Origin of the sequence: Pedobacter gandavensis (genome assembly GCF_032678465.1) — a bacterium.
GTDB lineage: Bacteria > Bacteroidota > Bacteroidia > Sphingobacteriales > Sphingobacteriaceae > Pedobacter > Pedobacter gandavensis_B.
On sequence record NZ_JAVTSK010000002.1, the window covers coordinates 403,701 to 634,386 of the forward strand.

Below are 230,686 nucleotides of genomic sequence, written 5' to 3' on the forward strand. Positions count from 1 at the left end.
TCTGTACCAGTGGATGCAGAGGGGATATCGGTAGAAGCGATCCGGGAACTTTGTAAAACGAAGAAAATAAGGATGTTGTATTTAACTCCACATCACCATTATCCAACTACCGTTACCCTTAGTGCGGAAAGAAGGGTGGAGTTGTTACAATTGGCTCAACAGCACGGTTTTATCATCCTTGAAGATGATTACGACTACGATTTTCACTATAATGGAAATTCAGTATTGCCCCTGGCAAGTGCAGATACCAATGGGATGGTTGTATATATAGGTTCTTTCTGTAAGTCGCTGGCACCAGGTTTTAGATCAGGATACCTGATCGCTCCCGAAAACCTGATTTCTGAAATGGCGAAATTCCGCAGATTGGTAGACCGGCAAGGTGACATGTTAATGGAACAGGCGCTCGCAGAATTGTTGGAAGAAAAAGAAATCCAGCGACACCTTAAAAAGGCTGTGAAAATTTATCAGGAAAGGAGAGACGTGTTTACCGGTCTCCTGCAAAAGGAACTTGGAGAAGAGCTGAGCTTTGCTTCGCCACCCGGCGGATTATCGGTCTGGACAAAATGGAATCCTCAACTCAACCTGATGAGGATTAGTAAAAATTGTTTGAAAAGAAACTTGCATTTGCCTCAGGAATTGTTGTATCAGACAGAGAATTTTACCGCAATGAGGTTGGGTTTTGGAAATTTGAGTACACAGGAACTGGAAGAAGCGGTGCATATCTTATCACTAGCGGTTAAGGAATCTTAAATTCTATCCATAGAGACAGAGGATTTAGGTCCTGATTTTTTGGATCAACTGTCGGATGGAAACCAGATGACCAAATAAGACAATGGGAACGATAAAAGTGGGAAGCCAAACAAATGGGAAATTGGGCAAAGCAATATTTGGCTGTTCAAATGAGAACTTTTGAAAAGGCGAAAGGGCAGAGAACAGCGCAATAAATACGATATTAATCAGGAGCGCCAGACAAATGAAATTCCAGATCAACAGGCCCCAGGATCTTAACTTTCCTTCCTTTAGTCCATACCAGGCCATTATAGGAGCAGTAATTCCAGCGAAAATGTCAAAGTTTCTGCCTTCAAATGTCATGATTTCTGGAACTACCTTATTTAAAAATAAAAGATAAAGTCCAATTTCAACAGGAATGCGCACAATATTTAGATGAGTTAGCCTATTTAAAGGCAGACTATCCATGAAGTTTCTGCCCTTGGCACTTACAAATAAGAATACAATAGTGAGTAACATCGGTAGAATCCCAAACAACATTATTTTTGGAGGAATACTAAGGGTATCGCTGTTATAAATGTTATTCAAAGCTAAAATGGCCTGAAGGGTAAGCCATATGGATAGTGAAATGGTAATGAGACCAGCTCTTTTCTGAATGGTGCCATCATGGGATCCGCTTAACACCCATTGAAACAACCCGAATGTTAAAAGGGTGGTTAAAATAAAGAAAATAGGTAGGTAAATGGGTAAATTTTCCAGCATGATGAGGCATTTTAGCGTAAGGCCAATATAATCATTCTATGATTGCGCTGAGCTTTGAATAGAATTTATCTTTAAATTCGTAGAAAAGAACTAAGAAATCAAATAACCGAAAAACATATCCGTATGACTGTAGATGAAATTATGGAGGAGTTGAAAGCTAAAGGCTCAGAACAAATCAAAAATATTTTATTAAAACATGGCGTAAAGGAGCCGTTTTTTGGCGTTCGGGTAGGAGACATGAAGCCCATACAGAAAAAGCTAAAAATGGATTATCAGCTGGCAAAAGACCTTTATGCCACTGGCAATGCCGATGCCATGTACCTTGCGGGTTTAATTGCCGATGATAAAAAGATGACCAAAGCGGATTTACAGCTTTGGGTAGAACAGGCGCTTTCTAATAATATTAGTGAGTATACCGTTCCCTGGGTAGCTGCTGGTAGCCCTTTTGGATGGGAATTGGCACTGGACTGGATCAATGATAAAAAAGAATATATTGTTGCTGCAGGATGGGCAACGCTAGGTAATCTGGTGGCATTGATTCCAGATGATGACTTGGATGTTCGGGTATTAAAAGGCTTGCTGGAGAGAGTTCAAAAGGAGATACCAACAGCCGCAAACCGTGTAAAATATCAAATGAATGGCTTTGTGATTTCGGTAGGTGCCTATGTAACAACCTTAACTGCTGAAGCAATTAAGGTTGCAAGTGATATGGGCGTCGTTACGATGGATATGAATGGTACCTCCTGTAAAGTTCCTGATGCGGAGGCTTATATTTTGAAAATAAAAGATAAAGGGAAAATCGGACAAAAGAAGAAAACAGTGAAGTGTTAATCCGCATTAATTTCTGTTCCCGGTTTTTGCCTGGCGGACAGCCTGTCCTTCCTTATTGTTAAACTTATACATGAAACTGATGCGATAACGACCTGCATTTGGATTGTTGGTTTGATGAAGTAAATAATTACTGCCAGTAGTGCTGGTCCTAAATTGACGGGAATTTAAGATATTGCTGCCATCAAGGACCAGGCTTGCACGATCTTTAAACAAGTTTTTACTAATTCCAAGGTCTAATGTATGGACCGCGGATGTGTTGCTTTGCGCAGTTTTTTGTGCGCCGATGAAATTATAACGTCCTTGAAAAGCAAATCGCATTGGCAGTTTGACTTGCATACTCATGCGACCAGTCAGCATTTCTCCAGAAAAATCAAAATCCTGATCCAGATAAAATCCATCCTGTTTAAAGGAATAAAGGTTCATTTCTGCACTTAGTTGTAAGGAGGAGATCGGTTGGTACTGTAGGGAAAGTTCCATTCCTTTTCGGCTTTCCTGGTTGATGTTAACGGGAGTCGTGATGAAGGTATTTCCTCCACGTAAATAGGTGTAATCCTGAATGGGATTTGAAATAGACTGATAATATAAAGATGGATTGAAGGTGACTTTTTGCCAACGCCTTAAAAAGCCCAGTTCAAACACATTGGCGTAAGAAGGGTTTAGGTTTGGATTTCCCATGTATTGGGCATTGAAATCTGTAATTTCATTAAAAGGGTATAACAAATACAACGAAGGCCTGTCGATTCTTTTACTATAACTCAGCTGTAAGGTTGCAGCCTCTTTAAATTGATAGCCCAGATGAACAGTTGGAAATAAACGATTGTAATTTTTTTCATGGTCAAAACGCTGATCCCGGTCCTCAATGTTGACTTTAGTTAACTCCGTTCTAAGTCCAAGTAAATAGGAGAATTTTTGCCATTTACTGCTGAATTGCGCATAGCCGCTGCTAATCAGTTCTTTGTAGTCCAGTTTGTTGTCGATTTGATCCAGGATTATCCATTTGTTATCGAGTTGCTGTTCAGCCAGATAATCACTGCTGACCGTCCTGTTTTCTACTTTTAAACCAAACTCAAAGGCAGAACTTTGATTCACTGGTTGAACGAAGTCTGTCTGTAAAAGAAAATCCTTACTGGATCCGGCAGATCGGGTCCTGATCCCTGGAAGATTAAACTGCAAGGGTAGGATACTCCTGGTGTTCAGATCCCAGTCCTTTTCACTGTTCCAAAAGTCGTATTGAAGGTCTATACTAAACTTTTTGTTTGGGACAGTAAAAATTCGGGTATAATTGAATTCCAGCTGATTATAGGATCTTTTTTCTTTGGATTCCCCATTTCGGATTAACACGCTGTCGATACCCTGATTGTTGAAAGCATAGGTTAAATCGGTTTTATCATGGTCTTTCGTTGCATTTTTAAAGAAGGCAGCCGTTATGGTATTGTGTTCATTCAGGTAATAATCAGCGCCAAGATATAGAAGTTTTCCATCGTCATGGCGGTTTTCATGCTTGTGCTGCTGGTAAGATGATACAGACTCATTCGGACGGTTGATGATTTGTTCCGATCGGTACCTACCCACATAATCTGTATTTCTTATACCAAAAGTGGAGAATAAATTGATTTTATCCGATTTGTAATTTAGACTGGGATTTAATCGGAGATCGTTTGGAATGCCAGCAACCATTTTTACCTGACCATTAAAACCAGCCTTATTGTTTTTTTTAAGGATGATGTTAATGATTCCAGCTGCACCAGCTGCGTCATAACGTGCGGAAGGATTGGTGATGACTTCGATCCGGTCAATCTGATTGGCCGGGATCTGATCCAGGGCATTGGTTTGGGTTAAACCTGATTTACGGCCATTGATAAGGATCAATACACCACTGTTTCCTCTTAAACTAACCTGCCCTGTTGGACTCACCGCAACAGAAGGGAGATTGTTGAGGAGCTCATGCGCAGAACCATTTTGAGAAAGCAGGTCTTTGCCCACCACAAATATTTTCTTGTCTAATTTAAGACTGACTCCTGCCTTTTCTACAGTAATGGCCACTTCTTTTAAGGTGTCTACTTTTTGAATATTCGGTTGTTGTGCTGTAACCTTTAAAAAACAGCTGAGTAATAAGAAGAAAAATATCTGTAGTTTCATGTTGGTTTAATTTATGACTACAAGATTAGGAAGTGGAATTATATATTTGGGCTCAAAACATGTGAACTGCTCTATGTCCTTTTGAATGGCATTTTTCTCCTCGATTTTCCGTTTAACTTTACTTTATGAATCGGTTGTTATTATTTTTAGTTCTTCTGCTCTCTTTTAGCTCCTGTAACCAAACAAAATATGCCCTGGTAGAAGACCCGGTTTATCAGTCCGGAGATGATCAGGAATGGGCTTCTCCAGATTATAATGACCAAAATTGGCCAAAAGAACGATCAAGTATTCCAGATCAGATGTATTGGGTCAGGGCTGTGGTTAAAATTCAGGATAATACAGTTTCTGATGGTCATCTGGGACTACAAGTGAATGCTTTTGGTGCTTTCGAGGTGTTTTGGGATGGACAGAAAATTGGTAAAAATGGATCAATAAAGCAAGCCGGACAGCCCGAAATTCCAGGAACTTCAAGTACCTGTTTTATGGTTCCTGACTCGCTGGCCGGTAAAGGAAATCATCTGGTCGCAATCAGAGCCTCACAAGCTTATCTGAGCTCAGACTTTCGTCCGGTTTTCCTGTCAATTGGGCCTTATGATCACCTGATTAAAGATCCGCTTATTGTGGCCTCTTTCCTCAATATGACTGCTGGAGTATTTTTAATTGCTGCGGTATATTACTTCTTTATTTTTATCAATAGCCGAAAAAGGGAATATGCAGTGCTTATATTTTCCGTGACGTGTTTCCTCTTTTTTCTACTCCAGCTTGTAGAATATATTAAGGTATATATCAATATTCCATACCATCAGTTTTATTGGCGCCTCGAGATCATTGGCATTTTAACATTTGTTATTGCTTTGTTGATTCCCTGGTATTACAGCATTCAGTTTCATTTCAAAAGAAAGTTATGGTTGATGGCTGCATTGTTCCTTTTGCTCCTAAGTATTTATAGTGTTAATTATGGTCATTATGACCTTACAGCCAAGTATTTATGTATAACCATGTGGATTGCTTCGGTAGGTATTGTAGGCACCGCTATCTTTTACCGCGAAAAAGGTTCGAAAATAGTGATGGCCGGTCTCCTGATTTCGGCTTTAATCGTCTATCTCCTGTATTATGATTTTAGTTTATTTATCAGCTTTAATATCATCATTTTGTGTATGCTTTATTTGCATACGATCACCAGCAGAGATGCAGAGCATGAGTACAGGTCTGCCTTACTACTTTCTGCAAGATTAAGAACAGAATTGCTCAAGAAAAACATTCAGCCACATTTTATTAAAAATACACTGACTTCTTTAATTGATTGGGTTGAAGAGTCGCCAAAGCAGGGAGTGGTGTTTATTCAGGCACTTTCCAAAGAATTCGATTTGTTGAATGAGATGGCAGATGAGACTTTAGTCCCTATTGAAAAGGAAATAGAACTCTGTAAAGTCCACCTGAAAGTGATGCAATTTCGTAAAGAGATCAGGTATCAATGGTCGGATTCCGGAATTGATCCAAAAGAAAAAGTTCCGGCTGCAATCCTGCATACGATTCTTGAAAATGGGATTACCCATAGTAAACCACTGCCGGATGGTAGTATTCATTTTCAGCTTAATTTTACAATGGGGAAGGATTATAAACAGTATACCTTATTCACAATCGCTGAAAACAGGGAAGCTAAAGATAAAAAGAAATCTGGAACGGGTTTTCAATACATCAAGGCAAGATTAATGGAAAGTTACGGCGATGCATGGTCATTTGGTTCTGAAGCATTGGAGAAAGGTTGGAAGACCACCATTACTATATACCTATAACAATGAAGATATTAATTATAGAAGATGAAACCAGGATTGCCGCAAGGATTGAGCGGATGACCAGATCTTTGCTCGCAGATAAACTGGAAAGACTAAATCGTGTAGATAATGTTGCTGATGGTCTGTCTTTTTTAGCAAATCAGGCGGTAGATGTTTTGTTGCTGGATCTGAATTTGAATGGTGAAGATGGATTTTCTGTATTAGCATCGGTTGTATCCAGGTCTTTTCATACCATAGTCCTTTCAGCTCACTCAGAACAGGCGATCACTGCATTTGAGTATGGTGTGCTGGATTTTGTGCCAAAACCTTTTGATGAGAATCGACTGGCACAGGCATTTTTAAGAATCTCAAGTCAGGAGCATCATGCAGGTGGGAATCTTAAATTTCTGGCACTGAAAAAAGGAGGGGCGATCTGTATGATAGACACCAAAGATTTGCGCTACATCAAGGGCGCTGGGATTTATACGGAGCTACATTTAAAAGATGGAAAGCAGGAATTACATGATAAGTCGTTAGAAAAACTGGAATACCTGCTTCCTCCGGGTTTCGAGAGGGTGCATAAATCTTATATTGTTGCTGTTGATCAAATTGAAAAGATAATGATCAATTCGGGTAGTAAGTATGAGCTGTTGTTGAAAAATGCAGAGGTAATTCCAATTGGAAGAACCCGGTATGTTCAACTGAAAGCAAAATTGTTTAATGAATCATAGGCATGTTAAAAATAGGCAATCCTGTATTTAAACCCAATTTTTAAACTTGGAATGCCTCTGCTTACATCCGGGCCATCTTTATAGTTTTCCTTGATCAGAAATACTCCAGGGGCAGTCGAAAAAGAGATTTCTTTACTCAATGCATATTCGATTTCCGCTGCAAAGCTCTGTGAAAAATAACTGGTGGTGTATCCATTATAGGTGTGGAGGAGTCGGGTGTTGTAATGGAATTCTAGCATAAACTTATCCTTCATGTTGAGTTCTGCATTAGCGCTTAAACCTGCACCACCACCAAAATCATATGATCTTCCATTGAAAATTGCCCTTTCTCTGAAAGCACCAATTAATACAGGACCCATCCCCACGGAGGTTTTGATGCGGGTTTGGGTATTTAATCCAAATTCCGAAAAGAGGTTCAAATAAATACTTTGTCCGCCATAAGAGAAGTTCTGGTTATTCATGTAATCATAATTTGAATTGATCGACATCAGGTGTCTGTTCCGACTGTTGCTGCTCAAAAGCCAGCCGTTTACCGGAGCCACAATATTCACGGAATTGACAAAGGCAGTGTCGTCTTGTCCAACCTCTACGTTCATGACGAAGCTAGCAAAAGGAGTCTTGTAATTTTCAAATGGGTTTCCGTAAATGAGCTTTAATCGGCCATATACACCAAAGTTTGCCTGATCATCTTTCAAATTGACCTTCCGGATTCCAGCTTCTGCTTCCAGGAGGAGTAGGGTGGAGTCTAATTTTTCAAATCGGCCCGGTACCTTTCCCCACTCACCATCTGTAATTCTCCTGAATCCATTTGTAGGATTGATCACCATCCCAATAGTTTCATTGACATACCTTCTGAATCCCCTTCTTTTGGTCTGGAGTATTTTTCTGGTCAGCCGGTGTACGGTTTCTCCAATGGTAATTCCGCCAAAAGTGGTATTGATGATGTCATTTTTGGAAAATGCTTGATTTTCACCTGCGGTTTCCCATAGGTAACTGCCTACTAATGCTGCTGGTGCAGATTCCCAAAAGCCATAACCATTGGATCGGAAGGAATTAAAAAACACACTTCCATGGTAAGGGTGGTCGATTTGATTGGTAGGGAAAGCATCATTGTCCCATTCCCAGTTTTTGGGCTTTAGGTTGTGTTTGATGCTGTTTAAGGTGACGTTAGAAAAATCTCTTTTGGTAATAAATTTACTGAAAGACCAGGGAATCAGCTCTGCAAGTACCAGGGACGCAGCAGCACGGCCAAACCTTTTTTTTGCAACTGGATATTCTTCAATCGGACTGGCTAAACTGTCTCTTTCATAATGTGGCGCAATATCCTGCGCATAAATAGGAATTGTAACACTTAATAAAAAGAGCAGGAGTGTTGTTCTTAGGCCGGAAATTATACTCATATATGGTTTACCTTCAAGTAAAACACCTTTAGCCAGCTAAAGATGTATTAAATGGGTAACACCGAAACATGATTAATGTTTCTTATCCGACTTATTTTTTTTTATCACTGGCTAATAAAATACTTTTTGCCAGCAATACTTATTTGAGTTGTTGAAGAAGTTTTAACAGGTCCTTTTCAGATTGAAATCCTGTAACACGCTTGATTTCAATTCCATTTTGATAGATGGCCAGTACAGGAAGGCCTTCTATCCTAATCGCTTTGCTTAAAGATTTTGCCTCATCAACATTGACTCTTTCAATTGCTATTTTGCCCCGGTATTGATCTTTTAATTTAGATAATATCGGTTCCATTTCTTTACATGGCAAGCACCATTCTGCATAGAAATCTACCAGCACATTTTTATTTGCTTTCAACATTTGATCAAAATCTGCCTGAGAAAACTGGTCGGTCTTAGGTTTTTCTACATTATTTAATGGTAAGCCATTTTGCTCCCAGGCCATAATACCTCCTTTTAGCTCGTATACATTCGCAAAACCAAGTTCCTGCATTTGTTTCATTGCATTTGCACTTCTTCCGCCAGCTTTACAATACACATAAACAGGTTGTGTTTTGTCTAGTTTTGAAATTTGCTCTTTGAAAGTGGCATCATATATATTCAGGTTTTTTGCCTGATCCAGATGACCGCCCTTAAATTCTTCCGGAGTTCTTACATCAAGAATTAACGCTTCTTTATTGGTTTTTAGATGGTTTTGGAATTCCAAAGGAAGAATTGTCTTGCCGTTACTTTGTGCATGTACAGCAGCACTGAAACCAAATATTAAAAATGCGATAAGGAGGGTAAGGATTATGCGGTGATTTTTATGAGGATAACCTGTCATTTGATGTATCTAAAATGTGGATATTCAAAATTAGGAAATAAATTGGCTTCTTTAAGAGTGGGATTGTCAGGGCTTCATCATTATGGGTTTTTTAGTAATTTTACCAGATATGTTAATTAGACAAGCAGTTTTAGAAGATGTAGCGCCAGTTATGGAACTGGTTAAAGCGGTAGTGCCTTTAATGAATGCCACTGGAAACTGGCAATGGGATGATACTTATCCTAATCCAGCGGTTTTTGAAAAGGACATTAGTTTGAATCAGCTTTGGCTTGCGGAGTTGGATGGGGATATCGCCGGGATTGCGGCAATCACTACAGATCAGGATGCAGAATATGCACAAGTAGGCTGGGATCTTAATGAAACTGCGATTGTAACCCATCGTTTGGCAGTAAGTCCGGATCATCAGGGGAAGGGAATTGCTGTTGCTTTGCTCCAACAGGCGGAAAAAGTTGCCATGGAGCGGAAAATTCCAGTGTTACGGATAGATACCAATTCAAAGAATGAAGCCACTCAAGGCTTATTTCCTAAGTTAGGCTATCAATATGCTGGGGAGATCGATTTGGCTTTCCGACCTGGATTGAGATTTTATTGTTACGAGAAACGCATTGATTTTGTTTAAAATATAAAGGTCAGATATACAGAAGGCAATAGGCCTGGCAAAAGCGATCCATCAAACGAAATAATTACCTGTTTTTTTAAAACTATTGGGAATGGCTGCGTGTTTTACAGGTAGCCATTTTCTTTTCTATCCATGATGCGATACCTGCTTTTCCACCAAAAAATACCAATGGTATGATGAAGAAATCATTACTTAAACCATTTTAAAAATTCTGATAAGGCATTTGTAATAAGCTCTATGCTGATATTACCTTATTGGGAACTTTACCAGTTTAAAAGGTGGCGACCATATATAACTGGGCTAAATGGCATAAGGGAGGGTATGATATGGAAACATTTTTTGTTAAGTTTCAGGCAGGGAGCCTGGATTTAAGCGCTATCATCACTACGGCAGAACATTACCGCAGATTTAAGGTAGAAATGGTGACCAATGAACGTGATCCAATTGTGCTTGATCGGTCTGTAAAGGGCGATTGGACGATTGTTGACCGCGGACAAAGGAGTCTTTCTGATCTCGATTTCCAGGAGTTGGAAAGGGCTATTGATGAAGAATTGTATAAATTCTACAGTGCCAGACATATTCTGGTGCCTACAGATTTTTCTGAATCTGGAGATAATGCGGCCAGGTATGCTGCTGGTTTGAGTCAGCAACTGAAAAGTACCAAAATCATCCTGTATCACTCTTATGAGTCTATTCTAATGCCCTCTACCACGGGCTCTGCTCCGGTTGGCCCAGGATTTTCAGAGTCCGAAGCAGGAAGTTTAAAAAAACTTAAGGCACTTAAGCTGGAGCTGGAGCAGGAGGTCTTGGCGGAAACTAAAATTGAAACCCGGCATGACGATAGGACATTGGTGCCGGCGGTTAATATTTTGGTGCAACAATTACGAGCGGGAATGGTAGTCGTTGGGATGAAGGGAAGAAATGCATTGCAGCGTGCAATCATTGGAAGTAATGCCATGGATCTGGCAAAAAGCAGTCTGGCCCCCTTATTAGTAGTCCCCTCAGGTGCAAAATTCCAGAAAATAGAACGGGTAGTTTTTGCCTGCGACCTGAAAGAGGTGTTGGCCTATACTCCGGTTCATGCCATCAGGACATTTGTGAATGCATTGAATGCCAAACTGCTGATCTTAAATATTGATCCCAGAAGGGGGGATTTTGAAATTGATGAGCTCAGACAATTGTCGGCATTACATGAGCTATGGGACGAGCAGAAACCAGGGTATCATTATATTGATCATGAAGAGGTAGTTGATGGGATTATTAAATTTGCCGATCGCGAAGCAGCTCAATTGGTGATTACCATTCCGAGAATATATGGTTTTATTGAAGGTCTGTTTCATCAAAGTGTGTCTAATAGGCTTGCTTATCATACTCATCTGCCATTAATGCTATTTAGAACTGGATTGTGATTCAAATAAATTCAATTTTTTAGTTGATATGTTGTGAAAGTTAGAATTTTTGGCAGTTTTACTGAATAAACTTTGTATTTATTTAAGTATTTAGTTTTATTTTTCGAAAAATAGATTATTTTTGTTTTCGGAGCTAAATGAACCAAATTACAGCAAATTTTATTGCCAGATAATTCAAATACTTCAGTTTTCCTGAGAAAGTAGATGGACTCCAAGACCTAAGGTTTGCGTTTTTAATGCATTGACCTTTTTTTTTGCCAATTTTTAACCTAATACACATAAATGAGCCAAACAATCAATGAATTCATGAGTAAGGTAACATCCCGAAATACTCATGAAGCAGAATTTTTACAAGCAGTATACGAAGTTGCTGAATCCATCATCCCTTTTACAGAAGAGAACCAGAAATACAAAGTAAATAAGGTTTTGGAACGGATTGTCGAGCCTGAACGTGTGATCATCTTTAGAGTACCCTGGTTAAATGACAAAGGAGAAGTAGAAGTAAATCGTGGATTCAGAGTGCAGATGAACAGTGCAATTGGGCCTTATAAAGGTGGTTTGCGTTTCCATCCTTCAGTAAGCCTTAGTGTTCTTAAGTTTCTTGCTTTTGAGCAGGTGTTCAAAAATAGCTTGACCGGCCTTCCTATGGGCGGAGGAAAAGGTGGATCAGATTTCGACCCAAAAGGAAAATCTGATGCGGAAGTGATGAAGTTCTGCCAGAGTTTTATGACAGAACTCTACCGCCATGTAGGAGCAGACATTGATGTTCCAGCTGGTGATATTGGTGTTGGCGCCAGAGAAATCGGTTATTTATTTGGACAATACAAGCGTATCAAAGGAGAATTTACCGGAGTGTTAACGGGTAAAGGCTTTGAATGGGGTGGAAGTTTAATCCGCCAGGAAGCAACTGGTTATGGCGTAGTCTATTTCGTAGAAGAGATGCTGAAAGTAAAAGGAGATTCTTTAAAAGGAAAGACTGTAGTGGTTTCAGGATCTGGAAATGTGGCGCAATTTACCGTTGAAAAATGTATTCAGGTAGGGGCAAAGGTATTGACCGTGTCTGATTCGGAAGGTTTCGTGTATGATCCTGCGGGAATTGATGCGGAGAAACTGAAATTCATTATGGAATTGAAAAATGTTCGAAGAGGAAGAATCAAAGAATATGCGGATGCTTACGGTTGTCAGTTTTTTCCGAATGAGAAGCCCTGGGGCATCAAGTGTGACATTGCCTTTCCAAATGCCACTCAAAATGAACTCGACGAAAGCGATGCCGAATTATTGGTGAGTAATGGTTGTATTTGTGTAGCGGAAGGGGCCAATATGCCAACTACGCCAAAAGCGATTCATGTTTTCGAACGCGCTAAGATTTTATATGCACCAGGTAAAGCTGCCAATGCAGGTGGGGTGGCCGTTTCCGGTTTAGAAATGTCTCAGAACTCTCAGCGCTACTCCTGGGATCGTGAAGAAATTGATGGTAAACTTAAAGTGATCATTTCACAAATTCATTGTACATGCATGAAGTATGGTCAGGAAAAAGATGGCTATATCAATTATGGAAAAGGAGCAAATATTGCCGGATTTGTGAAAGTCGCAGATGCGATGATTGCACAAGGAGTAGTTTAGAACAGCATATTAATAATTCGACTATAAGTTTAAATTAGCCGAATAGTGACTTGTATTTCAAGTGGCTATTCGGCTTTTTTTATGGGGTTTTATATCTTATTTTGGCTTTTTGTACCAGATATACAGTATCGATCCCATAATTTGTGAACAATTGGTGTTTGTTTGTAAGCTTGTGTCAGATATTGAACTTTTAATAGCCCCTGAACTATGAAAAATAAACTTTTGCAACATGAAATCCTCTTGGTTGTCTTGCTGGCGGCCATGCAAATCCTGAAGACAATTATTTCCACGGATTTGACCATGGCCGCCAATGTAAGTCATGGCTTGTTCCCCCGGCTTGGTGTAATTCTGCTTTTTTTAAGCGTGTATTTTTGGGTCAATCTGGTAAGTATCCCCCGCTTCATGAGGACAAAAGAGAAGGGCTATCTGGAAGGTCTGTTGTTGTTCCTCCAGTTTTTGACTTTGAGTTTTCTGTTGGCTTTAGGGGTAAATCTGGCGACATACTTCGCAAACCCGGCAAATTATAATTATGCTGGCTATGGGCTATTTTCCTGGTTGGGTTATAACGACAGACCCTTAAAATCTATCTGGATGGGGTGGGACAGGGGCTTAATGCTTCTGGCAGTGTATGGTAGCTATGCTGCTTTCAGAACTTTTCTGATTTGCAAAATCGAAGATTCCGGGTCAAAAAAAAGATACTTTACTTTAATTTCAAATCAGATTTCAGGATTTTTAGTCATCTATTTACTCTTTCCTACATTGCTATGGAGTTTCAACCTGATTGAAAATGACGCATTCTATTCCGCTTACTTTATGGTGGCTACAGCTATGGTATTGGTTTATGTGGGTAGTACTTGTTGGTTGTTTCCCAGTTATCTAAAAAATGAAGAATGGAGCTTTCCTTTCCTGATGAGGACCATACTCTTTACTTTGATCTGCTCTTTTCCTGTGCTCGCACTTTTGAGTCATACTGATTCCTTCCTGATGTTATGGCTGGAAAACTGGGGTGTTCAACTGCTGTTTACTGTTCCGGTGAGCTGGTTGATTTATCGGCAAGGGAATGATCAGTTGCAGGAACTTAGAAATGCATTGTCGGAATTGACCCGTTCAAAAAGTGATTTGCAATTTCTACGGATGCAGATCAATCCTCATTTCTTGTTCAATGCCCTCAATACGCTTTATGGTACAGCATTGTTGGACGGCTCCAAAAGAACGGCTAATGGAATTCAACTTTTGGGAGACATGATGCGCTTCATGTTGGAAGACAACCATCAGGACTTTATTCCAATGAAAAATGAAATTACTTACCTGCAAAACTTCATTGAATTGCAGAAACTGAGATTACGGCCGGAAGATCAGCTTCAGGTGAAAGCGAATCTGGATTTCACCCATTGCGATCATTTGATTGTTCCTATGCTGTTGATCCCTTTTGTCGAAAATGCTTTTAAACACGGGTTCGGGGCAGAAGGAAAATTTTGGGTTAACATTGAGTTGTCCTGTACAGCAGATGAGATTTGTTTTAAGGTGCGAAATAGCCTTTCTAAGGTGGTTGGGTTTGATCTGGAAAGACAATCGCCGGAATTAGGTTTAAATAGCCTTAGAGAGCGCCTAAAGCTTTTTTATGATGGAAGGCACCAGCTGAATTATGGTGTGGTTGAAAATGAATTTATTGCGGAATTAACCATTCAGATCCTATGACGAGTACAAAAGCCCTATACGAGAAGGATGGTCGTTCCTCCTTTTTGAAGGTGATTGCTCTTGATGATGAGCCCATTGCGTTGGAAGTGATCAAAAGTCTTGCTGCTGAAGTGCCCTGTATTCGGCTTTCAGCCTGTTTCACACGGACGAAAGATGCGCTTGCCTACCTACAGCAGGAGCAGGTAGACCTGATCTTTCTGGACATTAAGATGCCGGGTATATCCGGGATCGATTTTCTGAAATCATTGTCTCATCCACCGATGGTGATTTTTACAACTGCCTATGCAGAACATGCGCTGCTGAGTTTTGAATTGGAAGCGATAGACTACCTGCTAAAGCCATTTTCCTTTCCAAGGTTTTTGAAAGCATGCAACAAAGCTTTTGAGCAATACCAGCTTCGTCAGAAGGCTTTGCTGACAGGTCAGAATTTTCAGGAGAAATCAGCTTCATCCATTTTCCTCAAGAGCGGTTATGAGCTGATTAAAATTGAGCTGGCAGATTTGCTGTATGCAGAAAGTACTGGCAATTATGTCCGGTTTGTTCTGACGAAGGAAGAGCTCCGCTCAAGGCTGACTATGGTGGAACTGGAGGTGCTGCTTTCTGCTCCGCTCTTCGTTCGGGTGCACCGTTCCTTTCTCGTCTCTTCTGCCAAAATTACCAGGTTGGATAAGCGCAATGTTTGGTTAGATGACAGACCGGTTCCTGTAGGTCCGATGTACCGGTTCGCACTGGAGAAATTGGTTTTTGATGCGTCAAAAAAGTAGTAATTCCTAATTTTTTGATCCCCTGGTATGTGCTTTTTTATATAAAGTTTAAGTTTTAATAAACTACCATAACTTATTGAATTTTAATGACAATTTCGTTGTAAGAAAATGAGATATTTATTGTGATATGGCAAGGGGACTCTCTGGGAATCTTTATGTGAATAGGCTTTGAAGCAGGCAAATTCCCTTTGTAGCTTTGCTAAAATATGTAGTCAGAGTGTTACCCTTTTTTAGATGGGGAATTGTTTTTTTTACCCACTGAAACACTTGTTCAACCTCAGGTGTTTTTAAAGAAAATAACTGCAATTTCGTAGTTGTTCCAAGGATAGGATTATGAAAAATGTAGTTCAGAATGAATGGAACAAGGTGGAGATCTGGTTGAGTACCCATGATGCCGGGGATATTGTGACTGAAAAAGACAGGGCTCTGGCCAGGGAAATCAATGAACTATTATTGCTGGGAGCAGTTTAAAACTTATCATTCTGCCATGATAATGGTTTATTTTATGTTTTACTCAATGTGGTGTTTTACAAACAACAAGCAGGCATTGCTTTCCAGATAAAGCACTTCATTGGCTACGCTGCCCATGAAAAGAGTAGTCAGTGAGGTGACTCCCTGAACACCCATGATCAACAAATCTGCCTGCTCCTGTTTTACATGATACATCAATGCAGATGCAATGTTTTTATCCTCGGCAGGAATCACCTTTAAAGGGCTGGCATTGGGATAAAGCTTCGCCCATTTTTCGGATTTTATTTTGAGATCTTCCTGCGTATTCTTCCGTATTTCTGCGTTGGAGAGGCCGGGAAAGAACTTCCAGGAGAGTTTGGAGATGTTGATGGGTTGAAAAGAAAGCGCTGGTAGCCGGCTGTGTTTTTTGATGTAGTTCCCCCATTTCATCACTTTGGGAGTGTATTTAGAAAAATCTATGGCTTCAATGATCTTTTTGGGTTCCGGATTATAGGTTTCAGGAACGAGGAGCGTTTCAAAAGGCAGCATCCGGATCAGTTTATGAGCCAGACCTCCATTGCCTTCCAGGTGTTGTTTGTTGCCCAGTAAGGCCAGATTGCTTTGTTTTCTCCTGGCGACCTGGGTAAAGGAGAGTTCTGTGTAGTCTTCGGCGCTGACCTCTATTTCATAGTCCAGCTGATCTCCCAATAAGGCGGGTATAGTTGCCCTCAATTTCTTTTTTATGGTGTTGGCAATGGTATTTAGCTGATCTGGATTTTTAAAGGCTTCAGGGAGCTCTGATTGCTTGATGTTGTGAAAGAAGACCAGCTTGTTTAGCGGGAGTAATGCGGACAGGAGTTTTACATATTGAATCAGTGCCTCATCTATTTCAGAGAGATCAAGACCTGCAATTACATTTATTTTAGGGGTGGATGCCATATTGTTATTCATGGTTAAGGTAATTATTTTTGTTCCGCCATCAGGTCTGAAATGGTTTCCCGATAGCTCTTCTCCTGCTTAGAGCGGAGTTTCTTTTTGTGCTTATTCAGTTCTTCCTGAAGTCCTTTTTTAAGGCTGTAGCACATCAGTAAGATGATCACTGCAAAGGGGAGCCCGGCAATAATAACCGCGGTTTGTAAAGCTTCCAGTCCGCCGCCCCAAAGGAGTACAATGGCCACGATGGCTTGCAGGAAAGCCCAGAAAACTCTTTGTAAAGGAGGGGTATAGCTCGCATTACCTGAAGTAATGTTGTCGATTACTAAAGAACCTGAATCTGAGGAGGTGATGAAGAAAAAGGCCACCAGCAATACTGCCAGCCCAGATAATATAGGGGTAAATGGGATCTTTTGAAGGAAGACAAACAAAGCAGTAGAAATGTCTGATTTTACCGCATTGATCAAGCTATGGTCTCCCTCCAGAATAAAATGAAGGGCGGTGCCGCCAAAGACAGTCATCCACAATAAAGTGATGGCAGCGGGTACAATCAGCACACCAAGGATAAATTCTTTGATGGTTCTCCCCCTGGAGATTCTTGCAATAAAACTACCTACAAAAGGCGACCATGCAATCCACCATGCCCAATAGAAAACGGTCCAGGAGTTTTGCCAACCTGATTGCCGGTAGCTGTCGTTCCAGGTGCTGATTTCTATGAAATCCGCCAGGTAAGAACCCGTATTTTGGATGAAGCTTTTTAACAGGTAGATGGTAGGGCCAAATGCAAATATCAGCAACATCAATACGAAGGCCATAATCATGTTCCCCTGACTAAGGAGTTTAACGCCTTTATCTAAACCTGAAACTACGGATATGGTGGCTATAGAAGTTACAATGATGATGATAAAGGATTGAAGGGTGGTCGACATTCCCCATCCAAACAGGAAGTTCAAGCCGGCATTCATTTGCTGAACCCCTAATCCCAGAGAAGTAGAAAGGCCAAATAGCGTGGCAATTACAGAAAGGATGTCAATGGAATGTCCCCACCAACCATGGATACGTTCCCCTAAAAAGGGGTAAAATAGCGAACGAAAAGTGAGTGGGAGCTTTTTGTTGAAAGAGAAAAAGGCGAGTGCGAGCCCAACAACAGCATAAATTGCCCAGGCATGTAAGCCCCAGTGTAAAGCGGTAAACTCCATCGCCTGAATGGCCAGTTCTGCATCTGAACCTGCGGGTCTTGGCGGCTGACTGAAATGAGAAACAGGTTCAGCAATGCTGAAAAACATAATCCCTATTCCCATTCCCGCACTGAACAACATCGCAAACCAGGATGTATTACTGAATTCAGGTTCCGCATCTTCGCCCCCAAGACGAATCTTGCCGTACTTCCCAAAGGCCAGATACAGGCAGAAACCAAGAATGAAATTGACTGTCAGAATGAGGAACCAACCCAGATTTGCAGTGATGAGCAGTTTTGTGCTGTTGAACCAGGCATCTAAGGTTTCCTGGTAGAGCAGGCATAAAAGCAAACTGCATACAATCAGTAATATAGAAGTGTAAAAAACGGGTTTATTGATGACGAATTTAGAATTCGAAACGTTGTTTTTAAGCATTGGACCTGGTCTTATCAATGCTTAACACTTTTATTGCCATAAAGTTTCTGATTTTGGCGCAATTGCCCCTTATTATTGACGCTTTAGTCCCCTTTTTTTTGAAGATACCTAGCGATATTAACCGTAAATTAGTGTAAGCATTAAATCTTAAAATTATTAATTATGGGAACGATCACTGTTAGTAGTAGAACACAGGGTTTATTGGCCTTGTTTGATCTGCAGACCAACTTTTTTGCTAAAGCCATTGTAGGGGTTTCTGAAGAAGATATGTACAACCGTTTAAATACAGAAGCGAACCATATGGCCTGGCTGGCCGGTTCTTTGGTTGGACAACGTTTTTGGATGACATCAGAAACCAAACCCGGGCTTCTGCAGACAGGCTATGAGTTGTTTAAAGATCATAAAGGAATTCAGGAAGGCGCAAAATACCCTACAAAAGACGAATATTTGAAAGACTGGGATATGATCAGTCCAATTGCCCGTGAAGCATTATTGAGTATTGATGACGAAAAGTTAGACAGTGAAATCGATATGGGTTTCATGAAGATGACTTATTATGAGATGATTACATTTACGATCTATCGGGAGGCTAGTATTATTGGCCAGTTGGCACTATGGAGAAGGCTGTTGGGCTATCCAGGATTGAAGTATGATTAATCATATCCCGGGAATTTTACTTTAATTCAGCTGAATCTTATATTTATTGCTCAGCGGTTGTGAAAATGAAAACAGCCGCTGCTTTATGCCTATGAATTCAGAAGAAAATAAACTAAACAACCCGGTTTGGTTTTCACTAATAGAAAGCCACCATCCATACTCAGTCGACTTTGGAGATGTGAAATGCTATCACCCGGACTATTGTCCGTTTGGCGGTTTTACGAAACTGGATTCCAGCGAAGATGCCCTGGATGAATATTCGATATTGGCCGATAATTTTTTTGTTGTTGGCGACAAACCAAATTACAGTAATTTATTGCGCTTTAACAAAGAGTTGGTCTGTTGTCAAATGCTACTGAGGAGCCCCATTCAAATAGAATTTAAGGAGGAAATCACCAGCCTGAAAGCCGAACATAAAGCCGATTTACTGCAATTGGTGAATCTGGTACAGCCTGGATATTTCAGGAATAATACTCCTGATTTGGGGAATTACTATGGGATTTATAAAGGTAATGAACTGGTCGCGGTAACTGGTGAGCGCATGAAAATGAATGCATTTACCGAGGTAAGTGCCGTAGTGACTCATCCAGACCATACCGGTAAAGGCTATGCAAAGCAATTGGTGGCCCATACCGCAAATCAGATTTTTCTGGCAAATAAAATACCTTATTTACATGTTGCAGAGTCTAATACCGGGGCGATCCGGCTTTATGAAAAGCTGGGTTTTGTGATCAGGAGAAAAATCAGCTTCTGGAATTTCATGGTTCATAAGGTGCTGTAATACAGAAAGCTAAAATCATTTAATGATTTGGCATTATCGCAGAATACTGAACCTGCTTTATTGCTTTCTTTGTGATAACCAAATCACACAAGTATGAAAAAGAGCCACCTGCTGATTGCCGGATTGTTATTGTCCAGTCCGGTTTTTGCCCAAAAAAATTACTTAGAAGAACCAAAATCTGCCAAAACCCAGCGTATGCAGTGGTGGCATGATGATACCTTCGGGATGTTTATTCACTGGGGATTGTATGCCGTTCCGGCAGGTACCTATAATGGAAAGGACGGCGGCGCGGAGTGGATCATGGAAACCCATAAGATTCCAACTCCGGAATATGAGAAATATGCGGCACAGTTTAATCCCGTAAAATTTGACGCCAAAAAGTGGCTGAGCATAGCCAAAGATGCTGGTGCAAAGTACATTGTGTTTACTTCTAAACACCACGATGGTTTTAGCATGTGGGATAGTCAGGTGACAAACTATGACATCATGGATGCCACGCCTTTTAAAAGAGACATTATTAAAGAGTTGGCGGATGCCTGTAAGGCAGCAGGCATTAAGTTTGGTCTGTACCATTCCATCATGGATTGGCATCATCCAAATGCGAATCCGAAACTAAAGCCTGCGGAAAAACCTGATTTCGCGAAGTATAGAGAAACCTATTTAAAGCCTCAGCTGGCCGAATTGATTAAAAAGTACAACCCAGACATTTTATGGTTTGATGGAGAATGGATTTCTGAATGGACAGAAGATCAGGGGAAAGACCTGTACAATTATTTGCGTGCTTTGAAACCCTCATTGGTGATCAACAACAGGATCAGCAAGGCACGTGGAGGAATGGAAGGTATGAATAAATATGAAAATGCCGCCGGAGATTTCGGTACTCCGGAACAGGAAATCCTAAAAACAAATTCTCAGGATTATTGGGAGAGCTGTATGACCATTAACAACAACTGGGGTTTTGTGAAGAATGATCAGAACTGGAAATCAGGCGAAACGCTGATCAATAACCTGGTAGATGTGGCTGCAAAAGGAGGGAATTACCTGCTCAATGTTGGGCCTACCGCTGAAGGTGAAATTCCTGCACCAAGCGTTGAGCGTCTGGCAGAAATGGGAAAATGGCTGAAACTGAACAAACAGGCTATTTATGGAACCAACAGCTTAACAAATTACAAAGAAGGAGATCATATCCGCTTTACACAAAGTAAAGATGGTAAAACCACCTATGCGATTTTCAATCAACAAGATAATAATGAGCTTAAATTAAGCACTATACAACCTAAAGTAGGTTCTAAGATCTATATGTTAGGTGTAAAGGAACCTTTAGCCTGGAGCAATACAAACGGCACTGTGGTAGTGAAATTACCGGCAACACTTCCTGGTCAATATGCCTGGGTGTTAAAAATTCAGGCGGAGAACCGCAATTCCAGGTAAATCTAAATGGCGGCAAGTACCTTCATCACCCTTAGGCTTGTCGCCAATTTTCTGATCTGAAAGTACATTCAATGTACCTGTTTCAGAGGATCAGGAATAAATAGGGCATAAAAAAAGCATCTCTTTTGGAGATGCTTTGACAAATCATCAATAATTTAGACGGTTTTCACGTTAGTTGCATTCAGGCCTTTTTTGCCGTTCTCAACTTCATAAGTAACTTTGTCGTTTTCTCTTACTGGACCTGCTAATCCTGTTACGTGTACAAAGATTTCAGCATCTCCGTTGTCTGGTACGATAAAGCCAAATCCTTTTGACTCATTAAAAAATTTTACTGTTCCTTCTGGCATTGTATTTTATTTAGTTATTAAAGATAAGTTGTTATTGCCCCCAAAGAGGTTGCTCATCGAAAAACAATAACAAGTGTAAAATAAGGATTGTTTAAAACAATTCTAAGTTTTTTTTAATAAATTATTCAATAATCGCATTTTTATGGTTTTAAGATGGAAAGAAGCGGTTTTTTGAACTTTTTTAAAAACTATTTCTTCAATTATTCGTTCTTTAATTGTACCTTTTAGCAGGGGAAGCTGTGAAAAGATCAGCTTTAAAATCGAAGTTAACCCTCCAACATATTAATTTCATTTAAAATATTTATCCTATGTCTATATTTCTTGAATACCCGACAGTTGAAGATTACCCGATTTATGAGCCTACACCTTTTGCCACTTTATGGGATTAAGTTTAGCTTCAAATAAAAGCCTCCTGTCTTTTCAAACTATTTCATAACTATAGCTGAAAAGATAGGAGGCTTTTGTCTATACACCGGAAAGGTTTACGGTATTAAAGAATCTTATTCAACTCATCCAGCATCTTTGTCCAGGATTCTTCGGCACTTTTTATAAAATGTTCCCAATTGGCGGGCATTTTTTGGGTGAGTGTTAGTTCTGCGCCTGTGGGACTAGGTATGATATCAATCACGATTTCTGAATGATCGGCAGCATCCTGTCGCACTGCCCATGTAAAAGAAAGACGAAGCGGTCGACTGATCTCCAGGTATTCTCCGGTATGATCAATTTCTTCTTCATTTCTGTTGACAATAAATGAGAATGCACCTCCAATTTTTGGATCTGCTGTAAGGCTGACAACCTTTTCGTCCCGGACTTCGGGACCAAACATAAACCTTCCAATCATGGAGGTATTCAGCCAGGCATCAAAAACATCTTCAGCAGTTACAGAAAAATGACGGGTTACTATGGCATGTGCAGAGAGTTGATCATTCATGATTTCCATTTTTTTATGATTTGAGATGAGCTATTTTTCGGTATAACTTATTTTAAGTCCAGAATGTTTTGAGACCTGGTAAATATATTGATGTGGCATATATCCGGATTTTTTTAGTCATGGTTATTTCTTTAGTGTTAAAGCAGGTTTAATATTGCCTGATCTGATTTAAATCCCTATTTTTAAAACGAACCAAAGTATAAACACACACATTGTTAAACACATGAAACCAAAAATCAACTTGCTGCTATTTGTAGCGCTGACCTTTCTATTTGTAAATCAGGCCTACGCACAAAAAGGCTGGACCAATCTTTTTAACGGAAAAGACCTGAACGACTGGAATATTAAAATTTCCAAACATGACTATAATGACAATTATGCGAATACTTTCCGTGTAGAGGGTGGCCTGATCAAGGTAAATTATGATGGTTATGAAAACTTTGACCAGCAATATGGACATATCTTTTATAAGAAACCATTTTCTTATTACTTGTTAAAGGTAACTTATCGCTTTGTTGGCGATCAGGCCAAAGGTGGAGAGGGTTGGGCGATCCGTAACAGTGGTGCGATGTTGCATTGCCAGGCGCCGGAAACCATGTTAAAGAATCAGGATTTCCCTATTTCTATAGAGGCTCAGATCTTAGGTGGTGATGGAGAGCATATTAGACCAACCAGTAATTTATGTACTCCAGGTACGCAGGTGATCTATGATGGGAAATTGTTTACCCCACATTGTTTAGATTCTAAATCTAAAACCTATGCGGGCGACCAATGGGTAACTGCCGAATTCCTGGTTTTGGGAGATTCTGTGGTGAAACACATCATCAACAAGGAAGTCGTTCTGGAATACTCTAAACCTCAGATTGGAGGAGGGAACGTATCCAACTATGATCCTAAAATCAAACAAGACGGTAAAGCTTTAACAGGAGGTTATATCTCTCTGCAGAGTGAGAGTCATCCTATAGAATTTAAAGAGGTAAAGCTGTTTAATCTTGAGCGTTATGCTAAAGACAAAACAAAGCTAGATAAAGTGCTGGAAAAGGTGCTCAATGAACAATAGCAAGGGATTAAATACAGCATAAAAAGAGGGATCATTTATATAAATGATCCCTCTTTTTTTTAAATTGAGTTTATGAGACTGCGAATTTAATCCAAGGTTTGAACCCCGCCACCGTTTACAAACAGGACTTGTCCGCTTACCCATTCTGAAATCGGGGCAGCGAAATACAAAACCGCTCCTGAGATGTCTGAGGGCTTGCCAAGTCGCTTAATCGGGGTATGGGATAACATTCTTTCTTCTATTTCCGGTGTGAGTACTGTAGCCAAAGCTGCAGTTTTTGTGGCTCCGGGTCCAACGGCATTGATGCGGACTTCAGGGCCGAAATCCATGGCCAGATTACTACCCATATGGTTTAGGGCTGCTTTAGAAGCGCCATAGGCACTCATGTTGGGGCTTTTATTGATACTGCTCATGGAAGTAATGTTTATAATACTACCATAACCATCTTTCTTCATTAAAGGAACACACAGTTGTGAAAGTCTCCAGGCGCTAAATACATTGAGCTTGAAAACCCGGGCAAAGTCGTCCACCGTAGTGTTAAAGGGGTTTTCCCGACCGCCACCACCACCTCCGGCATTGTTAACCAGGATATGTACTCCACCCAGTTCTTTTTCAGCTCGCTCCACCAGATTGACCAGATCTTCATCATTGAGTACATTACAGGCTACTGCAATGGCTTTACCGCCATTTTGGATGATTTCTGCAGCTACGGTCTCAGCATCTTTAAGCTTTAAATCGCCAATGGCAATCGCAGCTCCAGCTGCTGCAAGGGTTTCACAGCAAGCTTTACCAATTCCATTACCACCACCAGTTACGATGGCTACTTTTCCTTTCAGGTCAAAAAGTTCGTTTATATGCATAGGTATAGATTTATTTTAAGGGAGTAAATGTTTGGAAAAATGGCTTCGTTAATATTTATTCTATTACTCTTGTTGTAGTATAGGGGCTGTTTTTCCATCTTCTGTTTTGCTGATTACCCAATGTTTTTGCGCATCTTTTTCCATTTTGTATTTTTGATCTGTCGAGCCGTAAATCTCTGTACCTGTTGAACTCAGGACAATTGTTGGTTTAAATTCAGCGGCAAAAATCTCCACCTGTTTGTTGTCTTTGGAAAACAATGCATATCCTGCAAGTGTGCTGTTGTTGAGGTCTTTGAATTTTGTTTCCAATTCAAAAGGACGTACACATTCCTGTCTGATCACCGACCAGCTGTAACCCGCGGATGACTTGCAGCCATGTTCATCCTGGTCTCCACCAACCATAGGAGCTGCGTGTGTGGTATCTGTTGCAACAGTCGCAGTGCTATCTTGTTTTTGAGTGTTATTACCTGATTGTTGAGCGTTACAACTGAATAAGGCAAGGGTAATTAGTGAAATTCCAAAGCTGTAAATTGTTTTCATACGGTATTATTTTAAGCATTATGGTGATGAGATGCTTTATTAAACACCATTTTTCTTTTTTTGTTTTTCCTGTAGTCACTCTTTTAAACTATTGAATTTATGTATCTTATGAATTAAAGTAAATCGCTTTCTAAAGCATAGTTTTATGAATTCCATTTTAAAGTTCAGTTGTCTTTTGTTCATCAGTAGCCTGCTGATCTTCAGCAAGAGCCATGCGCAGATCAAACAGGTTGAGGTTGCGCGGGTAAACGAGATGGCGAACCTTCCTCAGCCACTAAAAATTATTGACTGGAAAGAAATGGCCTTGCGTTTCGACAGCACAGTTTATGATTTTAAGGCTACAGGGCAGTATTGGCCATTGGTATGGATGGACAGTACGCGTAAAAACTTCGATCAGCCTGTAATGGGAATGTATACGGCAATTGGGGACGTCCGACAAGGGCCAGCGAATAACAAAGGGATGTTTCATGAGGCTTTGGCGAATATGGGTGCAGTTTTAGGTGCCTCCCTGGTTGGTATTGATAAAAGCAACCAGAAAGGTGTAAACTATGTAGAAATGCTGAAAAACTACTTCAACAAGGATACCGGTTGGGATATCATGATGAACAATACAGCTCCGGAGGTGGCATTACTTGGCGGTGGTTATGGGCGCGACTGGTGGTACGATGTCTATCCTAATGTGCTTTTTTATGCCATCTATGAAAAATATCCGGCACAAGCTGATTTTGATGTTATAGCCCGGAAAATTGCGGAGAAGTTTTTTAAAGCAGACTCGATTCTGAATGGCAATTACCACTATTCTTATTTTGATTATGGCGGGATGTTGCCTAAAACGAATACCATATGTGTTCAGCCAGATGCTGCAGCCGGACATGCCTATGTGTTGTATGCGGCTTATAAAAAGTTTGGGGATCCTCGTTACTTGCAAGCTGCGATTAAAGCGATGAAGGCTTTGAATGAGGAGAAGATCAATCCTACTTATGAATTGCTCATGCCTTTTGGTGCTTATCTGGCTGCGCGAATGAATGCAGAAGTGGGTACCGATTTCGATGTTGCAAAAATGCTGGACTGGACCTTTTCAGGTACTGCGGTATGTAGGGAAGGATGGGGATTTCTGGCAGGCAACTGGAACGGGATAGACATTTCAGGAACTGTGGGCAGTACTGTAGACCATGGTGGCTACAGCTTTTTAATGAACACTTTTGATGCCGCCTGGCCTTTAATCCCACTGGTAAAGTACCAACCCGCCTATGCAAATGCTATCGGAAAATGGATGCTGAATGCTGTAAATGCTTCCAGGTTTTTTTATCCGCAATATATGCCAGCTCAACATCAGACCTTACCTGAACATGCAGCGGTCACAAAAGGAGTGATTGCCTATGAAGGAATGGCTAAGGCCTCCACTTTTGATGATCGTTATCTGGAATTAAAAGCGCCAGTTGCACAAGGTGATGGACCTAAATGGGTGCCGGGTAAGAATCCTGAAGTCTCCCAGTTTAGCGTTTATGGCAGTGGACATGTGGGAATCTTTGGCAGCATTGTAAAGAAAACAGAAGTAGAAGGGGTTTTACAGCTAGACCTGAATGCAACAGATTTTTACGGCGCTAAGCGTTTCCCTTCCTGGTTGTTTTATAATCCTTATCCCAAAGCGGAGAGACTGAGTTTTAAGCCTGGTGTCAAATCAGATATTTATAATCTGATTACGCAGGAGTTTATCGCCAGGAATGTAAGCGATGCAATTCAATTTACAATTCCGGCCTTGCAATCTGCAATACTGCTGGCCATTCCAGTCGGACAGGAGACCAGGATAAAAAACCATCAGTTACAAGTAGCCGACCAGGTGATTGATTATCATTATCATAAAAAATAAGGCGAATTATCAGAGCCTGGCTGGACTATAATGATTAAGCTGTTTTTCCCTTTAAACTGAGTTTGTAACCGATGTAAACTAATGGAATCGTGCCACACATCACAATTGTGGTACTCAATAAAGCATCTTTTGAAAACAGGGAAACCAATCCACTGGCCATAAAACATAAGCCCAACTGTATGGTGTTTTGCATTGCAGCTGCTTTTCCAACATTATGTGCTGCAGATTTTAATGCCTCGGAGACTACAATTGGATAACAAGCGCCATTGGCCAAAGCCATTAAACAAAATGGGATCAATAAAATGGTCAATGTTGGTGTGATGGTAATGGTTATGAGGTATAAGGCTACCATGCTCAAGGAGTAAATGACCAATAAATAGGGTAGTAATTTTTTGCCTTCTATTTTGCTGGTCAGCGCTCTATACCCATAACCACCGATTAGAAAGGCGACGGTTTGTGGGAAAAAGCTCAGTCCAATCTGACTTTCATTATAGCCAAGTTCTTTTAAAAAGAATGGAGAACCGGTAAGCCAGGCAAAAAAGCCTGCTGAACACATGGCATAAATCAGTACATTTCCCAGGAATTTATTAGATTTTAAAAGAGACAGATAGGAGTTGTCTAAGCTGGAATCCTTTATCTGATCATCTTGTTGAACAGCATTTTTTTCATCTTTTATGGTTAAGGTATATACAATAAGAAGTATGGCAATCAATGCCAATGCAATAAAGATGGACCTCCAGCCGAAGTAGTTAAGCAGAAAGGCACCCATTAGTGGCGCTAATGCAGGTGATAATGCGACTAAAGGCATAATTGAAGCGAATATTTTATTGGTTTGGTCTTTTGGATACCTTTCAATCACCAGGGCCTGCCAGCTCACTGCAGCGGCACAAACGCCAATGGCCTGTACCAACCTCAGGAACAGCAAGAGGTACACATTGTGTGTGAAATAAATTCCTAAGGAGGAAATGGTAAAGATGCTCAGTCCCATGAGTACGGTTTTGGGTTTGCCAAATTTATCGGAGATCGGACCCCATAATAGCTGTGCAATTCCATATCCCGCCAGGAATAAACTCAATGTCGCACTGATATTGCTTTTTGAGGTACCTAAATCTAAACGCATCTTGTCGAATGCAGGTAGATACATGTCGGTAGCAAGAAAACCTATGATACTAAGTCCAACTAAGTAAAGAAAGAACAGGAAACTATTTTTTTTATGATTTACAGTAAGCTCATTTTTCATGATTATGCAAAGATAGGACAAATTTTAGGGGGCATCTAAAATAAATTTCATGGCTGTTGTCCAATTTCTCTAAGCTCATGCATTATGCTGATATAAATCAAAAAAAATCATAAAATGGAACAAAGAATCAATGCCTTTATAAAAGGCCAGAACGCAATGAAAGCTATGTATGGAATTGGAGCATACCTAAGTAAATCATCCATCGAACAAGAACTTTTACACCTCATCTATTTCCGCGTATCACAAATCAATGGCTGTGCCTATTGTCTGGATATGCATTCCAAAGACCTGCTGGCCATTGGAGAAACTGCACAACGTCTTTTTCTATTGGATGCCTGGAGGGAAGCGCCGATGTTTACAGACAGAGAACGTGCAGCCTTAGCATGGGCTGAGGCCGTAACTAAAATTAGAGATGGTAATGTAAATGATGAAGTCTATGCAGCGGTAGGTGCAGAATTTACAGAGGAAGAACTGATTGATTTGACGCTGGCGATCACAACGATCAACAGTTACAACCGCATTAATATTGCTTTCCGGACCAAAGCGGGTACTTATATGGTGGGTCAGCATAAGGTACAGGCAAAATAATCAAGCTGGTAGTAGCATCAAATTCATATATTCAGGAATTATAAAATTAAATCAGATGAAAGACTTCATGTTTGTATTTCGTCAGGCCAGCTATGACCAGGGCAATACTTCTGCAGAGGAAATAGATACCTTAAATAAAAAATGGCAGGACTGGATCGGTGGGATCGCCGCACAGGGAAAATTAAAAAGCCATGGCGCCCGACTGGAAGTCGCAGGTAAAGTGCTAAAACCGGGTGGGGTAGTCACCGATGGTCCTTTTGTCGAGATCAGAGAAAGGTTAGGTGGTTTTATTGTCGTATCCGCAGATCACCTTGAAGAAGCGACTACGCTGGCTCATGGTTGTCCGGCACTGGATGCAGAGGGTAGTGTAGAAATCAGACCCGTTTTTGCTTAAGAAATAAAGCGCGGCTGTGTTGAATACAGCTGCGCTTTTGATAGATCAGTATATGGAGCAGGATTTTTTAAAGCAGTTATTTCAACAGGAGTTTTCTAAGATGGTGGCGGTGATTAGTAAGCGCTTTGGTTTAGAGCACATTGAAACCGCCGAGGATATTGTCAGTGAAACTTTTCTTTTGGCTACGGAAAGCTGGGAAACAAAAGGAATTCCTCCAAATCCTGCAGCATGGCTGTATGCCGTAGCGAAGCAAAAGGCGCTTTCCCATTTTAGAAGAAACAAAATTTTTGAAGATAAGGTCCTTCCTGAACTTCATCTGGAGGAAGGAGCGAAAGAGAATATAGAAGAATTCAGCTTTTCAGATGAGAATATAAAGGATAGTCAGCTGCAAATGTTGTTTGCAATATGTACACCTGCAATTGCGAGCGAGGCACAAATAGGCCTGGCCTTAAGAATCCTCTGCGGTTTTGGCATTGATGAAATTGCGGAGGCTTTCCTCTCGAATAAAGAAACCATCAATAAAAGGTTATTCAGGGCTAAAGAAAAATTGCGCGCAGAAAAGGTAGAGCTGATATTGCCTGGGGAAAATGAAATTGTGAAAAGGCTCGACAATGTCCTTCATATCATTTACCTGCTTTTTAGTGAAGGTTATTATTCCAAAACGCAGAATCAAATTCTGCGAAAGGAGCTTTGCATTGAAGCATTGCGACTGGCGATGATGCTGACCGCCTATGAAAAGACCAATTTTCCTAAAACCAATGCCCTGATTGCATTGATGTGCTTCCATTCCTCACGTTTTAATGCCCGACAAAACAAGGAAGGCGAAATCATTTTGTACGAAGAACAGGATGAATCCCTTTGGGATCAGGAGTTGTTCAATACGGGGATACACTTTCTAAATCTTTCTGCCGCAGGACAGGAGCTGAGTACTTATCACCTGGAAGCTAAAATCGCTTATTGTCATTGTGTAAAGGAAGATACCCCGAAAAAATGGGAAGAGATTTTACAACTCTATAACCAGTTGTTAATTCTGAATTACTCTCCAGCTGCTGCACTCAATAGGACATTTGCCCTGTATAAAGCGAATGGAGCCGAAATAGCACTGGTAGAGGCAGAAAAGTTAAAGCTGGAAAACCACCATTTCTATTTTATGCTATTGGCAGAGTTATACAAGGATATTGATCGCCATAAATCCATCGCCAATTTTGAAAGGGCAGCTCTATTAGCGAAAACAGCCGCCGAAAGGCAGCTGATTCAGGGAAAAATAGATCAGATTAGGGTCTGATTAGTGTTTGATGAAATGGTCAATCAGGCCACCGGCAAGTACGATGAGGAAATTAAAAATAATCCCCCCTAAGATGAAGGCGGTGAATGATTTTACATAAGTGAACAGTTTTTTCTCATTATAAAATTGTCCAATTGCCCAGGCACTATAAACAAAACTAACTATAGTAGATATCGTCGTTAAGTCAACTTTTGCAATTCCTTCTATAAGTTTAAAAATGGCTAGAATCAACATTCCCATACCCATCACGAAACACAGTACGATAAGTATTTCAAAGAAATTATAATTGTGGCGGCGATAGAATAGTTTCAGCATCAGAGCAATGATTACACTGGAAATAATGTTGGCATAGCCATAATGGGTTTCCACCCAATGTAGAATATGGGTTGCGGTTGGCCCTATTTTCATTCCTTTTAGCGCAGCATCAACTGGCTTCAGTTCTGTAGGAAAGAGGTTTGCGATAATGGTGTAAATCAATGAGGTAACAATGACAAAAATAATGGGTTTTACCAGTCGGCTTCTATTTTCACTAATAAATGATCTTATACCTTGGCCAGGTGTAAGTAGCAATTCTTTGGTGGTATATAAAATCCCCTTGTCCAGGTGCAATACATGTTCAATTTCATGTTGGATGTAATGAAAGTCTACTCTTTTAAGTTGCGCAGGCTGACCACAATTGCCGCAAAATTTTTCGCTGATGGTATAATTACAGTTTTTGCAATTGATCATAAGATCGAATGTTTTATTGTTAGTTTATTTTTTTTATCAAAAATCCACACAAAAATATTCACCGATCCTACACTTTAGTGTAAATTAGATCCGAAATGTTTTTACAATGGAAGATAAAGTATATACAGGTCTGCTGACCAGGAATCAATTAAGGGAGATTTCAACGAAAGACCGGTTACAAAATTATGACTATCTGGCTGCGGTGGAGTCTCTGGCAAGGCTTACTTATGAAAGTGTCTATGTGATTGATTATGAGAAGATGTCTTTTGAGTATGTTTCAGAAAATCCGCTGTTTCTATGTGGATATAGCCCTCAGGAAGTGCTTGAGATGGGCTACGAATTTTATTTTAAAAATGTCCCTGAAGAGGATTTGAAACTTTTGACATTGATAAATGATGCTGGCTTCGGTTTTTTTGAGAAGTTGCCTGCAGAGGAGAAAAAAAAATACAGCATTACTTATGATTTTCATTTGAGAAATCAGCTGGGGAAGCAAGTGCTCGTCAACCATAAATTAACGCCAATGTTTCTTACGGGGCAGGACAAGATATGGAAAGCGATGTGCATTGTTTCAATTTCGCATCGTCAACAGTTAGGAAATGTATTTATTTACAAGCAAGGCTCCGATGAATTTTGGGAACTGGACCTCATTTCCAAAGTTTGGCGTAAATCTGAGAAACCTACACTCAGTAAGAGAGAAATAGAGATTTTACATTTATACGCCCAGGGCCTAACCATTAACCAGATTGCGGAAAAAATATTCGTTGCTCCAGATACAGTCAAATATTATAGAAGACGAATTTTTGAGCGTTTGGATGTCAATAATATTGTTGAAGCACTTTCCTATGCAGTGAACAACAAGATCATTTAATGCTAAAATGCAACTATTCGCACTAACCTGCGTCTAATAAAAAAAAAGCAGCTTATGAAATCATCGTTTTTACTCCCTTTGACACTGATTGCTTTTTTAAGTACTCAGCTGCTGTTTGCTCAGTCAGATAGCCAAACAAAAGCATTGATCGAAAAAGTGGAGTCAGGTTTAATCCCTGTGCTTCGTTTTGAGGGAGATTCTATATGGACGATGGAATCAAGAATGAAACATTATGGTGTTCCCGGACTGACCATAGCGGTGATCAAGGATTCGAAGATTGCCTATGTGAAAAGCTACGGAATCACCGATAAAACCAGTAAACTTCCAGTAACCAGTCAGACGCTTTTTCAGGCAGCATCTATTAGTAAGCCAGTGAGTGCTTATGCGGTATTAAAGGAGGTTGATCTGGGTAAAATCAATGCGGATGAGGATGTGAACCTTTATCTAAAATCCTGGAAACTTCCGGACAATGAGTTTACCAATACAAAAAAGGTAAATCTGAAACACCTATTGAGCCATAGTGGCGGATTAACGGTTGGTGGCTTCAGAGGTTATGCCCTTGGCGAGCCTGTTCCAAGCCTTATTCAGGTGCTCAATGGGGAGAAACCGGCCAACTCTCCGGAAATCAGAGTGGATAAAGTTCCAGGAGGTACACTGCGATATTCCGGAGGGGGCTATTGTATTCTTCAGCAAATGATGATCGATTTAGAAGGGAAGTCTTATCCTCAGCTCATGAAAGAACTGGTTCTTGTTCCGCTTGGAATGAATAGCAGTACCTACGAGCAACCCTTGTCTGGCGAACAATTGAAATTGGCAGCTACAGGTTATTTACCGAATGGTAAAGAAGTTCCGGGAAAAAGACATACTTATCCGGAAATGGCTCCCGCCGGACTTTGGACCAATGCCACAGACCTTGCCAAATTCATTATCGATCTGCAGTCCACCTTAAATGGGGAAAGTCAGCAGGTGCTTTCCCGGTCGATGGCTCAGCAAATGGTAAGTCCATTTATTGAACGTTACGAAGGATTGGGGATTTTCCTGGAAAAAAGAGACCAAACCCAATATTTTAATCATGGCGGATGGAATGAAGGATTTTCGAGTTTGATGGTAGGGAATACCAGTCATGGAGATGGAATGGTGGTGATGACCAATGGAAATCAACCCTTGTTAATTAATGAAGTATACCGCGCGGTAGGCAATGTATTCAAATGGCCAGGTCATGAGTATCCGGTATACAAGAAATTAGCTTTGACTGCAGCCGACAGGAAGAAAATTATAGGCCGATATCAGACTGATAAGTATGGTCTGACCAAAATTTATGAAGAAAAGGGGAAGTTGTTCCATCAAAACAATATGGATGAACCAGCAGAATTTTTTAAAGTTGGACCAGATACTTATGTGAGAACCGGATGGGAGCAGAAGATTAAGTTTCTTAAGAATCCTGCGGATCAAAAAACTTACCTGGTGAATTTAATTTTCAATGATACGGTTCGTTATGAAAACCCAAAAATGCCCAGTAATGAAAAAACAGCTTATGAATTGGTTAACGAAGGACAATTTGATCAGGCCCTGGCAGCATTTAAAAAAATAAAAGCAGAGGCGCCTGAACACTATCTCGTGAATGAATCTAATATCAATAATCAGGGCTACAATCTTTTGCATGCTAAAAAAATCGATAAATCGATCGCAGTATTCAGAATAAACACTTTGCTGTATCCAAACAGTGGGAACGCTTACGACAGTCTTGGAGAAGCTTATCTTGCTCATGGAGATAAAAAACTGGCAAAGGAAAACTATGAAAAAGCTTTAAAACTAAATCCTGGGAATGAAAATGCTGCCAAAATAGTTAAATCTTTAACAACTGAATAAAATAAGGGGCGTTATTCAGTTAAATTTCGGTGATCATCAATAAACAAGGTGTATTTTGTCAAATTATTTATAATATTGGTTCCTGGGATACAAAATAGGGGCAAAAATAATGGCAGTCAGACCACTGGATGATGAAAAATACATTCTAAAAAAGATAGCAGAAGGCGATGAGCGTTCATTTGCTGAATTATTTCATTGGTATGTTAAGCCCCTTGCAGAATTTGTGCATAAACTCACAGATTCTGTTGAATTAACAGAGGAGATTATCCAGGATTCCTTTATTAAAGTCTGGTTGAGGCGGGAAACACTACCAGCTATAGATAATTTCAGTGGTTACTTGTATATCATGTGTAGAAATGAAACCTTTTTGGTGCTGAAGAAATTGGCGGCCAGGACGGTTTCCCATGCTGCGTTTGAAAAAGAGGCAGTTAATGAAATGGCATTGGAAGGGTTGGAGAATCCAGCTGATGAATATCGGAAGCGCATAGAGTTGGCAGTTGATAAATTACCTGAGCAGCAGCAAAAGGTATATAAGATGAGCCGTTATGATCGCTTAAAGCATGAGGAAATTGCGAGGTTACTAGAGCTCTCTCCAGAAACCGTCAAAAAACACATCCAGTTAGCGGTGCAATTTATCCGCAAAGACGTAAATGGCGGTATGGACCTGAGCATCATTCTGGTGCTGACCAGTACCATTATCTTACAGTAGAAAAAATATTTTATTTTCATTACCCCCTTTTTCAAACTTTTAACTCTTTAGTGTTGATGAGGCCGATTTCTGTTTGGCCCATAGAATAACATGATGCACAAAGATAGATTCTCTTATTTATTTAAACAGTACTTCCAGAAGAAAGCCAGTCCTGCTGAGCGGTCTGAATTCATGCGTATGGTTCATTCCGCAAAATATGATCAGGAATTGGAAGTGTTAATGGACGAGTATTATGAAAACTTTCAGCAGCAACAGAGCCCATTTTCTGCAATAGAGGAGAACAGGATGCTAAAGGCAGTGCTGAAAGCTGGAAATCCAACTGCAAATGTGAAGTTACCTGCCGGAAGAAGAATGAAATTATGGGCCAGGATTTCCATAGCCGCCACTATAGCCCTTTGTATGGGCACAGGATTTTTTACTTACCGTAGTTATACCTATCATAAGGATCAGGAACTGGCGGCGAGTATGATCAGGCCGGGATCAAATAAAGCACGTTTAGTATTAAGTAATGGTGAGGTGATCCTGTTGGACACCCTAAAAAATGGAACTCAGTCTTTAGAGGCCGGAATCCAGTTGACAAAAACAAAGAATGGGCAACTGGTTTACAAGATCAGCGATCAGCATAGTGACCGTCCCAGCCTCATCCATACGATTGAAACACCAAAAGGAGGAATGTATCAGCTGCAGCTTCCTGATGGAACTGAAGTTTGGCTGAATGCAGCTTCCTCCCTGAAATATTCCAGCGTTTTTAAAGACAAGAAAAGAGAAGTGACGCTGAGCGGGGAGGCCTACTTTGAAGTTGCACATCGTGCCAATCAACCTTTTTTGGTACATACTCAGGATCAGGTAGTAGAAGTACTGGGTACACATTTTAACATTAGTGCCTATCCTGATGAGGAGAAGCAGGTCACTACCTTATTGCAAGGATCGGTAAAAACCAGTAGTAAAGCTGCAGCTGTGATGCTGAAGCCTGGTCAGCAGTCTATTCTCAATATCAAGAAAGAACAGTTAAAGCTGGCTGAAGCCGATATTGAAAGTGTAATGGCCTGGAAAAACGGAGATTTTATTTTCAAAGACGAGGATCTGGCCAGTGTCATGAAAAAAGTGGAACGCTGGTATGATGTAGAGGTGGTTTTTCAGGATGTTGATCCATCGAAGATTAAGTTAGGTGGCTGGGTGTCCCGTACTAAAAACATCTCGGCTGTCCTCAAAATTATTGAACCCATTGCCGGTATAAAAATTAAAATTGAGGGAAGGAGGATCACTGTGATGAAGTAATTCTACTCTACTTCGGGCTGATCCAGAAATTCAGGAGTGCGCTAACACTCCTGAAAGGTATTGGATTATCCTTGAATACTTATTTATGCGAACAAACAACTAAACCAATAACCCAACCATTCAAATGTATGAAATTTAGTAGTAATTTCTCATGCAGGATAAAATCCTGTGTGCAGAAGTTGAGTATATGCCCGGACCTGAAGCCTAACCAACTCAGTCCAGCCTTAAGGCGAATGATCATTATGCGTATTCAACTCGTTTTCTTTATTGCTTTTACGGCTATGCTACAGGTCAGTGCCAGTAGCTTCGCACAAAGAATCAATATCAACCAAACCAATATTAGCTTAGAAAAAGCTTTAAAATTAATTCGCGAGCAAAGCGGATATGATGTATTATATGACTCGAATGTTATTAAGAAACCTACTGGTGTGATGCTGAATGTGAAGAATGGAAGTGTAGCAGAGGCCTTAAAACAGTGTTTAACAGGTACCGGATTTACTTATCAGATTGAGGAAAATACGATCCTGATTAAAGAAAAGTCTTATATAGAGGATGTGGTTGCAGTCATCAGGAGGCAGTTCAATGTGAATGTGATTGGTGGCACAGTCTGGACTAAGAAGAACAATGAAATTCTGGCTGGTGCAACTGTAATGGTTAAAAGAACCAAAAAAGCCGTTTATACAGATACTTATGGCCGGTTTGGAATTCATGACGTGCTTCCAACTGACACATTAGTCTGCAGTTATATAGGGTATATTACTCAGTCTGTCCCTGTGGGGAAAGACAGGGAATTCCTGATTAAACTTGAAGAAACGACCAATGCATTGGATGCTGTTGTGGTACAGGCTTATGGCAGAACGACACAGCGCTTAACCACAGGAAATATTGTTAGGGTTAGTGCCGCGGATATTAGTAAGCAGTTGGCCGTGAATCCAATACTTGCCCTTCAAGGGCTGGTTCCAGGGCTGGAGATTACGCGTTCTAATGGCAATGATATGAGTGTGCCAAAAGTGGAGTTACGTGGAAGAAGTTCCATTAACTCTAATTTTGGAGGGGCACCGTTATATATTGTAGATGGTGTGCCATTAACAGTTCTTGGCACCAGATTTACCAATTCGGGTACAAGCACACAAAGTTACATTTCACAGGGAATGGACCAGGGTGGTTTGGCAGCTACCTCAGATGGTATTAGCCCACTGTACAGTATAAATCCCGCGGATATTGAATCTATAGAAGTCTTAAAGGATGCTGATGCTACCGCAATTTACGGGAGTCGTGGCGGAAACGGGGTCATTCTGATCAGCACTAAAAAAGGAAAGGCGGGAGAAACAAAATTCGCGCTGAATGGGAAACAAGGTCTTAAGCGGGTAGTTCAAAAATGGGATTTATTAAATACTGAACAGTATTTAGAGATGAGGAACCAGGCTTTTATAAATGATGGCATCAAGCCAACCACAATAAATGCACCTGAACTGCTCAAATATGATCCTAACAGATATACAGATTGGCAGGATTACATTTACGGGTATTCTGGCCAATACACGGATTTCCAGGCTGGATTATCTGGCGGTGACCGGCAAACTAATTTTAGGGTTTCTACCGGACTGAACCGCGTAAAGAGCATTGCAGTGGTAAGTGGAGCGAATCAAAGAATTTCAGTTTCTTCGAACCTGTCACACAGCAGTGTAGATCAGCGATTCAAAATGAGTTTCTCCAATTCCTATGCCAGCTATGTGAACAATGCGAACAGTCTGGGTAATGTGTCCATATTACCACCAAATGCACCAGAAGTTTATGATGAAACTGGAAAATTGAATTTTGGGGGATGGCAGGATGGTCTGTTCGAATTTAGTCAGCTGCAAAAAAGGGGCAAGGGAACTGGAAATACATTGAACTCGAGTTTGAATTTAGGTTATTCGGTATGGAAGAATCTATCTATGAACGTAAATCTGGGTTACAATTCCATGTCATCAGATCAAAGATTGATCACTCCACTTTCTTCCTATAATCTGGTGACCAACCCATCGGCACAAGCCAGTATTTCTACGGCCAATACCAATGTGAAGAACTTCCTGATAGAACCTCAGGCAGAGTACAATTCCTTTATTGGAAAAGGAAAATTAAATGCTTTACTTGGTGCCACATTTCAATCGACTTCCACAAATGTAAGGCAATTGTCGGCCACAGGATTTGCCTCGGATGAGCAATTGCAAAGTATCAATGCTGCGACTAAATTTGATAATTCAGAAAGGGTATTGTTTCATAAGTACCTTGGCGTATTTGGAAGGTTAAGCTACAATTGGGAAAATAAGTATATACTTAATCTGAATGGAAGACGGGATGGCAGTAGTCGTTTTGGTCCAGCCAATCGTTTCGGGAACTTTGGCTCTGTGGGGGCGGCATGGATTGCTTCTGAAGAACCCTGGGTTAGTCATAACCTGCCCAAATTTATCAGTTTACTGAAGTTCAGAGGAAGTTATGGGGTAACTGGTAGTGATGGAATTGGAGATTATCAGTATTTAACGCAATGGGGATCTAGTGCTTCGGGAGCAAAAATGTGGCCATATGAGGGGGTTAATCCACTTGTGCCGCAGATTCAGCCAAATGATGATTTTCATTGGCAACAAAATAAAAAGTCGGAGCTGGCTTTAAGCCTGGCCTTCTTTAAAGATGTGCTCAGCATGGAAGTCGCCATGTACCGCGATTTTTCCAATAATCAGCTGTTGTCTTTCCCCATACCTGGATATTCCGGTTTCAATACCGTGGTTCTAAACTCACCTGCAGAAGTGGAGAACAGTGGGATTGAATTTAGTTTTTCCGGAAAAATTATAAATACCAGAAACTTTAGCTGGCATGCTGGGTTTAACTATTCCAAAAATAAAAATGTATTGGTAGGCTACCCTAAATTTGAGGAATCCCCTTATTATGCGGCTTATAAAATTGGCCAATCCCTAAACAATACCTATGTATATCATTTTACGGGAGTAGACCCTCAGACCGGAGAGAATACCTTTCAGGATGCCAATGGCGATGGAAAGATATTGAATGTATCTAATATTCCGAGTGGGACAGGAGCTGACGACCGTATCATCGCCATCAATACTTCCCCTGATTTTTTTGGAGGAATGTCTCATAATTTCAGTTATAAAAACTTTTCCTTAATGGCCGGCTTCACTTACTTTAAACAAAGGGCGACAGAAGTGATTTCGCCAACTGGTAATAAGAATAGGAGTTTGTACGAGTATGAAAATACCTGGAGAAATCCCGGGGATCAGGCGCTGTTTCCTAAATTTACAACAGTCAATAAACTCAGTAATAGCCAATATGCCACTTCTGATGCCGCTTATGTCGACGCCTCGTTTATCAGACTTCAAAGTCTGCAGTTGGCTTATTTACTACCTGCGGATAAGTTAAAATCAATAGGCATTAGTAACCTTTCCCTGAATGTGACTGGCGACAATATTTTTGTCATTACCAATTACAATGGTTTGGATCCTGAGGTCAGAACATTTGGCGGATTGCCATTGACACGCACCATTACCATCGGTTTAAACTGTACTTTTTAACGCTAAATGATGATGAAAATAACTTTTAGATATTTGAGTTGCGCAGTGATGAGTATTGCGCTTTTATTGACAGGTTGTAAGAAACTGGTAGATATAGATGAACCCATAGATACTGTAACCAGTGTGAAGATATTTTCTTCCGATGCGCAGGCCGACCAAACTTTGGCGGGTCTGTATAGCCAGATGATTTCCAGCGACGGCATGTTGTCGATGTTAAATGGAGGAGCAACGATTTACGGTGGACTGGCTGCAGATGAGTTCAGTCTTCCTAACGGAGTTTTATTTGCAGAAGATCAGGAGATCAATAACAATAAAATCCTGGTAGACAACTCTGTTTCGAAGGAGGTTTTATGGATGGCTACCTACAAAACCATTTATACAGCCAATGCGATTCTGGATGGGGAAGCGGCTTCAACTGCGACCACACTCAGCAAAACCAAGCGGATTGAGCTTAAGGCTTCCGCCAGATTTTTTAGGGCTTTCGGGTTTTTCTACCTGACCAATTTCTTTGGAGATATTCCGCTGCCAATGAGCAGCGACTACCGGAAGAACATCAGGTTAAAAAGAGTGAAACAGTTGGAAGTATATCAGCAGATTATTGAGGATTTAAAAGAGGCCATCAGCCTTTTTTCTGATCCTGAAGCAACAGTGATGAGTAAATCCAGGGCCAATAAAGTGGCTGCAGAAGCATTACTTGCCAGGACCTATCTGTACATTCAGGATTGGGGAAATGCTGAAAGCTATGCGAATCAGGTGATTGCTAATTCTTCCTACAAATTGGAAGCTCTGAAAAAAACATTTGATCCGGATAGCAAGGAGACTATTCTTCAGCTAACAATCAATCCGAGTACAAATGTGGGTATGATCAATGAAATCAATCATTTCAGTCCGCTTTTTCCTTTGTCGTATCTGTCTGCTGCAGATCAGGCTTTTTTTCTCGATCCGGATAATTATGCCGGTTTTTTAGATGCTTTGACACCAAGGATCACCGTACAGGAACAATTGACAAATGCTTTTGAGGCTGATGACCAAAGAAAAAACACCTGGTTAGATTACAATCCAAGTCCGGGGGTAGCGCCATATTTTGCGAGAAAAACGTATTTCGCCAGTAAATACCCGAAGACGGAGTCCGACAGGACCAATTACGTACTGATCAGGTTGGCAGAATTGCATTTGATCAGGGCTGAGGCGAGAGCGATGCTCCATAAAACGGATCTGGCTGTAGCAGACATTGATCTCATCCGAAACAGAGCCGGATTGGGGAAAACCAATGCGGTAGCTCAGCAAGATTTGATGAGTGCTATAGCTCAGGAACGGAAAACAGAATTGTTTGCGGAGTGGGGACATCGTTTTTTCGACCTGAAAAGAACTGGGAAGGCAGTTGCTGTATTGTCTGCTATCCCCGGAAAACAAGGGCTTACTGCCGATGACTTGTTGTTTCCAATTCCCCCTCTAGAAATTCTTGCAAATTCTAACCTCACACAAAACCCAGGATACTAAAACAATCAAATTAACATATAAAACCATGAAACCTTATTTTTTAAACAAGGGCTGGAAGGGCTATGCCCTTCTTGCACTGGGCATTTCCATGCTTTCTTCCTGTGAAGGAGGTGCTGATGTTCCCGTAGAAAGAAAGAAAATGCCCCGCTTTAGCAGTTCAGGAGCTAGTCTGGAGGAGGAGTTCCTTGGCCGCCGGGCCTATACTTCCTGCGGGATGGCTTTTGAAACTGACATTGTCAATCTGGGGGATCCCGCCAACAACAGTTCATACCTTTGTATTCCACTCGCCGATGCGGAAGCCGATGCTTCTGCATTAGCCCTGATCAATATGTTTAGACCTTTTGCCTCTGTTTATCTGGCACAATGGGCTAAAATGGGCAACAAAGGACTGATGATCGACCTTCGAAGTGATCGCCAGCAACAGGGGAGCAGAATGGATTATAACCTGGAAAAGGAACATACTTTCTCCATTTCTGTGGTCATTCTATCGGATGCAAAATCGGCCATCAGAGCGAAAGGCTTTACGCAGCTCATGAGCAATCTCCCTGGAGTAAGGAGTGTAAAAGCAAGCCAACAATTTTCCATCGACTAATCTATTTATACAAACACAATGAAAATCAATCAATATAGTAAATATCTAATGCTTGCTTTTTTACTGAGCAGTTCCATGCTGACGCTTGCACAAAAGAGCAAACGTTCAAAACAGGCAAAGCATGCAGCTGCCGATACCGTCAAAAAGGCAGATTTGAAGCCAAAAATCGATCCTAACAAAAAGATCAAACCTTACGAATCTATCATCAATAAAAACTTCAAAACAGAAAAGGGACTATTTGCTGTACATCGTTATAGAGATACCGTTTACTTTGAGATTTCTGATAGTCTTTTGAAAAGAGACATCATGGTCATCAACCGCTTGTCTAAAGCACCAGGTGGTTATGGGATGTATGCAGGAGAGCAATTGGATGAAAAAACCATTCAATTTGAAAAGGGAGCCGATTCGACTTTAAGGATCCGGTATAGTTTATTGTTAAATGAAGCAGATCCAAATAGTGCCATCAATAAGGCCGTTTTGCGCTCTAATTTAAATCCATTGGTGGCCAGCTTTCCAATTGTGGCCTATTCCAAAGATTCGAGCAGCTGCATCATTGATGTTTCCAAGTTCTTACTGGATGCCAACTTTATCAATAGCATCGATCCGGGAGTAAGTCTGGACAAAGAACTGAGTTCTTCTTTTCTCAAAAATGCAGCGATTGAGTCTATCCGAACTTATCCAATCAATCTGGAAATTGCCATTAGCAAAACGATGATGTCTAAGCCTCAGGCAGGTAGTACGGCATCTGTTCCAGTGAGTCTGGAAACCAATACTTCCTTTGTATTGCTTCCAAAAGTACCAATGCAAAGAAGGTTTTTTGACAAAAGGGTAGGTTATTTTGGCTATGATTATAATGAATTTGGTGACAATCAGCAGCGTGCAGAAGTTAAAAAGTTTATCAGCAGATGGAGATTGGAGCCTAAAGATGCAGATATTGATAAATGGAAAAAAGGTGTATTGGTAGAGCCGAAAAAACCAATCGTCATTTATATTGATCCGGCAACGCCAAAACAATGGGTGCAACCCCTGATTGATGGGATTTCAGATTGGCAGGTGGCTTTTGAAAAAGCAGGTTTTAAAAATGCCATCATTGGAAAACCATGGCCTGAAAACGATACCACGATGCATATGGACGACATCAGGTATTCTATGATCAACTATTTCCCATCTGAAGTAGCCAATGCCTATGGTCCACATATTGCAGATCCAAGAAGTGGAGAGATCATTCAGACCCATATTGGCTGGTACCATAACGTGATGGACCTGTTAAACAGGTGGTATCTGATCCAGGCTGGTGCAACAGACCCGGAAGCCAGAAAAGGAAAGTTTGATGATAAACTGATGGGACAACTGATTCGTTTTGTTTCCAGTCACGAGGTAGGACATACCTTAGGCTTACGCCATAATTTTGGATCTAGTAGCAAAACCCCAGTGGATAGTTTAAGAAACCTAAACTATTTGAAAAAGAATGGCCATACAGCCAGTATTATGGATTATGCCCGTTTCAATTATGTGGCACAACCGGAAGATCATATTCCTCAGCAGTATTTGTTTCCAAGAATCGGAGATTATGATCAATGGGCAATAGAATGGGGCTACAAAAGTACACATGCGGCAAATGCGGATGAAGATCAGAAAATTGTGAAGCAATGGATTGTAGACCGTGTAGGTAAAAACCCAAGGTTATGGTTCGGAGATGGTGAAACCAGAGGTGGAGATCCACGCGTTCAAACGGAAGATTTGGGTGACAATTCTATGAAGGCCAGTAGCTATGGGATTAAAAACCTGAAACGCATATTGCCTAATCTAAAAACATGGACTTATGAAAGGGGGGGCTTGTATGGCAATATGGCCAGAACACATGTGGCTGTATTAGACCAATATTACAGGTATCTGAACCATGTATTGAGCAATGTTGGTGGGATTTACAGAACCTACAGATCTGAAGATGAAAAGTTACCAGTATATACTGCTACCCCTAGAAAACTACAGATTGAGGCCATTCAGTTTTTTGATAAAGAGTTGTTTACCACTCCAAAATGGATTTTAAACGCAAATATCCAGGACATGGATATGGACCCTACATTTGATCCGAAGAAAAATCCAACCGGTGCAAATTTTATAGAGGATATGCAGGTGAAAACGTTGAATACTTTACTGGATATTACGGTTTTACATCAAATCTTAGCGAATAATATTCGCTTTGGAAAAGGGACTTACACGGTGGTAGAGCATTTAAATGGTGTGCACAACAGCATCTGGAAAGAATTAAAATCAGCATCCGTAAACATGGATAGCTACCGCAGAAATTTACAGAAAAGCTATGTGGGCGCATTGTTGGATGTGATCGTTACAAAATCTGCGGGAGGCACTGAAACGGATGTTTATTCCATTGTGAAAGCGGAATTAAAAAGCTTACAGCAAAACATCAAACAAGCCATTCCGAAAACTTCTGAAACGCTAAATAAGTATCATTTGATAGACTTGGAAAGTAGAATTTCTAAAGCCATCAATACCAAAAGTTAAACAACACGCTCTTTAATTCAACTTTACAGCCTCCAGGGTATCTTATACCAGGAGGCTGTTTTTCCATATCTTTTTTTTAATCTTTTTAAGATGCTGATCAACAAGCTATGCCTGCTTGCAGGATTTGTTTTGTCTGTTTTTTTAAGTCATGCGCAAACGATATTATCTGGAAAAGTTCAGGATGCCAATGGTTTACCCATGCCTGGGGTGAACATCATCGTTAAAAGTCTATCTCTGGGTACTGCTACTGATGAACGGGGCGAGTTTCGCTTTAAGGTTCATGTTTCCGGCAACTACCTGCTGCAGGCTTCTGCCATTGGCTACCTTAGTGATAGCCTTAAGGTGCTGATCAAAGGAGAACGTGTTTTGATCAATTTCAGCTTACATGAAAATAACCATGATTTAGAAGGAATTCTGATTTCGAACACCAGAAATCTTACTGAACTCAACAGAAATTACACCTTGAGTCCAATTGCAATGGTGCTCACTGCGGGTGCTGCAGCGGATGTAACTGCGGCATTGCAAACTTATCCGGGTGCTGCTCCGGCAGGAAATGAAACTGGTTTTTTTGTGCGTGGTGGTACCGCTGCAGAAACGACCGTTTTGTTTGACGGGATGCTGGTGAAAAATGCTTTTGGTAGTCGGCTGCCAGATCTTGCCAACAGGAGCAGGTTTTCCGTTTTTTTATTTGATAAAACGGCCTTTAGTACCAATGGTTATACCGCGTCCAACGGACAAGCTTTGTCCTCTGTTTTGACCATGGATACAAGGGGTGTTGCCCTAAAATCTTCTACAGAGTTTTCTTTGATCGATCTCGGCATGGGAGCTGCGCACACCCATCGTTTTAAAAACAGTTCTTTAATGTTGGGTGGTAATTATTACAATTTTTCTCCTTACCATAAAATCGTAGCTCAAAATACGCAATGGGAGAAAGATCCGGAACAAAAACAACTCTCGATGCATTATAAATATAAAACCTCTGAAACAGGAATGTTTAAAGTTTTTGCGGATTACAGTGATACCAGACTTTCCTTTAAGATCAATAATCCAAATTACCAGACGAAAGACCTGCTTTACAACAGGAATAAAAACATATATGTGAATGCCAATTATCAGGAGACTTTAAAATCCGATTGGAAACTTTTTACAGGTGTTTCCTATAACAAAACACAGGAATCCGGATGGGTAAATTCAGATGAATATTATCAGAATGATGAGGTCTGGCATCAGAAAATATCGCTGACAAAAAGGTTCAGAGGAAGTTCTCAAGTTCTGCTTGGCGCTGAATTATTTGAAAATGCCAGGGCAGAAGGGTATACTGGAATGTCCAGGAAGTACAGTGATGTGCTGAGCGCCGGGTTTGCAGAATCTGAACTCTATTTTACGGATCAACTGAATTTAAAAACCGGTCTAAGATTGGAGTCTTCTGCCTATCTCGATAGAATGAATCTGGCACCACGCACAGCCATATATTTTCAGGCCAGTCCAATTCATAAAATAATAGCCTCTTATGGGCATTACTATCAAAAACCAGACGATAGTTTCCTCACACAAACTTCAAAGTTGCGTGATGAAAAGTCCATTCAATATGCACTGGAGTATGAAATGAAAATGTCTTTCCGTATCCTGAGGTTTTCGGCATATTTTAAAGATTACCAACGGCTTGTGAAAATTAAAACGCCAGTGTTTTCTGGCTTTCAGGCCTATGGTCCACCATTGCAAATTGAAGATTTCAATAACAATGGAAAGGGGTATGCCAAAGGTTTTGATGTTTTCTGGAAAGACAAACAAAGTATTGACCTGGCAGAGTATTATGTTTCTTATTCTTACCTCGATACTAAAAGAAATTACCTGGATTTTGAAAATGCAGCCCGACCATCTTTTGCACCCAAACATACTTTTAACCTGGTGGCCATGCGCAGTACAGCCAATGTGCATTGGCAATTTTCAGGTACTTACACTTTCAGCAGTGGCAGAAGTTATTTTAATCCTTTAAATCCTGTTTTTATGGCAGATCGGACTCATTACAACCACAACGTAAGTCTTGGAATTAATTACCTTCCAAACTGGAAAAAGCGCTTCTCTGCTTTTAACCTGAACATCAATAATGTGTTGGGCTTAAACAACACTTATGGGTACCGTTATTCTTTTGAGGGGAGCAGGAGGGAGGCAATTTTACCTCCGGCAAAAAGGAGCTTTTTACTGAGTTTTCTAATGAGTATAAATGGGGATGAATTTAATCACTAAATTTTCTTTCTCTTATCGTTTGAATATCCTTTTTTTAAGGCTCTAAATTTCAAATCATCATTTTTCACTATTTTTGTAATATTCGGGTTTAATGTATAAGATAAGGAGATTAAGATGAAGGTACTTTTAATAGAGGATGAAATAGCAGTAGTTTCTTTGATCAAAAGAGGGCTGATGGACGATAACAGTGAAATGGACATCAGTGTGGCTATGGACGGCCTTACAGGATTAAAAATGGCAGGAATGCATCAGTTTGACCTGATCATTCTGGATGTGATGCTACCTGGTATGGACGGATTAGAAGTTTGCCGGAACATTAGATTAACCGATCCGGATGTGCCAATTATCATTCTTTCTGCCTTAAACCAAACGGAGGATATCGTGGCTGCTTTCAACCAGGATGCAGATGAATACATGACCAAGCCTTTTAAAATTGATGAATTAAAGGCTCGCGTATATCGTAAAGCGCGTAAAACGGGTACCGTACGTCCTACACCTGCAAATATTCTTTCTATTGCCGATCTGGTGCTGGATAAGGACAGCAAAACCGTAACCCGTGCAGGGAAGGTGATTGTGCTGACGGCTACAGAGTATAGGTTACTGGAATACCTGATGCAGAACATGAACCGGATCATCACCCGCGTCGACATCCTTGAAGAGGTATGGGGAATGGACTTCAATCTGAGCACCAATGTGGTGGATGTTTACCTGAACTATCTTCGAAAAAAAATAGATAAGAACTTTAGTCCTAAATTAATTCATACTGTAATTGGTATGGGCTACGTACTTAGAGTGCAGGATACTTATGAAAATTAAAACCAAAATCATATTGCTTTCCTCGGCAATAGGAACTTTGATTCTTTTGTCCTTTGCAGTGTATGTTTCTTATTTCACCGCTAAAACCCTGGAAAGTAAATTTTACATCCGATTAGAGGAAAATGCCAGAATGTTAGGTACCCATGTATTTAACTCCAAAAGTTATAAGGACAAAGGTTATTACGAATTGAGTAATCAGTTCATCAACCAGTTTTCTTTTGGGAGAAATTACCTGGTAAGGGTAGAAAAAAACAAGAAGCAACCCTTGTACGAACCGCTTTTACCCATGGGTAACTTCTTCTTCGAAGAGGCGATTGAAAATGGTAAAGCAGAACTGATGATCAATGATACGGCTTATGTTGCGCTTTTCTTTGAAGACAAAGACCATGATAAAAATCTGGTGGTTGTTTCTGCAGCAGTTGATGAATTTGGTGAGGCAGAACATGCCGATCTGAACCGGGCATTGATTTCAGGGGTAGTCATCTTCCTGTTTCTGATTGTTTTGATCTCTTTCTATTTTGCGAAAAAGCTTTTGAATCCGATTGCATCGATTAATAAACGAATTGGTCAGATCAATATCAGCAACCTCAACATGCGGTTGTCGACAAAAAAATCAAAACATCAAAAGCAAACTGAAGAAAAGGACGAGATAGAAGTGTTGATCTCTAATATCAATGATATGTTGAGCCGACTGGAGATCGCTGTGAAATCTCAGCGAAGTTTCATTAGTAATGCTTCACATTCTTTAAGAACACCGATGACCATCATCAGTGGGGAATCTGAACTGGCACTGAATAGTCTTGATCCTAAACATCCTGCACATTATTCTTTAGAGATGGTGAGCAGAGAAGTGGATCGAATGAACCTGATTGTAAGTAACCTGCTTTTACTCTCCAGAACCGGCTATGATGGCAAAGTGCAGAATATGAGCCATGTCAGGATTGATGAGTTGCTGTATAAAGTGAAAGAATCCGAAGGTTACCTGAACGACAACCACCGGATTTTCCTTGATTTCTCTAATATTCCTGAGGATAGTAATTTATTGAGTGTTTATGTAAACGAAGACCTGTTCTTTATCGGGCTTTCCAATATCATTTCCAATGCCTGTAAATATGGTAATGATAAGGAAGTGAAAGTCAGTATTGAAGTAGATCATTCCAAGATCGTAATCCGGGTAATGGATCAGGGAATCGGAATTCCAGATCGCGATAAACCGCATATTTTCGAATCTTTTTTCAGGGCTTCAAATGTAGGCAGTATCTATGGAAATGGCTTAGGTCTGGTACTCGCCAAAAACATCTTTGAACTTCATGACGCTACCCTGACTATCGATTCTACAGAGGGAAAAGGCACAATCGTGACTATAACCTGTCCTATCGCTGATTTCTAATCTCACTCTTATTTCCTGCTAATAACGCGTTAATACCCGCTTTAACGCGTTATTAGGTCTGTATCCTATACTTGTATCAATAAGTTTAGAGATATGAAAATCAGAACCAGTATAGGAGTAGTTTTATGTGCAGTTTGTCCGATGATGGCCTCGGCACAAACACCAGTTGATAGTCTAAAACAAGAGAAGGAAAAACCTGAAGCTACAAAAGCTGTGGCAAAGGATGCTTCCATCTTTAATCTCAATGTACTTGGGCGTACCTCTTTAAACATCGGACAACAGAGCAATAGAGATTTAAATGCCAGCTTTCGTCTGGATGAAACCAGGTTATTGCTAAGCGGACATCTGAATCCGGATCTATCCTATAAAGTCCGCTTCAGACTCAACAGAAGTTTTGGTACCACCACTCAGGATAATGGATCCAGAGCGCTCGACTATGCTCAGGTAAATTATAGATTCGGTAAACAGAAGGACTGGGAAGTAATTTTGGGTAAACAAGCCGCTGCGGTAGGTAGTTATGAGTTTGTCAACAATCCTGTGTATGAATACATCTTCACGGATTATGTAGACCGCCTCCTGAACCTGTTCGTTGTAGGTGCTACGTTTTCCCACCAGATCAATCCAAACCATAATTTTCAATTACAAGTCTATAATACTTCCACTGAAACCCTGGATCAGCTGATTAAAACCGCTGGTTATGGCGCCGCTGAGTTCAAACAATCGAACAGGCCAATGGGAGCTTATTTAACCTGGCAGGGGTCTTTCCTGAATAAAGCTTTGCAGACCAAATGGTCGTACAATTATAACCAGCTGATTGCCGGAGCAGATAACCATTCGGTTTCCCTTGCAAATATGTACCAGTCAAAAAGAACAAAGGTGTATTTAGATCTTCAGTATTCAGACTATGGGGTAGACCATACGATGCTGGCGTCAAATGCGATCCATGCTTTTAGAGGAAATTCAGGTACGGATAGAACCATGCGCAAAGATGTAGTGTATAAATCTGCAGTGCTTAGGTTTGATCATCAATTTACCAATCACTGGGGAATGTCCGTAAAAGGAGCTTATGAAACAGCCAGTGCCAGCAAAGACAAAGAAGTAGGTCAGAATTTCAGAAGAAACTGGACTGGTTATGCTGCATTGGAATATAAACCAGTACCGACGAAAGACTGGAAATTATTTGCAGGATATATCGACAATAAAATCAGTTATAAAAACCGCCTTGGTTTGCCAACGGAAAAGAACAATCGCTTTATTCTAGGAACCTATTTCAACCTAAGTGCGATTTAAAAAACAATAAAAATTCTACAGATCATAAATTAAATACAATAAAATGTTATGCGTTTAACACCCAGAGAAACCGAGAAATTGATGCTACATCTTGCAGGTGAGCTTGCGAGCAAACGTCTCAAAAGAGGCGTAAAGCTGAACTATCCAGAATGTATTGCCTATATCAGTGCAGAGATCATGGAGAAAGCAAGAGATGGTAGAACAGTTGCCGCATTAATGGATTACGGAACCAAGTTGCTGAGTAGAAAACAGGTAATGGAAGGCGTTCCTGAGATGATTCATGATGTGCAGATCGAAGTTACCTTCCCGGATGGAACCAAATTAGTGACCATTCACAACCCAATCCGTTAATCTATAAAATCATAAAAAATGATACCAGGAGAATACATTATTAGAAAAGAAGACATCAAAGCCAATGTTGGGTACGAAACTACGCCATTGTCTGTGACCAATACAGGAGATAGACCGATACAGGTAGGTTCTCATTATCATTTTTTTGAAGTGAATCGTCATTTGCAGTTTGACAGAGAACGTGCATTTGGAAAGAGACTAAACATCCCTGCGAGTACAGCGATCCGTTTTGAACCGGGAGAGAGCAAAGACATCATTTTGGTGGAGATTGGTGGCAATAAGGAAATTCACGGATTCAATGGCTTAACCAGTGGTAAGTATACAGATGAGAAAGTGAAAGCAGCGGCGATCGAAAAAATGAATGCAGAAAAATATAAAACCGTAAAATTAAGATAGAATATTATGGCAGAATGGAATAGAAGAGAATGGATTAAGGTAGTTGGGATGACTGCCATGGGTAGTGTAGTGGGTCTAAGATCTTTAGGATTGGACAAACTTGGCCTGGAAGCAGGATCCGTTAAATATATTGACGGCGACCTTTACATTCCGAGAGCAAAATATGTAGCACTTTTTGGCCCTACAACAGGCGATAAAGTACGTTTAGCCGATACGGATTTATTCATTGAGATCGAAAAAGATTACGCGGTATACGGAGAAGAAAACAAGTTTGGTGGGGGTAAGACCATCCGTGATGGTATGGGACAATCTGCCCGTGCTTTAGAAGACGAAGGTGTACTTGACTTCTGTATCACTAATGTGATGGTGATCGACCACTGGGGGATTGTAAAAGGCGATGTTGGGATTAAAGATGGTAAGATTGTTGGTGTAGGTAAAGCCGGTAATCCTGATGTTCAGGATGGTGTAACGCCAAATATGATCATCGGTGCTGCTACAGAAGTACACAGTGGTGTAGGGATGATCCTTACGGCTGGTGGTATTGATACCCACATTCACTTCATCAGTCCGACGCAAATCGAAACTGCACTTTACAGTGGAGTAACCACTTTTATCGGTGGTGGTACCGGACCAGCAGATGGTACGCATGCAACTACCGTTACTTCTGGTAAATGGTATATCGAGAAAATGCTTCAGGCATTTGATACTTTGCCTATCAACGTAGGTTTGTTTGGTAAAGGAAACGTGTCAACAATGGCACCAATTGAAGAGATGGTAGAGGCTGGGGCTCTTGGTGTTAAGATCCACGAAGATTGGGGGGCCAATCCAGTGACGATCGATATGGCACTAAGGGTTGCAGATAAATATGATGTTCAGGTAGCGATTCACTCAGATACTTTAAATGAAGCTGGCTTCCTGGAAGATACTGTGCGCGCAATTGATGGTCGTGTGATCCATACCTTCCACACGGAAGGTGCTGGTGGTGGTCACGCTCCGGACATCATGAAGATTGCGATGTATCCTAACATCTTACCTGCATCCACAAACCCAACCAAGCCTTATACTGTGAACACAGCAGAAGAGCATTTGGACATGTTGATGGTATGCCATCACTTAGATAAAAACGTAAAAGAAGATGTGGCTTTCGCGGATTCAAGAATTCGTCCTCAGACGATTGCTGCGGAAGATATTCTTCAGGACATGGGAGTATTCAGTATCATGAGTTCTGACAGTCAGGCGATGGGAAGAGTAGGAGAAGTAATTTCCCGTACTTTCCAGACTGCTCATAAAATGAGAATTCAAAGAGGTCCTTTAAAAGAAGATGAAGGAAAAGGTAATGATAACTTCAGGGTGAAACGTTACATCTCTAAATATACGATCAATCCAGCAAAAGCACATGGAATTGACAGCTATGTAGGATCTATTGAGCCAGGTAAAATTGCCGATTTGATTTTATGGAAAGCAGAGATGTTTGGGGTGAAGCCAGAATTGGTGATCAAAGGCGGAATGATCCTGGGCGCGAAAATGGGTGATGCGAATGCTTCTATTCCAACACCTCAGCCGATTGTTTACAGAATGATGTTCGGTAACCATGGTAAAGCCTTGTCAAACATCTGTTTCAACTTTGTTTCCAAAGCTTCATTAGACAACGGAAGTATTGCGAAATACGGATTGGCGAGAACCAGTTTACCAGTTAAAGGCTGTAGAACGGTGATGAAAAAAGATATGGTGCACAATGATGCCATGCCGAACATTACTGTAGATCCTGAAACTTATGATGTACGTGTAGATGGCGTAATTGCTACCTGCGAGCCTTTGGCAGTACTTCCTATGGCACAACGTTATTTCCTTTTCTAGTATGATAAAAGTAGATCGGGTTATTGCTAATCTATATGACGATGCAAAGCGTTATTCCAACTGTAAAATCGAGGTTTTACAATTGGAGTGGTACGATACCACTAAGAGAATCCTGCGCATGCTAACAGATACGGGTCGCGAAATTGCGATCCGTAACCTGGAACAGGAGCAGCTGTATCATGGTGATATCATCTATCATGAGGGTAGGGATATCATCGTGGTGCAGATCATTCCAAGTGCCTGTATTGTTTTTAAACCGGCCACTTTGAGAGATATGGCCATCGTATGTTTTGAAATTGGAAATAAGCACATCCCGGTTTTTATAAATAAAGACAAAGAAGTAATTATCGCATTTGAATCCCCCCTTTATCGGTTCTTAAAAAGGGGTGGGTTCGAACCGCGAAAAGAAATTCGAATCATTGAAAAGACCTCCACCCTGATGATCCATAAATGGAGCAACTCAGGACAGGTCATTTCATTAGCAAGCAAGTAAGATGAATGCATTACTGACACTATTACAGATTAATGATTCTGCATTTCCAATCGGCAGCTTTACCCAGTCTTATGGACTGGAGACGTATGTGAGTAAGGGAATTGTGAACGATAGTAAAGCCGTAAAAGTATACGCGGAAACGATGCTGCAGCACAACTTCTATTACAATGATGCCGCATTTTTTATGATGGCCTGGAAGATGTGTGATGGCAATGCGACCAAGGCGAAAGTCCAGGAACTAGACGAGCTGATCAGCGCCTACAAAGCGCCTTTTGAAATCAGAGATGCCAGTAAAAAACTGGGCATCCGCTTTTTAAAAGTAACAGAGAATCTGAAACCTGTCCCACGTTGTACGAAATACCTTCAGGCGATCAAACAAGGGGAGGTACATGGACATTACGCAATGGCTTTTGCCATGTATGCGCATGCGGCTAAAATTCCGATGAAGGATGCCTTACATGCTTTTTATTACAACACGCTCAACGGAATTGTGACGAATTGTGCCAAACTGGTACCGATCAGTCAGATGGATGCTCAAAAGATCCTGTATAACCTTCATGGTTTAATTGATCAATTGGTGGAAACACAGGAGCAGATGCCCGAAGAGATGTTAGGAAGTTGCTGTATTGCACAGGACATCAGATGTATGCAGCATGAAAAATTATATACACGGATTTATATTTCATAAGCAATGACGAAGAGAAAATATGTAAAAATTGGGGTCGCAGGCCCCGTAGGTTCAGGTAAAACCGCATTAATCGAAAGGTTAACCAGAGCCATGTGTAACACCTACAGTATTTGTGTGGTCACCAATGATATTTATACACGTGAAGATGCTGATTTCCTTCAGAAAAATTCTTCATTACCAGCAGAACGCATTGCTGGTGTAGAAACTGGCGGTTGTCCGCATACTGCAATTCGGGAAGATTGTTCCATGAATATTGAAGCAGTAGAGGAACTGGCAGAGAAATTTCCCGATGTGGAGTTGATTTTTGTAGAGAGTGGCGGGGATAACCTAACGGCTACCTTCAGTCCGGATCTGGCCGATTTGACCATTTTCGTGATTGATGTAGCTGAAGGGGAAAAAATACCTAGAAAAGGCGGTCCTGGGATTACCAGATCAGACCTGTTATTGATCAATAAGATTGACCTTGCACCATATGTGGGTGCAGATCTTTCGATCATGCAAAGTGATGCGAAACGCATGCGTGGCGAGCGTCCTTTTATCCTGACCAATATGATGACCCTTCAAGGTTTAGATGAGGTACAGAACTGGATTAAGAAATATGCCTTATTAGAAGGATAAAAGATAAATATCATGGATAGTGCAATAAAGATTAGTGTATGTGTAGAAGAAGGAAAGAGCGTCATGAAAGACAGCTTTTACAATATGCCATACAAAATAGTGCCTTATGGTTCTCAACGAGAAAATCAGCACCTGGAGTTGATCATCATGAGTTCTTCTCCGGGAATTATGGACGAAGATCAATTGAAAATTGACATTCAGGTAGGCGCAAAAGCCAATCTTCATCTGTACTCTCAATCTTATAATAAGTTGCATCCGATGAAAACCGGTGCTGCACAGTACACACAGGTATCGGTAGGAGAAGATGCACTTTTTCAATATATCCCATACCCGATTACCCCCTTTAAGGATTCGATCTTTCATACGGTGAATGAGGTGAGAATGGAAGAAGGATCGACCTTATTATGGGGAGATATCATTTGTGCGGGAAGGGTACAACGTGAGGAGATTTTTCAATTTGAAAAGCTGCACAGTACCACCAAAATATATAAAGAAGGTAAAATTGTTTATATAGATAATCAGGTATTAAAGCCTAAGGAGCAGCCGATTGATAAAATGTTGTTTCATGAAGGTTATACCCATCAGGCGACTCTTATTATCGCTTCAGATTTTGCCGGAGCCTTTAAAAAGGAACTGGATGAAATCTTTAGAGGAGAATATGAGGACATCACCTTTGGATTTACCATGTGTGCGAACGACATGATTCTTGTCCGCGCCCTGGGGAATAATGGCGACCTGTTGTATAATTTCCTGAAAACGGTGGCCAGCATGTGTACGGATTTTCTTGAACATCAAAAACCAGTAGAGGAGCTCACCTAACCAGAGATTATTATGCATGAGATCGCAATCGTAAAGGATATTTTCAAAACCCTGGAGGAAGCTTATCCGGAGAACTATGAAAATATCGCAAAAATAACCATTGAGGCGGGGTTATTATGTAATGTACAGCCTATTCTGATTCAAAATGCTTTTGAAGCTTTTGTATTGGAGGAAACGAGATTCAAAGAAACGGAATTGGAGATTGAACTGCTGCCGATCATCGCGTATTGTAAACAGTGTACTTCCGAGTTTGAGGTACGCTTTCACAAATTTGTGTGCGTATGCGGGCAGTCTTCCGATCAGATTGTGCAGGGAGAAGAACTTCGAATCAGTCAAGTAATTTTTAAAGATTAAGATAACAATATAAACATGACAGCAACACCGAAAAGTAATCAAATGCCGGTAGGGTCGGTACAATGTGACAATACAACCCTGAATTTGTTGAAAGCTAATGATTTTGTAGCTAAAGCAATCAGAGATAGAATTCCCAACCTATGTGTGATCAATATTTGTTCTTCACCAGGATCCGGGAAAACCACTTTAATGCAGGAAACGGGAAAGCGTTTAGGAAAAGACCTTCGTATTGCCGTATTGGTAGGTGATCCTGAAACAGAAAGAGATGCGGTTCGTATGCGAGAAGTAGGCATCAATGCACTACAGATTGTAACAGGTGGTATGTGCCATATTGAAGCACAGATGATTTTACAGGCTTTAGACCATATTGACCTTTCTGAAACAGATTTATTGTTCATCGAGAACGTTGGTAACCTGGTTTGTCCTGCTGCATTCGACCTTGGAGAGGATTACAGAGTAACGGTATTGGCTTCAACTGAAGGTGATGATAAACCGAAAAAATACCCACGTATGTTCTTAACGAGTGAGTTGATGTTGGTTTCTAAAGCAGATTTATTGCCTTACGTTCCTTTCTCTGTGGAAGCTGCAGCAAAAGATGCAAGAGAAGTGAACCCTAACCTGGAGGTAATTTCTATCAGCAGTTTACACAATACTGGTATGGACGAATGGTGTAACTGGTTGAAGGCTAAAGTTGAAGAAAAAAGAGCAAAGAATGCAAAATAATGAAGTCATCAGGATAGACAGTTTGCCTGTCGTACAACCTTTGAACAATCAGGAAGAAGATAGCCTGGTTCTGGAATGGTATGAAGTTAACCGTACCATTATCAAAAGAAAAAGTTTGGCAGGCAGAATGATCCACCTGGATAAACCTTCATCTGCAGTACTTAAACAGGGTTTAGTGATTTATCAGGACACGAAATGTGTGGTCAGGATTTTCATCAAACCTTGTACCTGCATGGTACTGCAATCCAGTAATATGGAAGTGGTGGGGCTGTTCTGCTTCGATGTAGGGAACAGACATTTGCCAATATATATGATCGACGATCACAAGATTGCCATTGCTTATGATGGCCGCTTGTTTCCTGCGCTTCAGCAGAAGTATGGGAATGCGGTAAGTCTGGCCAATTACAGGTTAGATCCTTCACAAATCATCAATTGCTACGGGAATATCTATGAGCAGAACATCAAAAAGAAAAACTAATACTAAAAACAGCATAAAAAAAAGGCAAATGATGAATTTGCCTTTTTTTTATGCTTTATAAATCCCTAACAATGATATTTAATTAAGCATAAAGTACATATATTGTGATCGATTAGTGAAATGTTGCTTAGTTTATCCAAGATAACACCACTCAGCAGCAAGAAAGATAGAAGAATTAAACTTAAACCGACAAAATATCAGAACTGACCAATGACGAATAATTGTTTAAATTGTAATGAAGAAATTATAGGGAAGTTTTGTAGTAATTGCAGTCAGGCAACATCAATACATAGATTTTCCTTGGGACACGTTATTAAACATGATTTTATTCACGGAATATTTCATTTCGATACCGGATTTTTTTACACGATAAAAGAATTATTTTCAAGACCAGGACACAGTATAAGAGAATATATACATGGAAAAAGAGCAAAACACTACAATTATTTTGCAACAATAATTCTTTTGCTAACCATAGGTTATTTTCTGAAAAAATGGACTATAATTGAAGTATCGGATTTATATGGAAAATCGGTTGCCGGAGCCTTTAGATTATTAAAAGACTACTCAAAAATTGCAATATTTCTACACATCCCAATTATTGCTTTTGCAAGTTTTGTATTGTTAAAAAAAAGCAAACAAAATTATACAGAGCACATCGTACTTAATCTGTATTTGTTATGTGGGGTCTTAACGATCAGTTTTGTTTTACCAATAATTATGATTTTTTCTGCAGACAGGCAGTTTCTTCTCTTGATTAACAATGTTCTGACTTTTCTAACCTTTTTGTATGTTATAATTTTCTATTATCAGTATTTTTCTGTTTTTGATTTTAAAAAGTATAGCCTGATCATTCTGGTTGTAATCATTGCAATCTTGTATTTGCTGACAAAACAATTGATTAACAGTTCTTTGAATACTATCGGGCTTAAATATTTACATTAATTACAAACCGGGCTCATGCTTTCATAGCATAGAGATAGTATTAGTTCAATGCTGAAAAATAACCCAGCATGCAGAAATTAAGGATATTTTTTCCTCAGCTTAAAATTCTGGTATAATAATCGTTTTGTCTTTCACCTGAACTTGCATCAATGGTGTTTCATAAAGTGCTTTATAGATATTCGCGAAAGGATCTTCCGCTAGCAATAAGCTGCTGTCATATGCCTTTTGGTCTTTGATAAAGTAGGTGTGGTCGGCATAAATACTGGCCATGTTGGGATCGTGCATGATGCAGATCACCGTGTGACCCCTGCGGGAATACACTTTTAATTTTTCTAAAACTAAGGCCTGGAAATGGAGGTCTAAATGATTCGTAGGTTCATCTAGAACCAGAATTTCCGGGCCTTGCGCCATCACGCGACTGATCAGCACCAATTGTCTTTCTCCTCCTGAAAGATCGGTATAGGATTTGTCTTTCAGGTGTGAAATTCCCATTTTTAACAGGGTATGTTCCACGATTTTATGATCGCCATCAGAGGGGCCAAATCTGTAAAAGGCTGCTCTTCCAGTGAGAATAACATCATACACTGAAAATGGAAAGACACTCTGCTGAAACTGTGGCAGGAATCCAATGGTTTTAGCTAAACTCTTTTGCGGTATTGCAGAGCGTTCTTTTCCCAAGAGCTCAACCCGACCTGAAGCATATGGATATTTACCAGTAATCAGATTGAATAATGTTGACTTTCCACTTCCATTCCTTCCCAGGATGACACTAAACTGGTTGGCCGGGAGGGAAAGGGAAACGTTGTCAAGTATCGTTTTTCCCGGTATGGAATAGGAGAGGTTTTCTATTGTTTTTATGTCTGAAGAGAGACAAATACCTGGTCCTTAGAAAGTGTATTTGATGGCCGTCATGAAATTCCTCGGACTCCCGGGAAATGCTCTGGTGTAGTCAAATCCCCCAACAAAATAGTACTTGTCGAACAGGTTATTGGCGTTGATGGAGAAGCTCATCTTATCGAGTTTGTAATATAGCGCTGCATTGGCAAGCACATAGGAAGGCCAGAAATTCCACTCCAATTCCCCAGTCTGAATGTTCTGAACCGTGTTTTCCATTCTCTTTTTCCCTACATATTGGCCGCCGATACCAATGCCCAATCCTCTTAATGCACCATCATGTTGACTGTATTTAGTCCATATGGCTGCCAGGTGTTTAGGTGCATTTGCATTCACCATCCCTTTCTCTATTTTTAAATCACTTTCCATGACTTCAGTTAGATTGAAAGCATAGTTGGCACTGATGTTTAAGAATGGAAAAAGGTTCCCTTTAATGTCGAACTCCAGACCCTGAGATTTTACCCTTCCATTTTGTCGGTAGATAGGATTCCCATTCTCTGTGATTTGTCCGGTATTTACGAGCATATTTTGACGTTCAATGTGGTAGAAGGATAGACTGGAGAATACGCGCTGATTGAAGAATTCGGTCTTTAAACCGGTTTCTATCTGATAGCTGGTCTGACTTTTAAAAGCTGCTGTACGTCCATAATTTTCGGGATTGCGGACAAACATGGGGTTAATCGGAATAAAACCCTGACTATAACTTGCAAAGTAATTGAACTGATGATTAAGGGCATAAGTTAAACCAATTCTTGGTAAGAATACCGACTGTTTTACTTTTTCATAATTCGCCCCTTCAAATTTTCTCTGGTCGCCATAGCTTTCGTAGCGAAGACCGAGAAGCAAGTTCAGTTTATCTTTCCAACGGATTCTGTTTTGTACAAAAACTCCTTTGGTTTGATAAGAAGAGTTCAGGTAGTCTACAAAAAACTGGGCCAATGGTAATCTGTTGTATAAAGCGGTATTTCTTAATTCATAAGTAGGATTGTTGAGGTCAAATTGTAAGGGAACTACTTTTCCCTCAATGGTCTGTGTTCGTGCTTCCCATTGGTGCCCACCTTTATCCGTTTCGTATTGCACATAATCCAGTCCGGTAACGATATCATAGCCAAAATCCTTGATTTTACCCTTGTAATGCAGGTATGCAGATGCATTGTCGGTAAACTCCTTTGTCTGTTTTTGAATGTAACGCATGTTCATGACGGTATTTAACGGTGCATCCGCAAAGGTGTTTAGTGTGCGGTGCTCAGACAGATTTTCAGCATAGATAAACTTCATGTAATTGGCATTAATGGAGAATTGATCGTTGATGCGATGGTTCAGGGAGGCATTCAGTGAGATGTCATTGACTTTAAAATAATCGCTTGGCTGACTTAAGCTAAAGCTGCGTTTCAGTCCGTAAAAATTGCCACTCCTGATCCCCATTCCTCTGTCCAGGTAACCATCAAAATTGCTGTAATTGAGCTCTGCATTGATGGTGGTATTGGCTGTAGGTCTGAACGTAAAAGTAGGAGCGATCATCAGAGATTTGCGCGCATTCATATCCCTGAACGTATTGGTGGCTTCATGCCCAACATTCAGTCTATAAAGGATCTTTTTCTCTTCATCCAGGTTTCCGGTAAAATCCAGCATGGAACGAATCGTATTGAAGGACCCGGCTGCTATTGAAATGCTGTGTCTTCTTTCTTCCAATGGTTTTTTAGTGTTTAAATTGACGGTTCCCCCCGGGCTGATGTCTCCAAATAGTGCTGCTCCGGGTCCTTTCAAAATCTCTATGCTTTCCAGATTCAAGGTTAAAGGAATCCGGAAATAACTGGTACCGTAACCATATCCTGAACGAAGGCCATTTACCAGTCGGAAGCCAGACTCATTCCCATTTCTGAAACCACGGATGGTCAGGTCGTCATAAGCTGAAAATTGGGTGACCCCCGGAAGATCTGCCACTACATCGGTAATCAGAAAGGCCTGTTTATCTTCCATCAGTTCTTTGGTGACCACCGAAATGGTTTGGGGAATTTCCGTGATTTTGGACTCTATCTTTGAACCAATAAAGCTCCTGGTGTTGACATAGGATTGTTTTTTTCTACCCATTACGACCACCTCTTGTAGTCGGTCTTCACTGCTTTTCAATCTCAGTTTTAGGTCGATTTCCTTTTGCATTTCGCTGAGGGTAAGTAAAACTGTATCGGGCTGATAGCCAATTCCCGTAAAAATCAGCTGGTATTGCCCTAAAGACAAGTTGTTAAATTGAAAGGCGCCATTGTGGTCGCTTTTTCTACTGCCAGCTGGTGTAGACAGGCGAATATTGATGTTGGAGGCTGGGCTGCCTTGCTCATCTGTGAGGAGTCCTTTAATGGTACCCGGTTCCTGAGCTTGTAATTGTTGGGATAGCGCAAAGCTAGCCACAAAGCAAATTGTAGTTGGAATGAACCAAATGTTTTTCATGGAATAGTTTTCTTGGTTTGAAGTTGACTTCAGGATGTTATTCAGGAATGGTGTTTTTGCATGTGAATGGTGAAAAATGGTGCTTCCTCATCCTGATGCAGGAAATCAAAACCCATTTTTTCCCAGAACGATTGTGCACCATCCAGGAAGGGGTGTGTATGCAGATAGAGCTGTTGAATTCCTTGTTTCTGAAGTCTCAGTTGAAGTTCATTAAAAAGCGTTCTACCCAGGCTTTGATGGCGATGGGCAGGGAGTACGTAGAGCCGGCAAACTTCATAAGTTGGGCTTTCTGAGGATAAAATGAGTTCTTCAAAACGATGGTCATAAGGCACTGCGGCGATACAGCCTATGATTTGTCCGCTATCATTGGTTGCAATTAAAAATACACCTGTATTTCCATTGTTGTAGGTTTCTTCAAACTGCTGTAAATCTGCCGGCATCTGGTCATGATTCAGCATGGGAAACAATTCCTTTCTAGACTGATAGGAAAAGCCTCTGGCGCGTTCTATTTGTGCGCCTATTGGGATATGAATAGAATAAGTCATCTTAAAATTGTGGGATAATAATCGTTTTGTCTTTTACCTGAACCTGCATTAATGGTGTGTCATACAGCGCTTCGTAAATGTTTGCTGAAAGGTTTTCTGCCTTTAATGCTTCACTGTTATAGGCTTTTTGATTTTTAATGAAATAAATATGATCCGCATAAATATTGGCCATATTCGGGTCGTGCATGATGCAGACCACAGTATGCCCGCTGCGGGAATAGGCCTGTAGTTTTTCTAAAACCATTGCCTGGAAATGTAAATCTAAATGGTTGGTGGGTTCATCGAGTACCAGAATCTCCGGTCCCTGGGCCATCACGCGACTGATCAATACCAGTTGACGTTCTCCACCGGAAAGATCTGTATAAGCCTTGTCTTTCAGGTGATAAATACCCATGTTCTCCAATGTTTGTTTAACTATATGATGGTCTTCAGCTGAAGGGCCAAATCTGTAAAAAGCAGCTCTTCCGGTAAGAATGACATCGTATACTGAAAATGGAAAGACACTCTGGTGAAACTGCGGAAGAAATCCAATGGTTTTAGCCAGCTGCTTTTGCCTGAGTTCCAGACGATCCTGTCCCAAGAGCTGGATGAGACCTGAAGGATAAGGATATTTGCCTGTAATCAGGTTGAATAAGGTGGATTTTCCGCATCCATTTCTACCCAGGATCACGCTAAACTGGTTGGCGGGTAGTGCAAGGGATACCTGATCCAGTATTGTTCTTCCTTGTATGGAATAGGACACGTTTTCTATGTTGATTGCAAATTCACTCATTATGACCAGTTAATTTTTCGTTTTTTAATCAGGAATATAAAAAAGGGGGCTCCGATAATCATCGTGAAGATTCCAATTGGAATTTCGTATGGGAATACTGTTCGACAGAAGTTGTCGATGATGAGCAGGAAGGTACCGCCAAAGAAAATGTTTGCCGGTGTGGTTTTGGTGTTACTGGCACCAACCAGCATCCGGGTAATGTGTGGGACAAACAGACCATATAAACTGATGATCCCTGCACTCGCCACTGCAACTGCAGTTACGATTGTTGCTAGCAATACCGCAATGATTTTAATGTACTTTGGATTTACCCCAACTGCTCTGGCTTCGTCATCTCCCAGCGATAATAAATTCAATTTCCAGCGGATCAAATACAGTCCAAGTAGTCCGGCTGAAATAGGCAGCACGCTTTGCTGAACTTTATGCCAGGAACTCAGGTGTAAACTTCCCATGGTCCACTGGATGATGGCTTGCAATTTGAAAGGGTCACTTAAGTATTGTACCAGGGCCAGGCTGGCTGTAAATAAACCTGATACTATCATTCCCGCCAGGATAATCGTAATGGAAGAGGAGTTCTTGGTGTAGCCAAATACATAGGTCAGGGTCACCGCTGCTGCTCCGAAGGCAAATGCGGACAAATGGATGGCCAGCATCGGGATGAGAATGGCCAGAGAGGCCCCAAAAGCGGCTCCTGAGGAGATGCCCAGGATATAAGGATCTACCAATGGATTCCTAAAAATAGCTTGTAACACACCTCCGGCAGTGGCCAGGGCAGCGCCCACAAGAAAAGTCATCAATGCCCTTGGTAAGCGAATGTTGTAGATGACGTTTTCAACCACCATCGGACTGGAATAATTAGGCTCTATCAGACTTCTGATCCAGTCCCAAAAGGCGCTGAAACCAATATGGTCTGAAGATCCGATCATTAAAGAGATGAGGATGACAGGGACCGGCAAACCGTAGATGAGGGTATTGATGAATATGCGACGTATCATTGTAAGATCAGTTTAGCCTTTTCCGCCCCATATAAAGCCGATAATATCTCTATCTGCTCCGCCTTAAGTTCAGGAGCAGCAGTGCTCGGGTAGCTGTAATGGTGGATGGCAATGGAAGCCAGGACAATTTTTAAAGTATGTGGGTCGTATAGAAAAGGGGGCCTTAGGTTGAAGACGCTTTTGTTTTTGATCGCTGTTAAAGAGGAGAGCTCTTTTTTGCCATATAACACACTTTCTTCGGTGTTCCAAAGCAGTACGATATCCGGATTCCAGCTGATCAGGGTTTCCGGACTGATGTTCGGTGCATCTATTTCAAATGGACAGGCATTCTCCAATCCGGCCATTTCGAAGCAATCATTGATCAATCCTTTTCGGCCTGTTGTGGAGTAAATTCTTCCGCCAGACCAGGCGTAATAAATGGTTTTCTTTTGATTGATGTTTTTGTTTATGCTTTTAAGGTTCTGTATTTTAAGTTGACTAAAGGAAATGAGTTCTTTAGCTCTACTTTCTTTACCAAGTAGGATACCAAGGTTTAGGATTTCCTGATTGAGTTGTTCGAAATTTTGAGAGGTGATGGCAAAAGCCGGAATACCCAGTTCTTTTAACATCTGGATGGCATTGGTTTGATTAGAGTTTAAAATCACCAAATCAGGGTTAAGCCTGAGGATGCTTTCCATACTCATTCCAGTTTCCGTTAGGCTGGGCGTAGCGAGTTGTTTTTCTTTGATCCTGGGATCAATTTTTGAAAAGTAGGGTAATAGATTAGGGTCGTTGTAAACACGGTTCGGAATGCCGATGATGGAGTTGTCGGCCTGAAGCATGTAAAGCGCGTCCAGCGCAGCCGGAACAAGCGATACGACTCTTTTTGCCGGCTGACTGAGGCGAATGGTGTCTCCAAGTGCATCAACTGCAAGAATTGGATGACTCTTTCCCTTTTGACCGGCCGGTTTTCCGGACTGGCAGGCGCTCAAAAGGGAAGCGAAAATGAGGATGCAGTATAAATAACTGAAATATGATTTTTTCATATTACAATTATATTATGATCAGATGTGAAAGGGATAAGGGGAAGATTAGAGCCAGTTTAGAATTCCAACTATGGCATTGTTACTTAGGTTTTTACAGTGGTTTCAATACCTGGGCTAACCTTGCTGCGGTGCATATTTCCCCAGTTAGACATTGCTTCCAGCATTGGTTTCATACTCAACCCAAGCTCGGTAAGTTCATATTCCACTCTTGGCGGAACTACCGGGTACACCGTACGCTTGACTACCTGGTCTGCTTCCAGCTCGCGAAGTTGAGAAACCAGCATTCTTTCAGAGATCTGTTCTATTCCGTTTTTCAAATCACTGTAACGCATGGTTTGGTGCATCAGTCTGCAAAGGATGGCAGGTTTCCATCGGCCTCCTAATATGGATAATGAATAAGCCATGCCACAACTGTCGTTGATCTGTTTTTCGTTAATAGCGTTCGTAGAGGATTCCTTTCTCATTTCTTACCTATTTGTTAGTACCTGACAATTCAGTGTTTACCCTCAAAAATAGGGATTAGTCTCTACTTTTAACCAGAAATTAATCAGAAAACAGTATGAAACGTTTAGAAAACAAGATCGCTTTCGTTACCGGTGGTAGCCGTGGAATGGGAGCAGCGATTAGCAAAAGACTTGCAGCGGAAGGTGCAAAAGTAATATTGACCTATGCGAAGTCGGGGGAAAAGGCAGCGACTGTAGTTGCTGAAATCATTGCCAATGCGGGCTGGGCTCAGGCTGTGGAAGCCGATAGTGCAGATCCAATAGCATTGACCAATGCCATACAGAAAATCATTTCAGAATTAGGACCCATTGACATCCTGGTTAACAATGCGGGGATCTACATTGGGAATGATTTTGCAGCTCATACACTGGAAGATTACGATGAAATTATGGGCGTTAATGTACGTGCGGTATTTGTAGCTTCACTTGCCGTAGTGGCTCAAATGCCTAGAAATGGTAGAATCATTACGATTGGCAGCAATATGGCTGAAAATTCATTGAGTCCACAAACAACTTTGTATACGATGAGTAAATCTGCGTTGACAGGATTTACCAGGGGGCTGGCCAGAGATTTGGGAGCTAAGGGGATTACGGTGAACCTGGTGCAGCCTGGTCCGATTAATACTGATATGAATCCTTCCAATACTGAGTTGGCTGATTTTCTAAGAAGCAGAATGGCTTTGGCGGATTATGGAACAGGAGAGGATGTCGCAGGCCTGGTTGTTTTTCTGGCCAGTGAGGAAGGAAAATTCATTACCGGAACTTCCTTAACGATTGATGGTGGGTTGAATGCCTAACTGTGGCATCCTAAAAATGATGAGTTTGTTAGAACAATTTTCTTGGGTTGGTGTTGGTTTATGTGTCTGGTTATCAGTTTTGTTTTGCTTCTTTTTAGCCAGTTGAAAATCTTTAATATAAAATGATCTTTATGGAATCAAAATTAAGTATCATCCTTGTACATGGTTTTTGGGGTGGAGCTGCACATTGGAACAAAGTTATTGTGGCGTTGCTAAACAAAGGGTATAAAAATATCTTAGCGGTGGAAATGCCGCTGACTTCACTAGCTGACGATGCGGAGCGTACCCGAAAAATGATTGCACAACAAGAGGGGCCGGTCTTATTGGTGGGACATTCTTATGGTGGAGCCGTAATCACACAGGCCGGCAATGAGCCAAATGTGGTGGGTTTGGTATATATCGCCGCATTTGCTCCGGATGAAGGGGAGAGTCCGGGTTCTATTACTCAACAGCATCTTCCTGCCGGAGCATCAGCGCTTAAGCCGGATAGTGATGGTTATTTATGGGTGATCCCGGAATTGTATCATGAGAATTTTTGTCAGGATTTAACTCCTACGGAAGGACGGGTGATGGGGATTACACAAAAGGCACCATTGGCAAGTACTTTTGGACAAAACATCAGTAATCCCGCCTGGAAACATAAACCGTCTTATTACCAGATTTCAACAGAAGATAGAATGATTGCACCAGAGAATCAGGAATGGATGTCGGGCAGGCTCGGCGCAAAAAAGATCATCAGACTGGCGGCAAGTCATGCTTCTTTGGCTTCAATGCCGGTTGAAGTAGCAGGATTAATTGATGAAGCAGCAAAAGATTTAAATGGAGCGTAACCGATAGAATTTCTAGAAAGCGATTCACATGTGTATGACAAACCCCGTAATTCATTATTTATTGAGTAACGGGGTTTGTTGTTTTCTGGTCAATCAACAGAAATTTATCCGAAAATCAGGGTTCAATATGTTCCTATAATTAATGTTAGCCCTAAAGTTTAGGATTTTTCTCAGGAATTGGATGAATAGGTTAACTTAGGAGTCATTATGAATACGTTAAATACTTTTATTTGCCAATCCTGCAGCGAAGAACACCACCAATGGCCTGCCTTGGTATTTCCATGCCCTTCTGTTTATGCTGAACTTAGTGAGGAAGAAAAACAATATGGACAAACAGAGCTCAATGATGATTTTTGCGTGATTGAGCGTCCGGATGGATATAGTTTTTTTATCCGTGTGGTATTGATTCAGAAAGTGGCGGGAAAGTGTGATGGGCTGGAGTATGGGGTTTGGGTTTCTTTGAGTGAATCCAGTTTTCTGGATTATAATGAAAATTTTAACAATGAAAATCATGAGGTACGTTACTTTGGCTGGTTATCCAACTGGATGCCCGGTTATATCTACAGTGATTCAGTACCTATGAATGTAGAAACGAAAAAAGGGAATGACCGCCCGGAAGTGATTCCTCATCAGGATCCTGAGCATCCCTTTGTAAAGGATTATTATGCCGGAATTTCTCTGGAAGAGGCTGAACGCAGAGTTGCGGCTGTGTTTGGGTAGGGAATTCACCAACAAAATGTCAGCGCTATTTCTTTAACCAATTAGAATTTATGAAAATTGCAGTTTTTAGTACAAGTCAGTATGATGAGGATTTTTTGAGAGAATACAATACCGGCCATCAGCTTGTTTTTTTTAAAGTATCCCTTTCAGAAGAATCTGCCGTATTAGCGGCTGGATGTGAGGCGATCTGTATATTCGTTAATGATGTACTGAGCCAGGCGGTTTTGGAAAAATTACAACAAAAAGGGCTGAAGTTAGTTGTATTGCGTTGTGCTGGGTTTAACAATGTGGATGTCGCCTATGCGGCTCAATTACAAATTCCGATTTTGCGCGTTCCGGCCTATTCACCTGAGGCTGTCGCTGAACATGCCATGGCTTTGATTTTAACATTAAATCGTAAAACTCATAAAGCTTATAACCGTGTTAGAGAGGGTAATTTTTCCCTGGAAAAACTAATGGGGATCAATTTGTATCAACGTAAGGTAGCGGTGATTGGAACAGGGCATATTGGACAGGCCTTTTGCAGGATATTGAAAGGTTTTGGTTGCGAGATTAAGGCCCATGATCCTTTTCCATCAGTGGAGATGGCGAAATTGGGTGTGAAATACGGAAGCCTTGCCGATACTTTGAAAGATGCAGATTTTATTTCATTGCATTGTCCGCTGAATGTAGATACGCAATATCTGATCAATGAATCCAGTTTACAACACATTAAACCTGGCGCGATGCTGATCAATACCAGTAGAGGAGGTTTGATAGATACACAAGCCATAATCAGGGCTTTAAAATCGGGTCTGATCGGCTCGTTGGGTTTGGATGTTTATGAGCAGGAATCAGAGTTCTTTTTTCATGATTTTTCGGAACTGATCATTAAAGATGAGCAATTGAGCCAGTTGATTTCTTTTCCGAATGTACTGATCACCGGGCATCAGGGATTTCTGACACAGGAAGCGATTACTGAAATTGCCAAAGTAACTTTTGGGAATGTTGATGCTTTTGTGGCAGGTGCTGCATTAGTGAATCGTGTGAAACTGCAAAATTAATGGGGGTGATAAATTTGAAAGAAATTAAGGGTCTATGGTGGCCCTTCAAATGAAACCATTAGTGGTCATCCATACTATAGGGTGAATTTTTTGTTTAACGAGGGCTGGACGAACTTTTTTTAACAGTTTTGAATTAATGAACATGGAAATAAAGAGTTTAGAAAATATTGATCTTGAGCAGTTGGTGAAGGTGATTAATTTATCATTTTCTGATTATATAGTTCCATTCCAATTGACCCTGGAAAAATTGCAATTTAAAATTTTGACAGAGGATGTAAAGTTGAACCTATCTGTGGGGGTTTTTGATGGAGATCGGATGGTTGGAGTAATGCTTCATGGATTAAGAGATACTGCTGAAGGACTAGTGGCCTATAATGCTGCTACAGGAGTTATTCCGGATTACCGGGGCAGGGGTTTAGTGAGGAAAATGTATGATCATCTGCTACCTGAATTGAAAAAACTGAAGGTAAAAAAGATGTTGCTGGAAGTGATCACAGAAAATTATGTGGCAATAAAGGCCTATGAAAAAATGGGGTATACTGTGGTTAGAAAGCTGGATTGCTATACAGGGAAGATTCAAGTTGGAGAAAATAATGCTGTCGCCTCATTGAAGGAAATTGACGGTTTTAGATGGTCGGAATTCATTTCTTTTTGGAGTATGGCGCCATCTTGGCAGAATGATCTTCAGTCATTGGAAAACAGCAAAGAACATTGTTGCATTATAGGGGCTTATCATGACGATTTATTGGTAGGCTATGCCATTTTTAATCCAACATCAAGAAAAGTAAATCAATTGGCGGTAGCTGCAGCTTACCGGTCTAAGGGAATTGGGAGTCAGTTGTTGTCTTATATAAATGAACTTGCAGGGCAACAGGAGGTTTATGTTTTTAATGTAGCTCATGATCAAGCTTCAACCATGAGCTTCTTAAAAAAACTTGGACTTCGTTCAGGAATCGCACAATATGAGATGAGTAGACAGGTTTAAATTAATGAATGGGATCCTGGATTTTATTTATTGTGTAGGTCAGTATACCTGGAACTTCTGTGTGTGTATGTTGGTAGCTATCCGAAGCCAGTTTGAAACCAGCTTTTTCAAGTAGTTTTACCGAAGCTAGGTTTTCGGCGGATGGAAAAGCTAAAATTGTTTTTACCCCCATGATGTTAAAACCAAAATCCAGGACACGCGCAATAGTTTCAGCCATAATACCTTGTTTATGGTATGCTGGAAGCAATTCATAGCCGATTTCTACTGTTGCATTTGTTACATCGAAATTCCAGAGACAAATGGCTCCGATCAGCTCCTGTGAGTTTTGGTAAGCTATTGCCCAGAGTACACATTCATTATTTTTAATCATACGCTCAATCTTTGTGAGGTATGCGGCCGCTTCATCTATATGGCTAATGGGTTTTCTCCCGGTGAAGCCAGCAACTATTGGGTCAGAACGTAATTGATAAATGGCAGGCAGGTCCTGCGGTGAAAGACTTCTGAGTACCAATCTGGGGGTTGTTAATGTTGGAAATTCTGAAAAGTCGGGCTGTTTCATAGTTTCTAATGAATGGTTAAGGTATGAAGTTAAACAATCATCAGGTATTTTCCTGGAAGAAAGCTTGATGAACTCCAGTATCGGGGTGTTTAGTTTATGGCATTTAAAGAAGATGAGAAGAAGGTGAATATCAAAACTGCTGGAGAATTAACAGAAGATGTGCGCTTGTAAACATTTTGTAGATCAGTTTGTTATCATTTACGTGATGATGAAAAACGATAAGTTTTTATTTGTACTTATCACAGCTTTGTTATGGAACATAAATGGCCTATACTATCTTATGAAAAGGGAAAGTCTACCTTTGAAACACTGCAATTATGGTCGCAGATTGTTGGAAAAATAAAACTTGCTGTGATGCCATGGGTCAATCATTCCTGGCATATTACATTATCCATTACCACGACCGGCCTAAGCACACAATCAATGCGGTATCATGATCATGATTTTCAGATAGATTTTGATTTTGTTGCGCATATCTTAAAAATTACGACAAGTAACGGGGCAGTCAGGCAATTTGACCTTCATGGACTTTCTGTAGCCGATTTTTACGCGAAGATCTTCAAATCGTTAAACGAGTTGGAAATTAATATCCTCATTAAGCCTACTCCTGTGGAGCTAGTTGATCCTATTCCCTTCGAATTGGATACTATTCACGCTAGTTATCAGGAGGAGGAAGTGCTTGCATTTCATAGGGCTTTGTTAAAAATTCAAAGTGTTTTTATGAAATTCAGAGCCGAATTTAAAGGAAAGTGCAGTCCAATTCATTTTTTCTGGGGAAGCTTTGATTTGGCTTTATCTCTTTTTTCCGGCCGTGAGGCACCAAAGCACCCCGGAGGAGTACCTGGGATGCCCAATTGGGTTGCCGTGGATGCCTATTGTAAAGAGGTGAGCAGCTGTGGCTTTTGGACAGGTAGTGAAGATTTGAAGGAAGCAGTGTTTTATTGTTATTTATATCCTGAGCCAGAGGGGTATAAAAATGCTGATGTCCAACCTTCCGAGGCCTATTATCATCAAAAATTAGGCGAATTTATTTTGCCCTATTCAGCTGTACAGCGTGCTGGAGATCCTGAGGGGAAATTGCTTGAATTTTTGCGGAGCACTTATAGTATTGGTGCTAATTTAGCCAAATGGGATAGGGGAGCATTGGATGCTTCAGCTTAGACTTCTATAGATCTATTTTGAATGGTGATGAAATATTATAAATCAACATATGACTAGTTTTGATAAGCGACTGCTTTAGTAAAAAAAATATATTATTTTTAGGCACAATCTTAAAAATCATCATGCAGTTTAAACTCCGATATATTTTATTTACCATATGTTTTTTTTCCCAAAACTTGTCATCTGCCCAAATTCAAAACCGTAATAACATTAAAGTTGATAGTTTAACATTTGTTCAAACACGGGCAACAATGAACAATCTTTCTACTGATAGGTTTCAAAAGCGGACCTATGAGGGGAACAATAAGGAATTACCTTATCGACTTTTACTACCAAAGGATTATAAAACAAACGAAAAATATCCCTTAGTTGTCACTTTGCATAACTCCACACGAATTGGAAAAGACAATGAAAAACAACTGGAGCCCTTATCAAGAATCTGGATCAGAGACGAAATTTATGAAAAGTATAAGTGCTTTGTATTGGTGCCTCAATTTAGCGAACGTTCCTCAAATTATGTAGAAAATGAGAATGGTATATTTACTGCAAAACCATCAAAGGAAGTTTATGAGATATTGGATCTTATAAAGAATCTTCAGAACGAATATACCAATATAGACTCCAACAGGATTTATCTGATTGGCTATTCGATGGGAGCATCAACTGCACAGAACATGATGAGTATTTCTCCAGCGCAGTTCGCAGGTCTGATTTCGATTGCTGCGGTTCCAGATTTATCAAATCTAAAGGAGTTAAAGCATAAAAACATTTGGCTGATTCATGGGCAAAAAGATACAGAGAATCCTTATGCTGGGAGTAAGGCGTTTTATGAAAATCTTGCGGGCAGCAAATCCATTACTTTTACCACATACTCAGAATTGAATCATGACAACATCACCATTCCATTTCTTCTGGAAGAAAGTTTGCCTAAGTGGTTATTTAAGCTTAATCGCTAGTCTGTTTTGATTATAAGATCTATTAATAGCCTCTAGGTAATTAGGATATTTTGGTGGAGTTTTGTGATTAGATTATAGATTTTACAACCATTAGGAGCTTAATTTTAATTAACAATGAAATCGCCATCCCAACATCTATACATTTAAAGCATAGAATAAAATGAGATGACGATCGCATTGTAATTTCTTACTGGTATTTAGGAGGATACCTGGTCCCTTAGTGCTTTAATCTGGTTATGTGAATTATATAAATCTGCTTTTTGCGTTGAGATAATGCTTTTCAGATTAGCAGAAAGTCCTTCTGTATCTATAGCCATTTTATAAGCTTTTTGTGCGGCATCTTCACCAAACTCACAATTATTTAAAACAGTTTCAGGGTCGTGTCCAGTAAAGATTGCTTTTACATCCATCCATGCACGGTATATTTTTCCAGAGGTGGTAGTGCCGCTGGTTTCCGCATCACTGCCCAATACCTGTACTTCCTGAGTTAGGGCTGCTTTATGCTGTTTACTTTGTCTAATCATTTCTGAAAATAGACTTCTTAGATCGCTGTCTGCATCGGATAATTCAGAGAGTGCTTTCTCATAGCCCAGTACACGATCATTATTAATTTGAATCAGGTCATTAAGGATCTCGGTATTAATTGCTTTATTTTCCATGTTCTTGTAGATTTTGTTTAATATAATAACAGTCCGTCTGGAGTAAGGTTTTTTGTTTGTATTTCAAATGATAATTATTGTGAATTTTGGATCTGCAGATTTATTGTCAAGTCATCCAGATTATTATTTATCTAATTAGCATATGATGCCCTTTAAAACTATGTTTCGAATATTATTTGAATTCTATTCCAAAGATAACTCAAAGTAAGTTGAAGTGCTGAAGATGGCTTTTTCCAGACCCCTATGGAGCCTGGAAAAAATTATTAAGATGCCCTTCGAATAACGCCAAGTACAATTGATATAATTGCAATAACGATCAGGATGTGAATGATTCCTCCCGTATAATAACCACCTAAAAAGCTAATGGCCCAAATGATGATCAAAATGACAGCGATAGTATATAGTATATTTCCCATGGTATGTTTTTTTAAATTTTCCTCATAGCAATTGCTATGGGTAGCTAATTGTTTCTTGTTTTATTCGTTTGCAGCTTGCTCATTGATAGCAGCCATCGCAATTTCGGTTAGGGCAACATCTGTGGCTTTTTCATTATCCAGTATGAACTGCAGCAGCTCTGCTACATCTTTATGCCCCATATTTCGAGCAAATACCACTAGTGTGCCGTAAGTTGCAATTTCATAATGTTCTACTTTTTGAGCGGCCAGGATCAGACCAGCATCGCGGATCATAGTCCCTGTATCAGTATCTTCAATGATTCCAGTCGCTTCTGCTAATAATCCCTCCATTGCATCACATTTTTTTGCCTGGGGCTTTTCATCTAAAAGCTCAAATACCTGTTCTAGTGTTGCGATGTGATTATTGGTGTCTGCAGTGTGCTTTTCAAAAGCGGTCGCCAGCTCCGGGCTGGTAGATGCTTTTTGCATTTTAGGAAGTGCTTTTGAAAGGTGTTTTTCTGCCCAGTAAATGTCTTTCAGTTCGTCCACAAAAAAATCATGGAACTCTGAGTTTTCCATTTTCCCGGTCTTTGATTTTGAGGCGGTCTTTGTGCCGCTTTTTGTTGTAGTTGCCATAATTTTAGTTTTTCATTAGAAAGAATATTATTGATGGTCGACGATCAATGCCGTTAATAACCAGTGGGAGCAAAATTTGTTTTTGTAGCTCAGTAGGTGTTTAAAATGTTCCAGGTGATATGAGGAAATTTAAGGATCACTTTACAGGATTACATTTAAAAATAAATTCCTGCCTACAAACTAATCTACCTATCTATTATTTTTTGGCGATTCATGTTCTATAATGTGTAAATAGGGTTTAAATGGGTAATAAATATGAAATGATTTCCAGTTTTTTTTAACTGTTCCAACCACTGGAAATTAATATTGGCCAATATTTCACTGGATAAGTATTGCGTTATATACGCTAAGAAAACAGGTATTAATACGTTAAAAACCGTAAAGGAATTTAAACTTCGAATGTTAAATTTGAATTCAATATAAAGACTGTAAAACCAACTCGTTTAAAAGATATACACACGAATTAAAATCGTGATGAAAATCCTTAAGTATTAAAATGCTGTTGGGAATGCAAAAGTTCTTATTGTAGTTTTTCTAAAGGCAGGTATTTACGTAATATATCTGCTTATGAAGACATAATCATACCTATCGACGAGGCATTTCGTTGGTTACTAATATTACTTTTCATTTGTCTAACGTAGAATTTGTAGGTGTTGAATTAAGTAAAGTTAATCCTGATTTTTAATCTCTAATATGCATAATAAAAATAAACAGATTGATAATTTGACGACGCTCAATGAAGAGTTGGAGAATTATTTCGCAAACACCATTATACCTCAACTTTTTGTTGACAAGAACTTAATATTACGGAAGTTTACTCCACCAGCTATGAGCCAGTTTAAGCTTAGAGCAGAACATGTGGGCGTTCCATTAGAAGAAATTAAAGAAAATTTTAGATTTCCGACGATTATTGACAATATCAATATTGTCATTGCAACCGGTAAGATTTTAGAAAAAGAAATACAGACGACAGACCTTCGGTGGTTTCAGATGAATATACTCCCTTATCGGGTTCGTAAAGATAATGCTACTAACGGTGTGATTATCACTTTCGTGGATATCACCCCTCGTATTCGAGATCTCAAAGAGCAGGAAAAGCTGATTGCGGAGCACGAATTGCTACTGGATACCATTGCCCATGATATAAAAAATCCCTTACTTGGCTTAGGACTTACCATAGAGTTGATGAAGAAACTTCCTGAAAAAAGTATGGAAAAATTTCCTGTTCTTTTAGAAAATGTAGAAACAAGTTTGATAAATATGAAAAAAGTGATCAGTGATCTGATCGACTGCCGCTGGCATAAACAGAAATATGAAGCCACCGAGGAAATAATCGACTTTCAGAATATCTTAGAGGATGTTCGTCTTACATTAGCGCCCCAAATTTTGGAAACGGGCGCAGTAATAAAGGTGGATCTTCAAATTTCTGAAATTACTTTTGTCCGACGGAAGTTGCGTAGTGTACTGGTTAATTTGCTAAGTAATGCAATCAAGTATACCCCAGCAGACCAGAGTCCGGAAATTTCCCTCAGAACTTACAAGGAAAAAAACTATTTCGTGATTAGTGTCTCGGATAATGGTATTGGCCTTACAGATGAATCAAAAAAAAGTGTTTTTGAAAAGTTTAATCGAGTCGGAGTTTCAGTCGAAGGTTCCGGAGTCGGTCTTTATTTGGTTCATACAATTGTAACCGCGAGTGGAGGTAAAATTACTTTAGATAATAAGCCGGAAGGAGGCAGTATTTTTAAGGTTTATTTGAAGTTGTGAAGAGAAAAATTTGAGGATAAAGCAGTGTTATGTGAATAGAAACTTTCGAAATGATATTTATAGGAATGTCAAATGGTACGGCGAAATGGGTATGTATAAAATGTTGTTTGTTTTTTAATTTAAAAACTAGTTGGCCAGCCCTGAAGTTTTGAGAATACTTATATGAACCAATATGTCTAAAAGCGTAGGAAAGAGAGGTAAAAAGCAAGATGAAAATTTTGCAAATTCCGCCTCGGTGAGTAATGATTTAAAAAAGGAATGTGGAAATACGACTGAATGGAACCAGGGATTAACGAATGAACTTGAAAGTCTTCGAGTGGAGAAAACGAGGAATGAGCAATTGCTGCAAAATGAACAGTTACTTCGAAAAGACCAAGAGGATAGGCTGATGAAGATAAATTCTGAGTTGGCTGATAGAGATACAAAATTGGAGGCTGCAAGCTCAGAGAGTCAGAAATGTAAACGGGTTGCATTAAACTTTAAAGAAGACGCTACTGCCTCGAGGGATGCCTTAAGGGTGAATCAGGAACGCATGCAAATGCAAAAGGAAGCTTTTCAGGCTGCAATAAATGGAGCATCACTGAAGGACTCACTCGCTATTGTTGCATCTCTTGTGGTCAGGGAGACGCAAGGAGAAGCCAGGACTGCTTTTTATATGGCCGATGAGGAAAATAAGCAAATACACCCGGTTTTTGGATCGGGCAATATGCCTGAGGATTATTTGAAGGAAATTGATGGATTTCCTATTGGAAAAGACTCCCTTGCTTGTGGACTCGCAATACCAACTGGGCAGCCAATATTGACTACCGATGTGTTTGAAGATTTATTATGGAAGGAATGGATTTATATTGCTAAAAAGTACGATTATCGCGCTTGCTGGTCATTTCCAGTTAAAACTTCTGAAAACAAGGCTGTTGGCGCTTTTGGTATGTATTTTAAATCCCCACGTGAAGCTAAAACAGAGGACCTTGTGCTTGCAGAAATTGTAACACAGACCGCCGCCGTTATAATATCTGGTTTTCTTGATACACAAAATCGTATTCTTGCTGAAAATGAGCTTCGTGAAAGCGAAAAGAAATATAAGTCTTTGTTTAATCATATAGACGAAGGATTTTGTATCATTGAAATGTTGTTTGATTCTAGGGGGGAAGCAAATAATTGGCGTTTTTTAGAGGTAAATCCTGCTTTTGAAAAAAATAATGGATTGGTAAACGCTATGGGGTTAACCATCTTAGAATTGACTCCAGAAATAGAAAGCAAATGGTTTGAAATTTATGGTAAGGTTGCGAAAACTCGCCAGCCTATACGTTTTGATGAGCATTCAAATGCCCTTGAACGTTCATTTACGCTCTATGCCTTTCCCATTGGTTCAGCGCATGAAAATAAAGTTGCAGTGATATTTAATGATGTCACAAGCCGAAAGAAATCAGAAAAGATATTAAGAGAAAGCGAAGAAAGGCAATCATTTCTTCTAACAGTCAGCGATGCCCTAAGTGTAGCCAATGATCCTATTCAAGCTATATCTATTGCTACAGAGCTGTTCGCAGTTCATGTTGGACTTTCTTCAGTTCAGTATTTAAAAATACAGGAAGATGGGGACCGTTTTGAGATTTTGGGAAGTTATACGGATGGACGTCTGGCAATAGAGCATAAATCAGTAAGAGGCTGGCTTTCTGATCCTAGATCTGACTGGCCTGAGCAACTTCGTTTAGGAGAGCCATTTTTTTCGGATGAAAATTGCAATTTGTCAGTGCTGGAAGACGAGCGTTTAGTTCGTCTCGGTATTAAGTCTGTTTCGGCTATTCCATTGATTCGTAATGGTAAGTTGGTAGCCGTTCTCTCCACTGCCGGTCCTGATTTTAGATTTTGGACGGAAAGTGAGAAAACACTTCAACGTGAAGTTGCGGAGCGAATCTGGGCAGCAGTTGAGCGGACGGAAGCTAAACAGACTTTGCAGCTGGTGCAGGCAGAATACCTTTTGCAGCTCGAAAAGGAAGTTTATGATCGAACTATTGAACTTCAACGTACAAAGGACAACCTGCAAACCATTTTCGATACTACTTTAGTTGGGATATCTGTGTTCGCACCGGTTCGCAATGCTTTGGGAGAGATTATAGATTTCAGAATCATGAGCGTTAATAAAAAGATCGAAAGGACTGCTGGTATAAATGATATGGTGGGTAAATTATACTGTGAGTTGTTTCCGGGTATCAAAAAAATGGGGCTCTTTGATTTAATGGTTAAAACCATCCAGCATGGAGAACCAGGTAAGATTGACTACCATTATTCCTACGATGGAATAAACTGTTGGTATTCCACGATGTTTGTAAAAGGTGAAGATATCCTGGTTAGTACTAATGTGGATATCACAGAGCGCGTATTATCTGAGGAAGAGCGTTTAAAGAATTATTTATTGTTGCAAAAATCGGAAGAAATTGCGTTACTAGGAAGTTGGGATTTCAACATTTCAACTGGTACTTTAGTTTGGTCTGATGGTATGTACCGGCTCTTTAACCTGGAAAAGGGAATCATGATACTGCCTGAAATCTATTTAGAATATACAACTGAAAAGGGGCGGGAGGCTGCTGAGAGAAGTGTCAGACATATCAGGAATGGAGATTGTGATTTTGAAGAATCTTTAGAAATTTCTGTTTCAGGAATTACCAAAGTTTTACACCTGACTGCCACGGTTGTTTATAATGAGGAAGGTGCTAACGAAAGAGTCTTGGGGGTAGACCTTGATATTTCCGCTATGCGTTTGGCCGAAGACAAAATCAGAAAATTGGAAGCAGAGAAGCATTTGGAGGTTTTCCGTGTGTCATTGAGCACCTTGGAGGAAGAGCGACATCGCATTTCTGAAAGTCTTCATAATGGTATTGCCCAGATTTTATATGCAATTAAAATCAGTCTCGCGGGACTTAAACAGGGCATGAACAACGATAAATTTGAAGAAATCATGATTTATACTGGCAAATTACTCACTGAAGCAATTATTGAAACAAGAAGGGTTTCTCATGAACTTATGCCGACGACTTTGGAGCAATTTGGGATCAAAACTGCAATTGATGATGTCTGCAAGCAATTATCTGACTATACGAAATTTAACTGTAGAGTAATAGGTTCACAAAACAGAATGGAGAAATACCTGGAACTGGCTGTTTATCGAACAACTCAAGAGTTAATGGTCAATGTTATAAAACATGCTGGTGCTAAGACTTGTGATGTTTTTGTTAATATTGGTAAAAAGGAGATCAGAATTTTCGTTAGTGATAATGGCAAGGGGATGTCTCCATCGCATTCAAGGAAATCAGGTATTGGACTGGCATCTATACGAAGCAAAATAAAATTATTAAATGGCCATGTCAATGTGGATTCAATATTAGGTAAGGGGACATCAATAGAGGTGGTTATTCCAAGACCTAAATATGTTAGGCAAATCAATAAAAACATGAATAATTGAAGGTTAATTCTAAAGAACAGGTAAAAAATGAAGATCAGAAATTACCGTTTCAATCTATTAATGCTTGATAACGTGAGTATCTCTAACGCTGCTAAATGTCAATGCTAGTAATTTCCAATCTTTTCCTTGCTTATTGTAGACTTCAGTCACAGTAAACTCATTCAATGCATCATTGCCACGAACAACAGCTGTTAGTGTAATCCTACTCCACACTACCGCAGTGTTATCAACAATTTCTACAGCAACATCATGGACATCGGCGTTCTTGTACCAAATACTTCCGGTTTTAATAATATCAAGTTCTTCGTTCTTTTTCCAGGTACCACTCATGTGCACGAATTTTGATTTGTTATCGAAAAGTGCTGCAAGCTTTTCTACATTCTTATCTGCCATCCATTGCCATTTTTGCTTAGAGAGGTCTTTGATTTGTTCTTCAGTTTTAGAAGTAGAATTCTGCGCGAAGGAAATTTGAGCAGTGATAAGGAATAAAAATAGTCCAATAATTGATGCTTTCATTTGGTTGATTATTTAAGGTTTTCTTTTTTTTCGGTACTAATTCTTCTAAAGGGTTGCGACTTCATATAGGTTGTTGATCGCCACAACCATTCCAGTGGACCAAATAGGAAGTATTTAAGCCAATATTTGCTAATTATAACTTGACCAATGTAAATGACAATTCCCAATATAAACAGCTCTGTTGCAGCCCAGGCGCTAAAGATGGAGCCAAAAGCCCACATAGAGAATAAAAGGCTTCCAATCAGACCCTGCATGATATAATTGGTTAATCCCATACGTCCATAAGGTGACAGTAAGTCTAAATATTTACCCATTGACTTCGTTTGATATAAAATAATGAATCCCATTGCCAGCGCCCCCGAAAAAAGAACCAGGTTAATGTCTTTTAAAGCTTGTAAGAGCAACAATTCATTTGGGATATATATACCAGCTGGATTGAATAACAGGCGGGTTTCGATTGTTGGAAATAGATTGATGATTCTGCCTATCAGGAAGGTGGCTAAAACGAAGCCCAGAAATAACTTCATATTCTTTGATTTCTTTATCCCTATGTTTTCAAAAAAACGAATGCGACCTACAACTAAACCAAATATAAACATGGCAAAAGTCAGGTATCCTCGTCCAATTAAACCAAATTGATAGTTTAGCTTTCCAGTAAAACGCTCTTTATAATTATATTTTGCTGAATTTAAGAATGATGGTTTAGTGATATGATCTGGGATACCAGGTTGGACTCGACTGTTGTTTGGAAGCGGTTGATTGATTTTTAGCTCGGAAACAGCATTATTGTGTTTGTTGGCTTGAATAATTCTTGGAACTCCAATAATTAATAAGCAGGCAAATACGATGAGAACCCAGTTCTTCACCCGGTATAAAGGGATCAGCAACAAGCCGAAAACGGCGTATACGGAGATTATTTCCAGGCTATAAAATGAATGAGCAAGGATACCCAATGAGAACAAAAGAAACATTCTCCATACAAAGCGTTTCCGAAAGTCAATTCCTTTTCTTGTTGCGCTATCCATTTGAATAAAGAAACTCAGGCCAAACAAAAAGGCGAAGATATTTACAAACCTTCCCATGATGATGTGCTGTCCGATCCACTGAATTATCTTGTTCATTTCCGGGAACCTTTCTTCGATTTGGGGAGAGGGTATTGAAAAGATGCCGAAATGTTGCAGCATATGAATCAGGATTACACCTAATAAAGCGAAACCTCTGAGTGCATCTAAAACTGTGATTCGCCCTATTATCGGTGTTTTCGGTTTAACTTGTTCCATATCTGTTTTCTGTATTTTGATTTCTTTCTTTAATTGATTGGCGCAAATTCAGAATTTAAATTGATGTGGAATGCAATCGCTGATTAAGACGAAAAATCTCGACTTTAAAGCGAATTAAAATAGGACGACCTGTTTAATGTAAACGTAACTGATTGTTAAAATCAATCTCAAGGTCTTAAAATCTAGTCCAGCTATTTAAGGGGTTAGTACACTAGTAATGAAAATGGAGCAAATCTGGATGAAGAAATCTATAATCAATCTGTTCAATTAAATAAAAAGTTCCGCTCGCTCGATGTAATGGCTAAAGCATTGACAAAAAAAGAAGAGAAATCTTCTGTTCAAAAGGTACTTAGTCAATCATTGGTATTATCGTTTAAAAATCTAGGGGAAATTGAAAAAATTAAAAATACAGTTGGGAACTTCTATATCGAAGAAAAAGATTATTTATTTACCAAACATGTAAAAACAGGGGGCAGTGAAAATTCTAAATTTATGAATGATAAAGTACTGGTAGAAAGAAATAGATTGTGGCTGCCTTATATTTTAGAGGCAATAAATAATGGTCCAACATTTATTGCTGTTGGATTTGGTCATTTGAAGTATAAGGAGGGGATTCTCATGCAGTTGAAGAAAAAGGGATATTTTATAAAACAGGTAGATTTAAAAATCATTTGACATCCTGGATTTGTAAAATAAACTTTTTTACGTTTGAATAATTGCCCAATCTAATCAAATGAGCTAACACCGGACCTGAAGTTTTGCCTACGGCGCTTCATTAAGCATTAACAATATTTAGGCTTACTATTTCTTTTAGACATAGAAGCCCATCTTTCTTTAGAAATGTATTATTTAGCGTTTATTTTATAATTCTAAGCACATTTCTTGGCCGACAGTATATGAAGTTCATGGAGCCTTTTATTAAACTGCCATTTTGAACAAAGTTCTTTCAAAATTAATCCTCATCACCTATCAATTTTCTAGTTGTTCAGCTATTAAAAGCTCAAGCATACGCTCATTGTCTTCATTAATATAAAATTTGGATGCAACTATATGTCCATTTTTATCTATTAGATAATTTCTGGGATATCCGTCACCTGCAAACATCTTTAAATCTTGATGAAGGTCGACCTTAACAGCTGTAAAAGAATATCCTGTTGATTTCATAAAAGGAATAACATAATCATCCTGACTATTATATCCATTAACCCCAATATACATAATCTGATTATTGCCGAATTTTTTCAGAACAGTTTCAAAATGCGGAAATTCAGCCCTGCAGGGCCCACAGCCTGGAAACCAAAAAGTTAGTAAAACTAGTTTTCCCTTAAAATCTTTAAGGGAAATTTTATTCCCCGATCCATATTCTTCTAATGATAGATCAACAGCTAATTGGGAATTAGCCTGCCTTGTGGTAAATATCTGCTGTTTAACACCAGAGCTGTCCTTACCAAGTTTAATTCCATATTCAAACATAGCAGTTCTTAGCTTGTCAGAAGGCTTCTTTATATAATTCACAACAACACTGTCATATGCCGCTTGGGTATTGTTTAAAAGATCCGAAAGCTCAGCCTTAAGTAATAGCACACTTTCTGCTACATTAACATCACTGTTACTAAAATTATCGGTCAGTTTAATAGAGTTAAGCATAACCAATGCTTCAGCATATTGTTTTTCAGTTATTAATTTTTTCAGTTCTAAAAAGCATTTAGCCACTTTTAGCTTATGTTTCCATTCCAGTTTATTTTTCTCCACTACATAAATCATATCAATAGAAAGTTGAAAAGCATCCTTATAAGCACCCCAATTAAGTAATGAGGTAAAATAATTAGACATTCCAGTTCTAAATATGGGCGGCTGGGATATAGAATATCTTTTAAATAATTGATCATAATAGGATCTTTGTATATCGATATTATCATTGTTACTTGCCAAGAAAAACAAAGCATTTGCACCAGCATCCGTATTCCTGAATCTTAATTCAATGTCTAGGTATAAAGAGTCTAATTTATCTTTTGAAATATTCTTTATTGAACCGACGTATTCTATCACATAATCTAATTTTTTTTTGTCTGCTTCCATAGCCTTCTTTAAATAATAACTATACAAATCACGATCTCCCCATCTTAATGCATCAATTGATAAGTAGTACCATCCTTCATCTAAATCTGGTTTTAGAGATACAGCTTTGAGTAAATATTTTTTAGCCTTGGGATCTTCATTTTTATAAAAGAATTTTCCGATAGCAAACGGAATCACATATGATTTGGGAAATTTCATCATCCATTTATCATATTGGATCATTAAAGAACTTGAATCTTTTTTTGAAAAATTATTAATAAATGAGACGTGCTCTTTAATGCTATCTGGAAATTTCTCAATTAAAGCAATGTTGTTAGTTTTACTTAATTCTAAATTGCTTTTGATAGTTGCTGTTTGTGACAGCACAGATAAAGGAAATAATAACAGATACATTATTAGTAGGTATAAACCTTTAATCATTTTTGAATTGAAATATATCATGTAGAACATTTAATTGATTATTAGTTATTGATAATAAGTTTTTGGTAAATCTGGTAATAAGAATTGTGAAACTTTTAATTAATGTAGTATATACCGATATAGGGTAGTTTTCATAAAGATAAACGTTAACAGGTGCATATGAAATGATGACTTTTAGCTTATAACTATAAACTGAAGATATAAAATAAAAACATTAATTTATTAGTTATTTATAAATAATCAAAAATCAATAGGCTTCTTTTACAGAAATATTTAATTAACAGATCTAAAAAATGTATCCAGTTGTGAAGCTATCTGATCTTGTTGTTCGAAATGGTTGAAGTTTCTTGTCAAAAAAATAATCAGTTTGGAATGAATAAATATTGATGGTGATTCACAGTAAAACGCTAATTATCTATTATAAGGCATGAGTGCAATGTTTACCTCTCCATTTGCTCCTGCAGTTAGACTGCCTATAAGGGTGCCTAAGTTAAAATCCTTAACTAAACCTAATAGCGATTCGGAAGCGCTTATAGCAGATTCATCGGTTAGAAATACAACCTTTCCGGTTATACTATATGTTGCGTTGTAAGTATCCCGTGTTTCCGGGCGTAAGATATCTGGGAGTCTGATTTCTTTCGGAAAGGATTTTATTTACCTCAAGGATCATATCTCCAGGTAGAATAACACCGTTCAAGCCATCTGAAAGTAAATTTCTTTTTGAGTATAAAAAAAGCCTGAATACAATTGAATTCAGGCTTTTGTACTTTCTGGTGATCCCGCTGGTATCAAAACCTAGTCCTAAAATCAGCGTTTAATTAGTATTTAGTACAGTTTTAAATTTTGACTTACCGAATCTCTCACCATTTATTTTATACGTTTTAGCTGCAATTCCTATATAAAATTACACTTTCCTCCTTATAAAGCACTAGAATTATAATTGCTTTTTGGATTAAAAAATTCATACCAATTTTTTTGTCAGCCGAATAACTTTTTCAATATTGCTAATGTTGAATTTAGTAACGAAAAGAACAAACTTATCAACTCTACTCAATTCTCTTAAAGGAACTATCATTTCTTAAGCTCATCATTTTAGGATTGTCGACTTCGGTTTGTTTAACTATCCATTTGGATCGAATATTTTCAGGAATGATACTCTTTTCCCGAACAAACAAGCACAATGTATCTTTATTCGATTTATATAAGAAAGGCTCGAGTCCTTTAAAAATCATTTCCTTAGTAGAATCAGGTTCAAATTCTTTTTCTGGAGAGGTTGAAACAACAGTAAGTTGGTAATCATCGGTCACACCCCAATTTTTAGTTTTTATATAAATTGTAGATTTGTTATTCTGGGAAAGAATGAGAATAATCCTATATGTCGGTCTACCAAAATCTCCAACCGACTGTGCAAATAGAAAATATATCAGCGATATTATAGATAATACAACTGCAAGAATAACTGAAAATGTTCTCATTAATACTTCGAATTATCTCTTAATTCTTTGATCTTTTCTAACTCAATAACATCTATTTGGTCTTTGGGCCTATTAACAGCTTTTTTATTCGCTATCAATTGATTAATGTGTAAAAAAGGAACTTTTACATCTTCAAGAATGGCAATAGAAGCAAGTTCATAGCAATCTAAAAAAGATAGATTCTCTAATTATTTAAGAGATCCATAATAACTATTTATGAATAACTACCGCTTTATTGAACATGCTGTTCATTCTTAACATTTTAGTAAAAAGTTTCAGTTTATCCATATCAGAACGGAAAACATCTCTTCGTAAACGCTCGTCATCGGACAATTTTGTGATGTATACTTCCGAAGGTTCATTAAGCATATTTTTAGGATTTTTTTTCATATCTTCCTCCATAGATTCTACTCGCAATTTACTCAGCATCTTTGGATTTTCACAATCTTTATTTGAGTATAAAAGCAAAAAACCTCACATTTCTGTGAGGTTTTTGTTCTGGTGATCCCGCTGGGATTCGAACCCAGGACCACTACATTAAAAGTGTAATGCTCTACCAGCTGAGCTACGGAATCATTTATGTTCCCTTGTTTCGGGAGTGCAAAAGTAGAAAAATTATTTAAAGTTTATGCATAAGACTATGTTTTATTTCGTTTTAATGCAGTTATTGTGCTTAATGACTTGATTATTAGTTAGAAAAATTTCTGTTATTTTTGATCTTTTTTTGGCTTTATAATGGTCGGGTTGCAGAGGTTAGGGGGCTAGTGATTATTTTTGCAGGTATTGGTAAGTATTTCCAGGTATTTTAGTGCTTTTAAATCTGCACGTTTCATAGGAATGGTTTGGGATGCTTCATGAACCAGGTTTCCATCAGCATATTCTTTTATGATACTTTTTCCTTTAGTCCAAAGTCTGAGGACATAATTACCCTCTTTAGTTTTGTTCATGCTAATTTTAGAAAGACCATTCAGTCCAATTCTAACTGTAAATTGCTCTATTTCCCTCTTTGTTTTTTTCTGAATGTTATAGTTCAAGGTGCAGTTATTGAATTTTAGCGCATAAATAATAACCTGGGTATCTTTTCCAGAGGATTTATAAGTATGGATTTTATAGCCTAAAGTATTTTCAAGATATTTCTGAGCAGTTTCATTTGACTGTGCTGTACTCACAAATGGAAATATGAAGAGCAAATAAGTTAAAAAGAGTCTGGCCATCTGAATTAAAGATATAGAAAAATCAGAATTCCACTTGAAATTTGTTTTATATTGCAAGCAGTTCTAACCATCTAACTGATATCACTTTATGCCTAAACTTCTGCCTGATGTAGAGAAAGCACTGCTTATAAAACTGAAAGCTGGGGATCAGAAGGCATTTAATACATTGTATCAGGTTTATGAACGAAAGGTCTATTATAACCTCAGAAAACTTATCCATATTCCTGAAATTGTGGGAGAGCTTCATCAGGATGTATTTCTTAAAATATGGAATAAAAGAATAGAATTAAATGAGGAACTGCCTTTTGAGGGATTCTTAATTACGATTTCCAGAAACTGTGCGATTGATTTTTATCGGAAAGCCGCAAGGGATAAAAAGCTGACCGATCAGCTGGCCTTAATGATGACGGAACTTCATGATCCCATCACTGATAGCATTGCATTAAAAGAAACAAGTCGGGCTTTAGAAGCAGCAATTGACAAACTTCCTCCACAAAGAGCGCTTGTATTTCGAAAGATCAAGTTGGATGACCAAAGTTATGAGCATGCAGCCTGGCATTTCGGTGTTTCTAAAGGCACAATCAAAGACCATATGGCTAAAGCCATGAATTTTTTACGTAGAGAAATCAGTAATTCCCGGATTTTCTTCTTCATTGCATTGATCATTTTCAGCCTGATTCAAGTGTTTCGGAGCTAGTGTTATCCCTTTCATTTTTATTTTTAGAAAAATTAATCTTCCGGGCATAGACTTTTCGGTTTAGCTGCGTATTGGTATATAGAGCTAAGCCAGAAACTATGCAGGATTTAAAAGATTTATACTATAAGTTCCTTTCCCAAAAATGTACACCAGAAGAAATCAGTTACCTGATGAATCACTTTCTTTTAAAAGGAGAGGAAACGGAATTGAAAAAGATCATCCAGGCGGAACTGGAATCTGAGCATTTCGAAACGCAAGATACTGTAGAGGTATCCACACGCTTAAGTCACAACAGAACGTCTATCAACAATATCATCCAGGAAGAACTTTCTCAAAAACGAAGCTCCTGGAACATCTTTCTTAAAGCTGCTGCAATACTTACCCTAATCACTGCTTTTTCATGGTATTTCTTTAAATCCAATGCTGATCATAAGCTCCCAGGCAATCAAATATTGGCTTCGGGAGATATTACGCCGGGAAGCAATAGAGCAAGGCTTACACTGAGCAACGGTGAGTCTATTGATCTTGAAAATGCAAATGAAGGCTTAGTCGTCAATAAAGATGGGGCAAGCTATGCCAAAATTATTGGAGGAAAATTAACCTGTTTGCTCCAGTCTTCGGGAAATATAGATACCGCCTTTAACACCATCACTACGCCAAAAGGTGGGGTTTATCAATTGGTGACACCTGATGGTAGTAGGGTATGGCTCAACGCTTCTTCTGAGTTGAAATTTCCAAGTTCATTTGGTCCAGGAAAACGGGTGGTGGAGTTAAAAGGAGAAGCGTACTTTGAAATTGCAAAAGATAAGAACCATCCCTTTGTAGTAAAAACCCCAGGACAGGCAACGGAAGTTTTGGGTACTCATTTTAACATCAATAACTATGCTGACGAAGAGGCTACCACAACCACTTTATTGGAAGGAGCGGTACGGGTACATTCTACAAACGGTGGCGCTGGCTTAGTGCTACATCCCGGACAGCAATCTATATTAAAAGGTCAGCAACTTAAAGTAGAAAAAGCGGATGAATCAGCAGTCCTCGACTGGATGAATGGCAAAATCGTTTTCAAAAATGAAAGCCTTAAAAGTATCATGCGTAAAGTTTCCAGATGGTATGGGGTAGATGTTCAACTAAAAGGAGATATCGGTGATATGCAATTCTGGGGTGCTGTGTCACGCAATAACAACCTTTCATCGATACTCAATTATTTAAAAGAAACAGAAGATCTCGACTATACCATAACAGGCACAAACGTGACCATTTTTAAAAAGAAACCTTAAATAAATCTGACCAACCACCTAACCAAACGAACATGAAGAAAATTCTACGCTGTTAAAGCTTAACCAGGGAGCTAAAAAAAAACGCATTCCGAGTACCAGTCGGAATACGTCTAATCATTTGAGCTAACCCCATCCGGTAAGACCGGATAAAAATTACCGACAGATAATCAATCGTTAACCCAAACTCATTCAAATGTATGAATTTAATTGCTTTTAACCCAGGCAAGCCGGGGAAATGGCGTCCCCAAAAACTCCTATTGGTTATGAAAATAACTATTGCCCTAATGTTCTTTTTTGTCCTATCATCCAGCGCCAGCACCTTTGCGCAGAAAATATCTTTATCTGAACGGAATACACCATTGGTGGAAGTCCTGGAAAAGATCCGTCTTCAAAGTGGATATGATTTTGTGGCGAGTACCAGATTAATTGAAAAAAGTAATCGGGTCTCTATTGTTGTCAATGAAGTGAGCCTCGAAGAAGCGCTTAAATTATGCTTTAGCAATCAGAGGTTGAACTATAAGATTCAAGGTAAAATCGTCTTGATTAAGGAAAATAAAAGTATCCAGAAATCTGTACCTCAAAACGCCCAGGAAGAAATCACTGTTAGTGGAACTGTTACAGACAAAGGCGGCTTATTGCCCGGAGTTACGGTGAGCCTAAAGTCAGATAAACAAAGAGCCGTGGTCACAAATGCTTCCGGGAGCTTTAAAATAACTTCTCCCAAAAATGGAATTCTTGTTTTTAGCAGTATTGGCTTTAAACCAATGGAAGTCCCTGTAAACGGAAGAGCCGTGATCGATGTATCTATGGAGCAGGAAACTTCCGGTCTATCAGAAGTCGTGGTGGTAGGATATGGCCAAAAGCAGTCGAAAGTTAGCTTAACAGGAGCGATCTCCAGCATTTCTACAAAAGAGCTGAAACAAAGTCCGGTTGCCAATATTACAAATGCCCTGGCTGGCCGGATACCAGGTTTGGTTACCGCGCAACGTTCTGGAAGACCAGGCAGTGATGCCTCCTCACTTTTTATTAGAGGAATCAGCACGTATACAGGAAATACGGCACCCTTGGTGGTTATAGACGGACTACCTAGGGGTGATCAGAATTTCGGAGATATAGACCCTAATGAAATAGAGTCCATCTCGATCCTAAAAGATGCTTCTTCCACCTCCTTGTATGGAATACAGGGAGCCAATGGTGTGATTTTGGTGACTACTAAAAGGGGAGAAGACGGGCCTCCAACCATCCAGGTAAATGCCCAGTCGGCATTAATGAAGCCCGGACGTTTTCCAAAATTTCTGGATAGTTATGATTCCGGTTTACTGAGAAATGAAGCTGCCAAAAATGATGGTATGGCGCCAATCTACACAAATCAGGAACTGGAATTATTTAAAAATCAAACCAGCCCTTATTTATATCCAAACGTAGATTGGTACAAGGAAATGATCAGAGAGTATACCCCGCAACGCCAGGTAAACCTAAACGTAAATGGCGGGACTAAATTTGTGAAGTATTTTGTCTCTGGTTCATACCTTCGTCAGGAAACCAATTTTAAGGTGGCAGACGAAAATGCGTATGGTGTAAAATATAAATACGATCGTTACAACTTCCGTTCGAATATTGATGTGACCTTAGATAAAAATACAGACCTCCAGCTGGATCTGGCTTCCAGGCTGGAAAATAGGACCATGCCTCTAGCCGATCGAAATGATAATGGTTATTTCTTTGTGGTTTTATCTCAGATGCACAATGCCTTAACACCGGTGTTTAATCCGGATGGTTCACTGGCATCAGGAAACCTAAGGGCAGACTTTATCAATCCCTATGGTATTGTGACCCGCAATGGATACTCCGACAGCAATTTCTCCAATACTTTTGGAAATATCGCCGCCACCAGAAAACTTGATTTCATTACACCCGGGTTAAAAATCAAGAGTTTGTTCTCTTTTGAAACCTTTGGAAGTATTGATTTCGCACAATATCAGATGCCGGCTTCCTATCGATACAGGGGGATTGATGAAATCACCGGTAAGCCGATTTACATCCAGCATTATGCAAAAACCTCATTAAGTCAGGATGGCGCAACAAATGCCACCAGGTACAATTACTTTGATGTGAAGCTTTTGTATGATCGAAGTTTTAAAAACCATAATGTAAGTGGTTTAGCGTTGTTTAACCGAAATTACAGGACCATTACAGGCGATTTGCCCAGAGTTTATCAGGGTTTGGTTGGACAGCTGAAATACAACTTTGACCAGCGTTATTTCTTCGAGTTTAATGCAGGATATAATGGTTCTGAGAATTTTCCTAAAGGCAAAAGATATGGATTTTTTCCTGCTTTATCTGCGGGCTGGCTAATGTCTGCTGAGCCTTTTATGAAAGAAAATAAAGTGTTCAGTTACCTGAAATTAAGAGGTTCACATGGTCTGGTCGGAAATGACAATATAGGAAATGGGCGTTATCTTTTTGTTTCTGAATTTGCGAGGGGCGGGGGCTATACTTTCGGTAACAATCCCACAAATGTTGGCGGTTATTATGAAAGTAGGGTAGGAAATACCAATATCACCTGGGAAAAAGCAACGAAAAGTAATATCGGTCTTGAAGCAGGATTTTTAAAGGATCAGATCCGCTTAACTGTCGATGTTTTTCGTGAACATAGAAAGGACATCCTCACAGGACCTAACTTGATTCCCGATTATTTTGGGATTGATGCCCAACTCAGTTTAAATAAGGGGGCCGTATTGAATAGGGGATTTGAAATTGAAATGAAATTGAATACTACTATTGGTGAAGTTTACCTGTTTTCCAATCTGAATTATACCTTCACCAAAAATAAAATCCTGGAAATTGATGAGCCTAAATTACAGTACCCATGGCAAAGTCAGATTGGATTGCCAGTTGGCTATTCTTTAGGCTATGAAGCCTTAGGTTTTTTCCAGAACCAAACAGAGATCAACAATAGTCCTATACAGAGCTTCACCTCCGTTATTCCAGGTGATTTAAAATATAGAGATATCAACGGAAATGGATCCATTGGTCCGGAAGACAGGATTCCGATTCCTACATTGAACGTGCCAAATCAGGTCTTTGGGGCATCTTTTGGCTTAAGCTATAAAGGATTCGACCTTAGTATATTGTTGCAAGGTGCAATGGGTGGCCGACAAATTTATTCGGATCAGATTGTATACACTTACAGGGATGGAATCAGGCCACATCATCTGGAAAGATGGACGCCAGAGAATGCGGTTAATGCCAAATTTCCTGTTCTACACGGAAATGAAAGTAAAAATGGGAACAATTTTATCAATTCTACCTTCTGGGTTCGCAAAACCGACTACCTGAAAATAAAGAACCTAGAATTGGGTTACCGACTGCCTTCTGCCTGGACACGAAAAGTAGGAACCAAAACTGCCAGGATATTCGTCAATGCCATGAATTTATATTCCTGGGATCATTTGAAGGACATCAATGTTGATCCCGAATCTAATGTTGGCGGATCATTTTCAGGACTTTCCTATCCGATTCAGAGCATTTACAATCTGGGCTTAACCGTTAACTTCTAATTTAAATTAAGAGTATGAAAAAACTATATATTTTACTGGTCTCAGTCGCGATTGGACTTTCCGCTTGTAAAAAAGATTATCTGGATCGATTGCCAAATGCGAAAATCTCTGAAGAAGAGGTCTTCTCAGATATTGGAAATTCAGAATTATTCGTAAATAATATTTACAATTCAGTACCCAACATGTTCCGAACATTCTGGCCAATGTCTAGCGCAACAGATGAAACAGATCAGAGTCAGGATCAGGCCACAATTACGGCCGATGGAGCTGATGCGGGTAATTTTAACAGTGGCTTTTTTACACCTTCCGCATTTCCCCTAAGAGGACGCTGGAAGGATTATTTTACCCAGATCAGACGATGTAATATCGTGCTGGCAAATTATGGGAAAATTCCTGAGGACAATAACTATCCCGACCGTAAAAAACGACTGAGAGGTGAAGTCCTGACCATGCGGGCTTACTATTATTTTGAATTGCTTCGCGGATGGGGAGGAGTGCCATTATTTGAATCTATTCAGAACCCATTGGGAGATGAACCTGTTTTTTTTAAACGGAACTCTGTGGATGAAGTTGTGGCCGCTATTTTAAAGGACCTTGCGGAAGCCGAGCCGCTACTGCCAGCCAATTATGCGGATCGGCAAGCGGAAATTGGCAGGGCATCAAAAACGATTGTGATGGCTTTAAGGGGGCGCGTACTATTGTATTATGCCAGTCCATTGTTCAATCCCAATGGTGTAAATACCAGATGGAAAGATGCCATGGATGCGAATAAAACTGCGCTGGAATCAGCTCTGGCTGCCGGCTATTTGTTGCACCCCAAATATTCGGAAATCTTTACACAGTTTACCAATCAGGAAGTGATCTGGGGACGTCCTGCACCAGGAGCATTTGGAGATGCAGGTATAGACCGGGAAATGAATCCAACAGGATATATCGGCTATGCCAGAGTAACAGTTCTTCAGGAACTGGTAGACGATTACGAGCTTAAAGCAAGCGGAAAACGCCCTGCCGAGCCTGGTTCAGGCTATGATGCCAATCATCCATATGCAGGTCGTGATCCACGGTTTTATCAATCCGTTTTGTACCCGGGAAGTATCTGGAAAGGGAGGAAAACTGATCCTCTAGGGATTGATGCCGCCGAACCAGGAAAAACAGCAACCAATTACTGGCAGCGAAAATACCTTCTGGAATCCGTAAATCTGATCAATTCCTCCGGAGATTCTCCACGTAGATGGGTTTTGATGCGAACAGCAGAAGTATATCTGAACTATGCCGAAGCTTACAATGAAGCGATTGGCCCGGATCAGCAGGTTTATGACGCTGTAAATGCTGTTCGTGCAAGGGTGAGTATGCCTCCTTTGCCTATTGGATTAGGAAGGGAAGAAATGCGTGAAAAAATCAGGCATGAAAGAAGGATTGAACTGGCTTTTGAAGGACAACGGTTTTGGGATGTCCGCAGATGGAAAATTGCAGAAACAGTAGATAATAAAGTGGTGAGGGGGGTGTCGATTAAGGTGTCTGGAACTGATACGACTTATACCTATCCGATTATTGAGAAACGAACCTTTGATAAAGTGAAACAGTATTTTCTGCCAATTCCACAGTCGGAAATAGATAAGCTGGGCGGAGTAAGTTCGGGCTTTAGTCAAAATCCAGGTTATTAACCAAGCTTTAAAAAGATGAAAAATATAAATCATAAACTGAGTTTATTGTTCTTTGTGCTGCTCTTCATGTTCAGCGCATGTCAGAAAGAAATTGAGCTACCGGGCATTGCCAATCAGCCCATGTTGTATATGCCACAGTCTCCGAGAGGAAATCCTTTTAATATCATCGAGATGAGGAGCAGAGCATCCGGAGAGCAAGATACCCTTTACTACCGTCCGTATAGTGCTTATCTGGAAGGAAAAGATGAGGCGGAACAGGATATTGAGGTCGAATTTATGGTCGACCAGCACAAACTGGATTCTTTAAATGAGATTGAAACTACTGCAGGTAGGATGCCCTATGAACTTCCTCCCTCGGGAGCATTTACAGCAGGGAGTTTGAAGGCAAGTATTAAGAGAAACGAACGCATCAGCTCTATTCAGCAATTCAGTATCAACCCTAAACTCCTGACGGAAGAAAAGAGATATCTTATCCCAATTTCTATTAAAAGCGCTAAGCCGGCATTGCCTCTGAAAGCGGAACTGAAAACGGCTTATTATCAGGTTAACCTCACTGTACCTGATTTTGTAAGTGGTACTTATATCGCAAGTGGCATAAGAAATGGAGATGGATATGGTACGGACCCTACAAAGATTAGAAAAACGATAACCAAAATTGCCAATCATACCTATGAGGTGAATTTGATTGCCAATCTTGGGCCTTGGTGTTGCAGCAATAAGTTTTTACTGAAAGTAAATCCTGCTGACAATACGGTACTCGTTTCCGGACATCTGGAAACCCCTGGTAATTTATTGACAAACAGACCGGGAACCACCAGTACCTTTGATCCGTTAACGAATACTTTTGTGTTGTACTATAACTACAGTTATTACGGGTATGGGGCAGAGATGACAGAAACATTAAAGAAAATTTAATTAGGAAGTAAAGGAGGTCCCGGTTCCGGGGCCTCCATTTTAACCTGGATCATGAATAGAATATACCTGATTATATTTGCTCTTCTAATTGGAGGGCCAATAGAAACGCGTGCTCAAAAAAATGAGTCCGTATCGGCAGTTTTTCCCGTAAGTGCATTGTTATTGTCAACTCCGGATCCTCAGGATGTCCCCCTGTTTTGCGATTTTATTAAGGATGTTTTACCTAAAGAGGGAGTCAATACGCTGGTGCTGCGGATAAATTATAAATACCAGTTTAATAGCCGCCCGGAACTGGCCGGATATCATGCTTTGTCAAAAGATAACCTGTTGAAAATCGTTAAAGCTTGTCGTAATGCAGGCATACGGTTTATTCCCAAAATGAATCTGCTTGGGCATCAATCTGAAGACATCAGCATATTACCCTTGTTGAAAGCTTATCCTCAGTTTGATGAATCTCCACATCTGAACCCACCGAATCCCTGGAAGCCAGCCAATACCATGTTTGATTTTTACAGTAAAAGTTTATGTCCAAAACATCCAGATTTGTTTAAAATCATCTTCCCGGCAATAGATGAGCTGATTGAGCTTTGTGGCGCCGATGCATTTCATGTGGGACTGGATGAAGTATGGATCATTGGCGATGAAAGATGCCCACGTTGCGGCGGACTGGATAAGGCGGAAATTTTTGCGACTTATGTTACTGCTTTACACGACCACCTGAAAAGAAAGGGTTGCGAGATGTGGATGTGGAGTGATCGTTTAATCGACGGGAAAACTACTGGTTTATCCGCCTGGCAGGCGAGTATGAACAATACACATCGTGCAATTGATATGATTCCAAAAGACATTGTGATTTGTGACTGGAAATATGAGGATGCCGCGCCAACACCTGCTTATTTTGCGATTAAAGGCTTCAATGTACTGGCCTCGCCTTGCTACAAACCTGAGGTTGCACTTGCTCAACTGGAGATGATGAAGGCGATCAGAAAGAATGGAAACAGGGCTGCATTTTCCAGCACTTTGTCGAATAGAATGCAAGGGATGATGCATACGATGTGGGGCAATTCCAGGGATTTTATTTTAGCCTATCATGGTAAACAAGCAGATCAGGATAGCACAGTGAAAACTTTTAAAACGCTTTTCGCTGAAATTAGAAGAATAAAAAATAATTTTGAGTCAAATGAAAAAAATGAATAGGAATAAGATTTTGATGCTGTTTTTGCTGCTGTTGGCAGGGATTTCCGCCCATAGTGAACCATATGAAGGGGTCAGGGATATTGCTTCCAGGAGATTTCCCTGGTTGGTAAAAGGCCTGGTTTTAGAAATAATACCTGCCTCTGAGGGAAATGAGGTTTTTGAATTGTCGACTAATAATGGGAAAGTACTGGTGGCAGCGAGTTCTGCAAGTGCTGCTGCAGAGGGACTGAACTGGTACCTTAAGTATTATTGTAATAGGAGTATGTCGCATTTTGGCGATCAGCTTTCTGCTTTAAATAAGCTTCCTGAGATAAAAAACAAAGTAAGGATCATTTCTCCTTACCGATATCGATATGCTTTGAATTATTGTACCATTAGCTATTCCATGAGTTTTTATACCTGGAAAGATTGGGAAAGAGAATTAGACTGGATGGCTTTAAATGGAGTGAACCTGATGTTAGCTCCTGTTGGAATGGAAGGGGTATGGCAAGGTACTTTACGCAAATTGGGGTACACTGAAAAGGAAATTACTGATTTTATCGCAGGTCCTGCTTTTGGTGCCTGGTGGTTAATGGGGAATTTGGAAGGATGGGGTGGCCCGGTTAGTCAGGCTCTGATAGACCAGCAGGTCTTGCTCCAGCAAAAGATTTTAAAACGAATGAAGCAACTGGGCATGGAGCCGGTAATGCATGGCTTTTATGGAATGATCCCTTCGAATTTAAAAGATAAGGCAGCGATTAAAGTAATTGATCAGGGGCTATGGGCGGGAGGATTCAAACGCCCGGATTTTCTACTTCCTGAGGATCCTTACTTTGATAAAGTAGCGAATATCTATTACGCTGAAATGAAAAAGTTGTACGGTGATGATTTACACTTCTTCGGTGGAGATCCTTTTCATGAAGGAGGGACTTCTAAAGGAGCTGATCTTGCAGCATCAGGAAAGCACATTCAGCAGGTGATGCAGCAAAATTACCCTGGTGCCACCTGGGTTTTGCAGGGCTGGCAACAGAACCCGGCGGATGCGCTATTGTCGGGTTTGAACAAAGATAAAACTCTGGTGATAGAGCTTTTTGGCGAGAATACCAACAATTGGGAAAAACGCCATGGTTATGAAAATACGCCATTTGTATGGAGTAATGTGAGCAACTTCGGGGAGAAAAATGGGATTTATGGTAAGCTACAGCGTTTTTCGGATGAGGTATTCCGGGCAAAAAACAGTACTTATGCTAGTTCTTTAAAAGGTATTGGGATTATCCCTGAAGGTATTTATAACAACCCTGTTGCTTATGATCTGATGCTGGAACTGGGCTGGCATAAGGATCATCTGGATCTTAAAAAATGGATTGGCAGTTATACAAATTACCGTTATGGAAAGCGTAGTTCGACTATCGACAAGGCATGGGCAGTATTTTTAGAAACAGCTTATAGTAGTCCTGAAGTCAATCAGGAAGGGCCTTCTGAATCTATTTTTTGTGCCAGACCGGCGATGGATATTGAGTCTGTTTCTTCCTGGGGAACCAGAAAAAGAAACTATGATGTGGAGCAATTTGAAGAAGGAGTAAGGATGTTTGTGGCCGCCGCAAAAGAATTTGAAGGTCTGGAGACCTATCAGACAGACCGGATTGATTTTGTGCGACAATTGCAGGCAAATAGAGCAGATAAAGTATATGCTTCAATGATGCAGGCGATAAAAACAAAAAACCTGGAGGAATTTAAATCCAGCAGTGCAAAATTCAAACATATGATTTTGCAACAGGATTCCTTATTGAGTACGAGTAAATATTTTCTGCTGAACAGGTGGTTGCAGCAGTCATTAGATTTTGGCGCTTCAAAATCAGACAAGGAGAATGCTTTAATGAATGCAAAAACACAGATCATTTTCTGGGGTCCTGTTAACAATCCTAAGACAGATCTACATGATTATGCACATAAAGAATGGTCGGGTGTGTTGAGCACGATTTACTTGTCGAGGTGGGAGCAATTTATCAACTGGCAGATCGCGAAGATGAGTTCAAAAAATGTACCCGAACCGGATTACTTCAAAATGGAGACGGAATGGGTGAAGCGAAAGGATTTGTACCCTTCAAAGTCACTGACAAAAAAGGAACTGGATCGACTGATTGAACGAATGGTAAGGAAAGAATAGGTTTCTTCTGGGAACGCTAGGATAAATTGACTAATTATTAGGGTTGGCCATCAAAGCAAAACAAGAGAAGATTCCTGGAAGAAATATATAAATTAGCGTAATTAATGTAATGGTGCAGCTGCACCAGATACGAGTTTTAACCTCTTAAAATTATAAAATTATGATGGCAGTAAATCAAGTAATTCCATGTCCGGTATGCAAAGCTCCGATTTCATTCGATGTGAAACAGTTGATTCAGGGAATAAATTTTAGCTGTGCAACCTGCGGCGCAGGTATCGGCTTGGCAGTAGACAGTAAAATTGAATTAGATGAAGCCAGACAAAAGATTGAAATGTTAAAAGACATGCATAAAAAATAACGCTTGCAAATTCATGGGTTTTGAGGCTTCTTTTTCTCGGTATGAGCAACAATGTGAACGAATTCCACAATTGGAAAATTGTTTTAATTGTGTTCAAAATCCTTCTATAGGATAAAATTCGAGCAAAAGAAGCCGTTTTTTACAATTGGCTGTAGTTGATTAAAGGTGGTCGGTTATTTGTGATTTTATCATCATTAACTATTGAACCAATGTCTGAAAAACTATTTCAAACAGCACCCGTAGTTACTGAAGCAGAATTACGTGCACTCCAGCAATTTAATAGTACGATCACAGCCTATCCTGATCATAAAACACTTCATGTCCTGTTTGAAGAGCAGGTTACAAAAACTCCGGAGCAGGTCGCTTTATTGTGTGGAGATCAACTCCTGACCTATAGGGAGTTGAATGACAAGGCCAATCAATTGGCCAGGAAAATTATCGAATTAGGTCTAAAACCCGGTGACAATATAGGGCTGCTGATCAATCGAAATTTTGAAATGATCATTGGAATGTATGCCATACTCAAAGCGGGCGGAGCCTATGTGCCTGTTGATCCCCATTATCCGATAGAAAGACAAGAATATATTCTTCACAATTCTGAAGTAAACCTGTTGATTTCCGATGCGGTTTATCCGATCAATACTTTGATGCCGGATTTAAAGACACTAATTGTTGGCGGATTAGATTTGAATGGCTACAGCACTAATAATCTGAACTTAGTTGTGGACAGCAAGCAGTTGGCTTATACCATTTATACCTCTGGCTCTACTGGTAAGCCTAAAGGAGTGATGATCGAGCATCATGCTGTTGTAAACCTCGTTTCATGGGTAAACCACAGGTTTAATGTTGGGTCAGACGATCGACTGCTCTTCATTACATCCATGTGTTTTGACCTCTCCGTATATGATATATTTGGAATTTTATCCAGCGGTGGATCTTTGGTCATAGCAGAACAGAAACAGGTCAATGATTTTAATGAATTGTTGTACATGCTTCAGCATTATCAGATTACCTTTTGGGATTCGGTACCTACTACACTGGATTTCCTGATCAGAGAATTGGAATCTACCCAAAAAGAATATTTACAACATCATTTAAGATTGGTGTTTTTGAGTGGCGACTGGATTCCACTGGCTTTGCCAGACCGAATCAAAGGTTTTTTCCCGGCTGCAAATGTGGTGAGTCTTGGTGGAGCAACGGAAGGAACGATTTGGTCGAATTATTTTCCCATCGAAAAAATAGAGGATAGTTGGATTAGTATTCCATATGGTAAGCCTATTGCAAACAACTTTTTTTATATTCTGGATGAGGAGCTTCAGCCTGTGCCGATAGGTGAAATAGGGGAACTGTTTATTGGCGGTGTAGGTGTGGCACGTGGTTATGCCAACCAGGCTGAAAAAACAAAGGCTGCTTTTCTAGTTGATCCCTTTAATCAGAATCACGGGGGAATGATGTACAGGACCGGAGATCATGGACGAATGTTGTCTGGAATGAACATGGAGTTTATCGGGAGAAAAGATGACCAGGTTAAAATTCACGGATTCAGAGTAGAGCTAGGTGAAATTGAACATTTACTGAGTCAATCGCGACATTTAAAAGGAGCCGTAGTGCTCGCAAGGTTGAATAAAATCGGGCAGAAGGATTTGATTTGTTATATAGATCCGGTCGGCAAATTTGATAAGAAAGCCGTCATTGAAGATTTAAAGCTTCGATTGCCTGATTATATGATTCCAACAATATGGATAGAAGTAAAGAAATTCCCCTTAAATATTAATGGTAAAATAGATAGAAGGGCTTTGCTGGAAATGGAAATTCCAGAAGAACATGCGAAATCCTATAGAAAGGCCTTTACTGCCCATGAGCAAATCATGGCGGACATTTGGCAAGAGGTTTTTCGCATGGAAAGAATTGGTCTTGATGATGATTTTTTTGAATTAGGAGGACATTCCCTGATAGCCCTGCATATCATTTCTCAATTTGAATGTAAAACCGGTATCAAATTACCTTTGGAAAGGTTATTCAAATACTCCAGCATTTCTTCCTTATTAGCCTCTATAACTGATAAAGATGAACTGAAGAAATCGCAATCGCTGATTCCAATAAAAACTACTGGAGCTAAAATGCCTTTGTATATCATACATGGCGATGGCTTGTATGTAATGAATTTTAAAGATCTCGCAAAATATGTGGATGTTGAGCAGCCTTTGTATGGACTTCAACCAGCAGATCTGAATGGTACTGACCAGCATATCGAAACTTTGAGTGATATTGCCGGTCATTATGTCAATGAGATCATTGAGCACAATCCGAATGGGCCATATGCTATTGCAGGATATTCATTTGGGGGGTATGTGGCAGTAGAAATGGCCAGACAATTCGCTGCTCTGGGGAAAGAGGTGAAGATGCTCGGGATTTTTGATACCGATGCAGAGAATGTTTTTTATGCCAAATCCTGGCGTGTAAATTTACCGAGGAAAATTAAACGACAATTCCCTAAAATGCTCTGGGTTTTGAATTCTTTCCTTAAAGACCCACTAAGCACCTTAAATTATCAATCCAACTTGTTTTTAAGAAGAACAAATAATTTGATGTATAAATTTGGTTTTAGGAAAGACCCCAAACAGGAAGGAGTGTTTAACCATATCCATATGATCAACCAGAAGCAGCATGAGGCTTTTAAAGCATATTGTATCGAACCCATTAATAATTTTGTTTATCTTTTTAAAGCGGAACAACGTGTTTATTTTGTTGATGACATTAAATCTCTGAGCTGGAAAAAATATGCAAAAAAAGGGGTGATCGTTTATGATGTGCCTGGTGACCATGCCACGATGCTACATGACCCAAATGTTGAGGAATTTGGGCGTAAATTACAGGAAGCCTTAAACAATTGTTAATTCACCTTGAAATTTTATCATGATGACCATCCAAGCCTTAACTGAAAAGGACCTCGAAAGTTGCGCAAAAGTATTTTTGCAAACCTACAATCAGGCGCCATGGAACTATCAATGGAAGATTGATGACGCGCTAAAATATTTAACAGAATACTATGCTTCAGCTCAATTTAAGGGTTTCCTTTTGTATGATGATGGTGTTTTTGCGGGTGCGATGTTCGCTCATACGAAGACATGGTGGACAGGGGCGCAATTTTATATTGATGAATTATTTATTGCCCCGAATGCTCAAAAAAAAGGATATGGAAAAGCATTAATGAATTTTGCAGAGCGTTATGCGTTGGATCAAGGTTTAGGGACGATTACTTTAATGACGCACAAGTTTATGCCATCGATGAAATTCTATGAAGGTATAGATTATGTACACGCACAACCCTTTGTAATTCTATTCAAACCAACTGCCAGTTGCAATTAGTTGATAGGTTGTATGATAGGCGGTTGAGGTAATGCGATATCATTCAAATTTATTATAATCTTTTTAATATTTTAGGGCTTAACAAACCTAAACTATTAAAATAAACCATTATGAAACATTTTATTGTAGTCGCTTTTCTCTTAATTTCCTGTAAAGCTTTTTCCCAGAAAGCAGAGATTAAAAAAGATAAGTGGCATTGGAATAACTCTTCCAGGCAGGATACGGTTATCGGGTATACACAAGTTTTAAAAGTTGATAATGTGCTTTACATTTCAGGCGCTGTCGCAAATGATATCAGTCCAGAAGGCATTACATCAGTTTACAACGCTCTAAAAGCATCACTATCGAGTTTTGGTGCCAGTTTCGATAATGTTGTAAAAGAAAATTTATATACAACGGATATTGAGACAATGAAAAAGTACAATTATGTCCGAAAAGGGTATTATAAGGAAGATTTTCCTGCAGCTACCTGGGTGCAGGTGGTACGATTGTTTATGCCGGAATCCAAGTTAGAAGTGGAATTGATTGCACATTTGCCTAAATAATTTGCTAAACGGCGAAGAAGGTGAATAGAATAGGCAAAGTGGAATGCGTCCGATAAGATACCGGGCGCATTCCTAATTATTAAGCTCCGTAAACGCCAATGACACTGACGGTATTAGCAGTATAATTTGAAACGATAGCATATTTACCATCAGGACTCATCAATATAGAGCCAGGAGACTGTCCGACATTAATGGTGATCGGGACCAGTAAATTAGTGGTTAGGTCAATGATATTGACCGTACCTTGTCCGGCAGTTAAGCCAGAAAAATTAGGTGCTCCTGAACTATACAAGGTATTGTAGTTGGAGACAAATCCATAGCGTCCATCTGTAGTGATATCAAATCCGGCTGGTTGGATTCCTGTTTCAATTAAACTGGTCTGGCTATCTTGTTCCAGATTTATAACACAAACTGTTGTTCCGTAGGGTGCAAAATTATTACTTCCAAAATTTGTCAGGTATGCATACTTACCAGCAGCATCAATTTTAATAGAAAATACACCAAACATAAATGGGATGTTCCCGATAAATGGGCTTCCACCGAAAGTATTAACTACGGTATTTGTAGCGGTTGAAATCTTTGACAAGGTCCCTTGCCATGGTTCACCATTTACATAGTTTGCGGTATAAACAAAATCCCCGTTTGGACTGATCGCAATTGCGGCTGGTGCTGCTGCAGGTTGTCCATATTCATTTAAGGTGATTTCTTCAATAACCTCCTCGCTGATTAAATCGACCACACTAACACTATTACCAGATCCGGAAGGAACCGCTGCACTGGCACCATAGTTATTCACATAGGCCTTAGTTCCGTCTGGGGTAATGACCATACCTGAAGGGCCGTTAAATCCGGTAATTGTTCCGGTAACTTGATTAGAAGCAGTGTCGATGATACTAATGGTAGCGGCATTTGAATTGGTTACATAAGCCTTTGTTCCATCTTTAGACAACGTGATGCTATAGGGCTGATGAAATGTTCCGCTAGTTATTGTGGAGATAGGCATGAAGGTATTTAAATCAATCAATGTGACAGTATCACTACCAGTGATGCCGTAGTTGTTTCCATTTGCCACATACAACTTGCTAGAATCCGAAGTGATGGCCATTGCTGTCGGATTTACACCAACGTTGATTGTAGCTAGTAATTTACTGTTTAAGATGTTTTCTGATTGATCTTTGCTGGGTTGAATGATAGATTCTGATATCATATTTTATTTTGATTGAGATGGTTAATTTGAACCAAATTAAGAAATATATCAGAAAGTTGTAAAGCAATTTTTTTTTGGTTCTATAATTTTTTGAAATCTCTTAGGCTTGTATATCAATTAAAAAGAGTCAAAACAAAATACTGTATACCCCAATATGCGAGGGGGTGTTCGATTCTTTGATGGTTTTTAAATCCTGCAGGATTTTAAGCTGAAAAAGAACAAGGGCTAGGAGGAAAGACAATAAAAAAGGTACATTTGGTTAACCAATACCTTTTCCATATTTATGAACGTCGGTAAAGAACTTTTGTTTTTTTTTAGTGCTCTGGGAGCTTTTAACGGACTAATTCTAAGTTTATATTTTTTTTTGTTTACTAAGAAAAAATACCTGAGTGGTTATTTCCTGGGCGCACTATTGTTTGTATTGAGTGTACGGATTGGTAAATCTGTTTTTATCTATTTTGATGGAAATCTGCCAAAGATATACCTTCAGATTGGTCTCTCCGCTTGCTTTTTTATTGGTCCTTTTCTTTATTATTTTTTGAAATCTGCGGTTTTGGGATTGGAGCGTATGCCTAAATCCTGGAAATGGACAATTTCTGCTCTATTTTTGTTGGTATTGCTGACGGGAATAGGCTATCCTTATGAAAACTATCCGGGGCTTTGGAACCAATATTTTAGTAAGGTCATTTATCTGCAATGGTTTATTTATATCGTAATTTCGGGCTTTACCATCAAAGGCATCCTGAAAAAAATGTTCAGCAAGGGGCAACAGTTGACTCCTGCTGAGACCTGGTTGCTGGTGATTTTTTTGGGAAATGTAGTGATTTTTATTGCCTTTTTTCTGAGCCTGATCCGGGCACCATTTACCTCTTACATCAGTGGTGCAATTGGTTTTTCCCTCATCTTATACTTGATTATATCCGTGCTTTTGTATAGAAAGAGGACTGATGATCTCTTTTTGCTTAGTCCTAATAAATACCTGGGTAAAAAAGTAACTGAAGAGGAAGTTGGTATTTTGTTGGGGAAACTTGAAAAAATCATGTCAGATCAGGCTATATATAGAAATCCCGATTTAAAATTAGGTGACTTATCAAAAAGCGTCCATGTAAGCAGTCATCAATTATCACAGTTTCTGAATGAACATCTGGGAAAGAACTTTACCACCTTTGTTAATGAGTTCAGAATTGATGAAGCTTGCAGAATCATCTCCACAGATCAGCGGCTGACTCTGGAATCTATTGGTTATGAAGTAGGTTTCAACTCAAAGTCTACTTTTTTCGCTGCATTTAAAAAACTGAAAGGAACTACGCCTTTAAGTTATCAGCAGCATACTATGCAAAAGTAAAGCGTGGTTGCTGAACCAGCTTTTTTGTGTTAATTTATAAATCCGTACTACTGATTCCTATTCCTGGCACCTCCAGCAGGAGTTTACTTTTGATTTTTGTGAAAAAGAAAAACCAAATCCAATTCACAAATGAAAATTCTGCTGATTATATTTCTCAGTATCCCGACGTTATTATTGCAGTCCCTAAAATTAAGTGCTCAAAATATCCAGCGCATTACTGCCAGGGTAACTGATTCAAATCATGAACCCCTCATGGGGAATGCTTTACTTTATGTAGATGCAGATCCTACCTTTAAAAAAGGGATTAGCTTTTTGAACGGAAGCTTTGAGTTGCTGGATATCCGTCAGAAAGAAGTGATGTTGAAATTAACCTCCTTGCTTTTTGCTGATACGCTGATCCTTGTAAAGTATAATGGAGTTGCGGCGATTGATTTAGGAACAATTGTAATTAAAACGCGTAACCTTCAGTTGAACGAAGTTCGGGTCAGTGCTCAGCAGCCTTTAACGCGATATCTGGCGAATGGTAATCTTGAAGTGAAAGTCGCCAACACTATATTAGCGAATAGCAGTTCCTTGATTGAAATCCTTAGCAGGGCTCCAAATGTGATCATTAATGATGGACAGATTGCTGTGGCAGGGAAAGGGGAGGCTACGATTTACCTTAATGGCAGGCTGATTACTGCTGAGCGTATGGCTTCAATTCCAGCCTCGCAGATAGAGAAGATTGAGGTGATTAGTAATCCCAGTTCAAAGTACGATGCAGAGGGAAAAGCGGTGATCAATATCATCACCAAAACCAATGCAGGAGCAGGCCTACTCGGATCGCTCAGTCAACAGGTTTCTGTATCTAAATTTGCAGGGCTGAATACCAATTCGATGTTCGACTTCAATTACAATAAGGAAAAGCTTTCAGTGGTAGGGAATTATGCGCTGTTTCAAGGAAAGGACAGAGAGCGTTTGTACACCACTAGAGTCCGACCCTCAGAATTAGATTTTTTAAAATCCGAGTTAACTACCAATTGGAACCGTAAGCTCCATAACCGCTCGAATTATGGGCTTGGCGCTCAATATGCCATCAATAACCAAAAAAGTCTTTCTCTGGCTTATAGTGGGAATTTAGAAAAACAGGGGGGAAGTCAGGACAGTAAGAATAGTATTAGTACTCAGGAAGGAACACGCTTTTATTCCAGCGAAACCAAAAAGAAGGAACACAGGCTAAATCACTCCCTGACTTTTAACTATAACCAGGCTCTGGATACCATGGGCTCTGTATTTTTTGTTGGGAGTCAGTATTCCAGTTTCCATGCCGATATCAATGATCTCATTGATGAGCAAAGTTTAATTGATGGAAAAGATGGTTTCAGGCTCTTGAAAAATAGTGTGCAGCATCAGATTTTGATTTCCAGTTCGCAGGCAGATTATAGTAGGGTATTCAATGCCGATGAAAAGCTGGAACTAGGGCTTAAATTCAGCTATGTAAATACTCATTCCGGTACTGGTTTTCAGATCGCCGATAATGGTGACGATTTTAAGCCGGATCGAAACTTATCCAATGATTTTGAATATAGAGAGAAAATACCAGCTACTTACATCAACTACAATGGCCTTTTCATGGGTAAAATCAAGTTTGGGCTTGGCTTTCGTGCAGAATGGACCAATTATCTACTAAATACGAGTGTTGGCGGCGGACAGATGATCAGTGATAATTATTTTAATATTTTCCCCAATCTGATGCTCAGCAGGCTGATTTCTGAACGCTTTAAGTTGAGTGCTTCCTATGTGTCAAGAATCGGCAGACCAAGGTATCAGGCTTTAAATCCTTTTGTGATTTATCAGGATCCTTTTACGACTATTGAAGGAAATCCCAATCTTTTACCTGAAAAAGTACATGCTTTTGAGTTGGGGGCAAATTACCGAAAGATTGACCTGAGGCTTGGTTATAATTATGTGAATGATCCGCTTAGTGCTGCTGCTTTGAGGGGCAATACACCGAACAGTTACGTACTAAAAGGCTTGAATCTCGAAAAGAGCCATGCTTATTTCGCAGCACTTTCTGTAACCACAGGTTTAGGATTCTGGACTGCCATAAATACAGTAAACCTGAATTATACCAAAATGATTGATGATCAGTTTGCATTTACATCCTTGTCGCCCAAACCACAGTGGTATTTATACTCCAGCAATACATTTAATGTGAAAAATTTGTTTAAGGTACAATTGTTGGCCTGGTATCTTGGGGAGGGCTCTTCAGGATTGTATCAAAATCGAAGTAGGTCTTCAGTGACAATAGGGCTTGATAAAGAGTTTTTTAAAGATGCATTGAAATTGAAGTTTTTGGCAAATGATATTTTTAATCAAACCAATAACTCGGGAAATTACAGCGTTGGGCAAACGGACATATTTTTCGACAGAACATTTAACAACAACTATTTTAGGCTGATGGTCACTTATAATTTCGGTAAACTGAAACAGAGTACTTATAAAAATAAATCCACCGGACAAGCAGAAAACAGCAGGGCAAATTGAGGTTAAAAATACAGCTTAATTTAATCCCATTTGATGGGACCTTACGAACCTTTCAGAAACGCATTTCTGTGGGTAAAATATCAGCTGAAAAATCTGGGAAACTGGTCGTAAAGAGGCTTGAGTTCGGTAGGGGTTGACTAAGAGTTCAGTAGGAGTTCAGATAGGTAAACCCTAAGCCAACCCGTACTGAACTCTTAGTCAACTCCTACCGAACCCTAACGGAACCCGCATCTCTTCCCAAACACTTCCCGAACTCTATCCGGGACTTTAGTTATCTCCGGATTGAGGTAAAAATGGAGAACATTTATGCCGGATAAATCACTTTTTCAGCCAAGTTTTCGGATTGATTCTTTGGATTTTAATCCTAAGATGAAAGGGCTGCTTTCAAGTTCTGAAAAAGCGCTACAGTCATTGTTTTTTGAAAGGTATTGTTTTATAATTATAGGAGAAGACCCTGATGAATCACCGCATTGATATAAACTGTTTTACAAACTCAATTTAATGATGGAATGACCATTGTGGTTGTATTTATAAAAATAAACCCATCGTACATGGTGTTTAATGGTTTGTTGGCACCACCTCCACCTGCTGATTGTTTTGAAGGATTATAGCTACCCCCAATACCTCGTGACTCTCTTCTTTCATTTAAGAACTTATTGATGAGCTGATTTCCCTTTGAAGTTTCAAAGTCAAGGAAAAAGTTTGGACTCATACAATTGCTAAATATTAATTCCACAGACTTTTCGGAGGTAACACTTTCGGTTTTACATTCCCCATATTTTTTAGTATTCTCGTTGTAAGCATTGAAACTGCCATTATTAAAGCCAAAACCGATTATATATGTTTCGGATGGGTGTTTTTGTTTAATATAATACCCCATTGGTAAATTATTATTTCTTGTCGAATTTTTTGCTACATGTAAATTATGGGCCCAAACGATAGTTTTCCTTTTGTTATCAAGATTATGGATCCATTCAAAGTTCTCTGCCATTTTTTTATCACGTATAATATCTTTATCATGAAGATACTTGGTCTTTGAATACATTATAGTTTGCAGTATGTTTTCTAGATAGTGTGAGAACAGTGTTACATTTTCGGTCACATTTTCATCTATACTCGCCATCTTGAGCTCATATTCAAGCGCATTAACATTTTCTAGTTCTGACTTTTCAATTTGTCCATAGGAATAATTGATCATTGTTTTTAATCCTTTCATAGCAGATGGAGTTAAAGTAGTTTTAAGTTTTAATTTACCACTTAATAGCATTTCAGCACTGTTAATAGCGAATTGCATATCGCAGCCATAGAACTTAATTTTGTTTTCTGCTGATTGGGTGAGGTTAAAATCTTTCATCCATTCTATTAACCTCTTGAAGTCCTGATTGATCCATACACCAATACTCATGCGTTTTAATGCATTATTTATATTGCCTTTTCCCTCAACTATATAATCATTCATCGCAACTGAGCCCACAAAATCAGCTTCAATCACAAAGTTTCTAAATCCCCTTTCTTTTATAAGAAACTGAATGATATTTTGCTTCATTGAAAAAAATTCGTGAGTTCCGTGTGTAGCCTCTCCCAGGAGAACGATATTCTTATTTTCGAATACTTCATTAATGGAGTTTTTATCTATAAAATCAGCTGAAACTTCAACCGATTTTAACGGAATAATATTCTCGTTAAGTGCTTTAATTAGTGATGATTGTCCAAAAACCTGGTAGGGCATAAGACCAATTACGCCAAGTTTTACAGCTAAAGCAATTGAATTATTTTTATATAAATATTTTAAACCATCTAAAATTTTGATCATTGGAAAAGTCGTCTAATAATTTTTAGGATCTATGAGCTACAATATATTCGTCGTTTACTCAAAGTAAAGAAATTTTATTTATCTTAAATAGATATTGGTAATCGTTATTTCTTAATTTCCAGTAATTTTAAGCCTTATTTTTTTCTAATACCTGGTATTCATTGTGGCGCCAAAATATAAAGAATGCATGGTAAAGTACTTTACTGAAATGAAGTGCTATTCTATTTAAAAGGAATATTTTGATCCATTTGGCTTTAGAACTTTTGTTTTATTAGAGTTGTTGCTGAAAGTACCAATAGTTGCTCGCTTTTTAATGCTGTATTGTTTTTTAGGGTTCTTAGCAAGGAAGGTAATTCTATGCCAATTTGTTTTGCTACCTGGGCGTGTCCATAACAAGACCAATGCCCATCATTTGAATTTAAAGCCCAACTTTTTTCGTTTTTCCCGATGCTTAAAACAATATTTTTGATGCAGTATTGATTGGCTAATTTAATGATAGCCGGTTCAATCCCTGGATGAAAAACTAAGGTTACTTTATTCATATCATAGGTTTTAACGCAGTAAGCAAACAGTTTATTTACAACGGTTTCATCGAATTCGGGTCTTATTCTAATGATGCTTTTTGTGGCTTCTTTATGATCTTCTTTGTTTTTTGCATCAACAAAAAGTGGAAACCTCAAATACAGGTAATACATCAGTTTAATGTTGTAGAGTATTTTTTTTAGCCCTGGACTTTTCAAGTTCCCTTTTAAAATGGTATTGGTACTTAAATCTATCTGTACCCGATCTATGTACCTTTGATTGAGCGCCGAGCTTTCCAGAAAATCCTCGCTGTTTACATAAATGAGGTGCATTTTCGGTCGGATGCTGGAATCTAATAGTTTACTGATCTGCATCGCTTCAATAAAGGTGACACCAGATCTTCCTGCCTCAAAGAAACTGTATTCTTTGGATTGGGACCGAAGTACATTTCCCTGATTACAAGATATAGGATTCATGATGTTTTCAATATAGGAATCACCTATAATAGAGATCAGAGTGTCTTTGCTGGTGTCAGAAGTACCGAGCCAACCAAATTTATTAACTACCCACTTTGTTTTTGCTTTTGTATAATATCCAGTCTGACCAGGTACATAGCGCTGTATCCCCATTTTGTCAACATACATTCTTGGTATATCTGGACTAAGCTTAAATATCCTAATGATAAGTTCGCCTGTAACTGCAATCATAAAAGTAAATACGAGTAGCCTGATTAAGAATTTTTTCATGAGGATGTTCCGGTTACAGTGATGAAATTTAAAATTGAAAATAGATGAAGGTCTGAGCTTCTCCCTGGTAAACAAACATGAGTAGTATCAGGCTGAAATAGAATGACCACCTTATTGGCAGTGGAAGTTTAGTAATATTACTTAGTGAAAAATTACCTTCCCGGCCAATCCACTCTACGACTAGAAAGCCAAAAACCAAGAGGGAAACTACCAACGTTGATTCTGGCATATCTGGCTTTACAAAAAGCGAGGGCGTAAAAATTCCATTTATATAATTTATGGCATCGGAGACACTTTTAGCTCTAAAAAAAATCCAGGCCAAAACCGTTAGACTAAAAGTGATGACAATTTTCAGAAAATCACGGATGCTGGGTAGATTTTTGCCTTCCGCCACAATATTTAAATTATCCCGATTGGTGTTGAATAGAATTGATGGCATAATAAACAAGGCATTTAAGGCTCCCCATATCATAAATGTCCAATTGGCACCATGCCAAAAGCCGCTGACAATGAAAATGATAAAAGTATTTCTAACCTTTTTCCATAGTCCACCTTTACTACCGCCTAAAGGAATATATAGGTAGTCGCGAAACCAGGTAGACAATGAGATGTGCCAGCGCCTCCAGAATTCAGCAATATCTCTGGAAAAATAAGGAAATGAAAAATTCTTCAAAAGCTCTATTCCAAAAAGTCGGGAGGTTCCTAATGCGATATCAGAATAGCCTGAAAAATCTCCATAGATTTGAAAAGCAAAAAATACTGCAGCTAAAACTAACATACTACCTGGTTGAGCAGCAGAATTGTCGAATACCTTATTAGCAATGTCAGCACAGTTATCAGCAATGACTATCTTTTTGAAAAGGCCCCATAAAATTTGCCTTAAACCGTCCACTGCATTCATATAATTAAATTGCCTTTTGCGTTGAATTTGAGGTAAAAGATGGGTTGCTCTTTCTATTGGACCAGCCACCAAAAGCGGAAAGAAACTAACGAATAGAGCATAATCGACAAAATTGCTTTCAGGTTGTATTTTGCCTTTATAGATATCTATCACATAAGATAAACCATGAAAAGTATAAAAGGAGATCCCCACGGGAAGTATTATGCTTAATGTGGATGGGTTCACTTGTAAACCTAAATTTCCTAGGGATTCCGCAAGAGCGCTTGCGAAGAAATTATAATATTTAAACACGCCCAAAAAACCTAAGTTAATAGAGATACTCAACCAAAACCAAAATTTCCTCATTTTTTGATTATTGGATTGAAACATTTTTATTCCCGTGAAATAATCTAAGAGGGTAGAGAAAATTAAAAGAAACATGAAACGCCAGTCCCAACAAGCGTAAAAAAAATAGCTGGTTAACAGCAATAGAATATTCTGAAATTTCAAATTCTTATTGGCCACAAACCAATAGAAGAAAAATACGAGAGGTAAGAATAAAGCAAAATTTAGCGAATTGAAAAGCATAGGTTCCGAATTTAAAGTGAGTTAAGACTCGATACTGGTCCGGGAATCCCATAATTATTGCGCCTTGAATTAAAGTTATAATAAAATTTAATTATTATAAGTGACTGTAAATCAGATTGTCAACTGCGTAAGTTTGATTTTACAGTATGATTTACAGTTGTTCGTACTTTTGTGATAGGTCAAAAATTAGAGTCTATAATATCTTTTAATGAAATATCATTCAGCAAGTTAAATATGATCCATTCTTTCCTTTTTAAGACTTTTTGCTGAGCAAAGCTTTTAAGAAAACTAAAAATAGAAAGTTTACAGAATCGCGGGAAGTTTACGTATAATTCTTATATTGAGTCTTTTAATGGATGTTTTTGTAAAGAATATATAAATACTAAACGGTTTTGTTTTAAAATTGGGGGAGGACAAATAGGAAGCGTTAAGTACTAAAAGTGAGCTAAAAATTTGTATATGAAATTAAACTATTTAGTTGTTTTGGTCAGTAAGTTTCGTTTTATATTTGAATTGTATGCGCTTATACTTAAAAGATGCTTAATCACGTTGTTGAGCTGAGCCATCCTGAATTTTGATTTACAATTAATAACAAATGATATTTATGAAACATGTGTTAATAGTTTTTGCATTGGTGATACTTTATCATTCCCCTATAAATGCGCAGGATATACGATCTTATTTAGTCGTAGTAAAGACGAAAAGCGTTGGGAATGCAAAGGGTGTATTGTACAACGTCAGCCCCAATGCAATAATCTTGCAAAACGGCGATTCGATAATAGCCATAGGACCAACCGAAATTAAGAAAATTATAATCTTTGCATCAAATAAGCCTTATAAGTATAAAAAGGTTTTTAATTATACTCCATGGGACGAGAACAACTTTGAGACACGACCCAACGAACAGGTTCGCATCAGAAAATGGGGACAGCCTGATCCAACCATTAAAGAAGAAGTTGGCGGGCACATCAGCAATGCCGCAATGAACGGAGTGGTCAATTTAATTGCTGCCCCTTTGAGTGTAATAAAGGGGAGCCTATACACCGCTATTATTAACGAGGACGTCAATAAATTCAACAGTATAAGAAATGATCTTTATAAATATTCTATCTATTACCAGCTTCATACAGACTACAAGGACGAATTGAAAAAAATCAATTCAATAACCAATAGGACTAATGAATAACCTCTTTCCAAAGAGAAATATCTACAAATTCATCATTAAGGAAAAATATTTTATGCTATTTATCGCATGTTTTGGTGTTTCTGGTAAACGAAAAAAAAAGCTTGCAATTATTTGATTTTCAGGATTTTTTTGTGGTTTTGGTGCTGTTTTATATGGTTCCCGATGGGATTCACACCTAGTATGAAAATCAATGTTTATTCATTGTCTGGGATGTTTTGGACTTATTACTCACCGAATCGCTCAGCTTTTTGTTATAGGTTTTAGCTGCAAATTCTATTGTTTAAAGATACAGGTGATAAGTTTTTTATAAAAATATCTGGACTGTTTTTTTGCGTAATTCAAAAAAAACAAATTAAACATTGTTAATTAGTAGGAGATATCTAACTTGTATTTCGTTATCAGAAAGGCAAAAGGCTCTTGGAATAACTAGAGATACATAGCTGGGACAGTGGAAAAGCCATTTGTTTTTCTGTATATATTCATTAAAATATCGAGTTATAAAAAAAACGCTTCTCTAAATTATTATTTCTTACAATCGGAGGATTTATCCTATCAGGCTCTCTCCAAGCGCAACTAGTTCTTAATCAATCACATACTACAGGAACATTTACAGCTCCTCAGAGTATAACCCTTATGCCTGGATTTAGTACTATTGGAGACTTTTCTGCAAAAATCCAAATTGCCCCTAAAACACCAATTATCCAAAGCCCTAGTCAAAACCAAAATTATGTCATTCAAAATAAGATTAGAGTTGCTGGCGTCACAATGGCCTCGCAAATTACGGGACTATCTGCAGACGAACTTCAACAGACCATAACATATTATGATGGGTTAGGGAGAGCTATGCAAAATGTCCAGACACAGGCAAATCCAGATTTACAGGATATTGTAACACCAATAGTTTATGATCCATTCGGAAGAGTAGACAAAAGCTATCTTCCTTATGCAAGTATAGGCACAGGAGATGGAAGTTATAAAGTTAATGCAATTACAGAAATCAGTAGTTTCTATAATCCAGTTGGAGGAACAGATTTACAATTACTAGGGGCAATTCCACGCATCCCCACACCATTTGCAAAAACCGTATTTGAACCATCGCCACTTAATAGGATAATGGAACAGGGGTTTCCAAGAAATATGTGGCAGCCTGCATCAACAAGAACTAGCGGTTAAAATTGCAACTGGGAGAACAGTTGTTACATATAATAATGAAAATCGACCTATTACTCCGGAAAGTTTTGCTGGAAATAAAAGGCCCGTAAGTCTTTCTGCCGATGTGAAGGATATTGTGGGTGGAGGCATAAATATTGGTGCCTTTTCTAGTACCGGTACTTCTGGGAAGCTAGGTTGGACTGGGATTTCTTTTGGAGTTAATCTAGGTGTTGGTGCAAGCGTTAATGCGGGTTCCATAGGAGGTACATTATTAAATACTGTGCTGTTGAATGATGTGAAACCAACAGCTCAAAGAAGTTTTCTTGACAGAGTAACAAATATGGTTGCTCCAATTCAATCTGCAACCATAACTGGAATTCGGAATGCATTAAAATGATAAAAGATGAGATATTTGTATTTGGTGATCGTATTCATTGTTTTTGTTTGTCTAGTTTCCTACTTCTATCATTCAGGTAAAGAACGCACGGTAGTAAGAGATAGGGTAATGTTTAATGATCTTCTAATTCAAGGAGAGGTTATAGAAATAAAGACTTCAAGAAATCATAGATTTGGTATTCTACTGTTGAAACTAGATAGTATCAATACTGGTAGGTTCGTTGATACCTTGTTAGATGAAGGTATATACCCTTACAAAGTAAAAGATAGAAAAGCAGAAGTCTATGTTGGTATTCCTGCTGGCATCCAAAAAGGAGATAAGGTGATTGTTGACTCCGATAAAAAAATGGCATTTTATCATTATATTGTGGAAGATAAACACTATAAATGTGATCTTGGTATAGTGATAGATCCTTCTGACATAGATTATATAAAAGAGAACACAGCGTTCAAATGAGATCCTATGTTTTAAACTAAGCCATTAGGATTACGGCGCTAGGTTCTATGATCCGGTAATAGGCCGCTGGAATGTGGTGGATCCTAAAGCTGATATGTTTAGTCATATGTCGCCATATAATTATGGAATGAACAACCCAGTCTTAATGATAGATCCTGATGGCATGTCGGCAACATACAATTGGGATACAGGGAAATATGAAGATGAAGGGAAAGAAGTTTCATGGGATCAGGTTCAAAAAGATATGGGATTAACCAAACGGATCAGGAGCCTAAAAATAAAGATCAGGAAAAACAGTAGGCGTCAAATTCATGGAATAATAGTTTAATGAATTCATGAATAATGTCATGGAATTTAAGTTGTTTGCTCAAGATTTTGCGTCGATTTCTCCATTGAAAATTAAAAAAAATGCAGCGCCTACAGGATCTGTAACAATCGAGACTGGCGGCTCTTTTTCTGATAGTGAGCTCTCTGCTGCAAAATTTATGAAGAGATTGGGGCATGAAGTTATCTTGAGAAGTCCTAGTGGGACTAGAGCAGGGGGAAAACTTCTGATCTCTTAGTTAATGGAAAGAGTTATGATGTTTATACGCCAATAACGAATAATCCAAGTAGTATTATAAGTGCGATTGCTAAAAAGAATAGCCAATCTCCAGGAATAGTTCTTGATCTTTCAAGAACAAATGTTACAGCCTCACAGCTAGAGAATGTATTAAATAGGGGAAAGGGTGCAGGAGCTACAAGAATAACAGATGTAATAATAATACCAAAATAGCTATTATGCCAAAAATTAGATGTAAGTGTGATAATGTAATTTGGCTTGGGGAAATCCCAAGCCCGCACCAGTGGTTGATTATTTCTGATGTTGAATATGATAAGTTTGAAGGTCAAATAGATGCTGAAATATTATTTTCAAAGATGGAAATCGTTGTGAGGTGCAATGTTTGTGATAGGCTTCATGTTTTTTGGGATGGCTTTGATAAGCCTCAGACAATCTACAATAAAGAATCTGATTGATGATTATCGTTGTATTTTCGGGAATTAAATCCAGTTTTTCTGCAGTTAATCATGTAGAAGGGATAGCTATTTATGCCGTTAACATATTACGTTTGCGAGTTGTAGGTGAGCTATTAAAACGGAATATCAGAAATAGTAATTCGTTTTCATAATCAACTGATTAAAGGTTAAACAAAAGTAGCCTTGCAGTTAATGGATGTCAAATCGTTCAATGAATGAACTTTCTGTGAGTCAATTTATTACGATTTTATTCGGTGAGTCAGGGGAACTTCAATTTACTCACCTAATCACTCAATTTTATATTTGATTTATTGAATAAATTGTAGTTTTGGGTAAAAAGAAAAAGCCTGCAATCAATTGATTGCAGGCTTTTAAACGTTTTGTTGCTATTTCTGGTGATCCCGCTGGGATTCGAACCCAGGACCACTACATTAAAAGTGTAATGCTCTACCAGCTGAGCTACGGAATCATTTATGTTCCCTTGTTTCGGGAGTGCAAAAGTAGAAAAAAATATTTAATAACCACACTTTGCGCTTAAAAAAGTAAAGTAAAATTGAATATTTTTTATAACTCACTGAAATACAGTTTAAATGTTTTTTGAAAAAACATTGGTTATTTCTATTATTTGGAAAATAGTTTTTCTTGGCTTTCCTTCTCGAATGTGCTTAAACCGAGGTTCGAAAATTATTTTCCAGAAATAACCTTCTTTACCAAACAAATTGCCACTCTTCTTCATTATCCTCTAGACCAATATTGCAATTGCGGAACAACTGGGCAGATCTAAAATGTAAAGCTCAGGTAATTTTTTATGCGTTTTGTTCATTTCAACAAATACAGCGTAAAAATAAGCATGCAATAATTTGGAAATAAAATGATAAAAAGACAAATTTGTGAAAGAAAACGAAACTAATTGAAAGTTTCATTTTGTTAAAAGCTTCTACTATGAACAGACTTAAATTGATACAAAATTTAGCAACCGTAGAAAAATGGGACCTAGTCATCATTGGCGGGGGAGCTACAGGTTTGGGTATTGCAATGGACGCAGCAACACGAGGTTATAAAACCTTATTAGTGGAACAGGCGGATTTCGCCAAAGGAACATCGAGTAAGGCTACCAAGTTAGTGCATGGCGGTGTCCGCTACATGGCTCAGGGTGATCTTGGCCTGGTACGTGAAGCTTGTCATGAAAGAGGATTGTTGTTAAAAAACGCTCCTCATCTTACAAAAAACGAAACATTTGTGATTCCTAACTATTCCTGGTTTGACAATTTGAAATACACCATAGGATTGAAATTCTATGATCTTTTAGCAGGAAAGTTAAGCCTTGGTGCTTCAAAATATATCAATAAAGAAAAAACAATTGCTGCATTGCCATCCATTAAACGGGAAGGATTGAAGGGGGGAGTGGTGTACCACGACGGACAATTTGACGATACGCGATTGGCATTAAATATTGCGCAAACGGCTATTGAAAACGGCGCTACCGTGTTAAATTACATGAAGGTAGAAGCTTTACTTAAAGATAGCAATAAGAAAGTAAATGGTGTAAAAGTGAAAGATGTAGAAACCGGTCAGACTTATGATGTTTTATGTAAAGTGGTGATCAACGCTACTGGTGTATACGTCGATAATATCCTGCAAATGGATAGACCGGAAGCGCCACATATGGTACGCCCAAGTCAGGGAGTGCACATCACATTAGACCGTTCTTTCATGGAGGGAGATAATGCTTTGATGATTCCTGAAACTGATGATGGAAGGGTGTTGTTTGCCGTACCATGGCATGATAAACTGATAGTGGGTACTACAGATACTTTAAGAGATCATCCGGAACTGGAACCTCAGGCATTGGATCAGGAAATAGAATTTATTCTTTCTACAGCAGCCAAGTACTTTAGAAAGAAACCAACCCGTGCAGATGTTCTGGCTGTTTTCGCAGGATTACGTCCGCTTGCAGCACCAAAACAGGAAGGTTCAAAAACCAAAGAGATTTCCAGAAGTCATAAGATCATTGTTTCAAATTCAGGAATGATTACGATTACTGGAGGTAAATGGACCACTTTCAGAAGAATGGCTCAGGATACTGTGGATAAAGCAATTGAAAAGGGATATCTACCAGCTAAATCCTGTAAAACAGAGCACCTCCATATCCATGGATATGTGGCTTCAGCAGATCAATCAGATCCGCTTCATTTTTATGGTACTGACATTGAAGGTATCCAGAAATTGATTCAGGAAGATCCATCACTTCAGGAAAGATTAGTTGCGGATTATCCGTATACGAAAGCAATGGTGGTATGGGCCGTTAGAAATGAATACGCCCGTAAGATTGAGGATGTGGTAGGACGTCGTTTCCGATTATTGTTCCTGGATGTGAAAGCTGCAGTAGAGGCTGCACCAGTGGTGGCAAGAATTATCGCCGACGAGCTTCAACGTGATCAGGCATGGGTAGAAAAAGAAATTGAAGATTTCAAAACCCTTGCGAAAACGTATACCATATTTTAACTTGCTACACATAAATAATTAGAATTTTTAATCTTAATCAATCCTATAAAAATGGAGCCAGACCAAAAATTTATTCTAGCCCTCGATCAGGGAACAACCAGCTCCCGTGCCATTATTTTCAACCATAATGGAGAAATCGTCGCCGTAGCGCAGAAAGCTTTCGAACAGATCTTTCCGCAACCAGGTTGGGTAGAACACGATGCCAATGAGATCTGGTACTCGCAGTCTTCTGTAGCGGCAGAAGTAATTGCTAAATCTGATTTAAACGGTTTGAATATTGCCGCAATCGGAATCACCAATCAAAGGGAAACAACGATTGTGTGGGATAGAGAAACTGGAATTCCGGTATATCACGCCATTGTCTGGCAAGACAGGCGTACTTCAAAATATTGTGACGAACTTAAAGAGCAAGGCTGGAAAGATAAGATAAAGGAAAAAACAGGCCTGGTTATAGATGCTTATTTCTCTGGGACTAAGGTGAAATGGATCCTCGACAATGTAAAGGGCGCAAGAGAAAGAGCAGAACGTGGTGAACTGTGTTTTGGTACCGTAGATAGTTGGTTGGTCTGGAAATTTACCCGCGGTGCTATGCACATTACCGATGTCTCCAATGCCAGTAGGACCTTGATGTTTAACATCAATACCATGGAATGGGACAAGGAATTATTGGAATTACTGACGATTCCTGAGAGTATGTTGCCAGAAGTCAGACAAAGTTCTGAAGTATATGGAAATACTGTAACGACACTTTTTGCTTCTAAAATTCCTATTGCTGGGATTGCAGGAGATCAGCAGGCCGCTTTATTTGGTCAGATGTGTGTTGACGAGGGAATGACTAAAAATACCTATGGAACAGGTTGCTTTATGTTGATGAATACTGGCGATAAACCTGTGTTTTCAAAAAACAACCTCCTTACTACTGTGGGCTGGAAAATCAATAACAAAGTTACTTATGCTTTAGAAGGTAGTGTATTTGTTGGTGGTGCAGCGATTCAATGGTTGCGTGATGGCCTGGGTATTATTAAAACTTCTGCGGAGAGTGAAACACTGGCTGCTTCAGTTGAGGATAATGGAGGTGTTTATTTTGTTCCTGCACTTACTGGTCTTGGTGCTCCTTATTGGGATCAATATGCACGTGGATCAATATTCGGTATTACACGGGGAACAACTTCCGCACACATTGCAAGGGCTGCTTTGGAAGGAATTGCTTTCCAGGTAAATGACCTCCTGAAAAGCATGGAGTCGGATTCAGGAAAAAAATCTACTGAATTACGTGTAGATGGTGGAGCAGTAGAAAACAACGCATTAATGCAGTTTCAGGCTGATATTTTTGGAAGCAGTGTGGTTAGACCAAAAATTCTGGAAACCACAGCACTTGGGGCTGCTTATCTCGCGGGTCTTGCCGTTGGGTATTGGGGTAGCGTGGAAGAGATTAAGAAACAATGGAACATCGAGAAGAAATTTGAACCATTAATGGAAAAGGACAAAGCTAAAAACTACCTTCAATACTGGAAGAAAGCAGTAGAAAGAACAAGGAACTGGTCGGAGGAATAGAGCAGAATGCTACATCAAAAAATAGAAGGCGTATAGAGAGAGGGTTTACACTTTTTGTTGTACCAAAATTTAATATCATGAAACATCAAATGTTAATGAAAACAGCTATTTGTGGGTTAGTTTTCGCAGCCAGTGCATTGACTGCAAATGCACAAAAAATAAATGAAAAAGAACTGAAAGTGAATGTCGATAAGATTTCTAATTCTACACAACAATTGAATAATTTAGAGCCAGTTACCTTTCAGTATGATACTAAAAAGTTCAATTACCTGGCGCTTCCTACCGGTGCTCAATACGGTTTCCTGGTGAGTAATGTGCTCCCTGAATTTCCGGAAATGGTATCTGAAGTCTCTAAGCAATACAATGCTGGAAAAAACGATTCCAAAGTAGTTAAATACAGTGAAGTGCAGACGGAAAGTCTGATTCCGGTATTGGTAGCTGCTATTAAAGAACAGCAGGCAGAGATTGAATTGTTGAAGAAAGAGTTGAATCTTTTAAAAGAGAAGTCAAAATAAGATCACACTTAGTGATGCAAAGGGAGCCATCTTTAATTGATGGCTTTTTTTGTATCACAAATAAGCCCCAGATTTCTCTGAGGCTTGTTTGTTCTGCTGTAACAGCAATTAATTCGTTTGTTTTGTCACCTCAATGGTTTTGTCCATCACCCGTACAAGGGTATCTCTATATTGTAAAAAGTTAGCCTGACGAGCATCATCAGTTTCACTTTCCTTAACCGCTTTTCTGGCGTCTTTTACTTCCTGTAGTTCATTGGTATATAGCTCCATAAACAATTCAGATTCTTTGTTTTTCAGAATCCTGATGGTATGCGAGTAGTTTTCATGGCAGTCAACGAGAATAGCGAAGTTCTTCTCATTATAAACATCCAGACCAACAATTTTTCCTGATAGCTTCTCCAGCTTTCCTCTTTCTTTTGCGTAACCCATAATTGCCACGAATATACCAGTTTTGTGGAATATTATAAAATTCCTTTACACAGCCAGCTTTTTATATGTGCTGTTTATTCATCTACCCACCAAGTTGCCTGTATAAATTGTTAAATTAAGTTAAAACAAATCATTGAATGAGAATGAATCATAGCTTTAAGTAAAATAATCGCTATCACATGAATTCATTTAGAATTACAAAAGTTCTAGCTCATCGATTTTCGATGGGAATGCCTTTTCAATCGTTCCCCCAAGTGCGGAAGCATCCAATCCTCAATAGTTTAAACCAGTTGATCAGAGCAGTTATCACACTGAATGCGAATCGCAATAGATTTTTCAATGACAGATGCTGTGTTAATCTGTCGATTTCAAAGAATTTAGACTTGATGGTGTTTCTCGATAAAACTTCTGGTCAGTGGAATTAAAGATGAAATCGATATTACGAAATGCTCTTGTGTTTTTAATAACGTACCTTTTACTGAATAGTACTTTGTTTGCCCAGGAAATTCAGGGGACAGTTGCAGATCTGCAGAACAGAGAATTATTGGAATACGTTGAAATAATTAACATTAACAATCAGCAGAAAACACTAACGAATAAAAGAGGCGAGTTCAAGATTCAGGCTGCAGTAAATCATGTGCTCGTTTTTATTCAAGCTGGATACCACCCTGATACTGTGTTGATCATCAACTTAAAGCCACTGAAACGATACCTCAGAAGTAGCCTGGTTAATTTAAATATGGTAGAAATTAAAGGAATAGCTTTTGATCCCCGGGAAGAATACATCAGAGTTTATGGCAAGGGAAAAGCTTTTAATATGAGTGTAAATAAGCCATTGAGTTTTAGTCCCTGGAAGTATTTCAGCTACGAAGGGAAGTCGGCCAGGAAATTTAAACGTAAAATGAAAATTGAGTGGATAGAAAAGGAAATAGATAAACGATTCAATAATACCGTAGTCAGGGCAATTTGCCCTTTAGAAAAGTATGAGCTGGACGCTTTTATGGTCAGGTATCGCCCAACTTTAAAGGAGCTGGAGCGGATGGATCATGATCAGTTTAAACTATATCTCCTGGATGCGTATAAACAATTTAAAGAACTCCCGGAAGCAGAAAGAAGATTACCTTCCTTAATGCCTGGAAACCCATAGGTAAAACTACCTGTTTTTACTGAATAAATCCTTTCTTGTGTTTATTGTGGAGAGAATTTTAATTATTTTTAAATACGAATTTTCCTGTAATAGGTAATCGTTGTAATTAACATCCCTAAAACTCTCAATTATGAAAACACTAAACTTCGATGAAAGATTAGATGAAGTCTGGAAACACTGCCAGCGTGGACTGGTTTATCCATCACCTTATGCTATTTTCGCTACTTTTTGGCTAAGAAAGCCGGTCGACAAAAAGCAACTGGCACTTCTGATGGCAACGATCCGGGACGAGATCACCAGCAATGACGCGCTGGCAAATAAAAATACCACGGTGGTATTAGGAGTTTCGTTTAAAAACTGGGCAGACATCTGTGCAAAGGATGGAACTGACTTGCCCAAAGGAATGCAATTGAATTTTCCTGAAGAAAATGACCCCTTTACTTCTAAAGTATTTGATGCCTCCAAAGGTGTTTTTAGCAATGCCCATGGTGACATTTGGTTTCACATCAAAAGTGATTTCGAACATCCTTGTGAACTGGTGCTCGAATTAATCGAAAGCGCATTAAAAGACGATACCAAAAATGTTGTTGCGCAGCCAGCTGCTTCCAAATCAAATGAAAAAGGCGGGCACAATGGGAAAGTGCTTGGTTGCCGTTTTTCTGAAAACTTAAACAATCCTTCTGATCCGATCACCATCGCTAAACATACCCTGATTGGTGGGGAAGATATGGCACACTTTGGTGGTTCATTTGTATTGGCACAACGTTTTGTGATCAATTGGAACCAGATCAATATGTTAACAGAAGATCAGATTGAAGACCTGATCGGACGTAAAACAGACGATACGATTATTCCAGACAGGGATTCGGGTAGTCACATTAAATCGGCCAGGTTACAGGATGAAAATGGAAATTCAACGCCAATTTTGCGTTTAGGCTTGCCTTTTGGAAGAGCTAAACAATCAAAAAATGGATTTCGCGCACCTAAATCGGTGACGGTTTCTGATGAAGAAGGTATTTATTTTGCTGGTTTTTCTAAAGAAGCCAGTATCCTTGAAAATATCATGAGTAATCAGATTGGAGCCGATAAAGGATTTATGAATGATCGGTTGTTCAATCATTTGAAATCGAATCTGGGTGGTTTATTTTATATTCCAAGTGTAGAAGATTTGAAATTGAATTTACTGGAAGATTATTCCAATGATTTTAGTCAGGTAGAACAAGGGAACTGGCTGGTATTTCCTGGAGTGGACTGGAAAAGGTTGGATCGTCATTATCAGGATGCCTCGAAAAATGGGCTCATGTATTACAGCCATCAGAACTACCTTTTTACCATGTCTACAGGCATTGGTCGTGAAAATAAGTTTTTTAATGCACCATCAAACAGAATCCTGAGCTTATTGGAGAATATTTTTTCCCTGTGGCAGGACAATTGGTATTTTAATCGTAAACAGGAGGAGATTAAAGAAGATCTTACTCATTATATCGCTAAATATCAGGGTACAGATAAACCTGCCGACATCATGAAGGAGTCAATCATGATCAGAAAAGGTTGGGCTGTCCGACTCAGTTTACATTTATTCAGTGACCCTTCCTATGGATTTAGGGGGCGTAAGATAAGATTGAAAGATGGAACTTTAATTCCTTATTCTTCTTTCCGTCAGGACGAGGGGGAAACCATATACGGTTCTGATACTTTTAGAGTTTCACCGGAGGAAATTATTGTAGGTGCCATGCCAAACTTGTCTTTAGGAGAAGGCCGTTATGTTATGAAATATCTGTCGGACATTGAGCGTATGGATGGATTTTTAAATAACCTTTCTGAAGCTTCTGGTGTAGGACACGTGATTCCTCATTTTGAAAAAGCACTGCAAAAAGGTTTGGGGCAAATGAAAGCGGAGGTGTTGGATTACGAAAAGAGTGCAGCAACGACAGTGAAGAAAGAACTGTATCGTTCTGCGTACCTATCACTACAGGGAATTTCTGAATATTTCCAGAATTATGCAAATCTGGCCAGAGCAACCGCGACAAAAATGACCGCAGGACAAGCATGGGAAAAACAAAATCTGGAAGAGATTGCTCAACGCATGGACAAATTGTCTGAAGAAAAACCAGATACATTTGTGGAAGCTGTACAGTTTATATTTACGCTACACAGTTGCCTGCATTTAAATGGAGAGCCAACAGCAATCGGAAGGATGGACCAACTGTTATTGCCTTTCTTTGAAAATGATGTGATTTCTTTGGAAGAAGCGCAGGAAATTATTGATGCTTTCTACATCAAATTAGATGAAAAAGTACAACAGAACCGAATCTTTATGGAGGATCATCAGCCATTTGGAAACCTGGCTATGGGGGGCAGCTCTGGACCTTACCCACAAGGCGCATCGCTTGGGCAATGGATTCAACAGATTACTGTAGGAGGTACTGTTGCGGATGGAACAGTTGATTTTAAAGATACAAAACCTGCATATAATAAGTTAACGATGCTGTTTATTCATGCGTCAGGACGGTTGCCTCTAAATGCACCTTGTCTGTCTTTACGGACCAGAAAGGATATCCCGGAGGAATTACTGGAAGCGGCGGCACATGCAATATTGGCTGGTGGCGCGCATCCGATTCTATTAAATGATGAAAAAATAATTGAAGGTCTTTACCAAAGTGGCGATGGTGTAGGAGGGGATCTGATTAAGGAAAACAAAAATTGGAATCCTGCTGTGACGATGGAATCGGCACAAAATTATGCCTGTGATGGCTGTTATGAGCCGCAATTTCCAGGGGAAAACTGGTTTTCTTTAGGTGGTTTTTCTACTTTACAACCTTTGGAATGTGCCTTAAACCAAGGCAGAACCTATTCTTCTGCGGGACAATCCTACCTGTTTGGCCAAACGGTTTCCCTGAATTCTAAACCTGCAGATCAGATTAAGAATTTTAAGGAGTTACTGGATATTTACTTTCAGCATTTTGAGCTATTGAATCGTAAAGCATTCAATGGACAATTAATGGGGTATGGAGCAAATACCAAATTCTGTCCATCGCCAATATTAAATGTGCTGATGGATGATTGTCTCGCCAAAGGTCAGGATTTTTATAGTGGTGGTACAAAATATAGTATTTATGGTCCCTGCTATATTGCCTTAAGCTCTACGATCAATTCCCTGTATGCTATTAAAATGATGGTGTTTGATGATAAAAATGCAGTCACCACTCTACCAGAATTATTAGAGTGTTTATGTTGTGATTGGGGATATAAAATGACAGAGCCTTTCATCAGTAACCTTGCAGGTGAATCACGTATTGCCGGGCGTTCGGATCGTTTTAAACGTTTAAGAGATATTGCACTTTCATTACCACGGTATGGCAGGGGACATAAGGATATTGATGCTTTTGGAAATACGATTGTTGAAGGGATTGCAGAGATTTCAGTGAAAACTTTCACAGATCCTTTGCCACAAATGTACAATAGATTGAAAGATTTGGCGCAGAAATACGGTACAGAAGAATATCCTTTCGGACTTCAGATCCAACCGGGCGTAGGTACTTTTGAAAACCATGTGGAAATGGGCGCCTGGAATGGTGCCAGTGCAGATGGCCGGCGACTGGGGACTACAGTTGCAGGGGATTTAAGTGCAATGCCAAGTCCGGCGGACTTGCCAATTGAACCACAGCATGCGGGTTTTGAAAAGTCATTAGCAGGATTTAAAGGTAAAGGAGCTGAAATGATGACCGACGGTGCACCAACTGATTATAATATTGATGAAGATTTTCCGGCAGATATGATTGTCCGTGTAATGAAGCAGTTTGCAGAAGGTAAATCCTCTAATATTTTAACAATTACCGTTGCCAATCCTGAGACTTTTGAAAAAGCAGTAAGTTCACCTGAGCAATACAATCTGCTTAGGGTGAGAACTGGTGGCTGGTCTAACTTCTTTACATCGGTGTTCCCGCTGGTACAAGACCAGCACCGTAGAAGACCTGTTTCTATACCTGTCGCCATTGAAGAGGAGGAAAATGCAATTGCGGGATGTCCTTACCACAATAAGATGGCAAAGTAATAGTCAATAACGGATACAACGCCTTCGGAATTCAAAGATTCTGGAGGTGTTTTTCATTTAGGCTCAGTTTTAGGAGTTTTACTTGTTTTTAGCCCTTCTAAGTGTTGTTTTTGTTTTTTTGCTTACACAGGGTGGTCTTGCTGCTTTTGATGCTGCTGTGGGCTTTGTTGTGGCCTTAAAACGGTTGAAAAAAATAGCATTCGAATACTTTTCATAAGCCATTGTTTTTGTCTAATTTTAGCTCAGCAACAAGAAATATTGAGTTAAAACTACCGTTAATTCCGGAATGCAGCGGTTCAGTTTGATTCTTTTAATCTTCTGAATTTATGACAATTGCTTTAAATCTCTAAAAGGAGAAGGGCTATTGCTTTGAACAGAGAAAAACGAATATGACAGAAAAACCTTCATTCAGGGATGCATTAAAATTTTGGTTTAAATTGGGTTGGATTAGTTTTGGTGGTACCGTTGGGCACATCAATATCATGCATAATTACCTGGTAGATCGCAAAAAATGGGTCAGTAACAGCCGGTTTTTTCATGCGCTGAACCTTTGTATGTTATTACCTGGGCCGGAAGCACAACAACTGGCTATTTATATGGGCTGGCAACTCCATGGGAAAAAGGGAGGACTGATCGCAGGAATACTCTTTTTCCTGCCTTCTATGTTTATTCTGTTGCTATTGAGCATTTTTTATGTTTTTTTTGGAAACCAAGCCTGGATGTTTGCCATGTTTAATGGCTTTAAACCTGCAGTGATCGCGATTATTATGCTGGCTTTACTTGGTATTGGAAAAAAGGCGCTTCACACACCTTACCATGTAGCTTTTGCCATACTTGCTTTTTCCTGTATTTTCTTCTTTAATGTATCCATGGTATTTGTCATTTTTGGAGCTATCGGAATTGGGTTATTAGTTCATTATTTAAGCCCGCCTCTAATTCCTAAGCATGGTAAAGAGGCTGAATTTAGTACAGTTCATGAAAAGGCTTACTATTTTAATCAGCATTCAATTGCCGCAGGGTCAAATACCCAAAAGAAAACGATCGGACTTCAAATCTTAATTTTTTTCCTGTTATGGATTTCGCCAGGTATCGCATTATATTACCTGAGCAGTGATTTTGCCTTCTGGAGAGACCTATCGGTATTCTTCTCTAAGACCGCTTTTTTGACTATTGGGGGTTCTTATACAGTATTACCTTACGTAGCCCAGTATGCGGTGACCAAACTCAATTGGTTAACGAAGCTGCAAATGATTGATGGTTTTGCCTTAGCAGAAACTACACCCGGTCCCTTAATCATGGTGGTTGCATTTGTTGGATTTATGGCAGCTTATCATCATTTTGATGCCTCTGTGTCCATGGGCATAATTGGCTTACTGCTCACTACCTTTCATACTTTTTTACCTTCATTTTTATTCATATTTGTGGGCGGTCCAATCATAGAAAAAGCGCATGGAAATGTAGCAATAACCAGGGTGTTGGGCTTTGTAACTGCTGCGGTTGTAGGTGTTATTTTTAACCTGACTTTGTTCCTTGGGAAAGATGTTGTTTTTCCTGGAGGAATCAGGCTGGAAAATCTGGATCCAGTAGCGCTAGGCTGGATTTTTATTACTTTCCTTTTGATGAAGAAGTATAAAGTTAATGTCCTGTATATTATTGGGATCAGTTTGGTTTTCGGTCTGTTGCATTATTGAAAACTCTTGACTTTCTTTTATTTAGCTGTTAATAAGCAGTTTATGTTTTGTTTTTGACTCATCTGGCCTGCGCGAAAATCCGAGAATATTTTTTTTGGAATAATAAATGCTTTATTATAAACGAATAGGAATTATAAATAAATTCTTGTCTGAAAAATTAATAAGCGGATATGAAGATGAAAAAGAGAATTTTATTGACAGGAGCTTCAGGAACAGTAGGTTTTGAAGTTTTAAAGCAATTGGTTTTACAGGCCGAAAAATACGAGATTACAGTATTTGATCAAAAGACGAAAAAAGCTGTTAAACTATTGTCTCCTTTTGAAAAGCAAATTCATGTGGTCTATGGGAATATAACCAGTCAGGCAGAAGTAGAAGAAGTTTGCAAGAGAAAGGATGTAGTAGTTCACCTGGCAGCGATTATTCCTCCTTTAGCAGATGAAAATCCCAGGATGGCTTATGATGTTAATGTGAATGGAACTAAAAACCTGATCCTGGGATTGCAGAAACATTCAGCTAAGACATTCTTAATGTACAGTTCTTCAATCTCAGTTTATGGGGACCGTTTGAATTCGCCATGGATTCATACAAACGATGCTTTATCTCCGAGTCCGGAGGATCATTATGCGGTGACTAAAATCGAGTCTGAACAGTTGATTCGGAATAGCGGATTGGAATATTGTATTTTCCGATTGGCGGCAATTATGGGTTTAAACAATCACAAACCTTCAGGCATCATGTTTCATATGCCGCTTGCTACCTCAATGGAAATTTTAACACCAAAAGATACCGCAAGGGCTTTTGTAAATGGGATTACAGACCGGGAAAAGTTGACCGGAAAGATTTTTAATCTCGGAGGTGGTGCATTGTGCCGGACAAGTTATGAAGATTTTCTGAACCGATCATTTAAAGCTTTTGGCCTGGGAAAAATGAATTTTCCAGAACATGCGTTTGCGGAAAAAAACTTCCATTGTGGATACTATGCAGATGGGGATGAGCTACAAGAGCTATTGCATTTTAGAAGAGATACACTTGATCATTATTTTGATCAGCTACAACAGTCGGTTTCTCCAATAAAAAAAACACTGACTACTGTGTTTAGAGAAGCTATTAAGAATCATCTTTTGAAAAAGTCAGAGCCATTTAATGCTTTGCTGACGAAGGATACTAAAATGGCCTCGAGGTTTTTTAAAGAACTTTAATAAAAAGAAACATGAAGAAAAATATTTTTTTGATGCTGGTTTTGCTAACTGTTCAGTTCAGTTATGCGCAGCATAATCCGTTAAAAATTACGGTAACGAATATCAACAAACTGGAAGGAAATATTCAGGTAAGTTTATACAATAAAGAAACGTCTTTTATTAAAAAAGGGCTGGAATACAAAACCATGACCAGAGCAGTGAAGTCTGCAACAGAGGTGTTTACCTTTAATGATTTACCGGAAGGGGAATATGCGGTAGCACTCTATCATGATGAAAATAGTGACGGAAAATGCAATACCAATTTCCTGGGTATTCCAAAAGAAGGTTATGCTTTTTCCAAAAATTTCGTCCCAAAATTAGCAGCACCAAAATTTGAGGATACGAAATTTAAGCAGGAGCATGGCAGGAGTCTGGTGATCAAAATGATTTATTAGTTATTCTGTGTTAGCTCTGGTTCTGAACAAGTCTACATTGGAGAGCAGGAATCTGTTTTCTAGTGAAATTCTGGAGAGCTTTGTACTCACCAGGCTATTTTCTCTTGAATTCAGTAGAAAAACGGAACTTTCCCCGATTAAGAACAGCCTTTCTTCAGATTGTAACATTTTGTCATAATCGGCAACCAATGAAGTCGTAATGCCAATTTGCTGCTGTATAGATTTGATTTCTGTCTGTTGTGCTGTGATTTTGTTTTTGAGTTGTAAGCGTTCCAGCTTAAGGTCGAGCTGACCATCTAAAATTTTTAGTTGTGCCAGTTTCATAGCGCCTCTTTCCTTTCTGAGGAAAAGTGGAACACTAAATTTCAGCTCAAATTTATAATTGCCGAGCTGGAATTCATTAAAATAGTTGGGTTCGGATAAATAGTGATAGCCCAGATCCAGTTTTGGTAACAGCATATTGCGTTTTAACTTTTGCTCTATTCTGAGGATTTCTACTTTTTGTTGCATAGCCATCAGCTTGGGATGACGATCCAATTCTCCATTTTCTTGCAGTGCTTCCTGAAAATTCAGAGCCAGCTTGATGGCATCTTCCAGGTTATCTTCCGGAACGATACTTTCTCTTAGCTCCATTGGAATGTTTTCAATCCAAAGGTAATTGGAGAGTTCAAGTTTAGATTTTGCCAGTTTTAACTGTGCTTCTGCTACATTTAACTGTCGGTTTTTAATGACGATATGGGCTTCTACACTATCTATTGCAGCTTTATCACCAGCTTTAATCAGTTTATTGATGGCGATGCCCCGCTGCTCAGCAAACGATAGATATTGCGCATATAGTTTGGCTTCATCATTGGCCCTTTTCCAGTTTACATAAGCATTGGATGCATCGTATAGTACATTTACTGCTTGTAACTGGCGCTCTGATTTACTCATTTCAACCTGGATTTTGGCAATGCGTAAATCGGCCATTCGCTGATTAATTAAAAGGCCTTGTGCCAGGGGTACAGTAATTCCCAATGAGGTTAGGCCTTGGTCTGGCGTTCTGTTTTGCGGATTTAAGTACTTCCCTTCATTGCGGTCGAAGCCCGCCTTTACTTCAATGCCATACCAGGTTGGCAATTTGAAACTGCTGTTAAATAACGAATAATAATCTATTCCTTTGAACTCTTTATTGTTAAAATCTACTTCCAGTTTTGGATCGAAGCCACCGCGCGCCATCATGAGCGCCGTTTCAGATTTACTGAGCAAGAGATCTGCCTGACGAACAGCAGGATGATACTTTTTCACATAGCCGAGAAATTCAGCAAAGCTCAATACTTCCGATTTAGGTGGTTGTGCGTTTGCTGATAGCCGACAGATCAGAAGGAGTAGGACTACAAGTAATTTGACTTTCATGCCTTTATTTTTTAGCAGTAGCAGGTTTTTCAGATTGATAGTAATTAGGAGGGAAGCCGTTCAATGTTCTCCAGATTTCAAACCAAACGGGAACGGTTTCCAATAACGCGATAGTTTCTGCGCCAGAACCTATGCTCAATTGCTTTGGCCAGGGATCTTCTTCTTTATCTGGGGCAATGAGTACCCTGTATTTACCATTGGGACTTATGAAATTTTCGATCGCAACAATTCTTCCCCCAAAAGTACCGTAAGACATGTCCGGCCAGCCAGAGAATACAATGGTTGGCCAGCCATCAAACCATACCCGGATCTTTTCTCCTTTTTTTAAAAGGACAATGTCGATAGGGTTGACAAAGGTTTCCACCGCAAGTTCATAACTAGCGGGCATAATGCTCACTACAGGAACTCCCTCTTTTACTGTTTCTCCCAATCCAGATTGCAAGGCACGGTTGACGTATCCGTCCTGAGGTGCAGTGATGTAATACATACCATTTCGTATACTGTAATTGGCATATTGATTTTCCAGTTTACTCAGCTGTGCTGAAGCATCAGATTGGCTGCTCATGGTAGTATATTTATCACCAGTAGCCTTAGAAATCTTTTCGGCATATTCTGCCGACAAACGGTCAACTTCCAGTTTCGCATTGATCAGCTCATTCCGGGAAGTCAATAACTTGTTTTCCTGTGTCAACACTTTTGCTTGTGCATCCTGTAACTTTAACCTTTTCTCCTCTACATCAGTTAAGGGTTTTAATCCTTCTTTTTGTAATTGTACTGAACGATCAGCTTGTGTCGTAGCAATTTTAAGCTGTGTTTTAACGGCTTCATAATCCATGCTATCGCTCTTTATTTTCAAAAGAGACTGTTTGATTTTATTCCTTGCCTGTTGGTGCTTTAAATTTTTCTCGTTTTCAAGAGCTACAATCTGAGCACTCAGCGCATTTACTTTTCCTCCATAAGATTCCAGTGCCATTTTCTTAGCATTCACCTGGTTTTTTGTGTTCTGAAGCAGGTTTGGATCAAAATAATCTTCTTTCACCTCCGAAAGGAAAAGGATGGTATCTCCCTTTTTTACATAGTCTCCTTCCTGTACATACCATTTTTCAATTTTTCCGGGAATAACAGTATTGATGGTTTGAGGCCGTTGGTTTGGTTTTAATGCCGTTACAGCGCCAGATCCGGATATGTTCTGTGTCCAGGGTAGAAAAAAAACGATGACGCCAATGATGCATAGCACCAAAATTACCCTGTTCAGAATTTTATAGTGAGGTCGGTTACTTAAATTTTTTACTGCACTATAGCGTTCCAGTATGTGTTGCTGTGTATGATTTTTATCAGATAGATGGAGCATGTTCTTATTTTTTTAGGTCGCTGATAATTTTTCCGTTTACCATAGTGATCGATCGGCTGGATTTTAATTCCCAGGTTGGATTTGCAGAAGAAACAATGACGGTCCATTCCTGATTTTTTGAACAAATGAAGTCGATAATTGCATCCGCTGTCTCGGGATCTAAACCCTCAGTAGGATCTTCATAAAGCAGGATTGCAGGTTTTCGGATGATACTTCTAGCCAGCAGAATTTTCTGTGCATTGGAAGAAGATAACTGTTTCCCCTCCGGAAATATTTTAGTGTCCATACCATTAGGAAGCGTTTTGATATAACTACTCAATTGCACAGCATCTAATGCCCAACGTAGATCCTGTGCCGTTATTGATGGATCATTGAAAGTGATGTTTTCAAGAATACTCCCTTCAAAAGGGCTTTCTCCATGAATGATAGTCCCGATTTGTGCTCGGTATTGATTGATGTCGATTTTCCGAAAACTATCATCATTGATAAATAAGGTGCCACTTGTGGGAACCAGGATTCCGGAAAGGGTTCGGATCAGCGTAGTTTTACCAGCGCCATTCTTCCCGTTCAGGATGATTTTTTCCCCTTGTTCTATTTTCAAAGAAATGTCTTTTAACATGTCTTTTTGTGCATTTGGAAAGCGAAGTGATAACTGATCAGCTTCCAGGGTTATGCGGTCATAAAATTGCGGACGTTCACTTTCCAACACTTCTTCTGTGTCCATATCAGTTACTTTTCCGATCTTTTCTACAGCGGTGAGTACATCATAAAATGTTTCCAGCCCAAGGACAATTTTTTCCACCGAATTGATGACTAAAAGAATAATAATTTCTGAAGCTACAAACTGCCCAATATTCATTTTTTGACTCAATACAAGATATCCTCCGATCAGGAGTAGGCCGGCGGTGATGATCACCTTAAAGACAATCAGTTGTCCATATTGACGTTTGATCACGTTAAAGTGCTTTTCTCTATAATTCAGATAATTATTGGTTAGGCTATTGTTTTTTTGTAGGGCATAATCGAAGTTCAGTGATTTCCTGAAGCTGTGTTTGTTGCGGGCAATTTCCTGTAGCCATTCCGCTGCCCGATATTTATACTTGGACTCACTCATACTGGTGTCTAATCCCTTTGTGTAGGAAAACTTAAAGATCAGGTATAGCATGAGCACCAGTAATAATCCAAAAAGTATAAAGGTGGGATGATATAGAGACAACAGAATGATTCCAAAACCAATCTGAAGCAATGCAGAAGAATAATCCAATAGTAATTTGGAAACGCCTTTCTGAATGGTTAGGGTGTCAAAAAAACGATTGGCAATTTCAGGAGGATAAAGGTCCTGGTATAACTCGTCGAATTTGATCTTCGGTAGTCGGTAGGCAAATTCAAAAGAAGACCTCACAAATATCTTTTGCTGTAAATTTTCTGTAATTCTCAGTTGCATGAGGGATAAAATACCTACAAAAGCAACTCCGGTAACGACACCTATAACCAGGATGATCCAGGAAACACTGACTCTGCCACTTTGAAGGAAATTTACAATCGCTTGTATTCCCAGGGGTAGTGAGAGACTGATAAGCCCGGCTATGATGGCGTATAAAAATATTTGATAAACATCTTTTTTGTCAAGTTTTAGCAGACTGAAAAATCTTTTTGCTGGACTCATAATTTAGGACTTAAAACGTGTTGAACAAGGTGGGTATAGAAAGCTGTTGGACTGGTGTTTTCATCACAATTTGTAATGGTTTTAAAATGGTCTTTCAGAAAGTGTTGGTGTAAGGCGCCTTCTACAATATTTGAAATTAAACTTTTAGGGTAGGGGTATTCCGGATTAATTTTTACGACCATATCTACCATTCTATTGATCACTCTTTTATAAATCAAAAAGAACCCTTCTTTGTTTTCTTCATCTACTTCTTTTGTAAGAAAGGTTTTTGTGAATTCTGAAATAATGATTTTGTTTAATAAAGCTTCATTCATATAAGGAGTATTCAGGTCGTCCTCAATCTTTTCAGTGACCAATTCCAATGCTTTGATGAGCTGGTCTAATGGGGCGACAATATTTGCTGTGGCAAAGACCATTTTGTATTCTATCCAACTCCAATACCAGGAAGAAAAATAGACCAGTAATTTATGTTTGTTTTCAAAATAGCGGTAAATCGAGCTCTCATTTGAGCCGATTGACTCTCCCAGCTTTTTAAAAGTGAAATTATCAAACCCAATTTCATCCATGATAATCAGGCTTTGCTGAATAATTTTTCTTCCTAACGTGGTGGTTTCAGGGTCTTTAACATAAATCTTGTCGTTGACCTGAATTTTGATAGTCGAGAGTAATTGATCCATTTTGAATATGTTTACTGCAAATGTAATAGTAATACTATTATGTTGGAGAATAATACTTTGTTTTTTATGTAAATTCAGTTTAAATGACAATGGAACTATATTTTGTTCCGATGAATGATTTTAACTAATTTACCTCCGTTAGGAACCACTAAACAAACAAATGATGCTAAACCGAAGAAATTTTATCCGCAATAGTGCTGGAGCAATAGGCAGTACTGTATTATTTTCTGCACTCAATCATCCTGCATATGCTTTATATGAACGAACTATAGGTGCAAATGACCAGATCAATATCGGAGTAATTGGAATTAATGGGATGGGATGGTCAGATTTACGAGCTGCATTAACGGTTCCAGGTGTAAATTTACTGGCCTTATGTGATTCGGATCAAAATGTACTCGACAATCGAATGGCGGAGTTGAAAGGAATGAATATTGATGCTTCCAAAGTGAAGGCTTATAAAGATTATCGTGCTCTATTGGATAATAAAGATATAGACGCCGTAATTATTGGAACGCCCGATCATTGGCATGCTTTAATGATGGTTCATGCCTGTGAAGCCGGTAAGGATGTTTATGTAGAGAAGCCTGTTGGAAACTCAATTTTAGAGTGTAGAACGATGGTGAATGCACAACAAAAATACAATAAGGTAGTACAGGCAGGGCAGTGGCAAAGGAGTCAGCAGCATTTCAAAGATGCAGTTGATTTTGTGCAAAGTGGGCAGCTTGGAAACATCAGAACAGTTAAAGTCTGGTGTTATCAAGGCTGGATGAAACCTGGTGCTGTAGTTCCAGATTCTCCGGTTCCAAAAGGTGTGGATTATGATTTATGGTTGGGCCCAGCAAAAAAGCGGGCATTTAATTCAAGTCGGTATCATTTTAATTTTCGTTGGTTTTGGGATTATGCGGGTGGATTGATGACAGACTGGGGGGTGCATTTACTGGATTATGGATTACTGGGCATGGGTTCTCCTATTCCCAAAAGTATATCGGCATTAGGTGGCCGTTTTGCCTATCCTGATTTGTATGAGGAAACGCCGGATACTTTAACCACTCTTTATGAGTTCGATAAGTTCAATTTGGTATGGGATTCTGCGATGGGCATTGATAATGGTTCCTACAATAGAGATCATGGTATTGCCTATGTTGGAAACAACGGAACATTGATTCTGAACAGAGGAGGTTGGGAGGTGATTGAGGAAAGACAAAGTGGAAATAAAGTAAGTAAGCCTTTTCAGAAAGCCTCAGATAATGGTCTGAACAAGCACATGGTCAACTTTTTTGCGAGTGTCAGGTCAAGGAAAAAGGAAGACCTAAATTGTTCTATTCAGGCCGGTGCACATGTGGCAAGTATTGCTCAAATGGGTAATATTGCTTATAAAAGCGGCGAAAAACTTAGTTGGGATGCTCAGAAAAAACAATTTACGAATTCAAAAATCAATAATAAATACCTTATGGCTCCGTACCACAACGGATACAGCCTACCAAAAATTTAAAATATGAAATTTCTTTTTAGCACGATTGCATTATCTTTTCTAACGTTTATCTGTATTGCACAAACCAGATTTGTACGGTTAGTCACAAATAAGGGAAATATTACTTTAATGCTTTATGATGAAACGCCAAAACATAGAGATGCATTCCTGAAAAGTATCAGGCAGGGATTGTTCAATGATGTTGCTTTTAACCGGGTGATTAAAGGTTTTGTAAGTCAGGGTGCGGAATTGGATGAAACCATTCTTGACAGAGAAAAGCTACATCCTGAAAAACCAATACTGCGCATCCCAGCGGAAATCGTTCCAACGCTTTTTCATAAGAAAGGAGCACTAGGGGCTGGCAGAAATGACAATCCGGAACATAGTTCGTATTTGACCCAGATTTATCTTGTTGAAGGTAAAAGACAAAGCGATGAGCAATTGGATGCCTTAGAAAAACAAAAAGGTAAGCAGTTTTCCAGGGAACAAAGAGCCATATATAAGACCATTGGTGGAATTCCTCGCCTGGATTGGGATTACACAATATTCGGCGAGATTGTGGAGGGAATGGATGTTGCTGATGCCATCAATTCATCCGCAACGGATAAAAATGATTTGCCATTACAGCCGATTACTTTTAGCACAAAAATCCTTTCTCAAAAGGAGGGAGCGAGTCTTCGTAAAGCAATGCAGCTTTCGAAGTCTTAATTGTGGGATACCTCAACAGTAGTCCTAAGAAATGATCCGTATACGGCTAATTTCTTAGGACTACTGGTTTTTCCTTTGAAAATCAATTCACATGAATTTCAAATTAAGGTTCATGTGATCAAAAATCTGCCTATAGGCTGTCTTCATTTTTAAGTCCTTTTAGTAGGGCATAAATCGCCATACCATGCCCATGGCCAAGATCAAAATCGTTTTTCAGCCAATTGGTAATTTCAGTTGCTTTTACAGTCAACGTTCCATTCTGACAGAATTTTTTCTCTTCAGCGAGGGATCTAAAATCTGCGGGAGTTTTACCGGTTTTTTCTTTGATTGTTTTTAGATATGCTTGAAATGACATAAGTTTTAAATTTAGAGGTGATTTAGTGGAAGAAATGTTTAGGCTCAGTAATTGATTATTTTAAAGTTTGATTTGTTTTATTACTCAAAGTTAAGTCTGGTTTTGATGCAGCGTGCTGTGTGATCAGGACTTTATGAGGGGGGATTTACGACTACTAGAAAAAGAGCCATTATCAATTCTGAGGTAGCAAGGCTGCTTGCAGGTCTTTGAATTGAAGAGCAGCTCCTGGAAAAGACAGCTTTTCTCAATAATAGCGGATTACCTGAAGTGGTTTGCGCTGTAAATCGATGGGAAATGATGAATAGAAATTCTGTAGATTTAACTGAAGAATCATAATATTCAAGGAATGAATGCAACCGGTTATTTATATGAATTTCAGCAGGCCGCAAAGCTTATTGATCAAAAAAGCTTGAAGGCTAATGAGCTAGATCTGGCCGTTGGAGTATTTTTAGACTGTATCTGTTTGAAATTATATAAAAAATCCTGGGCAAACCCATCTGCAGATCCCTTAACTTCGGAATCCAGAATCTTCTTTTCTATCTGGATCGATCCTTCAAAAGGAAAAGAGCAGAAACTATTCTATAATATTCATTCACTCAAATTGAATCATTTAAGAGGATACTCCATAAAGAGCAGGGAGTTTGCGGATTCATTTAGATTGCGTTTTAAGAATGAAGAGTATAAATGGAAAAATGTAAGCCTGAAATTTGGCCCATTAACCCTGATGCAGGGATGCTTACCGATTGATCCCGGGAATTTTCAGGAGGAAATCATCAGTTTATCTCATCAATTTATAGGGATCGCGCATCTAATAGATCAAACGCTGGCAAGCTTTATAAAGGTAAAGAAAGACCGGGCTTGACTTGGATTTTCCAGTTAAAAGACATGCTACTTAAAGGTGTGCTTAAACAACTTTAAGTAGCATATTAACAACTATAATTGTGGAACTCCTGGAGTGTGACCTGAAGGTGTTGGTGACGATCTAAATGCTTTGGAACTATTTTCCTGTTGAACAGGTTGCTGCATTCTTTTCATTGTGCTTACGCTGATATGCGGCCATACAATTGGTGTAACATCGCCTCCGATAGGAAATACCAGGTTGACGGTTTGTGAATATTGCAATAACTCAGTCTCTGTTCCCCCGGAAATTTGTTCGATCCAGAAAACAGCATCCATAGAGGTTGCGGTAACGTTGGTTTGGATAAAGGGAATATTGAGAATTCCGCCAGTGGCATCTGGATTTCTTGTCGACATTGGTATTGTTGTTATTTGTGTAATTGAACCTGATCCTACTATTTGTTGAAGTGTAGATTCCAAAAAACTGTTAGGGTTTACCTGATCAAAATCTTTAAACTGTGGGTCAAGTATAATATTTTCATTGTAGCCCAAACCTCCTGGCGCCGATCCGTCCAGGTTATGTGCCAAAGCGCTAACCGGAAGAATGAAAGGGATTTCGGGATCATTTGTTTCATCCGACGAACCCATTGCCAGCAAGGCATTGCCATGGGGAACTGTTCCTAATCGGGCAATATTCAGACCACTACTGTAATTGGTGATGTATAAAAATAAGCCAGTCTCTGCATGAATTACCTTGCCATTCCCAAAACCGCGGCTATTACACAATTCATTATCGCAAACGCTGATGATTTGCTGTTCATAGAACAAGCCTGTAATTTCCTGATTAAACGGTTTGCCGTTGATCACCGGACCACTGTTTCCTGCTTCTACTGCCACTGCAGAGAATTTAAGATTTTCCTTGTAAGGAATCACCTCGAATAGAAAGCCTTTTTCTGCCGGTACGGACATGACATTCCAACCACTTGGTGTTGGTCCTGTACCTGTTCCGCTACTTGGAGGCAGTATCACACTTTCCCATTGTCCTACCAATTGCCTAAGAGGGCCGAGGTCTACGGTCCCGAGTTGATTTTCTGGAATGAATCTAGCGCCCATTCCGAATTGATTTAATTGTTCTGTCATTATATTATGGTTTAGGTTTGAATTTATTTCTATCCCGATGATCTGGTCATTAAAAAATAACCAAACCTACAACCCATACAAAACAGTTGATCCAATTTATTATTAGAGATTTATTTACCATGAGATGAGCGTTTTAGGTTAATGTACCTGAGGTATATAAATGTATGAAAAAAAATATCAATCATGCGGCAATCAATTCTGTTTATTAGAAACAACATACTTGCGATGATGAGTAACAATAAAAGCTAAACTGGTAGAAATTAGTGTTTTTTGCGCTGCGATTAATTTTTTATGTTTAAATTCATATTGTCGTTAGACGATTAATACCCAGGAGGAACTGGAATTGTCTGATGCGTTTACTATAATTGGATTAAAAGCCAATAAAATATTTTTAACGTTTTCAAAAACAATCTTATCATGTTGACATTCTCAAAGATTGCCCAGGCCCCTACATGGCATGGGGAAATTAAAAATTACTTTACTGCTTTGGATATTTCGAAAATGCGTAGCATTAGGGGATATGACCTCAGTAGTTATTCATTTGTTGTGAGTCATGCACCAGACATTTATCAAAGGGTATCTCTTCCGCCTGATGCCAAAGGACGTATGCCGATGGATCCTGGAAGCCCCTGGTCTAAAGAAATGATAAGCAATTTTCTTTCCTGGATGGAAGCTGGTTATCCTGAAGGACAAGCTCCAGTTGGGCAGACGAACTTATTAAAAATGTCGGCTAGCCGGGTAACGGGAAGAGTGAGAAAGAGCCTGACTTCAATGACCGCTCCAGAGTTGGAAAAGCTGAAAAAAGCGTTTACCGGAATTATGAATCTAGGTACCCTTGATTTAAACGGATATTTTCAGAACGCCGCCATACATGGATTGCCCCTCGCTTTCTGTCAGCACCACGTTCCAGGATTTCAGCCCTGGCATAGAGTCCAGATGTGGGCATTTGAAAATTCCCTGCGTTCAATTGAAGGATGTGAGGACGTAACTTTACCTTATTGGGATTTTAATGAACTCCTGCCTGATTGGATGTATGAGGCGCCATTTGCTTCTTATACCTTGCCGGTCGATATCGGTACGGCTTCCGGGAGTACTAATCCAGACTACAAGGCAGGCTATCAAACCAGCCGATATGATGCAGAAACCATTCTTGAAAATTTCAGGAATGAGGTATTGCAACCTTATGCAGATGCGCAGGCTGAAGTCTGGTGGGATAATTTCAATGGCTTGTTGGATGGGACACCTAATCTGGACTTTATACTAGGACATGACAGTGGTCATGATGCTACCGGAGATACCATGGGGCAGCAGAATCTTTCTGCATTTGATCCTATTTTCTGGTTTTATCATTGTAATCTGGACAGGATGTGGTGGGCCTGGCAGGCAAAGTACAATGCCCAGACTGTTGAGGGATTCATGAAAACGATAAAAAATCAAAATAGCTCCAGTTACCTGGTATTTACCAATTCTGCTTTGGGGAAAATGAATCCATGGGCGCAGAACTTGAACAGGGATGACCTGACAGCAGAATTTACTATAGATTCGGCTACAAATTTTGACGTTTCCTACGATGATCTTGATTTGAATTTGCCAGCTTCAAAAGGCAAAAAAAGCCTCTTTTTGGGAATGGCGCGTACATTCATGGCCAACGATGAGGAAGTCAATGTGCGGATATCAGATTTGGACAGGACCAAAATTCCTGGAACTTTTAAAGTTTATCTACTGAAGGATGGGGAGGTCTTGGCTAAGTCAGTTTTCTTCCAGCCTGATGAAGTGGAAAAATGTTCCAACTGTATGCAGGTACCAAAAGTTCATTTTGACTTCAGGCTACCATTGGCCAGTGTTAAAGGTGGTTTACTTAGCGCAAGGGTTGAACCGAACAATAAGAAAATGTACGGAGATACCGTACCACTTAGCGTACTTGGAAATCCTAAAATTGAAGTGTCTCTGGTTTTAGATGCTATATAAAACTACAAGTTCGAATATTTATGGAACTATTCTAATGATCAGTTGTTTAAGTTTTAAACTTATACCCATATGAAGTACTTTCTCTCAATTGCTTTAGTAGTGATTCTTTTTGTACAAAAAGAATGCATGGCTTGTACCCGCGTAGTATATAAAGGCCCAAATGGAACTGTGATTACCGCTCGCAGTATGGACTGGAAAGATGATATTTCCGCGAACTTATGGGTATTCCCTAGAGGGATTTCCAGAAATGGTGAAGTAGGACCACAATCCTTAAAGTGGATCTCGAAGTATGGAAGTGTAATTTCAAGTGCCTGGGATATTGCTACAGTAGATGGTCTAAATGAAAAAGGATTAGTAGCCAATGTATTGTGGCTGGTAGAGTCAAGTTATCCAAAATTTGAACCAGGAGGGAGTAAAAAGGGCATTACCATTTCTGCATGGGCTCAATATGTGTTAGATAATTTTGCTAGCGTAAATGAAGCAGTAAACGCACTAAAAGACGAATCATTCGTGGTGGTGAGTGACTATATTCCTGGCACCAAAAAATTTACCACCCTACATTTGTCGATTTCTGACGCTTCAGGTGATAATGCAATATTTGAATACATCAATGGAAAATTAGAGATTCATCATGATGCATCCTATACTGTGATGACCAACTCACCAGTATTTGGGCAACAATTGGCCTTGAATGATTATTGGAAAGGTATACCTGGGACTATTATGTTGCCTGGGACCAATCGTGCTGCAGATCGTTTTGTAAGGGCATCTTACTATATCAACGCCATCCCACAAACAGATGATACAAGAGTTGCGGTTGCGAGTGTATTTAGTGTAATTAGAAACTGTTCGGTACCATTTGGAATCAGCTCAGAGACTGAGCCTAATATTTCCTCCACAAGATGGAGATCGGTAGCAGATCAAAAAAACAAAGTTTATTATTTTGAGAATGTATTGACTCCCGGAACTTTTTGGGTAGACCTCAGCAAATTTGACTTAAAGCAAGGTGCGAGGTCAATGAAATTGACATTAAACCAAAGTAATCATTTGAATGGGCTTTCCAATTCAGATTTTAAGCCAGCAGAACCGTTCAAGTTTTTGGGCATTTAAGGCTGTTTGTTATTTTGTCAAACCTACGTTATTAAGAACGTAGGTTTGATTTTGTTTTTTATTCCTCATCTGAATTCTCTTTTGGTTCCCATAATTCAATCACATTCCCTTCGGGATCAAGGATATGGACGAACTTTCCATATGCGGAATCTGCGATCTCATCAATAATCGTCACATTTTCTTTTTTGAGTTCTTCTACCAGTAAGGTAAGGTCTTCCACCCGGTAATTGATCATAAATGGCTTAGTGGAAGGGTTGAAATACTGAGTGTCCTTAGGAAAGGTACACCAGGTTGTCGATCCAATTTTACCCGGATGATCGGTTTGGAGCCATTCAAAAGTTGTACCGTATTCACTGGTTGCCAATCCAAGGTTTTTGGCATACCACTCGTTCATGTCTTGAGGGTTATCGCACTTAAAAAATATACCGCCAAGTTCCGTTACTTTTTTCATGTGTCAGTGTTTTATATTTAATAATTGATATCAAAATGGCAGAAAATATATACTGTATGCAGTACCATCAGTTAATTTCCATCAATTTTTGGAGATTACCAAATCTGTTTTCAAATCTTTAATTCAGCATCCAAAGCACTACAAACTAAATTGATCAGGAAAGGTTTCTTTAATGAACGCTGAACTTGGAATGATATTTTAAACTAGAGTATTTTAGAATTTAATATCTTCATTATAAGATCTGAAATTCGCTAAGTCCCTCCAAATTATGCGCTACAGATGCATGAAATGATTAGTATATTGAAAATTAGAAATATAATTTACAATGAAAGTGAACATCAGCAAGAACAAATCAAGTGTAGCAACTAAAGATCATATTTCAGAACAATTCTATCACGGTACAAAGGCTGACCTAAAAAATGGAGATCTGATTAAACCCGGCTATAATTCAAACTATGGAAAAAGGAAAAAAGCGAAGTATGTTTATCTTTCTGCCACTTTGGATGCTGCCATTTGGGGCGCTGAATTAGCCTTAGGTGATACTGCATGTAGAATTTATATTGTAGAGCCGACAGCAGCATTTGAAGACGATCCTAATTTGACGGATAAGAGATTTCCTGGAAACCCAACAAGGTCGTATCGAACTTTACATCCGCTACGTGTGATTGCTGAAGTGAAGGAATGGCAGGGGCATACACCTGAGCAATTAAAAACAATGAAGGATCACATTGAAAAACTTAAAGAACTTGGTATAGAGGCGATAGAAGACTAAAGGGGCATGGCAATTGTATTAGTTTCAGTATTTTGAATTTCTTTATATATTTTGATTACTAATTACATTAGTATAGATTTGTGTTCCTGCTAAAATTAGCGGTTAGCAATATGCAATTCAATACTTCAGTTTTTCCTGATGACCAAACTTCTGATCTGATCCCAAGCGATCAGCTGCAGGCGAGAATTTATGGGGAAACGCCATGGCATCGTAACTGGAAAAAGGCTTTTCCAGTATCGTATCGTGAGGTTAGTTTTGAGGACAAAGTGATGGGGGAGTTACACAGAGCCGATGTATATACGCCATGTGGTACAACCCTTGAATTTCAAAATTCAGCAATCGGTATTCAGGAATTGGAAAGTCGGGAAGCCTATTACCCTAAATTGGTCTGGGTACTCAATGGTAAAAAATTTAAAGGTTTCCGAATTTTAAAACACCTGCCGGATGTGGATGATCCAAGGCTTTCGGGTTATGAATTCTGCCATTCCGATCATCTTTCTATGATTAGAAAAGTGGATTTTTTGCAGGCTAAGGGTAAAACTAAAGTGTTGAATTTCTTGCATCCTGAACTGAGGAAAATCCCTCTAACGAGTCATTACTATTCTTTTTGCTGGAAGAATCCTCATCGGGTATGGTACCAGGCCAGGTGTCCACTGATTGTGGATATAGGTGGACATTTCTTATATCAATTGAAACAGCGCAAGCAATTATCTGGCGATTATCCTTACCTCCACATGATAGCCCGAAAGGATTTTATTGCCCAATATTTGGTCGGCACTACCTAAGCCAGGAATGGGTTCTGTAAAAACCACTGTAGCAAATTCAGCTTCTGGAAGTCATTGCGGAAGGAGGAGTGATGATGATGTCGATTTTAGCAATGACACAGCATTACATATTATTTTAATGCAACTATTTTTTTAAACATTTTAAAACTAAAATAATATCTTGCGGAATAAATTAATCGCTCAAATAACATGTACATTCTCTTCAATTTTATCAATCGAAGCAATAGTTCTGATGCTTCAGTAGTTATGTTTCAAAAAAATGTGTCCGCATCAGCTGATGGAACTGCCATCGCCTATAAGGTAATTAAGAATGCTAGACCAGAAGAAAAGCTCCCGTTCAGTTTTCCGGTTAACATGGAAATCGGAGCTAAAGATACCGATGGTTACGAAAGTCCCAATGCTCCTGCCGAGGGCGGAGACACTTTTATGCTACAGAGAGCGGCGGGCTCAGATAGCCTATACAAATCTGTGAGTAAGGGCAATCCCAACGAAATCCTGCTTTATAATCTTTTAAACACGGGTCGTGTGGATGCTTTCCTTTATAAGGAATATAAGGTTTTGGCTCGTCAAATTGGAATTACGCATATTCATAGTGCGGTATTTGAGATTAAACCAAGTCTTTGGATTGGTGTAACCGATCAGGTGGCTGAAGGAGGAGTGATGTCTGCAGGATTGTTATCCAATATTAAAACAGAGCTACCCTTAACTGGACTTAAAAGTGCTGATATTGTGATGACTGGTGACGTGGGGAGATTTGAATTTGCCCTGGAGAATGCAGTAATTGGCTAATGCTTGATCTGGCTTGAAGCTTCAGTATATTAGGGTATTGTTCCATTATGGGGCGATGTCCTAATATACCTGATTTACTCTTAGAACTTTGGCGATGGTACTCTGGAAGTAAAGGAAACGGGTGCTGTAATTGCAGAGATCAGCTCCTGTCTAAAATCATTTTTTGTAACATTAAGTGCCCCAAATTGAGCAAACCAGCTATCGGAATCCCCTGTAAGGTGCAGCTTAAATCCATCCTCCTTAAGCTTACTTAATAAGTAACAAAAAGCAACTTTACTAGCATTATCAACAGTTCTAAATAGGCTTAAGGTGATAAAGTAACCATTCAAAGCTACTCCAAAAACCCCACCCACCAGCTCCCCATTCTGATAAGTTTCAACACTATGGGCGATTCCCAATTGATGAAGTTCTAACATCACCTGAATGTATTCCGGGGATATCCATGTGTTTGTTTTTTCGCCCCTTGGTTTCGAACAATTTATAATGGTCTGTTCAAAATCGGCATTAATTTTTACTTCAAACCTTTTATCTAATTCTTGTAGCCTGTCTTTTTTTAAGCAACGTAATAAATCATTCCTTAACTTAAAGCCAGCTACAGGTATCACTGCCCTGGGATCTGGGTTATACCAAATAAAGATGGAATTGTTGTTTACTTTAGGCATTGGAAAAGTACCTTGTAAAAAGCCCTGTATCATCATGTACGGACTTATTTTAGACTGTGCACAGGACCAGTATAAAGCTTCTTCCTGACCTCCGGAAACCTTTACTAAACCAGAGTAAAATAATTGTTGAAGCCTCCTTTTTGTAGACCTTTTCAATCTGTCAGGAATCATAGATGATACTACTTTTGGCAAAAATCCCATATCCATATTTTTATTAAAAATGACCTTCCTTTAAATTTAACATTTTTAATTTATTTTCAGTGGAGTAAGACAGGAATAAGGTTCTTAATCCAACTCTCATAATAGATGTAACAAATCTATCATCTGATGTTCTAAATGAAATTATGGAAAGATTGAGTTCGGGTGAATTCTTCGGCCTAACGAGCCAAAAACTGGAAACAGGCGGACTAATTCTAACAGATACTGTCTACACCCACGATTATGTGGACTGGCACTACCATGAGAATGCTTATTTCACCTTCATATTAACGGGAAACGTAATTGAGGGTAATAAGAAAGGTAAAGTTAACCTATCGGCAGGAAGTCTATTGTTCCATAACGTTCAGGAATCACATTACAATATTAAACCTCCAGGAGAGACTCGTGGCATGCACCTGGAAGTCCAGAGTCATTGGATTAAGGAAATGTGCCCTGATGTGGAGTTAAAGGAAGGAAGCTGTGAAGTCACTTGTGCCAGGACAAAAATTTTGTTTTATAGGCTTTTAAGAGAAAGTAAGATGGGTGATGACCTAAGTTCCTTAGGAGTTCAAAGCCTGGTGATGGAGGCAATTCAACCTCAGTTTTCTCGTTCAAAGGAATCCGGTTTTAGGCCGCCTTGGGTCAACAAAGCAGGAGAGTTCCTTCATGACAACTACATAAGTCCGCCAACACTTAAGGAGATTGCAGCAGTAGCAGGTGTCCACCCCGTTCATTTATCAAGAGCATTCACAAAGTATTTCGGTTGTACCATTGCAGAGTATATCCGCCTGTTAAAGGTAGAAAGGGCATTTTCTCTACTCAGTACCAAAGGAAATTCATTAAGTACGATTGCCCATTGTTGCGGTTTTGCTGATCAGAGTCACATGATTAGGTGTTTCAGAGCTTTTAGTGGCCATACCCCGGTATTTTTTAGGCAGCTTTTTAAAATTTAGCCATATGTTAATCTCGTTCTATTTTATGCAAACTCACAACTCTATTTTTGTTCAAAACTAATTTATGATACGGAAATTATATGCCACTGTTTTTCTATTTACGCTGATTTTTCTTGCATTGGGATCCTATGCACAGAAACTGGATTTTTATGATTTTAGACCTAAGAGGGAGGGAGGACAGGCTTCGCTAGCCATCTCTTCTTATAATATTGGTTCAGACAAGGATTTGTATCTGCTGTTGTCACCCGAGAACTCCCTTCAAGCGGAGCTTGCCAAACTCGCGCCTACATTGACAGCTGAGGAATTATTAGCTATTGGTAATTATAGCTTTGATTTTTATGTTGATGGAAAACAGGTCTATTCTGAAAATCTCGGACCAGGTGCTATCCTACCTCAGGATAAGGTGACAAATCGCCCGCTGGATATTGTTCTGATCAGTTCCAGTAGATCGGGCTTATGGAGTATTAACCTTTGGGATCGTTTTATGGCAAAAGCTGGAATGTCGATTTTAAGCGCAGAGCCAAAGGTACTGGAAATAAGGCTTAAGGTCTATGTTGAACAAAATGCAATAAAACATAGCTCGACCTTAGCTGAGGCAAAAATCAATATGAAGAGGGTACCCAGGATCGTTGATCCGTTGAAAATGATACCTCAGCCAATTGCTGCAGGAAGCGGTTTTAAACTTTCCAAAGCGAAACTGAACAAGGAATTGATTATTGCATTAAACACAAAGATCGCCGAGCAGACTTATCGGATGATTAACGGTATTGTAGTTTTAAAGAAGGGGGAATTGCTTCTGGAACAATATTACAACGGAGAAAATAGAGAAACGTTGCATGATCCCAGGTCGGTGAGTAAATCGATGACAGCAACACTTACTGGAATGGCCATCAGGGATGGATATATTGACTCTGAAAATCAGATGTTAAAGGAGTTTTATAAGCTTCAGGATTATGCAAATTACAGTTCGAAAAAGGATAGTGTAAGACTTGTAGACTTATTGAGTATGAGTGCTGCATTTGAGGGGAATGATGATGTGGAAAGTTCTGTAGGAAATGAAGAGAACATGTATCCCACAGCAGACTATACAAAATTTACTTTAGATCTTCCTATGGATCCGGCAAGACAAAATGGTAAAAGCTGGTCTTATTTTACCGCAGGAACCAATTTGGTAATGGATATTCTGGATAAGCAGATTCCTAATGGAGTGGAAGGATTTGCTAAAAGCAGACTTTTTGAACCTTTAGGTATAAGTAAATTTGAGTGGGCTAGGACACCTCAGGGCAAGCCTTTTGGTGGTGGCGGACTAAGGTTACGTGCATTGGATTTAGCGAAGTATGGCCAATTGTATTTAAATGGTGGGCTATACGAAGGAAAACGACTACTTGAAAAGTTGTGGGTAAAGAAAAGTTTTTCACCATTGCAAGTACTTCCAGCCGATAGGCCAGGTTTTTACGGACTTCTTTTTTGGAATAAAGATTTTATTGTGGCTGGTAAACCTTATCAGGTATATTACAGTAGTGGGAATGGTGGAAACAAGATCTATATGTTCAATGATCTGCCCATTGTGATTGTCATTACCGCTTCTGCTTACGGTAAAGCATTCGCTCACAGCCAGGCTGATGAGATTGTAGAAAAGTATTTGCTACCAGCAATTTTAGGTGAATAGAGAAAAGAATGTATTTTTTTCGTTTATTTATCATGAAGATCCTGACAAATATCACATAACAACTGAAATCCGTACTAATGAAGGAGAAAGCACTATCAGAATTAACAGATCAGGAATTGTTGGATGAAGCAAAAAAAATGAAATCCGCCTCCATAATCAATGCAGCAATAATTGGACTGACAATTGGCATAGTGATTTTCAGCATAGTCAAAAACAGTTTAGGTTTTCTGACCTTACTTCCTTTGTTTCTTGCATATAAGTTGTTTAATAATTCTAATCATAATCAAGAGCTTGAAAAAATTCTAAAGGAACGGAACTTGAAGTAAAATAGCTTTAAGGGATAACAACCTACACTGATGAGCATAATCTAGCCCGAAAAGTAAGTTGATCTAAAATGAATAATAGTTTTTTATGAACCATTTTTTGAATGATTATGGATTCATCCTCTGAATAAATGTCGACATGATTGGTAGGTTTGAAAATATGATTTTTAGAACAGCAGAACTTTCAGATATCAAACAAATCCAGGTAGTAAGGCACCTGGTGAAAGAAAATACGCTAAGTAACCCGGACCTGGTTCCAGATCAGGATGTGGCCTATTACATTTCTGTGAAAGGGAAGGGCTGGGTTTGTGAAGTGAATGGCAAGATGGTTGGTTTCTCCATCATTGACTTGTTGGATAAGAGTGTATGGGCATTGTTTGTAGACCCTGATTTTGCCGAAAAAGGAATAGGTAAAGAATTACATCGGTTAATGATGAATTGGTATTTTGAACAGACTAAAGATAAGGTCGTTTTGGGGACAGATCCAAATACCCGTGCAGCGCGTTTTTATGCGCTTCAAGGCTGGAGACTGGTTGGTACTTATGCCAATGGTGAAGCCAAATTTGAATTGAGTTATGCCGACTGGATCAATGGATAAAATCGACCTTATTGATCCAGTCTAATACCTCATGTTTTGAAATAGAAATTATCTTCAAACGCTTATTTACCCATCGCTTTTCAAAGTGTTTTCTAATTCCTGGATAGATTTGAAACGATCTAAAGTGCCCATAAAATAAGTAGACCACTCCTCATTTAAATCCGGATCATCTTCACTTGCCTGTGCATTTGTAACCTGCCGAATTAGTCTGCACCTGATCACATCTGGCCTAAGGTAAGAAATCATGTGTGTTTGAGTCTCTGACCAAACGCCTCCCTTATTCATCCAAGTATAACTCAGGTTGTTTCCTACAGCCATTGTTGCTTCTTTGGGGAAAGTATATTTTTCTAGTTTTTTAGTTTCTTGATTATACCTGTATTTGGTGGCCATACCATTTGATATCTGTACAATGATCACTAATTTATCCTTTTTACTATTTTCTAATAATCCCGCCCAAATTCCATCATAAGAACCGGGAATCGCATTATGTTGTCCTTTGGCAGTTAGTAAAAAGATAGCGCAAATCATGGTAAGCGCTAGTCTAAGGGCGTTATAGTTTTTCATAATTTTGATAGGTTAAATAAAACCATATTTCTATGCTTATGATGTGGTATTGATCTCTAGCATTATTCTACTAAAATTAGGGTAAATTTCAAGCGCATAAAATACCTCCAAAGGAGTATTTTAGGTCAATACGCATCAAAGCTGATGAGATTATTGTTTCCAATGAAGTAAGTGCGGGAATTGGGATCTCTGGTTCGTGTATGTACGTGGCTCAAATGCATGCGAATTTGGATCATTAGTTTAGTATGGGATCTAGATACCTGGTTACATGCGTCATTTAACAGTTTGTTAATATCCCCGTCATTTGCTTAGTATAATTTTGCTTCATATTTTATGGGCGAAAACAATACTCTCGGATATAATGGGGATCATGTAAATGACTTCGATGGAAAAGCATTCGAAGACCTCTACCGCCGTATGTATCCTACGCTTAAAAAGTACGCCATCTATCTGGTCAAAGATGTGGAAGAAGCACAACTCATTTTAAATGATGTATTTATTGCGATATGGAAAAATAAGGTCGTAATGGTAAACGAAAAAGCTTATTTGTTCCGATCCGTAAAAAATGGTGCCAATAATTATCATAAAACTTCCAGACTAAACTATCAGCAGATCGAGGAAGAAGAAGTCCAGGAAATCAGAGATGGTAAAGCAGATCCATATCAAAGCTATGTTCATAAGGATAGCGCTCGCATGCTTTACGATTTGATCGATCAAATGCCGGAGCGCAGACGCCTGATCTTTTATATGTATAGAATTGAAGGCTTCAGTTATAAGGAGATTGCAACTCTATTGGATATTTCCGTTCGGACAGTAGAAGATCATCTGGTTAAAGGCTTTCAGTTTTTGCAGGAAAGGGTCCTGAGAAATAAAGCTGAATTCAGATAAATGATACTTAACCATTTCTTAATAAAACCTTAACGTTTTTCGGCCCGTAATCGTTGCCCGAGTCTTGTCTTCTAGTTATAAAAAGCATAACAATGGAACATGAGATCTGGAAATTAGTACTCAATTATTTAGCTGTAAAGGAGCAGGGCAATGTGCAGGAGATGGCAATTTTGGAGGAGCGTTTACAGGACTGGCTCAGAAGAGACCCGCTACACCAACAGGAATTGGATCAGGCCATCTGGCTTTGGGAAAGTACCGCTGAAATGCCTCAAACAGAATCCTGGAAAACTAGTTTTTCAATAATTCAATCTAAGCTCCAAACTTTAGATCAAAGCCGGCTTAAAAGCGAAAAACCTCAAAAGAATTATGCCTTCAGAATTTGGGCTGGTGCAGCAGCTGCAGTTTTGGCAGCTATGGCCATCTTTATTCTTTTCCATGAAAATAAGCAAAGCCATCCAGGACTTGAGCAAACATCCTGGATTACTAAAACCTCAAGCCCTGGAAAAATCACCAATATAGTTCTTCCGGATAGTACTGAGATTTGGCTTAATGCAGGAAGTAGCATCAGCTACCCTGGTAACATTAAGCAAGCCTCGTTTAGGACAGTTAAACTCCATGGAGAGGCTTTTTTTCAAGTCAAACGCGATCCAAACCATCCATTTATCGTACAGAGTTCAAATATCCAGACCCGGGTATTGGGAACCAGCTTTAACATACGTTCATGGGCAAAATCTAGTCCTGAGGTAACCGTACTGACTGGTAAGGTTGCAGTATCCAGAGATTCGGCGGGTGGACAGTCGGCAGTCATTTATTTAACCGCAAATCAAAAAGCAGGATACGATTTAAAAAGAGGCCGCCTATTTCGTGAAAGCCTGGATGATGCCCGAACAGCCATCGGTTGGAGAGTGGGAAAAATGGTTTTTGATCAAACACCAATGGAAGAGGTATTTGAAACATTGGAACGTCGCTACGCAGTGAAGATCATTACTGACCAGCCGTTTAAAGATTGTAAACTCACGGCGAAGTTTGGTAACGTGAATATTGATGAAGTATTACAGACCATTCGAATGACTTTAAATATCAGATACAGCATTAACAAACAGAAAATTTATATAAAAGGAGGTAAATGTAATTAGACAGTATAAAAAAAAATAGCCGAAGCATGTTGCAGCACGCTTACGGCTAAGAATTTCAATTTTATTTTAACCCATCAATGATTAAAACATTCAAAGTTATGAAAAAGTCCGCAGTGACTAATCAATTAATTTTTAAAGTAATGCGTTTTTTTACCCTGGTCTCTATTTTCCTCTCTGTAATGCTCTTCGCCGGGCAGGCCTCGCCTGTAAAAGCGCAGGAACTCAATAGTCGGATTAGCTTTAGATTTAAACATGGTACCTTAACCGATTTACTTAAAAACATCGAAAAAAAAACCAAACTCTCTTTTGTTTATACCAATAAAGAGGCCGTGTTAAATCGCTACGTAGAAGATTTTAAGGCGGATAATGAGTTGCTGAGCAGTTTGCTTCAGCGCTTGTTGACACCGATGCAACTGACCTATCAGGTCCAGCAAAACCAGATCATCATAAAAAAAGCAATTAGGCTGAAGGGAAGAGTAACCGACGAGAAGGACTTGCCAATACCTGGTGTTAATATTATCGAAAAAGGGTTGGACAATACTTCTGTTACTGATTTTAACGGAGAGTATAGTTTAAATGTAAAGGATGCCTCTGCTATTATTGTGTATAGAATGATGGGTTATCAAACCAAGGAGATACCCATTAATGGCCAATCGGTCATTAACATTCATCTGGTACCAGATCAAACTGCACTTTCAGAAGTAGTGGTTACCGCATTGGGAATTAAACGTTCCGAAAAAGCGTTGGGTTATTCCATTGCAACAGTTAAAGGGAAGGATATAAGTACAGCTCCGGAAGTCAATGTCATCAATGCACTGGCAGGAAAGGTAGCTGGAGTAAATGTGGTCAGTACAGGTTCTGACCCAGGCTCATCCGCCTTTATCACAATTCGCGGGCAATCTTCAATTGCCAATGATAACCAGCCTCTTTTTGTGGTGGATGGTGTTCCAGTGGCACATTCTTTAAGGGCAACATCGGAGGTAGGACGCTCTTCGGTGGATTATGGAAGTCCGATTGCTGATATCAGCCCGGATGATATAGAAACCATCACCATCCTGAAAGGTGCCAGTGCGGCTGCTTTATATGGGAGTAGAGCTGGTAGTGGTGTGGTGCTGATTACCACAAAGAGTGGCGCAACAAGTAAAAAAGGATTAGGGGTAAGTTTTAATTCCAGTGCCGTGTATGATAAGGCATGGATGTTCCCTCATTTTCAAACTACGTTTGGTGCAGGAGAATTTACAGATGACGAGTCCGTTTCTACCAGTTCAGCCTGGGGACCCAGGTTAAATATTGGTACCAAACACCTGCAATGGAACAGTCCGCTGGATGCCAATGGAAAACCAGTGCCTACAGATTGGGTATCCTATCGTGATCGTGTTAAGGATTTTTATGAAACGGGTTCTACTTACACCAATAACATTGCAATTACAGGTAAAAATGATGCTGGTAATTACAGACTGTCCTTCACGAATATGGAGAACAAGGGAATTGTACCCAATACAGATCTAAGTAGGAATACCTTAAACCTGGCTGCAACATATGTATTGCATCCAAAGGTGAAAATCAGTACCAACCTGGGTTATGTAAACAATAAGAGTGACAATCGTCCATCCGCTTATAGGGAGAGTGTAACGCAGATGCTTTATTCCATGCCACCCAATATGAATATCAATGATTTGAGGAGTTATTGGAAGCCAGGACGTGAAAATCTGGAGCAATTCTCCCCGGATGATTCGGATAATCCATTTTTTGTGGCCTACGAACATACTAATGGCTACGATAGAAACCGCATTACCGGGAACTTGCAGGCAGTAATTGACCTGACCGATGACCTGACTTTTATGGCACGTACTGGACTAGATATGTATAATGAACAGCATGAAACCAAACGTCCATTTAGTTCCAAGCGCTTCAAATTCGGTGGTTATGGTGTAGATAATAGTTTTTTCAAGGAACAGAATACAGATTTCCTGTTGAGTTATAAGAAAATCTTGAATCAAGATTGGTCTTTTAGCCTATCGGTAGGCGGTAACCAGATGAATCAAACTTCCAGAAGTACTGCTCAGCGTACCGAAAGCTTAAGTATTCCTGGGATCTACAACATTAACAATGCTCAGGCCGGAACAATTACCAATTCGCAATACAACTCCCGTAAACGGATCAATAGTTTGTACGGTATGGGACATGCATCGTATAAGGATATGGTATTTCTGGATGTAACTGGAAGAAACGATTGGTCCAGCACGCTGCCTTCAGAAAATAACTCCTATTTCTATCCATCAGTTTCTTTAAGTACAGTTCTCACCGATGTGTTTAAAATCAAATCCGAGGTACTGTCTTTTGCTAAAATCAGAGCCAACTGGGCACAGGTAGGTAGCGATACTGATCCATATCAATTGTACAATACTGTCCCATTTAACCAGGATTGGGGGGATGTGAAAAGAGCAACAATTGAATTCAACCTAAAAAACAACTTCCTAAAACCAGAAATTGCGACTTCTTATGAGTTTGGTGGAGATTTGCGCTTTCTCGATAGCCGCCTGGGATTGGATGTGACCTGGTATAAAACAAACAAAAGAAACCAGATCATCAATATTCCTACAACCATTGCCTCCGGTGCTTCAAATCGACTCATCAATGCGGGCAACATTCAGAACAGCGGATGGGAAATTGGCTTCTTCGCGGTTCCAGTAAAAGCAGCCTTTAAATGGGAGATGAATGTGAACTTTACAAGAAATGAAAATAAAGTGATCTCCCTGATGGAAGGTCTGCCTGAGTATTCAATGGGAAGTGCTGATGGTGATAATATCCGTTACCTGATTAAAGAAGGGACAAAAATAGGAGATTTCTATACCCCAAGCTATACTAAAGTACCCAAGGGGCCAAACGCAGGTGCAGCGCTATTGGATAAAACCGGGCATTACATCCGCAACAATAGTGAATACCTAAAAGTTGGAAACTACAATCCTGATTTTTCAGTTGGTTTTAACAATACCTTCAGTTATAAACGGTTCAGCCTTAATGTGCTCCTCGACTGGCGTAAAGGAGGTAATTTTTACTCTTATGTCGTAAAGAGCTTGATCAATGCAGGTTTAACAGACAATACACTAATAGGGAGAGATGCTGAAACTGGCGGTTTACCATGGGTAGACTCACAAGGGAGAAGTAGGAACGACGGAATGATTATCCCTGGTTTTATTGCCAATGCTGATGGCACCTATGCTGAAAATAAGGTGATTATTGCGGCCTCAGATTTTTACAATAACACTTACAATAAGTATTATGAGCGCTTAACCTACTCTGCAACTTTCCTAAAGTTAAGAGAAGCCTCACTGACCTATATGTTTGATCAAAAACTATTGCGTAAGCTCCCGATCAGCAACCTTTCGCTTTCACTGATTGGAAGAAATCTATATACCTGGACGGCTAATGGATTAGGTTATGATCCCGAAAGCACGATGAGTGTAACGGAAGGGTTTAAGAGAGGTGTTGGCCACTGGACACTTCCTGGAACACGCTCATTTGGCTTTAAATTAAGTTGTAATTTTTAATGACAATCAGAAATGAAATTCAAATATAAAACCATTCTGGTGCTGTTTGCAAGCCTCCTGGCTGCCTGCACTAAAGATTTTGAAGAAATCAATACCAACCCAAATTCTCCGGAAACCACCAACACAGAATTCCTGATGTCTGAAGTGGTGCTGTCTACTGCTTATGCCTATCAGGAGAATGCTGTGGGCAGAAGACCTGCATCAGCAGCGCGTTACCTGACTTTAGTCCGAAATACAGGTTACGACCTTTTTGATTGGGGGCCGGTGGATTGGGACGACATTTATGCCCGCTTATCTGTCAACAAAACTTTCATGGAAACCGCACAGAAGCGTTCCGAAAATCAATATGTGGCCATTGGCAAAATCATTAAGGCTTTTAATTTTGGTTATTTGACTGACTTGTATGGTGATATGCCCTATTATCAGGCGCTTAAATCTAAAGAGAACAATGTGATTTATCCGGAATATGATCAGCAACAGCTGATCTATCCAGACCTGTTAAAAGAGCTACGGGAAGCTAATGATTTATTAAAGGGGTCGATACCGGAAATTAATGCCAAAGCAGATGTGATGTTTAAAGGTAAGGCCTTGCAATGGCGTAAGTTTGCCAACACCTTACGCTTAAGGATGTTGTTGCGTATTTCCAAAAATTATGCATCTGCATATACCGAAATGCAGGAAATTCTTAATGATAAAGCGGCATTTCCCATTTTTGAGAGCAGTGCTGATAATGCTGAAATTCCCTACCTGGGTAACCTGGCATCCTACAGCTGGCCTGGTGGTCCTTTGGCAATGATTGATTTTGATTACCAGAAAACAAAAGTAAGTAAGGAGTTGGTGGATCGTCTTGTACAAAGAAATGACCCAAGATTGGGTGTTTGGGTAGAACCAGTGAAAAATACAACAGGATCAACAGTAGATCCTAATAAATATGTTGGAGTACCCAATGCCATTGACGCACCTTCGGCATACAATGGAGGGGAGGATCATGTATCTCTTTTTTCTTCCAGCTTTTTTAGAAAGAATGGTGGCAGTTCAAATCCTTTGTTGAAAGCCAGTTTGGTAACCTATACAGAGCTGTGCTTTATTTTGGCCGAAGCGATGCAGAAAGGACGACTAACTGTGCCTGGAGAAACTGCAGAGTCGATGTATTATAAGGCGATTAAGGAATCAATGACCAGTTATTCGTTAACTGCTCCGCCAAGTTATTATGAACAAGCCATTGTGAAGTATGATGGTTCACAAGAGCAATTGATCACCCAAAAATGGATGGCCATGTTGTTCAAAGGCGCAGAGGGCTGGTTTGATCAGCGTCGTACTGGTTACCCTGCTTTCGTCACTGGACCGCTTGCTGCTGGTCGGGGAATCCCAAAACGCTATGTTTTTCCAGACTCTGAAAGCGCAAAGAATAAACAGAATTACCAAAAAGCAGTGTCTGTCTTTGGAGCCGACAAAGAATCCACTTTAATGTGGTATCTAAAATAAACTATAAAAATGATCAACTTCAATATGAATAACTTTAAAAGATCAATTTCGCTCCTGGCCATGCTGGTAACAGCAGGCCTTAGCAAAATCTATGCTCAGGATTTTAATCCGAAACCTTTTCCAGACCGTGTGATTTTAACCTGGACTGGAAATCCTGAAGTCAGTCAGACGGTGACCTGGCGAACCGATACCTCCATTACAGCAGCTAAGGCGCAAATTAAAGCGGAGGATTCCAGTCCCGCTCTGGAAGAATCAATTACCACTTATGATGCCGGATCCCGTGTGCTTTCTGGTGGAAATAATTATGCCATTGCAAAATATCATCAGGTTACTTTTTCTAACCTTAAACCAGGAACAGTTTACGCTTACCGTGTAGGAACTGGCGAACATTGGAGTGAATGGTTTCAATTCACAACAGCATCCAATACTAATAAACCTTTTTCATTTATTTATCTGGGAGATGCTCAAAATGATATCCGTTCCAAATGGTCCAGGGTGATTCGTAAAGCATTTGCACATCAGCCAGATGCCCGATTCATCATCCATACCGGAGATTTAATCAATAGATCCAATAATGATCAGGAATGGGGAGAATGGCATTATGGAGGTGGCTTCATCAATGGCATGATCCCTAGTCTTCCCTCACCAGGGAATCATGAATATGTGAGAGACAGCACCAGAAAGCTGGTTCTGGATCCGCATTGGGGGGTACAATACACCCTGCCAGGTAATGGACCTAAGGGACTGGAGGAATCAGTTTATTATGTAGATTATCAGAACGTTCGCGTCATCTCATTAGATTCTCAAATGATTATTTTAGATGAGGCTTCGGCTAAAATTCAATATGAATGGCTGGAAAAGGTGTTAAAAGAGAACAAGCAGTTATGGACGGTCATTACCTTTCATCATCCTATCTTTTCTACTGCCAAAAGCAGAGACAATAAAGCGTTCAGAGAGCGATTTAAACCGCTATTTGACCAGTATCACATTGATCTTGTGTTGCAGGGACATGACCATACCTATAGCCGCGGCCAAAATCTTCCCCGCGGATTGTCGGGCAGAGAAGCCAGTGGGCCAGTATACCTGGTTTCAGTTGCCGGACCTAAAATGTATAAGGTAGATGGTGCCAGGTGGATGAATGTATCCCTGGAAAATACACAGCTTTTTCAAACCATTCATGTAGACGGAGCGAATTTAAAATTTGAGGCTTACAAGACCTCTGGAGAATTGTTTGATGCTTTTTCTCTGAAAAAAACAACGAGAGATCGTGCCGCAGAATTTACAAATAGGAACCCTGCTGAAAATCAATAATTATGGAGATGATGTTAATGAATCGCAAAAGAAGTCTGCTAACACTGACCTTCACTTGCTTCATTTTTATCGCATTTGGACAGCGGGAAATAGTACCGCTGCCCAAATGTAAAAATGGCTTTATAGTAATTGCCCACAGGGGAAGCCATCTGATAAAACCTGAAAATAGTATCGCAGCAATTGAGGAAGCGATTGAGCTAGGCGCTGATTATGTAGAATTAGACCTTCGTACTACCCGTGATGGTCATTTGGTTTTAATCCACAATGAAACAGTAGACCATACCACAAATGGTAGAGGGAAAATACAGGAGCTGAACCTGGATGAAGTTGAAAAACTCAGTCTCAATGCCAGGGATGGAAAACTATATCGGTTAACTACGTTTAAGGATGCTTTAAAAGTCTGCAAAAACCGGATTAATATTTATCTGGATTTTAAAGCTGCCGATGTGCAGCAGGCATATCATGAAATTAGTGCTGCAGGAATGGAAAAACAAGTATTGGTGTATATCAATAATAACACACAATATAAATCCTGGAGGGCACTTGCTCCAGAGATGCCATTGATGTCGGGTCTGCCAAAAAAGATAAAAACTGTAGAGGAGCTGCATTCCTTTTTAAAGGTGATGCCATTAGAGGCGACGGATCATATTCCGAATGAATTGCCTCTTGATGCAATAAGAGAAAATGGCTTATCCGTCTTTTTGGATGTGCAGATGGCAGATGAAACACCACAGATCTGGAAAACTGCAATGGATAAAGGAATCAAGGGCGTTCAAACAGATCACCCTGCTGCTTTGATTAATTACTTAAAAACAAATCATCTGCGGCATGGTAAAAATGCGCCAGATACCTTTATGAAGCCTTTTTAGCTCAATAAGAGCGGTTTCTAATAAAATCGCTCTTTTATTTAGATTGATTCCAGTTAATTAATTAGCTTTGGGCAAAATTAATCAAGTGACCAGATCTCCTTCAAGTCCGGATCAAGAACTTCCCCTTAGTATTCATCAGATTGATGAGCAAGGCTTTGAGCGTATTTATAGGGAATACTGGAAAAATGTCTACGGAATTATCTTTCATTACACCAGGGATGAAGAGATTGCTGAGGAAATTAGTCAGGATCTATTCGCCTCCATTTGGGAACGTCGTCATAAACTGCTCATTAAAACTACCATAGCACAATACTTGCACCGCGCAGCAAAGCTGGAAGCATTTGAATATCTCCGAAGGAGTAACAATCGGCGGGAGCACATCAATTTAGCTTTAAAGAGCTATTGCGGATCAGGAAACTGTACAGAAGAACAAATTTTATTCAATGAACTGAATGGGAACCTAAATGTGCTGGTCGCTGAATTACCTTGCAGGTGTCGGGAAGTCTACAGATTAAGTCAGGATCAGGGGATGAACAATAAGACGATCGCTTCTACTTTGTCGATTTCAGAAAAGACAGTAGAGTATCACCTATATAAAGCGATGAATTTTTTGAGAAATAATCTTCAGGAATTCAGGTAGTTGAAGATTATTTTGTTTTTTTTATAAAAACCACCTAGGAAAAAACAGTAGTTATCCGGCTTAAGGTATATGGGCACATTAAAGGGTCCAATATTTATGCTAATTTCCAAAGAACTTATTGAACGTTATCATTTGGGGCAATGCAATCCGCAGGAGCAGGATGCAGTGCAACAATGGCTGGAGTCAGACGACTTCGAAATGAGTTTTCCAGTGGAGGCTGATCTCAACGTCATGGAAGATAAAGGATGGAAGAAGATTTCAAATCGCTATGATATTGTGATTTCACCCGTAAAAAGCACTTCCTTTAGATTACATAATTACCGCTTGATTTTACAACTCGTGGCCTGTTTCCTGTTATTCATGGGGATAGCCAGTATCTATTATTTTAACAATGAACAGCATGTTTCACAAAAAACTCCGCTGGTTTATAAAACGATAAAAACACTTAAGGGGCAGAAGTTACAGGTAAAGTTACCAGATGGGACTTTGGTTTGTTTGAATGCGGAAAGCATTTTGCGTTTCCCGGAAAGTTTTAAAGGCAATCATAGAACATTGGAGTTTTCTGGAGAAGCCTATTTTGAGGTAGCCAAAGACCCATCAAAACCCTTTATCATCCAAACTTCAAAAACGAAAGTACAAGTGTTAGGAACCAGGTTTAATCTTAGGGCACTGGCAACTGAAACTGCTACTTCAGTAGTGGTAGAGGAAGGAAAGGTTCGGTTTCTGGGGAAATCTGGTCAGCAGGAAACCATCCTTAGGGCAAACACCAGGGGGATTTTTGATTCATCTTCACCATTGCCCATCATGAGCGTTCAAAAGGTGGATGCAAGTAAATTCATCGCCTGGAAAAACAATGAACTACTCCTGGATAATTTAACCATTGAAGAACTTGCTCAGACTTTGGAACGCTGGTATAATGTGAAGATCAGGATTAGCAGAACAGAGCTCGCTCAGGAACGATATACAGGCAATTTTAATAATCCAAATTTAAAACAAGTGCTGGAAAGCATGAGCTTCGCTGTAAAATTCAAATACAGGCAGGAGGGACAAACATTTATTCTTTATTGATCATTCCAACCCAAATCTATATAAATAAACCCGGTTTCAGTCGGCCAACTTCATACCGGGCTATTGAAAAATCAACTCATCATCAATTTAACAACAAACAAAAGTATGTACAAAGAATGTACCCCAAACAAACAATTTGTAATATTCCTGCTATTCATTAGCTTTATTTTATATCTGCCCAATAGCAGCTTTGCCCGCCAAAACACGGTTTTGGAAAAGCCGGTAACACTTCAATTGAGCAATGTTACGCTAAGCGATGCACTGAAATCCCTCGAGAATGCTGCTGGTGTTCAATTTTCCTATAGTAATACGCAGCTAAATTTACAGAAAAGAGTAAATCTGAATCTTAAAAATAAGACTTTGAATGAGGCTTTGTCGGATTTGCTCGCTGGTCAGTTGAAGAGTTTAAGCGTAAATGGAACACAAATCACCATACAAACTTCAGGAGCTAAAGGAAATATCAAAGGAAGTGTCAAAACCAAAGATGGTAAACCCGCTGAGTTTGTTACCGTAGGGATAAAAGGATTAAAAAGTGTTCAGGTAGATTCAAAGGGTAACTATGTGCTGAAGGACATCGAAGCAGGGAACTATAAGTTGATTGCTAGTTTTGTAGGACTGGCTCCACAACAAAAGGATGTAAAGGTGATGGCAGGGGAAACTGTTGTGGTCAACTTCAGCTTAGCTGAAAGCAATGAGCAGCTGGATGAAGTAGTCATCAATGGGGGAGGTATCAATAAGTTTTCGGTAAAGAAAACGACTACTTCTGCAAAAATGCCATTGGGTAATCTGGAGAATCCACAAGTTTATACGACTATTCCTAAAGCATTATTAAATGAGCAAATGGTTACTGAGTTTAGTATGGCACTAAAAAATAGTCCGGGTGTTTATAAAATCCAGGGCAGTAGGGGCATCAATACTGCTGGAGCTACTTACTACAGTATGCGTGGTTTTCGTGTGGAAGCAGCCTTGATGGATGGTGTCCCTTCACAAACCAATGGAGAAATAGATCCTGCCAATATTGAACGTGTAGAATTGATTAAAGGGCCCTCAGGAACGTTATTTGGCGCCTCAGTAGTATCTTATGGTGGTTTGATCAATATAGTAACAAAGAAACCTTTAGATACCCTCGGTGGAGAACTGAGCTACACCACCGGCAGTTATGGATTAAACCGCTTCACTGCTGATGTTTATGGACCAGTAACGAAGGATAAAAAATTACTTTTTAGAATGAATGCAGCTTATCAGCATCAGAACAGTTTTCAGGATGTAGGCTTCAGAAAATCAATTTTTGTGGCACCAGTAATAGAATACAGGGTAAACGATAGATTGAACATTAGCTTAAATACGAGTTTTTCAGAATTAAAAAGTACCAGTCCGGCTGTGATTTTTCTACCTCGCACACGTCCTTTTATTGCAACCAGACCTGAAGAATTAAATTACGATTGGAAACGTTCTTATACGAATAAGGATTTGACCATGAAAAATCCTACAGTGAACATCAAAGGCCAGGTGAATTACAAACTGTCAGATCAATGGACTTCTCAAACTATTTTCTCCACAAATAGTCGTAAATCGGATGGCTTTTATCAATATCAGTTTATCCGAGGTGCTACAGATGAAATGTTGGAGCGAAATATTTCCTTACAGAACTCTTTAAACACCTCTACAGATATTCAACAGAATTTTAATGGTGACTTTAAGTTATTTGGATTACGTAATAGAATTGTTGTGGGGCTGGATTATTTAAATCAGACAGTTAAAAATAACAATTCCCCATACCTGGTATTCGACAAAGTGAGCGGTACCAATCCAAATGATCCAAATTACTACAATATCTCCCGTTCAGCAGTAGAAGCTGGATTAGCTGCAAGCACCGCCTTGCCAACTAAAAACCATGGAGAGAACAATGTGTATAGTGCTTATGCTTCAAATGTATTAAATATAACGGATAGATTGATCACTATGCTGAGCCTTCGTGTAGACCGTTTTCAAACTAAAGGAACCTTCAATGAAAATACGAATACGCGTTCTGGAAAGTACCTGCAAACTGCATTATCCCCGAAACTTGGGCTGGTTTATCAGGTACTGAAAGATAGGGTTTCTGTATTTGGGAATTACATGAACGGTTTTAGCAACCCTGCTCCTGTAACACAACCAGAAGGTTCAGGTGCTTCAAATACCTTTAAACCAGAACATGCCAATCAGTTGGAAGGAGGGGTTAAAACAGATCTGTTCGACGGTAAATTAAGTTTTACAGCAAGTGTGTATGATATTAAAGTGAAGAATAGCTTGTATATGGAAACGGTAAACGTAAACGGTAATAATTACCGGATTACTGTGCAAAATGGTACTCAGAAAAGTCAGGGTGTAGAACTGGAGCTGATTGCCAATCCAATTGAGGGATTAAATGTGATTGCTGGCTATAGTTATAATTACAGCAAATGGCTGGACGCAGCTGCTGATCTGAAAGGAAGAAGACCTGCTGCGGCCGGTCCTGCAACTTTGGTTAATTCATGGATCAGCTATGCCCTTCCACATGGTCAATTTAGAGGATTGGGACTGGGTGCCGGCGTAAATTACATAGGTAAACACCAAACTGGAAACTCCGCAGTTACTGGAGTATTTACCTTGCCTGCTTATATCATGGCCACAGCTACGGTGTTTTACGATAAACCAAAATACAGGCTAGGACTTAAAGTCGATAACCTGGCAAATGAATTATATTTTACAGGGCAGGGCGTATTGAGCCCACAAATGCCAAGAACCTTTGCCGCGAATGTCACTTTCAAATTTTAAAAAAACCATTAGACAAATACACCTTTGGCTCGGATTAATTTCCGGGTCAGTGGTGTTCATATTGGGTATTTCCGGAGCGATATATGCCTTTCAGGACGAAATAAAAGACCTAGTTTATAAAGATCGTTTGTATGTAAGCCCTGCACAATCACGTTTGCCATTGAGTGTGTTATTGCCAATAGCAGAAAAAGCTATAGGCAAAGCACATAAAATTTCACGTGCGGAACTTTCTCAAACTCCTGGACGGACCTATATGTTCCGGGCTTTGAAAGTGGACAAAAAAGCCTTCGGTTATTGGAGTTATTACCAGTATTATGATAAGGTTTATCTGAACCCTTATACTGCTGAAGTAGTTTTTAAGGAGAATGCAAAGGCCGAGTTTTTTACTGTTGTTTTGGCTTTACATATGAATTTGCTATTAGGGGATTTGGTTGGCCATTTCATTATTCGCTGGTCTGTTGTTTGTTTTGTGATTTTGTTATTGTCAGGATTGGTTCTTTGGTGGCCGAAAAGCTGGAAGATTAAACAACTGAAGAAAAGTTTTCAGGTGAAATGGGATGCGAAGTTTAAACGGTTGAACTATGACCTGCACAATGTTTTTGGTTTTTACAGTTTCCTGTTGCTAATGGTCATTGCTTTAACAGGATTGATGTGGTCTTTTGATTTTACCACAGAAAAAAAAACAAGATTACTTTCGGATACCACAAAACTAATGGGTCAGATGCCGGTGGATTCGATTCTAAATCAGGCGATGAATGCTGCACCTCATACCGCATATTTTTTATATAATTTTCCTGCAGCCAAAAGTGGAACCGTGAATGTTTCGGCTTACCAGGATAAAATGCGATTATATGATAGACAACAATACAAATTTGACAGATATAGTGGTCAGTTATTACAGCATGGTAAAAGTTTTGAGCAGCTACCAATAGGAAGCAAGCTGATCGCCATGAATTATGATCTCCATACCGGTAGTGTTCTAGGGTTAACAGGGAAAATCCTTGCTTTTCTTGGAGGATTGATTGCGGCATCGCTACCGGTAACAGGATTTTTGATCTGGTGGAAGCGGGGGAGAAGTACAAAATAAACGTTTATTTTTGCCTTTATATAACCTGGCTATTTTCATAATACGATCAATTCAAAGAAACAAGACCATAACTTCTATTCTTCAAAAATTTTGATATTAGGATGAAATTTTAAAAACAATAAGGTGCAATTTTTTTTGCACCTTATTGTATGATTACTATAGTAACGGACCGAATTTATAGTCATCCGGGTGGTTTCCATTCTCGAATCGAACTAATTTTCCATTTTTAAAATAGAAAAAACTGTAATCGGTTAATACATTGTACATTCTGAAAATCTTCTCTCCATCTTCTGTAGCTAAAACCATTTCCGATTTGTTTTTTTCTTTGAACTCCTTTTCCGACATTCCCATTGTAAACTTTGGTGTTGGGCCATACATTACTTTACAACTAAGCAACATCATGGCTAAGCATATTATCATTAGCTTTTTCATTTGTGTGTGGTTTTTGTGTGTAGTTCAATATTAACAAAAAATTGGCCATAAGAACAATCTTGTTGATATTTAATATCGTAATAGTTGTTTAGATGAAGGTATCCATTAATTATTTGGTATTCGTCTCAGTCATCGACTGGCTTCGGAATAATTTATCTCAGTAATTAATAATTCCAAAATTTAGTTAAATTCGCCAAACGACCCTAAGAAAATGACATGGGTATAAATAAAGATTGATGAATGGATAAAATTAATTTATTAGCTACAACTTCTGTACTCACAGCGTTTATCTCTTTATTTCTCTCTTTGTTGTTGTTGACTGTTAAAACTGAACATAAGTTAAGCAATCGACTTTTCGCTTTTTCGCTGTTGCTAACTGCAGTAGATGTCATAGGAAATCTTACAGATTTTTATGAAATCCCATTGGCAGTAAGGGTATTTTTAAGCTCTTTCGTTTTTCTGCAACTTCCTACATTTTACTTATATGTACTCTCTGTCTGCTATTTTGACTTTAAGTTGAAACCAAAACATTTAATACATATAGTTCCATTTGTGTTTACCAATTTGATTCTGCTTCCTCGTTTTTATATGGTCGATCTAATTTCTAAAATTAGTTTTCTAAAAAACAGCAGCAGAATGTTTGAGATTCAGTTGAATCATATTTCCCTGCATATTCAAATTATAGGGTACTTAATTGCGGCTTTTATACTCATAAGAAGGACAAAAAAGATATATCTCGAAAATTATACCGGTCCTAATATGGAATCGCTTAATTGGCTTTTTCAATTTACAGTGGCATTGTCTACCTTTTATTCCGTGGCGCTGTTCAAAAACATTTTTAAGTTTAGTAGTTATCCAGAGCTGTCTGAATTGTTAAAAGTTGGCCTACTTATATTTGAACTGGTTATTATCTTTTGGTATTTGTATAAAGCATTGAATAATCCAGGAATATTTAGAAATGTAGATTCGAAATTAAAATCGGTAAGGAATATCATCTCCGAAGATAAAAGTACCGGAGGAGTGCTGGTGGTCGAAAAGGAATACAGTGAAGAGTTGTTGAAATTAAAACAATATATGCTGGAGGAAAAGCCATATCTCAATCCATCCTTAACCATTCAGGATATGTCGAAAGAGATTAAAATCCCTGTCCGCGATCTATCTGTTTTAATTAACCATAAATTGAATCAGCATTTTTATGATTTTGTCAATACCTATCGCATCGAGTGTGCAATGGATATTCTAAAAGATTTGTCAAAAAGTAAGTTGACTGTTTTAGAAATTCTATATGAAGTAGGATTTAACTCAAAATCTTCTTTTAATACGGCCTTTAAAAAACACACCGGTTATACGCCAACTGAGTACCGTAAGTCGCTGTAATATAGTAATTTGTAATTACTCGTACGCGTAGTATTAATTACTCGTACTCTTTTTTTTTAACAAATGGGTTCGAGTTCTTTTATTCGGTCGCATAGCCTTAAATTCTTCCTCATGTTTGTATCGAACTAAATTTTTAATCTAAAATCGATACAATGAAAACTTCAGTAAAACTTCTAGCAGCACTATTATTAATCGCCAACTTTGCATTTGGTCAGGATATTACAAAACAAATTGATTCAATATTATTGGATAATTATAAAAAGAATCCTAACATAGGTATTAGTGTTGGTTTTATTAAAGATAATAAAGAACACTATACGGCTTATGGTAAATTGAATGCGGAAAGTCAAACTCCAATTGATAAAAACGCTGTTTTTGAACTTGCATCTATCACTAAAATTCTAACTTCAAATTTAATTGCACAGGCGGTTGTGGAGCATAAAATTAAAATCGATGATTATATCGACAACTATCTTCCTAAAGCATACGTGTTGCAAAACCAAATTAAGGGGAAAATTAGAATTTCAGATTTGGCTTCTCATCAATCTGGTTTGCCCGATATTGATTTTGCAAAGTTAATAGCGGAAAACCCTCAGCAACCAGTAGATAATGTAAATCAAGAAACATTAGCGGGGATCATCAATAATTGCACTGAACTGGCAGACTATGGTAAATATCGTTATTCAACGATTGGCTATACTTTACTTGGTCAGATATTGGAAAATGTATATGGCAAAAGTTACGATGAAATTGTTACCCTCAAAATGGTAAAGCCTTTAAAGCTTAAAAATACCCTAACAAAGGATTTTAATGTGAAAAATTTAACAACTGCCCATAATCCAGAGGGTGGAGTTCAGGAATTTTTCAAATGGAATATCATGGCCGCTGCGGGGTTGATAAAATCCAGTTCTGCAGATATGGTTACCTATTTGAAGGCTGTTTTAGATGAGAAAAGTGCCTTCGGAAAAGCGAGTATCCTATCAGAAAAGACTTTTTATGAAGATCAAAAAAGAGCATTGGGATTAGGACTCAATATTGTAGGCGACGATCACAACACACTTTATATGAAATCAGGTGATTCTATGGGACAATCTACAATCATTTGCTACAACAGGGCTAAAAATTGGGGAATTATAATATTATTGGATCAAAGAAATTCACAAATGAGAAATAACCTATTGAATGAAATTAATAGGATAGCTTTGAAATAATTATACTGTAAAGATTTATACGGAGCTATGTTTTTTATAAAATGCACCCATAGGAGGTGCATTTTGTCGTAAATACTACTTTTATTTGCCATCCTGTTTTTAAATTATACCAAGGGAATACTGAAATATTTTCAGTTAAAACTGCATCTTGACTCCTAATTGTTGTCAAATTGTCAGCTGGCATTTTTTTTGATAAAAGCTTGATAATAAGTAATTTTTGTTAACCATTTAATAGCTAAAAACTTATAAATTGTTATGAAAAAGTTGTTTTTATTTGCATTCACACTAATGATGTCCCTGTCCGCAACTAGAACTTTTGCACAGGCAGAGGGAAGCGCAACACTTAACATTACACTATCAGATGTGATGTCTATTATGGTCACACAACCTCCTTCATTAGATGTGAATTTTGATTCAGAAGCTAAATATACCAATGGTATTAAAGTAAATGCAGACGATCATATTGCAGTCGTAAGTTCAGGTGCTTATACTGTGAAGGCAGTAGCAGGGGATATTACCGGGCCTTCAAATTTATCTGCAGAAAGTGTGAAATTGACCACATCAATTGGGGGAACAAATGCAGGTAATACAAATGACATAGATTATGTGACTGATTTACCTTTACCGGCTAAAGGCAGTACGGCACTACCAGTGATTACGGCTAAAAGTGGTTCCTGGTCTGGTACCAATGCTTCAAATAAATTTAAAGTAATGTACAATATAGGAGCGGATGCGAAATACGCGGGTAAAGCGACAGGTGTAAACACTATTCCAGTGATTTATACGGTTACGCAACCTTAAGCGTATTGACTGCAAATCCTATTTGGTATCGCATACGAAAATAGGTTTAAGTTCATTTTAAATATACACCACATGAGATTCATCCCTGGCTGTTGCATAATTTTTATTATTCTTTTCTGCAACCAGACCTTTGGGCAGGCAGGGATGACGCTCAGTCCTGGAAAGCTATACTTCAAATTACCTCCTGGGGCAACAACTACCAGGAAAATTATGGTAAGCAATCCAATTGATAAGGAAATTGAAGTAGGTGTCTCGATGAGCGATTGGGATTACGATTTATACGGTAATAATCAAACCTATGAGCCTGGCAGTCTAAAAAACTCCTGTGCCAATTGGTTACAGGTGCTTCCTGGCTCATATTTTACCTTACGACCAGGCGAACAGCGAGAACTAGATGTGGTACTTAAAGTTCCTGCCGATGCAAATACAACTATTCCTGTACATACTGCAATGGTATTTCTAACACAACTCAATCCCGGCGACAGTAAAACAGCCTCTGGTGCCCAGATAAAAGTGAGCGTTAGGATGGGCGTAAAAATATACCATAGCTTCATTCAAAACGAAGAAAAAAGTCTGGAAGTCCTCAATTTTACAGACAAACTGGATTCCACTCAAAAAGAATTACCCGGAATATTGGTTTTGGAAGTTGAGAACAATGGTAAGATCTGGCTGGATAGTAAAATAAAATGGGAAATGCTTAACATGCAAACTGGTGAGAAGAAGAAACTAGAAGAATTGGAGTTTTTCACTTTACCTGGGGATAAACGGATCATTCAGCAAAAATTGCCTTCAGATCTGAAAAAGGGACGGTATAATGCAACGGCCATCATAAACTATGGCAATAAAGACGAACTGAAAGTGGTAGAACTCGAATTTGTACGTTAAATATGAAATACAAATCTACTTTTCTCATCCTAATGCTTAGCTTAATTCAAATGCTGATTTATCCTTTCCATCTATTTGCTCAGTGTAGTGGTATTGAGCTTCGGGGAAATATCGGATCAGTAATATATAACTCCTTTGATTCCTATGAAAAGATACAAAGGGGAGAAGTTTTTACTGATTTCATCACCATGCAATACCTGATGCCTAATGGCACCAGCTGTCAAGGCTGGAAACTAAAGGTGAGGGCTTTAGGGAATTTTACAAATGGAAGTGCTAGTATAGCGCCTCAATTTGTATCTATAAGGTTTGGAAAAGTAGCAGTGGGACCTCCAACTGCCGAACAAATGGGAGTATCAAATGAAAGCGTAGCATTAAGTACCTCTGATGCGACCTTAATTCATTCGAAGGCCGCTTTTGTAGCCCCACCAACTTATTTTGCTTCACATAAATTTGATATGATTGTCCAGGGTGGAAGCCACCTTTTGGTTGGTTCAGGTACCTATAGTGCCATTTTGACTTTTAGTTTTTACGACGCAAACGATCAACTGGTGTCCAGTACAAATGTAAAGGCTAGTTTTAATGTACTTTACAGTAGTTCCTGCGCTGGACTGAGCTTAAACGCTTATACCAGTTACCCGCATAGGTTTACCACTTATGAAGGATTAATGGCAGGAGCAACTGTTACAGAAGGGATATCTATTCAGTACAATACCAATGGTGCCAATTGTAGGGGCTGGACACTTAAAGCCAGATTATCCGGTGATTTTTCAAACGGATCCAATAATGTAGCGCCACAATATTTTTCATTGAAGTTCAATAGAGTGAGTTCAGGGGTTCCATCTGCCTCGGCTATTGGAGTTTCCAATAATCCCATTACCCTGGGTACCACCGATATTGTCCTAATTAATCAGTCTAACGCATCTTTTAATGGATGGACAGAGCATAAATTTGACATGATGATACAAGGTGGATTCCATCTGCTGATACCTAATGGAACATATGTATCGAGTCTGATATTCAGTGTGTACAATCAGTCGAATGAACTGGTAGCGACTTTCAGTACTCCAGTTACCTTTCTTGTTTATGCAACGTTGAACAGTTATACTTTAGTGCTTCAAAATTCCGCGAATCAGGTCTCTATGGCATTTAATACAGTTTCAGATTATACAAATGGGATCTCCGTCAGTAAACTCCGTGGACTTAAAGTAAGTGGAACTAATCCATATCAGGTTTTGGTTAGAACTGCTGGATTCAATCTTAGAGATGGCCAGGGTTCCAATGTGATCGCAGTAGAGGCCGTGAATCTGGAAATCAAGAAGTTTAGCCATACAGCTGATGGTATCAACTGTTTTACTAAAGGTCTATCCGTATTTGATCAGGTATTTGTCACCAACCCATTATCAGATCCTTCACAGAAAGTTGTGGAATTCGATATGAAGTACTTTACTAAACCTGGGGATAAAAGGTTTTCAAAACCCGCGGGTATCTATTCCACTAGTGTCTTGTTTGTAGCTATCCCATTGTAGTGTTATGGAAACCAGGATTAAAAGATATATGCTGATTAAAATCGCTTATCTTTTTCTTACTCTGCTTACCTGTATACCCCTTTTTGCACATTCCCAACCATCTTCAATCGACCCTGAAATTGTCGTTAAGTTTACCAGGAGGGAGGTTACTGCCGCTAATCAGGATTTGATAGATCTTACCGTTAAAATTCAGAATAAAAGCAAAGGAGTCTTAAATGCGAGGATGAATGTAGAGTTGGACAAGCAACTGGAACTGATTTCAAAGAACAATTCAGATCTTAATTTGAATCCCGGAGACAGCCTATTCCTTTCTGTTAAAATATTTGTGACACAACAGGCAGAGTCAGGAAGACCATATCCTATTCGACTGACTTTAATAAATTTAAAAAATCAAGTGATTGCAGAGGATGTAGCTCAACTACACCTGAACATAAAAAAGAATGTCAGCCTATATGCTTTAGTGTCTAACGTTTTATTGGAAAAGGCTACAGATTCTATTAGAATTCCAGTGAGGCTTAGTAATCTGGGAAATACTTCCCAGGAGGTTACCTTAATTTGTAAATATCCATATGTAGTAGAAAATGGAGATTACCACGCCACTAAACAATTATTGACACCAGCTTTAAAAGATACCGTGGTGTATTTTAACAGGCGGGTAACAGATCGGATGTTTCCTTCTGAAGGTTTTGATGTAAATATTACGGGTCTGTATGGCAATGGCGATCCTTTTGGAACTGCTTACGTCAGGATTCAAAATGTACGGAATAGTCGACAATATAGAGCCGATTCCTTTATCGATACTTATGCCGATAACAGTATTTCATTAAGCACTCAAGGTTTGTTTTCTTTGAATCAGGCCTACCTTTTACTAGGACGAGGAACAGTAGAATTGCCCAAAGGTAAAATGGATTATAGCCTGGATGTGACAACCTATAAGAACAGAGAATACTCTCCTACAATAGTCAGAAGCACCTACCTCGGCTATGAAGTCAATAATATGGGTTTAAGGGTAGGTAATATCTATAAGAATTTGGAGGTCAATTTGAATGGCAGAGGTGCGTTGTTTTTTTTAAAAGATACTGTCAATCACAATCAATATGAAGCTGGATATATCAACTCGAATTATAATCTATTGGGTAATATTCACAATCTTTATTATAAACCTGGAACAGCTTCATGGGCTTCATTTGGGCATAATGATAAAACATGGCAGTTGAATAGTACCGCGTTGTATGAGATTAACCCCTCATTGGACGCCAGGAATTTGTTGTTAATGAATGAGCTCAGGTGGTCAACGGCCAAACAGTTTCGCTTTTTATTGAATTTTAATGGTGGACATAGCAGTGAATATACGTATAGCAATAGCAATAAGTATAGTTACGCAGTAGGTTTAACTATGTCAGGGACGGTTAAAAAGCTGGTTGTAAATAGTGCAAATTATATCAGTTCAGGGTATTACCCTGGATTAAGACGTGGAGCGCTCAATTTTTCGGAGCGGATCACCCTGGGGAGGGCAAGTGGTAATAATTGGTTAAGTGTGGATTATTACAGGTATAGGCCAAAATACCTGAGTAATGCGTTACTTTTCGAGCCCGACTATAGTAATTTCAGGGCAGAACTTGGTTTAACAGAGAAAATAACGAAACAACTCACTTTATCTATTGCACCATATTTCAATTTAGAAAGGAGTAATTCCTATCAATTTTTTGGAATAGGAGGTTCCAATTCATTTTTGCGGTCCTGGAATGTTTTAACGACCTTAAATATTCCAATTTCCAGCAGTCAGTACCTCTCAGTGAACACTGAAGCCGGGATTTTTAATTCTTCTTTTAGTCTTGATGCGCAATTTCGTCTACGGTCTAATTTCAGTTATAGGTTCGGGATTTTTAATTTATCTACCTATGTCCAAAGAGGAGAATTTTTCATAGGTGAGGCGATAAACAATTATTTGAGGCAAATAAAAGATAACTATTTGGTAAATATAACTCCAAACATTCAAAAAAGCTTATTTCGAAATAGATTGAAAACAGAATTTGGTGTAACCTACAGCAAGGGTAAGCAGTCTGGGGAAGGTTGGCATCTTACCGGTAGAACTGAGTATGAGTTCATTTCAAAAACAAGTTTCTTTGCAGCTGTTAACCATAACCGGTATTCCTTTGTTTATGGGCAATATAGTTCCAGTATCCTAGAAATTGGCATCAGTAAAAAAATGCCTTCAGCAAAAATCGGATCCAAATATAATTCCCTGGAAGTTTTTCTGTTTAAAGATATAAACCAGAACGGTATTTATGATAAGGGTGATTCTTTAGCAGTAAATCAATTGATTTATGTAAATGATGTGATTTTCATTACTAAATCGGATGGTACTATTTTATATAAAAATTTACCTCCGGGGGATTATAAAATCGCGATACCGAAACTGAAAGACTGGTATACGCCAGTGCAAACTATTACCTTTAATAAAAAACAAAGACTAGAGATCCCATTGCAGAAATCTGGCATTGTAAAAGGAGGCATATCTTATCAGTTCGATGATTTTAGTTATGAAGTGGAAAGAAGAAAAGAAGGAATTGTGGTCACAGCAGTGGATGAAAATAAACAAACTTACCTGACAAAGACCGATGCTAATGGTCAGTATATTTTCTTTGTGCCTGTTGGCGTGTATAGCATAAGTATCCTTAAGGATAATTTACCTCCTGAGGTAGAATGTATTAACAATGACCAAATGGTAACTGTCTCAGCTGATATAAGAACTATAGATTTAATCCTGAAAATTAAACAGCGAAAAATTGAAGTTAAAAAGTTTAAATCCTCGAATAGCAGGGTAATCAAACCATAAAAATGGAAGGATTTAGCCTGAACTAACTAGTTTATACCGTTCAAATATTTTTTTGTTGATGGTAATCTCTTGCTCTGTCTGGCAAAAAAGCATAAATTTTTTCATCTAATTATCCCTTATCTTTATAGACGATGTTAAATGTCCGGAAATGATAAAATCTGCTAGAAATCTGCTGTTTGAAGATTTTTGGAGACTGGACAATTACACGGATCCGGGAGCTACCATCGAAGGAATGTTATGTCATATGGCTTTTAAAAACGGTAGTCTTCCAGGACTTAAAAAATTTCTGGCTTATCGTACCATGGATGAGCTTTTTAAGGAGGAATTCGGTGTAAAAAGAAATGAACTGAATACCTGGCTTAGAAAAACCATTTCGGAACAATCCAGGGCTACAAACCGGCATATATTTTTTTATTAATATCCTCCTGCCGGGGGCTAGTACTGGTTTACGTATTTCAAACAAGAGATCATATTTTTTACATATTGTTCAAAATGGATCGCTTGTTTTGCACTCAATTTTCTCGCAAATAATGATGGAGAGAATAAAATTTTACCATAGTCAGTTTTATCTAGATATGCCGGGAAACCTCGAGATGGATTTTCCCAGTCAATATATCTTAAGTTGTTATTAATCAGGCTTTTTTTTAAGGGAGAGTTTGCTAAAATAGTTTGATAGAATATTTCTTCAGAGGCAAAAGAAAACCTAAATCTTTTATAAAAGGAGGGGTGGTCAGCTATGAAATTGTTTACATAGCTTATTGCCTCTTTGTTTAAACTCCACCATGTGCTGCCACCGTATAATTTAATTGGAAATTGATCATAATATTTCTCCCTAATTCTTGCCTTGGTGTTATTGAAGTTGTTTATTTTATAACCACCCTTTTCAGTTTTTGCATCATAAACATCATAAGGATTGAACTTATCCAACCTATCAATGCCGCCGTTTCCAGACCAATTTTTATAAGGTAGTGGGAAATAATCTATATAGTTTAGTGTCAAATCCAGCTGATCAAAATATTGAATTGTTTTGGCTGGAAAATCCTGTCCGCTAATTAAATGATAGTAGTCGTGCTCTGATTTTAAAGCTTGTTCTGCCAGAAATACAATTGCTTTTAAATGATTAAAACCTCCCCAGTTAACTACATATTTTTTGAAAACATGAACATTTTTAAAATTAAAGTCTGTTAGTTTAATGTCCGATTTTAAGTCAATATGGATGTATATAATATATCTTTCTGGAAAAAAATTAATTAATTGTTTTAGTTGATTGATGTTTTTATATGCTGTTATTAAAATAGCCTGAGAATTCATATTAATAAATTTAATTGTTTTACTATATGGAATTAATTTGGTTGTATTTGTTTGTGATTTTTAAATTTATGCTGAATTTAATATTTTAGTTTAATTTTCAGTTGTAAATTGTTAATTTAATAACTTTAAAAATAGATATTCATTTGAATAATTGATAATTTATGTTGAATAAAAAAAGAGCACTTGAAACAAATGAATTAATAGGAGGAAATCTAGGTTTGGTGGTTTTTGCATTTAAAAAGGAAAATCAGGGTTTGTATGACGGTTTTGCAGAAGAGGTTTTAGAGTCTGTTGTTAATCAGATAAATACGATGAATGATCCAGTTGAAGTAAGTTCAGAGTTGGTAGAGTTGGGCTTAGCGCTTACTGTTCTTTTAAATGATACAGCAATAGATTCTGAAGATTTTATTTTAATAGATAATTTTCTTTTTTTTCAAGCATACAGGTGTTGTAATACAATTTGTGATAGATTATTTTTTAAAAAATTAATTTATCTCATAGTGAAAGTGGCAGGAGAAAATATAGACGCTACCCTTCTTTCTTTTTTTCATATTCTTAGTGTCCATTTAAATGACGTCATTATTGAATTAGAGCAATTTACTTTTCCTAACGTTAAGAAGGTGTTTAGTGGTGAAGAAATCACCCGATATAAAAATTTGATTTATGGCAGTACTATTATTGTCCACATATTGACTAAGTATCATTTCTTAGACAGCATTTCAGGTAGAATAAATGAAATACTTGTCCAAATTAATAGTAATAAAAATCTGGAGATTTTAAGAAATGAGCTGAATCAAGTTTTATTGCAGGTAATGAATTCGTTAAGCTTAGATAGGATAAATAACCTGGATGATGAGAAAATGGGATGTTTTAATGAATACAAAGATGTAATTGGTATGGAGTGTCAAATTTTGGACAGCCTAATTTGCATGAAGATAGGGATGACCTAAGGATGAACCAATCCTTTATATTAAATGTTAATGCAAACTAATTCTGTAAACTAAATAAAAAATAAAAATATGGATGAGTATATATCTGTTTACTGTATTAATGAAAATAATTCGAACATAAAGTTTGATGAAAAAGCAGGTTACAAGATCGTTGCCAATGTGATGGGTGCTTTTGAATGGAAGACAATTAGATCGGTTGTAGAGCTTGCAAAAGAAAATAATGATGAAGTCGTAGTTATTTTAAAGGAGGCAGATAATATTGGTTTTCTTCCGGATTTTGATTGTTTGTATGAAAGCTTGGTTTTTGCCGTAGAAGAAGGTTTTCATTTTATTCAGTTGATTGGATCGCTCAACTTCCCATATGTAAGTCTCAATCAATCGATAGCTTATGTAACTGACATCAAGGAATGTAGTGGTTTTTTAATTACCAGTGCTCTTTTTGACCTGTTTTTAGAAATTGATACAAAAGAGATAATTAATGTTAAACTGGAGGTCATACTTAACCACATCATTTTCAAAAAATCAGCCATAATGCAAAGATGCGCTATGGAAGTGAAAGAAAGGTGTATTCATGTGATTGTACCTTTTAGAAATATTGAAAGATACCTCCATGAATGTTGTCAATCGATATTGACACAGAATTATAGAAACTTCAGGGTGTATTTTGTGGATGATTGTTCTACAGATGGTAGTTTAGGGCAAATACCAGAGGATGAGCGATTTGTAGTCATTAAAAATTCGGAAAGGAAATACGCTCTGGAAAATATTTTAAATGTTTTAGAGCAACAAAATATAGATGATTCAGACGTTGTAGTTATTTTGGATGGTGATGATAAATTAACCCATAACTACGTATTTCAGCTAATTAATGAAATTTATTCAGATAAAGGCATAAAGCTGACCTATGGAAGTTTAAGATTTATGAACACCATGGATAAGTTTGGATATTGTTATACAGAGGAGGAATTTAAGAATCTAAGAACTGCAGGCTGGAAAGCTTCACATTTAAAAACCTTTAAATATGAAATTTATAAAGCATATAAGAGCTATGATCCATATTTAACACATATGAAAGATAAAGATGGAAATGTGTTCATGATGCCTTATGATATTGCGTTGATGTTTCCACTTCTTGAGGTAAGTAGATTTGAGGGTACGTTCTTTGTAAAGGACCCTATTTATATGTATCGGATACATGACGATAATGATCAGTTTTCTAATCGGGAATTACAACAAAGGGGAGAATTGGAAATTAGAGCCAAGAGAAGTTTGTTAGAAGTATAATCGTCTGCAATTTTGACTCTTTCTGGTTGTTATGTTACAAAAAAAATGGCGTGTTTTATCTGAAAGCACGCCATTTTTTTTAGGTGGAGGATAGGTGAATTTCTTTATGTTTTATTCTGTACGAAACGAAAATTAAAACGCCCAGAATAATAATAGTAGTAAGTTTTTTTTTGTCGACAATATTTAACTTCTGCGCCTAAAGATTTAAGAATATTAATGTAATCAAATACTGTTCGTTTCGATATGTTTAATTTTTTTGCTAGATAGTCCGGTGCTCCTGTCGATTTACAGTAAATTAATCTATCAAGATATTCTAATTTGTCGAAGTAGTGTTTGGGCATAATAAAATTGGTTAGCGTTAATGTTTATTTGAATAAATATAACGATATGTGTGGTTATTATTAATAATTAGTGCATTTTTATTTATTTATAAATAATAAAAGATGTGTATTTAGGTCCTGAATTTTTATTCATTATTTCATTTGACCATCATAAGTCGTCAATGCGCTATATTTTTAACGATTTTGTCAAATTTGACCAGATTCTTTTAAAGATGGATTCATCTTCTGTTAGTATTTCTGCATCAGCCACTACTCCAGGTTTTAGCTTTATAATAGAATCAAGGTCTGATCTTATAAGTTTTACTTTTGAAAAAAGCACGCTATCATGGATCATGATATCACTTATATAATAAATTTTGCCACGTAAATAGCCGTACTCCTGATAAGGATAACTTCGGACTTTTATGATTACTTCCTGATTACGTTTTACTTTTGATGAATTACCTTGTGGAATAAACATTTCTCCATAGTACTCCTCATTATTTGGGTTAATATAGAATAGTTCCCTGCCTGCTTTAAGGAATTGGTTTTCTTGTAAAAAGCTACCATAGATCACCTTTCCCTTTGATGGGCTAGTAAGAACGTAAAGTTTTTTCCAGTTTTCCGATTCACTGATAAAGCTATTCAGTGACTGGATGAATTTCTTCTCTTCTTCTAGTCTTTGATAGTCAATTTCTGAGAGTTCCTTGTTTTTTGATAATAAGTTTCCCTGATTAATAATGATGTTGTTTTCCATTTGAGGAAGTGACTGTCTTTTGATGAGTAAGAATGCTTCTTTTTGCTGGAGTTCCATTGGACTAATTACCTTTTTTTCTGCAAGAAATTTATATTTTTCAAACTCAGCTTCCGCAAGCGCTAACTCTCTTCTTTGCAGTTCATAAGTGACTTGGATTCTTTTGCTCTGTTCCTTTACGTTTGAAACTTCAGTTAATATTGTTTCTCTTCTCTTTTGAAAGATTCCACCTTTGTTGACTGCTTTGTAATTTAAATAGGAGGAGTAAAAACTCTGATAGTTACTCTGAAGTTCCCCTAGGTTCAGTTCGTTTGGCGGGATAATGTTTTCCAGATCATAAGTACCCCGATCTTCATTTCGAATGGTTTTGAGTCGATTTAATAAGCTTAGTACCTGTTGGTGATTGGCTGTGCTTTCAAGATAGGCAAGATCGGTATTGGGTGTTACCCAGGTACCTTCTTCAACAAGAATTTTGGTGAGATTACCATCTGTCTTGTTGACAATAACTTTAGGTGCATCTGTTGTGTTAAACTTCAATGTGGTACGGACAACCTCAGGATATTTTATAAAAACAGAAAGCCCTAGTATTAATAAAATTGTAAGTAGAACAAACGAAATGCCTCTTTTTAATAACCAGGAGGGAGGGCTTGAAATAATTTCCTGTAAATCCTCTGAGTGAATATCTTCTTCCTCATTTATTATTTTTTTTGCCATAATTTATGCGACTAATTACCCAATTCCAGTTGGTTTTTGACCAATTCAAAATATTTCCCTCTTTTTTCTGTGAGTGCGATGTGCGTACCCTGCTCCATAATTTCTCCTTTTTCAATTACGATGATGTTGTCAGCATTCTTAACGGTGCTTAGGCGGTGAGCTACAACGATTACAGTTCTATTCTTAAAGAATTTATCTAGATTCTCAATAATTACCTTTTCGTTGTTTGCATCTAATGAGTTTGTAGCTTCATCCAAAAATATGAATTCCGGTATTTTATAAACGGCGCGAGCGATCATTAAGCGCTGTCTTTGACCCTGGCTAATGCCTTTTCCTCCCGTACCAATTTTTGTAGCTAAGCCAAAGGGTTGTTCAGAGATAAATTCTTCAAGATTGGCAATTAGAATTGCGTGATTTAGTTTTTCTTTATCCGGATATTCATCATTAATGGCAATATTCCTTTCAATAGTGTCCGCATAAACATAATTATCTTGTAGTACACTTCCACAGGATTCTCTCCATAGGGAAAAATCGATCTGATTTAGTTTTTTGCCACCAACAAATATATCCCCCTCTTCATAATCATAGAATCGAAGTAGTAATTTTAAAATTGTAGTTTTACCACTGCCACTGGTGCCCACTATAGCTGTTGTTTTTCCCTCTGGGAAAGTGAGATTTAATTTGCTGAAGACAGGGTCGTTGCCAGCTCCAAAATAACGAAAGGTAAGGTTTTTAATTTCTATGGTTTTGTTGTCTGGTAGCTGAGTTAGGTAATTCTCCTGAATATTTTCCTCTTCTTCTGTTTCATAGATTTCATTTAAACGTTCTAAACTTATCTTTGCATCCTGATAAGACTGCATAAACCCTAGTAAAGATCCTACTGGACTGCTAACCATGCCTACGATATACTGGATGGCCATCATTCCTCCCAGAGTTATTTCTCCATCAATAACTGCTTTTGCACTGATATAAGTAATTAGAATACTCTTGGCTTGATCGATTGCCATAGAACCAATTGCCTGGTACTGTGAAAGGGATAGGCTTTGTACTTTAAATTTGAAGAGTTTCCCCTGCAATGCCTCCCAGCCCCATCTTTTTTGTTTTTGAGCATTATTGAGCTTTATGTCTTTTACACTTTGAATCATTTCTATCATGTAGGTTTGATTCTCCGAAGCTATTTTAAAACGTTTATGGTCTAGTTCTCTTCGATATTTCATAAATACGAGTATCCATAAAGTATAAAGAACAGTAGAGACAAAGAAAACAAAGAAAATAGTTTTATTGTAAAAGGCAAGCAGGGTACCAAAAACCAACATGTTCAGTAACGAGAATGCAGTGTTCAAAGTGCTTCCGGTTAAGAAAGATTCAACACGGTTTTGATCATTCATCCGTTCCATTAAATCTCCATGGGTCTTAAGGTCAAAAAAACCCATAGGAAGTTTCATGATTTTGATCAGGAGGTCTGTTAATATGGAAATATTAATCCGAGTTGTGATGTGAAGCATAATCCAGGATCGGATAAAAGAAACTGAAGTGCTGCCAATAAACAACATCAATTGAGCGATCAAAATAATGTTTATGAAGCTGATGTTTTTGGTGTTGATACCAATGTCAACTACAGATTGTGTTAAGAAAGGAGTGATTAATTGAAGGACTGTACCTAAAACCAATCCCAAAATCAACTGTATAAACAGTTTTTTATATTTATAAAAGTAAGTGAAAATTTTACCCCATTTTAATGCCAGATCAGGTTCTTCATCATGCAGCTGGTAAAAGTTTGGACCTGGACTTAATAACAATGACAAGCCGGCGTGCAGTTGTTTTGTGGAATGCCAGTTTTTTGTAAACTCCTTTTCATCATAGGTAATTAACCCAGATGCAGGGTCTGAAACAAAGTATTTTCCCTTTTTTATTTTATATAAAACAACGAAGTGGTTTTGATTCCAATGAAGGATGCATGGTAGTTCAGCTTCATTCAGTTGGTCTAAAGTTAAACGTACGCCGTAAGTTCTAAAGCCAAGTTTTTCAGCAGCCTCACTAATTCCAAGCATGTTGACGCCATTTTTTGTTGTCTGGCATAACTTTCTGATTTTGTGTATATTGACTAGTTCGCCGTAATATTTAAATACAATACGTAGACAGGTTGCTCCACAATCCATCTGATCCAATTGCTTATAGTGTGGAAATTTTTTTAACATTAATAATTAGGGCTTTTTTAAATATTCATAGGAAAGTAGTAGTCGTTAATTTTGCCCCCATAAGGTTCGGTCAACAAGTTTTTATGCTAGGAATTCCGATCATTCGGAAATTCAGTCATAGGATAATTCAAAGGATTTAATATTGGTATAGAGAGTGAATAATAAGTGTTTTCCTTTTTCAGTTTTCCAATAATCATGGTAGTGATAGTAGCCTAGAGTTGGCTCAGGAAGTGAAGATATAGTTTTTTTCCAGATTGAGATTTCAACTGAAGATTGATGTTCCTGATAAATTGGTTCTATTAGTTTCGCATAGATTTCATTAACTTTTTCTACCCAATAAGGGTTCTCATATTGCTTTGCACACATAGAAAGTTTTAACAAATTAATGGTCAGTTCATCGGAAGCAGGGGCGGGCTCAAGTTCTTGAAAATAGTTTATGAGACGCTCAATTTGTTGATAGAATGGCACTTCTATAAGTGTTTCAGGAATACAGGTTTGGATTAAGTGGCTATACTTTAATAAGACCCTAATTTTCAAGTTTAAATTGTCATCAGTAATTGGCTCTCCAAGAATTGTATTTAGCTTTTCCAACAACAGTTTCATATTCTCATAATAGCTAAATCTTCGATAAAATCCTGCTTTGGATTTTATATCAAATAGTCTTTGATGGTAATACTCTATAAGTACTAAGATTTGATCAATTTCTGTTTGTTCATCTAAAATTGTTTTTAAGGTAAACTTATAAAGATTGTCGTCTACATCTTCTAGTATTTCATCTACATTACCTTCAATTTGTTGCTTTTCAATCAGAAAAGCAACAAGCCAGCCTAGACCAATGATTCCGTCGTTAAAAGTATACTGGTCTTTCTTTATGATCCCCTCAACCCAATTGTCAAATAGGTCATTTGATTGTTTTTTTTTGTTCTCAGGCAGAATAAGCTGGCTTAGAATTGAGTATAAATTTTGTTCCGAATTCATTTAATTAAATTTAAAGGCAAGATTAAAAGCTGGTAATCCAATGCTTAACTCTTGAATTTTCTGGGTTTTTCGATTGGGTTTTTTAGTTAGAAATTCAATAATAGATAGATGATCATCATTATGACTAATTTTGTCTGAATCAATTAGAATTACGAATTTATCCGGATTTGGATGTTCAATGTTAAATTTCCCCAAGTTCTGATGAAACAGATCTTCATCTAGTGTTTTAGAAAATGCTTCAAGGAATAAGCTGTCAACTTTATAGGTTTGCTGGAAATTAATTCTGTGAATGTGTGAATGGTGTGGTTGTTGAGATCGAAGTAATTCAGTGAGGCTATTTACATCTACCAAATGGTGGAGTGGTAACCATAGCATTTTTCCTCCGGCTTGCTGGCTTAACATCTGTGCAAGCATTTGTTTTGTTAGGATATCATCACGTTGGTGATCCTTAAAGTCCGCCCATGTAAAAAGAAAGATTTCAATATTTAATGTTTTTGTGATGTATAATTTTATAATGTCATATATCTCCAATGTCCGGGCGCATGCATTTTCAGCCTCTATTACAATAACACTCTCTTTGAAATTTAGTCGCTCATTGTCCATTTCTTTCTTCCTTTTTTTTATTAATCGAACGATTTCATAGCTACAATTTGTAGGGGGAATATTACTTAAAGCGGGATCATACCAGGGAGCATAATTTGTATATTCACTCTTTCTAAAAAACATGTTTTTGTCTTTAATTGCGCCTGAATAATGTTGAATGGCTTTTTCTTCCCAATGTTCAATAGGACTATAAGGCCAGGAGAAGTCCAGTTCAGTATGGATCTCTACTTTTTTGTCGAAATACCATAAGTTCCAAAGCATTGCCCACATGTCGGCGCACCATGCTTGAATTCCATTGCTTTTGCTGCGCAATTCTTTTTTTACAGGGTATTCTTCTTCCCAACGTCGGGTATTGTATTCTGTCATTAAGATAAATAATGCTTCAGAATCTGCTTCGATTTTTTTCCAGAAATCGGCTGTTATCCCTTTTAAAATATATTGAGCTCCGCCTGTATTAGGGTCTTCTTTTATTAAAACTTCTTTTGATATTCCTACTATTTTTAGCATTTCGTGGAGTAGGGACTCTGATGCGCTTTTGGTGATGTAATTTAAATCGAGGTAGTTGCGTGTGTCGGATACATAGCAGATCTCATTTTCTTCGACGTTAGGGATTTGAGGTAGTCGCGAAAAAAGGATATCAGAGTCATGATAAAATAAGGTTTCCTTTTCCAGTTCGGGATACAATTCAAAATGTTGTTTCAATATATTAGGGCGGAGAGAGGATACATATTTTACATCTTCACGAAGATCTGGATAGCAATGGAAACTTGCTAGTGTTTTATTTTGCTCAATAAATTTTTTGAATTCCTTTCTTAAGCCTAAGTCTTTATGATATGAAACCAGGACATGGATATTTTTATTACTTAAATTTAAAGAATTTAGGTTCCTTAATTGTATCTCTAGCTGCCATATGAAGTAAATTGTATCAGGCTGGGCGGATATGTAAATCATTAGTTTATAGTTTTATTTTAAGAGCAGTCCTGTTATTCATAATGTCTGTGAAGACTATAAGAGATTATTCAGTTTCTGTAAAAGTTCTTTGCCACTCAGTTTTCTTGCAATAATGACTCCATTTGGATCTAATAGAAAATTATCTGGAACTGCATGTATAAAAAGACTTTTAGCCACTTCATTATCAAACCCCTTTAGGTCGGAAACGTGTATCCAGGGTAGTTGATCCTGATGGATAGCCTTCATCCAATTTTTTTTATATTGATCAACTGAAACCCCCAGAATTTCAAATCCTTTTGATGAATATTTCTTATATGCTTCTACCAAATAGGGGTTTTCTTTTCTGCAAGGTGCACACCAGCTCGCCCAAAAATCTACCAATACGTATTTACCCCTCAAGCTGGATAATTTTACAGGTTTTGAAAGTGTGTCTCTCTGTTTAAAATCAGGCAATATCATTCCTGGTGTGGTTGTCCTGTGAATTCTAATCCGATCCTCTGTTTCTCGGCCTAAATAAGTGTTTTTTACTTTCTTTGAAAGCTTATTTAATAATAGTTCAGCAGCGAGATAATTGGGGTTGTTTTGTTTTAGATCGTTGTTTATCAGGTATAATGAGTAGTAGTTTTTGGGGTGTTTATTGATAAAGTCTACCTTGATGCTATCTGAGATCTGTGTCCATTGGTTAGGATTGATTGACTTTTTTGTGTTTCTATTCCATTTATTGAATATTTCTTTGTAGGTTTTATTATAATTATTCTCTATGGTCTCAATACTGGAGTTTGTAAGTTGGAATTTTTTTGGATTGGCTGCCAATCCGTACAATCCTTTAGTAAGCCATCCTGTCTTTCCGGTAAATATTATGATTTTTTCTGGTTCAATCCAAAAACTGTAAACATAGGTGTTACCTGTGGTTCGGGAATTAATGGTGTTTTTAATGGTTAGGTGAAGGATTGTAGGCTCTGTGATTTTTCCAGTATATTCAAATTCACTCGAAGCATTCAAGGTGATGGAGTCTTCTTTTTTTAGACCCTTGCTGCTATAATAAATAAAATAGGAGGCATGTGGAATAGTATCTATCACTCCTTTGATAGTAAATCTCCGCTCTGACTGTGCCATGGTCTGTGTTTTCGAAAATAGAAAAAAGACTGCGACCATTAATAGTAGGAATATTCTTTTTTTTATCATAGTTGAATAAACTAAAATTCTTTTTTGTGAAATTTAATGATAGAGAATTATCCAGAGACCATTATTAAATTATATAATGATCTCTGGAGTTTAGTGATTAATCTGTTGTTCCGGCAGTACCATCCCATCCACAAATTCCACCAGAATAGGTGCCAGCAGTACATGTTGCGGTCATACACCCTTGTGGTTTTTCTTTATTCTCTGCACAATCAGATTTCGAGTTGCAATTGCAGGCTGGAGAAGTTGTTCCGCCTTGTGTAGGACCAGTTGTTGTTGAGCCGGTCCAACCTCCAAGCACATCTTTTAATTGCTCGCGAGATAATTGTTCTACTTCTTTCAGGTTTAGGTTTTTTAAACTAATCTTTTTCATAATATTGGGTTTGGTTATTTTTTGATGTTCATTTCACCTGAACATCATAGGTGAGCTCCTTACAGAGAGCTTGCTGTTTTGCGCGGATAGGCTTGCAATCCATCCGGGCTAACTACGTAGTTTTTTAGAAGAAATTTTTTAGTTCCTTAATTTGGTAATCATTTGGGTATTCATACCCATTAATAAAAAGAGTCGGAGTAGCGCGGATTTTAAACTCAGCGCACCATTCATTCATCAAAGTAGTGTGATGTTTTTGTTTGGCTACTTCTCCATTCATTGGATACTTACTTGAAAATAAGTCGTAATCTTTTTCGTCATTTAAATACCAGTCGTCCAGTGCCCTGTGAACAACTTCGGCGCCGTGTTGCTCCTGGATTGCCAAGAAATGTTGCGCTGGAATTACTGTTTTGTCATCCTCAGAGGCATACCCCTTAAAAATTATACGAATTTTAATATCTGAGTTATTCTTGATAAGGTCCTCTAGAATTGGATGTGCATTCGAACAGGGGCGACAATATGGATTACAGACCTTTATGATTTCATGTTTTGCATTTGGATTTCCTATTATGACACCTAGACTTGGAATGGAAGTTAATTTTTTACCCTTTCTGAGAACAGTCTGGAAGACATCGGGGTGAAATCGTAATTTCTTCCAACGTTTTTCATATTGCTGGCTGTTTCTAGCTTGCTTGATGATTGGAATGATATAATAAGCGAGTAATAAAAAGAAGAGACCTAATACAGATGTGTTGAAAATGGGATACCAATTAAGTTGTAATGTAAATGAAGTTGAATACAAGAGAACGAGGGAGTTCGTTGCATTTAGTAATAGGATACATTGAATGGCCAAACATAAGGGACACCATCGCTTTACTATTTTCCATTGGTAATAAATAGAATAAATAATGTATGGCGTTGCTAATAAGGAAAGGCTTGTCCATACGCTGTTGTAGGCTGGTATATTGGTAAATAAAATCTGTCCAAGGAAAAAAGTAGAAAAATAACTAAATCCCCAAATAGACCAATTGATGCCCATAAAGGTTGCGCCTGCGGAATCTAAAACTGCCTCACAGTTTGTGCTTTTGCCGACACCCCCACAAACTTGTTTTATAAAAGGATTATGTGAATCGATGTCATGTAGTAAAAGAAGTAAGGATATACCAAATCCAATAAAACTTGTAGATAAGAAAACTAGGTTTGTCCAGGTGTAATTCTCCGAACTAGTATATAGTTGAAATCCAGTAAGTAGAAAAGAAAACAGGATAAAGTAGAAAGGAATTTGTTTGATGAAATCTTTAATGGATTCTTTTTTCTTATTTTCATTATAGGAGGGTTCATCCTTCTTTTGATCACCATCCAATAAAAGCATAATTTCCTTATCTAAGTTTTCGAATTCATGAGTCGGAATAGTAGTAACACTATTGGTTAAGGGATCTAAATATTGTATTTCTTCATTATTAGCTTCAATAACCACTGTAAAGCTAGCCTGGCCCCAGTCTTCTTGTTGTATGGCACAAACAAAAGGAGTGTCGAAATCAGCATATGAATAGTTTCCTTTTTTGATTGCAGCGCTCTCTATGCCGAATTCCAATAAAGTATCTTTAATTGTTAAAAGCGAAGGGTAATCAATGTGATGTTCAATATGGCTCAATAAAGACGTTTTTGTTGTTTTGATCTGAAAATGGTCGGTAATAAATTTCGCAGTGGAAACTAGATTGTCAGTTTGGTTCTTTTTTATAATGGAGAGGAAGGCATTAAGTAAAATGGATTTTTGATTACTTGATTTCATGAGGGAATAGGGCTGTTTTATTCTGTTAATTAATAATCGATTCAGGTAAATATATCAGACTTCAATGCTGAAATAATGCACTATTAGTTTAATCATGTATTATTTATGTTACTCTATTGTTCGGTTTTATACTGAATTAATTAGAAGATACTTTTTTAATTAATAAGATTATTTAGTGTTAGTTGTGCCTAATTGACAAGTGAATAAAATAGATGCTATATTTTTTTAATAGAAAATATTATGTATTTGGTATTGCTGGGAGAGTTTTATATGGTTTTGCATAGTATTATAGTAGTTTAAATTTAATATTGCTTTTTTTGTTCTAGTTTAGGGAAATTAAATAAGCCGATACCTAAGGTGTTAGAATAAAATGATCAGAGACCGCTTAAAAATAAAGCGGCCTCATTTTTAGGTTGTATGGCCAAATTAATAAACCTCACATCGGCCACCCCCCTGAGAGCCCTGGCATGGTTGGACTATGCAAAGCATATTGCTTGGACAGTCATCGTGACTTAAACAATTGCAATATTCAGCAGTTGTACCACTTTGTGTTGGGCCGGTTGTTGTTGAGCCTGTCCATCCTCCAAGAACATCTTTTAATTGCTCACGGGATAACTGTTCTACCTCTTTCAGGTTTAAGTTTTTCAAACTGATCTTTTTCATAATATTGGGTTTAGTTAATTATTGATGTCAATTTCACCATGACATTATAGGTTAGCTCTTAAAGATTTGCATGTATTTTGCACGGAGTGACTTATAATCTATCCATACTAAAACGCAATTTTTGTCTTAAATAAAGTATTTGAAGTCAATTATATTGAACTTTGGAAAATATGGTGTTTGATAATAAAAGTTATTTTATTGTGTTAATATTCTGTTTTAGTAAAAATATATTTCTTCGATGCTAAAAAAATGCATCTATCAACTCCCTTGGTATCATTGATGTTACTTTGACTTTATTGTGTATTTGTTTGAATTATAATTATTTAGGAGCTGAGCTCTTAAGCAGAAAGAAGTAGGGAGTATATTTTGTTAATACTTTTAAGTAATATTAGCTATGGTTCATTTTTTTATGTAAATTATTTATTGTTTAATTAAGTAATTTAATTACATTGTATGCTTGACTTTTTATAAATACTATGATAGTAATTCAACATGTAGGAGGGCTTGGAAACCAGATGTTTCAATATGCTTTCGGACGTTATTTATCTATAAAATATAAAATCCCGCTTTTTCTGGACATACATCATTATACATATGGTCATTCAAACCGAAATTTTGATTTAGAAATGTTCAAGCTTCGAGAAGTGGTAATTGGAGAGGGAAGAGTTTTGATAAAAGATCATGTTCAACATAGTTTTCGATTAAAAGAGCGTCAGTTTCATTTTGATAAACAGGCATTTAATATTCTTGATGGCTTTAATGAAGTAACAAAAAATCAGGATTATTTATTTTTGCTCAGGGGATACTGGCAATCCTACAAATACTTTGATACGATCAAAGATGTAATTAAGAAAGACTTTGAATTTAAACGGAAATTAAGCGGTAAATGGCTTGAGCTCAGTAAGGAGATTGCAAAATCTAATGCCGTAATGATTAACGTTAGGAGAGGAGATTATTTGCAAAATTTAGATTATCATGGAGTAGTAGACGAAAAATATTTGTTTAAAGCGATGAAGGTTCTTGAAAAAAGAGTGGAAAATCCTGTGTTCTACGTTTTTTCAGACGATATTTCGTGGTGTAGAAGTCATTTAATTGGTTATTCAAACTTGCATTTTGTTGATGAGAGGTATTATGACGAAAAATTTGAGTTTTATTTACAATTAATGACCTGTTGCAAACATTTTATAATATCTAACAGTACCTTTTCTTGGTGGGGGGCGTGGTTGTCTAAATACCAAAATAAAATTGTTATTGCGCCAAAAAAGTGGTTTGTTGCGGATGGATTGAATGCAAAAGATTTAATCCCAAAAGATTGGATGAAGATTTAAAAATTTGGTGTAAAAAGAAATGAACTGAATACCTGGCTCAGAAAAACCATTGCGGAACAATCCAGGGTTACACATCCTCATTCCCAATTATTTCGTTAGTAATTATCTGCTGTATTCCAGATAGACAGCAATAAGGTGGATTTATTAATGTGAATCTTCTCAGTTTTACAGATAATTAATTATACTTGTCTTAAATAACCAAATCTTTGTCGACCAATATCTATCTCAAAAATTAATGAATCAAAAACCATCAAGTGCATTTATAGGAGCGTCTTGGGTAGCTTTAATGGCAGGTTTTGCTGCCTATAACATCGGTCTTTTCAATACAACAATGCAATTGAACGAAAAGGGATATTATTTTACCATCCTTATTTTCGGAGTGTTTGCTGCAATTTCGGTACAAAAATGTGTTCGTGACCGCTTAGAAGGAATTCCAGTGACCAATATTTATTATGGAATTGCCTGGTTCTGTACGATTCTTTCGATTGCTTTGTTGGCTATAGGGCTATGGAATGCTACGCTCTCTTTAAGTGAAAAAGGGTTTTATGCGATGGCCTTCCTATTGACAACGTTTGCCTCTATTGCTGTCCAGAAGAATACCAGAGACAGTATTGCAGCTGAACCTGGTGCAACAAAAGAATCTAGTAATTTCTAATAAAAACCAGAGTTACGGTTCTTCTGGAGCAACGGGATTATATTTAACTCTCCTTGCGATAAGTAGAACGATAGGAGTTGGATAAGCCTCAGATTATTTGGTGGCTTATCCAATTTTTAACAATAGGGTATCCTGATTAAAAGTATCAAATGCGCAATCATAATAAACAACCTGGTCGGCTAAAGAGTCCTTTAGAAGCTGTCGGGAACAGTAAGCTTAAAAAACGAAAATATACCATATCTGCTATCTTGACTTTTTTGTTTTTTTTAGGAGGTTTTCTGACTGTTTTGGAGATTAATATTTATCGGAATACCTTCATAGTATGGTCGATACCAACAGCAATCTGGATTTCTACTGGTTTTTTATTTACGCCGTTGACATTAACTCTTTTAAGAGAAAATTTCGATTCCGCAGGTATATTCCCGAAGGTGGTATATAATATTGTGACTTTTGGAGGGATCATATGTTATATTTTTATGGCTTTGAATTATCATTTCCCCATTGGAAGCGAAAAAGTATACCAGGTTGAAATTATGAAAACAGGAACGCTGGCCAAGGGCAAGAGGAAATCCAGTTGTGCAAGTCCGTATGCTTTGGTAAGGTTTAAGGGTAAAGAAAAAGAGCTCATATTTCCTTGTGGCTTTGAATTGGGGAATTACAAATCTGTGAGGTTGACAGTTGTGACCGGCCTATTAGGATTCGATATCATAAGAGAAAAAACTGCTATAGTTTTTTGAAAGTGATGTTTCTCACCTTTGCCGATGTAAACTTTAACAACTTTATCTTATACCTTTTATCTTGTTCAAATACAAGCCTAATCGAAGAATTTTCAATATCAAAACCGTCGTTATAAGTAGCATTTAAGGTGAACCTGGTATTGTTATTTCGATGAATAGTGAGTTTATCATTGTCTATAGAAATTGACAACTTCGCTTCAACTTCATCAGAATAATATTCGCCAACATAGTCTTTCAAAATAGATGGCCTATTATCTGCAGCTGCCACATGCTCATAAATTACCCCATTTTCGTCTTCTATATAAATTGCACTCTTCTGGTCTGTTTTAAATTTTATTCGGGACGACCTCAGCATAAATTGATTTATTGCGATAGGTGTTAATATTTTTCCATTGGTAATCAGTAGCTTATCGTTTACTGCTATAATGCCGATTCCGGTTTTTGTTAATGGATCCTTGTACCAACCGGCATACCTCTTCAATATTTTGGCTGCAACATGGATGGTGTCAATTTTTACATCTTCATTTACAGGAGGTTGATCTCTCAGCAAAAGAATGCGTAACTCCATCAGTCCCTCTTTTCCTCCATCAAATTCGGAGGTGTTGGATAGCCAGGCAATTGATAATTTTAAGTCCGGATAATATTCCAGTGTAGAACGATAAGCGGCAGTGTTATTCCAACGCAATAGATCCTCAGCTGTGGTTAGTAATCCTCCATTACCATATACAATTTCGAAGGGCATATCAGTAAAATAAGTACCATTACTTTTCCCATATGCAATGGCACGATCAGGCACTATCCTTTTCAAGTCCGATCGCCATTGAGTGTGCTTCATGCCTGCAGGTTCAAAAATAGTGGAACGCGTAAACCCTTCCAGATTTTTACCAGTAATGCGCTCTACAATGATCGAAAGAAGAACGTAATTAGAATTGCTATACAAATATTCATCTCCCGGTTTATTGTTCAGGTTTTGTTGACGGACGAGGATGTTTAGAACATCATGGTTACTGTATATCTTAGTTCCTCTGGGCCAATCCGAAAATGCCATAATACTTCCCCAGTCCTTGATGCCGCTGGTGTGATGCATGAGGTGCTGAAGTGTAATCACCGTTCCATAGTCTGGGAGTTCTGGAATGTATTTCCGAACATCATCATTTAAGGAGAGGCGATCTGCCTGTTGCAATAATAGAATAGCAGCAGTAAATTGTTTGGAGACAGAACCAGCTTCAATAATTGAAGCTGTCGTTAAAGGCACTTTATGCTCTAAATCGGCAATGCCCCTGGCTCTGGAAAAGACAATCTGATGATTCCGGCTAATAGCAAGTTGACAACCCGGACTATTTATCATGTAGCGTTCAAATATTTTTTCAATCATAGCTACAATGTCCAGTTGTATCTGGGTAACTGACGTCTGATAAATAAAAACAACAAAAAAAGTAATAATTTTTTCATACCATTATCCTCAGATTAAGCGACTTGCAACCTGTTCAATTTTTTTTATACCCACCTTTATTTACTTAGATTGTAATTTAAAAAATAGTTACATAAGCTGTAACTGATTGGATGATAGTGTTGAAGTTTTAGTTTTTTTGTCTTAAAAACCTATTGCTTATCTTTATTGGTGATGTTAAATGTCCGGAAATGATAAAATCTGCTAGAAATCTGCTGTCTTTAATTACTGTTGTCGCATTCCTCTGTAGTTCCTGTTCATTAGGTAAAAAAGTGCAAATAAGCGAGTACGCAGGCTTGATCAGTTGTCACCAGCAAAGGGCATTTAATGCCAGGTCAGTTAAGCCTCGTCCTATTAATGAGTTGAATATTGATACCGCACTTATCAATCATTTTGGTTTTGCAAGTTTGAATATTGCCAATGCTTTTGGTTTTTTGGATCTATTACAACGGAATGTAAAGGCTAAGGAAGATTTTAAACGATCACCGACTATAGAAAACCGGTTGAGAAAAATCGAAACCACTATAAAACTCTCAGAAAAGATTAATCTTGCTTCATTGGAAATTTCTTCCTTTGCTGCTGAGCTCGATTGCGAGGAGGAACGAATTACGCAGGTGGCAGATTTTGTAAAGGGGAAGGAAAAGCAAAGGGAAACCCGTCTGACTGTAGCTGCTATTGGAATCGGGGCTATCGGTGGTGTAGCCTCTGGGCTTTTGTCATCGAATGATAACACCGGCCATGCCGGAGATTATGTTGGTATAGCTACCGGTATTACTGAAGCGATTTTGGGGGTGCTTATTTTAAAGAATAGTAAGGTAACGGAACTGCAACATCCGCGTAATGTTCTAAAAGATATCTGGTATGGGGAAGACTCTGCTATCTTTCCACCTTCAGTATGGTATTTCATTACCTATAAGAATCCAGCTCAACCAAATGAACTTTCATTAAGAGAGAAAATTATAGAAAGCTGGAAGGGTTTTAATCAAGTGGCGGTTGGCCAAAAAGAAGAGATGAATCAGTTTACATCACAGTACTTTCAGGATAAGGGTATCTATGGTACTGATGATCTCTATAATCGTGCTAAAATGTATGATCAGATTGAGTCTTATGTTAAAATGATAAAACAGGATCTAACCGCCTTATCTCTAGAGTTGGAAGCTCAGGACGACCTCTAATTCGAATTGTTGGCATTTAAAAGCAGTTCTCAGCGCATTTTAAACAGAGAAGCCTCACATTTCTGAGAGGCTTCTGTGATCCCGCTGCGGGGAGAGTCCAGGTCTTAAATCAATGTTTAAAAACCATCCATCTATTTAATTATGTTTCTTGAAAAATGTTGTTAATGACGCATATAATTCTTCTGGTGCTTCAGCTGGTACGTTATGAGAGGCATTTTTAATATAAACCAGATCTTTATCTTTTTTTGGAACATTTTTCAATGCTTTATAAATCATTTTGCCAGATTCCAAACCAATTGCATAGTCGAATTCTCCCTGAATAACTAAGATTGGAGTTTTAATGACCGCAATTTCATTTAAGATATTAAGGTTATTGTAGGCTTCCTGACCATGAAATGTTTCATTGACATACTCAAATTTTGCCATCGATTTCTCCCAAAGCTCTGGCGTATACTTATTTCTGGTATAGAATTCCGGGTCATTAAATAGCGAATCAACTCTTGCTTTCTTTTTAGGTTGAGCCCAATAAACATTAAATCCTAATTCTTTTGGAAATATATACCTGATCGAATTCATATCAGCAAAGAAAGTTTCTTTAAATCCACTATTTTCTATAGTGTCTAACTTTTTTAGAATTTGAATGTATCTGGCTGTTTTGGTGGAGTCAGTGGTTTTTTTGAGGAGCTCATTTGCCAATTGTTTTTCGTGTTTGATTAAAGCAAGTGTATTATGCTGGATATTTGCAGTACCCGAATTGCTGATAAAAGAATTGATTTTTTCCTGATGTTTGATCAAATACAAGAAACCGTACATGCCACCCCATGAAGAACCTATAAGGTTTATTTTTTTGTTTGGATATTTATTTTTGATATAATCTACTACATGGTCCAAATCTCTTACAAATTGTGCTGTTGTCAGCATAGTTTTATCTTTCCATTCATCAGATTTGCCACAGCCTCTTTGATCAAAATAGACCATCAGATAATCTTTTTCAAAAACACTTCTAAAAAATTCGTGGTCTACATTAAAAGCACCTGGTCCACCGTGCAATGTGATAATAATAGGTTTATCAGGATTACCAACAACTCTGGTATAGAGATTTGATTTTTCAATAGGTATAAAGAACTCGGTGTCTATCTGCCCATTTTTAGTTTGATCTTCTGCTTTACAAAAAATTGAAAATACAAAAGAGAGTAATAGGGAAAGTAAAAGGTTTTTTTTCATTTTAATTTGCTGTAGTTTAGGTTTTATGGTTTTTATTAGGAAATAGTTGATTTATTTATGGTAAGATTTTAACCAATTGACAAGCGCATCAATGCTTACCAGGTTATTTTCAGCAAGTAATTCTGTTGCGATTTGGAGTTGTCCATTTTGTAAATGAATAAGTATGTTTTCATGTTGATTGCTGGATTTCTCCACCATTTTGACCATAGACATATAAGCATACTCATAACGTTGCGATTGGCGATGTAAAGTTTTTATAGCTTTTAGTAACCTCTGATTTGGACAATTAGAGATTAACAGAACATGCCAACGCTCATCTAATTCAACCAGGTCTTTGGGTGATTTTGACTTGAGAATTTTTAAATTAATTTTATGGAGTTCATCCAAAACTCTTTTATCTGGAATGCCCGATAACTCCAGGGCAAAAGATTCTAATTTTGCTCTCAATGGATAAATTTCAAGAATATCATCTTCTGAAAATTGTGCCAATCGATATCCTTTCCTAGGTTCAGATACGACAATTCCTTCCCATTCTAATTGCTGAAGTGCCTCTCTAAGTGGTGTGCGACTAATATTCAGCAATTCTGTCAATTGTATTTCACGCAAAGGTTCATTTGGTATGATTTTGCCTTCAATTATCAATTGCCACAGTGCCTTTATGATTTGACTTTTTAGTGATTCTTGCGATATCATTTCTGAATATTGTATACAATATGCAAACGTAATCATTTTAAATGATATGTTCGTCTCCGTTGTTGTTTTAATTCGCTACAGTTATCGATAAATCATATACTGGCTATAAATTGCCTAATGGACAGAATAAGACGAACTTCAGAAAACATTATTTTATTATTTTTCACACGATGAAGCGTCATTTGAATTTTCAGGAGCACCATTTTTTCTATCTAAAGATTAAGACTTTCAAAGAATAAGGCTTATAAAATTCCACTCCAGAATTGCTGAAAGTTTTCCTGCCGTGTAAAAGAAATAGCCATCTAATTCCCTAATAAAAACATTCGAATAAATGACATTTGAATCCTATTAAGCTAACATTTCATGCAAAAGCCAGATGTTAATTTGATTTACTAAAATGCTGATTTCTGTAGCAGATGAAACGTTATTTTTAACACATTAAGAATTTTTTAGATGAATAAACTGATAGTAGCTATTCTCTTCTTTGCACATGTATTTACCAATAACACTTTTGCTATTCCGCTAAGTTCAAATACCACTATTGATTATGGCATTAAGAATATGCACATTGCTCAAATCAACACCAGTCAGATTGTGTTGGTTACTGGAACCACCTATCGCTTTACGGTAGATACGCCAGAAGATAAAGGTTTGGTTGATACACGGGCAACAGTTCCTGAACTGATCGGTGAAATTAAATCGGCGGATGGTTCAAGGCAGCATTATCAGGTTTTATCTAAGGATGGATCGGTTAAAAGTGCTGGTCTTGTGCAAGAAGGAGATGTATTACTGGTTAGGGCACAAGATGGAATCACCACAAAAAAGTATACCATTTTACTAAGAGCAGGGGCTCTGGCTGGAAAGTTGAGCTTAACGCAATCTCATATTACTCAACAGACCACCAATACCATCACCATTACCTACACAGCGGGATTGAGAAGTCCGGACGCAACTGTTCAATTGTATTTTCCGAAAGGAATTGAGCCTGCATTAGAAAACACAAGTATTAACGTGATCGGCAGAGGTTTTGTAAAGCTAAGCGAATTGTCAAGTCAGTCAATTGGTAGGGTAGGCTCAGGTTATCCATATACAAAGGTTGGAGAGGTAGTTCTATCTAAATCTTCAGCTGGCACAGCGCTGATCACTCTTAAACATTTAGATTTTAGACCTGCAAACGGAGCCGACTTAATCATCAAAATACATGGAGTGAGGCTGAAAAATACTGGGAACCTTACTTTTAAAGCTATATATACAACCGCTCAGCCAGGTGTTTTAAGTAGCGCTGGAACAGGAAATGAAACAGCGGTTTTAAAAGTAACTAAAACCATTGCAGGTTTTGAACGCGTGCTTAATCGTAGCTTAGCCTATCAGGAATCTCCACAAACATATACTTCAACAAGCTTTAAATGGCCCTTAATCAGAGATACTAAAAACATACAATTACAATCATCTATAAATGAAGGCCAAACCTGGTCTACTATTGCTGCAGTAATAGATGCTAAAAAGGGAAGGGCAAAAGTGGTTAACCTAAAACCTAATCTACTCTATAGTTTTAGGTTATTGGTAAAAGATGGCGAGCACAAAGGATTTTCCAATCAGGCTCAATTTTATACCGGAAAATTAGCTGTTAAAAAGTTTGGTGTCAATGCCGATGATCAGTTAGATGATACTCAGAAAATTAATGAGGCAATTGCATATGTGAATAGGATTGGGGGAGGCACGTTGTGGTTTAGTAAAGGAACATATTTAGTTAAAACGGTTCATTTGTTAAGCAATGTTTACTTGTTTATAGATAAGGAAGCTACCATAAAAGCTATAAAAGGGGCTGATGCACCTGAAACTACCTGGTTTAGTGATAAAAAATATCGCTCAGGCTTATCACCAACTGACATTGGTCCTTATGCCGATCCAGAAAATTACCTGACTAAACAAGATGTAGGCCACCATTTTTTTAGAAACACTATGTTCTTTGGCGAACGTCTGGATAATATTAAAATTATTGGAAATGGTAGAATTACAGGTGATGGCAATTTAGTAAATGGCGACAAGGTAATGAACAATCCGGCCGATAATAGAGCCGATAAAATGTTTACATTAAAACTTTGCACCAATATAGAAATAGGAGGTCTGGCTAAAGCTAAGGACCTATGGTACGATCCAATTAAAGATGAACCTTGTTATATCGCTAAGGATGGTACAAAGGATTTTAACGTAGAGAACATGCTGAATATTGATCGGGCAGGGCATTTTGTCTTGTTGGCAACTGGTTCTGATTCAATAAATGTTCACAATACCTATTTTGGAAAAAATAGCAGTTCCAATGTTCGTGATATTTACGATTTTATGGCCTGCAATGAAGTTACTGTTACCAATATTTATTGTAAGGTCAGTTCTGATGATATTGTTAAACCAGGTTCAGATTGTTCATTGGGTTTTACAAGACCTGCACATAATTATAAAGTGCGCAATATAATAGGCGATACCAATTGTAATCTATTTCAGATTGGGTCAGAAACTGCCGATGATATCATGGATATCTGTGTCGACAATATTTATGTTCTGGGCGCAAATAAAGCAGGTTTCTCTATCTCGACCAATGATGGCGCACACATTAAAAATATCCATCTAAATTGTGGACACACCGGATCTCTACATTCCAGGTCTAAAATGTTTCGTGCTACAACACCATTTTTTATCTCTATCTCTAACCGAGGACGGATTTTAGGTGCCGAAGTAGGTAAATATGCCTTTACTGATCATGGCGTAAAACATGATGAACTGCTGGTTAAGAATGTGAACATTGGCCTGGTAGAAAATATTATAATTAACGGAGTTGATATCGCAGAGGTTTATGGTGGAAGTTCTTATGGCGATGCAAATATCCGTTGGAAGCCTTATGATGGTAAACAACGTAAAGCTAGCCCGATCATAGCGGGTTATAAGCTGCCTGATAGTTCAGAAGTTGTAGGCGGACTAGATTTTAAACTCCCTAATGGAAAACACACGGGTTATGTCAGAAATGTATCCTTTACAGATGTAAACATTTTGGTAAAAGGTGGAAATGTTATTGCTGATACGTTACAAATATCTCCAGAATTGGGTGTCGGGCAGTACAATGTTTCTAATTTAAAAGTGCAGCCTTCTTATGGTTTATGGGCCAGGCATGTAATGGGCTTAACAGTTAAAAAGAGCTCATTTAATTACGAAAAAAGGGACAATCGATATGTGATGTTTTTAGATGATGTAATTGGTGCAGCGCTTTCGGAATTGAAAATGGTAAAACCGATGGATAACCCCAGGGTGATTGGTTTAAAAAATGCATCTCAAGTTAAAATAGATAAAATATTTTACGATGATGATGTGCAGGGTAAAAACCCTAAAGCATTGTTAAAACTCAATTAATTGTATGAAAAAATTAAGTGTATTACTATTTTTCCTATTCATCCTGAGCCATGCAAAGGCATTAGATTTTGACATCACTAAATATGGGGCAATTGGTGATGGGATTACGCTAAATTCGCAAGCTATCCAAAAAGCTATAGACGCTTGTCATAAAAATGGAGGTGGTAGGGTAATCATCCCTGCGGGTAAATTTTTATCAGGTACCATAGCCATGAAAGATAACGTTATCCTCCATTTACAGAAAGATGCAGTCTTATTGGGTAGTACAGATTTAAAAGATTATCAAAATTTTGATCCATTTACTGAAGGTTTAGGGATAGATGTGGGCTGGGCCTTACTGGTTGCTGTTGATGCAAAAAATATAGGTATTGACGGTGAGGGGACCATAGACGGACAAGGTTCTGCAATAAAAGCAAAACACATATTGACAGATACTCGCCCGGAAGGTCAAAGATGGGGATTAAGACCATTTTTAGTAAGAATTGTTAGGTGTACAGGTGTCACTGTAAAAGGAGTGACCTTAAAATATGCAGGTGCCTGGACCTCACATTATTTTCAAAGTAAACAGATTGTAATTGAAAATGTAAAAATTCAAAGCATAGGCGTTGCCCATAATGATGGGATAGGAATTGACGGATGTCAACAAGTACGCATTAAAGATTGTGATGTGGTAAGTGGAGATGATGCATTGGTATTTAAAACTACCTCAAGTAAAATGGCTTGTAAAGATATTGAAGTGTCTGGTTTAAGGTTAAAAAGTAATCAGGCCGGTATAAAAATGGGTACAGAATCTATGGCAGCCTTTGAAAACATTAAGATTAGCAATTGCCATATTTATGATACCAAAAACGGAGGTATTAAATTGTTAACCGTTGATGGTGCTTACCTCAGAAATATACTGATTTCAGATATAACAATGGATGAAGTACGTACGCCTATGTTGTTTAGGTTAGGTTCAAGACTAAGTGTTTTTCGTAAGGATACCGAAACCAAACAAGCCACAGGAAAGTTTGAAAATGTAGTGATTAGAAATGTGAAAGCTAAAGCCGCTGATACCGCACAATTAACCCCTGCATCTGGGGTGCTAATTACAGGTGTTCCCGGCCATGATATTGCCAATTTAACCTTAGAAAATATAGAAATTATCCTTGCTGGCGGAGGTAAGGTAGCAGACGCAGCTGCGGTAGTTCCTGAAGCAATCGATCAATATCCAGAAATTAAAACCTTTGGTCCAAAAATACCCGCTTATGGAGTTTGGGCTCGTCATGTTAAAGGCCTTAAATTGATGAATGTGAAATTTAACCTAGGCAGTAATGATGTACGCCCTGCTTTAGTTTGTGAAGATGCTAAAGATATTACCATTAGCAATTGGAATTTGCCAGAAACAAAAGGCACTGAGGCCATTATCCGCCTGGAAAATGTAATTGGAGCTCATGTTAATGCTATCGCTGTAAAGGGAGAGGCAAAAGCTTTAGTAAGTGTTGAAGGTATCAATAGTAAAGGTATTAATGTTGACAAGAATAATGCTCCTTCAATTAAAAAGCAATTAGTGTTTGTATCATCCCAGATGCGTGGTTCTAAGACACTTTAAGATAAAAAAAAGGGTAGAAAATTTAACGTTTTCTACCCTTTTTAGTGATTTCCGAAATTTATTTTGTCTTCGTAGCCCTAATCACTTTAACTTCAGCAGGACTAATTAAACTGGCTTTATTCCCGAAATTGTTACGGATATAACTTAACACATCTGCTACTTCCTGATCGCTTAGGTGACTTAGTCCAGGCATAGGATTTGCGTAAGTTTCGCCATCTATTTCAATTTCTTGATCCAGACCTTTCAATATGATATTGATCAATCTTTTTTTGTCGCCTAAAACATAATCGGTTTTAATCAATGGTGGGTTTAAACCCATTACACCGCCACCATCAGCCTGATGACAGGCTACACAATGTTTGGCATACAATATCTTTCCTGTTGCCAATTGGTTGGTAGAGGTTTTAGCTACTAGCGTCTTTTTTTTGATTTGTGCATTTGAATTTGATAAAAATCCAATTATTAAAATGGTTGCACCTATTATTTTCTTCATTTAATCTATTTATTAATATGATATCCAATTCTATAAACAGTTCCCTTAACATCATCTGTAACATATAATGAGCCATCTGGTCCCTGGGCTAAACCACAAGGTCTATGTAAGGCCTCTCTTGGCACCATTACCTCATTTAAACCAGAGAAACCATCAGCAAATACTTCCCATTCGCCAGCTGGTTTTCCGTCTTTAAATGGAACAAAAGCAACAAAATAACCAGCCTGTTTTTCTGGTGCTCTATTCCATGAGCCATGAAAAGCAACGAATGCACCATGCTTATATTTTTCAGGAAACATATTGCCTGTATAAAATAACAAGGCATTTGGTGCCATATGTGCCGGAAATGCCACTATAGGATTGATAAATTCTTTACTGCCTACTTTTTTTCCATCCCCGCCATATTCTGGGGCAAGGATATTTTTATTCTGGTAAGTATCATAATAAACATACGGCCAACCTGCATTATCTCCTTTTTTAATCATATACATCGCTTCAGCCGGAATCTCTGCAGATTGTTTGGTGTTAAATAGACTGGGCCATGAAGAGTTTAAATTGTCCCGGCCATGTTGCATCACATAAAGTGTATTGTTTTGTGTATTCCAATCCAAGCCCATTACATTTCTAATTCCTGTAGCATATCTTGAGCCGTCGGGATAAGATTGATTTAGCTGATTGGCCTTAAATTGCCATATTCCGCCGGCCGAATCTAAAATTGGACAACCAACTTTGCCTTTAGACTCCAATCCTCTATCATTTTCCTGACAAGAGTTAGTAGGGGCACCAATGTTTACATAGAGGTTATCCTCATTATCTAATACAATAGATTTGGTTTGATGTTGCCTGCCAGCTAATAATCCAGTAATTATTTTCTCTGGGTTTGCAGGATCAATGACGTGTTCGTTTTCATCTAATTGATAACGAAATACTTCTTTATCGGATGAGGCATATAAATAGCCATTCTTAATGGTAATACCGGTTCCACCGTAATTGCAAAAAGCAGTCTGAACTTCATATTTTCCATCTTTATCCTTATCCTGAAGAAACAAAATACCTTTTCCATCTACCACTTTCATGAGTTTAATATATATGCTACCATCCTTGGTAGTCACTATATGGCGTGCTTTACCCAAATTGTCTGCAACTTTACTGGCTCCAAAACCAACTGGCAACTTTAGTCCAGCGTTATCGGTATCGGGTTTAAATGGAGTAACATCATGCTCCTGTCTGTACATAAAGGAGAATGAAATGCTTACAACTACAAGGCAGGCAGTAAAAAGTGGTATAATGGTTGTTTTTTTCATTTTGTTGTTGAATTACTTTTAAAGTTTATTTTCTAACCATGTCCTTCTTCATGGCTAAATACTGGTGATTTCTAAAACAATACTACTTAAAGGTTTTAATTTAGCAGGGGAGACATTTAAACCAATGTTCATTAAGTAACTGCCACTATAAACCTTGCCATCTTCCGGGCTCTCGGCCTTAACACCGGGTACCAGATTAATTTCTTTAATCATGTACTCTTTACTGGCATCCAGGCCTTGTATTTTTACATTCCCAAAGATTTGTTTTTTTCTCAAATACAAATTGTAACTAAATAAAACAGCTTTGTTTTTTGCAGAATCGGCATACATTAACACAGCTCTATCCTCATCATAAGGAGAAACCAGACGATAAAGATCTCCAAACCAGATTACTTTATTTAGCCTGCCGTAGTTGGCCACTGCAGCCTTGCTAAAGTCAATTTCTTCAGGAGTCATTTTATCAACACTAATATCATAACCCAACTTGCTCATCATGGCAACATCAGTTCTAAATTTTAGCGTTTGTTTGCCCATAGAAGTTACATGGCTGGAAATGGTGTTAGCCGGGAAAAATTGAGAATAACCCCATTGAATAAATACCCTTTCTGCGGCATCGGTGTTGTCACTTGGCCAAAAGGAATCAAAATATTTAAGTGCGCCATAATCTGTTCTACCACCTCCTCCAGAACAAAGCATGATCGGCAAATGAGGATATTTAGCCCTTATCCTTTGCATGATTTTATAAAAACTCTCGGTGTAATCAATAAACATACGAGATTGATCTTTTCCTAAATATGGAGAGTAAGGATTTGTCATGAACCTGTTATTGTCCCATTTAATATAGGCGAGGTCAGGATTGTCAGTCATCATCTTATCTACCAGGTCAAATATAAACGCTTGAACTTTCGGATTTATTAAATCTAAAATCAACTGGTTACGTTGGTAACTTTCTGCTCTATTTGGTAGCTTTAAAACCCATTCAGGGTGTTTTTCATATAGTTCACTTTTAGGATTTATCATTTCTGGTTCTAACCAAATACCAAACTTGATCCCTTTTTTTGTAGCCTCTTTTACCAAATAACCAATTCCATCTGGTAATTTCTTAGGGTCTTCCTGCCAATCGCCCAGACCAGTTTTATCATCATTTCTCGGGTATTTATTGCCAAACCAGCCATCGTCTAACAAGAATAAATCAAGACCAAGTTTTTTTGATCCATCAAATAATTCTACCAATTTCTCTTGGTCAAACTTCACATGTGTGGCTTCCCAGTTGTTCAGTAAGATCATCCTCGATTTATTGCCATCCAAGACCCCGTATGCTCTTGCCCAGTTGTGTAAATTTCTACTGGCCTGACCTTTACCAGTTGCACTATAAGTAAAAACAAATTCTGGCGTAGTAAAATGTTCTCCTGCTTTCATTGTAAGTGTAGAAGCATAAGGGTTAATTCCAGAAATGATTCTTAATTTGTTAAGTCTGTCAACCTCAAATAAGAATTGAAAATTGCCTGTCCAGGCTATTGTCCCGGCAATTACTTCACCATCATTCTCTGTTGAAGATTGATTTGGAGACAGAAAAAATACCGGTGCCTGGTACATATTTGTTCTGCTCCCTAATTTGCTATCAATGATTTTGATACCACTGGTTAATTGACTTTCCTGCATGTCCATTTCCCGGGCGTAATCACCATGAAATTGAGTAAGGAAATAATTAGTCGCATCAAAATGTAGCATTGATGAGGCATAGTTATTTACCGTAATGCTGTTCTTTTCTTTATTGATGATCTCGGTAGAACTTGTTAAAACATTCGCGTTAAAGGCGGCCTTAAAGTGTAGTATGACCTCGGTTTGATAAACAGGGTCTTTTAAATAAATATCAGTTTGAGTAATGTCACCGTTAATTTTTTTAGTTTCTACCTTGGTAAACCTTAAGTCTAAGGATGGATTTCCATCTGCATGAACCACACGAATTGCTGGCTCAAAAACGTCTTCCATTCCAGCTCCAATATAGGCATCGTTTATGTTTCTTAGTTTGGCATAATTGGCTTTTGGTAATGATTTTCCAAGGTAGCGCTGATATAGTTTTCCATTAGTTTCCCCACTAAAAACCAAGCTGGTGTTTTGGGTTTCGATAATAATTACCTGGTTGTTTTGTGCCCATAAACAAGTGCTGCAAAACAGAGAAATGATAAAGAAAATGATTTTTAAATTCATGTTTTTTTTGTGATATGAATTAAGGAAATCATAGGAGTATTTGAATAGCCTTTATTATCCAGTTAGTCAATTATATTGGCAAGTTGAAATTGAAAAGCCCATGGTTTGTTCCAGGAGCTTTAAAGGCTAGTTTTTTCAATAATAACTATGAAGGATTCGGTGAGTAGGCTGATTTACCTATATCCATTGTCAAAAGGGGGCTAAGAATCCCCTGTAGGGGTGTAAAGGTTTTATTTACAAAGTTTACATTCTTATTTACAATCCAAATTATCCAGTCTGAAAGAGATCATAGTATTTTCGCTGTTATGATAAAATCTATTTTAATTATGTTTTTAGTCTTCTCAAGGCTTTTTACATTTTCACAAACTCCCTTACCCGAAAAAACTTACAAGGGTCTTAAAGAAGCCATTTATGGTATAGCACAATCATCAGATGGAAAATGGTTGCTTTCTGGTAGTGCTGATGACACAGCCATATTGTGGAACGAAAAAGGCGAGATCGTTAAACAAATGACGGGGCACCTTAGAAGTGTGAATGATGTGGCATTTTCACCAGATAACAAAAGATTTATTACTGCAGGAAGCGATGAAACTTTTGTGATATGGAGTATTAATGGGGATAGAATTAAAGTAGTTAAAGCCGATGAAATTTATGTAAAAACTGTGACCTATTCAAATAATGGAAGGTACATATTGAGTGGAGGAGGAGACAATACCGCCAAGCTATGGACTTCGGATGGGAAACTTATTAAAACTTTTAAAGGACATGCTTGTACGATATATCAGGCAAGCTTTTCGCCTGATGACAAAAAAATCGTGCTTGCCAGTTGCGATAACTCGGTTTCTATTTGGGATCTAAAAGGGAAGAAGTTAAAGACCTTAAAATACCATTCTAGCGGTGTTACTTCAGCAAGCTTTTCACCAGACGGACAGCAGATATTGACGGCCAGTTTTGATAAGCGGGTGGCTTTATGGAGTATAAAAGGTCAATTACTTAAATCTTTTAAAGCCCATAACGATGAAATAAATCAGGCACAATTTTCTAAAAATGGTAAATATATCCTTACAGGAAGTGAGGATGGTACAGCAAAATTGTGGCGGTTAAATGGACGTCTGGTGAGAACTTTTGCTGAAATTAATACAGTTGAATATACCAGTGCAACTTTTTCAGTGGATCAGAAGTTCGCGATAGTATCATCTAAAAATAATAGTATAAACTTTTATAGATTACCTGAGCTTAAATGATTCTCATTTGTTGAACAATCAATTTTGAAAGAAATATGAAAAATTGGTTGCAAGTATTTAATTGACTGTTGAGCTATTTACGTAGCTTTACAATGTTTGCAGATAAAAACCTAGCATTAAAATAAATCCCGAACGATAGTTACCATCACACGTGATCGGCATAAATCAAAACATCTTCTAAAATATAATTAATGAAGGATGTGCTTCTACATAAATTAACCAAACCAGACAGGTCGATTTCCGATTTTGTCTATTGCTTTTCGTCCATACAGAACCTTAATGACATTAGCGACGGTGTGATTATCCCTAACGGAAGAATTGACCTGACCTTTTACAAAACCTCGGATAACCAATTTCAAATTTCTCTTTTGGGACTGGAAACGAAGCCTAAGCTGACACCCAAGCAAGATATTTCCACTTTTTTTTCCATCAATTTCAATCCTCTTGCTGTAGAATATCTTCTGCATGAGTCCGTTGCAGATATTTTGGATAGCGGAAAAATAATGCCAATTGATTTCTGGGATTTTAATGCTGATGATCTAAACGACTTTGATTCATTTTGTGAGAAGGGGATAAGAAAAATCCAATCTCTTTTGCCTAAAAAAATTGATGGAAGAAAACGCAGGTTGTTCGAGCTTATTTTTGAAAGCAATGGTGAAATTTCCGTAAAGGAACTTTCGGAAAAGATATTTTGGAAAGCAAGGCAGATCAATGAATACTTCAATCAGCGTTTCGGAATTTCATTAAAGACCTATTGCAGTATCCTACGCTTCCAGGCTTCACTTTCCCACATCAAAGAGGGCAAATTGTTTCCACAACTCAACTATTACGACCAGTCCCACTTCATCAAGGAGATTAAAAAACTAGCTGGCGCATCACCCAAAGAGTTATTTAAAAATGAAAACCACCGTTTTTTACAATTTTTAGTTAACGATAAGGAGTAATTTTGCTGCATAATATATGAAATTATGCTACTACAAGATAAGAAAATCGCCATTGTTGGTGCTGGACCAGCTGGCTTAACTTTGGCTAGGCTGCTACAGATGAAAGATGCTAATGTTAAAGTTTATGAAAGGGATCTTAACAGAAATGTGCGTGTGCAAGGTTCTACCCTGGATCTTCACGAAGGCACAGGCCTTGAAGCTATACAACGGGCGGGACTGCTAGGTGAGTTTTATAAAAATCATCGTCCTGCGGCAAGCAAGATGCTTTTGGTAGATAGCTCGCTCAACATAAAATTTGATGACCATAATTTTGCGGACGTCACTGCAGAAACGCGCCCAGAAATCGACAGGGCTCCATTGCGAGATATGTTGCTGAACTCTCTATTCTCAGAAACGGTGGTTTGGGACAGCCATTTTGTTGGAATGGAAAAGCGTGGCAATGGTTGGCAACTGCATTTCAAAAATGGAACATCTGCCTATGCTGATCTGGTGATTGCAGCCGACGGTGCTAATTCCAAAATCCGTCCCTACATCAGCGATCTGAAGCCAATCTATTCGGGAGTCACGTTAATTGAAGGAAATATCTATGAGGCTGAAAAAAATTCCCCAAAGCTTTTTGAATTTGCAAATGGCGGCAAGGTAATGGCATTCGACAATGAACAATTTATTGGATATGGCTCAAAGGGCGACGGTTCCATTATGTTTGTTGCCTGTTTCAAATGTCCTGAAAACTGGCTTCGGGAAAGCGGTATTGATTTCAAAGATAAAGCGCAGGTATTGGCCTTCTTCAAAAAAGAGTTTGCCGGCTGGAGTGCAGAATGGCACGAATTCCTTACGAACGACGAGGTATACTTTACGCCCCGTCCACAATATTATTTTCCCTTCAACCAAATATGGGAAACACAGGAAAACCTTACCATGATAGGCGATTCGGCGCACCGTATGCCACCATTTGCTGGTGAAGGTGCTAATGTAGCAATGCAAGATTCGTTTGAATTGGCAGAAGTTTTGACTAGCGGTAAGTTTAGAGACATTAAAACTGCCATTGCCCATTTTGAAAAAGATATGGTGGCAAGGGGAGCAGCAGCCACGCAAGAAACCATGGAAAATACAGAAAGAATGTTCTCCGAAACAGCATTGGAACAAATGGTTTCATTTTTTAATAGTGTGCCCGATAGTATCTACTAGTGAGCCACCTATAATACAATTGGAGAGTGAGAAGTGGTTCATAATTAAAGTAAAATGAGTAAATACGCGAAATAAATCAATGCAAAGAACAAAAGCAAGCCCTAGGTAAGGTCCTGTTCAATCATTTAAAGTCTAACAATGGGTGAATCTGTATTGTTGTAATAAATATAACTAGTGTCTACTTTGAATTAACCTTAAACTATCAATCTTTTTTTTCGGTAAAAAGTTCCAAACCTTTGTGTCTTTGTATTTTCCCACCGTAAATACTGTGTTGTTCTTTCTGGATTCAAAATCATATTGTGATTCTGGTGTAAAAACAGCCAAACTGTCTCTGGACGGTTCAGTTTTGGGTGGATTAACAACCCATTTTTCAATATAGCTTCTATAGTCTAAAATACCTAGTTCCTTTAAATTTCCTTCTTTGTCTGCCTGATAAAAACTTCTTTTATTAATCCCTGAATTTTGATGGAACTTAGTAAATAAAACTCCTGATTTCGGGATCCTATACACCCTAAAGAAGAAATCATATTCTTTGTTTTCTCCAAATTTTGGATCAGTAATTATATAAACTACTCCACTAAAATCACTAGGGATGATAAATTTTTCAAAGTAAAGCACATTTATGATGATGCCAGATACAAAAAGCATTGGAGATAGAGACAGTAATTTTAAATACCATTTTTTTCTTGATAAAAGCATTAGAATTGTTCCAATGATAAAAAACGCAATAGCAAAGCCCATTAACCAAAAGGTTAAAAAGCAGAATAAACCCAGTAATTGGCAACTTACTCCTCCTATAAATAGCGTGTTTTTATTGTCCTTGTCCATTTTAGCATTAATTAAAAACATCTTTATTGCATTGTAATTTTTTAGTTGATTAATCATAATATCAATTAATTTATATTGGGCGTTATTTAGCAGAAAGCATACTATGTTTTAATATAATAAGGTGATGAACAAATGAACCTTTTATATATTTATAAAGTATGGTTGATACAATTAGCATAGCAACTAAAACAATGAAAATTAGGCTGTTATTTTGATAATATACACCGATTAATAATCCAGGAATGATATTGAAAAAGGCATAAACCTTAGATGTTTTAACTCTAAAATTTGAAAAATTTAAAGCCACATCAGAAGAAGAATATTTGCGGAATGAGCTTATTAATCCCATTACAGAACTATAAATCGCAAATACACTATAGATGAGGAAAAGCTTCCAGGAAAGCATTCCAAATAAGATAAAAACTAGAAGTACACATGTAAAATCGATTAGAACAATTGGGACTAAAAAGGTTAGATATATTCTTAAATGGCCCTCAAAAGTATTCCCACTAACGATGTTATTCAGTTCAACAGGGAATAAATAACCCCATAAGTTATTATATACATAAGTGAAAGGTATTATAGGCAAAACTAATAGCAAAAAGAAAGGCGCTTTTAATAAGATATACCCAATTTCATATTGTTTTAAAATGAGGATAAAGAAGAGAAGAAAAATAACTTTTATCAAAAATGCGATTAATAAAACAACTCTAATATTGGAATTGTTAAAAATTATCTTAAGTATTAAGTTTTTCTTAAAAAAGGAATTTATACTACTTATTAAAGATTGTTGATTGGAATTACCTTCCAATGGTATTTTTCTTTCATAAAGCATAAAGAACATGCATGTTAACCCAATTATTAACGTATTTACTATTATATAGACGCCAAATTGCTTATTAACAAAAATTATATTATCATAATAACTCAGCATTACAAGTAACATTATTAGGAAAGTGGTTACCACACTTAAATAAACATACTTGTCCCATGAAAGGGCGTTTATCAAATTTTCTGCAAATAACAATCCAAGAAACCAACAGTATACGAGAAGAGAACTGTCAAAAAATGATAACTTATCGCTAAATCCAATTAACACGGATACAAAAATAAAAAGTACCCAGTACGTTGTGGTTGTCAAGCAAACAGCAAAAAAGTCTACACATGCCATTTTCAGACTACTTATTGGATAATTTGCGCCAACAAGACATTTCTTCAAAGTAACTGAAGGGAAAAATTTCAAAATTATTGGTGTTATCAATACCAATAATTCAACACTGATAATTAATATCCTTGCAGTCATTTTATTATTAAAAAAAAAATGATCATAAATCTGGGCGACACCTATGCCGTAAATTAGCGTAATGAAGCACATAAAAGAAAGCCAAAATATTGATTTTAAATTATTCTTACTGAAAAAATTTGATATTCGCCTCTTTAATAAAAAAACAATCATAGTTTAGATTAATGTATTTAATAATAATGAAGTTCCTTCCTTTTGTTTTAAGTATTTTAACAACTCTTCGTTTATACTGCCTGTATTATTTTTAAACGCCGAAATCGTATCATCATAAACCAACTGAGACCCACTTAAAACACCAATGTGGGTTGCTATTTTATCAACGTACAACAAATCATGCGATGACACTACAATAACTCTACTACAGTTTTTATAGGCATTTAGAAACTCACATAGTTTACTTGATGCCAAAGGATCGAGATTAGCAAAAGGCTCGTCAAGTAATAAGAAATTAGGTTTATGCAGCACTGCAGCGCATACGGCTAATTTTTTTTTCATCCCGCTTGAATAGTTTGAACATGGTAAACTTAAATCTTCATGGCTATCGAAAAAAAAATTCAATAGATTTGAAGATTGTATAGCAATGGTCTCCTTATGGAGTCCATATAGCAATCCGATCCAATGCAAATAATCTGAGGCATTTAACTCATGAATCAATTGGTCATATTGACTCAAAAGACCAGTTTGTTTTTTAATGAGTATTTCGCTTTCCTTATAGTTATGGTCATTTATATATATGTCACCGCTTGTTGCTTCAATCAAATCTGACAACAGGTTGATTAATGTGCTTTTTCCAGCGCCGTTTCTGCCTAGTAAGCAATATACGGTTCCCCCGGTGCATTTTAGATCTACCTTGTCAAGGACAATGTTTTCTCCATACTTTTTAGTCAGCCCACTAATAGTTAACTTCATTTTTTAAATTTTACTTTTATATTTTGGTCTTTTTTTAAATTATAAAATCCTATCATAAAAAAGCCAATCATAGCAAAAAAAAACAAACTGGCTTTAAGTGAAAATGTCTCATTCTTATGGTAAGCATTATAGGCTAACCCTCCAGAAACTCCTGATAGAATGAATTTTAAGTAGATATCTAAAAATTTATTACTCATAGTTCTATTGATTTGATATGCATGGGAGCATATTTTGCTCCCAAAGCATCAGCAATTAACAGACCTACACAGTGGTAGCTGACAAAATACCTACACCAAAACCAACACCAGCAGTGAAATTTCCCCATTGAAATCCACCTTCAATTAACTCCATTCCTTCAATTGTTAAGCTTTTCATGTTTCTTTCGTTTAAAAGTTGATAAATGATTTATGATTCCGCATATGCGGCAGAACAAAGTATCGCGGTGTAGTATATCAATTCAATACCTCCACCTAATACGCCAACAACACTTTAACCGCAGTCAAAAGCTGCAAGGCTAATTCCGCCCTCAATTATATCCATTTCTGATTATTCTAACTATTTAATAATTAAATAGTGATTAATAAATGAAAAATTTAATATAATGATATTTATTCGTTAATTAGCATTCATATAAGTAATATACAACAGTATATTGATTTATAATAAAATAAATTCTTTATTTATTAGTTTAATCTGAATTTCTATTTAATGGCGTTTGGAATTGCAACAATAAAGTAGACATTCGGTTAAGCTGCAATATTTTGTTTGTTTAAGTTTCTTCCAAATTCTTCTGGGGACAAGTATCCCACTGCAGAATGTAGTCTTTTGCGGTTATACCAAGTTTCAATATATTCAAAAACAATGCGCGCTGCTTGGTCTTTGTCGGTGAACTTATGATGATATATACATTCGGCTTTAAGCGTCTTAAAGAAGCTTTCTGCCACTGCGTTGTCCCAGCAATTACCTTTTCTGCTCATGCTCCTGATGATTAATGGATTTTTTTCCAGTAACCATCGAAATTCATTACAGGCGTATTGAACTCCACGGTCGGAATGGAAAATGAGCTCCTGAGTAACCGGTCGCCTGGATTGTGCCATTTTAAAGGCCGGGATTACCGTATCATTTACTTTCATCGTCGTGCTTAATGCCCAGCCTATGATTTTTCTATCTCCAAGATCTATCGCCGTTGTCAGGTATAGCCAGCCTTGCCTGGTCCTGATATAAGTAATGTCGGATACCCATACAGCACCCAATATTCCTGGTTTAAAATTACGATCCAATACATTATCCGGCACAGGAAATTTATGACTGGAGTCTGTTGTAACCTTAAACTTCTTCTTCACAATGCTTCTCAGCTTTGCTTTTCTCATGATTCTGGCAACTCTTGGCCTGGATACTTTAATTGCCTGGAATTGCAACAATAAAGTAGACATTCGGTTAAGCTGCAATATTTTGTTTGTTTAAATTTCTTCCAAATTCCTCTGGGGACAAGTATCCCAAGGCAGAATGTAGTCTTTTACGGTTATACCATGTTTCAATATATTCGAAAACGATTCGGGCTGCCTGCTCTTTATCAGTAAACTTGTGCTGATAAACACATTCAGCTTTTAGTGTCTTAAAGAAGCTCTCTGCCACTGCATTGTCTCAGCAATTGCCTTTTCTGCTCATGCTCCTGATGATCAAAGGATTTGTTTCTAATAACTCCCGGAATTCATTGCAGGCATATTGAACTCCACGATCAGAATGAAAAATAAGCTCCTGAGTAACCGGTCGTCTTGATTGTGCCATTTTAAAGTCAGGGATTACCGTGTCATTTGCTTTCATTGTTGTGCTTAACGCCCAGCCGATGATTTTTCTATCACCCAGATCGATCACCGTTGTCAGATAAAGCCAGCCTTGCCGAGTCCTGATATAGGTAATGTCTGATATCCATAGAGCACCCAATATTCCTGGCTTAAAATCACGATCTAATACATTACCAGGCACAGAAAATTTATGACTAGAGTCTGTTGTAACTTTAAATTTCTTCTTCACAATGCTTCTCAGCTTTGCTTTTCGCATGATCCTGGCAACCCTTGGCCTGGAAATCCTAATCGCTTTTTTACGGAGCTCCAAGGTAATTCTGGGACTGCCATATATCTTTTTGCTGTTTTCAAAAGCCTGTAACACCTCAGCTTCAATCATTTGATTTTCAATACTTCTATTCGATGGACTACTGATGGTCCATTTGTAAAATCCAGCTCTACTTACTCTAAATACTGAACACATCTTCCTAACTAAAAATATCTTGCTACGATTCTTTATGAACCTGAATATTTGTTGTCGCCCTTGGAGAAGATGCTGATAGCCTTTTTTAAAATGTCACGCTCCATCTGTGTTTCTCGTAATTCTTTCTTCAGTAGAGCTAGTTCTTGCTCTGCTGCGCTGAGAATAACTTTGCCGTTCCCAGGAAAGCTACTACCTTGTTTACTCGAAAATTCTTTCCGCCAGCGGTACAACAACGCAGGACTAACATGGTGTCCACTCAAATGTAGCAACTCCAGTATACATTTATAATAAACCAATAGTACATAAAAAGCCTATAATAAAATTTTTTTACAAATAAAGACACTGATAGTTATAAAAAAAATATTTCATGGAATTTAAATATATATTTTTATTGATATTTAAATTATTTTTACAATATTGCGAAATACAATAAGACGAACAATATTTTAAATTAACTCTCGTAAACCGCCGCTTATAAATAAATTACGCATCTACTCAAATCCATTCTTATTTCCTGTTTTTTATATTGTTAAACAATAGGTATTAAAGTGGTATTAAAACTTTAGGACATTTTATAGTTTAGTAAATATCAAATTATCCCCTAAAATCGCATATAAATAATCAATTTATACGCTTAAGTGTAGCGTATAGGATTTTTATTGACTTAATAATACAAAAATAAACCGCCGAACAACCATCCCATGGCGTTAAGACAGGGAAGGATTATAATTAATCATTAAAAAAATGGTACAAACAAAAAAATTATCATTAGCTGATTTAAAAGTAAAGGCTAGTACGATTGAAAGCAGCGATGTTTTAGAGAAAATCCAAGGTGGCATGGCATCTGATTGCCATAGCCCAAAAGGCTTTTGGGATAGCGTTAAATCTTACCTTAAGCAATGTGTTGATGCGCCAGATATTCATCCAATGACTTGGTAATAGGCTATCTAATAGTTGGGGCCGATCAAATAATCGCCTCAACTATTATAATTTATAATTATGAGGCCGATAAAAAAATATATCGCATTTATTCTTCATCCTTCCAGTTCGGATGTGGATCGTCAATCTTTTGCAGTAAAAATACAATCGATAATTATCCTGCTAATATTTCATGTATTAATTATAATTATACTATCGGTACTTAATTCATTACTGATTCATTATGGGTTAATAATGCCCATAACAAACACCAGCAGCTGGAATAGTGTTCAAAGTCGCATATTGTTACTACTTCCGTTAGTACTGGGACCAATTCTTGAGGAAATTTCCTTTCGATTGTGGATTGGAAACGCTAAGTACATTCCTATCTCATTTACTGTTGGTTTTTTAGTTGTCAACCTGTTTATCCGGGGATTTATTTCTATAGGCTCACTTATTCAGAACGTTCCATTTCTGGCTTCATCAGCTATAATTTATGTATTTTTAACTTTTTTAATTAAAAGGAGTCCAATTAAAGTGCAACAGGTAAATCTATATCCCAGAGTCAGCATTTTTATATCAGCTATCTTATTTGGGTTTATACATATTACCCATTTTATCATATCAAAAAATGTAATTCTTTTAAGTCCGATTATAATAATGCCCTTCCTGATAATGGGTATCTTATACGGATATATCAGGGTGAAATTTGGATTTGGTTACGCCATTGCAACGCATGTATTATATAACGTTTTAGCAATCATTAATATTTTTTTATGACCACAAGTTTTACAAATTATCAACAAGCTACTATAACAGAGAGGTTCCAGGCGATTATCGATAACATCAAACTCTTATTATATAAGTCAAATGAAGATATATTTGATCAAATAGATTTCGATGATGATTTCATTTATAGTGAACCTATGCTATTTGCATTTTTCAATTCAAAGGACAAAGATGTAAATGATTTGAATTTGATTTTGTTTGGTTACAGGATTGGTGAAGAGAATAATTTAATCAAAATAACTTCAGATAGATATGGTAGGATTTACCTTCCTAATATAGGATGGTTAGTTACAGAATCTCCCAATACCGCATTTTCATTACTCGGTAGTCCTAAATCAATCACTTTATTAAATGGTGAATATAAAACAAATTTCAAGCTAGATGCTCTCGAATATATAGGTGATACTGGTATAGAATTACTGAAATATCCCATACCTCTTCTTAAGCAATTTTATTATGATTCAAAAAATAATCCCGTTGAAGTTGAAATTGACGAGATATCAAAAAAGCATAAGAGAAATTTAGAACAAGCTTACTATTTAATCAAAACGCACTCACCCGAACATTATAAAATTATATGTAGTGTCGTACAGAAATGCGTTGTGTTTAATGTGAACTCTGCATTAAGAAATTCATTTGCTACGCTCTCCGCTCAGGGAATATCTTTTTTTAATGCCTATCAGGAGGATTATAACGAGGTGTTTTTTGTGGATGATATCGCCCATCAAACGGGCCATCTGATTTTCAATGTTCTTATTTATGAGGTTGAAAAATTCATAAATGTCAGTCCGGATCTTGTTCTTGATTCAGTTGTACTCGCTGACGGTAGCCTGGAAACGAGAAATATTTATATTATATTCCACGCTCTTTATACCTATTATGCAATATTTACATGCCTGAATGCCTGTCTGGCGGTTGGTGCTTTTTCCGGGCACAAAAAACATGAGGCTGTGGGACGTATGTCATTTTATATCCGCAAATGCTATTCAGATCTAGGGCTCATCGAAAGACCTAAAGAAGAAAACTATACAGTTGATAAGTTATTTACACGAGAAGGGCTTGTTATCTACAATGAAATAAAGAATTTTTTTATAGAGATAACAAAAGAATGGGGACCTCAAGTCAAAAACTTAGAGTTGAGTAATCAGACATATAATTTTAATTATTCCATTTTCTTAGCATCCAATCCTTTAGATGAACAATCTTAAAACATTATCTATCCTGCTTATATTCCTGACGATACAAGCTTGTGCCCAGAATAAAAATGAACCTGCAAAGCATCCAACAAAAACTGTCTCACAACAGGATTCCACCAAACTGAAAAGATACACGAAGGAAATTGAGATGTCACCCTTGTATTCGGTCAAAAGACAAAAGTACCTGGATAGTGTTTTGTCGATTATTCCGACCAGTGCTTACGCATGGCAACAAAAAGCAATGCCGCTTTTTAAACAAAAAAAATACGAAATCGGAATGGCTTATCTTGACAGTGCAGTGAAATATGATAAGACCGATCACTACCTAGAATACCGGGCTTTTATCAAGTGTATATTCCAGAAAAGCTACCAAGCTTCGATCAGGGATTTTGATGCTGCCCAAAAAATAAAAGGCAATTCTTATGTAATGGATCACACCTATGAATTCTATAAAGGGCTGTGCTATCTGCAACTTAATAAATTCGATACTGCGGAAAAATTATTTACCCGGAGCATCAATGAAGACAGAACAAAGATGGGTGCAAAGTGGGTCAATTGCTCCACGCTTTTTTATCAGGGAATATGTTTTTTTGAACAGGGTGATTATTTACTGGCAACCAAAAGCTTTGACGAAGCATTATTGAAATATAGTCACTTTACGGATGCAAAATATTATAAAGCAGTGTGCCTGGCTAACACCGGCAGAAAAAAAGAGGCTTTAGAAATCATTAAAGAAGCGGAATTAGATTTTAAAACAGGCTATACCATTCCCGAAACCAATGCGATGTATGAAGTGTATCCCTATCAGGTCAATAAATATACATTACAATATTACAGAGAAGAATTGGAGGGTTTGAAGAATGAATAATAAATTTCCATTTTTTAAGCAGTTGGATGAAATGGACTGCGGTCCCACTTGTTTAAGAATGGTCTCTAGTTATTATGGTAAAAGTATCACTGGCGAAGCATTACGGGAAAAGGCATTCATTACTCGTGAAGGGGTTAATATTGCTGGCATATCGCAGGCTGCGGAATCCATTGGATTACAGAGCCTGGCAATACACTCCACCTATCAGATGCTTGCCGAAGATGTGCCATTACCATGTATCATTCACTGGAGAGAACGTCATTTTGTGGTGGTCTACAAAATTGACAAAAAGTATATTACTGTGGCAGATCCGGCGTTTGGACTAATCAGGTACACCAGAGACGAATTTATAAAAGGGTGGATTTCACCGAGCGGCATCATTAAGGACGATGATGAAGGGATATTGCTTGTACTGGAGCCTACTTCAGAGTTTCATGAAGACGAAGAAAGTCAGGGCAAAAAGAACACCTTTAAGTTTTTAATCCCTTTCATACGTCCGTATAGGAGATTGATTGCCCAGCTGATTATCGGGCTATTTATCGGTAGTTTAATACAGCTTATACTCCCTTTTTTAACCCAATCTATTGTTGATGTTGGTATCAGCCAGAGCAATCTCAATTTCATTAACCTGGTTTTAATCGGGCAGCTGATTCTGTTCTTTGCCCAGACAACGACTACAGCAATAAGAAGCTGGCTGTTGCTGCATGTTACGAGTCGGATAAATATATCGCTGCTTGGTAATTTTCTCATCAAACTGATGAAATTACCTATAGCATTTTTTGATACCAAATCAACCGGTGATTTATTGCAGCGCATACAGGACAATGCCAGAATACAGAGTTTTTTGTCAACAGCATCTTTAAATATTCTTTTTTCAGCACTTAATATTCTGGTTTTCGGTGGCGTGCTATTCTATTATAGCACTACTATTTTTCTCGTTTTTCTTGGCTGTACCGTTATAAATTTTATATGGGTGTATTCTTTCATGAAAAAGCGCGCCGCGCTCGATTTTAAAAGATTCGATCAGGCTTCAGGTAACCAGAGCAGCACCATGCAATTATTAAACGGAATGCAGGAAATTAAATTGAATAACTCAGAAAAGCGCAGGAGATGGGAGTGGGAATTGATACAGGTTAAGTTATTCAAGCTCTCTATTAAAAGCTTGACTTTAAATCAGCTGCAGGATATAGGTGGCGGTTTTGTTATACAGTTAATGGGTTTTCTGGTTACTTACCTGGCGGCTAAGGAGGTGATTGCGGGCAATTTCACACTAGGGGTAATGCTGTCAATACAATATATTATCGGCCAGTTAAATGCACCTGTGAGTAGCTTCACCGGGTTTATCCAGGCGTATCAGGATGCACTCATAAGTCTTGAAAGACTTGGAGAGATACACAATAAAGAAAATGAGACGGGGCGTAATGAGGATGAACTCGACGTGCTACCCTTATCTAAGGAGATTTCTTTTAAGGGAGTAAATTTCAGATATGGATCTGCTACAAGTCCCTTGGTACTGGATAATATCAATCTTACCATCCCCGAGGGCAAAGTAACTGCTATTGTTGGGGCAAGCGGGAGCGGAAAAACGACGTTGCTAAAACTCATCTTGAAATTTTATAGCCCTACAGAAGGCATTATAAGAGTAGGTCAACAGAACATCAATAATTTTAATAGTGACTTCTGGCGAAAAAATATTGGCGTAGTCATGCAAGAGGGATACCTCTTTGCTGATACCATTGCCAGAAATATATCAGAATCTGATTCGGATGGGATTTTGGACAAGGAGAAACTGAGAAAAGCCGTACAGACTGCCAACATCGAGGAGTTTGTAGAAAGCCTGCCCAGGGGATTTAAGACCCGCCTTGGTTCCAGCGGGATCGGTGTAAGCGGTGGACAGCGCCAGCGGATATTTATTGCCCGAGCAGTTTATAAGAATTCTCCCTACTTGTTGTTTGATGAGGCAACAAGTTCTTTAGATGCTAATAACGAACGGGTAATTATGGAACGCCTGGAAGAATATTATACTAACAGAACTGTTGTAGTAGTCGCTCACCGGCTTAGTACCGTTATCAATGCCGATCAGATTATCGTCATGGATAAAGGCAGAATAATCGAACAGGGCACCCATAATGAGCTTTCAAAGTTAAGGGGTAGTTATTACACACTAATTAAAAATCAGCTAGAATTAGGACAATAAACAGCGTATGGAAAAATTATCTAAAATCTATGAACTCAATGATGAGGACGAACCGATCAGGGAGATACTTGGCAAAGTCCCATCCTGGATCATAAGATGGGGCAACTCGCTTATTCTATTGTTTTTTATAAGTCTTCTGGCAATATCCATCATCATTAAATACCCGGAAAGTATCTATTCCAAGGCGAAACTTGTATCGGTTAATGCGCCAAAGCCCATTATTGCAAAGTTGACCGGGAAGCTGACACAGATCAATTTCAAGGAAGATGCCATGATTAAAAAGGGAGATATTATCGGCTTTGTAGAAAGTGTTGCCAATCGTAACCAAGTGCTCGACATGTTTCAGCAGATCAAGCAACTCAGGAAAGCGCTCGATTCAGATAATCCGTTGAATTTCGAAGGGACCTTATCTGAGATATCTCATAATGAACTCGGGGAGTTACAACAGTCCTTTCAAACTTTTTCACAGGCCTATCTTGCCTATAAAAATTATATTCCCGGTGCATTTTACGATATTAAAAAAAAGATGCTTCTTGCTGATATGGGCAATCTGAATAGTTCAGAAGTCAATTTACAAAAGGAGAAATTTTTGCTGCAACAGGACTTAGCACTTTCTAAAACAAATTTTGACGTTAATGAAAGTTTGAGACAGAAGAGGATTATAAGCGAACTCGAATATCGAACAGAAAAAAGCAAGATGATTAACAAGCTGATTTCTGTTCCGCAGATTGATGCGTCTATCTTAAGCACTAAAAGTTTAAAAAGCGAGAAACAGAAAGAAATTTTAGAGCTGGAAAATACAATTACTACGCAGAAATTTCATTTTAGTGAGGCGCTAAGCACCTTTAATAGTCAGATAGAAGACTGGATCAAAAAGTATGCATTGGTCGCTCCGATTGAAGGAGTTGTTAGTTATAAAAATTTCATTCAGGTTAATCAACAGGTTCAGATGGGACAGGTGATCTGTTATATAAATCCACCGAGCAGCCAATATTATGCAGAAATGTATATACCACAATCCAATTTTGGGAAAGTTAAGTTAGGGCAAAAAGTATTACTGAAGTTTCCATCATACCCATATCAGGAATACGGTGTAGTTGAAGGTCGGGTTAACTTTATTTCCAGAATCGGCGTTGACAGTGGTTATTTATCCAAAGTTACATTCACCAATAATTTAGTGACCACATACAATAAAAAAATCCTGTATAAGGATGGCATGATTGCGAACACAGAAATTATTACTAAGGATATGAGACTGATAGAGCGATTTTATTACAATATAATAAAGTTTGTGAAACGATAATTAAATGGCAGCGTAAATGTAATTGGTGGTAAAAAGCAAATGATCAGATCGGCCGGAAATTCTTCGTTTTCAGTTGCTGATCTTCATTCACAATTTGCCAGTCTTGGGCTGCAAAGTCCAATTTGCTGAAATCTTCCATTACCTTCTTAGAGGTTAAACTTCTTGTTTCTACAATAGGTGGGTTCATATTGCTCCTTTTGGGAGCAATATGAAAATATCATATGTAGCCTAATAAGATACATTGGTATATCCTATAAAATCAAGAAGAAACTTGTTATATAATTAAGGTTATTAATAGCATGAGATTCAGAAATATACAAAATTAATTTTATTTTTTAAAAATTAAAGAAATATTTTTTTCTATTATTTAAATCGATCTTAAAAGGTAAAATCTATTACCTATTTTTGTTATAAGCCCCCTTTATAGCCCAAACAATTTTGAACATGAAAAATACCCTAGAATTTTTAGCGGATGTAAGAGATAGACTCGAACATGTTCCTTATGAACAAGTTTTTCAGGCTATTGCGGATATGGGTGACAAATTCCTACCAAGAGCAATCATAAAAAAGGTTGTCTACATTGATCGGGTTCGCGTTCATAGAAAATTAACCGACGTTTTCTATAAAGAAAACGATGTAAGCTGCATACACGACAAGAACATCATTACGTGTTATGTCAGTTTTGGCAGGGCTAATAAAGAAAAGCAGGCAAGTCAGTGTTCTAAGGATCGGTTGAATCGCCTGAAATTAAACAGCCTCGAATAGCGGTGTCGAAATGACACCGAAAGAGAAATGTGAGCAAAATATTCATCTCACAATCCAAAAACCAAAATGCGAAACTCAGGTCGATAAATTAACCTTAAATGCAGACAATTATTATACAACTAATTCAACATATTTGTCCAACTAATAAGGGGTTGGTACATATCGACCAAATAATTAGAAAGGTATTTGAGGATTATCTAGATAGGTATAATAGCAAATAGTAGTTTTATTACAACTCGTAAATATTCAAATGAAATTTTTGACCAAAATATTATTACTTGTCATTATCGACTTCTGCATTATATGGTTCTGGGTGAGAACAATGAATCCCGATCCCAGTGTATCAATTGGCATAATTTTGCTAATTCCATTTGTGATTGTAATAAATCTTATTATCGCAGGTATTCTATTTTTCTTCAAAAAACAGTACTCGAAATTTTTTTTGATTAATGCAGTGATTTCAGCATTCATCATAAATTTTCTTTTTAGTGCAGAAATTAGTAGGCATCAGAGAGCTCGACTTGAAAGTTGGGAATTCAAATATAACAATAGGATATATGAGATAGTACATTGGAAATCAGAAGGTACCTTTAGTATGAGTGAACAACCAGATCCTGGCGCATCATTAGAATTTCTGGAAGGAAAGTTTGTTGAGTCTAATAAGGAATATTATCTAACTACAGATTCCACTAAATATGTTATCCGAAAAAATGTTCTTTACGGTTTCGGAAATGGAAGTAAGGGGATTGCTTTAAAAAAAAATAGCCTCTAAGTTTTTGTACTTATGAAATTTAGCTCGATTTATGAAAATTGACCAAATATCAGAGATTGGAATAGACATCCAAGGAAAGCTCTACATAAAACCTTCATCAACCCGTTTTGATCTCATTTACAGAACAGCTACAGAAGTACACTGGGATGCAAACGGACTTTTCCTTTTTTCTCCAAAACCAAGAGAATGGACTTATCTTGATTGGTACAGACACATAGTTAACGTAGTGAGTAATGAGTGCGGTTATAGGCTCATATTAAGTGACGAAACTACATGGACAAACATTCCTGAGAAATTAAAGAGACAAATTATAGAAGTGAAATAAAGTTATTCCAAGAAAAGCGGGAATGATCTCCGACCATTCCCGCCTAATCTAAATTAACGCTCTCACATATGAAGACGTCAACCATCAATTAATATTGCCTAACTTCTCAAAAAGTCGCGAACTTCTTCTAAAGTAACGCCATGTCTTCGCTTACCTTCATATCCAAAACCTTGGCGTAATGTTGGGTAGTCCTGATGTTAGTATGTCCGAGCATCTTCGATACGCTTTCTATCGGTACACCATTCAATAGCGTAACGGTAGTGGCAAAGGTATGGCGGGCAATATGCGAGGTGAGTTTTTTCTCAATTCCGCAGAGGTCGGCAATTTCTTTAAGATATTCGTTCATCTTTTGGTTACTGGGAACTGGAAGAAGCAAGCCTTTAATGAGGCAAACTTTGTTGGTGGAATATCTATCGACAATCTCAACAGCTGTTGAAAGTAGCGGAACCGATGATCTTGTTTTGGTTTTCTGCCTATTAATAAAGATCCATCGGTCGCCATCAATTCCCTTTCTTATATTCTCCTGTTTCAGTTTGAACACATCGACATAAGCCAAACCAGTAAAACAACAGAAAATAAAAACATCACGAACCTGCTTCAATCTCTCGGAGAGAAACTCCTTTCCCGCGATATGAGTCAATTCCTCTTTGTTCAGATAAAAGCGGTCAACATTCTTCGTATTGCCTTTATAAGTGGTAAATGGCGATTTATCTATCCATTCATTTTCCATACAAATGCGAAGGATCTTTCCAAGATTTTTAATGTTCTTTACCACATAATTGTTCGCACAGTTCTTATCAGACCTTAGATAATGGTCAAATCCATTTAGAAATGCCTGGTCGATAGTTCTAATGTCCATATCGGCTACACCATATTTCAAAGGGATAAAAAACTTAAGGTGTCTTTCCAAAACTTTATAACGGTTCAATATGCCACGGACGTAATCTTTACCCACAAGCTGCTCCATCTTTAAATTATGATCGGTAACCGCTTCCAATAGGGTATGGGAATTGGTGAGCGTACCAAGGTAACTGGATTTAATTGCATCTGCTGTAATCAGCAATCCCATATCGAAAACACGTTGGTGCGCATAATAAACCGCATTCTGCAACTGGTCAAGATGGGTGTTCAACACCTTGATCTCTTCTTTTGAGCCGATGGCTTGGCCACCCTTGGCGTTCCATCGCTTAGGATCGCAATCCGGCAATCTCCGCACGGTTTCCCTCTACGGTAATTCTCATGTAGATCGGCACATTTCCACTCACATAGTTTTTTTGCTTTTTCAAATAGAAAAGCAGGCTAAAATTGCTCTTCATAATCTAAATATTAAAGGTGAAACAAAAATAGCTTCGCAACTAAATCTACACAAGATGTTCAGTTTGTAACAGCCTGTACAATAAATGATTATGTACAATTCGGTGAGTCAATTTTAACCGTTCTGCCTTACTCACCGAATCACTCAGCAAAGTTTTGTGAATTCATGCGATTTTTGGCAATTCCCTAAAAGCAAAAACCCTGCTAATCGTGCGATTGCAGGGTTTTATACGTTTTGATAGTCTTTGGTGTGATCCCGCTGGGATTCGAACCCAGGACCACTACATTAAAAGTGTAATGCTCTACCAGCTGAGCTACGGAATCAATTATTATTTCGTTGTTTGGTATTGCAAATATAGAAATAATAATGTAAAAACTGCCCTATAGCTATCAAAAACTTGGTTTTCTCTGGTAATGCGCTGTATTTTAGTTAAATAATTTTCCAATTATTTTTTCTTACACCAGGAATTGCCTGCAACCCAATAAAACCCCGTTTACAGCCTTTAAACGAAGTTTTTTAGTAAATCATTTGATGATAAGCGCTTTACCTCATTTTTCCTGAAATTACACGGATATGTATAATAATTACATAGAAATCTCATACTTCCCATATCTTTGTATTTATAAACAAAAAACAAATCTTCTGAACAGCAAATAGCACTGTTCAGTGTTAAATATTAAAAATGAGTATGTATAAGACGGATGAGGAAGTTGAGATTCAACGTGAAAGTTGTTTACTGGTTAGTGCTACAATTACAGAAGTGGCAAAGATCCTTAAACCAGGGATCACCACATTATCACTTGATGTAATGGCAGAGCAGTTTATCAGGGACAATGGTGCAATCCCATCTTGTAAAGGCTATCATGGTTTTCCTTACACCCTATGTATTTCTATAAATGAGCAGGTTGTTCATGGATTTCCAAGCGAGTATATCATTAAAGAAGGTGATGTAGTTTCAATTGATACCGTTGTTGCTAAGAATGGATTTCATGGAGATCACGCCTATACCTTTATTATGGGAGAGGTAGACCAGAAAGTATTAGACCTGGTTAGAATCACCAAAGAATCACTTTACGTTGGAATAGAACAAGCAGTAGTGGGCAACCGTACTGGAGATATTGGTTATGCAATTGAGCAATATACAAATGGTAAACATGGTTATGGTGTAGTTCGTGAGATGGTGGGTCATGGTGTAGGTAGAGAGATGCATGAAGACCCTCAGGTTCCAAACTATGGTAGAAAAGGAAGCGGTAAAAAGCTGACTGAAAATATGGTACTGGCAATTGAGCCGATGATTACCATGGGAAGTCGCCATATCTTTACCGAAGAAGATGGCTGGACCATCTCTACAGAAGACGGTTTACCAGCAGTTCATTTCGAGCACAATGTATGTGTAAAGAAAGGTACACCAATTATTTTGTCTGATTACCGTCCGATTGAAGCGGCAGAAAAAGCGAATGCAAATCTAAATAGCAGCTATTATAACTAAGCGTTCATTGCTAAAATAGGATCATTTACAAAGGCTAACCCATAGAACAGGGTTAGCCTTTTGTAATTTCCAGGGAATACCTCTTAAACCACTATTTAGACAGAATTCAAATAATTAGGAAAGACCTAGTTTGTAATTAATCTAAATAGTATATATTTGCGGCAAGTACTTAGAACCAATTTTGTCAGGAAACCACCACATACCCGCAAATGATACGAGCACACGTATCAATAGACAAACTTTTGAAACCATATACAATATGTATTGGGACAAGGTTTATGCAGTATGTTATAACAACATCAGAGAGATAGAACCAGCAAAGGAAATGGTTCAGGATATCTTCAAATCGCTCTGGGAGCGAAGAGCGGAGCTCGAACTCGAGAACGTGAGCAACTACCTCATTCGTGCTGCAAAATTCAAAACCTTCGAATACATCCGCAACAAAGTAAGTCGGGAAAAACACATCTGCCTAAAGTTTCAGGGCTGTAGCCAATCCTCCAATTGTACAGAGGAACACATCAATTACAATAACCTTAAAGAAAGTGTCAATATGCTGGTGGATACCCTTCCTTGCCAATGTAAAAAGGTGTACCGGATGAGCAGGGAACAGGGGATGAGTAACAAAGAAATTGCTGTAGCCTTATTGATCAGCGAAAGGGCCGTAGAATACCACATTACCAAAAGCTTAGCCGCTCTCCGGCTCAGTCTTTCCAATTATTCTGAATAAAAATAACTTTGCTATTACGGAAAATACGTTATTATGCTACTTATATTTTATATAAGTTTGTAATCCCAGTAATTAGGCTTTAAAACCCGTGATGAACATTAATCAAGACCTCATAGAAAAGTACCATAGAAATCACTGCAGCACCGAAGAACGTGAGGCTGTGGAGGAATGGTTATTCTCTAACCATACCGATGAGGGATTGCAGTTGCCATTGGGCGAATCTAAAGCAGCGCATAAAGCGGACATTTGGGCTGGGATTGAAGAGATTCTTCCCAAAGAAGAGCAGACTCCCATACATCAGTCTATTGAACATCTAAATCCAACAACAGTTCCTTTAAGCAGAAAATCAAATCGAGGCTTCTGGATGGGTGCTGTGGCCGCCACCGTGGTGATTGGTTTGTCTGGGTTAGGGATGGTACAATTGCAGCGAAACAACCAGCAAAAGGATCCCGCGCTGGTATCTGTTAACAATACATCAACGATAAATGTTCACCATCTTGAAGTCAACGACTATACCCTTGCCGTAGGGACCAGTACTTCCGCCAAAATTGATAACATGAGCGGGGTAGTTGATCTGGCCGGAAGCATTCTCATTTCTCCTAAAAAAGACATTACACTTAGCTTTGAAGGTAGTCCGGAAAAGATCACCTTTAAAAAAGACCAAACTTATATCATTCTAAAAGGCAAAGAAGGAAAAGATAAGATCATCGTCAGCGAAAAAAATCTGATGGATCTTCCTCCTGTTCTTCAAAAGCAAATCATCAATGAATTCAATATCTAAGCGCTTTCTCTTTTTTCTATTGATTTTGTTTTCTGCCCTGTTTGGATGTACAGAACGTGCTTTAATGTCTAAAAACGAAGGTAACCATAACTACAGCATTTACATTTTAGGTAAAGATGGCCAGGAATATATCCTGGAAACCAGTCAGCTGGATTCAGGACTGCTATTGCCTGAGCGTGATGGTGCTTCATTGAATGTCCCTGAAATGGATCGGAGTGTGATCGTGAAAAATGGTTATTATTATTACCTCAACAGAAAAAAAGCGGCACTCCTGAAATATGAATCAAACGGTAATCAGTTGCAGGAAGTTCAGTCTATGCCTTTAGCGCAGTTCTCCATTGAAAACTACCAATGGCTGGGAGGAGATACCTTATTGCTAACCGGTTTAGGAAGTCCTGATTTTAAGCAGGTAAAATACTGTATGCTTCATGTAGGCACTATGAAAACCATTAGTGAGGGGGAAATGGAAATCCCAATGCCTTCAGGCAGATTCGACAACATGTCTGTGGGATTTGTCACACGCCAAACACCTGATCAGCTTTTGGTTGGTTATACGTACCATCAGCAAATGGGGGTGTCAAATTATACCACGAGTGATACCACCTATATCACTGAACTGAGTTATCCTCAAATGAAGGCGATAAAAACAGTCAAGGATACCCGTTCTACTTATCCAGGCGGTGTAAATACTGTGCAATCTTCTGCTTTTAGGGATGCCCAGGGTGATTTTTATTTCATGGCCTGCCCGGGAATTGCATTAGGCAACCGCCCCGAGTTACCTACGGCAGTCATGAGAATCAATAAGAATAGTTCCATCGCAGATCCTCATTACTTTTTCAATTTATCCTCCACAATCGGGAACCATGCTTATGGAATGTGGCCGGTTGGCGATGGCAAAGCTATCGTCAGAGCAGAGCGGAAAGACTTGTTCAAAGGTCTCGGAGATCATTACAGTACTCCTCATTTTGAATTTTATCTCCTGGATCTGAAAAATAATAAAGTACTGGAGAAATTAAAACTTCCTCTGGATAAAGGGACAAGAAGAGAATGTGTATTGTTAAAGAATCACATCGCCTATATCTCTGTAAACTCTTCATCTGAAGGGAATTTTGTCTGGAAATATGATGTCATAACCGGAAGATTGACTAAAGGAGCGGAACTTGGAGGCAATACCGATTTCATCCTTAGAATTGATCAGCTAAGATAATTCTTCATTTTTTTTTCGATCCCACCTTCGGGAATATTGTGCTTATGCTACTAACAGGTATAAATGCACAATATTAAAATAATGACTTACGGAAAAATTCTACTACTCATGCTCTTCAGCACTTTTTCAATTAGTGCTTATTCACAAACTACATCAGGCATCTCAGGATACGTAAAAGACGGTAACGAAGTCATCACAGGGGCTTCTATCTTTTTAAAAGAAACTAAACAGGGGGTAGTTTCAGATGGCCAGGGACACTATCAGCTGAAAAATCTGGCAGCAGGGACTTACACCATCAGCGTTTCCTTTATCGGTTACGAAAAAGAATCAAAGCAAGTGGTGCTAAAAGCCAATCAGCAGCTCAACCTTAATTTCTCCCTAAAAAAGGACCTACAACAACTACATGATGTCAATATCAACGGGAAAACTAAAAATCAGCAGGTTAAAGAATCTGGTTTTGCAGTAAATGCCATTGAAACGAAAAAATACGCCAATACCACCGCCGATTTGAACCAGATCCTGAACAGAAGTACAGGGGTAAGGATTCGTGAGCAAGGTGGATTAGGTTCCGATTTTAAATTCTCTATTAATGGTTTATCCGGAAAGCAAGTCAAGTTTTTTATTGATGGAATTCCGATGGATGTGATGGGCAGTACCATGTCTTTGAACAATATCCCGGTAAATATGGCTGAGCGACTGGAAGTTTTCAAAGGTGTAGTACCTGTACAACTGGGAGCTGATGCAATGGGAGGCGCTGTTAATGTGGTGACCAATCAGAAAGTAAGTAATTACCTGGATCTGAGTCATAGCTATGGTTCATTCCAAACAAACAGATCTTCTCTTACCGGACAATATGTTCATCCGGAAACTGGTCTGATTATTAAAGGAAGCGGTTTTTTCAATTCTTCGGAAAATAATTATAAAATGAAAAACGTGGATCTTGTAGTGGGTGGTATCAGAGATGGAAATCACATTACAGATGTTACAGGTGCAGAATATGTGAAAGGTGATGCCAGACGTTTTCATGATGATTATCTTTCTGTCCTCGGACAAGTGGAGATGGGTGTAACCAACAAAAGCTGGGCAGATGTACTTTTCATCGGCGGAGGTTATAATGAAGGTCGTCAGGACTTACAAACAGGCTTCGATCAAAATACGGTATATGGCAATGTTAGACGTACCAATTATGCCAAGAGTGCGACGCTACGCTATAAAAAGAACGATTTATTCACCAAAGGGCTGAACCTAAGTGCATTCGCGGCGCGTTCAAAAGATAGCTACAGAACAACTGATACTGCCTTTCGCAATTACAACTGGGATGGTAGTTATTATGATAAGGGCTACACAGAGATGGGCAATGGCATCAAAACCATTAACAAAATCATGAGACCGCGTACATATGCGATGGCTAACCTGAGCTATGTGATCAATGATCAACATTCTCTAAACCTCAACTACACAATAGATCATTTGAAAAATGAAAACTTTAATCAGTTACAAGTAGGTAAGGATAGTTTACCTGGCACCATTAATAAGCAAATTGTAGGTGTCGCTTATCAGCAAAATTTATTGGATCAAAAATTATCCAATACTTTTTTTGGTAAATATTATCACCTTGGACTGGACAGAGCAAAGTATATCAGCGGACGTTACACCTCTCAGGATACCACTTTTTCTAACTTCGGTTATGGGATTGCTTCCAGATATATCATTACAACGGGACTAGGAGTAAAGGCTTCCTATGAGCACAGCTACAGGTTACAGGAGGCCGAAGAGATGTTCGGTGATGGGTTAAATCTTCAGGGTAATCCGGATTTAAAACCAGAGAGTAGCCACAATATCAATCTGGGCGCTTATTACGGTTTCCATATCAACAAAAGTGCATTCTTCTTTGAAGCTTCAGGGTTTTATCGCAATGCAAAAGACTTTATTTTTCCTGTGCCTGATGTCCGTTCCAAATTGTTGAAAAATGAAAACCAGAGCAGTGTACGCATCACAGGTTTTGAGTCAGAAGCCAGATATAGTTATGCAGATTTGTTGTCCCTGAGTGTCAATTTAACTTATCAAAGTGCAATCAACACTACTAAAAATGGCCAGACAGAATCCTACAATATTGAAGGAACTTATGGCAACAAGATTCCAAATCAACCCTGGTTATTTGGTAATGCTGATTTTACCATTGGCCAGGATAACCTGTTAGGAAAGGACACCAGATTACAGTTCAACTGGTTCACACAGTACGTAAACTGGTTTTACCTGACCTGGGAAAGTAAAGGAAATCCGAATGGAAAATCTGATATCCCTACACAATTTATCCATAATGCTTCTCTAAGTTATTCCCTGCAAAAAGGAAAATATAACATCTCTGCAGAGTGCAGGAACTTAACGGATCACCTGGCATACGACAATTTTAAACTACAAAAACCGGGAAGATCCTTCTCTGTTAAATTCAGATACTTCATTCAGTAATTAATAGATTATCAAAATATTATCACCATATATATGAATACATTATTTAAATACCCAGTCCAGCTTTTAATGATAGGAATGCTCCTGATCGGTATCAGCGGCTGCGAAAAAAGAAACGTAGGAAATGTAGAAGAAGGCACAAAATACGCCGCGATTCTATGCGTGGGTAGCTGGCCAAACACTGCTTATTATATTTCCAGTATTCCTTCCTTAACCAGTGGTACGATTAGTCTGAAAGGAAATGGGGCAGAGATGACTGGTAAAGTTTATGCGCAGGATGTGATTCAAAGAAATGGTTTCTATTACCATATGAATTCTACCAGTGGACGTTTAGGTAAGTACCATGTCGAAAATGGAACTTTGATCATAGATAAAGAGATTCCTTTTGCTTACCTGAACTGGAGTTCCTATGCCTGGGCAGACAACAATACCCTGGTTATTTTTGGAGAAGGCAAAGGGGAAGCCCGTTACACCATCCTTAAAGTGGACAACATGACGATTAAAAGCGGGAAATTGAATCTTACAGCGATTCCAAATGGATTTCAACAGTATAGCTTTGGATTTGCACAATACAGAGACAGTAAACTGTTTCTAGGTTATGGATTTGGTTCCACAGACTGGACACAGTATCCAAATATGCCTGTATATCCTAAATCTTATGTGGCTGTAATTGATTACCAGACCATGGCTGTAGAAAAGAACCTGGAGGAAAGTCGCACTACAGGCTTAGGCAGTCTGAATGTATATGCTCCATCTTCTTTTGTGGATGAAAACAATGATTTGTATTTCATTAGTGACCCGGTATCCGGTTATGACTACAAATCTCCATCTGTGATGTTCAGAATCAAAAGCGGAAGTACTGAGATTGATCCTGGTTATTTCTTTAACTACTCAGCTGCAGCAAATAATGAAAAAGCACCAGCAATGTGGTACATCGGAAATGGCAAAGCAATTGTTCGTTCAAGAATGGCGGGTGAATCTATCGATATTGATCATTATTATAGAATCATTGACGTGAAATCTGGTGCAATGATCAAGAAACTGGATCTTCCCGCAGACAAAGGGGAGCGCATGGTGAATGCAGTGATTGTAGAGGATGGAAAGGCTTTTATTTCGGTAAATGCAGCAGATAGGGATTACATCTGGCAATACGATCCGAATACAGAGCTATTGACAAAAGGTGTGGAATTTGTAGGCGGAATCGATTATATCCTGCGCATTGAGAAATTGAAATAATTGATGATTCTATTCTTACCAAATGACTTTTAAAAAAATAAATGCCTGGTTTCACCTTTGGTTCGGAATCGCTTCCGGAATCGTGGTGGTGGTTCTGGGCATCACCGGTTGTATCCTTGTTTTCGAACAGGAAATCAGGAGTATTTCTTCGCCCTGGTTCCATGCAGAGGCAAATGGAAAAGCTTTGTTACCTCCATCTAAAATTCAGGAAGCTGTGGTTAAAGCACTTCCTGATAAAGAAGTACATTCTGTGTGGTATCATGGAGAGAACCATACCGTGCATGTAACTGTTAATTCT

General features: G+C 38.3%; 203 protein-coding genes, 3 tRNA genes and 4 pseudogenes (2 of these 210 only partly in view). 135 read left to right on the forward strand and 75 right to left on the reverse strand.

What is annotated here, in order from left to right:
- Positions 1-750 carry the 3' portion of a PLP-dependent aminotransferase family protein gene (locus R2Q94_RS04795; RefSeq protein ID WP_316820305.1) on the forward strand. The gene continues 735 nt to the left of window position 1, outside the view, so only the last 750 of its 1,485 coding nucleotides appear in the window; its start codon lies beyond the left edge, outside the window; its stop codon occupies positions 748-750.
- A gap of 24 nt (positions 751-774) precedes the next feature.
- Here R2Q94_RS04795 and R2Q94_RS04800 read toward each other — a convergent pair whose 3' ends face one another.
- The gene (locus tag R2Q94_RS04800) at positions 775-1,491 is read right to left on the reverse strand and encodes a hypothetical protein (protein WP_316820306.1); all 717 of its coding nucleotides are present in this window, start codon (positions 1,489-1,491) and stop codon (positions 775-777) included.
- Between the two features lie 123 nt (positions 1,492-1,614).
- On the opposite strand from R2Q94_RS04800, the gene R2Q94_RS04805 reads away from it, so the two are divergent.
- Complete coding sequence (locus R2Q94_RS04805; protein ID WP_316820307.1) at positions 1,615-2,322, forward strand: DNA alkylation repair protein; 708 nt, start codon at positions 1,615-1,617, stop codon at positions 2,320-2,322.
- 6 nt (positions 2,323-2,328) lie between these two features.
- Here the strand turns inward: R2Q94_RS04805 and R2Q94_RS04810 are convergent, their stop codons facing one another.
- Complete coding sequence (locus tag R2Q94_RS04810; protein ID WP_316820308.1) at positions 2,329-4,461, reverse strand: outer membrane beta-barrel family protein; 2,133 nt, start codon at positions 4,459-4,461, stop codon at positions 2,329-2,331.
- Positions 4,462-4,586: 125 nt separating this feature from the next.
- Between R2Q94_RS04810 and R2Q94_RS04815 the strand changes: the two genes are divergently transcribed.
- Positions 4,587-6,257 (forward strand): histidine kinase, encoded by a 1,671-nt coding sequence (locus tag R2Q94_RS04815; RefSeq protein ID WP_316820309.1) that lies wholly within the window; start codon positions 4,587-4,589, stop codon positions 6,255-6,257.
- Between the two features lie 2 nt (positions 6,258-6,259).
- Positions 6,260-6,967, forward strand: a complete 708-nt coding sequence (locus R2Q94_RS04820) for a LytTR family DNA-binding domain-containing protein (protein ID WP_316820310.1) — start codon at positions 6,260-6,262, stop codon at positions 6,965-6,967.
- Between the two features lie 5 nt (positions 6,968-6,972).
- Here the strand turns inward: R2Q94_RS04820 and R2Q94_RS04825 are convergent, their stop codons facing one another.
- Both R2Q94_RS04825 and R2Q94_RS04830 read right to left on the reverse strand, forming a co-directional pair.
- Positions 6,973-8,367, reverse strand: a complete 1,395-nt coding sequence (locus tag R2Q94_RS04825; RefSeq protein WP_316820311.1) for a DUF3943 domain-containing protein — start codon at positions 8,365-8,367, stop codon at positions 6,973-6,975.
- Between the two features lie 139 nt (positions 8,368-8,506).
- Positions 8,507-9,247: a thioredoxin domain-containing protein gene (locus tag R2Q94_RS04830; protein ID WP_316820312.1), complete on the reverse strand. Its 741-nt coding sequence runs from the start codon at positions 9,245-9,247 to the stop codon at positions 8,507-8,509.
- 109 nt (positions 9,248-9,356) lie between these two features.
- Between R2Q94_RS04830 and R2Q94_RS04835 the strand changes: the two genes are divergently transcribed.
- The 6 genes from R2Q94_RS04835 (at position 9,357) to R2Q94_RS04860 (ending at position 15,831) form a co-directional block, all read left to right on the forward strand.
- Positions 9,357-9,866, forward strand: a complete 510-nt coding sequence (locus R2Q94_RS04835; protein WP_316820313.1) for a GNAT family N-acetyltransferase — start codon at positions 9,357-9,359, stop codon at positions 9,864-9,866.
- Positions 9,867-10,192: 326 nt separating this feature from the next.
- Positions 10,193-11,275 carry a universal stress protein gene (locus tag R2Q94_RS04840; protein ID WP_316820314.1) on the forward strand — a complete coding sequence of 361 codons (1,083 nt, stop codon included), beginning with the start codon at positions 10,193-10,195 and terminating at the stop codon, positions 11,273-11,275.
- Between the two features lie 282 nt (positions 11,276-11,557).
- A complete protein-coding gene (gene gdhA, locus R2Q94_RS04845) occupies positions 11,558-12,898 on the forward strand; it encodes an NADP-specific glutamate dehydrogenase (RefSeq protein ID WP_316820315.1) in 1,341 nt (446 codons plus the stop codon).
- Positions 12,899-13,105: 207 nt separating this feature from the next.
- Positions 13,106-14,596, forward strand: coding sequence for a sensor histidine kinase (locus R2Q94_RS04850; RefSeq protein WP_316820316.1), 1,491 nt, complete (start codon positions 13,106-13,108; stop codon positions 14,594-14,596).
- Positions 14,593-15,360, forward strand: a complete 768-nt coding sequence (locus R2Q94_RS04855; RefSeq protein ID WP_316820317.1) for a LytTR family DNA-binding domain-containing protein — start codon at positions 14,593-14,595, stop codon at positions 15,358-15,360. Before R2Q94_RS04850 ends, R2Q94_RS04855 begins: the two co-directional genes overlap by 4 nt.
- Positions 15,361-15,693: 333 nt before the next feature.
- Positions 15,694-15,831 (forward strand): 4a-hydroxytetrahydrobiopterin dehydratase, encoded by a 138-nt coding sequence (locus R2Q94_RS04860; RefSeq protein WP_316820318.1) that lies wholly within the window; start codon positions 15,694-15,696, stop codon positions 15,829-15,831.
- A gap of 39 nt (positions 15,832-15,870) precedes the next feature.
- Here the strand turns inward: R2Q94_RS04860 and R2Q94_RS04865 are convergent, their stop codons facing one another.
- A complete protein-coding gene (locus R2Q94_RS04865) occupies positions 15,871-16,761 on the reverse strand; it encodes a universal stress protein (protein WP_316820319.1) in 891 nt (296 codons plus the stop codon).
- Between the two features lie 11 nt (positions 16,762-16,772).
- The gene (locus R2Q94_RS04870) at positions 16,773-18,356 is read right to left on the reverse strand and encodes a BCCT family transporter (RefSeq protein WP_316820320.1); all 1,584 of its coding nucleotides are present in this window, start codon (positions 18,354-18,356) and stop codon (positions 16,773-16,775) included.
- 162 nt (positions 18,357-18,518) lie between these two features.
- On the opposite strand from R2Q94_RS04870, the gene R2Q94_RS04875 reads away from it, so the two are divergent.
- The 3 genes from R2Q94_RS04875 (at position 18,519) to R2Q94_RS04885 (ending at position 21,225) form a co-directional block, all read left to right on the forward strand.
- The gene (locus tag R2Q94_RS04875) at positions 18,519-19,013 is read left to right on the forward strand and encodes a DinB family protein (protein WP_316820321.1); all 495 of its coding nucleotides are present in this window, start codon (positions 18,519-18,521) and stop codon (positions 19,011-19,013) included.
- A 91-nt stretch (positions 19,014-19,104) separates the two neighbouring features.
- Positions 19,105-19,794, forward strand: coding sequence for a GNAT family N-acetyltransferase (locus R2Q94_RS04880; protein ID WP_316820322.1), 690 nt, complete (start codon positions 19,105-19,107; stop codon positions 19,792-19,794).
- Between the two features lie 93 nt (positions 19,795-19,887).
- A complete protein-coding gene (locus R2Q94_RS04885; protein ID WP_316820323.1) occupies positions 19,888-21,225 on the forward strand; it encodes an alpha-L-fucosidase in 1,338 nt (445 codons plus the stop codon).
- 155 nt (positions 21,226-21,380) lie between these two features.
- On the opposite strand, the gene R2Q94_RS04890 is transcribed toward R2Q94_RS04885, so the two are convergent.
- A complete protein-coding gene (locus R2Q94_RS04890; RefSeq protein WP_316820324.1) occupies positions 21,381-21,572 on the reverse strand; it encodes a cold shock domain-containing protein in 192 nt (63 codons plus the stop codon).
- Positions 21,573-22,062: 490 nt separating this feature from the next.
- Positions 22,063-22,512 carry an SRPBCC family protein gene (locus R2Q94_RS04895; RefSeq protein WP_316820325.1) on the reverse strand — a complete coding sequence of 150 codons (450 nt, stop codon included), beginning with the start codon at positions 22,510-22,512 and terminating at the stop codon, positions 22,063-22,065.
- 214 nt (positions 22,513-22,726) lie between these two features.
- Here R2Q94_RS04895 and R2Q94_RS04900 point away from each other — a divergent pair, with 214 nt between their 5' ends.
- Positions 22,727-23,563: a DUF1080 domain-containing protein gene (locus tag R2Q94_RS04900; protein WP_316820326.1), complete on the forward strand. Its 837-nt coding sequence runs from the start codon at positions 22,727-22,729 to the stop codon at positions 23,561-23,563.
- Between the two features lie 86 nt (positions 23,564-23,649).
- Here the strand turns inward: R2Q94_RS04900 and R2Q94_RS04905 are convergent, their stop codons facing one another.
- Together R2Q94_RS04905 and R2Q94_RS04910 are read right to left on the reverse strand one after the other, a co-directional pair.
- Positions 23,650-24,423, reverse strand: coding sequence for a glucose 1-dehydrogenase (locus tag R2Q94_RS04905; RefSeq protein ID WP_316820327.1), 774 nt, complete (start codon positions 24,421-24,423; stop codon positions 23,650-23,652).
- 63 nt (positions 24,424-24,486) lie between these two features.
- Positions 24,487-24,963: a hypothetical protein gene (locus R2Q94_RS04910; protein WP_316820328.1), complete on the reverse strand. Its 477-nt coding sequence runs from the start codon at positions 24,961-24,963 to the stop codon at positions 24,487-24,489.
- Positions 24,964-25,108: 145 nt separating this feature from the next.
- On the opposite strand from R2Q94_RS04910, the gene R2Q94_RS04915 reads away from it, so the two are divergent.
- Positions 25,109-26,833, forward strand: a complete 1,725-nt coding sequence (locus R2Q94_RS04915; protein WP_316820329.1) for a hypothetical protein — start codon at positions 25,109-25,111, stop codon at positions 26,831-26,833.
- A gap of 34 nt (positions 26,834-26,867) precedes the next feature.
- Here R2Q94_RS04915 and punC read toward each other — a convergent pair whose 3' ends face one another.
- Complete coding sequence (gene punC, locus R2Q94_RS04920) at positions 26,868-28,073, reverse strand: purine nucleoside transporter PunC (protein ID WP_316820330.1); 1,206 nt, start codon at positions 28,071-28,073, stop codon at positions 26,868-26,870.
- Between the two features lie 114 nt (positions 28,074-28,187).
- On the opposite strand from punC, the gene R2Q94_RS04925 reads away from it, so the two are divergent.
- The 3 genes from R2Q94_RS04925 to R2Q94_RS04935 are packed head-to-tail and all read left to right on the forward strand — an operon-like array spanning position 28,188 to position 30,340.
- The gene (locus R2Q94_RS04925) at positions 28,188-28,661 is read left to right on the forward strand and encodes a carboxymuconolactone decarboxylase family protein (protein ID WP_316820331.1); all 474 of its coding nucleotides are present in this window, start codon (positions 28,188-28,190) and stop codon (positions 28,659-28,661) included.
- Between the two features lie 55 nt (positions 28,662-28,716).
- On the forward strand, positions 28,717-29,055 hold the full coding sequence (locus tag R2Q94_RS04930; RefSeq protein ID WP_316820332.1) for a YciI family protein: 339 nt from the start codon (positions 28,717-28,719) through the stop codon (positions 29,053-29,055).
- 16 nt (positions 29,056-29,071) lie between these two features.
- A complete protein-coding gene (locus R2Q94_RS04935) occupies positions 29,072-30,340 on the forward strand; it encodes an RNA polymerase sigma factor (RefSeq protein ID WP_316820333.1) in 1,269 nt (422 codons plus the stop codon).
- Here R2Q94_RS04935 and R2Q94_RS04940 read toward each other — a convergent pair whose 3' ends face one another.
- Positions 30,341-31,069 carry a DUF3667 domain-containing protein gene (locus R2Q94_RS04940; protein WP_316820334.1) on the reverse strand — a complete coding sequence of 243 codons (729 nt, stop codon included), beginning with the start codon at positions 31,067-31,069 and terminating at the stop codon, positions 30,341-30,343.
- 106 nt (positions 31,070-31,175) lie between these two features.
- On the opposite strand from R2Q94_RS04940, the gene R2Q94_RS04945 reads away from it, so the two are divergent.
- The 23 genes and pseudogenes from R2Q94_RS04945 (at position 31,176) to R2Q94_RS05055 (ending at position 57,442) form a co-directional block, all read left to right on the forward strand.
- On the forward strand, positions 31,176-31,937 hold the full coding sequence (locus R2Q94_RS04945; protein ID WP_316820335.1) for a helix-turn-helix transcriptional regulator: 762 nt from the start codon (positions 31,176-31,178) through the stop codon (positions 31,935-31,937).
- Between the two features lie 54 nt (positions 31,938-31,991).
- Positions 31,992-33,806 (forward strand): serine hydrolase, encoded by a 1,815-nt coding sequence (locus tag R2Q94_RS04950; RefSeq protein WP_316820336.1) that lies wholly within the window; start codon positions 31,992-31,994, stop codon positions 33,804-33,806.
- Between the two features lie 109 nt (positions 33,807-33,915).
- Positions 33,916-34,515: an RNA polymerase sigma-70 factor gene (locus tag R2Q94_RS04955; RefSeq protein ID WP_316820337.1), complete on the forward strand. Its 600-nt coding sequence runs from the start codon at positions 33,916-33,918 to the stop codon at positions 34,513-34,515.
- 90 nt (positions 34,516-34,605) lie between these two features.
- Positions 34,606-35,793 carry a FecR family protein gene (locus R2Q94_RS04960; protein WP_316820338.1) on the forward strand — a complete coding sequence of 396 codons (1,188 nt, stop codon included), beginning with the start codon at positions 34,606-34,608 and terminating at the stop codon, positions 35,791-35,793.
- 128 nt (positions 35,794-35,921) lie between these two features.
- Positions 35,922-39,359 (forward strand): SusC/RagA family TonB-linked outer membrane protein, encoded by a 3,438-nt coding sequence (locus tag R2Q94_RS04965; protein ID WP_316820339.1) that lies wholly within the window; start codon positions 35,922-35,924, stop codon positions 39,357-39,359.
- A 9-nt stretch (positions 39,360-39,368) separates the two neighbouring features.
- Complete coding sequence (locus R2Q94_RS04970; protein ID WP_316820340.1) at positions 39,369-40,859, forward strand: RagB/SusD family nutrient uptake outer membrane protein; 1,491 nt, start codon at positions 39,369-39,371, stop codon at positions 40,857-40,859.
- A 25-nt stretch (positions 40,860-40,884) separates the two neighbouring features.
- Positions 40,885-41,451 (forward strand): hypothetical protein, encoded by a 567-nt coding sequence (locus tag R2Q94_RS04975; RefSeq protein ID WP_316820341.1) that lies wholly within the window; start codon positions 40,885-40,887, stop codon positions 41,449-41,451.
- Positions 41,452-41,469: 18 nt separating this feature from the next.
- Positions 41,470-43,977 (forward strand): zinc-dependent metalloprotease, encoded by a 2,508-nt coding sequence (locus R2Q94_RS04980; protein WP_316820342.1) that lies wholly within the window; start codon positions 41,470-41,472, stop codon positions 43,975-43,977.
- A gap of 90 nt (positions 43,978-44,067) precedes the next feature.
- A complete protein-coding gene (locus R2Q94_RS04985) occupies positions 44,068-46,224 on the forward strand; it encodes a TonB-dependent receptor (RefSeq protein WP_316820343.1) in 2,157 nt (718 codons plus the stop codon).
- A gap of 114 nt (positions 46,225-46,338) precedes the next feature.
- Positions 46,339-47,040 carry a response regulator transcription factor gene (locus R2Q94_RS04990; protein WP_316820344.1) on the forward strand — a complete coding sequence of 234 codons (702 nt, stop codon included), beginning with the start codon at positions 46,339-46,341 and terminating at the stop codon, positions 47,038-47,040.
- Complete coding sequence (locus R2Q94_RS04995) at positions 47,030-48,430, forward strand: HAMP domain-containing sensor histidine kinase (RefSeq protein ID WP_316820345.1); 1,401 nt, start codon at positions 47,030-47,032, stop codon at positions 48,428-48,430. Before R2Q94_RS04990 ends, R2Q94_RS04995 begins: the two co-directional genes overlap by 11 nt.
- Before the next feature lie 93 nt (positions 48,431-48,523).
- A complete protein-coding gene (locus R2Q94_RS05000) occupies positions 48,524-49,720 on the forward strand; it encodes a porin (RefSeq protein ID WP_316820346.1) in 1,197 nt (398 codons plus the stop codon).
- A gap of 48 nt (positions 49,721-49,768) precedes the next feature.
- Positions 49,769-50,071, forward strand: a complete 303-nt coding sequence (gene ureA, locus R2Q94_RS05005) for an urease subunit gamma (RefSeq protein WP_182953713.1) — start codon at positions 49,769-49,771, stop codon at positions 50,069-50,071.
- A gap of 18 nt (positions 50,072-50,089) precedes the next feature.
- A pseudogene (gene ureB, locus R2Q94_RS05010) lies at positions 50,090-50,386 on the forward strand (urease subunit beta); the annotation flags it as partial.
- Between the two features lie 87 nt (positions 50,387-50,473).
- Entirely contained in the window at positions 50,474-52,324 is a 1,851-nt protein-coding gene (ureC, locus tag R2Q94_RS05015) for an urease subunit alpha (protein ID WP_316820348.1), read from the forward strand.
- A 1-nt stretch (position 52,325) separates the two neighbouring features.
- Positions 52,326-52,817: an urease accessory protein UreE gene (locus R2Q94_RS05020; protein ID WP_316820349.1), complete on the forward strand. Its 492-nt coding sequence runs from the start codon at positions 52,326-52,328 to the stop codon at positions 52,815-52,817.
- Position 52,818: 1 nt separating this feature from the next.
- Entirely contained in the window at positions 52,819-53,505 is a 687-nt protein-coding gene (locus R2Q94_RS05025; protein WP_316820350.1) for an urease accessory protein UreF, read from the forward strand.
- Between the two features lie 3 nt (positions 53,506-53,508).
- Positions 53,509-54,123, forward strand: coding sequence for an urease accessory protein UreG (ureG, locus tag R2Q94_RS05030; RefSeq protein ID WP_316820351.1), 615 nt, complete (start codon positions 53,509-53,511; stop codon positions 54,121-54,123).
- Positions 54,124-54,135: 12 nt separating this feature from the next.
- On the forward strand, positions 54,136-54,942 hold the full coding sequence (locus R2Q94_RS05035) for an urease accessory protein UreD (protein WP_316820352.1): 807 nt from the start codon (positions 54,136-54,138) through the stop codon (positions 54,940-54,942).
- Positions 54,943-54,954: 12 nt separating this feature from the next.
- Positions 54,955-55,296 carry a hydrogenase maturation nickel metallochaperone HypA gene (locus R2Q94_RS05040; protein ID WP_316820353.1) on the forward strand — a complete coding sequence of 114 codons (342 nt, stop codon included), beginning with the start codon at positions 54,955-54,957 and terminating at the stop codon, positions 55,294-55,296.
- A gap of 15 nt (positions 55,297-55,311) precedes the next feature.
- Entirely contained in the window at positions 55,312-56,019 is a 708-nt protein-coding gene (gene hypB, locus R2Q94_RS05045; protein ID WP_316820354.1) for a hydrogenase nickel incorporation protein HypB, read from the forward strand.
- A complete protein-coding gene (locus R2Q94_RS05050) occupies positions 56,009-56,497 on the forward strand; it encodes an urease accessory protein UreE (RefSeq protein ID WP_316820355.1) in 489 nt (162 codons plus the stop codon). The genes hypB and R2Q94_RS05050 overlap by 11 nt, the downstream gene beginning before the upstream one ends.
- Positions 56,498-56,707: 210 nt before the next feature.
- Positions 56,708-57,442, forward strand: coding sequence for a DUF3667 domain-containing protein (locus tag R2Q94_RS05055; RefSeq protein ID WP_316820356.1), 735 nt, complete (start codon positions 56,708-56,710; stop codon positions 57,440-57,442).
- A gap of 99 nt (positions 57,443-57,541) precedes the next feature.
- Here R2Q94_RS05055 and R2Q94_RS05060 read toward each other — a convergent pair whose 3' ends face one another.
- The 7 genes from R2Q94_RS05060 to R2Q94_RS05090 form a co-directional block, all read right to left on the reverse strand.
- A complete protein-coding gene (locus tag R2Q94_RS05060; RefSeq protein ID WP_316820567.1) occupies positions 57,542-58,318 on the reverse strand; it encodes an ABC transporter ATP-binding protein in 777 nt (258 codons plus the stop codon).
- Between the two features lie 9 nt (positions 58,319-58,327).
- A complete protein-coding gene (locus tag R2Q94_RS05065) occupies positions 58,328-60,781 on the reverse strand; it encodes a TonB-dependent receptor (RefSeq protein WP_316820357.1) in 2,454 nt (817 codons plus the stop codon).
- Positions 60,782-60,822: 41 nt separating this feature from the next.
- Positions 60,823-61,326, reverse strand: a complete 504-nt coding sequence (locus R2Q94_RS05070) for a GNAT family N-acetyltransferase (protein WP_316820358.1) — start codon at positions 61,324-61,326, stop codon at positions 60,823-60,825.
- A gap of 1 nt (position 61,327) precedes the next feature.
- On the reverse strand, positions 61,328-62,098 hold the full coding sequence (locus tag R2Q94_RS05075; RefSeq protein ID WP_316820359.1) for an ABC transporter ATP-binding protein: 771 nt from the start codon (positions 62,096-62,098) through the stop codon (positions 61,328-61,330).
- Positions 62,098-63,093, reverse strand: coding sequence for an iron ABC transporter permease (locus R2Q94_RS05080; RefSeq protein ID WP_316820360.1), 996 nt, complete (start codon positions 63,091-63,093; stop codon positions 62,098-62,100). Before R2Q94_RS05080 ends, R2Q94_RS05075 begins: the two co-directional genes overlap by 1 nt.
- A complete protein-coding gene (locus R2Q94_RS05085) occupies positions 63,090-64,118 on the reverse strand; it encodes an ABC transporter substrate-binding protein (RefSeq protein WP_316820361.1) in 1,029 nt (342 codons plus the stop codon). Before R2Q94_RS05085 ends, R2Q94_RS05080 begins: the two co-directional genes overlap by 4 nt.
- Before the next feature lie 83 nt (positions 64,119-64,201).
- Positions 64,202-64,582, reverse strand: a complete 381-nt coding sequence (locus R2Q94_RS05090; RefSeq protein ID WP_316820362.1) for a helix-turn-helix domain-containing protein — start codon at positions 64,580-64,582, stop codon at positions 64,202-64,204.
- A 95-nt stretch (positions 64,583-64,677) separates the two neighbouring features.
- Here R2Q94_RS05090 and R2Q94_RS05095 point away from each other — a divergent pair, with 95 nt between their 5' ends.
- From R2Q94_RS05095 to R2Q94_RS05115, 5 genes are all read left to right on the forward strand, one after another.
- Positions 64,678-65,418, forward strand: coding sequence for a 3-oxoacyl-ACP reductase family protein (locus tag R2Q94_RS05095; RefSeq protein WP_316820363.1), 741 nt, complete (start codon positions 64,678-64,680; stop codon positions 65,416-65,418).
- 131 nt (positions 65,419-65,549) lie between these two features.
- Positions 65,550-66,248, forward strand: a complete 699-nt coding sequence (locus R2Q94_RS05100; RefSeq protein ID WP_316820364.1) for an alpha/beta hydrolase — start codon at positions 65,550-65,552, stop codon at positions 66,246-66,248.
- A 207-nt stretch (positions 66,249-66,455) separates the two neighbouring features.
- Positions 66,456-66,968 (forward strand): DUF2199 domain-containing protein, encoded by a 513-nt coding sequence (locus R2Q94_RS05105; protein WP_316820365.1) that lies wholly within the window; start codon positions 66,456-66,458, stop codon positions 66,966-66,968.
- 50 nt (positions 66,969-67,018) lie between these two features.
- Entirely contained in the window at positions 67,019-68,011 is a 993-nt protein-coding gene (locus R2Q94_RS05110; protein ID WP_316820366.1) for a 2-hydroxyacid dehydrogenase, read from the forward strand.
- Positions 68,012-68,153: 142 nt separating this feature from the next.
- Positions 68,154-68,996, forward strand: a complete 843-nt coding sequence (locus R2Q94_RS05115; RefSeq protein WP_316820367.1) for a GNAT family N-acetyltransferase — start codon at positions 68,154-68,156, stop codon at positions 68,994-68,996.
- A 1-nt stretch (position 68,997) separates the two neighbouring features.
- Here the strand turns inward: R2Q94_RS05115 and R2Q94_RS05120 are convergent, their stop codons facing one another.
- Positions 68,998-69,555: a GNAT family N-acetyltransferase gene (locus tag R2Q94_RS05120; RefSeq protein ID WP_316820368.1), complete on the reverse strand. Its 558-nt coding sequence runs from the start codon at positions 69,553-69,555 to the stop codon at positions 68,998-69,000.
- 252 nt (positions 69,556-69,807) lie between these two features.
- Between R2Q94_RS05120 and R2Q94_RS05125 the strand changes: the two genes are divergently transcribed.
- Positions 69,808-70,716 carry a DUF5996 family protein gene (locus tag R2Q94_RS05125; protein ID WP_316820369.1) on the forward strand — a complete coding sequence of 303 codons (909 nt, stop codon included), beginning with the start codon at positions 69,808-69,810 and terminating at the stop codon, positions 70,714-70,716.
- A gap of 251 nt (positions 70,717-70,967) precedes the next feature.
- Positions 70,968-71,672 carry a PHB depolymerase family esterase gene (locus R2Q94_RS05130; protein ID WP_316820370.1) on the forward strand — a complete coding sequence of 235 codons (705 nt, stop codon included), beginning with the start codon at positions 70,968-70,970 and terminating at the stop codon, positions 71,670-71,672.
- Between the two features lie 197 nt (positions 71,673-71,869).
- Here the strand turns inward: R2Q94_RS05130 and R2Q94_RS05135 are convergent, their stop codons facing one another.
- The 3 genes from R2Q94_RS05135 to R2Q94_RS05145 all read right to left on the reverse strand — a co-directional run bounded on the left by R2Q94_RS05135 (position 71,870) and on the right by R2Q94_RS05145 (position 73,362).
- Complete coding sequence (locus tag R2Q94_RS05135; RefSeq protein WP_316820371.1) at positions 71,870-72,331, reverse strand: PA2169 family four-helix-bundle protein; 462 nt, start codon at positions 72,329-72,331, stop codon at positions 71,870-71,872.
- 263 nt (positions 72,332-72,594) lie between these two features.
- A complete protein-coding gene (locus R2Q94_RS05140; protein ID WP_316820372.1) occupies positions 72,595-72,747 on the reverse strand; it encodes a lmo0937 family membrane protein in 153 nt (50 codons plus the stop codon).
- A gap of 60 nt (positions 72,748-72,807) precedes the next feature.
- Positions 72,808-73,362: a ferritin-like domain-containing protein gene (locus tag R2Q94_RS05145; protein ID WP_316820373.1), complete on the reverse strand. Its 555-nt coding sequence runs from the start codon at positions 73,360-73,362 to the stop codon at positions 72,808-72,810.
- A 693-nt stretch (positions 73,363-74,055) separates the two neighbouring features.
- On the opposite strand from R2Q94_RS05145, the gene R2Q94_RS05150 reads away from it, so the two are divergent.
- Both R2Q94_RS05150 and R2Q94_RS05155 read left to right on the forward strand, forming a co-directional pair.
- Positions 74,056-75,129: an ATP-binding protein gene (locus R2Q94_RS05150; protein ID WP_316820374.1), complete on the forward strand. Its 1,074-nt coding sequence runs from the start codon at positions 74,056-74,058 to the stop codon at positions 75,127-75,129.
- Positions 75,130-75,301: 172 nt separating this feature from the next.
- Positions 75,302-78,589 (forward strand): GAF domain-containing protein, encoded by a 3,288-nt coding sequence (locus tag R2Q94_RS05155; protein ID WP_316820375.1) that lies wholly within the window; start codon positions 75,302-75,304, stop codon positions 78,587-78,589.
- 57 nt (positions 78,590-78,646) lie between these two features.
- Here the strand turns inward: R2Q94_RS05155 and R2Q94_RS05160 are convergent, their stop codons facing one another.
- Both R2Q94_RS05160 and R2Q94_RS05165 read right to left on the reverse strand, forming a co-directional pair.
- A complete protein-coding gene (locus tag R2Q94_RS05160) occupies positions 78,647-79,105 on the reverse strand; it encodes a nuclear transport factor 2 family protein (RefSeq protein ID WP_316820376.1) in 459 nt (152 codons plus the stop codon).
- Positions 79,106-79,113: 8 nt separating this feature from the next.
- Positions 79,114-80,385, reverse strand: a complete 1,272-nt coding sequence (locus R2Q94_RS05165; RefSeq protein ID WP_316820377.1) for a DUF418 domain-containing protein — start codon at positions 80,383-80,385, stop codon at positions 79,114-79,116.
- Between the two features lie 297 nt (positions 80,386-80,682).
- Here R2Q94_RS05165 and R2Q94_RS05170 point away from each other — a divergent pair, with 297 nt between their 5' ends.
- Positions 80,683-81,060, forward strand: coding sequence for a TraB/GumN family protein (locus tag R2Q94_RS05170; protein WP_316820378.1), 378 nt, complete (start codon positions 80,683-80,685; stop codon positions 81,058-81,060).
- Between the two features lie 294 nt (positions 81,061-81,354).
- Here R2Q94_RS05170 and R2Q94_RS05175 read toward each other — a convergent pair whose 3' ends face one another.
- The 6 genes from R2Q94_RS05175 to R2Q94_RS05195 form a co-directional block, all read right to left on the reverse strand.
- Positions 81,355-82,857 (reverse strand): TlpA disulfide reductase family protein, encoded by a 1,503-nt coding sequence (locus R2Q94_RS05175; RefSeq protein ID WP_316820379.1) that lies wholly within the window; start codon positions 82,855-82,857, stop codon positions 81,355-81,357.
- A 438-nt stretch (positions 82,858-83,295) separates the two neighbouring features.
- On the reverse strand, positions 83,296-83,538 hold the full coding sequence (locus R2Q94_RS22145) for a S41 family peptidase (protein WP_410478522.1): 243 nt from the start codon (positions 83,536-83,538) through the stop codon (positions 83,296-83,298).
- A gap of 392 nt (positions 83,539-83,930) precedes the next feature.
- Positions 83,931-84,359, reverse strand: coding sequence for a hypothetical protein (locus R2Q94_RS05180; protein WP_316820380.1), 429 nt, complete (start codon positions 84,357-84,359; stop codon positions 83,931-83,933).
- Positions 84,360-84,569: 210 nt separating this feature from the next.
- Entirely contained in the window at positions 84,570-84,788 is a 219-nt protein-coding gene (locus tag R2Q94_RS05185; RefSeq protein ID WP_316820381.1) for a hypothetical protein, read from the reverse strand.
- 70 nt (positions 84,789-84,858) lie between these two features.
- Positions 84,859-84,934 (reverse strand) — tRNA-Lys (locus R2Q94_RS05190).
- A 186-nt stretch (positions 84,935-85,120) separates the two neighbouring features.
- Positions 85,121-85,573 (reverse strand): hypothetical protein, encoded by a 453-nt coding sequence (locus R2Q94_RS05195; RefSeq protein ID WP_316820382.1) that lies wholly within the window; start codon positions 85,571-85,573, stop codon positions 85,121-85,123.
- A gap of 88 nt (positions 85,574-85,661) precedes the next feature.
- Here R2Q94_RS05195 and R2Q94_RS05200 point away from each other — a divergent pair, with 88 nt between their 5' ends.
- The 11 genes from R2Q94_RS05200 to R2Q94_RS05250 all read left to right on the forward strand — a co-directional run bounded on the left by R2Q94_RS05200 (position 85,662) and on the right by R2Q94_RS05250 (position 101,304).
- Entirely contained in the window at positions 85,662-86,270 is a 609-nt protein-coding gene (locus R2Q94_RS05200; RefSeq protein ID WP_316820383.1) for an RNA polymerase sigma factor, read from the forward strand.
- A gap of 98 nt (positions 86,271-86,368) precedes the next feature.
- Positions 86,369-87,550, forward strand: coding sequence for a FecR family protein (locus R2Q94_RS05205; RefSeq protein ID WP_316820384.1), 1,182 nt, complete (start codon positions 86,369-86,371; stop codon positions 87,548-87,550).
- 263 nt (positions 87,551-87,813) lie between these two features.
- Complete coding sequence (locus tag R2Q94_RS05210; protein ID WP_316820385.1) at positions 87,814-91,110, forward strand: TonB-dependent receptor; 3,297 nt, start codon at positions 87,814-87,816, stop codon at positions 91,108-91,110.
- 14 nt (positions 91,111-91,124) lie between these two features.
- The gene (locus R2Q94_RS05215) at positions 91,125-92,774 is read left to right on the forward strand and encodes a RagB/SusD family nutrient uptake outer membrane protein (RefSeq protein WP_316820386.1); all 1,650 of its coding nucleotides are present in this window, start codon (positions 91,125-91,127) and stop codon (positions 92,772-92,774) included.
- Between the two features lie 15 nt (positions 92,775-92,789).
- Entirely contained in the window at positions 92,790-93,689 is a 900-nt protein-coding gene (locus R2Q94_RS05220) for a DUF1735 domain-containing protein (protein ID WP_316820387.1), read from the forward strand.
- 51 nt (positions 93,690-93,740) lie between these two features.
- A complete protein-coding gene (locus R2Q94_RS05225) occupies positions 93,741-94,886 on the forward strand; it encodes a family 20 glycosylhydrolase (protein ID WP_316820388.1) in 1,146 nt (381 codons plus the stop codon).
- Positions 94,870-97,032 carry an alpha-N-acetylglucosaminidase gene (locus R2Q94_RS05230; RefSeq protein WP_316820389.1) on the forward strand — a complete coding sequence of 721 codons (2,163 nt, stop codon included), beginning with the start codon at positions 94,870-94,872 and terminating at the stop codon, positions 97,030-97,032. Before R2Q94_RS05225 ends, R2Q94_RS05230 begins: the two co-directional genes overlap by 17 nt.
- A gap of 160 nt (positions 97,033-97,192) precedes the next feature.
- A complete protein-coding gene (locus R2Q94_RS05235) occupies positions 97,193-97,390 on the forward strand; it encodes a hypothetical protein (protein WP_316820390.1) in 198 nt (65 codons plus the stop codon).
- 209 nt (positions 97,391-97,599) lie between these two features.
- Positions 97,600-100,287: an amino acid adenylation domain-containing protein gene (locus tag R2Q94_RS05240; protein WP_316820391.1), complete on the forward strand. Its 2,688-nt coding sequence runs from the start codon at positions 97,600-97,602 to the stop codon at positions 100,285-100,287.
- Between the two features lie 19 nt (positions 100,288-100,306).
- Positions 100,307-100,759, forward strand: coding sequence for a GNAT family N-acetyltransferase (locus R2Q94_RS05245; RefSeq protein ID WP_316820392.1), 453 nt, complete (start codon positions 100,307-100,309; stop codon positions 100,757-100,759).
- Between the two features lie 110 nt (positions 100,760-100,869).
- Positions 100,870-101,304, forward strand: a complete 435-nt coding sequence (locus R2Q94_RS05250; protein ID WP_316820393.1) for a RidA family protein — start codon at positions 100,870-100,872, stop codon at positions 101,302-101,304.
- A gap of 79 nt (positions 101,305-101,383) precedes the next feature.
- Here the strand turns inward: R2Q94_RS05250 and R2Q94_RS05255 are convergent, their stop codons facing one another.
- A complete protein-coding gene (locus R2Q94_RS05255; protein ID WP_316820394.1) occupies positions 101,384-102,511 on the reverse strand; it encodes a YncE family protein in 1,128 nt (375 codons plus the stop codon).
- Positions 102,512-102,875: 364 nt separating this feature from the next.
- Between R2Q94_RS05255 and R2Q94_RS05260 the strand changes: the two genes are divergently transcribed.
- Both R2Q94_RS05260 and R2Q94_RS05265 read left to right on the forward strand, forming a co-directional pair.
- Positions 102,876-103,856 (forward strand): helix-turn-helix domain-containing protein, encoded by a 981-nt coding sequence (locus R2Q94_RS05260; RefSeq protein WP_316820395.1) that lies wholly within the window; start codon positions 102,876-102,878, stop codon positions 103,854-103,856.
- A gap of 129 nt (positions 103,857-103,985) precedes the next feature.
- A complete protein-coding gene (locus tag R2Q94_RS05265) occupies positions 103,986-106,382 on the forward strand; it encodes a TonB-dependent receptor domain-containing protein (protein ID WP_316820396.1) in 2,397 nt (798 codons plus the stop codon).
- 493 nt (positions 106,383-106,875) lie between these two features.
- Here the strand turns inward: R2Q94_RS05265 and R2Q94_RS05270 are convergent, their stop codons facing one another.
- The 3 genes from R2Q94_RS05270 to R2Q94_RS05280 all read right to left on the reverse strand — a co-directional run bounded on the left by R2Q94_RS05270 (position 106,876) and on the right by R2Q94_RS05280 (position 110,709).
- Positions 106,876-108,195: an erythromycin esterase family protein gene (locus R2Q94_RS05270; RefSeq protein WP_316820397.1), complete on the reverse strand. Its 1,320-nt coding sequence runs from the start codon at positions 108,193-108,195 to the stop codon at positions 106,876-106,878.
- 254 nt (positions 108,196-108,449) lie between these two features.
- Positions 108,450-109,463, reverse strand: coding sequence for a hypothetical protein (locus tag R2Q94_RS05275; RefSeq protein ID WP_316820398.1), 1,014 nt, complete (start codon positions 109,461-109,463; stop codon positions 108,450-108,452).
- Between the two features lie 28 nt (positions 109,464-109,491).
- Positions 109,492-110,709, reverse strand: a complete 1,218-nt coding sequence (locus R2Q94_RS05280) for an MBOAT family O-acyltransferase (RefSeq protein ID WP_316820399.1) — start codon at positions 110,707-110,709, stop codon at positions 109,492-109,494.
- A gap of 826 nt (positions 110,710-111,535) precedes the next feature.
- Between R2Q94_RS05280 and R2Q94_RS05285 the strand changes: the two genes are divergently transcribed.
- The 7 genes and pseudogenes from R2Q94_RS05285 to R2Q94_RS05310 all read left to right on the forward strand — a co-directional run bounded on the left by R2Q94_RS05285 (position 111,536) and on the right by R2Q94_RS05310 (position 115,139).
- Positions 111,536-112,117, forward strand: coding sequence for a hypothetical protein (locus tag R2Q94_RS05285; RefSeq protein ID WP_316820400.1), 582 nt, complete (start codon positions 111,536-111,538; stop codon positions 112,115-112,117).
- A gap of 633 nt (positions 112,118-112,750) precedes the next feature.
- Positions 112,751-113,290 (forward strand): DUF6443 domain-containing protein, encoded by a 540-nt coding sequence (locus R2Q94_RS05290; RefSeq protein WP_316820401.1) that lies wholly within the window; start codon positions 112,751-112,753, stop codon positions 113,288-113,290.
- A gap of 103 nt (positions 113,291-113,393) precedes the next feature.
- On the forward strand, positions 113,394-113,666 hold the full coding sequence (locus tag R2Q94_RS05295) for a hypothetical protein (RefSeq protein ID WP_316820402.1): 273 nt from the start codon (positions 113,394-113,396) through the stop codon (positions 113,664-113,666).
- 6 nt (positions 113,667-113,672) lie between these two features.
- Complete coding sequence (locus R2Q94_RS05300) at positions 113,673-114,122, forward strand: hypothetical protein (protein ID WP_316820403.1); 450 nt, start codon at positions 113,673-113,675, stop codon at positions 114,120-114,122.
- Between the two features lie 43 nt (positions 114,123-114,165).
- Positions 114,166-114,450 (forward strand): annotated as a pseudogene (locus R2Q94_RS05305) (RHS repeat domain-containing protein); the annotation flags it as partial.
- Positions 114,451-114,678: 228 nt separating this feature from the next.
- A pseudogene (locus R2Q94_RS22150) lies at positions 114,679-114,897 on the forward strand (hypothetical protein); the annotation flags it as partial.
- Positions 114,898-114,902: 5 nt separating this feature from the next.
- The gene (locus tag R2Q94_RS05310; RefSeq protein WP_316820404.1) at positions 114,903-115,139 is read left to right on the forward strand and encodes a hypothetical protein; all 237 of its coding nucleotides are present in this window, start codon (positions 114,903-114,905) and stop codon (positions 115,137-115,139) included.
- 393 nt (positions 115,140-115,532) lie between these two features.
- Here R2Q94_RS05310 and R2Q94_RS05315 read toward each other — a convergent pair.
- Positions 115,533-115,608 (reverse strand) — tRNA-Lys (locus R2Q94_RS05315).
- Between the two features lie 473 nt (positions 115,609-116,081).
- Here R2Q94_RS05315 and R2Q94_RS05320 point away from each other — a divergent pair.
- From R2Q94_RS05320 to R2Q94_RS05330, 3 genes are all read left to right on the forward strand, one after another.
- Positions 116,082-117,644 (forward strand): glycerol-3-phosphate dehydrogenase/oxidase, encoded by a 1,563-nt coding sequence (locus R2Q94_RS05320; protein ID WP_316820405.1) that lies wholly within the window; start codon positions 116,082-116,084, stop codon positions 117,642-117,644.
- Between the two features lie 51 nt (positions 117,645-117,695).
- A complete protein-coding gene (gene glpK / locus R2Q94_RS05325) occupies positions 117,696-119,198 on the forward strand; it encodes a glycerol kinase GlpK (protein ID WP_316820406.1) in 1,503 nt (500 codons plus the stop codon).
- Positions 119,199-119,275: 77 nt separating this feature from the next.
- Complete coding sequence (locus R2Q94_RS05330) at positions 119,276-119,713, forward strand: tail fiber domain-containing protein (RefSeq protein ID WP_316820407.1); 438 nt, start codon at positions 119,276-119,278, stop codon at positions 119,711-119,713.
- A 108-nt stretch (positions 119,714-119,821) separates the two neighbouring features.
- Here R2Q94_RS05330 and R2Q94_RS05335 read toward each other — a convergent pair whose 3' ends face one another.
- Positions 119,822-120,142, reverse strand: a complete 321-nt coding sequence (locus tag R2Q94_RS05335) for a hypothetical protein (RefSeq protein ID WP_316820408.1) — start codon at positions 120,140-120,142, stop codon at positions 119,822-119,824.
- Between the two features lie 427 nt (positions 120,143-120,569).
- Between R2Q94_RS05335 and R2Q94_RS05340 the strand changes: the two genes are divergently transcribed.
- The 5 genes from R2Q94_RS05340 (at position 120,570) to R2Q94_RS05360 (ending at position 128,667) form a co-directional block, all read left to right on the forward strand.
- Positions 120,570-121,289, forward strand: a complete 720-nt coding sequence (locus R2Q94_RS05340) for a carboxypeptidase-like regulatory domain-containing protein (protein WP_316820409.1) — start codon at positions 120,570-120,572, stop codon at positions 121,287-121,289.
- A 130-nt stretch (positions 121,290-121,419) separates the two neighbouring features.
- The gene (locus R2Q94_RS05345; RefSeq protein WP_316820410.1) at positions 121,420-125,343 is read left to right on the forward strand and encodes a Dyp-type peroxidase; all 3,924 of its coding nucleotides are present in this window, start codon (positions 121,420-121,422) and stop codon (positions 125,341-125,343) included.
- Positions 125,344-125,732: 389 nt separating this feature from the next.
- Positions 125,733-127,034: a chromate efflux transporter gene (chrA, locus tag R2Q94_RS05350; protein ID WP_316820411.1), complete on the forward strand. Its 1,302-nt coding sequence runs from the start codon at positions 125,733-125,735 to the stop codon at positions 127,032-127,034.
- Positions 127,035-127,210: 176 nt separating this feature from the next.
- Positions 127,211-128,233 (forward strand): NAD(P)-dependent oxidoreductase, encoded by a 1,023-nt coding sequence (locus R2Q94_RS05355; protein WP_316820412.1) that lies wholly within the window; start codon positions 127,211-127,213, stop codon positions 128,231-128,233.
- 11 nt (positions 128,234-128,244) lie between these two features.
- Entirely contained in the window at positions 128,245-128,667 is a 423-nt protein-coding gene (locus R2Q94_RS05360) for a DUF2141 domain-containing protein (protein WP_316820413.1), read from the forward strand.
- Here R2Q94_RS05360 and R2Q94_RS05365 read toward each other — a convergent pair whose 3' ends face one another.
- Genes R2Q94_RS05365 through R2Q94_RS05380 form a run of 4 tightly spaced genes read right to left on the reverse strand, consistent with a single transcriptional unit; the run spans position 128,668 to position 133,756 of the window.
- A complete protein-coding gene (locus R2Q94_RS05365) occupies positions 128,668-130,062 on the reverse strand; it encodes a TolC family protein (protein WP_316820414.1) in 1,395 nt (464 codons plus the stop codon). It abuts the gene before it with no gap.
- 4 nt (positions 130,063-130,066) lie between these two features.
- A complete protein-coding gene (locus tag R2Q94_RS05370; protein WP_316820415.1) occupies positions 130,067-131,413 on the reverse strand; it encodes an HlyD family secretion protein in 1,347 nt (448 codons plus the stop codon).
- 4 nt (positions 131,414-131,417) lie between these two features.
- Entirely contained in the window at positions 131,418-133,079 is a 1,662-nt protein-coding gene (locus R2Q94_RS05375) for a peptidase domain-containing ABC transporter (RefSeq protein WP_316820416.1), read from the reverse strand.
- Positions 133,076-133,756: a TetR/AcrR family transcriptional regulator gene (locus tag R2Q94_RS05380; protein WP_316820417.1), complete on the reverse strand. Its 681-nt coding sequence runs from the start codon at positions 133,754-133,756 to the stop codon at positions 133,076-133,078. The genes R2Q94_RS05375 and R2Q94_RS05380 overlap by 4 nt, the downstream gene beginning before the upstream one ends.
- A gap of 163 nt (positions 133,757-133,919) precedes the next feature.
- Here R2Q94_RS05380 and R2Q94_RS05385 point away from each other — a divergent pair, with 163 nt between their 5' ends.
- The gene (locus R2Q94_RS05385; RefSeq protein ID WP_316820418.1) at positions 133,920-135,251 is read left to right on the forward strand and encodes a Gfo/Idh/MocA family oxidoreductase; all 1,332 of its coding nucleotides are present in this window, start codon (positions 133,920-133,922) and stop codon (positions 135,249-135,251) included.
- A 3-nt stretch (positions 135,252-135,254) separates the two neighbouring features.
- Positions 135,255-135,938: a peptidylprolyl isomerase gene (locus R2Q94_RS05390; protein WP_316820419.1), complete on the forward strand. Its 684-nt coding sequence runs from the start codon at positions 135,255-135,257 to the stop codon at positions 135,936-135,938.
- Between the two features lie 130 nt (positions 135,939-136,068).
- Here the strand turns inward: R2Q94_RS05390 and R2Q94_RS05395 are convergent, their stop codons facing one another.
- Positions 136,069-136,293, reverse strand: coding sequence for a DUF4287 domain-containing protein (locus R2Q94_RS05395; RefSeq protein WP_316820420.1), 225 nt, complete (start codon positions 136,291-136,293; stop codon positions 136,069-136,071).
- A 346-nt stretch (positions 136,294-136,639) separates the two neighbouring features.
- Between R2Q94_RS05395 and R2Q94_RS05400 the strand changes: the two genes are divergently transcribed.
- On the forward strand, positions 136,640-137,155 hold the full coding sequence (locus R2Q94_RS05400) for a hypothetical protein (RefSeq protein ID WP_316820421.1): 516 nt from the start codon (positions 136,640-136,642) through the stop codon (positions 137,153-137,155).
- Positions 137,156-137,226: 71 nt separating this feature from the next.
- On the opposite strand, the gene R2Q94_RS05405 is transcribed toward R2Q94_RS05400, so the two are convergent.
- The gene (locus R2Q94_RS05405; protein WP_316820422.1) at positions 137,227-138,270 is read right to left on the reverse strand and encodes a heme-binding protein; all 1,044 of its coding nucleotides are present in this window, start codon (positions 138,268-138,270) and stop codon (positions 137,227-137,229) included.
- Positions 138,271-138,687: 417 nt separating this feature from the next.
- Here R2Q94_RS05405 and R2Q94_RS05410 point away from each other — a divergent pair, with 417 nt between their 5' ends.
- Entirely contained in the window at positions 138,688-140,238 is a 1,551-nt protein-coding gene (locus tag R2Q94_RS05410) for a tyrosinase family protein (RefSeq protein WP_316820423.1), read from the forward strand.
- A gap of 69 nt (positions 140,239-140,307) precedes the next feature.
- Positions 140,308-141,348 (forward strand): linear amide C-N hydrolase, encoded by a 1,041-nt coding sequence (locus tag R2Q94_RS05415; RefSeq protein WP_316820424.1) that lies wholly within the window; start codon positions 140,308-140,310, stop codon positions 141,346-141,348.
- A 58-nt stretch (positions 141,349-141,406) separates the two neighbouring features.
- Here R2Q94_RS05415 and R2Q94_RS05420 read toward each other — a convergent pair whose 3' ends face one another.
- Positions 141,407-141,799, reverse strand: a complete 393-nt coding sequence (locus R2Q94_RS05420; RefSeq protein ID WP_316820425.1) for a VOC family protein — start codon at positions 141,797-141,799, stop codon at positions 141,407-141,409.
- 325 nt (positions 141,800-142,124) lie between these two features.
- Here R2Q94_RS05420 and arr point away from each other — a divergent pair, with 325 nt between their 5' ends.
- The 3 genes from arr to R2Q94_RS05435 all read left to right on the forward strand — a co-directional run bounded on the left by arr (position 142,125) and on the right by R2Q94_RS05435 (position 144,145).
- Positions 142,125-142,571 carry an NAD(+)--rifampin ADP-ribosyltransferase gene (gene arr, locus R2Q94_RS05425; protein WP_316820426.1) on the forward strand — a complete coding sequence of 149 codons (447 nt, stop codon included), beginning with the start codon at positions 142,125-142,127 and terminating at the stop codon, positions 142,569-142,571.
- 110 nt (positions 142,572-142,681) lie between these two features.
- Complete coding sequence (locus tag R2Q94_RS05430; RefSeq protein WP_316820427.1) at positions 142,682-143,356, forward strand: competence protein; 675 nt, start codon at positions 142,682-142,684, stop codon at positions 143,354-143,356.
- Between the two features lie 189 nt (positions 143,357-143,545).
- Entirely contained in the window at positions 143,546-144,145 is a 600-nt protein-coding gene (locus R2Q94_RS05435) for a hypothetical protein (RefSeq protein WP_316820428.1), read from the forward strand.
- An 80-nt stretch (positions 144,146-144,225) separates the two neighbouring features.
- On the opposite strand, the gene R2Q94_RS05440 is transcribed toward R2Q94_RS05435, so the two are convergent.
- Positions 144,226-145,008, reverse strand: coding sequence for a leucyl/phenylalanyl-tRNA--protein transferase (locus R2Q94_RS05440; protein WP_316820429.1), 783 nt, complete (start codon positions 145,006-145,008; stop codon positions 144,226-144,228).
- A 143-nt stretch (positions 145,009-145,151) separates the two neighbouring features.
- On the opposite strand from R2Q94_RS05440, the gene R2Q94_RS05445 reads away from it, so the two are divergent.
- From R2Q94_RS05445 to R2Q94_RS05460, 4 genes are all read left to right on the forward strand, one after another.
- A complete protein-coding gene (locus R2Q94_RS05445) occupies positions 145,152-145,958 on the forward strand; it encodes an AraC family transcriptional regulator (protein ID WP_316820430.1) in 807 nt (268 codons plus the stop codon).
- Between the two features lie 64 nt (positions 145,959-146,022).
- Positions 146,023-147,627 (forward strand): serine hydrolase, encoded by a 1,605-nt coding sequence (locus R2Q94_RS05450; protein ID WP_316820431.1) that lies wholly within the window; start codon positions 146,023-146,025, stop codon positions 147,625-147,627.
- A 77-nt stretch (positions 147,628-147,704) separates the two neighbouring features.
- Positions 147,705-147,953 carry a hypothetical protein gene (locus R2Q94_RS05455; RefSeq protein WP_316820432.1) on the forward strand — a complete coding sequence of 83 codons (249 nt, stop codon included), beginning with the start codon at positions 147,705-147,707 and terminating at the stop codon, positions 147,951-147,953.
- 157 nt (positions 147,954-148,110) lie between these two features.
- On the forward strand, positions 148,111-148,548 hold the full coding sequence (locus tag R2Q94_RS05460) for a GNAT family N-acetyltransferase (protein ID WP_316820433.1): 438 nt from the start codon (positions 148,111-148,113) through the stop codon (positions 148,546-148,548).
- A gap of 66 nt (positions 148,549-148,614) precedes the next feature.
- Here R2Q94_RS05460 and R2Q94_RS05465 read toward each other — a convergent pair whose 3' ends face one another.
- Positions 148,615-149,112 carry a hypothetical protein gene (locus R2Q94_RS05465; RefSeq protein WP_316820434.1) on the reverse strand — a complete coding sequence of 166 codons (498 nt, stop codon included), beginning with the start codon at positions 149,110-149,112 and terminating at the stop codon, positions 148,615-148,617.
- Positions 149,113-149,445: 333 nt separating this feature from the next.
- On the opposite strand from R2Q94_RS05465, the gene R2Q94_RS05470 reads away from it, so the two are divergent.
- The 10 genes from R2Q94_RS05470 to R2Q94_RS05515 all read left to right on the forward strand — a co-directional run bounded on the left by R2Q94_RS05470 (position 149,446) and on the right by R2Q94_RS05515 (position 163,943).
- On the forward strand, positions 149,446-150,000 hold the full coding sequence (locus tag R2Q94_RS05470; RefSeq protein WP_316820435.1) for an RNA polymerase sigma-70 factor: 555 nt from the start codon (positions 149,446-149,448) through the stop codon (positions 149,998-150,000).
- A 92-nt stretch (positions 150,001-150,092) separates the two neighbouring features.
- The gene (locus R2Q94_RS05475) at positions 150,093-151,136 is read left to right on the forward strand and encodes a FecR family protein (protein WP_316820436.1); all 1,044 of its coding nucleotides are present in this window, start codon (positions 150,093-150,095) and stop codon (positions 151,134-151,136) included.
- Between the two features lie 98 nt (positions 151,137-151,234).
- Entirely contained in the window at positions 151,235-154,687 is a 3,453-nt protein-coding gene (locus tag R2Q94_RS05480) for a SusC/RagA family TonB-linked outer membrane protein (RefSeq protein WP_316820437.1), read from the forward strand.
- A gap of 12 nt (positions 154,688-154,699) precedes the next feature.
- Positions 154,700-156,172, forward strand: a complete 1,473-nt coding sequence (locus R2Q94_RS05485; protein WP_316820438.1) for a SusD/RagB family nutrient-binding outer membrane lipoprotein — start codon at positions 154,700-154,702, stop codon at positions 156,170-156,172.
- A 9-nt stretch (positions 156,173-156,181) separates the two neighbouring features.
- Entirely contained in the window at positions 156,182-157,483 is a 1,302-nt protein-coding gene (locus tag R2Q94_RS05490; protein ID WP_316820439.1) for a metallophosphoesterase family protein, read from the forward strand.
- Positions 157,484-157,485: 2 nt separating this feature from the next.
- Positions 157,486-158,352 (forward strand): glycerophosphodiester phosphodiesterase family protein, encoded by an 867-nt coding sequence (locus tag R2Q94_RS05495; RefSeq protein ID WP_316820440.1) that lies wholly within the window; start codon positions 157,486-157,488, stop codon positions 158,350-158,352.
- A 67-nt stretch (positions 158,353-158,419) separates the two neighbouring features.
- Positions 158,420-158,992, forward strand: a complete 573-nt coding sequence (locus tag R2Q94_RS05500) for an RNA polymerase sigma-70 factor (RefSeq protein WP_316820441.1) — start codon at positions 158,420-158,422, stop codon at positions 158,990-158,992.
- Positions 158,993-159,088: 96 nt separating this feature from the next.
- Positions 159,089-160,060, forward strand: coding sequence for a FecR family protein (locus R2Q94_RS05505; protein ID WP_316820442.1), 972 nt, complete (start codon positions 159,089-159,091; stop codon positions 160,058-160,060).
- Positions 160,061-160,165: 105 nt separating this feature from the next.
- On the forward strand, positions 160,166-162,856 hold the full coding sequence (locus R2Q94_RS05510) for a TonB-dependent siderophore receptor (RefSeq protein WP_316820443.1): 2,691 nt from the start codon (positions 160,166-160,168) through the stop codon (positions 162,854-162,856).
- Complete coding sequence (locus tag R2Q94_RS05515) at positions 162,837-163,943, forward strand: PepSY-associated TM helix domain-containing protein (protein WP_316820444.1); 1,107 nt, start codon at positions 162,837-162,839, stop codon at positions 163,941-163,943. Before R2Q94_RS05510 ends, R2Q94_RS05515 begins: the two co-directional genes overlap by 20 nt.
- A gap of 156 nt (positions 163,944-164,099) precedes the next feature.
- On the opposite strand, the gene R2Q94_RS05520 is transcribed toward R2Q94_RS05515, so the two are convergent.
- A complete protein-coding gene (locus R2Q94_RS05520; protein WP_316820445.1) occupies positions 164,100-164,363 on the reverse strand; it encodes a hypothetical protein in 264 nt (87 codons plus the stop codon).
- Positions 164,364-164,615: 252 nt separating this feature from the next.
- On the opposite strand from R2Q94_RS05520, the gene R2Q94_RS05525 reads away from it, so the two are divergent.
- The 7 genes from R2Q94_RS05525 (at position 164,616) to R2Q94_RS05555 (ending at position 173,432) form a co-directional block, all read left to right on the forward strand.
- Positions 164,616-165,752, forward strand: coding sequence for a helix-turn-helix domain-containing protein (locus tag R2Q94_RS05525; RefSeq protein ID WP_316820446.1), 1,137 nt, complete (start codon positions 164,616-164,618; stop codon positions 165,750-165,752).
- Between the two features lie 152 nt (positions 165,753-165,904).
- On the forward strand, positions 165,905-166,963 hold the full coding sequence (locus tag R2Q94_RS05530) for a serine hydrolase domain-containing protein (protein WP_316820447.1): 1,059 nt from the start codon (positions 165,905-165,907) through the stop codon (positions 166,961-166,963).
- 255 nt (positions 166,964-167,218) lie between these two features.
- Positions 167,219-167,764, forward strand: coding sequence for a hypothetical protein (locus R2Q94_RS05535; RefSeq protein ID WP_316820448.1), 546 nt, complete (start codon positions 167,219-167,221; stop codon positions 167,762-167,764).
- 72 nt (positions 167,765-167,836) lie between these two features.
- Positions 167,837-168,649, forward strand: coding sequence for a hypothetical protein (locus tag R2Q94_RS05540; RefSeq protein WP_316820449.1), 813 nt, complete (start codon positions 167,837-167,839; stop codon positions 168,647-168,649).
- Positions 168,650-168,651: 2 nt separating this feature from the next.
- Positions 168,652-170,175, forward strand: a complete 1,524-nt coding sequence (locus R2Q94_RS05545) for a hypothetical protein (protein WP_316820450.1) — start codon at positions 168,652-168,654, stop codon at positions 170,173-170,175.
- A gap of 28 nt (positions 170,176-170,203) precedes the next feature.
- Positions 170,204-173,014, forward strand: coding sequence for a hypothetical protein (locus tag R2Q94_RS05550; RefSeq protein WP_316820451.1), 2,811 nt, complete (start codon positions 170,204-170,206; stop codon positions 173,012-173,014).
- Positions 173,015-173,162: 148 nt separating this feature from the next.
- The gene (locus R2Q94_RS05555) at positions 173,163-173,432 is read left to right on the forward strand and encodes a hypothetical protein (RefSeq protein ID WP_316820452.1); all 270 of its coding nucleotides are present in this window, start codon (positions 173,163-173,165) and stop codon (positions 173,430-173,432) included.
- Between the two features lie 17 nt (positions 173,433-173,449).
- Here R2Q94_RS05555 and R2Q94_RS05560 read toward each other — a convergent pair whose 3' ends face one another.
- Entirely contained in the window at positions 173,450-174,325 is an 876-nt protein-coding gene (locus R2Q94_RS05560; RefSeq protein WP_316820453.1) for a beta-1,6-N-acetylglucosaminyltransferase, read from the reverse strand.
- 161 nt (positions 174,326-174,486) lie between these two features.
- On the opposite strand from R2Q94_RS05560, the gene R2Q94_RS05565 reads away from it, so the two are divergent.
- Positions 174,487-175,275 carry a hypothetical protein gene (locus R2Q94_RS05565; protein ID WP_316820454.1) on the forward strand — a complete coding sequence of 263 codons (789 nt, stop codon included), beginning with the start codon at positions 174,487-174,489 and terminating at the stop codon, positions 175,273-175,275.
- Positions 175,276-175,344: 69 nt separating this feature from the next.
- Entirely contained in the window at positions 175,345-176,559 is a 1,215-nt protein-coding gene (locus R2Q94_RS05570) for a glycosyltransferase family A protein (protein ID WP_316820455.1), read from the forward strand.
- 104 nt (positions 176,560-176,663) lie between these two features.
- Here R2Q94_RS05570 and R2Q94_RS22155 read toward each other — a convergent pair whose 3' ends face one another.
- The 9 genes from R2Q94_RS22155 to R2Q94_RS05610 all read right to left on the reverse strand — a co-directional run bounded on the left by R2Q94_RS22155 (position 176,664) and on the right by R2Q94_RS05610 (position 187,084).
- Positions 176,664-176,900 carry an HTH domain-containing protein gene (locus R2Q94_RS22155; protein WP_410478519.1) on the reverse strand — a complete coding sequence of 79 codons (237 nt, stop codon included), beginning with the start codon at positions 176,898-176,900 and terminating at the stop codon, positions 176,664-176,666.
- A 166-nt stretch (positions 176,901-177,066) separates the two neighbouring features.
- On the reverse strand, positions 177,067-178,347 hold the full coding sequence (locus R2Q94_RS05575; RefSeq protein WP_316820456.1) for an HlyD family secretion protein: 1,281 nt from the start codon (positions 178,345-178,347) through the stop codon (positions 177,067-177,069).
- A gap of 11 nt (positions 178,348-178,358) precedes the next feature.
- On the reverse strand, positions 178,359-180,545 hold the full coding sequence (locus R2Q94_RS05580; protein WP_316820457.1) for a peptidase domain-containing ABC transporter: 2,187 nt from the start codon (positions 180,543-180,545) through the stop codon (positions 178,359-178,361).
- 111 nt (positions 180,546-180,656) lie between these two features.
- A complete protein-coding gene (locus tag R2Q94_RS05585; protein ID WP_316820458.1) occupies positions 180,657-181,523 on the reverse strand; it encodes a hypothetical protein in 867 nt (288 codons plus the stop codon).
- Positions 181,524-183,077 (reverse strand): hypothetical protein, encoded by a 1,554-nt coding sequence (locus R2Q94_RS05590; RefSeq protein ID WP_316820459.1) that lies wholly within the window; start codon positions 183,075-183,077, stop codon positions 181,524-181,526.
- 54 nt (positions 183,078-183,131) lie between these two features.
- Positions 183,132-184,193, reverse strand: a complete 1,062-nt coding sequence (locus R2Q94_RS05595) for a TlpA disulfide reductase family protein (protein WP_316820460.1) — start codon at positions 184,191-184,193, stop codon at positions 183,132-183,134.
- A gap of 166 nt (positions 184,194-184,359) precedes the next feature.
- Positions 184,360-184,632: a hypothetical protein gene (locus R2Q94_RS05600; RefSeq protein ID WP_316820461.1), complete on the reverse strand. Its 273-nt coding sequence runs from the start codon at positions 184,630-184,632 to the stop codon at positions 184,360-184,362.
- A gap of 124 nt (positions 184,633-184,756) precedes the next feature.
- Positions 184,757-186,421, reverse strand: a complete 1,665-nt coding sequence (locus tag R2Q94_RS05605; protein WP_316820462.1) for a vitamin K epoxide reductase family protein — start codon at positions 186,419-186,421, stop codon at positions 184,757-184,759.
- Positions 186,422-186,847: 426 nt separating this feature from the next.
- Complete coding sequence (locus R2Q94_RS05610; protein ID WP_316820463.1) at positions 186,848-187,084, reverse strand: hypothetical protein; 237 nt, start codon at positions 187,082-187,084, stop codon at positions 186,848-186,850.
- A 476-nt stretch (positions 187,085-187,560) separates the two neighbouring features.
- Between R2Q94_RS05610 and R2Q94_RS05615 the strand changes: the two genes are divergently transcribed.
- The 3 genes from R2Q94_RS05615 to R2Q94_RS05625 all read left to right on the forward strand — a co-directional run bounded on the left by R2Q94_RS05615 (position 187,561) and on the right by R2Q94_RS05625 (position 189,804).
- Positions 187,561-188,412, forward strand: coding sequence for an alpha-1,2-fucosyltransferase (locus R2Q94_RS05615; protein ID WP_316820464.1), 852 nt, complete (start codon positions 187,561-187,563; stop codon positions 188,410-188,412).
- Positions 188,413-188,647: 235 nt separating this feature from the next.
- The gene (yiaA, locus tag R2Q94_RS05620) at positions 188,648-189,067 is read left to right on the forward strand and encodes an inner membrane protein YiaA (RefSeq protein ID WP_316820465.1); all 420 of its coding nucleotides are present in this window, start codon (positions 188,648-188,650) and stop codon (positions 189,065-189,067) included.
- Between the two features lie 149 nt (positions 189,068-189,216).
- Entirely contained in the window at positions 189,217-189,804 is a 588-nt protein-coding gene (locus tag R2Q94_RS05625; protein ID WP_316820466.1) for a hypothetical protein, read from the forward strand.
- On the opposite strand, the gene R2Q94_RS05630 is transcribed toward R2Q94_RS05625, so the two are convergent.
- Positions 189,791-191,179, reverse strand: a complete 1,389-nt coding sequence (locus R2Q94_RS05630) for a serine hydrolase domain-containing protein (RefSeq protein ID WP_316820467.1) — start codon at positions 191,177-191,179, stop codon at positions 189,791-189,793. The two genes, R2Q94_RS05625 and R2Q94_RS05630, sit on opposite strands and share 14 nt — an antisense overlap.
- A gap of 266 nt (positions 191,180-191,445) precedes the next feature.
- On the opposite strand from R2Q94_RS05630, the gene R2Q94_RS05635 reads away from it, so the two are divergent.
- Positions 191,446-192,429, forward strand: coding sequence for a hypothetical protein (locus R2Q94_RS05635; RefSeq protein WP_316820468.1), 984 nt, complete (start codon positions 191,446-191,448; stop codon positions 192,427-192,429).
- 135 nt (positions 192,430-192,564) lie between these two features.
- On the opposite strand, the gene R2Q94_RS05640 is transcribed toward R2Q94_RS05635, so the two are convergent.
- Positions 192,565-193,653, reverse strand: a complete 1,089-nt coding sequence (locus R2Q94_RS05640; RefSeq protein WP_316820469.1) for an alpha/beta fold hydrolase — start codon at positions 193,651-193,653, stop codon at positions 192,565-192,567.
- A gap of 51 nt (positions 193,654-193,704) precedes the next feature.
- Positions 193,705-194,346 carry a GntR family transcriptional regulator gene (locus R2Q94_RS05645; protein WP_316820470.1) on the reverse strand — a complete coding sequence of 214 codons (642 nt, stop codon included), beginning with the start codon at positions 194,344-194,346 and terminating at the stop codon, positions 193,705-193,707.
- 453 nt (positions 194,347-194,799) lie between these two features.
- On the opposite strand from R2Q94_RS05645, the gene R2Q94_RS05650 reads away from it, so the two are divergent.
- Both R2Q94_RS05650 and R2Q94_RS05655 read left to right on the forward strand, forming a co-directional pair.
- A complete protein-coding gene (locus R2Q94_RS05650; protein WP_316820471.1) occupies positions 194,800-197,748 on the forward strand; it encodes a glycosyl hydrolase family 28-related protein in 2,949 nt (982 codons plus the stop codon).
- Between the two features lie 4 nt (positions 197,749-197,752).
- The gene (locus R2Q94_RS05655) at positions 197,753-199,339 is read left to right on the forward strand and encodes a glycoside hydrolase family 28 protein (RefSeq protein ID WP_316820472.1); all 1,587 of its coding nucleotides are present in this window, start codon (positions 197,753-197,755) and stop codon (positions 199,337-199,339) included.
- Between the two features lie 58 nt (positions 199,340-199,397).
- Here R2Q94_RS05655 and R2Q94_RS05660 read toward each other — a convergent pair whose 3' ends face one another.
- The 3 genes from R2Q94_RS05660 to R2Q94_RS05670 are packed head-to-tail and all read right to left on the reverse strand — an operon-like array spanning position 199,398 to position 203,347.
- Positions 199,398-199,832 carry a cytochrome c gene (locus R2Q94_RS05660; RefSeq protein ID WP_316820473.1) on the reverse strand — a complete coding sequence of 145 codons (435 nt, stop codon included), beginning with the start codon at positions 199,830-199,832 and terminating at the stop codon, positions 199,398-199,400.
- Positions 199,833-199,837: 5 nt separating this feature from the next.
- A complete protein-coding gene (locus R2Q94_RS05665) occupies positions 199,838-201,136 on the reverse strand; it encodes a PQQ-dependent sugar dehydrogenase (RefSeq protein WP_316820474.1) in 1,299 nt (432 codons plus the stop codon).
- 54 nt (positions 201,137-201,190) lie between these two features.
- Positions 201,191-203,347, reverse strand: coding sequence for an alpha-galactosidase (locus R2Q94_RS05670; RefSeq protein WP_316820475.1), 2,157 nt, complete (start codon positions 203,345-203,347; stop codon positions 201,191-201,193).
- Positions 203,348-203,673: 326 nt separating this feature from the next.
- Here R2Q94_RS05670 and R2Q94_RS05675 point away from each other — a divergent pair, with 326 nt between their 5' ends.
- The 3 genes from R2Q94_RS05675 (at position 203,674) to R2Q94_RS05685 (ending at position 206,723) form a co-directional block, all read left to right on the forward strand.
- Positions 203,674-204,591 carry a WD40 repeat domain-containing protein gene (locus tag R2Q94_RS05675; RefSeq protein ID WP_316820476.1) on the forward strand — a complete coding sequence of 306 codons (918 nt, stop codon included), beginning with the start codon at positions 203,674-203,676 and terminating at the stop codon, positions 204,589-204,591.
- Between the two features lie 191 nt (positions 204,592-204,782).
- Positions 204,783-205,535: an AraC family transcriptional regulator gene (locus R2Q94_RS05680; protein ID WP_316820477.1), complete on the forward strand. Its 753-nt coding sequence runs from the start codon at positions 204,783-204,785 to the stop codon at positions 205,533-205,535.
- 24 nt (positions 205,536-205,559) lie between these two features.
- Positions 205,560-206,723 carry an NAD(P)/FAD-dependent oxidoreductase gene (locus tag R2Q94_RS05685; RefSeq protein WP_316820478.1) on the forward strand — a complete coding sequence of 388 codons (1,164 nt, stop codon included), beginning with the start codon at positions 205,560-205,562 and terminating at the stop codon, positions 206,721-206,723.
- A gap of 171 nt (positions 206,724-206,894) precedes the next feature.
- Here the strand turns inward: R2Q94_RS05685 and R2Q94_RS05690 are convergent, their stop codons facing one another.
- From R2Q94_RS05690 to R2Q94_RS22165, 8 genes and pseudogenes are all read right to left on the reverse strand, one after another.
- The gene (locus tag R2Q94_RS05690) at positions 206,895-207,608 is read right to left on the reverse strand and encodes a DUF6843 domain-containing protein (protein WP_316820479.1); all 714 of its coding nucleotides are present in this window, start codon (positions 207,606-207,608) and stop codon (positions 206,895-206,897) included.
- Between the two features lie 25 nt (positions 207,609-207,633).
- Complete coding sequence (locus tag R2Q94_RS05695) at positions 207,634-208,854, reverse strand: hypothetical protein (protein WP_316820480.1); 1,221 nt, start codon at positions 208,852-208,854, stop codon at positions 207,634-207,636.
- Between the two features lie 156 nt (positions 208,855-209,010).
- Positions 209,011-209,763, reverse strand: coding sequence for an ABC transporter ATP-binding protein (locus R2Q94_RS05700; RefSeq protein WP_316820481.1), 753 nt, complete (start codon positions 209,761-209,763; stop codon positions 209,011-209,013).
- Positions 209,760-209,960, reverse strand: coding sequence for a hypothetical protein (locus R2Q94_RS05705; RefSeq protein ID WP_316820482.1), 201 nt, complete (start codon positions 209,958-209,960; stop codon positions 209,760-209,762). Before R2Q94_RS05705 ends, R2Q94_RS05700 begins: the two co-directional genes overlap by 4 nt.
- A gap of 549 nt (positions 209,961-210,509) precedes the next feature.
- Entirely contained in the window at positions 210,510-211,196 is a 687-nt protein-coding gene (locus R2Q94_RS05710) for an IS3 family transposase (RefSeq protein ID WP_316820483.1), read from the reverse strand.
- 4 nt (positions 211,197-211,200) lie between these two features.
- Positions 211,201-211,398: an IS3 family transposase gene (locus tag R2Q94_RS22160; protein WP_410478520.1), complete on the reverse strand. Its 198-nt coding sequence runs from the start codon at positions 211,396-211,398 to the stop codon at positions 211,201-211,203.
- Positions 211,399-211,407: 9 nt separating this feature from the next.
- A pseudogene (locus R2Q94_RS05715) lies at positions 211,408-212,106 on the reverse strand (IS3 family transposase); the annotation flags it as partial.
- Positions 212,064-212,327 (reverse strand): transposase, encoded by a 264-nt coding sequence (locus tag R2Q94_RS22165; RefSeq protein ID WP_410478521.1) that lies wholly within the window; start codon positions 212,325-212,327, stop codon positions 212,064-212,066. The gene R2Q94_RS22165 and the pseudogene R2Q94_RS05715, both read right to left, overlap by 43 nt.
- Positions 212,328-212,775: 448 nt before the next feature.
- Between R2Q94_RS22165 and R2Q94_RS05720 the strand changes: the two genes are divergently transcribed.
- From R2Q94_RS05720 to R2Q94_RS05740, 6 genes are all read left to right on the forward strand, one after another.
- Entirely contained in the window at positions 212,776-212,970 is a 195-nt protein-coding gene (locus R2Q94_RS05720) for a hypothetical protein (RefSeq protein ID WP_316820484.1), read from the forward strand.
- A 234-nt stretch (positions 212,971-213,204) separates the two neighbouring features.
- Positions 213,205-213,729, forward strand: coding sequence for a type II CAAX prenyl endopeptidase Rce1 family protein (locus R2Q94_RS22170; protein ID WP_410478523.1), 525 nt, complete (start codon positions 213,205-213,207; stop codon positions 213,727-213,729).
- Positions 213,726-214,946, forward strand: coding sequence for a hypothetical protein (locus R2Q94_RS05725; RefSeq protein WP_316820485.1), 1,221 nt, complete (start codon positions 213,726-213,728; stop codon positions 214,944-214,946). The genes R2Q94_RS22170 and R2Q94_RS05725 overlap by 4 nt, the downstream gene beginning before the upstream one ends.
- The gene (locus tag R2Q94_RS05730; protein ID WP_316820486.1) at positions 214,933-215,802 is read left to right on the forward strand and encodes a tetratricopeptide repeat protein; all 870 of its coding nucleotides are present in this window, start codon (positions 214,933-214,935) and stop codon (positions 215,800-215,802) included. Before R2Q94_RS05725 ends, R2Q94_RS05730 begins: the two co-directional genes overlap by 14 nt.
- On the forward strand, positions 215,795-217,999 hold the full coding sequence (locus tag R2Q94_RS05735) for a peptidase domain-containing ABC transporter (protein WP_316820487.1): 2,205 nt from the start codon (positions 215,795-215,797) through the stop codon (positions 217,997-217,999). The genes R2Q94_RS05730 and R2Q94_RS05735 overlap by 8 nt, the downstream gene beginning before the upstream one ends.
- A 7-nt stretch (positions 218,000-218,006) precedes the next feature.
- Positions 218,007-219,302: an HlyD family secretion protein gene (locus R2Q94_RS05740; RefSeq protein WP_316820488.1), complete on the forward strand. Its 1,296-nt coding sequence runs from the start codon at positions 218,007-218,009 to the stop codon at positions 219,300-219,302.
- A gap of 43 nt (positions 219,303-219,345) precedes the next feature.
- On the opposite strand, the gene R2Q94_RS05745 is transcribed toward R2Q94_RS05740, so the two are convergent.
- On the reverse strand, positions 219,346-219,489 hold the full coding sequence (locus R2Q94_RS05745) for a hypothetical protein (protein WP_316820489.1): 144 nt from the start codon (positions 219,487-219,489) through the stop codon (positions 219,346-219,348).
- 257 nt (positions 219,490-219,746) lie between these two features.
- Between R2Q94_RS05745 and R2Q94_RS05750 the strand changes: the two genes are divergently transcribed.
- The 3 genes from R2Q94_RS05750 to R2Q94_RS05760 all read left to right on the forward strand — a co-directional run bounded on the left by R2Q94_RS05750 (position 219,747) and on the right by R2Q94_RS05760 (position 221,164).
- A complete protein-coding gene (locus R2Q94_RS05750; RefSeq protein ID WP_316820490.1) occupies positions 219,747-220,067 on the forward strand; it encodes a hypothetical protein in 321 nt (106 codons plus the stop codon).
- A 313-nt stretch (positions 220,068-220,380) separates the two neighbouring features.
- A complete protein-coding gene (locus tag R2Q94_RS05755; protein ID WP_316820491.1) occupies positions 220,381-220,839 on the forward strand; it encodes a hypothetical protein in 459 nt (152 codons plus the stop codon).
- 31 nt (positions 220,840-220,870) lie between these two features.
- On the forward strand, positions 220,871-221,164 hold the full coding sequence (locus R2Q94_RS05760) for a hypothetical protein (protein ID WP_316820492.1): 294 nt from the start codon (positions 220,871-220,873) through the stop codon (positions 221,162-221,164).
- Positions 221,165-221,291: 127 nt separating this feature from the next.
- Here R2Q94_RS05760 and R2Q94_RS05765 read toward each other — a convergent pair whose 3' ends face one another.
- The 3 genes from R2Q94_RS05765 to R2Q94_RS05775 all read right to left on the reverse strand — a co-directional run bounded on the left by R2Q94_RS05765 (position 221,292) and on the right by R2Q94_RS05775 (position 222,802).
- Positions 221,292-222,371 (reverse strand): site-specific integrase, encoded by a 1,080-nt coding sequence (locus R2Q94_RS05765; RefSeq protein WP_316820493.1) that lies wholly within the window; start codon positions 222,369-222,371, stop codon positions 221,292-221,294.
- Positions 222,352-222,480, reverse strand: a complete 129-nt coding sequence (locus tag R2Q94_RS05770; RefSeq protein ID WP_316820494.1) for a hypothetical protein — start codon at positions 222,478-222,480, stop codon at positions 222,352-222,354. Before R2Q94_RS05770 ends, R2Q94_RS05765 begins: the two co-directional genes overlap by 20 nt.
- A 249-nt stretch (positions 222,481-222,729) precedes the next feature.
- Positions 222,730-222,802: transfer RNA gene (locus tag R2Q94_RS05775), tRNA-Lys, on the reverse strand.
- Positions 222,803-223,161: 359 nt separating this feature from the next.
- On the opposite strand from R2Q94_RS05775, the gene map reads away from it, so the two are divergent.
- The 7 genes from map to R2Q94_RS05810 form a co-directional block, all read left to right on the forward strand.
- Positions 223,162-223,968, forward strand: coding sequence for a type I methionyl aminopeptidase (map, locus tag R2Q94_RS05780; protein WP_316820495.1), 807 nt, complete (start codon positions 223,162-223,164; stop codon positions 223,966-223,968).
- A gap of 181 nt (positions 223,969-224,149) precedes the next feature.
- Positions 224,150-224,695 (forward strand): RNA polymerase sigma-70 factor, encoded by a 546-nt coding sequence (locus R2Q94_RS05785; protein ID WP_316820496.1) that lies wholly within the window; start codon positions 224,150-224,152, stop codon positions 224,693-224,695.
- Positions 224,696-224,786: 91 nt separating this feature from the next.
- Positions 224,787-225,476, forward strand: a complete 690-nt coding sequence (locus R2Q94_RS05790; protein WP_316820497.1) for a hypothetical protein — start codon at positions 224,787-224,789, stop codon at positions 225,474-225,476.
- A complete protein-coding gene (locus R2Q94_RS05795; protein WP_316820498.1) occupies positions 225,460-226,683 on the forward strand; it encodes a hypothetical protein in 1,224 nt (407 codons plus the stop codon). Before R2Q94_RS05790 ends, R2Q94_RS05795 begins: the two co-directional genes overlap by 17 nt.
- 81 nt (positions 226,684-226,764) lie before the next feature.
- Positions 226,765-229,152 (forward strand): TonB-dependent receptor, encoded by a 2,388-nt coding sequence (locus R2Q94_RS05800; RefSeq protein ID WP_316820499.1) that lies wholly within the window; start codon positions 226,765-226,767, stop codon positions 229,150-229,152.
- A 33-nt stretch (positions 229,153-229,185) separates the two neighbouring features.
- The gene (locus R2Q94_RS05805; protein ID WP_316820500.1) at positions 229,186-230,388 is read left to right on the forward strand and encodes a DUF4374 domain-containing protein; all 1,203 of its coding nucleotides are present in this window, start codon (positions 229,186-229,188) and stop codon (positions 230,386-230,388) included.
- Between the two features lie 22 nt (positions 230,389-230,410).
- On the forward strand, positions 230,411-230,686 hold the beginning of the coding sequence (locus R2Q94_RS05810; RefSeq protein WP_316820501.1) for a PepSY-associated TM helix domain-containing protein. 855 nt of this gene lie beyond the right edge of the window; 276 of the gene's 1,131 nt are visible here — the first part of the coding sequence; the start codon lies at positions 230,411-230,413; its stop codon lies beyond the right edge, outside the window.

Excerpts from the sequence above, each read along its gene's own strand:
- R2Q94_RS04800 (WP_316820306.1), bottom strand. The coding sequence starts at position 1,491 with ATGCTGGAAAATTTACCCATTTACCTACCTATTTTCTTTATTTTAACC.
- R2Q94_RS04805 (WP_316820307.1), top strand. The coding sequence starts at position 1,615 with ATGACTGTAGATGAAATTATGGAGGAGTTGAAAGCTAAAGGCTCAGAA.
- R2Q94_RS04810 (WP_316820308.1), bottom strand. The coding sequence starts at position 4,461 with ATGAAACTACAGATATTTTTCTTCTTATTACTCAGCTGTTTTTTAAAG.
- R2Q94_RS04815 (WP_316820309.1), top strand. The coding sequence starts at position 4,587 with ATGAATCGGTTGTTATTATTTTTAGTTCTTCTGCTCTCTTTTAGCTCC.
- R2Q94_RS04820 (WP_316820310.1), top strand. The coding sequence starts at position 6,260 with ATGAAGATATTAATTATAGAAGATGAAACCAGGATTGCCGCAAGGATT.
- R2Q94_RS04825 (WP_316820311.1), bottom strand. The coding sequence starts at position 8,367 with ATGAGTATAATTTCCGGCCTAAGAACAACACTCCTGCTCTTTTTATTA.
- R2Q94_RS04830 (WP_316820312.1), bottom strand. The coding sequence starts at position 9,247 with ATGACAGGTTATCCTCATAAAAATCACCGCATAATCCTTACCCTCCTT.
- R2Q94_RS04835 (WP_316820313.1), top strand. The coding sequence starts at position 9,357 with ATGTTAATTAGACAAGCAGTTTTAGAAGATGTAGCGCCAGTTATGGAA.
- R2Q94_RS04840 (WP_316820314.1), top strand. The coding sequence starts at position 10,193 with ATGGAAACATTTTTTGTTAAGTTTCAGGCAGGGAGCCTGGATTTAAGC.
- gdhA (WP_316820315.1), top strand. The coding sequence starts at position 11,558 with ATGAGCCAAACAATCAATGAATTCATGAGTAAGGTAACATCCCGAAAT.
- R2Q94_RS04850 (WP_316820316.1), top strand. The coding sequence starts at position 13,106 with ATGAAAAATAAACTTTTGCAACATGAAATCCTCTTGGTTGTCTTGCTG.
- R2Q94_RS04855 (WP_316820317.1), top strand. The coding sequence starts at position 14,593 with ATGACGAGTACAAAAGCCCTATACGAGAAGGATGGTCGTTCCTCCTTT.
- R2Q94_RS04860 (WP_316820318.1), top strand. The coding sequence starts at position 15,694 with ATGAAAAATGTAGTTCAGAATGAATGGAACAAGGTGGAGATCTGGTTG.
- R2Q94_RS04865 (WP_316820319.1), bottom strand. The coding sequence starts at position 16,761 with ATGAATAACAATATGGCATCCACCCCTAAAATAAATGTAATTGCAGGT.
- R2Q94_RS04870 (WP_316820320.1), bottom strand. The coding sequence starts at position 18,356 with ATGCTTAAAAACAACGTTTCGAATTCTAAATTCGTCATCAATAAACCC.
- R2Q94_RS04875 (WP_316820321.1), top strand. The coding sequence starts at position 18,519 with ATGGGAACGATCACTGTTAGTAGTAGAACACAGGGTTTATTGGCCTTG.
- R2Q94_RS04880 (WP_316820322.1), top strand. The coding sequence starts at position 19,105 with ATGAATTCAGAAGAAAATAAACTAAACAACCCGGTTTGGTTTTCACTA.
- R2Q94_RS04885 (WP_316820323.1), top strand. The coding sequence starts at position 19,888 with ATGAAAAAGAGCCACCTGCTGATTGCCGGATTGTTATTGTCCAGTCCG.
- R2Q94_RS04890 (WP_316820324.1), bottom strand. The coding sequence starts at position 21,572 with ATGCCAGAAGGAACAGTAAAATTTTTTAATGAGTCAAAAGGATTTGGC.
- R2Q94_RS04895 (WP_316820325.1), bottom strand. The coding sequence starts at position 22,512 with ATGGAAATCATGAATGATCAACTCTCTGCACATGCCATAGTAACCCGT.
- R2Q94_RS04900 (WP_316820326.1), top strand. The coding sequence starts at position 22,727 with ATGAAACCAAAAATCAACTTGCTGCTATTTGTAGCGCTGACCTTTCTA.
- R2Q94_RS04905 (WP_316820327.1), bottom strand. The coding sequence starts at position 24,423 with ATGCATATAAACGAACTTTTTGACCTGAAAGGAAAAGTAGCCATCGTA.
- R2Q94_RS04910 (WP_316820328.1), bottom strand. The coding sequence starts at position 24,963 with ATGAAAACAATTTACAGCTTTGGAATTTCACTAATTACCCTTGCCTTA.
- R2Q94_RS04915 (WP_316820329.1), top strand. The coding sequence starts at position 25,109 with ATGAATTCCATTTTAAAGTTCAGTTGTCTTTTGTTCATCAGTAGCCTG.
- punC (WP_316820330.1), bottom strand. The coding sequence starts at position 28,073 with ATGAAAAATGAGCTTACTGTAAATCATAAAAAAAATAGTTTCCTGTTC.
- R2Q94_RS04925 (WP_316820331.1), top strand. The coding sequence starts at position 28,188 with ATGGAACAAAGAATCAATGCCTTTATAAAAGGCCAGAACGCAATGAAA.
- R2Q94_RS04930 (WP_316820332.1), top strand. The coding sequence starts at position 28,717 with ATGAAAGACTTCATGTTTGTATTTCGTCAGGCCAGCTATGACCAGGGC.
- R2Q94_RS04940 (WP_316820334.1), bottom strand. The coding sequence starts at position 31,069 with ATGATCAATTGCAAAAACTGTAATTATACCATCAGCGAAAAATTTTGC.
- R2Q94_RS04945 (WP_316820335.1), top strand. The coding sequence starts at position 31,176 with ATGGAAGATAAAGTATATACAGGTCTGCTGACCAGGAATCAATTAAGG.
- R2Q94_RS04950 (WP_316820336.1), top strand. The coding sequence starts at position 31,992 with ATGAAATCATCGTTTTTACTCCCTTTGACACTGATTGCTTTTTTAAGT.
- R2Q94_RS04955 (WP_316820337.1), top strand. The coding sequence starts at position 33,916 with ATGGCAGTCAGACCACTGGATGATGAAAAATACATTCTAAAAAAGATA.
- R2Q94_RS04960 (WP_316820338.1), top strand. The coding sequence starts at position 34,606 with ATGATGCACAAAGATAGATTCTCTTATTTATTTAAACAGTACTTCCAG.
- R2Q94_RS04965 (WP_316820339.1), top strand. The coding sequence starts at position 35,922 with ATGAAATTTAGTAGTAATTTCTCATGCAGGATAAAATCCTGTGTGCAG.
- R2Q94_RS04970 (WP_316820340.1), top strand. The coding sequence starts at position 39,369 with ATGATGAAAATAACTTTTAGATATTTGAGTTGCGCAGTGATGAGTATT.
- R2Q94_RS04975 (WP_316820341.1), top strand. The coding sequence starts at position 40,885 with ATGAAACCTTATTTTTTAAACAAGGGCTGGAAGGGCTATGCCCTTCTT.
- R2Q94_RS04980 (WP_316820342.1), top strand. The coding sequence starts at position 41,470 with ATGAAAATCAATCAATATAGTAAATATCTAATGCTTGCTTTTTTACTG.
- R2Q94_RS04985 (WP_316820343.1), top strand. The coding sequence starts at position 44,068 with ATGCTGATCAACAAGCTATGCCTGCTTGCAGGATTTGTTTTGTCTGTT.
- R2Q94_RS04990 (WP_316820344.1), top strand. The coding sequence starts at position 46,339 with ATGAAGGTACTTTTAATAGAGGATGAAATAGCAGTAGTTTCTTTGATC.
- R2Q94_RS04995 (WP_316820345.1), top strand. The coding sequence starts at position 47,030 with ATGAAAATTAAAACCAAAATCATATTGCTTTCCTCGGCAATAGGAACT.
- R2Q94_RS05000 (WP_316820346.1), top strand. The coding sequence starts at position 48,524 with ATGAAAATCAGAACCAGTATAGGAGTAGTTTTATGTGCAGTTTGTCCG.
- ureA (WP_182953713.1), top strand. The coding sequence starts at position 49,769 with ATGCGTTTAACACCCAGAGAAACCGAGAAATTGATGCTACATCTTGCA.
- ureC (WP_316820348.1), top strand. The coding sequence starts at position 50,474 with ATGGCAGAATGGAATAGAAGAGAATGGATTAAGGTAGTTGGGATGACT.
- R2Q94_RS05020 (WP_316820349.1), top strand. The coding sequence starts at position 52,326 with ATGATAAAAGTAGATCGGGTTATTGCTAATCTATATGACGATGCAAAG.
- R2Q94_RS05025 (WP_316820350.1), top strand. The coding sequence starts at position 52,819 with ATGAATGCATTACTGACACTATTACAGATTAATGATTCTGCATTTCCA.
- ureG (WP_316820351.1), top strand. The coding sequence starts at position 53,509 with ATGACGAAGAGAAAATATGTAAAAATTGGGGTCGCAGGCCCCGTAGGT.
- R2Q94_RS05035 (WP_316820352.1), top strand. The coding sequence starts at position 54,136 with ATGGATAGTGCAATAAAGATTAGTGTATGTGTAGAAGAAGGAAAGAGC.
- R2Q94_RS05040 (WP_316820353.1), top strand. The coding sequence starts at position 54,955 with ATGCATGAGATCGCAATCGTAAAGGATATTTTCAAAACCCTGGAGGAA.
- hypB (WP_316820354.1), top strand. The coding sequence starts at position 55,312 with ATGACAGCAACACCGAAAAGTAATCAAATGCCGGTAGGGTCGGTACAA.
- R2Q94_RS05050 (WP_316820355.1), top strand. The coding sequence starts at position 56,009 with ATGCAAAATAATGAAGTCATCAGGATAGACAGTTTGCCTGTCGTACAA.
- R2Q94_RS05055 (WP_316820356.1), top strand. The coding sequence starts at position 56,708 with ATGACGAATAATTGTTTAAATTGTAATGAAGAAATTATAGGGAAGTTT.
- R2Q94_RS05065 (WP_316820357.1), bottom strand. The coding sequence starts at position 60,781 with ATGAAAAACATTTGGTTCATTCCAACTACAATTTGCTTTGTGGCTAGC.
- R2Q94_RS05070 (WP_316820358.1), bottom strand. The coding sequence starts at position 61,326 with ATGACTTATTCTATTCATATCCCAATAGGCGCACAAATAGAACGCGCC.
- R2Q94_RS05075 (WP_316820359.1), bottom strand. The coding sequence starts at position 62,098 with ATGAGTGAATTTGCAATCAACATAGAAAACGTGTCCTATTCCATACAA.
- R2Q94_RS05080 (WP_316820360.1), bottom strand. The coding sequence starts at position 63,093 with ATGATACGTCGCATATTCATCAATACCCTCATCTACGGTTTGCCGGTC.
- R2Q94_RS05085 (WP_316820361.1), bottom strand. The coding sequence starts at position 64,118 with ATGAAAAAATCATATTTCAGTTATTTATACTGCATCCTCATTTTCGCT.
- R2Q94_RS05090 (WP_316820362.1), bottom strand. The coding sequence starts at position 64,582 with ATGAGAAAGGAATCCTCTACGAACGCTATTAACGAAAAACAGATCAAC.
- R2Q94_RS05095 (WP_316820363.1), top strand. The coding sequence starts at position 64,678 with ATGAAACGTTTAGAAAACAAGATCGCTTTCGTTACCGGTGGTAGCCGT.
- R2Q94_RS05100 (WP_316820364.1), top strand. The coding sequence starts at position 65,550 with ATGGAATCAAAATTAAGTATCATCCTTGTACATGGTTTTTGGGGTGGA.
- R2Q94_RS05105 (WP_316820365.1), top strand. The coding sequence starts at position 66,456 with ATGAATACGTTAAATACTTTTATTTGCCAATCCTGCAGCGAAGAACAC.
- R2Q94_RS05110 (WP_316820366.1), top strand. The coding sequence starts at position 67,019 with ATGAAAATTGCAGTTTTTAGTACAAGTCAGTATGATGAGGATTTTTTG.
- R2Q94_RS05115 (WP_316820367.1), top strand. The coding sequence starts at position 68,154 with ATGGAAATAAAGAGTTTAGAAAATATTGATCTTGAGCAGTTGGTGAAG.
- R2Q94_RS05120 (WP_316820368.1), bottom strand. The coding sequence starts at position 69,555 with ATGAAACAGCCCGACTTTTCAGAATTTCCAACATTAACAACCCCCAGA.
- R2Q94_RS05125 (WP_316820369.1), top strand. The coding sequence starts at position 69,808 with ATGGAACATAAATGGCCTATACTATCTTATGAAAAGGGAAAGTCTACC.
- R2Q94_RS05130 (WP_316820370.1), top strand. The coding sequence starts at position 70,968 with ATGAACAATCTTTCTACTGATAGGTTTCAAAAGCGGACCTATGAGGGG.
- R2Q94_RS05135 (WP_316820371.1), bottom strand. The coding sequence starts at position 72,331 with ATGGAAAATAAAGCAATTAATACCGAGATCCTTAATGACCTGATTCAA.
- R2Q94_RS05140 (WP_316820372.1), bottom strand. The coding sequence starts at position 72,747 with ATGGGAAATATACTATATACTATCGCTGTCATTTTGATCATCATTTGG.
- R2Q94_RS05145 (WP_316820373.1), bottom strand. The coding sequence starts at position 73,362 with ATGGCAACTACAACAAAAAGCGGCACAAAGACCGCCTCAAAATCAAAG.
- R2Q94_RS05150 (WP_316820374.1), top strand. The coding sequence starts at position 74,056 with ATGCATAATAAAAATAAACAGATTGATAATTTGACGACGCTCAATGAA.
- R2Q94_RS05155 (WP_316820375.1), top strand. The coding sequence starts at position 75,302 with ATGTCTAAAAGCGTAGGAAAGAGAGGTAAAAAGCAAGATGAAAATTTT.
- R2Q94_RS05160 (WP_316820376.1), bottom strand. The coding sequence starts at position 79,105 with ATGAAAGCATCAATTATTGGACTATTTTTATTCCTTATCACTGCTCAA.
- R2Q94_RS05165 (WP_316820377.1), bottom strand. The coding sequence starts at position 80,385 with ATGGAACAAGTTAAACCGAAAACACCGATAATAGGGCGAATCACAGTT.
- R2Q94_RS05170 (WP_316820378.1), top strand. The coding sequence starts at position 80,683 with ATGGCTAAAGCATTGACAAAAAAAGAAGAGAAATCTTCTGTTCAAAAG.
- R2Q94_RS05175 (WP_316820379.1), bottom strand. The coding sequence starts at position 82,857 with ATGTATCTGTTATTATTTCCTTTATCTGTGCTGTCACAAACAGCAACT.
- R2Q94_RS05180 (WP_316820380.1), bottom strand. The coding sequence starts at position 84,359 with ATGAGAACATTTTCAGTTATTCTTGCAGTTGTATTATCTATAATATCG.
- R2Q94_RS05185 (WP_316820381.1), bottom strand. The coding sequence starts at position 84,788 with ATGCTGAGTAAATTGCGAGTAGAATCTATGGAGGAAGATATGAAAAAA.
- R2Q94_RS05195 (WP_316820382.1), bottom strand. The coding sequence starts at position 85,573 with ATGGCCAGACTCTTTTTAACTTATTTGCTCTTCATATTTCCATTTGTG.
- R2Q94_RS05200 (WP_316820383.1), top strand. The coding sequence starts at position 85,662 with ATGCCTAAACTTCTGCCTGATGTAGAGAAAGCACTGCTTATAAAACTG.
- R2Q94_RS05205 (WP_316820384.1), top strand. The coding sequence starts at position 86,369 with ATGCAGGATTTAAAAGATTTATACTATAAGTTCCTTTCCCAAAAATGT.
- R2Q94_RS05210 (WP_316820385.1), top strand. The coding sequence starts at position 87,814 with ATGAAAATAACTATTGCCCTAATGTTCTTTTTTGTCCTATCATCCAGC.
- R2Q94_RS05215 (WP_316820386.1), top strand. The coding sequence starts at position 91,125 with ATGAAAAAACTATATATTTTACTGGTCTCAGTCGCGATTGGACTTTCC.
- R2Q94_RS05220 (WP_316820387.1), top strand. The coding sequence starts at position 92,790 with ATGAAAAATATAAATCATAAACTGAGTTTATTGTTCTTTGTGCTGCTC.
- R2Q94_RS05225 (WP_316820388.1), top strand. The coding sequence starts at position 93,741 with ATGAATAGAATATACCTGATTATATTTGCTCTTCTAATTGGAGGGCCA.
- R2Q94_RS05230 (WP_316820389.1), top strand. The coding sequence starts at position 94,870 with ATGAAAAAAATGAATAGGAATAAGATTTTGATGCTGTTTTTGCTGCTG.
- R2Q94_RS05235 (WP_316820390.1), top strand. The coding sequence starts at position 97,193 with ATGATGGCAGTAAATCAAGTAATTCCATGTCCGGTATGCAAAGCTCCG.
- R2Q94_RS05240 (WP_316820391.1), top strand. The coding sequence starts at position 97,600 with ATGTCTGAAAAACTATTTCAAACAGCACCCGTAGTTACTGAAGCAGAA.
- R2Q94_RS05245 (WP_316820392.1), top strand. The coding sequence starts at position 100,307 with ATGATGACCATCCAAGCCTTAACTGAAAAGGACCTCGAAAGTTGCGCA.
- R2Q94_RS05250 (WP_316820393.1), top strand. The coding sequence starts at position 100,870 with ATGAAACATTTTATTGTAGTCGCTTTTCTCTTAATTTCCTGTAAAGCT.
- R2Q94_RS05255 (WP_316820394.1), bottom strand. The coding sequence starts at position 102,511 with ATGATATCAGAATCTATCATTCAACCCAGCAAAGATCAATCAGAAAAC.
- R2Q94_RS05265 (WP_316820396.1), top strand. The coding sequence starts at position 103,986 with ATGAAAATTCTGCTGATTATATTTCTCAGTATCCCGACGTTATTATTG.
- R2Q94_RS05270 (WP_316820397.1), bottom strand. The coding sequence starts at position 108,195 with ATGATCAAAATTTTAGATGGTTTAAAATATTTATATAAAAATAATTCA.
- R2Q94_RS05275 (WP_316820398.1), bottom strand. The coding sequence starts at position 109,463 with ATGAAAAAATTCTTAATCAGGCTACTCGTATTTACTTTTATGATTGCA.
- R2Q94_RS05280 (WP_316820399.1), bottom strand. The coding sequence starts at position 110,709 with ATGAGGAAATTTTGGTTTTGGTTGAGTATCTCTATTAACTTAGGTTTT.
- R2Q94_RS05285 (WP_316820400.1), top strand. The coding sequence starts at position 111,536 with ATGAAACATGTGTTAATAGTTTTTGCATTGGTGATACTTTATCATTCC.
- R2Q94_RS05290 (WP_316820401.1), top strand. The coding sequence starts at position 112,751 with ATGCCTGGATTTAGTACTATTGGAGACTTTTCTGCAAAAATCCAAATT.
- R2Q94_RS05300 (WP_316820403.1), top strand. The coding sequence starts at position 113,673 with ATGAGATATTTGTATTTGGTGATCGTATTCATTGTTTTTGTTTGTCTA.
- R2Q94_RS05310 (WP_316820404.1), top strand. The coding sequence starts at position 114,903 with ATGCCAAAAATTAGATGTAAGTGTGATAATGTAATTTGGCTTGGGGAA.
- R2Q94_RS05320 (WP_316820405.1), top strand. The coding sequence starts at position 116,082 with ATGAACAGACTTAAATTGATACAAAATTTAGCAACCGTAGAAAAATGG.
- glpK (WP_316820406.1), top strand. The coding sequence starts at position 117,696 with ATGGAGCCAGACCAAAAATTTATTCTAGCCCTCGATCAGGGAACAACC.
- R2Q94_RS05330 (WP_316820407.1), top strand. The coding sequence starts at position 119,276 with ATGAAACATCAAATGTTAATGAAAACAGCTATTTGTGGGTTAGTTTTC.
- R2Q94_RS05335 (WP_316820408.1), bottom strand. The coding sequence starts at position 120,142 with ATGGGTTACGCAAAAGAAAGAGGAAAGCTGGAGAAGCTATCAGGAAAA.
- R2Q94_RS05340 (WP_316820409.1), top strand. The coding sequence starts at position 120,570 with ATGAAATCGATATTACGAAATGCTCTTGTGTTTTTAATAACGTACCTT.
- R2Q94_RS05345 (WP_316820410.1), top strand. The coding sequence starts at position 121,420 with ATGAAAACACTAAACTTCGATGAAAGATTAGATGAAGTCTGGAAACAC.
- chrA (WP_316820411.1), top strand. The coding sequence starts at position 125,733 with ATGACAGAAAAACCTTCATTCAGGGATGCATTAAAATTTTGGTTTAAA.
- R2Q94_RS05355 (WP_316820412.1), top strand. The coding sequence starts at position 127,211 with ATGAAAAAGAGAATTTTATTGACAGGAGCTTCAGGAACAGTAGGTTTT.
- R2Q94_RS05360 (WP_316820413.1), top strand. The coding sequence starts at position 128,245 with ATGAAGAAAAATATTTTTTTGATGCTGGTTTTGCTAACTGTTCAGTTC.
- R2Q94_RS05365 (WP_316820414.1), bottom strand. The coding sequence starts at position 130,062 with ATGAAAGTCAAATTACTTGTAGTCCTACTCCTTCTGATCTGTCGGCTA.
- R2Q94_RS05370 (WP_316820415.1), bottom strand. The coding sequence starts at position 131,413 with ATGCTCCATCTATCTGATAAAAATCATACACAGCAACACATACTGGAA.
- R2Q94_RS05375 (WP_316820416.1), bottom strand. The coding sequence starts at position 133,079 with ATGAGTCCAGCAAAAAGATTTTTCAGTCTGCTAAAACTTGACAAAAAA.
- R2Q94_RS05380 (WP_316820417.1), bottom strand. The coding sequence starts at position 133,756 with ATGGATCAATTACTCTCGACTATCAAAATTCAGGTCAACGACAAGATT.
- R2Q94_RS05385 (WP_316820418.1), top strand. The coding sequence starts at position 133,920 with ATGCTAAACCGAAGAAATTTTATCCGCAATAGTGCTGGAGCAATAGGC.
- R2Q94_RS05390 (WP_316820419.1), top strand. The coding sequence starts at position 135,255 with ATGAAATTTCTTTTTAGCACGATTGCATTATCTTTTCTAACGTTTATC.
- R2Q94_RS05395 (WP_316820420.1), bottom strand. The coding sequence starts at position 136,293 with ATGTCATTTCAAGCATATCTAAAAACAATCAAAGAAAAAACCGGTAAA.
- R2Q94_RS05400 (WP_316820421.1), top strand. The coding sequence starts at position 136,640 with ATGAATGCAACCGGTTATTTATATGAATTTCAGCAGGCCGCAAAGCTT.
- R2Q94_RS05405 (WP_316820422.1), bottom strand. The coding sequence starts at position 138,270 with ATGACAGAACAATTAAATCAATTCGGAATGGGCGCTAGATTCATTCCA.
- R2Q94_RS05410 (WP_316820423.1), top strand. The coding sequence starts at position 138,688 with ATGTTGACATTCTCAAAGATTGCCCAGGCCCCTACATGGCATGGGGAA.
- R2Q94_RS05415 (WP_316820424.1), top strand. The coding sequence starts at position 140,308 with ATGAAGTACTTTCTCTCAATTGCTTTAGTAGTGATTCTTTTTGTACAA.
- R2Q94_RS05420 (WP_316820425.1), bottom strand. The coding sequence starts at position 141,799 with ATGAAAAAAGTAACGGAACTTGGCGGTATATTTTTTAAGTGCGATAAC.
- arr (WP_316820426.1), top strand. The coding sequence starts at position 142,125 with ATGAAAGTGAACATCAGCAAGAACAAATCAAGTGTAGCAACTAAAGAT.
- R2Q94_RS05430 (WP_316820427.1), top strand. The coding sequence starts at position 142,682 with ATGCAATTCAATACTTCAGTTTTTCCTGATGACCAAACTTCTGATCTG.
- R2Q94_RS05435 (WP_316820428.1), top strand. The coding sequence starts at position 143,546 with ATGTACATTCTCTTCAATTTTATCAATCGAAGCAATAGTTCTGATGCT.
- R2Q94_RS05440 (WP_316820429.1), bottom strand. The coding sequence starts at position 145,008 with ATGGGATTTTTGCCAAAAGTAGTATCATCTATGATTCCTGACAGATTG.
- R2Q94_RS05445 (WP_316820430.1), top strand. The coding sequence starts at position 145,152 with ATGGAAAGATTGAGTTCGGGTGAATTCTTCGGCCTAACGAGCCAAAAA.
- R2Q94_RS05450 (WP_316820431.1), top strand. The coding sequence starts at position 146,023 with ATGATACGGAAATTATATGCCACTGTTTTTCTATTTACGCTGATTTTT.
- R2Q94_RS05455 (WP_316820432.1), top strand. The coding sequence starts at position 147,705 with ATGAAGGAGAAAGCACTATCAGAATTAACAGATCAGGAATTGTTGGAT.
- R2Q94_RS05460 (WP_316820433.1), top strand. The coding sequence starts at position 148,111 with ATGATTTTTAGAACAGCAGAACTTTCAGATATCAAACAAATCCAGGTA.
- R2Q94_RS05465 (WP_316820434.1), bottom strand. The coding sequence starts at position 149,112 with ATGAAAAACTATAACGCCCTTAGACTAGCGCTTACCATGATTTGCGCT.
- R2Q94_RS05470 (WP_316820435.1), top strand. The coding sequence starts at position 149,446 with ATGGGCGAAAACAATACTCTCGGATATAATGGGGATCATGTAAATGAC.
- R2Q94_RS05475 (WP_316820436.1), top strand. The coding sequence starts at position 150,093 with ATGGAACATGAGATCTGGAAATTAGTACTCAATTATTTAGCTGTAAAG.
- R2Q94_RS05480 (WP_316820437.1), top strand. The coding sequence starts at position 151,235 with ATGAAAAAGTCCGCAGTGACTAATCAATTAATTTTTAAAGTAATGCGT.
- R2Q94_RS05485 (WP_316820438.1), top strand. The coding sequence starts at position 154,700 with ATGAAATTCAAATATAAAACCATTCTGGTGCTGTTTGCAAGCCTCCTG.
- R2Q94_RS05490 (WP_316820439.1), top strand. The coding sequence starts at position 156,182 with ATGATCAACTTCAATATGAATAACTTTAAAAGATCAATTTCGCTCCTG.
- R2Q94_RS05495 (WP_316820440.1), top strand. The coding sequence starts at position 157,486 with ATGGAGATGATGTTAATGAATCGCAAAAGAAGTCTGCTAACACTGACC.
- R2Q94_RS05505 (WP_316820442.1), top strand. The coding sequence starts at position 159,089 with ATGCTAATTTCCAAAGAACTTATTGAACGTTATCATTTGGGGCAATGC.
- R2Q94_RS05510 (WP_316820443.1), top strand. The coding sequence starts at position 160,166 with ATGTACAAAGAATGTACCCCAAACAAACAATTTGTAATATTCCTGCTA.
- R2Q94_RS05515 (WP_316820444.1), top strand. The coding sequence starts at position 162,837 with ATGTCACTTTCAAATTTTAAAAAAACCATTAGACAAATACACCTTTGG.
- R2Q94_RS05520 (WP_316820445.1), bottom strand. The coding sequence starts at position 164,363 with ATGATAATATGCTTAGCCATGATGTTGCTTAGTTGTAAAGTAATGTAT.
- R2Q94_RS05525 (WP_316820446.1), top strand. The coding sequence starts at position 164,616 with ATGGATAAAATTAATTTATTAGCTACAACTTCTGTACTCACAGCGTTT.
- R2Q94_RS05530 (WP_316820447.1), top strand. The coding sequence starts at position 165,905 with ATGAAAACTTCAGTAAAACTTCTAGCAGCACTATTATTAATCGCCAAC.
- R2Q94_RS05535 (WP_316820448.1), top strand. The coding sequence starts at position 167,219 with ATGAAAAAGTTGTTTTTATTTGCATTCACACTAATGATGTCCCTGTCC.
- R2Q94_RS05540 (WP_316820449.1), top strand. The coding sequence starts at position 167,837 with ATGAGATTCATCCCTGGCTGTTGCATAATTTTTATTATTCTTTTCTGC.
- R2Q94_RS05545 (WP_316820450.1), top strand. The coding sequence starts at position 168,652 with ATGAAATACAAATCTACTTTTCTCATCCTAATGCTTAGCTTAATTCAA.
- R2Q94_RS05550 (WP_316820451.1), top strand. The coding sequence starts at position 170,204 with ATGCTGATTAAAATCGCTTATCTTTTTCTTACTCTGCTTACCTGTATA.
- R2Q94_RS05555 (WP_316820452.1), top strand. The coding sequence starts at position 173,163 with ATGATAAAATCTGCTAGAAATCTGCTGTTTGAAGATTTTTGGAGACTG.
- R2Q94_RS05560 (WP_316820453.1), bottom strand. The coding sequence starts at position 174,325 with ATGAATTCTCAGGCTATTTTAATAACAGCATATAAAAACATCAATCAA.
- R2Q94_RS05565 (WP_316820454.1), top strand. The coding sequence starts at position 174,487 with ATGTTGAATAAAAAAAGAGCACTTGAAACAAATGAATTAATAGGAGGA.
- R2Q94_RS05570 (WP_316820455.1), top strand. The coding sequence starts at position 175,345 with ATGGATGAGTATATATCTGTTTACTGTATTAATGAAAATAATTCGAAC.
- R2Q94_RS22155 (WP_410478519.1), bottom strand. The coding sequence starts at position 176,900 with ATGCCCAAACACTACTTCGACAAATTAGAATATCTTGATAGATTAATT.
- R2Q94_RS05575 (WP_316820456.1), bottom strand. The coding sequence starts at position 178,347 with ATGGCAAAAAAAATAATAAATGAGGAAGAAGATATTCACTCAGAGGAT.
- R2Q94_RS05580 (WP_316820457.1), bottom strand. The coding sequence starts at position 180,545 with ATGTTAAAAAAATTTCCACACTATAAGCAATTGGATCAGATGGATTGT.
- R2Q94_RS05585 (WP_316820458.1), bottom strand. The coding sequence starts at position 181,523 with ATGAATTCGGAACAAAATTTATACTCAATTCTAAGCCAGCTTATTCTG.
- R2Q94_RS05590 (WP_316820459.1), bottom strand. The coding sequence starts at position 183,077 with ATGATTTACATATCCGCCCAGCCTGATACAATTTACTTCATATGGCAG.
- R2Q94_RS05595 (WP_316820460.1), bottom strand. The coding sequence starts at position 184,193 with ATGGCACAGTCAGAGCGGAGATTTACTATCAAAGGAGTGATAGATACT.
- R2Q94_RS05600 (WP_316820461.1), bottom strand. The coding sequence starts at position 184,632 with ATGAAAAAGATTAGTTTAAAAAACCTAAACCTGAAAGAAGTAGAACAA.
- R2Q94_RS05605 (WP_316820462.1), bottom strand. The coding sequence starts at position 186,421 with ATGAAATCAAGTAATCAAAAATCCATTTTACTTAATGCCTTCCTCTCC.
- R2Q94_RS05610 (WP_316820463.1), bottom strand. The coding sequence starts at position 187,084 with ATGAAAAAGATCAGTTTGAAAAACTTAAACCTGAAAGAGGTAGAACAG.
- R2Q94_RS05615 (WP_316820464.1), top strand. The coding sequence starts at position 187,561 with ATGATAGTAATTCAACATGTAGGAGGGCTTGGAAACCAGATGTTTCAA.
- yiaA (WP_316820465.1), top strand. The coding sequence starts at position 188,648 with ATGAATCAAAAACCATCAAGTGCATTTATAGGAGCGTCTTGGGTAGCT.
- R2Q94_RS05625 (WP_316820466.1), top strand. The coding sequence starts at position 189,217 with ATGCGCAATCATAATAAACAACCTGGTCGGCTAAAGAGTCCTTTAGAA.
- R2Q94_RS05630 (WP_316820467.1), bottom strand. The coding sequence starts at position 191,179 with ATGATTGAAAAAATATTTGAACGCTACATGATAAATAGTCCGGGTTGT.
- R2Q94_RS05635 (WP_316820468.1), top strand. The coding sequence starts at position 191,446 with ATGATAAAATCTGCTAGAAATCTGCTGTCTTTAATTACTGTTGTCGCA.
- R2Q94_RS05640 (WP_316820469.1), bottom strand. The coding sequence starts at position 193,653 with ATGAAAAAAAACCTTTTACTTTCCCTATTACTCTCTTTTGTATTTTCA.
- R2Q94_RS05645 (WP_316820470.1), bottom strand. The coding sequence starts at position 194,346 with ATGATATCGCAAGAATCACTAAAAAGTCAAATCATAAAGGCACTGTGG.
- R2Q94_RS05650 (WP_316820471.1), top strand. The coding sequence starts at position 194,800 with ATGAATAAACTGATAGTAGCTATTCTCTTCTTTGCACATGTATTTACC.
- R2Q94_RS05655 (WP_316820472.1), top strand. The coding sequence starts at position 197,753 with ATGAAAAAATTAAGTGTATTACTATTTTTCCTATTCATCCTGAGCCAT.
- R2Q94_RS05660 (WP_316820473.1), bottom strand. The coding sequence starts at position 199,832 with ATGAAGAAAATAATAGGTGCAACCATTTTAATAATTGGATTTTTATCA.
- R2Q94_RS05665 (WP_316820474.1), bottom strand. The coding sequence starts at position 201,136 with ATGAAAAAAACAACCATTATACCACTTTTTACTGCCTGCCTTGTAGTT.
- R2Q94_RS05670 (WP_316820475.1), bottom strand. The coding sequence starts at position 203,347 with ATGAATTTAAAAATCATTTTCTTTATCATTTCTCTGTTTTGCAGCACT.
- R2Q94_RS05675 (WP_316820476.1), top strand. The coding sequence starts at position 203,674 with ATGTTTTTAGTCTTCTCAAGGCTTTTTACATTTTCACAAACTCCCTTA.
- R2Q94_RS05680 (WP_316820477.1), top strand. The coding sequence starts at position 204,783 with ATGAAGGATGTGCTTCTACATAAATTAACCAAACCAGACAGGTCGATT.
- R2Q94_RS05685 (WP_316820478.1), top strand. The coding sequence starts at position 205,560 with ATGCTACTACAAGATAAGAAAATCGCCATTGTTGGTGCTGGACCAGCT.
- R2Q94_RS05690 (WP_316820479.1), bottom strand. The coding sequence starts at position 207,608 with ATGATTAATCAACTAAAAAATTACAATGCAATAAAGATGTTTTTAATT.
- R2Q94_RS05695 (WP_316820480.1), bottom strand. The coding sequence starts at position 208,854 with ATGACTGCAAGGATATTAATTATCAGTGTTGAATTATTGGTATTGATA.
- R2Q94_RS05700 (WP_316820481.1), bottom strand. The coding sequence starts at position 209,763 with ATGAAGTTAACTATTAGTGGGCTGACTAAAAAGTATGGAGAAAACATT.
- R2Q94_RS05705 (WP_316820482.1), bottom strand. The coding sequence starts at position 209,960 with ATGAGTAATAAATTTTTAGATATCTACTTAAAATTCATTCTATCAGGA.
- R2Q94_RS05710 (WP_316820483.1), bottom strand. The coding sequence starts at position 211,196 with ATGTCTACTTTATTGTTGCAATTCCAGGCAATTAAAGTATCCAGGCCA.
- R2Q94_RS05720 (WP_316820484.1), top strand. The coding sequence starts at position 212,776 with ATGGTACAAACAAAAAAATTATCATTAGCTGATTTAAAAGTAAAGGCT.
- R2Q94_RS22170 (WP_410478523.1), top strand. The coding sequence starts at position 213,205 with ATGCCCATAACAAACACCAGCAGCTGGAATAGTGTTCAAAGTCGCATA.
- R2Q94_RS05725 (WP_316820485.1), top strand. The coding sequence starts at position 213,726 with ATGACCACAAGTTTTACAAATTATCAACAAGCTACTATAACAGAGAGG.
- R2Q94_RS05730 (WP_316820486.1), top strand. The coding sequence starts at position 214,933 with ATGAACAATCTTAAAACATTATCTATCCTGCTTATATTCCTGACGATA.
- R2Q94_RS05735 (WP_316820487.1), top strand. The coding sequence starts at position 215,795 with ATGAATAATAAATTTCCATTTTTTAAGCAGTTGGATGAAATGGACTGC.
- R2Q94_RS05740 (WP_316820488.1), top strand. The coding sequence starts at position 218,007 with ATGGAAAAATTATCTAAAATCTATGAACTCAATGATGAGGACGAACCG.
- R2Q94_RS05745 (WP_316820489.1), bottom strand. The coding sequence starts at position 219,489 with ATGAACCCACCTATTGTAGAAACAAGAAGTTTAACCTCTAAGAAGGTA.
- R2Q94_RS05750 (WP_316820490.1), top strand. The coding sequence starts at position 219,747 with ATGAAAAATACCCTAGAATTTTTAGCGGATGTAAGAGATAGACTCGAA.
- R2Q94_RS05760 (WP_316820492.1), top strand. The coding sequence starts at position 220,871 with ATGAAAATTGACCAAATATCAGAGATTGGAATAGACATCCAAGGAAAG.
- R2Q94_RS05770 (WP_316820494.1), bottom strand. The coding sequence starts at position 222,480 with ATGAAGAGCAATTTTAGCCTGCTTTTCTATTTGAAAAAGCAAAAAAAC.
- map (WP_316820495.1), top strand. The coding sequence starts at position 223,162 with ATGAGTATGTATAAGACGGATGAGGAAGTTGAGATTCAACGTGAAAGT.
- R2Q94_RS05790 (WP_316820497.1), top strand. The coding sequence starts at position 224,787 with ATGAACATTAATCAAGACCTCATAGAAAAGTACCATAGAAATCACTGC.
- R2Q94_RS05795 (WP_316820498.1), top strand. The coding sequence starts at position 225,460 with ATGAATTCAATATCTAAGCGCTTTCTCTTTTTTCTATTGATTTTGTTT.
- R2Q94_RS05800 (WP_316820499.1), top strand. The coding sequence starts at position 226,765 with ATGACTTACGGAAAAATTCTACTACTCATGCTCTTCAGCACTTTTTCA.
- R2Q94_RS05805 (WP_316820500.1), top strand. The coding sequence starts at position 229,186 with ATGAATACATTATTTAAATACCCAGTCCAGCTTTTAATGATAGGAATG.